The 167,227-nt window shown below is 64.4% G+C and carries 133 protein-coding genes and 3 tRNA genes; 63 read left to right on the forward strand and 73 right to left on the reverse strand.

The features are described from left to right. Positions 1 to 232, reverse strand: a 232-nt coding sequence (locus ABFD92_19450; protein MEN6506716.1) for a transposase, incomplete at its 3' end; no start/stop codon positions are given. A gap of 57 nt (positions 233 to 289) precedes the next feature. Beyond that, positions 290 to 1,342 (reverse strand): hypothetical protein, encoded by a 1,053-nt coding sequence (locus ABFD92_19455; protein MEN6506717.1) that lies wholly within the window; start codon positions 1,340 to 1,342, stop codon positions 290 to 292. Positions 1,343 to 2,633: 1,291 nt separating this feature from the next. Here ABFD92_19455 and ABFD92_19460 point away from each other — a divergent pair. Together ABFD92_19460 and ABFD92_19465 are read left to right on the forward strand one after the other, a co-directional pair. After that, positions 2,634 to 4,256, forward strand: a complete 1,623-nt coding sequence (locus tag ABFD92_19460) for a sulfatase-like hydrolase/transferase (GenBank protein MEN6506718.1) — start codon at positions 2,634 to 2,636, stop codon at positions 4,254 to 4,256. A gap of 85 nt (positions 4,257 to 4,341) precedes the next feature. After that, positions 4,342 to 5,175 carry a hypothetical protein gene (locus ABFD92_19465; GenBank protein ID MEN6506719.1) on the forward strand — a complete coding sequence of 278 codons (834 nt, stop codon included), beginning with the start codon at positions 4,342 to 4,344 and terminating at the stop codon, positions 5,173 to 5,175. On the opposite strand, the gene ABFD92_19470 is transcribed toward ABFD92_19465, so the two are convergent. After that, entirely contained in the window at positions 5,172 to 5,813 is a 642-nt protein-coding gene (locus ABFD92_19470; GenBank protein MEN6506720.1) for a hypothetical protein, read from the reverse strand. The two genes, ABFD92_19465 and ABFD92_19470, sit on opposite strands and share 4 nt — an antisense overlap. Before the next feature lie 252 nt (positions 5,814 to 6,065). On the opposite strand from ABFD92_19470, the gene ABFD92_19475 reads away from it, so the two are divergent. From ABFD92_19475 to ABFD92_19485, 3 genes are all read left to right on the forward strand, one after another. After that, positions 6,066 to 6,248: a hypothetical protein gene (locus ABFD92_19475; protein MEN6506721.1), complete on the forward strand. Its 183-nt coding sequence runs from the start codon at positions 6,066 to 6,068 to the stop codon at positions 6,246 to 6,248. A gap of 574 nt (positions 6,249 to 6,822) precedes the next feature. Beyond that, complete coding sequence (locus tag ABFD92_19480) at positions 6,823 to 6,999, forward strand: PEP-CTERM sorting domain-containing protein (GenBank protein ID MEN6506722.1); 177 nt, start codon at positions 6,823 to 6,825, stop codon at positions 6,997 to 6,999. 10 nt (positions 7,000 to 7,009) lie between these two features. Continuing rightward, complete coding sequence (locus ABFD92_19485) at positions 7,010 to 7,801, forward strand: PEP-CTERM sorting domain-containing protein (protein MEN6506723.1); 792 nt, start codon at positions 7,010 to 7,012, stop codon at positions 7,799 to 7,801. Positions 7,802 to 8,107: 306 nt separating this feature from the next. Here ABFD92_19485 and ABFD92_19490 read toward each other — a convergent pair whose 3' ends face one another. The 6 genes from ABFD92_19490 to ABFD92_19515 form a co-directional block, all read right to left on the reverse strand. Next, positions 8,108 to 9,244 carry a deoxyguanosinetriphosphate triphosphohydrolase gene (locus ABFD92_19490; protein ID MEN6506724.1) on the reverse strand — a complete coding sequence of 379 codons (1,137 nt, stop codon included), beginning with the start codon at positions 9,242 to 9,244 and terminating at the stop codon, positions 8,108 to 8,110. Between the two features lie 226 nt (positions 9,245 to 9,470). Beyond that, a complete protein-coding gene (locus ABFD92_19495; protein ID MEN6506725.1) occupies positions 9,471 to 10,022 on the reverse strand; it encodes an HIT domain-containing protein in 552 nt (183 codons plus the stop codon). A 204-nt stretch (positions 10,023 to 10,226) separates the two neighbouring features. Further along, positions 10,227 to 10,913: a methyltransferase domain-containing protein gene (locus tag ABFD92_19500; GenBank protein MEN6506726.1), complete on the reverse strand. Its 687-nt coding sequence runs from the start codon at positions 10,911 to 10,913 to the stop codon at positions 10,227 to 10,229. Continuing rightward, positions 10,910 to 11,596, reverse strand: coding sequence for an ABC transporter ATP-binding protein (locus tag ABFD92_19505; GenBank protein ID MEN6506727.1), 687 nt, complete (start codon positions 11,594 to 11,596; stop codon positions 10,910 to 10,912). Before ABFD92_19505 ends, ABFD92_19500 begins: the two co-directional genes overlap by 4 nt. Next, a complete protein-coding gene (locus ABFD92_19510) occupies positions 11,593 to 12,744 on the reverse strand; it encodes an FtsX-like permease family protein (protein MEN6506728.1) in 1,152 nt (383 codons plus the stop codon). Before ABFD92_19510 ends, ABFD92_19505 begins: the two co-directional genes overlap by 4 nt. Next, a complete protein-coding gene (locus ABFD92_19515; GenBank protein MEN6506729.1) occupies positions 12,741 to 13,724 on the reverse strand; it encodes a hypothetical protein in 984 nt (327 codons plus the stop codon). Before ABFD92_19515 ends, ABFD92_19510 begins: the two co-directional genes overlap by 4 nt. Positions 13,725 to 13,851: 127 nt before the next feature. On the opposite strand from ABFD92_19515, the gene ABFD92_19520 reads away from it, so the two are divergent. Further along, complete coding sequence (locus ABFD92_19520) at positions 13,852 to 14,451, forward strand: hypothetical protein (GenBank protein MEN6506730.1); 600 nt, start codon at positions 13,852 to 13,854, stop codon at positions 14,449 to 14,451. A gap of 17 nt (positions 14,452 to 14,468) precedes the next feature. Then, a complete protein-coding gene (locus tag ABFD92_19525) occupies positions 14,469 to 15,647 on the forward strand; it encodes a GGDEF domain-containing protein (protein MEN6506731.1) in 1,179 nt (392 codons plus the stop codon). 84 nt (positions 15,648 to 15,731) lie between these two features. Here ABFD92_19525 and ABFD92_19530 read toward each other — a convergent pair whose 3' ends face one another. From ABFD92_19530 to ABFD92_19540, 3 genes are all read right to left on the reverse strand, one after another. Next, positions 15,732 to 16,718: a glycyl-radical enzyme activating protein gene (locus ABFD92_19530; protein ID MEN6506732.1), complete on the reverse strand. Its 987-nt coding sequence runs from the start codon at positions 16,716 to 16,718 to the stop codon at positions 15,732 to 15,734. Between the two features lie 93 nt (positions 16,719 to 16,811). Next, positions 16,812 to 17,783, reverse strand: a complete 972-nt coding sequence (locus ABFD92_19535) for a glycoside hydrolase family 20 zincin-like fold domain-containing protein (protein ID MEN6506733.1) — start codon at positions 17,781 to 17,783, stop codon at positions 16,812 to 16,814. A 22-nt stretch (positions 17,784 to 17,805) separates the two neighbouring features. After that, the gene (locus ABFD92_19540) at positions 17,806 to 18,519 is read right to left on the reverse strand and encodes an HAD family phosphatase (GenBank protein MEN6506734.1); all 714 of its coding nucleotides are present in this window, start codon (positions 18,517 to 18,519) and stop codon (positions 17,806 to 17,808) included. 268 nt (positions 18,520 to 18,787) lie between these two features. On the opposite strand from ABFD92_19540, the gene raiA reads away from it, so the two are divergent. The 8 genes from raiA to ABFD92_19580 all read left to right on the forward strand — a co-directional run bounded on the left by raiA (position 18,788) and on the right by ABFD92_19580 (position 28,175). Next, positions 18,788 to 19,114, forward strand: a complete 327-nt coding sequence (gene raiA, locus ABFD92_19545) for a ribosome-associated translation inhibitor RaiA (protein ID MEN6506735.1) — start codon at positions 18,788 to 18,790, stop codon at positions 19,112 to 19,114. Positions 19,115 to 19,264: 150 nt separating this feature from the next. Further along, a complete protein-coding gene (locus tag ABFD92_19550; GenBank protein ID MEN6506736.1) occupies positions 19,265 to 19,732 on the forward strand; it encodes a PTS sugar transporter subunit IIA in 468 nt (155 codons plus the stop codon). A gap of 21 nt (positions 19,733 to 19,753) precedes the next feature. Then, positions 19,754 to 20,035: an HPr family phosphocarrier protein gene (locus tag ABFD92_19555; GenBank protein ID MEN6506737.1), complete on the forward strand. Its 282-nt coding sequence runs from the start codon at positions 19,754 to 19,756 to the stop codon at positions 20,033 to 20,035. A gap of 51 nt (positions 20,036 to 20,086) precedes the next feature. Continuing rightward, complete coding sequence (ptsP, locus tag ABFD92_19560) at positions 20,087 to 21,829, forward strand: phosphoenolpyruvate--protein phosphotransferase (protein ID MEN6506738.1); 1,743 nt, start codon at positions 20,087 to 20,089, stop codon at positions 21,827 to 21,829. Between the two features lie 232 nt (positions 21,830 to 22,061). Next, a complete protein-coding gene (locus tag ABFD92_19565) occupies positions 22,062 to 22,958 on the forward strand; it encodes a TIGR03936 family radical SAM-associated protein (GenBank protein MEN6506739.1) in 897 nt (298 codons plus the stop codon). A gap of 10 nt (positions 22,959 to 22,968) precedes the next feature. After that, entirely contained in the window at positions 22,969 to 25,215 is a 2,247-nt protein-coding gene (locus tag ABFD92_19570) for an Rne/Rng family ribonuclease (GenBank protein MEN6506740.1), read from the forward strand. Positions 25,216 to 25,356: 141 nt separating this feature from the next. Continuing rightward, entirely contained in the window at positions 25,357 to 27,045 is a 1,689-nt protein-coding gene (locus ABFD92_19575; GenBank protein ID MEN6506741.1) for a hypothetical protein, read from the forward strand. A 122-nt stretch (positions 27,046 to 27,167) separates the two neighbouring features. Continuing rightward, entirely contained in the window at positions 27,168 to 28,175 is a 1,008-nt protein-coding gene (locus ABFD92_19580) for an SRPBCC domain-containing protein (GenBank protein MEN6506742.1), read from the forward strand. Positions 28,176 to 28,182: 7 nt separating this feature from the next. Here the strand turns inward: ABFD92_19580 and ABFD92_19585 are convergent, their stop codons facing one another. Beyond that, positions 28,183 to 29,085 (reverse strand): YihY/virulence factor BrkB family protein, encoded by a 903-nt coding sequence (locus tag ABFD92_19585; protein MEN6506743.1) that lies wholly within the window; start codon positions 29,083 to 29,085, stop codon positions 28,183 to 28,185. Between the two features lie 196 nt (positions 29,086 to 29,281). Here ABFD92_19585 and ABFD92_19590 point away from each other — a divergent pair, with 196 nt between their 5' ends. Together ABFD92_19590 and ABFD92_19595 are read left to right on the forward strand one after the other, a co-directional pair. Then, positions 29,282 to 30,151, forward strand: coding sequence for an AAA family ATPase (locus tag ABFD92_19590; GenBank protein MEN6506744.1), 870 nt, complete (start codon positions 29,282 to 29,284; stop codon positions 30,149 to 30,151). Continuing rightward, a complete protein-coding gene (locus ABFD92_19595; protein ID MEN6506745.1) occupies positions 30,148 to 30,546 on the forward strand; it encodes a VanZ family protein in 399 nt (132 codons plus the stop codon). Before ABFD92_19590 ends, ABFD92_19595 begins: the two co-directional genes overlap by 4 nt. A 130-nt stretch (positions 30,547 to 30,676) precedes the next feature. Here ABFD92_19595 and trpE read toward each other — a convergent pair whose 3' ends face one another. The 3 genes from trpE to ABFD92_19610 form a co-directional block, all read right to left on the reverse strand. Next, entirely contained in the window at positions 30,677 to 32,182 is a 1,506-nt protein-coding gene (trpE, locus tag ABFD92_19600; protein ID MEN6506746.1) for an anthranilate synthase component I, read from the reverse strand. A 135-nt stretch (positions 32,183 to 32,317) separates the two neighbouring features. Then, entirely contained in the window at positions 32,318 to 33,319 is a 1,002-nt protein-coding gene (locus ABFD92_19605) for an ROK family protein (protein ID MEN6506747.1), read from the reverse strand. Beyond that, the gene (locus ABFD92_19610) at positions 33,316 to 33,807 is read right to left on the reverse strand and encodes a discoidin domain-containing protein (protein ID MEN6506748.1); all 492 of its coding nucleotides are present in this window, start codon (positions 33,805 to 33,807) and stop codon (positions 33,316 to 33,318) included. Before ABFD92_19610 ends, ABFD92_19605 begins: the two co-directional genes overlap by 4 nt. Positions 33,808 to 33,978: 171 nt before the next feature. On the opposite strand from ABFD92_19610, the gene ABFD92_19615 reads away from it, so the two are divergent. The 3 genes from ABFD92_19615 to ABFD92_19625 all read left to right on the forward strand — a co-directional run bounded on the left by ABFD92_19615 (position 33,979) and on the right by ABFD92_19625 (position 35,941). Beyond that, entirely contained in the window at positions 33,979 to 34,242 is a 264-nt protein-coding gene (locus ABFD92_19615) for a hypothetical protein (protein MEN6506749.1), read from the forward strand. A 95-nt stretch (positions 34,243 to 34,337) separates the two neighbouring features. Then, positions 34,338 to 34,715 (forward strand): hypothetical protein, encoded by a 378-nt coding sequence (locus ABFD92_19620; GenBank protein MEN6506750.1) that lies wholly within the window; start codon positions 34,338 to 34,340, stop codon positions 34,713 to 34,715. Beyond that, complete coding sequence (locus ABFD92_19625) at positions 34,712 to 35,941, forward strand: competence/damage-inducible protein A (GenBank protein ID MEN6506751.1); 1,230 nt, start codon at positions 34,712 to 34,714, stop codon at positions 35,939 to 35,941. Before ABFD92_19620 ends, ABFD92_19625 begins: the two co-directional genes overlap by 4 nt. 143 nt (positions 35,942 to 36,084) lie before the next feature. On the opposite strand, the gene ABFD92_19630 is transcribed toward ABFD92_19625, so the two are convergent. The 5 genes from ABFD92_19630 to lnt form a co-directional block, all read right to left on the reverse strand. Further along, on the reverse strand, positions 36,085 to 37,137 hold the full coding sequence (locus tag ABFD92_19630; protein ID MEN6506752.1) for a rod shape-determining protein: 1,053 nt from the start codon (positions 37,135 to 37,137) through the stop codon (positions 36,085 to 36,087). A 46-nt stretch (positions 37,138 to 37,183) separates the two neighbouring features. Continuing rightward, positions 37,184 to 37,378 carry a hypothetical protein gene (locus ABFD92_19635; GenBank protein ID MEN6506753.1) on the reverse strand — a complete coding sequence of 65 codons (195 nt, stop codon included), beginning with the start codon at positions 37,376 to 37,378 and terminating at the stop codon, positions 37,184 to 37,186. 10 nt (positions 37,379 to 37,388) lie between these two features. Beyond that, entirely contained in the window at positions 37,389 to 38,291 is a 903-nt protein-coding gene (locus ABFD92_19640; GenBank protein MEN6506754.1) for a hypothetical protein, read from the reverse strand. Positions 38,292 to 38,488: 197 nt separating this feature from the next. Beyond that, positions 38,489 to 39,595, reverse strand: a complete 1,107-nt coding sequence (locus tag ABFD92_19645) for a HEAT repeat domain-containing protein (protein ID MEN6506755.1) — start codon at positions 39,593 to 39,595, stop codon at positions 38,489 to 38,491. Then, positions 39,592 to 41,652 (reverse strand): apolipoprotein N-acyltransferase, encoded by a 2,061-nt coding sequence (gene lnt, locus ABFD92_19650; protein MEN6506756.1) that lies wholly within the window; start codon positions 41,650 to 41,652, stop codon positions 39,592 to 39,594. The genes ABFD92_19645 and lnt overlap by 4 nt, the downstream gene beginning before the upstream one ends. Before the next feature lie 97 nt (positions 41,653 to 41,749). Between lnt and ABFD92_19655 the strand changes: the two genes are divergently transcribed. Beyond that, entirely contained in the window at positions 41,750 to 42,586 is an 837-nt protein-coding gene (locus ABFD92_19655) for a hypothetical protein (protein ID MEN6506757.1), read from the forward strand. Positions 42,587 to 42,612: 26 nt separating this feature from the next. Here the strand turns inward: ABFD92_19655 and ABFD92_19660 are convergent, their stop codons facing one another. Beyond that, a complete protein-coding gene (locus ABFD92_19660) occupies positions 42,613 to 43,017 on the reverse strand; it encodes a PEGA domain-containing protein (GenBank protein MEN6506758.1) in 405 nt (134 codons plus the stop codon). A gap of 126 nt (positions 43,018 to 43,143) precedes the next feature. On the opposite strand from ABFD92_19660, the gene ABFD92_19665 reads away from it, so the two are divergent. From ABFD92_19665 to ABFD92_19685, 5 genes are all read left to right on the forward strand, one after another. Next, positions 43,144 to 44,637, forward strand: coding sequence for a glycosyl hydrolase family 28 protein (locus ABFD92_19665; GenBank protein ID MEN6506759.1), 1,494 nt, complete (start codon positions 43,144 to 43,146; stop codon positions 44,635 to 44,637). 69 nt (positions 44,638 to 44,706) lie between these two features. Further along, a complete protein-coding gene (locus ABFD92_19670; GenBank protein MEN6506760.1) occupies positions 44,707 to 45,585 on the forward strand; it encodes a phosphatidate cytidylyltransferase in 879 nt (292 codons plus the stop codon). A gap of 4 nt (positions 45,586 to 45,589) precedes the next feature. Beyond that, the gene (polA, locus tag ABFD92_19675; GenBank protein ID MEN6506761.1) at positions 45,590 to 48,307 is read left to right on the forward strand and encodes a DNA polymerase I; all 2,718 of its coding nucleotides are present in this window, start codon (positions 45,590 to 45,592) and stop codon (positions 48,305 to 48,307) included. 67 nt (positions 48,308 to 48,374) lie between these two features. Next, positions 48,375 to 48,596, forward strand: a complete 222-nt coding sequence (locus tag ABFD92_19680; protein MEN6506762.1) for a type II toxin-antitoxin system HicB family antitoxin — start codon at positions 48,375 to 48,377, stop codon at positions 48,594 to 48,596. A 12-nt stretch (positions 48,597 to 48,608) separates the two neighbouring features. After that, positions 48,609 to 48,803, forward strand: coding sequence for a type II toxin-antitoxin system HicA family toxin (locus ABFD92_19685; protein MEN6506763.1), 195 nt, complete (start codon positions 48,609 to 48,611; stop codon positions 48,801 to 48,803). A 6-nt stretch (positions 48,804 to 48,809) separates the two neighbouring features. Here ABFD92_19685 and ABFD92_19690 read toward each other — a convergent pair whose 3' ends face one another. The 3 genes from ABFD92_19690 to nrdR all read right to left on the reverse strand — a co-directional run bounded on the left by ABFD92_19690 (position 48,810) and on the right by nrdR (position 51,090). Next, the gene (locus ABFD92_19690; GenBank protein MEN6506764.1) at positions 48,810 to 49,913 is read right to left on the reverse strand and encodes a DNA topoisomerase IV subunit A; all 1,104 of its coding nucleotides are present in this window, start codon (positions 49,911 to 49,913) and stop codon (positions 48,810 to 48,812) included. A 75-nt stretch (positions 49,914 to 49,988) separates the two neighbouring features. After that, the gene (locus ABFD92_19695) at positions 49,989 to 50,543 is read right to left on the reverse strand and encodes an ATP cone domain-containing protein (GenBank protein MEN6506765.1); all 555 of its coding nucleotides are present in this window, start codon (positions 50,541 to 50,543) and stop codon (positions 49,989 to 49,991) included. Positions 50,544 to 50,586: 43 nt separating this feature from the next. After that, complete coding sequence (gene nrdR, locus ABFD92_19700; GenBank protein MEN6506766.1) at positions 50,587 to 51,090, reverse strand: transcriptional regulator NrdR; 504 nt, start codon at positions 51,088 to 51,090, stop codon at positions 50,587 to 50,589. Between the two features lie 378 nt (positions 51,091 to 51,468). Here nrdR and ABFD92_19705 point away from each other — a divergent pair, with 378 nt between their 5' ends. From ABFD92_19705 to rho, 4 genes are all read left to right on the forward strand, one after another. After that, positions 51,469 to 56,886, forward strand: a complete 5,418-nt coding sequence (locus ABFD92_19705; protein ID MEN6506767.1) for an MG2 domain-containing protein — start codon at positions 51,469 to 51,471, stop codon at positions 56,884 to 56,886. Beyond that, the gene (locus ABFD92_19710) at positions 56,883 to 59,060 is read left to right on the forward strand and encodes a transglycosylase domain-containing protein (GenBank protein ID MEN6506768.1); all 2,178 of its coding nucleotides are present in this window, start codon (positions 56,883 to 56,885) and stop codon (positions 59,058 to 59,060) included. The genes ABFD92_19705 and ABFD92_19710 overlap by 4 nt, the downstream gene beginning before the upstream one ends. Positions 59,061 to 59,086: 26 nt before the next feature. Next, a complete protein-coding gene (hisA, locus tag ABFD92_19715; protein ID MEN6506769.1) occupies positions 59,087 to 59,812 on the forward strand; it encodes a 1-(5-phosphoribosyl)-5-[(5-phosphoribosylamino)methylideneamino]imidazole-4-carboxamide isomerase in 726 nt (241 codons plus the stop codon). A 152-nt stretch (positions 59,813 to 59,964) separates the two neighbouring features. Then, positions 59,965 to 61,134, forward strand: coding sequence for a transcription termination factor Rho (rho, locus tag ABFD92_19720; protein MEN6506770.1), 1,170 nt, complete (start codon positions 59,965 to 59,967; stop codon positions 61,132 to 61,134). A 288-nt stretch (positions 61,135 to 61,422) separates the two neighbouring features. Here the strand turns inward: rho and ABFD92_19725 are convergent, their stop codons facing one another. The 5 genes from ABFD92_19725 to ABFD92_19745 form a co-directional block, all read right to left on the reverse strand. Further along, on the reverse strand, positions 61,423 to 64,593 hold the full coding sequence (locus ABFD92_19725) for a hypothetical protein (GenBank protein MEN6506771.1): 3,171 nt from the start codon (positions 64,591 to 64,593) through the stop codon (positions 61,423 to 61,425). A gap of 38 nt (positions 64,594 to 64,631) precedes the next feature. After that, positions 64,632 to 65,075 (reverse strand): biopolymer transporter ExbD, encoded by a 444-nt coding sequence (locus ABFD92_19730; protein MEN6506772.1) that lies wholly within the window; start codon positions 65,073 to 65,075, stop codon positions 64,632 to 64,634. A gap of 13 nt (positions 65,076 to 65,088) precedes the next feature. Beyond that, positions 65,089 to 66,087: a MotA/TolQ/ExbB proton channel family protein gene (locus tag ABFD92_19735; GenBank protein ID MEN6506773.1), complete on the reverse strand. Its 999-nt coding sequence runs from the start codon at positions 66,085 to 66,087 to the stop codon at positions 65,089 to 65,091. Between the two features lie 46 nt (positions 66,088 to 66,133). Beyond that, entirely contained in the window at positions 66,134 to 69,274 is a 3,141-nt protein-coding gene (locus ABFD92_19740; GenBank protein ID MEN6506774.1) for a tetratricopeptide repeat protein, read from the reverse strand. A 217-nt stretch (positions 69,275 to 69,491) separates the two neighbouring features. Beyond that, positions 69,492 to 71,024 (reverse strand): metallophosphoesterase, encoded by a 1,533-nt coding sequence (locus tag ABFD92_19745; protein MEN6506775.1) that lies wholly within the window; start codon positions 71,022 to 71,024, stop codon positions 69,492 to 69,494. 875 nt (positions 71,025 to 71,899) lie between these two features. Here ABFD92_19745 and ABFD92_19750 point away from each other — a divergent pair. The 6 genes from ABFD92_19750 (at position 71,900) to ABFD92_19775 (ending at position 80,852) form a co-directional block, all read left to right on the forward strand. Further along, entirely contained in the window at positions 71,900 to 72,598 is a 699-nt protein-coding gene (locus ABFD92_19750; protein MEN6506776.1) for a CerR family C-terminal domain-containing protein, read from the forward strand. Then, on the forward strand, positions 72,595 to 73,971 hold the full coding sequence (locus ABFD92_19755; protein MEN6506777.1) for an efflux RND transporter periplasmic adaptor subunit: 1,377 nt from the start codon (positions 72,595 to 72,597) through the stop codon (positions 73,969 to 73,971). The genes ABFD92_19750 and ABFD92_19755 overlap by 4 nt, the downstream gene beginning before the upstream one ends. A gap of 34 nt (positions 73,972 to 74,005) precedes the next feature. Beyond that, entirely contained in the window at positions 74,006 to 74,725 is a 720-nt protein-coding gene (locus tag ABFD92_19760; GenBank protein ID MEN6506778.1) for an ABC transporter ATP-binding protein, read from the forward strand. Then, positions 74,722 to 76,092, forward strand: a complete 1,371-nt coding sequence (locus tag ABFD92_19765; GenBank protein MEN6506779.1) for an ABC transporter permease — start codon at positions 74,722 to 74,724, stop codon at positions 76,090 to 76,092. Before ABFD92_19760 ends, ABFD92_19765 begins: the two co-directional genes overlap by 4 nt. 13 nt (positions 76,093 to 76,105) lie before the next feature. Further along, positions 76,106 to 77,518, forward strand: coding sequence for an efflux transporter outer membrane subunit (locus ABFD92_19770; protein MEN6506780.1), 1,413 nt, complete (start codon positions 76,106 to 76,108; stop codon positions 77,516 to 77,518). Positions 77,519 to 77,879: 361 nt separating this feature from the next. After that, a complete protein-coding gene (locus tag ABFD92_19775) occupies positions 77,880 to 80,852 on the forward strand; it encodes a hypothetical protein (protein MEN6506781.1) in 2,973 nt (990 codons plus the stop codon). A 248-nt stretch (positions 80,853 to 81,100) separates the two neighbouring features. Here the strand turns inward: ABFD92_19775 and ABFD92_19780 are convergent, their stop codons facing one another. Continuing rightward, a complete protein-coding gene (locus ABFD92_19780) occupies positions 81,101 to 82,522 on the reverse strand; it encodes a formylglycine-generating enzyme family protein (protein ID MEN6506782.1) in 1,422 nt (473 codons plus the stop codon). A gap of 205 nt (positions 82,523 to 82,727) precedes the next feature. Between ABFD92_19780 and ABFD92_19785 the strand changes: the two genes are divergently transcribed. From ABFD92_19785 to ABFD92_19805, 5 genes are all read left to right on the forward strand, one after another. Further along, the gene (locus ABFD92_19785) at positions 82,728 to 82,913 is read left to right on the forward strand and encodes a type II toxin-antitoxin system VapB family antitoxin (GenBank protein ID MEN6506783.1); all 186 of its coding nucleotides are present in this window, start codon (positions 82,728 to 82,730) and stop codon (positions 82,911 to 82,913) included. Positions 82,914 to 82,983: 70 nt separating this feature from the next. After that, positions 82,984 to 84,024: a hypothetical protein gene (locus tag ABFD92_19790; GenBank protein MEN6506784.1), complete on the forward strand. Its 1,041-nt coding sequence runs from the start codon at positions 82,984 to 82,986 to the stop codon at positions 84,022 to 84,024. 194 nt (positions 84,025 to 84,218) lie between these two features. After that, positions 84,219 to 84,839 carry a 5-formyltetrahydrofolate cyclo-ligase gene (locus ABFD92_19795; GenBank protein MEN6506785.1) on the forward strand — a complete coding sequence of 207 codons (621 nt, stop codon included), beginning with the start codon at positions 84,219 to 84,221 and terminating at the stop codon, positions 84,837 to 84,839. Then, on the forward strand, positions 84,823 to 85,863 hold the full coding sequence (locus ABFD92_19800; protein ID MEN6506786.1) for a L,D-transpeptidase family protein: 1,041 nt from the start codon (positions 84,823 to 84,825) through the stop codon (positions 85,861 to 85,863). Before ABFD92_19795 ends, ABFD92_19800 begins: the two co-directional genes overlap by 17 nt. A gap of 114 nt (positions 85,864 to 85,977) precedes the next feature. After that, positions 85,978 to 87,006 carry a hypothetical protein gene (locus ABFD92_19805; protein MEN6506787.1) on the forward strand — a complete coding sequence of 343 codons (1,029 nt, stop codon included), beginning with the start codon at positions 85,978 to 85,980 and terminating at the stop codon, positions 87,004 to 87,006. Between the two features lie 240 nt (positions 87,007 to 87,246). Here the strand turns inward: ABFD92_19805 and ABFD92_19810 are convergent, their stop codons facing one another. Next, positions 87,247 to 88,851 carry an ATP-binding protein gene (locus tag ABFD92_19810; protein MEN6506788.1) on the reverse strand — a complete coding sequence of 535 codons (1,605 nt, stop codon included), beginning with the start codon at positions 88,849 to 88,851 and terminating at the stop codon, positions 87,247 to 87,249. 258 nt (positions 88,852 to 89,109) lie between these two features. Beyond that, positions 89,110 to 90,657: a hypothetical protein gene (locus ABFD92_19815; GenBank protein MEN6506789.1), complete on the reverse strand. Its 1,548-nt coding sequence runs from the start codon at positions 90,655 to 90,657 to the stop codon at positions 89,110 to 89,112. Between the two features lie 590 nt (positions 90,658 to 91,247). On the opposite strand from ABFD92_19815, the gene ABFD92_19820 reads away from it, so the two are divergent. The 3 genes from ABFD92_19820 to ABFD92_19830 all read left to right on the forward strand — a co-directional run bounded on the left by ABFD92_19820 (position 91,248) and on the right by ABFD92_19830 (position 93,264). Then, positions 91,248 to 91,643 carry a hypothetical protein gene (locus ABFD92_19820; protein MEN6506790.1) on the forward strand — a complete coding sequence of 132 codons (396 nt, stop codon included), beginning with the start codon at positions 91,248 to 91,250 and terminating at the stop codon, positions 91,641 to 91,643. A 404-nt stretch (positions 91,644 to 92,047) separates the two neighbouring features. Further along, on the forward strand, positions 92,048 to 92,215 hold the full coding sequence (locus ABFD92_19825; GenBank protein MEN6506791.1) for a hypothetical protein: 168 nt from the start codon (positions 92,048 to 92,050) through the stop codon (positions 92,213 to 92,215). A gap of 386 nt (positions 92,216 to 92,601) precedes the next feature. Further along, positions 92,602 to 93,264 (forward strand): hypothetical protein, encoded by a 663-nt coding sequence (locus ABFD92_19830; GenBank protein MEN6506792.1) that lies wholly within the window; start codon positions 92,602 to 92,604, stop codon positions 93,262 to 93,264. A 181-nt stretch (positions 93,265 to 93,445) separates the two neighbouring features. On the opposite strand, the gene ABFD92_19835 is transcribed toward ABFD92_19830, so the two are convergent. Continuing rightward, positions 93,446 to 95,050, reverse strand: coding sequence for a tetratricopeptide repeat protein (locus ABFD92_19835; GenBank protein ID MEN6506793.1), 1,605 nt, complete (start codon positions 95,048 to 95,050; stop codon positions 93,446 to 93,448). A 402-nt stretch (positions 95,051 to 95,452) separates the two neighbouring features. On the opposite strand from ABFD92_19835, the gene ABFD92_19840 reads away from it, so the two are divergent. The 4 genes from ABFD92_19840 to ABFD92_19855 all read left to right on the forward strand — a co-directional run bounded on the left by ABFD92_19840 (position 95,453) and on the right by ABFD92_19855 (position 99,742). Beyond that, positions 95,453 to 96,313 (forward strand): hypothetical protein, encoded by an 861-nt coding sequence (locus ABFD92_19840; GenBank protein ID MEN6506794.1) that lies wholly within the window; start codon positions 95,453 to 95,455, stop codon positions 96,311 to 96,313. A 184-nt stretch (positions 96,314 to 96,497) separates the two neighbouring features. Further along, entirely contained in the window at positions 96,498 to 96,740 is a 243-nt protein-coding gene (locus ABFD92_19845) for a helix-turn-helix domain-containing protein (protein ID MEN6506795.1), read from the forward strand. A 257-nt stretch (positions 96,741 to 96,997) separates the two neighbouring features. Then, complete coding sequence (locus tag ABFD92_19850; GenBank protein ID MEN6506796.1) at positions 96,998 to 99,235, forward strand: DUF3987 domain-containing protein; 2,238 nt, start codon at positions 96,998 to 97,000, stop codon at positions 99,233 to 99,235. A gap of 300 nt (positions 99,236 to 99,535) precedes the next feature. Next, positions 99,536 to 99,742, forward strand: a complete 207-nt coding sequence (locus ABFD92_19855) for a helix-turn-helix transcriptional regulator (protein MEN6506797.1) — start codon at positions 99,536 to 99,538, stop codon at positions 99,740 to 99,742. Between the two features lie 343 nt (positions 99,743 to 100,085). Here the strand turns inward: ABFD92_19855 and ABFD92_19860 are convergent, their stop codons facing one another. The 6 genes from ABFD92_19860 to ABFD92_19885 form a co-directional block, all read right to left on the reverse strand. Then, the gene (locus ABFD92_19860; GenBank protein ID MEN6506798.1) at positions 100,086 to 100,946 is read right to left on the reverse strand and encodes a hypothetical protein; all 861 of its coding nucleotides are present in this window, start codon (positions 100,944 to 100,946) and stop codon (positions 100,086 to 100,088) included. A gap of 112 nt (positions 100,947 to 101,058) precedes the next feature. Further along, positions 101,059 to 101,132: transfer RNA gene (locus tag ABFD92_19865), tRNA-Val, on the reverse strand. 66 nt (positions 101,133 to 101,198) lie between these two features. Next, a complete protein-coding gene (locus tag ABFD92_19870; protein MEN6506799.1) occupies positions 101,199 to 102,365 on the reverse strand; it encodes an RluA family pseudouridine synthase in 1,167 nt (388 codons plus the stop codon). A gap of 310 nt (positions 102,366 to 102,675) precedes the next feature. After that, positions 102,676 to 103,299 carry a corrinoid protein gene (locus ABFD92_19875; protein ID MEN6506800.1) on the reverse strand — a complete coding sequence of 208 codons (624 nt, stop codon included), beginning with the start codon at positions 103,297 to 103,299 and terminating at the stop codon, positions 102,676 to 102,678. A gap of 153 nt (positions 103,300 to 103,452) precedes the next feature. After that, the gene (locus ABFD92_19880; GenBank protein ID MEN6506801.1) at positions 103,453 to 104,157 is read right to left on the reverse strand and encodes a hypothetical protein; all 705 of its coding nucleotides are present in this window, start codon (positions 104,155 to 104,157) and stop codon (positions 103,453 to 103,455) included. Positions 104,158 to 104,329: 172 nt separating this feature from the next. Then, the gene (locus tag ABFD92_19885; GenBank protein ID MEN6506802.1) at positions 104,330 to 104,896 is read right to left on the reverse strand and encodes a hypothetical protein; all 567 of its coding nucleotides are present in this window, start codon (positions 104,894 to 104,896) and stop codon (positions 104,330 to 104,332) included. Positions 104,897 to 105,236: 340 nt separating this feature from the next. On the opposite strand from ABFD92_19885, the gene ABFD92_19890 reads away from it, so the two are divergent. From ABFD92_19890 to ABFD92_19900, 3 genes are all read left to right on the forward strand, one after another. Next, positions 105,237 to 105,578, forward strand: a complete 342-nt coding sequence (locus ABFD92_19890) for a DUF1330 domain-containing protein (protein ID MEN6506803.1) — start codon at positions 105,237 to 105,239, stop codon at positions 105,576 to 105,578. A 136-nt stretch (positions 105,579 to 105,714) separates the two neighbouring features. Beyond that, complete coding sequence (gene ilvD, locus ABFD92_19895) at positions 105,715 to 107,586, forward strand: dihydroxy-acid dehydratase (protein ID MEN6506804.1); 1,872 nt, start codon at positions 105,715 to 105,717, stop codon at positions 107,584 to 107,586. Between the two features lie 114 nt (positions 107,587 to 107,700). After that, on the forward strand, positions 107,701 to 108,216 hold the full coding sequence (locus tag ABFD92_19900) for a hypothetical protein (GenBank protein ID MEN6506805.1): 516 nt from the start codon (positions 107,701 to 107,703) through the stop codon (positions 108,214 to 108,216). Here ABFD92_19900 and ABFD92_19905 read toward each other — a convergent pair. The 12 genes from ABFD92_19905 to ABFD92_19960 all read right to left on the reverse strand — a co-directional run bounded on the left by ABFD92_19905 (position 108,196) and on the right by ABFD92_19960 (position 120,973). After that, positions 108,196 to 109,665, reverse strand: a complete 1,470-nt coding sequence (locus ABFD92_19905) for a M20/M25/M40 family metallo-hydrolase (protein MEN6506806.1) — start codon at positions 109,663 to 109,665, stop codon at positions 108,196 to 108,198. The two genes, ABFD92_19900 and ABFD92_19905, sit on opposite strands and share 21 nt — an antisense overlap. Before the next feature lie 109 nt (positions 109,666 to 109,774). Then, positions 109,775 to 110,815, reverse strand: a complete 1,041-nt coding sequence (locus tag ABFD92_19910) for a prenyltransferase/squalene oxidase repeat-containing protein (protein MEN6506807.1) — start codon at positions 110,813 to 110,815, stop codon at positions 109,775 to 109,777. 69 nt (positions 110,816 to 110,884) lie between these two features. Continuing rightward, entirely contained in the window at positions 110,885 to 111,970 is a 1,086-nt protein-coding gene (tsaD, locus tag ABFD92_19915; protein ID MEN6506808.1) for a tRNA (adenosine(37)-N6)-threonylcarbamoyltransferase complex transferase subunit TsaD, read from the reverse strand. An 8-nt stretch (positions 111,971 to 111,978) separates the two neighbouring features. Beyond that, a complete protein-coding gene (locus ABFD92_19920) occupies positions 111,979 to 113,325 on the reverse strand; it encodes a S41 family peptidase (GenBank protein MEN6506809.1) in 1,347 nt (448 codons plus the stop codon). Between the two features lie 81 nt (positions 113,326 to 113,406). After that, a tRNA-Phe gene (locus ABFD92_19925) sits at positions 113,407 to 113,479 on the reverse strand. 24 nt (positions 113,480 to 113,503) lie between these two features. Beyond that, positions 113,504 to 115,819, reverse strand: coding sequence for a hypothetical protein (locus tag ABFD92_19930; protein ID MEN6506810.1), 2,316 nt, complete (start codon positions 115,817 to 115,819; stop codon positions 113,504 to 113,506). 125 nt (positions 115,820 to 115,944) lie between these two features. After that, positions 115,945 to 117,726: an RDD family protein gene (locus ABFD92_19935; GenBank protein MEN6506811.1), complete on the reverse strand. Its 1,782-nt coding sequence runs from the start codon at positions 117,724 to 117,726 to the stop codon at positions 115,945 to 115,947. Further along, entirely contained in the window at positions 117,723 to 118,649 is a 927-nt protein-coding gene (locus ABFD92_19940) for a hypothetical protein (GenBank protein ID MEN6506812.1), read from the reverse strand. The genes ABFD92_19935 and ABFD92_19940 overlap by 4 nt, the downstream gene beginning before the upstream one ends. Beyond that, a complete protein-coding gene (locus ABFD92_19945) occupies positions 118,646 to 119,155 on the reverse strand; it encodes a hypothetical protein (GenBank protein MEN6506813.1) in 510 nt (169 codons plus the stop codon). Before ABFD92_19945 ends, ABFD92_19940 begins: the two co-directional genes overlap by 4 nt. 15 nt (positions 119,156 to 119,170) lie before the next feature. Beyond that, complete coding sequence (locus ABFD92_19950; protein ID MEN6506814.1) at positions 119,171 to 119,806, reverse strand: cyclodeaminase/cyclohydrolase family protein; 636 nt, start codon at positions 119,804 to 119,806, stop codon at positions 119,171 to 119,173. A gap of 140 nt (positions 119,807 to 119,946) precedes the next feature. Beyond that, the gene (locus ABFD92_19955; protein MEN6506815.1) at positions 119,947 to 120,636 is read right to left on the reverse strand and encodes a hypothetical protein; all 690 of its coding nucleotides are present in this window, start codon (positions 120,634 to 120,636) and stop codon (positions 119,947 to 119,949) included. A gap of 130 nt (positions 120,637 to 120,766) precedes the next feature. Next, a complete protein-coding gene (locus tag ABFD92_19960) occupies positions 120,767 to 120,973 on the reverse strand; it encodes a hypothetical protein (protein MEN6506816.1) in 207 nt (68 codons plus the stop codon). 128 nt (positions 120,974 to 121,101) lie between these two features. On the opposite strand from ABFD92_19960, the gene ABFD92_19965 reads away from it, so the two are divergent. Both ABFD92_19965 and ABFD92_19970 read left to right on the forward strand, forming a co-directional pair. After that, positions 121,102 to 122,673, forward strand: a complete 1,572-nt coding sequence (locus ABFD92_19965) for a hypothetical protein (GenBank protein MEN6506817.1) — start codon at positions 121,102 to 121,104, stop codon at positions 122,671 to 122,673. Between the two features lie 23 nt (positions 122,674 to 122,696). After that, positions 122,697 to 123,470, forward strand: a complete 774-nt coding sequence (locus tag ABFD92_19970) for a prolyl oligopeptidase family serine peptidase (protein MEN6506818.1) — start codon at positions 122,697 to 122,699, stop codon at positions 123,468 to 123,470. A gap of 135 nt (positions 123,471 to 123,605) precedes the next feature. Here ABFD92_19970 and ABFD92_19975 read toward each other — a convergent pair whose 3' ends face one another. The 6 genes from ABFD92_19975 to ABFD92_20000 form a co-directional block, all read right to left on the reverse strand. Continuing rightward, positions 123,606 to 124,895 carry a CvpA family protein gene (locus ABFD92_19975; protein MEN6506819.1) on the reverse strand — a complete coding sequence of 430 codons (1,290 nt, stop codon included), beginning with the start codon at positions 124,893 to 124,895 and terminating at the stop codon, positions 123,606 to 123,608. Between the two features lie 60 nt (positions 124,896 to 124,955). Beyond that, positions 124,956 to 126,608 (reverse strand): ATPase, T2SS/T4P/T4SS family, encoded by a 1,653-nt coding sequence (locus tag ABFD92_19980; GenBank protein ID MEN6506820.1) that lies wholly within the window; start codon positions 126,606 to 126,608, stop codon positions 124,956 to 124,958. Positions 126,609 to 126,620: 12 nt separating this feature from the next. Continuing rightward, a complete protein-coding gene (locus ABFD92_19985) occupies positions 126,621 to 127,760 on the reverse strand; it encodes a PilT/PilU family type 4a pilus ATPase (GenBank protein MEN6506821.1) in 1,140 nt (379 codons plus the stop codon). Then, complete coding sequence (hisF, locus tag ABFD92_19990; GenBank protein MEN6506822.1) at positions 127,757 to 128,554, reverse strand: imidazole glycerol phosphate synthase subunit HisF; 798 nt, start codon at positions 128,552 to 128,554, stop codon at positions 127,757 to 127,759. Before hisF ends, ABFD92_19985 begins: the two co-directional genes overlap by 4 nt. A 183-nt stretch (positions 128,555 to 128,737) precedes the next feature. Beyond that, on the reverse strand, positions 128,738 to 131,017 hold the full coding sequence (locus tag ABFD92_19995; protein MEN6506823.1) for an NACHT domain-containing protein: 2,280 nt from the start codon (positions 131,015 to 131,017) through the stop codon (positions 128,738 to 128,740). A 321-nt stretch (positions 131,018 to 131,338) separates the two neighbouring features. Further along, positions 131,339 to 132,538, reverse strand: coding sequence for an HD domain-containing phosphohydrolase (locus ABFD92_20000; GenBank protein ID MEN6506824.1), 1,200 nt, complete (start codon positions 132,536 to 132,538; stop codon positions 131,339 to 131,341). A gap of 326 nt (positions 132,539 to 132,864) precedes the next feature. Between ABFD92_20000 and ABFD92_20005 the strand changes: the two genes are divergently transcribed. Beyond that, a complete protein-coding gene (locus tag ABFD92_20005) occupies positions 132,865 to 133,470 on the forward strand; it encodes a PEP-CTERM sorting domain-containing protein (GenBank protein ID MEN6506825.1) in 606 nt (201 codons plus the stop codon). A gap of 58 nt (positions 133,471 to 133,528) precedes the next feature. On the opposite strand, the gene ABFD92_20010 is transcribed toward ABFD92_20005, so the two are convergent. The 7 genes from ABFD92_20010 to gap form a co-directional block, all read right to left on the reverse strand. Beyond that, entirely contained in the window at positions 133,529 to 134,980 is a 1,452-nt protein-coding gene (locus ABFD92_20010) for a radical SAM protein (protein MEN6506826.1), read from the reverse strand. A gap of 71 nt (positions 134,981 to 135,051) precedes the next feature. Further along, positions 135,052 to 136,665 (reverse strand): carboxylesterase/lipase family protein, encoded by a 1,614-nt coding sequence (locus ABFD92_20015; protein MEN6506827.1) that lies wholly within the window; start codon positions 136,663 to 136,665, stop codon positions 135,052 to 135,054. 141 nt (positions 136,666 to 136,806) lie between these two features. Beyond that, positions 136,807 to 137,694: an acetyl-CoA carboxylase, carboxyltransferase subunit beta gene (accD, locus tag ABFD92_20020; GenBank protein MEN6506828.1), complete on the reverse strand. Its 888-nt coding sequence runs from the start codon at positions 137,692 to 137,694 to the stop codon at positions 136,807 to 136,809. Between the two features lie 104 nt (positions 137,695 to 137,798). Beyond that, positions 137,799 to 138,368 (reverse strand): histidine phosphatase family protein, encoded by a 570-nt coding sequence (locus ABFD92_20025; protein MEN6506829.1) that lies wholly within the window; start codon positions 138,366 to 138,368, stop codon positions 137,799 to 137,801. Between the two features lie 9 nt (positions 138,369 to 138,377). Continuing rightward, entirely contained in the window at positions 138,378 to 139,064 is a 687-nt protein-coding gene (gene rpe, locus ABFD92_20030; GenBank protein ID MEN6506830.1) for a ribulose-phosphate 3-epimerase, read from the reverse strand. 335 nt (positions 139,065 to 139,399) lie between these two features. After that, entirely contained in the window at positions 139,400 to 140,653 is a 1,254-nt protein-coding gene (locus ABFD92_20035; protein MEN6506831.1) for a phosphoglycerate kinase, read from the reverse strand. Positions 140,654 to 140,834: 181 nt separating this feature from the next. Continuing rightward, positions 140,835 to 141,854: a type I glyceraldehyde-3-phosphate dehydrogenase gene (gene gap / locus ABFD92_20040; GenBank protein MEN6506832.1), complete on the reverse strand. Its 1,020-nt coding sequence runs from the start codon at positions 141,852 to 141,854 to the stop codon at positions 140,835 to 140,837. A 283-nt stretch (positions 141,855 to 142,137) separates the two neighbouring features. Between gap and ABFD92_20045 the strand changes: the two genes are divergently transcribed. Both ABFD92_20045 and ABFD92_20050 read left to right on the forward strand, forming a co-directional pair. Further along, positions 142,138 to 142,740, forward strand: coding sequence for a hypothetical protein (locus tag ABFD92_20045; protein ID MEN6506833.1), 603 nt, complete (start codon positions 142,138 to 142,140; stop codon positions 142,738 to 142,740). A 36-nt stretch (positions 142,741 to 142,776) separates the two neighbouring features. Beyond that, positions 142,777 to 142,849 (forward strand) — tRNA-Lys (locus ABFD92_20050). Between the two features lie 276 nt (positions 142,850 to 143,125). Here ABFD92_20050 and carB read toward each other — a convergent pair. From carB to ABFD92_20065, 3 genes are all read right to left on the reverse strand, one after another. Then, positions 143,126 to 146,320, reverse strand: coding sequence for a carbamoyl-phosphate synthase large subunit (gene carB / locus ABFD92_20055; GenBank protein MEN6506834.1), 3,195 nt, complete (start codon positions 146,318 to 146,320; stop codon positions 143,126 to 143,128). A 521-nt stretch (positions 146,321 to 146,841) separates the two neighbouring features. Further along, positions 146,842 to 147,888 (reverse strand): 16S rRNA (cytosine(1402)-N(4))-methyltransferase RsmH, encoded by a 1,047-nt coding sequence (rsmH, locus tag ABFD92_20060; GenBank protein ID MEN6506835.1) that lies wholly within the window; start codon positions 147,886 to 147,888, stop codon positions 146,842 to 146,844. A 149-nt stretch (positions 147,889 to 148,037) separates the two neighbouring features. Next, positions 148,038 to 149,156, reverse strand: a complete 1,119-nt coding sequence (locus ABFD92_20065; GenBank protein MEN6506836.1) for a metallophosphoesterase — start codon at positions 149,154 to 149,156, stop codon at positions 148,038 to 148,040. Between the two features lie 479 nt (positions 149,157 to 149,635). Here ABFD92_20065 and kaiC point away from each other — a divergent pair, with 479 nt between their 5' ends. The 6 genes from kaiC (at position 149,636) to ABFD92_20095 (ending at position 157,892) form a co-directional block, all read left to right on the forward strand. Further along, positions 149,636 to 151,342 (forward strand): circadian clock protein KaiC, encoded by a 1,707-nt coding sequence (gene kaiC / locus ABFD92_20070; GenBank protein ID MEN6506837.1) that lies wholly within the window; start codon positions 149,636 to 149,638, stop codon positions 151,340 to 151,342. A 10-nt stretch (positions 151,343 to 151,352) separates the two neighbouring features. Further along, positions 151,353 to 151,697 (forward strand): circadian clock KaiB family protein, encoded by a 345-nt coding sequence (locus tag ABFD92_20075; GenBank protein ID MEN6506838.1) that lies wholly within the window; start codon positions 151,353 to 151,355, stop codon positions 151,695 to 151,697. Between the two features lie 14 nt (positions 151,698 to 151,711). After that, a complete protein-coding gene (locus ABFD92_20080) occupies positions 151,712 to 152,059 on the forward strand; it encodes a circadian clock KaiB family protein (GenBank protein MEN6506839.1) in 348 nt (115 codons plus the stop codon). Between the two features lie 97 nt (positions 152,060 to 152,156). Then, a complete protein-coding gene (locus tag ABFD92_20085) occupies positions 152,157 to 154,733 on the forward strand; it encodes a chemotaxis protein CheB (GenBank protein ID MEN6506840.1) in 2,577 nt (858 codons plus the stop codon). A gap of 33 nt (positions 154,734 to 154,766) precedes the next feature. Next, positions 154,767 to 157,481 carry a response regulator gene (locus tag ABFD92_20090; protein ID MEN6506841.1) on the forward strand — a complete coding sequence of 905 codons (2,715 nt, stop codon included), beginning with the start codon at positions 154,767 to 154,769 and terminating at the stop codon, positions 157,479 to 157,481. Between the two features lie 255 nt (positions 157,482 to 157,736). Beyond that, positions 157,737 to 157,892 carry a DUF3309 family protein gene (locus ABFD92_20095; GenBank protein MEN6506842.1) on the forward strand — a complete coding sequence of 52 codons (156 nt, stop codon included), beginning with the start codon at positions 157,737 to 157,739 and terminating at the stop codon, positions 157,890 to 157,892. A 245-nt stretch (positions 157,893 to 158,137) separates the two neighbouring features. Here the strand turns inward: ABFD92_20095 and ABFD92_20100 are convergent, their stop codons facing one another. Continuing rightward, the gene (locus ABFD92_20100; GenBank protein MEN6506843.1) at positions 158,138 to 159,631 is read right to left on the reverse strand and encodes a sialate O-acetylesterase; all 1,494 of its coding nucleotides are present in this window, start codon (positions 159,629 to 159,631) and stop codon (positions 158,138 to 158,140) included. 394 nt (positions 159,632 to 160,025) lie between these two features. On the opposite strand from ABFD92_20100, the gene ABFD92_20105 reads away from it, so the two are divergent. Continuing rightward, a complete protein-coding gene (locus ABFD92_20105; protein MEN6506844.1) occupies positions 160,026 to 163,895 on the forward strand; it encodes a PQQ-binding-like beta-propeller repeat protein in 3,870 nt (1,289 codons plus the stop codon). Between the two features lie 118 nt (positions 163,896 to 164,013). Here the strand turns inward: ABFD92_20105 and ABFD92_20110 are convergent, their stop codons facing one another. The 4 genes from ABFD92_20110 to ABFD92_20125 are packed head-to-tail and all read right to left on the reverse strand — an operon-like array spanning position 164,014 to position 166,731. After that, positions 164,014 to 164,790: a hypothetical protein gene (locus ABFD92_20110; protein MEN6506845.1), complete on the reverse strand. Its 777-nt coding sequence runs from the start codon at positions 164,788 to 164,790 to the stop codon at positions 164,014 to 164,016. A 24-nt stretch (positions 164,791 to 164,814) separates the two neighbouring features. Further along, positions 164,815 to 165,594: a PRC-barrel domain-containing protein gene (locus tag ABFD92_20115; GenBank protein ID MEN6506846.1), complete on the reverse strand. Its 780-nt coding sequence runs from the start codon at positions 165,592 to 165,594 to the stop codon at positions 164,815 to 164,817. A gap of 13 nt (positions 165,595 to 165,607) precedes the next feature. Further along, positions 165,608 to 166,270, reverse strand: a complete 663-nt coding sequence (locus tag ABFD92_20120; protein ID MEN6506847.1) for a BON domain-containing protein — start codon at positions 166,268 to 166,270, stop codon at positions 165,608 to 165,610. Continuing rightward, positions 166,267 to 166,731: an Hsp20/alpha crystallin family protein gene (locus ABFD92_20125; GenBank protein MEN6506848.1), complete on the reverse strand. Its 465-nt coding sequence runs from the start codon at positions 166,729 to 166,731 to the stop codon at positions 166,267 to 166,269. The genes ABFD92_20120 and ABFD92_20125 overlap by 4 nt, the downstream gene beginning before the upstream one ends. Positions 166,732 to 167,227: the final 496 nt, after the last annotated feature.

Genomic DNA, 167,227 nt, shown 5'->3' on the forward strand with positions numbered 1-167,227 from the left:
GAATGAAGGCCGAGAGATCGCCATCCTCGCGCGGCCAGAGCACCAGGTGCCAGTGATTGGGCATGATGCAGTAGCCGATCGTGCGCATGGTCACGCGCTCATGCGCGGCCGCCAGCACGTCCAGGAATAACTCGTAGTCGCCCTGGCTATGGAACAGAGTCTGCCGCCCGTTGGAGCGGTTGAGCACGTGATAGACGTACCCGCCTAAGTTGACGCGAGAACTGCGTGGCATGGCCAACATGATACCACCGACGGACCCAAGGTCTAGCAGAACAGGTACCTGACCCCTTTAGACCCCTCCTTTCTCGATAGCCTGTAGAGCAACACTGTTTAGCCTTGCGGAAGTTCCGCGGCCTGTAACATAATATAGCCTCTCGTCACTAATGCCTGCCGCGTACGCGCCGGGAGAGATGGTGCGCACCATCTTTGCTTTTATTGTTCGTATAGCCATCGGCGCAGCCCTGTCGCCACTCGTGGGCTCCATTGCCACAATCGTACCGTCGTCTGTCACGGCCACTGGAAGGGCCGCAGACTCGATCTCGACGCTTGTCCTCTTTGACACATTGACCAATAAGATTGAATTTCCCCCCTTTGAGCTCAAACGAGCCAAGGCTATCCATTTCCCCAGAGGGCTAATCGCTGGTATTCCTATGACCCCGTCGAATGGACCCAGATCCTTAATCGGATGTCCATGTTTGTTGAAGCACATGATAGGTGCACCACTCCGCCCAACATCAAAAGGATCATAAAGAGAGTTCGGATTGACTGACATTAACACTATGTGTCCCTCCCTGTCTGCAACGAGCGGAAGTCCGCACGCTTTCCACTTCTCTCGTACCCCACCTCTAGGATCAAGTGTCTCCAGCGATGATACTTTTAACCCGAGTGGCGCTTTGCCGCCACTGGCATAGAAGACTAACATGATCTTGTTCCCAACCCAAATAGCCGAGGTGCTTTCCCCAGCAATTGTTGTGGCTTGCATCTTCCCGATGTTAAGGACCAGGAGGCCCTTTTCGGCCTCTTCCATCACGCCAAAATCGCCATCTGGCGAAAGGGCACAATAGATCACACCAGGGAACTTGTTTGATAGGCTCCGCTGCCTCTGTGATCTTAAGTCCACAATCCTCCAGGTCGTTGAGGGGAATCCAGAGGCCTCGTCGATAGCCGCATACAGAATTGTTGTTCTTGATACCGTGAAAAAAGGTTGGACAACATAAGCACTTCCTGTTAGCCCTAAGTTAACAAGCTCTGAACCGCTATGATGCTGTTTGTCTCCACAACCAAAAGCCACCGTAGCAACTATGGCTAGTGAAGCTCCGATCAACAATGTATTGTCTTTCATGATCTGCTCCTAAGCGATGATGACCCCAGGTTCCTGGACGCGTGGGTTGTACTCCAGTAATTCATAGGGATCTCGAGAGTACTCGATAAGCGTCCCCCCGCTGAAGGCATCAGTTGTGGCCTCTAGGTAAGTTTGTGACGTAAAGGGGATTTAATTGGTGGAGTAATTCGCCTCCTCCCGACTTCGCCAAGGCTACGTCGGGCAGGCCGGACTTAGTCGCCACCTCCGACGTGGTCAGCCGGGAGCGCCCGGCGGACTGCCTCCCGCGCCACCGTGGCGCGGGCCGCGCAGGGCAGAAGTTCGCCTGACATTCCGTTTTCATCCAGGACCTGATGGTATTTTTCGCGCGCGGGAAAGTGGGGACAGTCACAGGCAGCGTGACAGTCCCCATTTTCCCGCTGGTCGGCTGTAATCGGCTGGCGGGATTGCCAGAGCTGCTGCGGCTGGCCCCAGGGACGCACGGCGCAGTTAAGCCGCTGGCGTGCGTTGCGGCGGGGATGAAAATGGGTACAGTCACACACAACGTGACAGTCCCCATTTTCAGACCATTGCCCGCTTCTGCCATGCGCAGCGGCCTCGTAATACGTGTGGATCTTCAGGCATCCGACCCCAGCCTCAGCGGCGCCATTATATCGGGGCAGGCACGGCGGCGACAAGAGGTGAATTACATTCCATGATTCCAACAACTGCCTGAAGCTCTCGGCGATGAAGGCGCTGCCATTGTCGGACTTGAAGACCAGCGGAGGACCGTAGAGGCGCAAGAGCTGTTCGACCACGGCTGCGGCTGTGGCTGCATCCGCTGTCACGCATGGCAGGGGCTCCAGGTTCATGCGACAGGCCAGGTCCCGGATGGGCAGGATCTGGGCCGAAGGTGCTGCTGACGTTCATTTCCAGGAATGGCTGAGGCGCCCAGCCGCCCGCGACCCAGCTTCAGGGCTGGCAGCCGCCAGTCCTAATGGTCATTACTGAATGCCACAGCTCCTAGCAAGACTAATTCGTTGCACTTCCGCGAAATCGCTGTGAAAAGTACAACAAAGAGCAAGGAAGAGCAATTGCGGTACGGGCTGCACCACTATCGAACGACGCGGGGCTTGCGTGATACTAATTAGTTGCACTTCCCCGAAACCGCTGTGAAAAGTACAACAAAGTGCAAGGAAGTGGAAGCAGGGGTTAGGTCGGAGGTCGTAGGGCATGGGGGCATCCGCCTTCGCCAAGGCTATGGCGTGACGAGAGCCCCGCCGCTAACAAGACTCGCTTGCTTTGCGGGCCAATCTGACCGATGCTAAGAGGTATGCATTCAACCCCTGAGCATGGCTCGCGGCCGCTGGCGATGCACTGGCTGATCCTGGCGGCATACCCGGCGATGTTTCTGTATTCGCGAAACGCCTCGGAGTTTCCTCCGGAGGTCATGATCGTCCCGGTGCTGGTCACGATGCTCTGCGCGATGGAGGTCTGGGGGGTGCTGTCGCTGCTGCTGCGGAACACGCTCAAGGCCGCACTGATCACGTCGCTGGCGCTGGTGCTGGTGTTCTTCTACGGTCATGCGGTGGCGCTGATCGGCAATCCGCACTTCTATATCAGCGGCGTGCATATCGGGCACCACAAGATCCTGCTGCCTCTGATGAGCGGGCTGCTGCTCGTCGGGGCCGCGTGGGTCATCTTCACCCGACGCAAGCTCTACACGCTGACGAAGGTGCTCAACGTGGCGGCCGGAATCCTGGCGCTGATCGCCACGGCAACGACGGTGGCCGCCAAGGTCTCCGACGGCAAAGGGATGGTCGTGGCGACGTACCAGGCGCCCGACGCCCCGCCGCAGCCGCCGGTTCGGCCGGCGCCGGATATCTACTACATCATCCTCGATGGTTACGGCAGGGCCGACACGCTCAGCGACCTCTACGGTTTCGACAACGAACCGTTTCTGGACGCGCTGCGGGCGAAGGGGTTCTACGTGGCCGATCGCGCGGCGGCGAACTATCCGCAGACCGCGCTGTCGCTGGCGTGTTCGCTGAACATGGAGTACCTCGACCGGCTCTCCGAGACCGTCGGCAAGGAGAAGCGCGACCACCTGCCGCTGCGGCACGCCATCGCCGACAGCTCGCTGCTGCGGTTTCTCAAGGCTCGCGGATACAAGAGCGTCGCCTACGACAGCGGGGCCGAGGTCACCCCCCGCCGCGGCATGGACGTGTGGCTTTCGCAGGGTCCGGACCTCGGCGAGTTCGGCCAGGCCCTGCTGGAGACCACGCCCGTGCCGGTCTTCATGCGCGACTTCAAACGCTACGACGTCCACCGCCGGACCGTCCTGCACACGCTGGACACCCTGCCGGACCTGGCCGCGACGAACAGCCCCAAGTTCGTGCTCGCCCACGTGCTGTGCCCCCACCCGCCGTTCGTGTTCGATGAAACCGGCAAAGCCATCACGCCCTCGCGGCCCTTCAGCGCCGACGACGGGTCGGCCTACATGGCCCTGCGCGGCGCCAGCCGCATCGAATATGTCGAGGGATATCGAAAGCAGGTCCGCTTCATCAACGCGAGGATTCTGCCAGCCGTCGATGCACTGATCAAGAACAGCCCCACGCCGCCGATCATCATCATCCAGGGCGACCACGGCCCGGGCTCGATGCTCAACTGGGAAAGCCTGGAGGGCAGCAACATCCCCGAGCGGATGGGCATCCTCAGCGCGTACTATCTTCCCGCCATCGGCCAAACGGCACCGCCGCGGCTGCCCGATGACATCTCGCCGGTCAACACGTTCCGTTGCGTGCTGCGGCATTATTTCCAGGCCGAGATGGACCCCCTGCCGGACCGCAGCTTCTTTTCCACCGCCGCGCGCCCGTACGACTTCATCGACGTCACCGGCCGCCTCAAGCGCCCGGCGCCGATCGAATCGGCCCCGCCGGAGCCGGCGACGGAATGAACCGCCGGCGATTTTTGGTTCGCGGCAGCGCCGGCGGCGATAGAATCTCAAGCAGGCCCGTACTAACCTCTACCTCAAGGGGCACATGATGGATGACCAGGCCTTGCGCGATCTGCACAACGTAATCGTCTTCGCCATGCTTGACGGCGACCTCAACGACAAGGAGTGCGCGTTCATCGAGCGGCTGGCCTCGCGAATGGGCATGGACCAGGCCACCCTGGATGACCTGTGCCGCCAGATCCGCGACGGGCACAAGTCCATCTCGATGCCCAAGAGCCCTGCCGACGCCGAAAAGGCCGTCCAGATGCTCGCCGAGGCCGCCGCGGTCGATGGAACCATCAGCACTCCCGAGCGACGCCTGCTCCAGCGCATTTGCCGCCACGTCGGCCTCGACGAGCAACACGTCGAAATGCTGATCGAGGCGGTCCTGCCAGCCTCGGACGAAACTCCCTCCGTCGACGCCGACGCCCGCCAGGCGGCCGACGATGAGCGGGACCGCCGGCTCGAAGCCATGTCGCAGGAAGTCTATGAACGGTTCGCATCGTGGGACGCCCCCGCCCGCGCCGAAAAGCTGCACGCGATGGCCGCACACGGCGCCGCGGCCGTCATCCCCCTGCTGCGAATGCTCGAAAGCTACCGCGCGCCGGACGGGATGGACGATCCGCAGGAACTCAAGTCGCTGATCACCGAGGAACTGGGCGGTCTGGCCGATGAGCGGGCTATCTACTACCTCGCCCAGCAGATCAACATCGGCGACCTGGACGACGAGAGTACCAGCGCCAATCTTCGTGGAACGGCCGCCGCGGCACTGGGCAAGATCGTCGGTCAGCCGATGTCGCCCGACGCCGAGGGCATCGCCGCGGCGCGAAAATGGTGGCGCGACGTCGGGCGGCTCAAGCACGACCGCCTGGCGTTCTAAGCCTGCGGCGGAGGGGGCGGGGGCATCTGATAGGGCGACGTCGGCTCCTGTCGCTTGTACGTGCTCATCCGCACGATAGCGATGATCCCGAAGACCAGAGCGCCCAGCAGCGCCAGGCCCGCCAGGAGGAGAACTCCGCATGCCGGCCCGACGCTTGACAGAACTTTCTCATCTGGGGCAGTTCCGATCGCCAGGACCGTCTGGCCTTCGTTTTCTTCGGCAGTGACCTCCAGCAGGTATTGCCCCGGTTCGCGGATAGAGAACGTGCCCACCGCCATGGCCTTTCGATCAGGCGTGTCTATTTTCTCGCTGCGGCCGCCCATCTCCTGCAGAACGACTTGGCGACCGGTCTCGCGGTGCCTGATCGAAATGTTCATCTCCATATCAGGCGAAGCGTCGTACGTCTTGCCATCCTTGCGGGCGAAGTATTCATGCCAGACCACGTAGACGCCAGGCTTCTGAAGGTCCACCACGTGTCGGCCCGGCACAACGTATTCATGAGCAAACATGTCATTGAGAACGCTCATGCCGCTATGGAACATGCTCGCCCCGCCCCAGATACCCGCGCCGATCCCGATCACGCCCAGAATGACAGCTATCAGGCAGCCCGTCTTGCCGTTCTTGGATTGGTCAGCCATGAGCGATTCCTTTCATGTGATACCGCCAAGTGTACCGCTGCAACGACGAGGATCAAGCGTTCGCCCATTTTTTGCCGGACCGCCACTGTCGCAAAACGCGGCGCACCCGGCCAGGGCGGCAAGACGATGTAGCGCGATTTCGAGCCAATTTCAGGCTTTTTTCAATCGACGGGCTCTGGCATGAAGATTGCAAAGTATCTGCCGACAACATCGCTCCATGGACGGAGCCGGACATATGAAAGGGAACGTCACATGGAAACCAAGGGAATCAAGCGACTCACCGGGGAAGAACTGCTGCTCATGCGGGTGCTCGGGATCGGCTCGCCCCAGAGCATCGAGCGGGAACTGCAACAGCGGGCTCTGGCAGGCCCGCCCGCCAGCGCCCCCAAACGCCGAACCGCACGGCCGCGACTGACCCTGATGGCCGCTGCATAACCAGAAACGGAAGCGTCGCGGGCATTGCGCCCGCGCGTGGCGAGGGCACCACGCCCTTGCCTTATCGATACTTAGCGACGTATTCCGCGGGCGGGCAGCCCGCACGCGCCAGAGCAACGACATGGCCGAGACGGCCATGCGACTCACGGGCCAGGCGCCCGTGCTAAGAACAGGAGGCCCGACGGCAAACTCTCTCCGCGACGGCACGAGCCCGGCGGAGGCAACATCCTGATGACAAGCTGAAAAGCCGCCGTGCCTCGCTGCATGGCCGGCGGCGAAAGAGATCTCTGCCTGAGGGGCAGGGTTCATGACAAGACCCTACAACCGCCGCAATCTGCGGCGCGGAAGATTCCGCGCGCCGCAATTTGCACCACTTATTTTGGCTCTCCGGAAATGCCACAAGGCGATATTTCCTAAAGCAAATCTTTTATCCGCAATTACTTCAATCACTTAACACGACCTTCCTCAGGCAACTCCCCCTGCTGGCGCGCCTGTTGCACAAGAGCATGAACCAAGGGCACTGCGCCCAATGAAACATCCAGGAAGAAGCGGCAGGTGCAAGATGAGAATCAGAATGCTCATCATGATGATCGGCGCGATCTTCTGTTGCGGCACCGCGGCGGCTTGGGCCGCATCGTCGCCAATGCTGGCCGATGCTCACGCTATTCCAGAACCGGCCACTGCGGCGCTTGTGGCCATGGGCGGGCTGATAGCCATCGCAGGGTTCAGACATCGACATTCGTCCAACTGAAAGAGGTTCCATGATGCACTGTTACAGGAAGCTGTCGGGGAGCGTTCTTCTGGTTGCGGCTTTGGCCGTGACATCCGCTCCGGTCGCCGCGGCGACAATATCCGACTCCTTTACCGGCACGGCCCCGTCGGCGTATTGGAGCGTGCTGCAGGATGCACCGGCGCAGTTGTGGCTGGAGCAGGACGATCGGATCAACGTACTTTCGTCGGCGGCGGGCAGTGCATCCAACGACGCCATCTATCTCAGCGACGGCGCATCGGGCTTCCGCCTGCGGACCGACAGCGACTTCGTGATCACGATCGACTATGACGTAACCACCTTCACCGGCAGCGGGTTGATTGCATTGAATCTCGGCGTGGGCAACGACCTGGACGGCCAGGATTCGGCGGCCATCGGTTTTGTCTGCTCATCGAACCCGCTGCTGAACCAACTGCTGGTCCCGGCGTATCGGATCAATGACGTCGAGACGAGCGTGCCGATGGTTCCCGTTGCCAGTTCGGGGACGCTGCTGGTCCAGTACGACTCAGCCGTCGACATCCTGACGCTGGGGCTTGATGACGGCATCTCGTTTCATCGCGTGAAGTTACCCGGCCTCGTGCGCACCACCTGGAACGCGACGAGCCTCTGGGTAGCTTTCGGCGCACGCGGCCAGGGCCTGGTGTTCTCCAGCGGCGACGCGACGCTCGACAATCTGACCATCAACGGGCACTTCACGGCCGTCCCCGAGCCGGCGACGCTTGCCATGATTCTCGCCGGCGGCGCGCTGGCGATGTTAAGAAGGCGCAGATCACGTCGGAGTTGACGAATGACATTTCACCCGCTTTTTGCTTGAAAAATCGTCAAAGCGTGATAATGTAAAGATGCTGAGTGAGGACTGCAGCCGCCTCAACGGTTGCAGAAGCAAGTGCAGCGCTTTGGGCAGAGGTGCGAGCATTATTTTCGTTCGCGGTGTCGTTTTACACGACGCCCGTGCAGGCGGGTGGAGGCCCTCCTGCACGGGCGCCCAAAGTGATCGGAGCCGGGCGAATCGCTCTTAGAGGAAGCGGCGCATAGGAGACTTCGGCCGACGATAACACGTCGGCCGCTGTCGTTTTGAGTCCCCTCAAAATCACCCCAGGGCGGCGTGGGCTTGTTTGCAGAAGCGGTCGGTCATTCCGGCCAGGTAGTCGCAGACGACTCGCTGGAGGCCTTCTTCCTGGCTGCGGCGGAGATATCGCGGGCCCATCCGGGCCGGGTCTCGTACGTAGGCGGCGAACAGCTCGCGGAGGATCTTGCCCGATGCCTCGGCGCGGGCGGCGCTTTCGCCGAAGGTGTAGACGCGATCATATAAGAACCGCTGCATGGCCGCCACTTCGCCGGCCAGGGCCTCGGAGAAGACCACGCACTTGCGACCGCTGCGGCGGATGTCGTCAGGGCTTTTCGGCTTGATCGTCTCCAGAACCGCCAGCGTGGAGGCGATCACGTCGTCGGCCATCGCCGCCAGCACGCCCTTGCAGGCACGGATACGCGTGTGGACCATGCCGGCGTCGGGGTCGGCCGCCTGGGCGGCTGACCATGCCCGCCGCCACAACGCCAGGCGGTTGACGTGTTCGAGGCTGATCAGCCCCGCCGCCAGCGAGTCTTCCAGGTCGGCCGAGGTGTAGGCGATCGCGTCGGCCATGTCGACGAGCTGGCCCTCGAGCGGACCGGCCAGCGTGGGGTCGAACTCCTCTGCGGAAGGTTTGTCGTAAGCCGTCTCGTGCTTGGCAAGGCATTCGCGAACGGCCTGGGTGAGATTGAGCCCGCGAAACGCCGGGTAAGGATGTTCAAGATAGTCAACCACGCGCAGCGACTGGCGGTTGTGTTCGAAGCCGCCGTGGGCGGCCATCAGATCGTTCAGCGCCGCCTCGCCGGCGTGTCCGAAGGGCGGATGGCCGAGGTCGTGGGCGAGGGCGACGGCTTCGGCGAGGTCCTCGTTGAGCCTCAGGGCCCGCGCGAGGTTGCGGGCGATCTGGGCGACTTCGAGCGTGTGCGTCATTCGCGTACGGAAGTGGTCGCACTCGTGCGGGACGAAGACCTGCGTCTTGAAGTCCAGCCGCCGGAACGCCGAGCAGTGGATGATCCGGTCGCGGTCTCGCTGAAAGCACGTACGGTACGGGTGCTCGCTCTCATCGTACCGCCGCCCGCCGCTGTCGCCTTCGCGCACGGCGCAAGGCGCCAGAAAGGCGGCCTGGTGCTGCTCGAATATCTCGCGTGGAGTATTCACCGCGGATCTCGCAGAGACCGCAGAGGAAGAGGGAAGAGTGGAATGATGGAAGAATGGAAGGATGATAACAACCGGCGCGGGTGGCATGGCAACACGCGTTGTTGTTTCTGGCGGGTCGCCATGAACGCACCTCGCAGCCGTTTCGACTTCATCCGCAGGTCCATGGCGACGCGTTGCGCGTGTCGCCATGCCACCGGTATCAGTATTCCATTATTCCAGTCTTCCATCATTCCGTTTTGGGTCCCAGCCCCATCTGTGCGGCCGTTGCGGTAATCTGCTTGTAGATATCTTCCAGCGAGACGGGGATGACTCGCACGTCGCCCAGGACGTCCATGAAATTCGTGTCGCCGCCCCAGCGCGGAACGATATGCACGTGCAGGTGCCCGGGCAGGCCAGCGCCGGCGGCGCGGCCGATGTTGATCCCGATGTTAAAATTCTGCGAATGCACTGCCCGCTGCAGCACCTTCTGGAAATCGACGACCATGTGCATCATCTCCAGAAGCGTCGCGTCGTCGAGCGCTTCCATGTCGCCCACGTGCTCGACCGGGGCCACCATCGCGTGCCCGCCGGTGTAGGGGTAGCGGTTGAGCACCGTCAGGCAGTGCTGCCCGCGCCATACGACGAGGTTCTCCTGCTGGCGGTCGCCCTGCTCAGCGGCACGGCACAGAAAGCACCCCCCCCCGCTCTCGCACGAATCCGAGAGCGTCTCGATATACTCCATGCGCCAAGGAGCCCAGATGTTGCGATTCTGTTTTCCGCCGCTGTCATGTTCACGCATGGCCCAGACTATAGCCCGCCCCACTGTTTGAGGCAACAATAGTGCGGCCATCTTGCCCGTGAGTCGTTCGTGTCGCGGGCGTCTCGCCCGCGCGTGACGAGAGCATCTTGCCCTCGTCTTGTTTCTACGCGGGCGAGACGCCCGCGGCACGCGCGAACTGGATGTCCGCGACACGGCAAAGCACGGCCGGGACGACCGCGGAACTCACGGGCGGGACGCCCGTGCTACTCGCATCGCGAAGGTCGTGACGTACCCGTAGTCATGCCCGAGGCGGCGGATGTCGGTGAAGCCGGCCTGGGCGAACAGATCGGGCAGGACGCCGCTGAGGTTCTCTTCGATCTCGCGCTGGCAGAGAATCCGCTCGCCGCCGTGGCCGAAGAGCTTGCCGATGAGCGTTGTCGGGCGGTCCATGTCGGCGACCACCACCAGGCCGCCCGGGGCCACTACGCGGCGAAGCTCGGCCATCGCCGCCCGCTTGAGTTCCATGTCAAGATGATGAAGCAGCAGCGAACTGGCGGCCTTGGTGAAGACGCCGTCGGCGTAAGGCAGCTTCTCGGCCAGGCCGATATCGAACCGGACGGGGCGCCCACCGATCTTCCTACGGGCTCGCGCGACCATCTGCGGCGAGGCGTCGATCCCGATGCACAGCCCTCCGGCCGCGGAGTCAAGGCGGCGGGCGATCTCGTACGACAAGTTGCCCGTCGCACAGCCCAGGTCCAGCACCACGTCCCCCGGGGCCAGGTCCAGGGCGCGGGCGGTGCGGCGGTTCACGCGGCGTTCCATCCCAAACACCATCAGCGGCACCAGCAGATCGTAGAGCAGTCCGGGGAAGTTGAGCGTGCGCCCGCGCGTGGGCGGCGCCGAGGGCGGATCGTTCACCGGGGCGATCATGGCGTCACCTCAGGGCTGATAATCTTCCCGTCGCGCATCTGCACGCGGATGGTCATCCGTCCGGCCACGGCGGCGTCGTGCGTGGCCACGACGATCGTGGTCTTCTCCCGGGCGTTGAGATTCACCACCAGGTCCATCAGCTCGCGGGCGTGGTCGCTGTCGAGGCAGCTTGTCGGCTCATCCATGAAGACGATCCGCGGGCGGTGCGCCAGCGCCCGCAGCACGGCCAGGCGCTGCTGCTGACCACCCGAGAGTTGGTCAGGCAGCGCGCGGGCCTTTTCCGCCAGTCCGGCCAGATCAAGCAAACCCGCCACCCTTCGACGGCGGTCCTCGCGCGCGGCGCCGGAAAGCACCAGGGCCAATTCGATATTCTCCCACGCCGTCAGCGCCGGCAGGAGGTTCATGAACTGAAAAACGAACCCGACGCTCGTGCGGCGAAGGCGCGCCATGGCGTCGGGGGACATGCCCCGCGTGTCGCGGCCGTCGATCAGCACGCTGCCGCCGGTGGGCGCGTCCAACCCCGCGCAGATGTTCAGCAACGTGCTCTTGCCGCTTCCGGAGGCGCCGGTGACGGCCAGCATCTCGGCCGGTTCGACGGACAGATCGATCCCCCTCAGGGCCGGGCATCGGGCCGGTCCACTGCCGAAGACGCGAGAAACGTTTTTGAGTTCCAGAATGCTCACAGCATTCGCAGCCCCTGCATAATGGTAGAGCGTCCCGCCCGCCGCGCGGGCGCTAAGGCCGCCAGAAACCCACACGCGCACGCCACGGCCATCGGCGCGATCACGCCGCCGCCGGTCAGTCGCGGGTATACCACTGCCGAGATGAGAAAGTGCGGGTTACCGCTCGTCCAGGGCGACAGGTCCAGCCCCCAGCGGGCCCAGAGCAGCGTGGCGGCAATGCCGACGGCGGCGCCGATGACCGCCGCGACGGCGGCCATCAGCATCGTCTCGCCCAACACGATGGCCATGACGCCCCGGCTGGTCAGGCCCATCGCCCGCAGGATGCTCAGTTCGCGACGCCGCTGGCTGACGCCCTGGAAGACGTTGTTGGAAATGCCAAACGCCAGGATCAGCAGCGCCAAGCCCAGCACAACATTCATCGAAAACCGGTTGAGCGAGATCAGGCCGGCCAGCTCGGGCAGATCGTTCTGCCACTGCGAGGCCGCCACCGCCAGTTCGCCCGCCCTCGCCGCAGCCGCCGGCGCGGCGTACGGATCGGCCAGGAAGACGTGTACCGATTGCTGCGCTGGGGCGACGTCGTCCATACCCGCCAGCACGAGTTGCGCATCCAGATGGGGCAGGCGAGTTCGGAACACGCCGCAGACCGTGAAGGTCCTGCCGACACCGCCGCTCACAGTGGCCTCAAGGCGATCGCCCACAGCCGCCCCGAGACGGTCAGCCAGATCGCTGCCGACAAGGATCGACCCGCCGCCGCGGGGGAATCCGCCGCCAATGATCTTGGCTGCGACGATGCTCCAGTTCCGCTCGGCCGGTACTACCCCCACGAGCGTCACGGCGGCCCCGGAGCGTCCGTGCGAAAGCATCGCCGCCTGCGTTCGTCGCGGCAGCGCTTCGCAGACGCCCGGCCAGCGGCGCACTTCGGAGGCCACCGCCTCGTCAGCGGCGCGGCGGGCAGTTCCGGTCAGCGTCACATGCCCTCCGGCGGCGGCTACGGAGTTTCGGATCATCGCATCGCCGACGCCCTCCATGACCGCATCGAGGGCAATCAGGCAGGCCACCGCCATGGCCGTGGCGGCCATCATGATCACCCCTCGCCGCGCCCGGCGCAGGAGCATCTTGAGAACCAGGACCGGCCAGAACGCCGTCATGCGACGTTCTCCGCCGCCGGCGCGCCGCCGGGCGGCACGCGCAGCAACCGATAGATCGTTGCGACGAGCGCCTCGCGCTGAGGCGGCGCCAGCGCCAGCCCCAACTGCGCCAGCGCCTCGAACGACGACGCGAAATAATCCTCGGCGATCTGCCGCGCCCGGCGCGTCACGGCAGGCAATTGTTCCCACGCCGTCCAGAGTTCGCGCGGCAGGTTACCCAAGCGCATGCGCGCGTCGCGCCCGCCCTCGGCCATCAGCGACACGAGCAGATTGTGCCGCCCCGCGGCCGCATCGGCGGGCAGGTCGACGATGTCGTCGAGGCACTGGCAGCCCATGCCGAAATCGTGTACGGCCCGCCCGGCCGCCCGGGCCCGCCGCTCGTCGGGGGGCTCAAGACGGCACGGCAAGGCCAGCGGCGACATGAACAGCAGTCCGGTCTTGCGATGGTGTACCTCGTCCAGCAGGCGGCGGCTGGGCAGTATCTCAACGGGTCGCGTTTCCTCTTCGCACTCCTGTGCGGCGCTGGGGGCCAAGGCCTCCAGCGACAGCCGCCCGGCCGCCTCGAGGACGCCATCGTCGCGGTACTGGCGGTCGATGTACTCCCACAGGATGCGGTCGGCCAGCAGGATCGTCAGCACCGACCGCATGCGCTGCCCGCGCCCGGCCAGGCGGAAGGGAAAGATCTCCTTGTACTCATCGTCGAGCAGATTGTCGCAGGCGGTCACCCACGCCCGCATGCACTGGTTGACCATCGCATACAGCGGTAGAAAGCGGCTGCGGCCTACCAGGCTCGCGGTGACCACCAGAAAGAGCGTGCTGAAGACATTCCTTTCCAAGGCGAAGAGCGTTCCGCCGGGACGATCCACGGCACACTGCTGGGGGGCGATCGTCGTCGCGAGGCGGTAGAACTCTTCGAGCGTCTCCTGCTGCAGCGATAGAGCCTGGCAAAACACCTCAAGCGAACTCAGCACGGAAAGCATATCGTCTCCTCTGGAAGCTTCCCATCATAGACAGCTGTGGTCCACATTGCAAAGCCCAGCCGTTGACGAATCGCGCATCTGGGGGTAAGATAGCTCCATCGTGTCAGGCGGAGGCACCGGCACATTCATGAATGGCGAGACACAACATCCACCGGCCGGGCGGGTGGTTCTTCTGACGCGCGACCGCGCACTGGTCGCCCGAGAGCCTTCCACCGCGGCGACGGTCTGCACCCCCACCGCCTATGAAGCGGCTGCCGAACTGCTTGCCGGCGGCGTTGCGGTGCTGGTGATCGACCTGCGCGCGTTCTCGGGGGCGCACCTTCGCCTGCTCGAGATCGCCCGTGAAAGCGGGGCGGTTCTAATCGCCACCGGCACGCCGCGGCTGCCCGTTGTCGCCCAGGCCCTTACCGCAACGCCCCTGACGCAGCGCGGCGATGTGCCTGCGGCCATCGAACGGGCGCTGGCCTCTCGCGGCGGCGCAACGCCGGCACCCCTGGGAGCCCCTTCGCCCATCGAAGTCGCCCTGGCCGGACCTGAAGGCAAGATGATCGACCTCTCTGCCGCGGCATGGGACACCCCGCCCCCAATCGAGATCGCGACGCCCGCGCCGGCCCGGCCGGCCCAACCGCCGCAGGGCCTCTACCAGAGCGACCGTTTGCCCCAGACCCGGAACGCCCCGCTACTGAGCCAGGCCGAACTCTCTGCCCTGCTGGAGGGACCGCAGTGAGAGCGGAGGCGTCCATCTTGCTCCTGGCTGACGAGTCGGCCGCAGGTTACCTGACGCCGCGCCTGGCGCCGTCAAGCGCGGTCTGCTACGGCGACCCTTACGAGATGCTCGCGGCGCTGCGCATCGAGCCCTGGGCGACGGTGGTGCTGACGGCTCCGCGCCCGGAGTTTCCCGGACTCTGCCGCGCCGTGCGGCGACTGGCCGCCCACGCGCGCCTTTACGTGCTGTGCCCCCCCGCCGCCGAGACCAACGTCCGCCGCCTCTGCCCCGGGGCCGTCGACGACTACTTCATCTGGCCGCCGACGCGAAGCGACCTGGCCCGCCTGGCTGCTCCGCAGGAACGGGCGCCCGCAACCGGCGGCAACGGACATGCCCTGACGGCACAGGAATCTGCAACCCTGCTCGCCGCCACCGCGGCGCCGGGCGAGATCGAGACCGCCGCGGCCACGCTCGTCGCCCAGCGTCTGGGCGTGGCAGGCCAGTGGTCTGACAGCGACGGCGCCGCCGACGGGGCGGTCTTGCTGACGGGCTGGTCGGGGCGCGGTCAGCGGGTGTTCCGCTCCGCAACGCCCGTGCCCGCATCGAGCGGGGCGTTTCTCCAAGCCCTTCAGGCGATGGTGGCGCCGCTGACGAAGATGGCGGCCCGCACCGAGGCCCTGGCACAACTTGCCATGACGGACCACCTGACTGGGGCATACAACCGCCGCTATTTCTACCAGGTGACCGATCAGGTCCTCGCCCGCGCCGCCCGCCAGAACCTGCGGGCCAGCCTGCTGCTGTTCGACATCGACGACTTCAAGCGATACAACGATACCTACGGACACGCCGTCGGCGACCATATCCTCCAGCAGGTCGCGGCGCTGATGAAGACGATCACTCGCGGACATGATATCGTCGCCCGCATCGGCGGCGACGAGTTCGCCATCCTGTTCTGCGACGAGGAACAACCGCGCGAGAGCACCAGCCACCCGCCCGAGAGCGCCTACGTGCTGGCCGACCGATTCCGCCGCGCCGTCGAGAGCCACGCCTTCCCCGACCTGGGCCCGCATGCCAAAGGCACGCTGACCATCAGCGGCGGTCTGGCCGCCTTCCCCGCCGGCGGCGCCACCTGCCGAGAACTGCTCGCCACCGCCGACGCCGCCCTGCGCCAAGGCAAGTCCGCCGGCAAGAACATCATCCGCCTCATCGGACAGTAGCACGGGCATCCTGCCCGTGAGCAGCATGGGCGTCTTGCCCATGCTCCCCGTCTTTTGAGCACGGGCGAACGCCCGTGTCACGAATCACATTTCGGACGTCGGTCCAACCAGACGAACGCCCTGCTCGCGCAGCGTGTGGATCCAACCCGCGACCGTCTCATCCGTCGGCGCCTGCGGCGGCGAGTCCGGGTGCCATGGCGGCCGTTTCTCAGCCGCCATGTCGGCAAAGGCGTGATCGAGCCCCAATCGCGCCAGCTTGCTGGTGCCCAGGCGGTGGTAGGGAATAACCTCGGCGCCCAGCAGATTGGGCATGGCGGCTGCGAGCTGCGCCACGGCCGAAAAGTGCTCGGGGCGGTCGTTGAGCCCCGGGACGATCGGAAGGCGCAGGAGTATCTTCGCGCCGGTTTCGTACAGGGCACGAAGATTCGCCAGGATCAACCCGTTGCCCATGCCGGTGAACTGCTCATGGCGGGCGGAATCGGTCTCCTTCACATCGTACAGCCACAAGTCCACCAGTCCCTGCACGCGGGCGAAATGCTCCCACCGCACCTGTCCGCACGTCTCGACGGTCGTGTGCAGGCCGGCGGCCTTGGCGGCAGACAGCAGCGCCGCGGCGAAGTCGACCTGCAGCAGCGGCTCGCCGCCGGAGAGCGTAATGCCGCCGCCTGAGGTTTCATAGAACGGGCGATCGCGCAGGACTTCGTCGAGCACCTCGGCGACGGTGGCGTCGTGGCCGATCAGTTCTAGCGCGCCGGCGTAGCACTCTTCGGTGCAGGACCCGCACGCGCGGCAGAGCTTGCGGTCGAGGGCGTGCGTGTCGCCATGCCTCCCGTGGGCGTTTTGCTTGCAGACGCGGAAACAATATCCGCAGCCGATGCACTTGGACGGATCGAACGACAGCACCGGCTGGAGCTCGATGCCCTCGGGATTGTGGCACCACACGCACCGCAGCGGGCAACCCTTGAAGAATACGGTGGTGCGAATCCCCGGGCCGTCATGGATGCTGAACCGCTGGACCTGGAAGATGCGGCCGGCGATTTCGGATTGCGGATTTCGGATTGCGGATTCCATCATTCATCCTGGGTGCCATGTTAGCGGTCGAGCTTGCTCGACGCTTTCGCGAAAACGCGCGGGGCAAGCCCCGCCGCTAACTTTGGCGATTCGCTACTTCTCCATCTCCAACTCATACTTAAACCCGCCGGCGCGGTTCAGGAGCGGTTCGAGCACCGAGGCGAAATGCTGCGCCCGGCGCGCGGAAGCCTCAGGCGTATAGGCCGAGGGATTCCAGCAGTAATCGGCAAGGCTGGCCCAGACCGCTCCGGCCGGCGCGGGCACAGTGCCCTCGACGCATATTGCATCGGGGGTGCCTTCGGCCGGCTTGTGCAGTCGGGCTGCGTCGAAAACCGTCCTCTTTTCGCCATCGACCGTCACGTCGGCGGTCGTTGCCGAAAGATCCTTCACCACCAGCTCAGGCTTGGGGCTGTTCCTTGCCGCCGGGGCCTGAGGCGACGGAGCGATCGGGCTCAGTCGAAGAAGCGGCAGGACTTGCACAGCGCCTTTGGGCTTTGACGCCGGATCGACCACGCGCGTGGCGATCGCCGGCCAATCGGCGATCGTTGCCCCGGGGGCGGCGAGGCCTTCCTCGCCGCGACTGATGAGCTGCACCAGCGTACACAGGCCGTAATACAGCCCCAGCGGCGTCTGGGCCTGCAGCGTGATCGTCGTCTTGTCCTCCTTCGACGCCAGGGCCAGAACGTATCCCTGATCGAGTTGCTCTTTCGTGAGTGAGGCCTTGGGGGCCGCTGCCGCGACCGCCTTGGCGAAGGCGGGCGCGTCGAGCCTGGTGATTGTCAGCATCGCCCCGGCAGGATCGGCCGCACGGGTGAGCTTCGATTCAACTTTGGACAGGCCTTTGGCCAGCAGATCGAGCCCCGCCGCCAAGGCCGGTTCCTCGGGTTTGACGCCGACCAGGGTGAGGGAGATTCCTTCGTCGGCCGGGCCTAACGTAATGTCTTCCTTGCCGCCGGCGACCACTTGCGGGGCCGGAAGCACCAGGGCGACGGCAGTAGGCGGGTCTTGTGCCACGGCGATGGCCGCCGAAGCAGCCATCGCGGCGGCTATCAACACGATTCGCATATCTGCCTCCGTTGAAGCATTTTCAATCCTGCGAGGGCAAGATGCCCTCGCCACGCGCGGGCGAGACGCCCGCGACACGTTCGATGAGCCTCTTGATGATCTCCGGCGTCAGCTCGCGCAGCGAATCGACGACCAAGCCGGCGCCGCGGGCCAGTTCCTCGCGCGGCGCGGTGCCGGTGATGGCAATGGCGGCCATGCCCGCCCTCCGGGCGGCCTCGATTCCGGCCGGGGCGTCCTCGACCACCGCACAGCGGCACGGCGGCAAGGCGAGTTTATCTGCGGCCTTGAGGAAGACCTCCGGGTCCGGCTTGCCGTGCGTGATGTCCTCGCGCGTGACGGTGACGTTGATGTGGCGGCTTCCGGGGAGGTTCTCTCGCACCACCTGGACGTTTCCCGGCGGCCCGGACGAACCGATGGCCATGACGAACCCCGCCGCGTGCAAGGCCTCGATCAGCTCGTGCGCGCCATCCATTTCAGGGAACTTTTCCGCCAGAATCTGCCGGTAAAGATGCTCCTTCTCGTGATCCCACTGGGTGACTTGCTCGGCGCTGGTGACGACGGAACCCCACAGGCGATGGATGATGTCGCGGCTGGTGCGGCCGAACGTGGCGGCGAACTGCGGCTCGGTCATGTCCTGCCCGTGCCGGCGGGCCATCTGCCGCCAGGACTCGAAATGCGCCTGGTAGCTGTCGACGAGCACGCCGTCCATGTCGAAAATCACCGCGTAGTCGCTCATGATCGCTCCGGTTGGGACCCGCACCATAGCCGCCCGCCGACAGGATTTCAATGAAGACCTTCGGCCGCGACTTGCCCCACTCAAGGTGAGAATTCTTCGCCAGTCGGCAATCCGGCTGGCCGGGGCGGCCGAGCGATGCCGATATTGAATCATGAACCTCTCTGGGGTACCCTATGGGGTAGCCGAATGTATCCTATGATGGAGTGAGGCCCGATGGATGCGGGTCGCGGGAAGGAATCGACGGATTTTTGACTTAAGGAGATGTCGCGTGAACATCATCGTCAACGCCAGGCACATGGACGCCACCGACCCGATCAAGGATTATGTCCAGGCCAAAGTGGCCAAGCTGGAACGTCTGTACGACAACATGCAGTCCATCGAGGTGATTCTGGACATCGAGGCCGAGCAGCCCAAGGTCGAGATCATCGCCACCGCCCGCCGCAAGAATACCTTTGTGGCGACGCATCGCGGGGAAGACATGTACGCCTGCGTGGATCAGTGTCTGGACAAGGTTTCGCAGCAGGTCCGCCGTCATAAAGACCGTGTCCGCGACCGCCAGGGACCTTCTCACGAACAGAGCCTGGCCCAGGAATAAGTTCCCGGCGATTGCGGATCTGGGATTGATCCACGAAAATCGCATTTCTGCTACTGGAACGTGGCACGGCGTTCGTGTAGATTAGAGTCGCTTTTTGAACATTACCGCCCGCCCCGGCGAGCGGTGCAGCGACTTTCGCAGGAGCATGGAATGAGACTGTCCGACATCATGGTCACCGATGCTATTGTTCCCGATCTTGCAGCTAAGACCCGTGACGAGGCTATCGCAGAGTTGGTGACCGCTCTGGCCGCCGCGGGGGCTGTCAGCAAAAAGGCCGCACCCGATATCACCCGCCTGGTGCTGGCCCGCGAGGCCCAGGCCACCACGGGAATCGGCAAGGGAGTCGCCTTGCCGCACGCCAAGCTGCCGGGAATCAAGAAGCCCCTGGCCACGATCGGCTGTTCGCATGAAGGCATCGAGTTCAACGCCCTGGACTCCAAGCCCGTTTACTCCGTCATCCTGCTGCTGTCGAGCCCCGACAACCCCGACGAGCACCTTCAGGCCATGGAGACCATCTTCCGCCACGTCCAGCGCGATATTTTCCGAAAATTCCTGCGTCAGAGCGAGACGCGCCAGGCCGTGATCGACCTGCTGACCGAGGCCGACGAACTGAGTTAGGCGGACGGGCATTTGGACACCGTGGAACGAGAAGTCGAAATCGTTAATAAGTACGGCCTGCATGCCCGACCGGCGATGCAACTGGTCGAGCTGGCGAACCGTTTCGCCAGCAAGATCGAAGTATCCAATGGATCCCTGAGCGTCGACGCCAAGAGCATCATGTCCGTGATGCGCCTGGCGGCCGTCAAGGGAACGCTGCTGAAAATCACCGCCGACGGCGACGATGCGCCCGATGCCGTCGAGGTGCTGTCGGACCTGGTGTCCAAGGGCTTCGGTGAGATGGAAGAGGAGCCGGCCAAGTAGCCCCGTGCCGATCGCCTGCTCTTGCGTCGCTGAGCCTGTTTGAACTGGTAGATGAAGACAAAAAAAGGCATTGGAGTTTCGCCCGGCGTGGCCATCGCCCCGGCGGTGGTGGTCGACACCGAGGAGTTCGATGTTCCGGAACGTCATGTTTCGGAGGATCTGACGCAGGCTGAGCTCGTCCGCCTGCGGCGGGCCTGTGACGTCTCACGCAAAGAAATCCGCACCCTTCAGGAACAGACCGCCAAACAGATCGGCAAGGAAACCGCCAGCATCTTCGACTTCCACCTGGGCCTGCTCAACGATAAGGTCCTGCAGAAGAAGTTCTCCGACGCCATCAGCATCAGCCGCGTGACGGCCGAATATGCCGTCGCCACCGTTCTGCGAGCGTACGCCAAAGACTTCCTGGCGATGCCCGAGTACCTCGCCGACCGCGTCAAGGACATCTACGACATCGAGAAACGCCTGCTGCGAAACCTCATTGGGCAGCGACGCCAGTCCCTGACGCAGCTCAAGAAAGACCGCAACGTCCTGGCCCACGATCTGACCCCCTCCCAGACCGCCTGCATGGACCGCGACCACGTGCAGGGGCTGGCCATCGACGCCGGCGGGGCCACCAGCCACACCGCCATCGTCGCCAAGGCGCTGGGGATACCGGCCGTGGTGGGGCTCAACGACGTCACCGCGGCCGTCAGCACCGGCGACACCGTGATCATCGACGGCACGCGCGGCATGGTGATCATCAACCCCGACGAAGCCACCATCGAGAGCTACCGCATCTACGCCCAGCAGCAGGTGCAGTTCATCCACAGCCTCGACGCCCTGCGCGACCTGCCGGCCATCACGCGCGACGGGCACGAAGTCACGCTGCTGGGCAATATCGAGTTTCCCGGCGAAGTGGCCGCCGTGCTCGAAAAAGGCGGACAGGGCATCGGCCTCTACCGAACCGAGTTTCTGTACCTGGGCACCGATAAGGAACCTACCGAGGCCGACCACTTCCACGCCTACCGCGAGGTGCTGACGCTGTGCGAGGGTCGCCCGGTGACCATCCGCACGGTGGACCTCGGGGCCGACAAGTACACCCAGCAGCGTGCCCGCGCCCCGGAACGCAACCCCTTCCTGGGCTGCCGCAGCATCCGCTACTGCCTGCAGAACCTGCCGATGTTCAAGACGCAGTTGCGTGCGATTTTGCGTGCCAGCATCGGCAGCCGCGTCTCGATGCTCTTTCCGCTGATCACCAACCTGCTGGAGCTGCGCCAGGCCAAGACCATCGTCCGCGACGTGATGGAAGACCTCGAAGAGGAAGGCATCGAGTACCGCTCCGACATCTCCATCGGCATGATGGTCGAGACGCCCTCGGCGGCGCTGATGTGCGATTCGTTCGCAAAAGAAGTCGACTTCTTCTCCCTGGGAACCAACGATCTGGTACAATACACCCTGGCAGTGGACCGCGGCAACGAGCGCGTGGCCTCGCTGTTCAGCGTCGCGCACCCGGCGGTGCTGCGGCTGATCAAGCAGGTCATCCGCGCCGGGCAGCGGCACGGGATCCCCGTGAGCCTCTGCGGCGAGATGGCCGGCGATCCCCAGTATACGCTGCTGCTGCTGGGACTGGGGCTGAGGTGCTTTTCCTCCAGCCCGCCGGCGATCCCGGAAGTGAAAAAAATTATCCGCTCGGTGACCCTGGAACAGGCCGCCGAGGTGGCCCGGCGAGTCATGAGCTTCGACTCCGACAAGGAAATCATTAATTACCTGCGAGTCGAAACCCGCCGCGTCCTACCGGAAATGTATTCGGACTGAACTATGGAGTGCGGCGGCCTCAGCCGCCGCTTTGGATGTTTTTCGATAGGCAAAAGCCCCTCCGCCGCCGAACAACATCCAAAGCGGCAGCTTTAGGCTGCCGCACTCCAAAAGAAACATAGCGGCGGCAGCGCCGCCGAACAATATTGACCGCGTTGCGGCGCCTGAAAACCCGCCGCGGGAAGCGAAACGGAAAGGTAATATTTCGTTGGCGTATCGATGGGCCATTCGGTTGGCCATTGAGGGCGATCTCCGCTTCATCTCGCATCACGACTGCATGCGTGCCGTCGAGCGGGTCGCCGCAAGGGCGCAACTGCCTGTTCGCAGTACACAAGGGTTTAACCCAAGGCCGATTTTTTCTCTGGCCCTGCCCCGCCCGGTGGCTGTCGCTACGCGCGCGGACCTGCTGGTGCTGACGCTGGACGAACCGGTCGAGCCGGATGACCTCACCGCCCGCCTCAACGCCGCCGCCCCGCTGGGCATGCACTTCGATCAGCCCCGCCCCCTGCAAGGCAAAGCCTGCCCCCAACCCCAGCGCATTGACTATGAACTGGATTTGCGCGAGCGTAGCATGGGCGTCCCGCCCATGCATGAAAAACAAATCCAAGAGCATGGGCGAGACGCCCATGCCACCCCAGACCACGGGCAAGATGCCCGTGGAACGCACGGGCGAGACGCCCGTGCTACGGCTGACGCCCAGGCGCGCCTCGCGGCTGTGTCGGCTAGAATTGCCGAGCTTCGCTCCGCCCATGCCTGGACCGTGCTGCGGAAAACTTCCGTCAAGCACGGCCGCGGATGGCGCGAAACCCCTATTGATTTGAAACCACTTGTCGGCCGGTTGGAACTGGTTGACGCAACCTTATTGATGACGCTGCAGCCGGCTGGGGCCTTGTGGCCGCGACCCGGCGAGGTGCTGGAACTGCTGGGATTGGACGGTCGAGTCGACCTGGCCAACCTGGTGCGAACGGACGTGGAGTTCATGTTCGACCGTGTCGCGGACGTCTCGTCCGCGCATAGCGAGGGCGTCTCGCCCTCGACGGACGAACAAGACGCGGACGAGACGCCTGCGACACGTTCGGAGCCCGGCAATGGAGCGTCGCGCGGCGACGAAGATCGCCGCAGAGAGTAATGGAGAACGTATGTCGAAGCAGATGTTGATCAACACCGTCGAAGGCCAGGAATGCCGCATCGCCATTGTCAGCGATGGGCGACTGGAGGAACTTTACGTCGAGCGGGCCTCAAACGTCTCGCACGTGGGCAATGTGTACAAGGGGCGCGTGATGAACGTCGAGCCGTCGATCCAGGCGGCGTTCGTCGATTTCGGACTGGCCAAGAACGGATTCCTGCACATCTCGGACCTGCACCCGCAGTATTTCCCCGAAGGGCAGTCGGCCGACACCGAGGCCGTCGGGCGCAAGCGGGCCCACCGCCACCGCCCGCCGATCCAGGAATGCCTGCGCCGCGGGCAGGAAGTGGTCGTGCAACTCACCAAGGAAGGCATCGGCACCAAGGGCCCGACGCTGACGACGTACCTGTCGATCCCCGGGCGGCTGCTGGTGATGATGCCCGGAATGAGCCGCATGGGCGTCTCGCGCAAGATCGAAGACGAGGAGATGCGCGCCAAGGCCCGCGCCGCCCTGGCCGACCTGGAAATGCCCGAGGACATCGGCATCATCGTCCGCACGGCAGGCATCGACCAGCCCAAGAAAGAACTCAAGCGCGACCTGGCGTTCCTGACGCGCCTGTGGAAGGCCATCGAAAAGCGTATCGCCACGGACAAGGCGCCCTGCTCGCTGTACGAGGAGTCGGACCTGGTCTCGCGGACGCTGCGAGACATCTACAATATCGACATCGACCGCATCATCTGCGACAGCGAGACCGTCGCCGCCCAGGTCAAGACGTTCCTGGACATGGTCATGCCTCGCACCAAGCACGTCATCGAGGTCTACCGCGGCAGCGGCGGGCTCTTTCATGACACCGGCCTGGACGACGAGATCGAAAAGATCCACGCCCGCCGCGTCGAGATGGCCATCGGCGGATCGCTCGTGATAGACCAGGCCGAGGCGCTGGTGGCTATCGACGTCAACTCCGGACGGTTCCGCAAGACCTCCGACCCCGAGTCGACGGCGTTCAAGATCAACATCGAGGCCGCCGCCGAAGCCGCCCGCCAGATCCGCCTGCGGGACCTCGGCGGCGTGATCGTGATCGACTTCATCGACATGCGGGCCGAGAAGAACAAGCGCGCCGTCGAGAAGGTCCTCAAGGACGGGCTCAAGACCGACCGCGCCAAGAGCAAAATCCTGCGCATCAGCGCCTTCGGGATCGTCGAGATGACCCGCCAGCGCGTCCGGCACTCGCTGACGCACAATATCTATCGAACCTGCCCGCTCTGCAATGGCGACGGGCTTATCAAGAGCAACGAATCGCTGGCCCTGGAGGTGCTGCGACACCTCCAGCGTGCCTGCGCCAACTCCGAAGTCTTCCAACTCACCGTCGCCGTCTCGCCGTCAGTCGCCGAGCACCTCGCCAACGCCTGCCGGCGCCAGCTCTATGCCCTCGAGACCCGCTTCGACAAGAAGATTACCATTGTGGCCAAGCCCGACATGGCCGGAAGCCAGGTCGCCATCACCGCCGCCAACGGACGCGGCAGCGAGGTCGCCTGGGATATCCGCCCCAGCGGCGGATGGAAGACCCTCCATACCGAAGCCCTGGCCGGAGCGGCCGCCGCCGGTGAACTCGAACCTTACGAGGAAGAACCCGAGGAAGAAGAAACGACGCCGGCAATGGAAATCTCCAGCGTCGAAGAGATCGGTCCCGGCGCCAGTGAGTTTCCGGAAGAACCCGCGCCGCCCGAGCCCGCAGAAGGCGAGCCCGCCGCCCAGCCCGCAGCCGCCAAGAAGTCCCGCCGCGGCCGACGTGGCCGGCGACACAAGGGCCCCCGCGCGGACCAGGCACAGGCGCCCGAACAGACGAAAGAGCAAGCTCCCGCCGAGCCCCCCGCCGCTGCTGAGGAACACGTCCCCGTCGCGGCAGAAACCGAGCAGACGCCGGATGGCGCCGCTACCGCGACGCACAAGAAGTCCCGCCATCGCCGACGACGTCGCTCAAAGAGCGCCCCTGCGGCAGGGGTCCCCGAAGCCCCGGACAGCGCCGCCCCGGAACAATCCGCCGCCACCGCGAAAGCGGAAAAGCCCCCCGCGCGCGAAGAAGCGCCCGAGGACCCCAAGCAGCAGGAATACAACGCCAAGCTGGCCGCCGCACTGCTCGCCGAGCGGAAACCACTCTCGCAGGAAGACCAGGACGCCAAAGCCCGCTTCAGTCCGGCCGAGCTGCTCGCCGGCGAGCACCACAAAGGCCAGACTCCCAAAGCAGACACAGAAGATTGACGATCCGTCACGCCCAGCGCGCGCCTAGGTGCCGTGGCGCGCAGGGCCCAAGGCCCGGAGAGCCACGATCTCCGATCTACCCGCGCGTGGCTGTCGGGCCCAAGCCCTCCCGCCACCGCACCCAATAAAAGGATGAGAACCATGCCAAGATGCATTCTGTTGCTCGCCGCGTTATTCACTCTGTCGTCCGCCATGACGGCTGTGCAGGCCCAACACGGGCCAACCGCAGACCAGCTTGAGGCCCGCTGCGCCGAGGGTAGCTTCGGTGGGGCCAAGACTGAAACGCTCCCCGCCAAGTGGGAGTTCAGCTCCGACGGCGGCAAGACGTTCGGCCCCATGCCCGCCGCGTTCGGCGTCAATCCCAAACAAATCCTGACAGCCCGCGCGACGTTCCCCGTCAATGACCCTGCTGCCGTCGCCGCGCTGTGGGTGATCTTCGACGAACCCAAAGGCGGAAAGACCCCGGGCGCCTTCGCCACTTGCGGTCACGAAAACGTCGGCGACGGCGAATGCGGCGCCAGCCCGCTCTGGACGCACGTGGTCGTCACGCTCAACGGCAAGACCCCGCAAGGGCCGCTGCCTGGCATGATGTACCACGCCCTGCCGGTGCAGACGACCGGCCTGCTGACCAAGGGCGACAACACGCTGACCATCAGCGGGCCGCTGTCGGCTTTGGGCGGGATCACGCAGGTCGCACTCAAGCCGCTGCAGCTCATCGCCGCAGTGCCGGGCAAGGCCGTCATTCGCAGCGGGCCGATCCTCGGCCACTTCGGCGACGACTTCTTCAGCGTCACCTGCCGCACCGGCCTGCCCGCCGCCGTCACTGTCACGGCCACCCCTGTCGAGCCGGCCGGGGCGGCATCCAGCGCGACTTCGCCGGTGGATTTGTACCACCGCCTGAAGGTGACCCTGCCCAAGGGCACGCGCAAGTTCACGTACACCGTCATCAGCAAGCTTGGCGACATGATCGACAGCAAGGGTCCCTTCACGGTCTCGCTGCCGGCGTCCGACGCCAAGACGCTGCGCGTGGTGACGTACGGCAATTCGCGCGGAAACTACTACTCCTGGACGAAGGCCTCGCTGTACGCCGACGGCATGCTCAAGTGCAAACCCGACATCTTCGTACATCTCGGCCAAGTGATGGAGTTCGCCTCGTGGGACTTCCAGTGGGACGTGTTCTACCTGGACAAGTTCGCGCAGCTCATGGCGACGGTGCCGACATACCTGGCCCCCGATGGCGGCGACCACACCGGCCTGACGCTCAAGCTGTTCTCGACGCCGGCGGCCGACGAGCAGAATCTCACCTGGACGCAGGCGTTTGGCCCGGTGCGGCTGATCGGCATCGACGGGATCTGGGACTGGTCCGCCGCCTCGGCCAACGCCAAATGGCTCGAGCGCGTACTGAAGGATTCGCGGGAGAAATACATCCTGGCGTTCAACCACTTTCCGGGCTACTCGACCGGCCAGCAGAGCCGCCCGCGCGGCGGGTCGATGTGGACGCCGCTGCAGCAGTGCCGCGACACCATCTGCCCGCTGCTGGGCAAGTACAAGGCCGCTGCGATCGTCTCGGCGTTCGACTACCACTATGAGCGCGTCGAGCCGACGCCGGACAAGGGCGTTACCAGCATCATCGCCGGCGCCGGCGGGGCAAAGACATACCGCCAGAGCAACCGCGCCTCCGCCAACAACCCCTTCGCCAAGACCAGCGTCTTTCGCGAGCACACGCCCTCGTTCGTCTGCTTCGAAATCAGCGACAAAGAGTGCGTGATGAAAGCCTACAACCTGGCCGGCAAGGTCATTGACGAGAAAACGTTCGCCCCGCGGCAATAGGTGCTTGACGTGAGCGATAGCCAGTCCGAGCAATCCGCAATGGGTCGCGGGCGAAGCAGCGCGCTGCAATCTCCGCTGTGAACTGTCCGAGCTAGAATGATTTGATACAGGAGGGAAGACCCATGAGTACCATAGAGACAGCTACCGAACAGGCCCTGGAGCAGGGTTTGATGATTACGCGAACGTACAACGCTCCGGCCGGGCTGGTGTTCGACGCCTGGACGCAGCCGCAGCGCGCGATGCGATGGTGGGGGCCTCGCGGATTCACCACGCCCATCTGCCAGATCGACCTGCGCCCCGGCGGGCGTTATCTCAACTGCATGCTCTCGCCGGAAGGCGTGGAGTATTGGTCGCAAGGCGCGTTTGAAGAGATCGTCCCCAACGAGCGGCTCGTCTACACTGACAGCTTCGCCGACGAAGAAGGCAACGCCGTTTCGCCTGAGGCTTACGACATGCCCGGCTGGCCTGAACAGACTCGTGTGGCGGTCACGTTTGCCCAGCAAGGCAATACGACCACACTGACGTTGCGGCACGGTCCAATCGAACCTGGACCGCTGCGCGACATGTGCCTGAAGGGCTGGAACGAGTCCCTGGACAAGCTCGGCGAATACCTGGCCGAGGCGCAGGGGGACACGTCCGGTCAAGGGGCTGCCTCCGCCGCCGTCAGCAACGCGGGCGTCAAGGCTGTTCCCGAGGGGCATCATACTGTGACGGCGTATCTGGCTGTTCGCGACGGCGTGCGCGCCCTGGAGTTCTACAAAGTCGCCTTTGGGGCGACGGAAATCTATCGCTTGATGATGCCCGACGGACGGCTGGGGCACGCGGAGATTTGCATCGGCGACTCGGTGATCATGCTCAGCGACGAGTTCCCCGAGTACGGCGGCAAATCGCCTCAGACATTGGGCGGTTCGCCGGTGAGCTTGCACCTTTACGTCGAGGACGTCGACGCGTTGTTCAGCCAAGCGCTAGCTGCCGGCGCCAAGGAACACAAGGCGGTCATGGACCAGTTCTATGGTGACCGCAGCGGCCAGTTGGAAGATCCCTTCGGACATCTGTGGTGGATTGCCACCCACAAAGAAGACGTGGGCCCGGAGGAGTTGGAGCGTCGCGTCAAGGCGATGTCCGCATAGGCAGCCGCTAATGAGCCGGCTGCTCAGACGGCGGAGGCTCCAATTTCACGGCGTGCTTCCTCGGGACAATGCCACGCCCGGCTTGGCGGGCGTAGATATGGGTCACTTGCGCGCCAAAATAGAAGATCATCATCGTGTAGTAGATCCACAGCAGCATAATCGCCAGCGATCCGGCGGCGCCATAGGCGGTTGTGGTCGAGGCGCGGCTGAGATACATCGCGATGCCGAAGTTACCCACCAGGATTAACACGCCGGTGATAAAAGCCCCCAGCGACGCGTCGCGCCAGGTCACCCTCGCATCGGGAAGCACCTTGAATGTCAGCGCTACCAGCAGCGTCAGCAGCGCCAACTGCACCGCGTAGCCCGCGACCTTCCAGAGAACCGCCGCCACCGGCGACGTCGAAGCCGGCAGCAGCGACCGCAGCGCCTGGAGCAACGATGTTGACGCCATCGAAGCCACCACCAGCCCCCCCAGGACCAGGATCATCAGGAAGCTTGCCAAACGCTGGAGGATGAAGCTCAGCAGCGCCTTGCGCGGCTTGGCCTGAACCTCCCAGATCACATCCATTGCCTCCTGCATGACGCGAAAGACGGCACTGGCGCCGACCAGCAGCAGCGCCGCGCCCAAGGCCACCGCTAACGGACCGCTGCTATCCTGCTGGGAGTTCTGCAGAACGTCCTGGACAAGCTTTGCCGCCTCGGGACCGATGTGCCGGCCCATCTGGCTGGTCAGTTCGCCCCGTGCCGCCGCCGGACCGAAGAAGATGGCGGCGGCGGCAACGGCCGCCACCAGCAGCGGCGCCAGCGAGAGCATGGCGTAGAAAGCGGTAGCGGCCGCCAGACGCGGCGCCGAAACGCTGATGAACCCGCTGACGCTTTCCTTAATGAGCGGCCAGATTTTCACTCGCATGGGAGGTCCTCGCGGCCCGGCACTGGAATTGTAGAGCCCCGGCGCCGGCGGTTTAACGCTGCTGCGCGCCGCCGGGGAGAGAATACAGCCGCCCCGTCGCCGCGGCAAGCCTCTCGCCCTGCGGGCCCGGCGCCGGCATCCTGTTTTCGCACATGCGTCTATTGTCTGAGACGGCAGCGGCTCTATAATGCATCGCGTGAAAGTTATCGCCATGATCAACCAGAAGGGCGGCGTGGGAAAGACCACCTCCGTAGTCAATCTCGGAGCTGCCTTGGCCACCGCGGCACGCGACGTCCTGCTGATCGACATGGACCCCCAGTCCCACATGACCCTGCACCTGTCCTCCGAACCGCCGGAAGGGTCTTCTGTCTATGACCTGCTGACGCAGCAGGCCTCAATCGACGCCGTAACCGTCAAGGCCGCCGATCATCTCTGGATGGCCCCGGCCGTCATCGATCTGGCCGCGGCTGAAATGGAACTGACCGGAGTTCCGGGGCGCGAGCAGATTCTGCGAAAGGCGCTGGCGGCCGCGGACGAGCGGCGGTGGGACTTCGTGCTGATCGACTGCCCGCCGAGCCTGGGGCTGCTGACGCTCAACGCCCTGGCGGCGGCCGACGAGGTCATCATCCCGCTGCAGCCTCACTTTCTGGCTTTGCAGGGGCTGGGCAAGCTGCTCGAGACCATTTCGCTGGTCCAGCACCGGATCAACCCCAGGTTGCGCGTCGGCGGCGTCATCCTCTGCATGTACGAGCACAACACGCGGCTGGCCGGCGAGGTCGTGGCCGACCTCGAGGCGTTCTTCGCAGCCGCCAAGGGCACCAACAGCCCCTGGTCGCGCGCCCGCATCTTCAAGAGCATCATCCGCCGCAATATCAAGCTGGCCGAAAGCCCCTCCTTCGGCCAGACGATCTTCCAGTACGAGCCCGCCTCGCACGGGGCGGCCGACTACGCCTCCCTGGCCTGCGAGTTCATCGAGTGGGACAAGCTCCGCCGCCAGGAAGATGATGCCCCGCCCCCCGACGCCACCGCCGCGGCGCCGGCAAACGTGGCCGCCGATTTGACATGACGCGCCGCCTCTGGCAAAAACTCCTGTTGGTCTTCTGCGCCGGTGGATGGGCCGCTGCGTTCATCGTCACACACCTGCCTGCCCAGGACATTCCAAGTCTGCAGGCCGGCGACAAGGTGCTGCATGTTACCGGGTACTTCCTTATCGCCTGCGCCTTTGGAGCGGTTCTCATCGCCCACGGCGTGCGCCCCCTGCGGCGAGCGATCATCATGATCGTCACCATGGGTGCATACGGCATTTTTGACGAACTGACGCAGCCTCTGTTTGGCCGTAGCGCCGACAGTATCGACTGGTTCGCCGACATGGGCGGGACGATCCTGGCGGTACTGGTGCTGCAGACGGTCACGATGTTCTTCAGAAAGAAAATCTCGCAACCGTCCCGGATTATTTGTTAGCGGTCAAGCCCGCCACGGCGGATCTTCGACTTGCCCGATGCGGTTGTTTCCCCGACCGTACGCGCGGGGCAAGCCCCGCCGCTAACAAAACCCATCATTCCAGTATTCCAATATTCCATTCCTTCCCGTGCTATTCCCCGAACCCCGCCTCGGCGATCTCGATGGCGCGCAACAGGGCTTTAGCCTTGTTGATCGTCTCCTGGTACTCGGTTTCGGGCACCGAGTCAGCGACGATTCCGCCGCCGGCCTGCAGGTAGACCTTGCCGTTGCACGCCACCATCGTGCGCAGGGCAATGCAGGTATCCATGTTGCCGCTGAAGTCGACATAGCCGACGGCCCCGGCGTACGGTCCGCGTCGCGTGGGCTCGAACTCGTCGATGATCTCCATCGCGCGGATCTTGGGCGCGCCCGAAACGGTGCCAACCGGCAGGGCCGCCCGCAGGGCGTCGAAGGCGGTCTTGCCCGGCGCGAGGCGGCCTTTCACGTCCGAGACGATGTGCATGACGTGGCTGTAGCGCTCGACGGACATCAGGTCGGCCAGCTCAATGCTGTTGGGCACGGCAACCCGGCCGACGTCGTTGCGGGCCAGGTCCACCAGCATGATGTGTTCGGCGCGTTCCTTGGGGTCGGCCAGCAGTTCGGCCTCGAGGGCCTTGTCTTCCTCTTCGGTGGACCCGCGCGGGCGCGTTCCGGCCAGCGGACGATTGGTCACCACGCCGTCCTCGACGCGGCAGAGAATCTCCGGGCTGCTGCCGACCAGCGTCAACTCGGGCATCTTCAGCAGGAACATGAACGGCGAGGGGTTCACCACGCGCAGGGCCCGGTAGATGCTGAACGGGTCAGCCGAGGTCTCGACGGTCAACCGCTGCGAGGGCACGACCTGGAAGATGTCGCCGGCGCGGATGTACTCCTTGCACGCGTTGACAACGCCCATGTACTCGCTCTTGGTGATGTTGCTCTTGAAAGGCTTCTGGGGCAGTCCTTCGAGCGAGAACTCCCCCACCGGCTGAGCCGGGCCCTCGCAGAGGCGCACGATCGTGCGCTCGATGGACTCGATCGCCAGGCTGTACGCTTCGCCGGGGTCGTCTTTGACGTAGGCGTTGGCGACGACCTTGATGGTCTTCGACACGTGGTCGAAAATCACCATCGTGCGGTACAGCCCGAACGCCAGGTCCGGCAGGTTGCGATCATCAGCGGGACCTTCACCGAGGTCTTCGTAATATCGCACCATGTCGTACCCGGCATAGCCGACAACGCCGCCGCTGAACCGCGGCAGGCCCGCCAGGTGTACCGGCTGGTACGGCTGGAGCATTCTCGCCAGTTCGGCCAGCGGGTCGTCGCTGTCGATTTCTTCGTTGCCGTCGTCACTGCAGATGCGCACGCTGCGGCGGTGGGCAGTGAACGTCGCCTCGGGGTCGGCGGCCACAAACGAATACCGCGCCACGCGCTCGCCGCCGACGACGCTCTCGAGCAGGAAGGCGTGCCCCGCCGGGGCGAACCCGCTCGGGCAGGCCAAACGGTGATAGGCCATCACCGGCGTCAGGGCATCGGCCAGGAGTTGGCGGTAGACGGGGATCGTGTTGCCCTTGTCACAGAGGATGCGGAACTGTTCGAAATTGGGATAATAGTGCTTCATCGCTGCACCTTCTTCGTGGCATGGGCGTCTCGCCCATGCGTGGCATGGCCGTCTCGGCCATGCATCTTCGCTGATCCGCCAAGAGCAGGGGCGAGACGCCCATGCCACTCACGGGCGGGACGCCCGTGCTACGGCTCATGCCCCCGCACGGTTTCCCAGCGTCTGCCACGCCAGCCCGGCCGCACCGATCGCCCCGGCGTCGTTGCCGAGCGTCGCGACGGTAAGCCGGGTCTTCACCTCGGTAATGGGCCAGTGGAACTTGTGCATGTAGGCCTCGACCGGCGCGCGGAAATCTTCGCCGGCCTTGGCCAAACCGCCCGAAAGCACGATCTCGCCGGGATCGAAGATGCGGCACAGGCTCACGCACGCCAGGCCCAGATAGTACGCCCCGCGGTCCCAGACCTCCGCCGCCACGGCGTCGCCGGCCAGCAACGCCTCGTGAACGTCCTTCGAATCCAGAGCGCCATTGGCGTCGAGGGTTTTCTTCATCGAGCTCTGGCGCCCGCCGCGGATCAGCTCGGCGGCATAGCGTGCGATGGCGGCCGCCGCACTGTATCGCTCCAGACAACCGTATTGTCCACAACCGCACTTTTCGCCGCCGGGCTGCACGATCATGTGCCCCAGTTCGGCGCCCATCTCGTGGCTGCCGTGGAGCACCTTGCCGTCGATGATGACCCCGCCTCCGACGCCGGTGCCCAGCGTCAGCAGCACCATGTCGCCGCTGCCGCGTCCGGCGCCGCAGATATATTCGCCGTAGCCGGCGGCGTTGGCGTCGTTTTCCAGGATTGCCGGCAGGCCCGTGGCGTCGGCGACCATGTCGCGAAGCGGCACGTTCTCCATGCCTGCCACGTTGGGCGTGGCGATGACGATGCCTTCGGAAATCTTCAGCGGTCCGGGCGAGCCGATGCCCACACCGACCACCTCGGCGCTGGTGAGGCCCTGCGCGTCCATGAGCTGACGCACGCCCTCGACGATGCGTCCGGCCACGGCCTCGCCGCCACCGGTGGGCGGAGTGGGAAGCTGCATGACTTTGCCCGCGGTCATGGCGCTATCGAGCAGGATGAACTTGATGAACGTTCCGCCCAGATCGACGCCGACGCAATAGGTGCTCATGTTCGTTGGGGTGTCCTGGATCATTGAAGATCGATCTCACTGATGGACCAGGCAGCGTTGCCCGGGATGACGGCCTTGATCTGCACGTACCGTGCCAGCACCGGGGTGATCATGGACACGATGGTGGTCTTTCGATTGCCCGGGCCCATCATGCGTTGGGTGTAGGTCTTGCCGTCGATGCTGGTCGCGACGGACAGGCGGCGGCAATAGCCCATTTCGTCGCCGTGTTCAAGGATGACCGTATTGAACATGCAGGTCTTGCCCAAGTCCAGCACGATCATGCTGTTGGCGTACAAAGCGCTCGAGACGGCTGCGGTGCCTCCGTTGCCGTCGATGGCGGCGGCGATGTCGCCCATGTCGCCCTTGATGGTCCAGGTGTTTCTGGGGCTGATGCGTGCGGCCGGAAATTTCGCCACCGCTTCGGTTTCGGGTTCACTGTCGCACCCGGCAACCCACAGCGCCGCGGCGCTCAGCCATGCAGTCAGCAGCAGTCTCAATGTCGGTGAATACATGGCCGCTATTATACGCGGCCGTGGCACAGGCTTTCCAGCCTGTGACTGCAGTGACCCAGCCTCAATGGCTGTGCCACGAATATGTTCAATTCGCGCGAACCTGGGGCACCTGCCGAGCGACTTACTGGTGCAGGAGGATGACTATACTTCCGCCTGAGGGAAGTGACACAGATGGCACGAAACATCGCGCGAAAATCCAAACGCACGGGCAAGTTGACGCAGCATCCCAACATCCCGGCCAAGCCGCTTGAAGAGCCCCAACCCAGCGTCGATCCCAGCGACGCCGGACCCAAAAAGGTCTTCGTGACGTGCTTCTATTGCGGCTACACGCCGAGCACGGTGCCCTCGGGCGGACGATGCCCCAAGTGCGGCAGTTCAAGCTGGGAACGCTACGCCCTATCCAAGCGGCTGCTTCCGGAAGACTTGGCAGTCTAGCACTCTTCTTACTGGCGGCAGCGGATTAAGCCGCAGGTGAACTTTGAGCGGCAGCCTATTTTCATCACCCGCCGGCGCGGGTACCATGGCCGCCTATGTCTGGATGGACGTACAATCAGAAGCTGATCGTCATCCTTGTAGTGTGGTTCGGGTTTAACCTGATCTCCGCCATCCGCGTGCTGACGCAGTTCCGCCGCGCAGGCCGATCTCGCGCCGCGGCCGTCTGGTTCGTCGTCACGCTGCTCTTCTCGGCGATCCCGTTTCTAGCCTTGGGCGTATATTACCGCGTGCGGTGGATCATCAAAGGCGACGAGGAAGAGGAAGAAGACCCGGACCACACCCCCGCCGCCTCGGGACCGCCCCGCTGCCCCCACTGCCAGGCGGTCCTCGCTCCCGACGACACCCAACCCCCGGGCAGACCCAGAACCTGCAGCCGCTGCGGCATGGCGCTGCGCGAGGACAATGTGGCATGAAGGCCGTCATTATCTCCGTCGGCGACGAACTCATTTCCGGCAAAACCGTCGACACCAATAGCGCCTATCTCGCCGATCAACTCACCCGCTGCGGCATTGCCACCATCGCCCACTGGACCGTCGGCGACTGCCAGAGCATCATCGCCAAGACGATTGCCGACGCGGCCGCCGTCGCCGAGATCGTGCTCGTCAGCGGCGGACTGGGCCCGACATCCGACGACGTCACCCGCCAGGCCCTGGCTGATGTCCTGGGCGCCGGTCTCCAGATCGACCCGCCCTCGCTGGAGGTTATCGAGGCGTTCTTTCGCTCGCGTGGGCTGACGATGGCCGCGACCAACCGCATGCAGGCGATGGTGCCCGTCGGCGCGCAGGCGCTGCCCAATTCGGCGGGCACGGCCCCGAGCATCGCCGCGGCGGTCGGCCAGGCGATGGTCTACGTCACGCCAGGCGTGCCGCACGAGATGAAGCGCATGTTCGAGCAGCAGATCGCCCCGCGCCTGCCCAGGTCCGGCGCGATCGTTCAGAAGGTGCTGCACACGTTCGGCCTGGGCGAATCGGCCGTCGGAGAAATGCTCGGCGAACTGATGACCCGCGACGGTCCGGTGCTGGTGGGCACGACCGTGGCCGCGGGGCTGGTTTCGATCCGCATCACCGCCAGCGCGCCCGACGCCGAAGAAGGCGCCGCGTGTGTCGAAGGGCTCTGTGTAAAGATCCGCCGGCGGCTGGGAGAGATTGTCTTCGCCGAAGACGAAGACAGCATGGCCGCCCTGATCGGCCAACTGCTCAAGAAAGCCGGCAAGACTCTCGCCACGGCAGAAAGCTGCACCGGCGGAATGATCGGCCAGATGATCACAGCAGTGCCTGGATCGAGCAGCTACTACCTCGGCGGAATGATCACCTACAGCAACGCCCTGAAGGTCTCGCTGCTGGGCGTCAGCGAGGAACTGCTCAAGTCCCACGGGGCCGTCAGCGAGCCCGTCGCCCGAGCAATGGCCGAAGGCTGCCGCGCCCGCACGGGCGCCGACTACGCGCTGTCCGTAACCGGCATCGCCGGCCCTGATGGCGGAACGGCAGAGAAACCCGTGGGCCTGGTGCACATCGCCATGGCTCATGCCGGTGGCACCGAACACATGCGATACGCCTTCCCAAGTTCACGCGAGATCGTCCGCCTGCGCGCGTCGCTTTCGGCGATGAATATGCTCAGGCTGCATCTTGAAAGGAAATGACTGGGTCTTCGGTTAGCGGCGAGGCTTGCCCCGGGAGCCTGGTTGCACGCGGACGCGCGGAGCAAGCTCCGCCGCTAACTGGTCTGATGGTGATTTGATTCTCCCCCCCGGTTCCTAGTTCCCTGCTCCCGGGTCCCTCTACCCTAGAACTCGTCCTCGTCGGACTCCATCGTCTCTTTCCAGAGCTCGAGGTTTTCGAGGTAGACGGCCGTACCGCGGGCGACGCACGTCAGCGGGTCGTCGGCGCGGATCACGCTCAGGCCGGTGGCGTTGGCCAGGACCGTGTCACAGCCTCGAAGCAGCGAACCGCCGCCGGCGAGGGTGATGCCGTTGTCGACGAGGTCCGCGGCCAGTTCCGGCTCGGCTTTTTCCAGCGTGCGGGTCACGCAGTCGATGATGGCGCCGACGGGTTCCTTCAGGGCCTCGCGAACTTCTTCGGAGGAGATGACGGCCTTGCGGGGCAGGCCCGAGATCATATCGCGGCCGCGGACTTCCATGGTGAGCTCCTGCTCCATGGGCGCGGCCGAGCCGATCTGGAACTTGACCTTCTCGGCGGTCTGTTCGCCGATCATCAGGTTGTAGGTGCGTTTCATGTGGGCGGCGATGGCTTCGTCCATATCGTCGCCGGCGACGCGGATCGACTCGCAGACGGAAATATCCGCCAGGGACATGATGGCCACTTCGGTCGTGCCGCCGCCGACGTCGACGATCATCGAGGCGGTGGCCTCGGTGATGGGCAGGCCGGCGCCGATACCGCAGGCCATCGGCTCTTCGACGAGGTACACCTTGCGGGCCCCAGCGCGTTCTGCCGAGTTAAGTACGGCGCGTTTCTCGACGGCGGTGATGCCCGAGGGCACGGCGATGACAACGCGGGGCTTGACCAGCGAGTGGCGCTTGTGGACCTTGCGGATGAAGTACCCCAGCATGGCCTCGGTGATATCGAAGTCGGCGATCACGCCGTCCTTCATCGGACGGATGGCGCTGATCGAGCCGGGGGTCTTGCCCAGCATTTCCTTGGCCACCAGGCCCACGGCGTTGCCGCCCTGGAGGACGCGGTTGGTGCCGCGCTTGACGGCGACCACGGAGGGCTCGTTGAGGACAATGCCCTGCCCGCGCACGCAGACGAGGGTATTGCAGGTACCCAAGTCGATGCCCATGTCCATCGAGAACAGGCCAAGTAGTGAGTCGAATATCATCGAGTTATGCCGTTCCGCACAGCCGGTGCGTCAACAGGGCGTCGAATCACACCCGGGCGCCGGGGGGCGTCCTGAAGATGTCCCAGAAGTTCATTGCGTATCCGTCAGGCGACATCAGGTTGTACATCACCAGGCCCACCGTCACAGCCAGCGTGACCGCCGCCAGGATGATCAGGAACGTGTAGATGTCCGACTGCGGCTTGACGGTTACAACCGGTTGGGAAGATCGTCCTTCAGTCATGGCAGCACCCTTACTGCTTCCGCAGCAGGTTAGTGGTCACTTTGTCACCCTGCTTGACGCCGGTGCGCTGCTCGAAGAGGGTGCCGGCCGACTGGTCAACGCCGACCTCCTGCACGCGCAGGTAGCCGACAAACTCCGAGCCGCGGAACACGATGAGCTTCATGCCCGGTCGCATGCCCTTGGCCGAACCGAGATTGATGCCCGCCAGGTCGCCGCGCACGGTGGTGACGGTTCCGTCAATCTGCGGGGCCACGTCCGGAAGGTTCGGCTCGGCGCGGGCGCCTTCGCCGCCGCCGGCAGCCCCTACGCCAATGACGGGCAGGGCGCCGCCAACCGGTCCGCCGGAGGCGATCTGCGTCTCGAGGTTCTTGATGCGTTCATTGAGCTCGGCGATCTGTTCGCGAAGGGTCGCGGAGACCTTTCCAGCCAGTTCAAGCTGCGCCTGATATTCCTTAGTCTGTTCTTCCAGGCGTCGCGACTTGGTTTCCAGCAGGCCCTTTTCCTTTTCGACGGTGTTGAGCTGGTCCTGCAGGAGCGTGCGCTGCTTTGACTCGAGGGCGAGGTTGCCCTGGAGATCGGCCAGAACCGCCATCTGCTTCTTGCGTTCATTGCCTTCGTCGGCAAGCTTGCCCTGAAGGTCCGTCAATTCGTCGCGCAGGCGGGTCTTGTCGGCGGCGCTGGTGGCGATGAGATTCTGCAACTCTCTCGAGAGGCGATCGTTCTCCTTGTTGCTGCCTTCGGCTACAAGGGCGGCGTGCTGCGCCTGCATCGTCATCACCTTGATCCGCTTCTCGAGCTCCGTGGCCTGGTTCTTCCAGTTGATCGGAACCGTAGCCTGCCGGATGAAAACCGGTGCGGACAGGAGTATCAGCAGGACCAGGACGACCACACTGATCTTGGTTAGAATGCTCAAGTCACATCTCCTTCAAATATATCTCGAAGTTACCGGGCGCGCCGGGAAGGTCCCGGTCGCCTCATTGTTCACCGGCGGGGCAACGTCCGCCCGGCTTTGATTCTAGACTACGCCCACGGCCGGTCAAGCGCTTTTATCGGCTGGGGCGGCTTTCTTTCGACAGAGCATTTCCCCCCGCGCCGCGCGGCGCGGCCTCGCTACCACCACATCCATGCCGCCGGCGCGGGGCGCACGCGCATCGTCTGCCCCTCGCCCAGCAGCCGCCGCACGCTCATGGCCGCCACTACCTGCAGCGGTCCGCGCGGGCTGTGCATCAGCGGATACAATTCATCCACTGCCGCGTCCTTGCCCATATATCCCAGCGAGGCGGCCGCTATCTCGCAAAGCACATCCGACACTTCTTCTGTAATTTTATAATCGTCCTTCGTCTCACGCCGCAGGACGGCCGCCGGATCCTTCACGCACTTCATGCACAAATCATATCCGGCCTGCTCGAAGTATCCCTGGCGTCCCAGCGCGCCCGCGGCGGCCGCACGCACCAGCACGGGCTGGTCGCTGCAGAGCAGCGACTCGAGGGTTTCCTTGAACAGGTGCGCGGGCTTGACGCGTCCCATCGCGTGGACGGCAAGAACCTGGAGAACCTCCGTGGGGGTCTTGGAGTAGGTTTCGAGATACCGCAGCGAGGCGCGGTCGCCCAGCAGCGACAGCGACTCGACTATCTGGATCTGCACCATGCGGTCCTGCTCGTCGCGCTGCTGCATCTTCAGGTGGCGCACGGCCGATTCATGGTCGATGCGTCCCATGATGATCGCGGCGCTGCCTCGCACTTCGCTTTCCTTGTCGCGCAGCAGCAGGGCCAGGTCCTGCACGCGCGAGGAGTCGCCCAGGCGATACAGCGCGTAGATCACCGCGCAGTACGTCCGCCGGTCGCTCTCCCAGAAGTTACTCTCCTTGGACTTGGCCATTGCCTGAAGAACGCTCTTGGCGGGGGCATACTGCACCTCGCCGATGGCCATCGCCGCGGCGCTGCGAACGCCCGGGCTGGCGTCGGTGAGGGCATTGAGGAAAATCGGACCGGCCGCCTGCCCCTGGGTGTGCGCCAGGGCCTCCAGGGCCATCCATCGCGTGCGGGCATTGCTGTCCTGCGCGCAGCGTCGAAGAACGGCGTCGGCCTCGGTCCAGGCCTTCTCGGGGTTCATCCGCATTCGCAGGGATTGCGAGCACCCGCCGACGATGGGCAAAAACATCATCGCCAGGGGGATCACCGAAAATGTCTGGAGCCGGCAAAACCTTTCCATGGTCATCCCGATATCTCCTCAGAGCGCCGCAACCGCTTCCATGCCAGCCAAACCACCAGAGCCGCCCCCGTCAGGCAAGTCGCCCAGGCGAAAACATCGCCGAAACGACTGTACACGCTCACGCGATTGTCTACAAGAATTTCCCCCCCACGCTGCGCGACTTTTTCGCCTGCATTGCCCGGGCCGAACACCATCGTCCCACAGACCATCGTCTTCCTGCCGTCCGCGGACACCTCCCCCAACAGCCGCCCGTTGGAATCGATGGCGGCGCTGATGCCCGTATTGACCGCCCGCACCACCGGAACGCGGTTTTCCACCGCACGGAAGAAATAGTGCGCCAGGTGCTGGGCCTGCTCGGTGCTGGCATGCATCCCAATCGTGCGCGAAAGTTCGTCGCCCGCGGCCGGCGGCTCGGCCGGCTCCGAAACCCGCGCCGTCAGCGACTGCCCCTGGCGGGAAACCACCGTGGCCAATGCCACGTACTTCTGCCCGCGATGGACCTGCAGCAGCGTCCCGATCTTGACGTCCTCTGTGCCTTCGAGAACCGCCGTCACCAGCGCCCCCTGCGCCTCAGTGATGTGTCCACTGAGCCGGCCGGAGAACCGCTGGTAAACGAACCAGCCGTCGTTGGAGAGATTGGCCATTACCAGATTGGGAATCTTGCGCCCCTGCGGCATGACCATCTTGCGGCACACGTCGGGGATCGTCCCCTCGAAGCAGATCGGACTGACGATGTTCCACCTCTTGTCCCCCCGTTGCAGGGTGAAGACTCGCAGCGTCTGGCCGGGGTCGATTTGCGACATCGAACCGGGTACGAACGCCTTCAACTGGCGGTGCAGCCACGGCCACGAATCGGCGAAGGGAACCGCCTCGCCGAAAGGCACGAGGTGCATTTTTTCGTACTGCTGGCTGGGCAGCGGGGAGCGATCGAACCATAAGGCGCTGTTATGCACGAGCGGCGCCTCGCCGGCGTCGGCGGGGTTTTCGAACACCGTTGTGCCGCCGGCCAGGATGGGACAGCCCAGGCGGGCGGAGGCTTCAGCGATGGCGCGGCCGTCGCGCCCGAGGCGATCGATCTCCGCGGCAAAGAACGCCGCCCGCTCGGGGCGGTTCAGGGAAGTCCACTCCGCCTGGCGATGCCGCGCCAGGTCGAGATAGCCGTCGTTCAATCCCATCGGCAACATCGTCTCGGGCCAGATCACCAGGTCGCACCGGGCCGACTCGAGTTCCCGCGAACGATTAAGGTGCTGCTCGAAGATGCGATCGGCGCCGGGGCCTCGCATTTCCAGGGCGATCGGGACAGCCTCCTGGACCACCCCGACGACAGGCCCGGCGGAGGTGGTCGCCTGGTTCAGCCGCCACGTTCCGTACCCCAGCAGCAGCGCCAGGGCCGCCAATGAGACGACCGCTCCTGTGAGGATCGAACGGCGGACGGCGCCCCCGCCGGCGTCCTTTCGCACAAACAGCGGCGAGTTGAGCAGATCCAGCAACGCCCCGTTCACCATGGCCACGAAGAACGTCAGCCCGTACTGGCCGGTGATGTCGGCAATCTGGATAAGCCTGACCTGGCGGTACTGCGTCTGGCCCATCAGGAACCAGGGAAACTCGATCACGTTGGCCCGCACATATTCCAGGGCCGTCCACACCACCGGAAGAACAATCCACATGGCCAATCCGCGCCGCATCGCCGCCCGCAGCAGCAGCGCCGCGGCCAGCCAGTACAGCGACAGATACGCCGTGCCGGCCAGGTAGCCCTCCAGCGTGATCCACGAAATCCAGTGCATGTTGACCAGCCAGAACAGCAGGCCCGCCAGCGTCGCACAGAGCAATTGCCATCGCCCCATCCGCCCCGGAACGATCGCCATCAACCACGGGACCATGGCCACATATGCGACGTACCAGGCGTCCAGCGGCGGCTGCGACAACACCATTAGCGCCGGGGTGAGAAATGCCAGCGCCGCGATGCTCAGGCGCCGCCGCAGTCTCAAACGCGGCTGGAAAATCTCCGGCGGCGCAGCGATGGCGCTGCCCGCCGCTTTGGTCCTGTTTCGATGAAGCACCATCAGTCTGTGAATGTCCTGTGACGTATCATTATTACGCAGCGGTTCCGGCACGGCCCGCCCTTTACATCGGAACCTCTCGCCGAGTACCATGAGCCCGATGATTGACGCTGACGTACATCCCCTCAAACCGCGCCCGCTGCTGCGGTCGTCGCTGGTGCTGCTGGCGGTGCTGGCGGCGGTGGTCGCCGCGGCGTGGGCCGTCGTCGCCGTTCGCGCCGGCGCCACGCGCCGCGGAATAGAAATCGTACGACGCCTGCAGGAGCAAGGACTACCTCAATTGCTCGGCTCGCAGCCGCAGGTGCGGGCTTACCGGGTCACCGAGCCCCAGTCCGCTCGCGGATGGCGGCTCATTCGAGTCGAACCGGCCCCAAAGGGGTATGCCGGACTGGCCGCCGAAAAGCTGCAGGACGGCAAGCGGGCCTATCAGGCTGAAGAACGTTGGCGGGCTACCGACAACCTCAGCCGCGTCGAGTACGAAGCGACCGACGACATGGCGACTCGTCGCGGCGTCTCCATCCTCCTGACCGCCCAAAGCGTCACGAACCGGACAGTGACGGTGATCATGGCCCAGGGCAGCGAAGGCATTTCCGGCAAGGGCCCGGCCCCGGACAACTATGTGCCCGAGGGCATGCTGCCGCTGGCGATTCGCCTGGCCGCCGAGGGGGGCGAGCCCGCCAACATCACGATGATCCTCAACAACGAAGCGCTTCGCCCCACGGCCAGGGGCGTCTACGAACCCAACTTCACCCCCGCCCAGATCCGTCCTCGCTCTGGGGGGCAGGTGGAGATCAAGATCGCCGGCAGCACTCAGACCTACACGCTTAACGACAGCGGGCAGATCATCCACATCCGTCATGATAGCGGCTTGGAGTATTCCGCCGTGCCCGTCGAGGAACTGCGCAAGAACTTCGACATTTCACAGTTCCTGAGGTGAGTCGCGTTCGGCCCGGATTCTGCGATTCAATGCTTTTCGGGTTCCAGCACGCGTTTTTCCATGATGACGGCCCGCTGGATGAGTTCTTCGTCGCTGGGGCTTTCGGCCTTGACGAGGATCTGGTGAAAGTACCGGAAGTCATGATACGTCCATGGCGCCAGTTCGCTCATCAGGTCGATGGGCGGAACTTCATACCAAGGCATGTTGATCTGGGCGTGCGTGCGGACCGTCTTGTAGTCCTTGAGCTTATAGAGAATCTCGTAATCGCCATACCACGTGAACGGGATGGTCACCGGCGTGCGGCCGACTTCTTTTTCGGAGACAATCACGATCGCCCCCGGCGGGTCGGAGGTGAAGGTGATCTGCCGTTCGACGCATCCGGCAGTCAAGGCCGCCGCGACGATCATCAGTACCATCGTGTGTCTGAGCATGGTCGTCATTGTCGCCGACCGCCCCCCGCCAGACAAGCGCAATCGTGCCCGGCGGCCGGACCGGGCGGGACAACGGCCACCCGTTGCTTACGGACGGGGCAGGCATTACAGTGAGGCATAATTAAGATGAAAACAGTAATAGCGTATAGTGCGCCTGAAGGGGCGAAGGTGGTCGACGACTGCGGACCGGTGAAGCGGAATATTCACAGGATTTCCGGCGCCGCCGTCGATCTCTCTGACGATTATTCCGTGTCCGTCAACGGCAGGGAATTGCCCGTCTATCGCTGTTTTACCCACGGGTACGCCAACGAAGAGTACTTCTCCCATATCCCCTCCTTCGGCGGGCCGTATTCGTTTGCCTACTTTGACTTCGAAGGCACGGCTCGCGTCACTGTGACATCGCACAAGCGGCCGCTGGATAATCTCAAGATACAGCCGCTTTCGAAGAATCTCGCGGCCGACATCGACGGGCAGTCCGTGAGCTTTGAGCTGACCGCCCCGCCGATCCACATCTCGATCGAGCCGGACGGGCGCAGCGGTCCGCTGCTGCTGTTTGCCAACCCGCTTGAAGAATCGCCGCCCGCCCCCCAGACGCCGGGGGTGAGATATTTCGGCCCGGGTGTGCATGAGGCGGGGATCATCGAGTTGTCGGATAACCAGACGCTCTACATCGCCGGAGGGGCGGTGGTCAAGGGGGGCATCGAGGCTCGCGGCACGAATATCCGCATCATGGGCAGAGGGATACTGGACGGCTTCGACAGGCCCCGCGACTACCACGGCTCTGAGAACGGTTTTGTGAGGCTGGAGGACTGCGATAACGTCCTGATAGAAGGCATCATACTCAAGGACGGTTGGGCCTGGAATCTGAACCTGTGCGGGTGCGACAATGTGAGGATCAGAAACCTGAAGATCGTGGCCGCGCGGTGCGAGAACGACGACGGCATCGACATCTGCAATTGCAGGGGCGTGAGGATCGAGGACTGTTTCATTCGCACCGAAGACGATTGCATCGCGCCGAAAGGTTTCGGATATCGCGGCAGCCAGGAAGTGTCGGATATCGAGGTTGTGCGATGCGTGCTCTGGTCTGACAAGGCGCACATCTGGCGCATCGGGTGCGAGTGCCGCGCCGCGGTCATGCGCGATATGCGTTTCCGGGACATTGACGTCGTCCACTACAGCAACAACTGGTGGATCGACGGCGGAATCCCCGAGCGGATCGAGCCCAAGCCGGTGTGGGATGAGATCCCCGAGTACATGCTCGACCTTCCGACGTGCATCTCCATTCAGCCCGGCGAAGACATGCTGATGGAGAACCTCCGCTTCGAAGACATCCGGATCAACCACGAGGGGCAGAAGTGGTTCATGGAGATATTCCCAAAACCGACGCTATGGTCTCAGCGGCGCTGCGGCGGAATGCTGCGAGGCTGCGTCTTCAAAGACGTCCGGATAGATGGCGAGCACTCGCGCGCTGAGGCAGGGATACGAATCTGCGGCCTGGACGAGTCGCACGATGTGCGTGACGTCGTCTTCGACAACGTAACGCGCGACGGCCGGCGCTTGTCTGAAGAGTCGCCGGGTTTGCAGATGAGAGGCCACATCAGCAACATCACGTTTGTGTAGCCGCGTCAACGCCCGTTGGCATGGCCAAGACTCTGGCTTTTTGCAGCGTCACAGCGCCTAATACGGTTCATGAAAACACGCATCCTTTTGGGCGCGGTTCTGATCGCGATCTTATGCGGCCTGTTCTACCTCGACTGGGCCCATCAACGGTACGTCACCACCTCCACCGAGCCTACGCGCCTGGACAAGATCCCGCAGGGCGCTGTGATGGCGGCCGTGCTCGTGCTCGTGATATTGCTGGGGCTTCGGGAAATGCGGGGGCTTTCAGCCGCGGTCGGCATTCGAACGCTGCGAAGCTCGGCGCTGGTTTCGACACTGGCGCTGGCGCTGCTGCCGCTGGCGATGAAGGAAGGCACGCTCTCAAGCACGCTGCGGGTCGAGAACCTGGTCCTGGGCGTGGCGCTGGGGTTGGTGTTTTTCGAGCAGATGATCTTTCGCGGCGTCGACGACGCCCTGCGCAGCGTGGCGGCGACGGTCCTGGCGATCCTGTATCTTGGCGTCGGGACGGCGATGATGCTGATGATCCGCCTGGATCACGGCCTCATGGCGTTTCTGCTGTTCCTGGCGGCGGTCAAGTGTACCGACATCGGGGCGTACTTCGCCGGCACGGCGGCCGGGCGGCACAAGATGGCGCCGCGGATATCTCCGGGCAAGAGCTGGGAAGGTTTGGCGGGCGGTCTGGCGGCGGCGGCGGGCGTGAGCATGCTGCTGGCGCACGTGCTGGCGATGCCCCTGACATTGCCCCAGGCGGCGGTCTTCGGCGTCATCGTGGGCCTGGCCGGACAGTTCGCCGACTTGTGCGAAAGCGCCCTCAAGCGAGCGGCGGGCGTGAAAGATTCCGGACACGTCCTGCCGCAGTTCGGAGGCGTATTAGATATGCTCGACTCACTGCTGCTGTCGGCGCCGGCGGCCTGGCTGGTGCTGCACCTGATGACCGCCCCAAAGTGAACGCATGACCGACACCCTGTACATCATCGACGGACATTCGCAAATCTACCGCGCGTACTATGCCCCCGGACCGACGCTCACCAGCCCCACCGGCGAGCCCACCGGCGCAGTGCATGTCTTCTGCCAGATGCTCTTCAAGATCATTGCCGACCGCAAGCCAACGTACCTGGCGATGGCGGTCGACGGCCCGGCGGAGAGACTCCTGCGACGCGGGGTGTACGCTGACTACAAGATCACCCGCAAGCCCGCGCCAGAGGATTTCCGCCCCCAGGCCCAGCGCATCATCGAAATCGTCAGGGCCATGGGCATTCCCGTTCTGGAGGCGGTCGGACACGAGGCCGACGACATCATGGCCACCGCCGCGACCCGCTACGCCGGCGACGATCTGCAGGTGGTCCTGGTCAGCCGCGATAAAGACCTCGACCAGCTTGTCGGCCCCAACGTCATCCTCTACGAGCCGATGAAGGGCGAGACGCTCGACGCGCCGGCGATCCTGGCGACCAAAGGGTACCCGCCCGACAAGGCCGTCGAGGTCCAGGCCCTGGCCGGCGACGTCTCGGACAACATCCCCGGAGTCCCTGGCATCGGCCTCAAAACCGCCGCCAAGCTCATCGCCCAGTACGGCAGCGCCGACGAGGTGCTCAACCACGCCGACGAGCAGACGCCCGCCCTGCGACAGCGCCTGATCGACGGGCGGGCGGCGGTGGCCTTGTCGCGACAGCTCGTCGAACTGCACCGCAACGTGCCGCTTGATCTGGACCTGGCCAAGATGAAGTTCACCGGCATCGATGCGGCGGTGCGGCCGATCTTTCTGGAACTGGGTCTCAATCGCCTGATCGACCGCCTTAACGAGTTCAAGGTCGAAGGCCCCCAGCGCCTCGACGTGCAGGAGGTGGCCGCGCGGCACGACCAGACCACGGCCGCCAACTTCACGTACGAGTGCATCGACACGCCCGAGAAGCTGTCGGCACTGGCGGCGGAGCTTGCGGCGGTGTCGCGCCTGGCGGTGGACACCGAGACCACGGGCCTGGTCCCGACCCGAAGCGACCTGGTGGGCATCTCGCTGGCGTGGAAGAGCGGCCACGGCGTTTACCTGCCGATCAAGGGCCCCTTGGGCGGACGCACGCTGGAGATTGATGCCGTGCGGGCGGCCATAGGGCCGGTGCTGGGAGACGCGAAGGTCGACAAGGTCGGGCAGAACATCAAGTTCGACATGCTCGTGCTGGACCGTTACGGGTTCCAGATCGCCGGCAGGATCTTCGACACGATGGTGGCCGCCTGGGTGCTCAACCCGACTGCCGACACGTTCAAGCTCGACGCCCTGGCGGCCGAGATGCTCAACCATCGCTGCATCCCGATCGAAGAAGTGATCGGGCGCGGGCGCCTGCAGACCACGATGGACGCCATGCCCATCGACATGGTGACGATCTACGCCGCCGAGGACGCCGACGTGACGCTGCGGCTGGCAGACGTGCTGGCCGAGCGCCTGAAGAAGTCCGGCATGGAGGAGTTGTTTTACGACATCGAGATGCCGCTGCTTCCGGTGCTGTTCGAGATGGAACGCACGGGCATCCGCGTCGAGCCGGGCGTCCTCAAGCAGATGGAGATGCGCCTGTCGAAGGAAGCCGACGCCCTCCGCGAGCAGATCATCGCCAAAGCGGGAATACCGTTCAACCCCGACTCGCCCAAGCAACTGGCCGACGTGCTCTTCGATCGCCTGAAAATGCCCATCCTCCGAAAGGTCAAGACCGGCCCCAGCACCGACTCGGCCGTGCTGGAGGAGTTGGCCGTGCTCCACGAAGTGCCCGCCCTGATCCTCGAATACCGCCGCCTGACCAAGCTGCTCTCGACGTACCTGACGGCGCTGGCCGAGTGCATCCACCCCGCCAGCGGGCGCGTGCATACGAGCTTCAGCCAGACCGGCACGGTCACGGGGCGACTCTCCAGCCGCGACCCGAACCTGCAGAACATTCCCATCCGCAGCGAACAGGGCCGGCAGATCCGCGGGGCGTTCATGGCCGACGAGGGCAACGTGCTGCTTTCGGCAGACTATTCGCAGGTCGAGCTGCGAGTGCTGGCGCATCTGTGCGAAGACCCGACGATGATCGCCGCGTTCAATGCCGGGGCCGACATCCACACGATCGTGGCCGCCGAGGTCTTCGCCGTGCCGCTCGAGCAGGTCACGCCCCAGCAGCGCTCGCGTGCCAAGACGGTCAACTTCGGCATCATCTACGGGCAGACCGCTTTTGGCCTGGCGGTGACGCTGCGCATCCCGCGCGACGAGGCGGGCGACTTCATCAAACGCTACCGCAGCCGCTTCCCGCGCATCGACCAGTTCCTCGCCGCCTGCGTGCAGGCCGCCAAGGACAACGGATACGTCGAGACGATCTTCGGCCGCCGAAGGGCAATCCTGGATATCGATTCCCGCAACCCGCAGCGCCGCGCGCTGGCTGAACGCCTGGCGATCAACTCGGTGGTCCAAGGCTCGGCGGCGGACTTGATCAAGCGGGCGATGGTGAACATCCACGCCCGCATCCGCAACGAGAACCGCCCCAGCAAGATGCTGCTGCAGATCCACGACGAACTGCTGTTCGAGATGCCCGCCGAGGCGGTGGAATCGGAAAAGCTGATGATCGTGCGCGAGATGGAAGGCGCCGTCGCGCTGCGCGTCCCGGTTCGAGTGGACGTCGGCGTCGGTCGCAACTGGATGGAGGCGAAGTGACAACGCAGTTGCTATCTGAAAACGCCTTGTCACTGCCTTCTATAGTGGCAATAATGAAGGTGGAGAAATGATGATGGCAAAGCATTATACAGTCAGTGACGGAAAGCTGGTACTGGATCTGGAAGAAGCGTCCGAAGGCGGTTACATCGTCACGTCCCCTATGGACGCGGAGCTTATTACCGAGGCGGAGACGGTCGCTGAAGCCTTTGTCAACGCGCGTGACGCCATCAAAGCTTTGAACAAGTCGCGGGCGAAGCTTCTCAAGCAAGTGGAATTAGCTGCCAAATAGGGCTGGCAACCCATGAAGCGACGCCAACTCGAAAAGCATCTCCGCGATCATGGATGCGTCCTGCATCATCATGGCGGAAATCATGACATCTGGATCAATCTGAAATCACTCTCTCGCTCGCCGGTTCCTCGCCATCCCACGCTCAAGAAAGGAACCGCTAAAGGAATCTGCCGCATGCTCGGCGTGCCGGTTCCTGCAGGTTGCTAATGCGACTTACGGAAGGAATTTGTCGATTTCCTTGAGCTTCTTTGGCAAGTACGTCTTGGCGACAAACTCCAGACCGTGTTTTGCCAACGCCTGCTGCTCGACGCGGACTCCCATTTTCAGCATGTGTTCCATCGCCCGCTGCCAGGGCTTGTGGTGGACGATGAACGGGTCGTTCTTCATCGCGTCTTTGGCACGCTTGATGTCGACGTCCTTGAGCGGATGGGTGGGCAGCTTGTACTCGGTGATGTCATCTGGGGTGACGCCCAGGAAGCGGGCCTGGGGCACGCAGAAAAACTCGTTGAGGTGCGCGGCGTTGCCCGAGCCGACTTTCAACGTGCGGTAGATGTTGAAGTATCCGTACGGGTCGCCGTCGGTGAATACGTAGACGGGAATCTTCTTGGTGTCAGCCAGCAGGCGGATGAACCGCCGGCACGCGCGGCTGGGCACGCCGCCCATGGACACCAGGATGCAGTGGTGCTTGTCGTAGAAGTCCTCCTCGACCAGGCGCTCGAACATGCCCTTGGTCTCGACGGCCAGGATGAACGCTGCCGCGGTCTTGAACTTCAGCTCCTCCACCACCGTCGGCACGGAGTAGGCGCCGCTGCCGAACTGCGTGCAGTCGATCTCGATGAGTTTCTTGGTGCGCCGGTCGCGGTCGATCACCACCAGCTCGCCGGCCACCTCGCCGCCGTGCTCGTCGGCGCGAAAGTGGAGTTGCTCACGATTGGTCGCGAGCATGGCTTCGACGTCGTCCATGACGGTGTCGGATTCTTCCTGTGCGGCGAAGGCGGCCTCGCCCCAGTTGTACGCCTGGTAGTACGCCTCTCGCTTGGTCGAGTGGCGCTGGGTCTGGATGAGGTCCTTGCTCATCGAGAGCATCTTGAGGGTCTGGGCGAAGGTGCGGACGGTGTTGACCGTCAGCGTACGGACCTTGTTGTGCCCCTTGAGTTTGAAGAAGCCCGTGCGCGGCTGATAGCTCACGTTGGACAGCGTGCGGATGGGCAGCTTCATCTGGGGCTTCTGGCGGTTCTGGATGCGTTGATAGACGTTGCGCGCCTCGCCCTCGATCTTCGCGGCGACAGCTTCACCACTCAGCGCTTTGGATGACATCACGAACCTCCAAAAGAAGTAATCGGTAACCAGTAATCGGTAATCAGTGCGTGCGGGCGGGTTCCCGATTACTGATTACGGGTTACCGATTACTGTTGTTACGGGCACCGCGTCGGCCAGCCCCATGGCCACAACGCGCCGGTTGAGCAGTTCCACGAGTTTGCCGCGGGTGATGCGGCTGATATTGCTGCGGCGCAGTTCCGTTTCGACTTCGCCGGCGATGATCCGTCCGGTAGCGGGCATGAGGTGCCAGCTCTTGGCCGCCAGTTCGGCGACCCAGGCCTTGTCCCAATAGGTCACGCGGTCGTCGCCGTGGCAGATGCAGGCTCCCCTCCGCCACAGGCCTCGTTTGGAGCTGTGCGTCCCCAACGTGCGGGACGCCCCTCCCAGGCCCACCTTGCGCAGCACCTTGACGGCCATCTCCAGGATCGAGCCGCTGGAGACCATCGGCAGCGGCCCGTGCATGAGGAACATCTCGATAGCCGCCGAGAGGTGCAGTGCGTCGAAGTATTCCCCCGGCGTGCCTTGCATGGCGCGCCACAAGGCGGCGGCCAGTTTGTGAACGTCAAACAGCTCGACGGTTCCATCCCGCTTGAGCACTCGAATCGTCCTTGATTCTTTCTCTTTCACGGCTGCTCCTTCTCCGCGGCGGATCTTACCGCCCGCGGCGCCGTCACGCCCCGTCGTCGCCGAACAATTCCTTTTGCTCGGGCCCCACGACGGGGGCATCCTTGACCTCGGTCGCCTCTTCGATCAGTTCGCCCACGTCGACGAAGTTTCGGTAAACGCTGGCGAACCTCATGTAGGCGACCTTATCGATGTTGCGCAGACAGTCGCTGACCAGGTCGCCGATGACCCGCGAGGGCACTTCCTTCTCGAATCGCCGATACAGGTGATCCTCGACGGTCTCGAGCATCGAACGGATCTGCTCGCTGGTGATCTGCCGCTTGTAACAGGCGCGTTCAAGACCGTCGATGACCTTCTGGCGATCGTACGGCACGCGCGACCCATCCTTTTTGATCACCGTCAGCTTGATGCCTTCTTCAGGCTTCTCGTACGTGGTGAATCGGCGCTCGCAGACGAGGCACTCCCGCCGCCTGCGAATGGCGCGCCCGCCTTCGCTGCTGCGAGAGTCAACTACTTTGTCATTATTTTTGCCACAAAATGGGCACTGCATCGCAGGAGCCCTCGGTAGTGCGCCGCTTCTATATATAGGATAATCCTAAGTATAACCGCCAATATCTTGGGCGTCAACGTGGATATCGGTCTTTCTTTACTTCTCCGGAGGAAAGTCGCGGCGGAGGCACCAAGTATTCATCAAAGACAGTTTCATCAGCTTTGATGAATACTTGCGCCTCAGGGCCGTACTGGCACCAAATGAAAAAGTAATTCAGACAGCGAATTACTTTTTCATTTAGTGCCTCCGCCGCGACTTTTCCCCTTTCGGCGGCAGATGGTGGTATAATGCCCGCCGCCGTTGGGGCACAGACAGGTCAGGACAGTCGCGATGGATTGTGACGATGTCCGCGATGTCCGCAGGGATGGAGTGACAGCCATGACATGGGCCAGGTCGAGATTCTGGGTGGTAGCGGGTATCTTTCTGGTTATCAACTTGGCCGCCCTGGCGTGGATCCACCACGCCGCCAGCCGCGCCAAGGGCTCCTTGCGCATTCTGAGAGTCACGCCACTGACGCAGCTCGATGCGGCCGACCGCCTGGCCATCGTCTTCGACGAGCCGGTCGTCAAGTCCGCCGCCCTGACGGCGCCGCTGGAGGCCTCGCCGTTCGAGATTCAACCGCCCATTGACGGACGCTGGCAGTGGGCCTCGTTCGACCGGCTGGAGTTTTTTCCCAACCAGCGAATCCCCGCCGGAAGGCGGTTCAAGCTGGTCCCCTCGCCGATGGCTGAGCGGGTGCTGGGCGGGCGCCTCAGCGGCGTCAGCACGTTCGACCTGACCTCCGGCGCCTTGGCGGTGATCAATTGCGAGGTGCTGCGCGCCGATCGCGAGGCGGTTGATATCGAGATCGAGTTCAATCAGAAAGTCGATCCCCGCCACCTGGTCGACCGCCTGACCCTCCGCGACCCACACGGAACCGTCCTTAAACCCCAGTGCCTCGTCCAGGAGCCCGCACTGAAGCTCCCCCTGCGAGTTCAGCGGCCGCAAGAGGGCTGGTTGACCGTGCAGATCGACGCGGGTCTGACCGGCGCTGGAGCGCAGGTCGCCATGGATGCGCCGTTCTCCACATCCGTCAAGGCCGCATGGCAGTTCGTCCTCCAGAGCGCCTCGGCCGGCAGGCCGGCGCTGGAGAAGGATATCGACATCACGCTCAAGTTCTCGCAAACGCTGGATAAGACCCAGCCCCTGCCCTCACTTAACGTGATACCGGAGGTGAAGGACTTGCGGGTGAGCTGGCACTCGACCGGTTACGACTCCACCATCAATGCCCTCTGCCTCAGCGCCGCGTTCCTGCCGGGGACCAAGTACCGCATCGACGTGCCGGCGGGCCTGCGAAGCACCGGGGCAGCCGTTGCCGCAAAGCAGACGGTCTACGTCGAGGTGCCGCACCGCTCGCCCTCGCTGAACATGCCCAATACCCGCGGCGTGCTCTCGCCGCAGGGCAACATGCTGCTGGAACTCGAGACCGTCAACGTACCGGCGGTCAAGATCAAGACCGCGCGCGTACACAACAACAACCTCGTGCCGCACCTGGTGTCGTATTACCGGCAGTGGTCGCGCCCGCAAGTGGAGAAGACCGTGCCGCTCGACACGCCGGCCGACCAGCCCACCACGGTGGGGCTTGACCTGGCGTCGCTGACGGGTCGCACGCCGGGGATCTATACGGTGGAGGTTCACCGCGTCGACTCGCGGTGGGACTACGAGCGCGGCGTCATCGCCGTCACCGACCTGGGCATCACCGCTAAACAGGTGGCGCAGGGATACGTCGTCTGGGTCACGTCGCTGCGCACGGGGCAACCCGTCGCCGACGCGAAGGTGACCGCCGTCTCGCGCACCAACCAGGTTCTCGGCGCCGGCGCCACCAGCGCCGAAGGGCTGACCACGATCAACATGGTGCATAACGGTCCGGACGGACCGGCGTTTGTCATCACGGCCGAACTGGGCGAGGATATGGGATACCTCCAGCCGCAGGACCGCCCCTGGGTCGTCGAGGGCGTCGACCAGACCGGCAGGCCCGCCCCGCAGGGTTATGACGTGATGCTCTACGCCGAACGCGGCGTATACCGCCCCGGCGAGACCATCCACCTGACGGGAATTATCCGCGACCTGCAGGGCCAGACGCCCCCGCCGTTTCCGCTGAGCCTCAAAGTCATCCGCCCCGACGGACATCGCGCGACCGAAATCTCGCTGCGATTCGACGCCAACTCTCAAGGCGTCTTCCACGCCGACTACACCCCGCCGGCCGACGGGCAGACAGGGCCTTACACCTGCAACGTCACCCTTCCGGGCGCCGACACCGTGCTCGGCAGCGCCGCACCGTTTGTCGAATCGTTCGTGCCCGTGCGCATGGAAGTCAAAGCCAAGGCCGATCGCGACGTCTATCACGGCGACCAGCCCATACAGATCAGCGCCTCGGCACGATACCTTTTCGGTCAGGCGGCCGCCGACCTGCCGGTAAAGGCCCTGGGCAAGCTGACCCTGGGACGGTTCACCTCCAAGCGACACCCGCGATACGTTTTCGGCGACGCCAAGGCCAGCCGCAGCGTCGATCTCGAGGAGGTCTCGCAGGCGCTGGACGCCAACGGCCAGGCTGCCCTGACGCTGCACTGTGCCGCCGGCGAGGCAGCGCCCAGGCCCAAGGGCTGGTGGAAAGGCTCCGCCAGCGTCACCGTGACCGAGCCGGGCGGCCGCTCCGTCTCGACGAATGTGCCCCTCGTGCAGGACACCGCCGGGCGCTACGTCGGGCTCGAGCCGCCGGCGAGCAACATGGTGCGTTCCGATTCGACAGTATCGCTGGAGTGGGTCCAGCTTAACGGCGACGACACGCCGGCGGCCGCCGGCGACTTGACGTACACCCTCTCGCGCATCGAGTACGACTGGACCGTCGAAGCCGTCGGCCGCACGCGAGCATGGAAGACGGTCGAGCGTCTGATCGAAGCCAAGCAAGGCCGCCTCACCGCCGGTCAGCCGCACGGGCAACTGACGCTGGCGTTTCCTCAGGCGGGCCACTACCGCCTCAGCGTCGTCGACGCTACATCGGGCAGCGAGACGGTGCTCTATCTCTACGCCGCCTGGGCCCACGAGGATACGGGCGGTTTCACGGTCAACCGCCCCGGCATGCTCGAAGTGGTGCTCGACAAGGCGAAGTACGTGCCTGGAAGCACCGCGCAGGTGCTGGTGCGCAGCCCATTCCCCGGCACGATGCTGCTGACGGTCGAGGCCCAGAACGTGCTGGAGCACCGCGTCGTGCAGCTTAAGGGAAAGTCAGTCCAGATCGATCTGCCCATCGCGGCAGACCTGCGGGGCGGTGCATTCATCGCCGCCACGGTGGTGCGCGCGGTCGACCCCGAAAGCGACAAATGGCTCCCCATGCGCGCCATGGGGATGGCGCGGCTGGAGCTGGATCACTCGCCGCGGAAGATGCCCCTGACCATCGCGGCGCCGCTGTCGGCCCTGCCCGGAGCCAAGGTTCGCGTCACGGTCACGGCGCCCCCGTCTACGGACGCGTCGCGCCCGGCGATGGTTCACCTCTGGGCGGTGGATGAGGGCATCCTGCTGACCTCGGCGTTCGTTACGCCCGATCCGATGGAGCGATTCTTCGTCCACTGCAAGCTGGACGTCATCAGCTCGGACATCTTCGCCGACCTTCTGCCCGACCACGCGCGGCCCAAGACCATGGCCCGCATCGGCGCCGACGCCTCTGAGCGCCACCGCCGCCGCACCGAGGCCGTACCCGTCCGGGTCCGCAAATCCGCCGTCGTGTGGCGACAAGCCGTGCCCGCCGGACCCGACGGCGTCGTGACCGCCGATCTGGACCTGCCCGACCTGTCCACGGAGATGCGCCTGATGGCCGTCGCCGTCGACGGCGATCTCTACGGAACAGCCCAAACGCCCCTGAAAGTCACTTCGCCTCTGATGGTCGAAACAAGCTGGCCGCGATTCGTCTCCCCCGGCGACACCTTCTCCGTTCCGGTCAAGGTCTTCAACACCACAGACGGCGCCCTCAACGTGCAGGCGGCCGTCGAGATATCCGGACCCGTCACGCTCACCGGCGCCACCGCTGCCCCTGCTGCAGCGGGCGCCCCGCGAAAGTGGGCGATCGGCCAACTGGCACTGCCGCCCCGATCGGCAAAGACAATCTGGCTCGAGGGCGTCGCTGCTCAGGCCGGTCAGGTCACCGCCCGAGCGATGGTGCAGGCCGAGTCGGGCCTGGCCGCCCACGACGAGGTGCTTTTCACCTGCCGCCCGCCGGCCACGCTTGAGACCGTCACGCGATTGACCGCCGTCCAGGCGGGCAAGCCCCAGCGCGTCGCCATCGACAACTCGGCAATGCTGCCGGGCACGGCCCGGACGGTCGTCAGTCTCAGCGGCCGCAGCAGCGTGCAGTTGCGCCAGGCTGTGGACGAGCTGATCGATTATCCGTACGGCTGCGTCGAGCAGACGACCAGCCGCCTCTACGCGATGCTGTATGCCCCGGCGCTACTGGCCGGCGACGACTCGCGGGCGGTCAATGCGCGGGCGATGATCGACTCGGGCGTGGCGAGGCTCTGGTCGATGCAGACGCGCGACGGCGGCCTGGCGTACTGGCCCGGCGGCGGGGACTCGAGCCCGTGGGGCACGGCATACGCGGCGGCGTTTCTCGCGCGGGCGCGGCAGGCGGGCGTCGCCATCGACAAGCGATTCTCCGACGAACTGGTGCGATACCTGCAGACGCGCCTGCGCCGGGCGTACACCGAGGACGTCTCGGCCAACGACCAGGCGCTGTTCTGCTACGTGCTGGCGGCGTTTGCCTCGCCCGACCTGAGCTCGATGAACCGCCTCCAGGAGCGACTGGACTTGCTCGACCTCGGCGGCCGCGCCGATCTCGCGGCGGCATGGCTGGCCGTGGGGCGAAAGGATCGCGCCCGCGCCGCCCTCCCGGACGAGACGATCACGCAGACGATCACCGCGACCACCGGCGGGCGCATTACGTCGCAGACGTCGGCCCAGGCCAACCTGCTGGGCGTGATGCTGGATCTCGACGCCGCCCACCCCTGGGCCCCGCTGCTGGCCGACCGCCTCAGCAAGGCTCGCACGCAAGGCTGCTGGAGCTCAACCGTCGAGAACGCCGCCTGCGTGGCGGCACTGGCACGATACCAGGCCACCGTCACGGACGAGACCGCTTTCTCCGGCACCGCAGAGTGGACCGGAGGCAAGACCGCCTTCGCCCACTCCCACACGACGTCGGCCGACGTCGGCGCCGCCGAGACGATCCAACTGACCAGTACCGGCAGCGGCACCATCTTCGTGACCATGACGACGCAGGGTCTTGCCAAGAAGCCGCCCGCTCCCTACGACCGCCAGCTTGAGGTGCGCCGCACGTGGGCCGACAGCAAGGGCAAGGCGATCGACCCGGCCAAGGTTCGCGTGGGCGATACTGTGCGGGTCAGCGTCACCTGCCGCACGCTCGGCGATGCCGACTTTTCGTTGGAAAACGTGGCCGTCGTCGATGCCCTTCCCGGCGGCTTCGAGGTCGAGAATCCTGTGCTGAAGACTTCGGCCGCGGCGGTACAGGAGGGCGACATCGCCCCGCCGGCCCGGGCCGAATCGCCTACCCCGCCGGCAGACCACGTCGAGTTCCGCGACGACCGCGTGTTGATCTTCACCGGCGTGGCCGGCAAGCCCCGCACTTTCTCCTACACCCTGCGGGCGATCACGGCCGGCACGTTCACCCTGCCGCCGGTGCAGGCCTCGTGCATGTACGACGGCGGCTGCGCCAGCCTTCACGGCGGAGGCGCGGTGGAGATCGCCAAATGACGCTTCGGGGCATCCGTCGCTGGTTGAGGCGGGTTCTGGTCGCGACGACCGCCGCGGCGGCGGTCTCCCTCGCGGTGCTGGCGGTGCTCTGGCATGCGTATCCGTTCCCGATGGAGCGCCTCGATGCTCTGCCGGCCAGCCCCGTCGTCACCGACCGCGGGGGCACATGCCTGCTGCAACTGACAGCCGCCGACGAGCAGTGGCGATTCCCCGTGCCGCTGGAACGCGTGTCGCCGTGGCTGCTCAAGGCCACCATCGCGGCCGAGGACAAGCGGTTCTACGAGCACCCTGGCGTGGACTCTGCGGCGGCGGCTCGGGCCTTGCTGCAGAACCTCAGCGCCGGCCGCACCGTTTCCGGGGCCAGCACGCTGACGATGCAGATCTGCCGCATGATGGACGCCCGCCCGCGGACACTCTGGTCCAAGAGCGTCGAGGCGTTCCGCGCGGTGCAGTTGGAGTCGCGCCTGTCGAAGGCCGACGTGCTCTGCGCGTATCTCAACCGCGCGCCGTACGGGCGAAACTTCTGCGGCGTCGAGGCCGCCTCTCAGGCGTACTTCGGTTGCAGCGCCTCGCAGCTCAGCCTGGCCCAGTCGGCGCTGCTGGCAGGGCTGCCGCAGTCGCCGGCGCGGTTCCGCCCCGACCGCCGCCCCGCCGCGGCGATGGCGCGGCGTCAGTACGTGCTGGATCGCATGCTGGCGCTGGGCTACATCACGCCCGGAGAGTATCGCTGCGCCGCCGACGAACCGCTGGCGATTCGCTCGAGCGAACCGGACAGGTCGGCTTTGCATGCGGCACAGTTGGCGCTGTCGCAGCGGCCCGGCGGCGGTCGCACAACCATCGACCTGGCCCTGCAGCAGGAAGTCGTCCGCCTCGTGCGGGCCCACGTGCCTTCGCTGCCGCCGCAGTCGGACGTTTCGGTGGTGGTGATCGATCTGGCCGGGGGCGAGATCCGTTGCCTGGTCGGTTCGGCGGACCCAGACGATCCCAACGGCGGCCAGGTCTGCGGGGCCACCGCCTGGCGCAGCCCCGGGTCGGCGCTCAAGCCCTTCGTCTATGCGGCGGCGTTCGAGGCCGCCCGCGCCGACGCCAATACCCTCGTCTACGACGTGCCCATCGAGCGCAGCGGCTGGGCGCCGCATAATTTCGACGGCACGTTTCGCGGCCCGGTCACCGTCGCCGCGGCCCTGCGCGACTCGCTCAACGTTCCGGCGATACTCGTCGCCGAGCAGATGGGGATGGAGCGATGCGCGGGATTGATGACCGCGGCGGGCGTTGCGTTCCGCGACCGCCCCGCGCAAAACCTCGGCCTGGCGATGGTCGTCGGCGGGGCCGAGGTGCGGCTGCTGGATCTGACAAACGCCTACGCCACGATCGGGCGAGGCGGCGTATATCGACCGGCGGTGCTGTTTGCGGATTCAGGGGTCGGGGAGCATGGGCGAGACGCCCATGCCACAAAACCGGCCGGTGGCATGGCGACACCGGTTGTATCGGGGTCGCCATGGGCATGCCACAAGACCGGGGAGCATGGGCGAGACGCCCATGCCACACAGACAGAGCATGGGCGAGACGCCCATGCCACACAAACGCGGGCCATGGATGCAAACGTCTGCGCGGCGCTGGACGCCATTCTCTCCACGCGCAACCGCTGCCCGGCTGGCATGGAAGACCGCCTCGGCGACGCGATTCCCTGGTTCATGTGGAAGACCGGTACCAGCAGCGGCCGGCGGGATGCCTGGGCGCTGGGGCACAACGGACGCTTCGCCGTCGGCGTCTGGGTCGGGCGATTCAGCGGCGGCGGCAGCGGCGGGTTCGTCGGGGCCCTGGCGGCCGAGGCGCTGCTGGCAACCATCTTCGACAGTCCGCTGGTGCGAAGCACCCGCCCCACCGCCGCGGCGCGGCCCTGGGTGGTCATGCATCCGCTGGACAGGCCTGCCGAGGCGGCCGCTCCCGTACACATCGTCTATCCCGCCCAGGGGGCCACGTTCGTGACCATCGCCGGCCAAGCGGTCATCAACGCGCGGGTCAACCAGGACCGAGAGCTTCACTGGTTCCTCGACTCGCACCTGCTGCCCCAGCGCCAGGCCCCGCGACTGACCTTGCCCGCCGGGCGGTACGAGTTGCGATGCGTCACCGCCGAGGGGCAGGCCTCCGCCGTCACCTTTCACGTGCAATGAATAACCCTGCACGGTATTGTTTGCCCATGGACATTCTTCCGGCAATTGACCTGCGCGGCGGCAAGGTGGTGCGCCTGGCCATGGGCGACTATGACCGCCAGACCGTCTACAGCGACGACCCGGCGGCCGTGGCGAGAGAGTTCGCCGCCGCCGGGGCCAAGTGGATCCACATCGTCGACCTCGACGCCGCCCGCAGCGGCGAATTGACCAACCTGCCCGCGCTGGCGGCGATCCGCGCCGCCGTGCCGCTGCATCTGGAAGTCGGCGGCGGCGCCCGCAACGACGCGGCCGTCGCCCGCCTGATCGACTGCGGGGCCGACCGCGTGGTCATCGGCTCGGCGGCGCTGAAAGACTGGGCGTGGTTCGAGCGCCTGGTGCAGCGCGACCAGATGAGCGGGCGCTTGGCCCTGGGCCTGGACGCCCGGGAGGGCAAGCTGGCCGTTGCGGGCTGGCGGGAGCAGTCGCAGGTCGCGGCCGTGGACCTGGCGGCGCGGGTGAAGGGTTGGCCGCTGGGGGCGATCATCTATACGGACATCGCCCGCGATGGGATGTTGTCGGGGCCGAATTTTGACGCCACGGCCGAACTAATCGCCTCTACCGACGTATCGGTAATAGCGTCCGGCGGGGTCAGCAATCTCCAGGACATTCTCCAGTGCCAGGCCATCGGCTGCAGCGGCGCTATTGTCGGCAAGGCGTACTACACTGGGGCGGTGGACTTGGCCGAGGCCTGCCGCCGCATCGGTGAGCCCTGAAAAAATTTCCCGGAAAAGGCTTTGCTTTTTTCCGCCGGTCGCTATCATAGCGCCGACAGAGGGGTGAAGAGGTTCTTAGAAGGCCTGGCGGTTTCCCGAACTTTTGTGCCAGGTGCCTATCACACACAGTGGATATTTGGAGTTTCCGAATAATGGACGAAGTACCCGCAACAGGCAACGGCGATTCTAAGCTCAAGAACAGCGACTACATCATCGGCGCCGGCGTGCTGGAGATCACCGAAAAGGGTTACGGTTTCCTGCGCCAGGCCAAGAACGGCTACAAGCCCACCCCCGGCGACGTGTTCGTCGGCAAGGACTTCGTGCGACACGGCGGGCTTCGCAGCGGTCTGTACGTCGAAGGGCGCGTGGCCCCGCCGACCAAGCGCAAGGGCGGACCCAAGCTCGAAGAGGTCGTCTCGATCAACGGCAAGGCCATCGACGAGTACAACGACGTGGTGCCCTTCCGCGAGCAGGTCGTCGTGGACCCGCACCCGCAACTCAAGCTCGAGTATCCCGAGGGTCCGCTGGAGATGCGCGTGCTGGATCTGGTCTGCCCCATCGGCAAGGGCCAGCGCGGGTTGATCGTCGCCCCGCCCCGCTCGGGAAAGACCATCCTGCTCCAGCAGATCGCCAACGCCGTGACCGTCAACAACCCCGAGTGCTACGTCATGATCCTGCTCGTCGACGAGCGCCCGGAAGAAGTCACCGACTTCAAACGCAACTGCCTCAAGGCCGAAGTCGTCGCCTCCAATAACGACCAGGACGTGGCCTCGCACATCCGCGTGGCCGAGTTCTCCATCGAACGCGCCAAGCGCATGGCCGAGTTCGGACAGGACGTCGTCGTCCTGCTCGACAGCCTCACCCGCCTCGGCCGGGCGTACAACCGCGGCATCGAAGGCTCCGGTCGCACCATGAGCGGCGGCGTGGACATCCGCGCCCTGGAGATCCCCAAGCGTCAGTTCGGCGCCGCCCGGCGCATCGAGAACGGCGGAAGCCTGACCATCATGGCCACCGCCCTGATCGAGACCGGCAGCCGCATGGACGACCTGATCTTCGAAGAGTTCAAGGGCACCGGCAACATGGAACTCTCGCTGGACCGCAAGCTGGCCGAGAAACGCGTCTGGCCGGCGATCAACATCCCGCAGTCCGGCACGCGTAAGGAAGAGCTGCTGGTCGAACCGTGGAAGCTGCCCAAGCTGCACATGCTCCGCCGGTTCCTCTCGAACCTCAACGCCGAAGAGGAAATGCCGCAGTTGATCACGGCGCTGAAGAAGTTCAACACCAACGATGACTTCCTGCGCCAGCTTGACGTCCGCGGCTAACGCCTGACATCCGAAATGGTCACCCCCCCACGCCCAGGGATTCCAATCCCTGGGCGTTTCTACTTGGTCCAGGGATTAAATCAGCCGCTGAGGTCGCTGAGGTCGCAGAGGGAAGAGGCTGCTCTGAAAATAACCGCGGAATCAGAGATGGGTGGCATGGCGACACACGTTCCTGTTTCTCGTGGGTCGCCATGATTCAGCGCACACACCCATGGCGACCCGCTGAACAACGCGTGTCGCCATGCCACCCTGCCGCAATCCGAGATCCGAAATCCGCGTTGGTTGCGCCTACTTGTTCGCCTTGGGCGCCGGAGGCGCCACATAGCCTTTGGGGCGGGCGAAGACCGGCAGGTATCGATAGTACACTTCCAGCGTCAGCGTGCCCAGCACGGTGGTGTACACGCGCCCGCCCAGGCGGCTGTGCTTGTCCTTGGGGTCCCAACTGCCCTTGAGGTCGCCTTCCTTGTTCTGCAGCGACAGCAGGCGCGACTGCATCTTCTGGTTCCAGGAGGCCCACGAGTCGTTCTGCAACTGGGCCAGGCACAGGGCGGTATAGTACCACGTGTAGAAGTCGTCGCGGCCGAGCAGGTCGTTTCGTCCCTTGCCCGGTTCGAAATGCAGCAGATACTCTCCCAGTTCCTTCTGCTGGGCGTCGGAGAGTTTCTGGCCCAGGAGCATGCGGCAGAATGCCGCCTCGGCCGACATCGCCGGCTGGGGGATCCGGTCGGTATATCCCGACAGCGCCCGCTGGGGGGTTCGGCTGGCGACGCTGTCGAGCCATCGCAGGGCGCCCCACATCGTCGCGTCGGGCACCTTCACGTCGAGATGCTTGATGCTGTACAGCGACATGACCTGCCAACCGAAGATGCTCGTGTCACCGTCGTCGCCGGGATGATACCGCCACCCGCCCGTTCGCGGGTTCTGCGCGGCGATGGTGAACCGCACCGCCTTGAGCGCCGACTGGCGGTAACTGTCCTCGTTGGTCATGACGGCGGCCTCGACCATCGCCAGCGTCGCCATGCCGTGGTCGTACATGTCGCCTTCGCCCCGCATGCCGCCGTCGGGTTTCTGCTGGGCAGCCAGGTACGCCAGCGCCTTGCGAACGGTCTCCTGGTACGGGCCCGCCTTGGCTGGCGTGGCGTCGGTAGCCAGAAAGCACAGCGTCGCCAGGCCCGTCAGGGCCATGTCATGGTCGCTGGGCTTGTTCTGTCCGGGCTTGGGGCCGCCGGTGAAGTACGTCCAGCGCCCGTCGGGTTCCTGGCAGCGGGCCAGGAAGTTCAGCGCGTTGGCGACGGCTTCCTCGGTCGTGGCCGACCCGCCCATGATCTCGACATTCTTCTTGCGGATAGGCTCCTGGCGATGGGCCAGCGCCTGCGGCTGCGGAAGAGCCTCGGGGGCGGGCTTGAACTCGGGCACCGTCACATTGGTATTGACCGCCAGGGCGCCGCCGGCGACTTCCCCCGCCGCCGACCGCCCGGCACTGCCGACCGCCTGGGCGATCGAACCGGCCTCGCCAACGTTCGACGCCACCGCGGCGCCGCTGACATCCTGAACGGTCTGCCCGCTGCCGGCAGGTCCGCCATTGGTGGCGACCGGTCCGGCCAGGGCGCCCGGACGGGCGATGCCGGGCATGGGTCTGCCCTCGGCGCCGGTCACGCCTCCGGCGGGGCCTTTGATCGTCGAGACTACCGGCGCCCCGCCGGCGGGGGCGGCGCTGCTACCGACGCCCACGGTTTCGCCGACGCTCTGTTCGAGCGCCGCGCGGCCGCCTGTATCCGTGGCCACGAGGGTGGAGCCTGCCTGGGCCGTCCCGACCTGTGCGGCTGGGGCGCCGCCGGCAACGGCGCCGGTGGGCAGAGTGCTCTGGGGTCCGCCGGTCTGCTGGCGGGCCGCGACGCTGCCCGTTCCGGCCTGTCCCGGCGTGGCGACGGTCGCCTCGCTGGTGCGGACCGGTCCCTGCCCGCCGATGGTGCCGGGCGTTCCGACGTTGGTCGGAGCGTCGCGAACCACCGGGCCGACAAAGGTCCCCGCCTGCACGTCGCGACCGAGGTCTTGCCCGACGCGCCCGCCGCCGCTGTCTTCGATAACGGCCGTCGACGAACCGCCGACGCCTCTGGCGGGCACGCCCAACGCGCCGGTGCCGACTTCGCCGGGACCTTTGGCGGTTCCGGCCGAGCCTGCGGTAGCCAACTGCTGATTACTGATCTTTTCGCCGGCGCCTTGTCCGGCAGAGGGCCTGGCCTCGGGGTCGCCCTTGACGCGTTGACCGCCGGCCAGAGTGCTGGGCAGGCCCGGCTGCATCTGCGGCGTTCCCGGCAGACCGGTGACGCGCGTTGCGAGGCTCTGCTCGGCGCTGGAGGCCTCCCCCGCGCGGCTGGCGCCGGACTGTGCCGCGGCCATCGATGACCCACCCGCCTGGGCGGGAACCTCCGAGACCTCGACCGTGCGAGCGGGCGAGGCCTTGGCCGACGCTTCGCCGGCGAGCTTGGCGTTGGGGGCGGCCTGGCTGACGCCGGTGGCCTTGACCTGGTTCTCCGTCGCGGCGACGCGTTGGGCTTCTAGCTGCCCGGCCTTGGCGTCGACCTGTTTATTGACCGGTTCGGCGGTTGGCTTGACGGCGCTTTCTGCGGCGGTGGGTTTGGCCTGCCACTGCTGGGCGTCGGGGGAAATCTGTTTGAGCTCGGCCTTGGCGGCCTGGACCTTTCGCTCGGCCATTTCGAGCTGGGCCTTGGCTTCGGGCGTCTGGGCCATCTGGGCCTTGGGGTTCTGATCGGTCTGCTGCTTGTTTTCCTGCTGTTTGAACTGCTGCTGCTGGTTCTGCTTGGCCAGTTGGGGCGTCTGGACGTCGGGCTTGACCTGGGTCTTGACGAGTTCCTCGGCGCTCTTCTTGACTTCTTCCTTGGGCTTTTCCAGTTCGCGCGGCTTGGGTTGTTCCTCGGTCTTGGGCGCTTCCTGGGTGGGGGTTTTGGGTTTGGGAGCCTTGGGCTGGGGCGTCTCGACCTTTTCCGGATTGGTCAGCGGATTGGGGATCGGCAGCGGCGTGTTCTGCTTTCGGGCGTCCTGCATGACCTGCAGCTCGGGGGCGCTGCGCAGGTTGACCGTAGGCGGCTCGCGTGTGGCCGTCTCAAATGAGATCACCGTCGAGACCTGGGTGATTCGCGTCAGGAGGATCAGGATGATATGCGCCAGCAGCGCCAGAACGACGCCCTTCTGGATCGGGCTCATCCACCGCGCGTGTTTCTTGGGGATCAGGTACAGCCCCAAACCCAGCATCGCCAGGAATATCGCCAGCATGATCCAGACGTTCATGATGCGTTCTTTGAACGACTGATCGCCGATCTCGGAGGCGTGTGAGACCCAGAACCAGGCGCCGCATATGACGACCGCGACGGCCAGCGTGCCCATCATCGCCGCGGCAAAGACCGACCAACTGAACGGGGTTTTGTTCTTTGGGCTCACCTGATTATGTTATCTTTCCGGCCATCGCCACCGCAGCATTACTTGTTCTTGACCATATCGGCGGGAAGCAGGTACGCGATCTTCGCCTTGTTGATTTTGGCCTCATGGGCCTTCTCCACGACCTTGGCGAAATATTCATGGAGCGATTCGCGATCGGCGCGGATGAGGAACTCGCGATCGGGGTCGTTCCTGGCCATCTCCGCCAGCACCGGCACGATGGCATCATAGTGAGGATAGTCGCCGTACTTCTTGGCGCCGATCTTGACGGCGCCGTCGCGACCGATGTTGATCACGGTGTCTTTAGGTTGCGCCGACATGGGCGCCTGGGAGTCGCTTCCGGGCAGTTGCACGCTCTGGTCGCGTTCGGTCTGGGCCAGCGTGGTGGCCACCAGGAAGAAGATCAGCAGCAGGAAGACCATGTCGATCATGGGCGTCATGTTGATCGACGATTCGTCTTCGTGCTGGTTGTCGACGATTTTCATGGGGAGCTTTCCTTTACGCCAGCGCCGGCACGATCACGACGCCCTTGCACTTGGGGCACAGGCCCTTCTTGCCCGCGCGATCGGCGGGAACGCGCAGGCCCTTGCCGCACGAGTTGCACTTGAACTCGATGGGGGCCAGTTCGTGGGCCTCCTCGTCGCCGGCGAGGTAATGCTCGGCAAACTCGATCGAGGCGCTGTTGAGCCCGGCGACGATCGACTCGATCTTGCCGCGGAAATAGTAGTAGAACACCAGCGTGGGAATGGCCACCAGCAGCCCCGCATAGGTCGTGACCAGGGCCTCGTAAATACCGTACGCCAGTCTTGCCGCGTCGCCCGTGCCCACGCGCGCGGTGACTTCGAACGCCCGGATCATGCCCGTGACGGTGCCGACCAGCCCCAGCATCGGGGCCACCGCCGCCACCGCGAAGAGCATCTGCATGTTGCGGCGCAGCTTGTGGATCTCGCCGGCGGCGGCGTCTTCGATGGCGCGCTCGACCGATTCTTCGCCTTTCTTGAGCCTGGCGATGCCCGCCGCCAGCACGCGGCTGATCGGGCAGTCCCACTGCTGGCAGAACTCCAGGCCCTTGGACCGGTCGTCCGTGGCGGGGTTGAACGCCTGCTTGAGCTTGTCCAGGAAGCCCTTGGGGATGATCGCCCGGCGACGCAACGCCACCAGGCGCTCGATGATGATCGCCAGGCCGAAGATGCTGCTCAGGGCGATGGGGATCATGAAGAACCCGCCCTTGACGAACAGCTCAAAGTGCGTCATCTGAGAGCCTGCCGGTTGCGACGCCGGCTGCGTTGTCGCCCCCGCGGCGGCGGGCTGGGCTTCCGTGGCGGGTTGGGCTTCTTTGGCGGGCTCGCCCGCCTTGGCGGCGCCAGCCCTGGCGGCGCGGCGGGCCTGGGCCTGGGCGTCCGAGGGCTTGAACAAGGCCGTTGCGGCGATGGCGAGAATGGTTACCGCCAACAACCACATGGGCGGTCTCTTGGGCAGATTAACGCTGGTGATCATGAATGCTCCTGCAGTTCAGACTACTCTTTGACGCACGTTAGGGGTTTCAGTTCGCGCCGGGCAGATTTTCGAGGCGCTTTTTCGCCAGGGCGGCAACATCCTGGTCTTTGTACTTCTCGATGCACATCGTATATTGCGCCCGCGCATCGTCGTACTGCTTGAGGTATTCGAACGCCCGTCCGGTTTCATACAGAGCCTTGCCCGACCACTGCGGGTAGGCATAGACGATATCCACCTTCAGCAGCTCTCGGGCCGCTTCGTTGTACTTCGCCTGGGCAAAATAGCACTCGCCGATCTGGAACTGCGCGCGGGCGGCCGTCTCGCCGTTGTGCGCTTCGATCACCGCCGTATACCACGTGCGCGCGTCGTCGTACTTCTTCTGGTTCTCCATCGCCCAGCCAACGCCGAACCGCGCCAGGTATCCGTACTCATTGCCCTTGTGCTTGTCGAGGAACTCCTGATACGTCGCCGCCGAGGCGCTGTAGTTGCCGTTGGTCGCCTGCACCTCGCCCAGCTTGAGCCGAGCGACGGCGACCAGCTTGTCGCTTTCAAACTTCTTGATCAGCGCGGCGTAATGTTCTTCGGCCTTATCCAACTCGCCCGCGGCGGTGCAGGCGATACCGGCCTGGTACATCGCGGCCGGAACCAGTTCGTTGTCGGGGTAGTTCTTCAGGAACTCGCCGAAGGCCTTGGCGCACTTGGACGGTTCGGACATTTCGCTGTAGCACAGCCCGAGGCGGTACTGGGCGACGGCCTTGGTCTTGGCGTCGGCCTGGCGGTCGGCGAGCACCTTTTCGGCCAAGCCTGCCGCTTCCGAATACTTCTTATCGAGGCAGAGCAGTTCGGCCAGTTCGGTGCTGGCCGGGGAGACCAGCTTGCTGTTGCGGAACTTCGCCAGCAGTTGCTGGTAAGCGGCGATGGCCTTGGCATTGTCCTTGACCGCCCGGTACGACCAGGCCAGGTTGTACAGCACAACGTCGCTGACGCTCTGCTTCTTGTCGGCCAGGGCGGCGAAGATCTCGACCGCCTCGGCGTGCTTGTTGCTCTTTGCCAGGCATTCAGCCAGGAGGAACTTCGCCTCGTTAAGGCGCGGGGAAGACCCGTACGCGCTGACGAAGGTCTTCAGGAGCGTGGCGGCCTGGTCGATCTTGCCCGCTTCCTTGGCACAGATGCCCTGCTGCATCGCCGCGTCGGCGGCCAGGGCGTCCTTGGGATACTCGGCCACGAGCTTGCCGAACCGCTCTGCCGCCGCGTCATACTTCTTGGCGTCAAAGTCGATCCATCCCAGCAGGAACATCGCCGCCGGGAGCACGTCGACCGGAGCCTTGGCCTTGGGGTCGAGCACCTTGGCCAAGGCGCCTGCCGCCTTGTCCGACTGTTTGAGCTTCTGGTAGGCCAGTTGTCCGTAAGCCAGCAGGGCGCGGGCGACCCAGGGCGAGCCCAGCGGCTGGTCAATCAGGGTCGAGAGGGTCTTCTCGGCCTTGTCCGTATTGCCGGCGCGGCTGTACGAGAGGCCCAGCTTGAAGGTCGCCTCCTGCTTGAGCGAGCCGCCGGAGGCGATGTAACTATCGAGCGACTTGGCCGCCGCGGGATACTGCTGGAGCTGAATCTGGGCGTCGCCGAGATAGAACGCCGCTTCGCGCAGATTCTCGTCCTTGGCCGCGGCAGCGTCGGCGGCGATAGGAGCAAGAATCTGGGCGGCCTTTTTGTAGTCGCCGGCCAGGAACGCACACTGCCCAAGGCGCAGCGCCAGGCGCTGCTGGCGGGCGCCCGTGGCGCCGGGCAGGAGCTTCTCGAAGAGCTTGGCCGAGTCGGCGTGCTTGCTCATCAGGAAGAGGTTCTCGGCCGACAGTTCCGTCGTGGCGGCCGTGACGGGGGAATCGGGGCCTTTGAGGATTTTTTCGCACAGCGTGTTGCTGGCGGCGAACTGCGTGAGCTTGTGCAGGCAGAACGCCTGGCGGTACATCGCGTCGCCGGCCTGGGCGTGGGCGGAATGCTTGTCGGCGAAGGCGCCGAACTCCTTGGCCGCCAGCTCGTACTGCCCCAGTTCCATCGCGCACAGCGCCTGGTCGAAGAGGATGGCTTCGAGATTCTCCGGCGGCGGGGTCATGGCCGCCAGCTTGATCAGCGCCTCCCGGGCGGCGGCGTGTTTCTTCTCGGTCATGTCGCACTGGGCGATCCAGTACGATGCCTTGCGGGCGCGCTGCGGGTCGTTGGCCACGACCTGATCGAGCGTCTTGCGCGCCTCGCCCGTCTGACCGGCTCCGAGCTGCGCCAACCCCAACTGCAGGCGCGCCGCGGGGGCGAACGAATCGCTGCCGTACTTGCTGACGGCGGTGCTCAGCTCCGTGACCGCCTCGGCGAACTTGCCCGCCTTGTACAGCGCCAAGCCCAGGCTGTAGTACCCTTCGCCCTTGCGCGGGTCGGGGGCGATCTTCAAAAAGTTCCGATACTGCTCGGCCGCGCCGTCAAGCTTGTTCTGGTATTCCATCGCCTGGCCCAGCAGCAGCGTGGCGTCTTGAGCGTACGAGGAACTCTTGTTGTCGGAGACAAACTTGGCCAGCGTCTTTTCGCTGCCGGCGTAGTCTTTCAGGGCCGACTGCGAACAGGCCATGAAATATTCCGCCGCTCCGCGATGGCTGCTCGAGCCGTAGTTCTTGATGAACGCTTCGCAGGCGGCCAGCGAATCTTTGGGGCGTTCCAGAAGGAACAGCACCTGAGCGCGGTTCAGGGCCGCCAGTTCGGCGTGCTTGCTCTTGGGGTGGTTCTCCAACAGGTCGTCGAACGTCGCCAGGGCCTGATCGTTCTGCTTGGTCGCCAGCAGGCAGTGCCCCAGCACCGCCAGCGCCTCGTCGCGCTGTGAGAACTTCTTGTCCTTGACGAGCTCATTGAGGGCCTTGGCCGCCTCTGCGTAGGCGGGCGGTTTGAGGCGATAGTGGCAGACGGCCAGACCATACCGGGCCGCCGAGGCCTTCTCATGCGTGGGATACTTCGCCAGGAAGGTCTCGTAGTCCGTAATGGCCATCTTGTACTGACCGCGGTCAAAGAGCCCGCTGGCGGCCATCAACTGCTTCATTGCCGCGTCGGACTTGGCCCCTTCGACGGGAGCGGGCTTGGCGTCCGTTTCCTGTGCCGTCGCCGCCGCGGCCGACGCTATCAGCACTGCCGCCGCCAAGGCGGAAAACATACCGGTCCATCTGCTCGCAAAGGAATGCTTGGTCATCGCGTCTGACTCCCTGTCATGTTTTTGCGTCCTGCCGCCGGCGCAACAGGCCACTGCACAATCGCGCACTGTCACAGGTATGCCGCCGATCCACGGCGGGAACCCTGATTGTATACTTCAACACGCCATCTGCAAGCGCGGGTTGCGGTTGTTGCGCAAAGCCTCAAAGAGGACAGGCCGCTTACTTCAGCGCCGTCACGTCGACCTTCTTGAACTCCGCTTTGCCGCCCTCGGCGAACAGCGTCACCGCCGCCGGGTTGGTCACGCTGACGGCTTTGGGTTTGGCCATGCGAATGCGGTTGTTGGCCCGCAAGGTCATCAGCCCCCCGCCGATGGTCACCTGCAACCTGACCGTTCCGGCGTCTGACGGCAGCAGCACGAACGGGATCGGCGCACCGCCGGCCACGAGCGACTGACCGGTGAAGACGACCTCAACCGGCGAAGACGCGCCGAACCGCAACCCCACGCGCTTGGCCGTGCCCGGAGCGAACTCGGCGACCACATTCACGCCCTGCGACGACCCGGCGTCCAGCGTCCTGGTGCCGCCATCGAGTGAGACCGCCGCGGCCGAGAGCGTCTTGTCCGGCGTGCCTTTGGGCACGATCAGGTCCTTCCAGTTCCAGCTCGCGCTGAGGCCGCAGAGCTTGCCGTGGTAATTCGGCCCGCCCTTGCCGCCGTTGCAGTAGAAGACCACGTCGATAGCGTCCTGGGTGACCACGCAGAGATTGCCGCTGCCGCTGGTCTCGGGGTTGACGGTCGTGACGGCCGCAACGCCGGCGTAGTCGTAAAACGCGTGGCGATGGTTGTGCCCGCCGAAGGCCTGCGCCACCTTGTGCCTGGCGATCACGTCGAAGTATTCCTTGCACCCCGAAGGAAAATGAACCAGCAGGATCGTGCGCGTGCCCGGTTTGACGGCCGACAGATCCTTGTCCAGCCACGCCGCCGCGATCGGCGGGGCCGAGCCCTCGACGTGTTCCTTGATGTCAGGGTCCCACCAGTCGATCGACGCGAAGTGTACCCCGGCGTAGTCGAACGACCAGCGAATCGGACCAAGGTACTTCGTGAACCCGCCCGCCCCGGCCAGCGGACCGCTGCCGCGCTCAACCTGCTTGACCATGTCGTGATTGCCCGGCGTGAAGAACATCGGCACGGGGAACTCCTGCCCGATCTTCTTGAGGCCGGTGAACATTGACTCGGCATTGTCCGGGCCGGCGTAGCCCATGTCGCCGGTGTTGAAACAGAACTTCAGCAGGCCCCCCAGCTCTTTCACGCGCGGGGCAATGTTCTTGTACGCCCAGCCGCCGCCGTGGTCGTCGGACATGTGCAGGAAGGCAAACGGCAGCGACTGCTTGTCCTCGCGCAGGGCGAAGTCCACGCGCGTCGCGTCGGCGAGTTGGTCCAGCCGCGCCCACCACTGCCCGCTCGGCCACATGCCGCTGGGCCAGCTTACCGACACCACTCTCGCGCCGGCGTAGGTCAAGACGCGGTCGGGCGCGATCGTGATGCTGTAGGCTCCGTCGTCGCCGGTGACGGCAAAGCCGACCCCGTCCGTGACCCGCACGCCGGACAGCCCCTTCTCGCCGTCGTCGCGTTTGCCGTTGGCGTTGGCGTCCAGGAAGACGACGCCCTTGACCACTGCCGGCGCCTCGCCCCGCGCAACGGACCAAACCATCAGGCACGACAGCACAACGATACACGCATTCTTGATCATCATAATGCACTCGCCTGGGCCGCCCGCGCCGGTCGCGCAGCGTACAGTCATTCAACCCGGCGAGCCTGCAGACTATCCGCCAAATACCAGGAATCTGCCCCCCCCGCCGGCGCTTCCACTTCCTTGCACTTTGTTGTACTTTTCACAGCGGTTTCGAGGGAACCTGCGGCCAGGGAATATGCGACACAGAGACGCAGAGAAAACAGAGAAAAGCAACTGTAACAAAGAAGAAGAGTTAAGAAGCTTCCCGCCCCTGTTTTCTCTGCGCCTCTGTGTCGCAAGGTCTTTGCCAGCCCGAAAGCGGTACGGCCTATACCACAATTCCTCTTCCTTGCACTTTGTTGTACTTTTCACAGCGGTTTGCAGGAAAGTCCATCTTCCGCCCCCCGTCACGCCACAGAATCATCGCCCCATTGAACGTAATATATTATTAGCACATGACTTATATCGCCGCCCGACACCATCATAGTCGTAACACATTTTCCTGCAAGAAGTTATATGCCGTCTGCCAAGACCCAAGGTGCCCCCCCCAACGCAGTTAATCTGTTGTCGTGCGTCCAGACCCGTTAGCGGCGGGGCTCGCCCCGCGCGTTCGCCCCACGACTCCGCACCCCGCGCCGAGTCGCACGGTCCCTGGCCAAACCCGCCACCGAGTTGTCCGCGATCTCAACCATTCACCATCTCACGCTCATCACTTCACACAACAACTCCACCCGACCCCTTTTTGAAGATTGTCCAGTTGCCTTCCCGCATGGCGATCCTGCGGGCGGGGGAACGCCTGAAAAATTCCCAAAAAACCTCTTGCATCAATCGGGCTCATAGATTCAAATGACTATTTGAAATAAACGTTTGACACGGGCGTTGAACATGGAGACACCATGACCGATCCCAAACGACAATCCGGCGACACGCGTGAAAAGATCCTCGATGTGGCTTGCGGGCTCTTTGCGGACCGGGGCTATCGCGGCACGACGGTGGCCGCCATCTGCAAGTTGGCGCAGGCGAACATTGCGGCCGTCAACTACCACTTCGGGAGCAAGGAAGAGCTTTACCGCCAGGCCTGGCGTCATGCGCACGAGCAACTGATCGCCCTGACTCCGCCCGACGGCGGCGTTCCCGCCAGCGCAACGGCCGCTGAGCGTCTGCGGGGGCGGATCCGCGCGGGGCTGCAGCGTGGGATGGTGGGCGAAAGCGTCGAGATGCGCATCATGCGCAGCGAGATGGCCAATCCCACCGGTCTGCTGCGGCAGGTGATCGAGGACGCCATCGGCCCCCTGCGCCGCGCGACGCAGGACATCCTCCGCGAGCTGCTGGGCCCGCGCGCCACCGACCTGGACGTCGAGTTCTGCGAAGTGTGCGTGATAGCCCCCTGGATGCACGTCATGCATCACCGTCGTGCGGAAAAACACCAGGGCCTGGCGCCGATCTTCCGCGAGGACATGCTCGAGACCATAACCGACCGGTTCACAACCTACGCCCTGGCCGGGATTCGCGAAATCCGCCGCGACATCGAGGCGTCAGGCGGTAAACGGGGCAAGGAAGAACGCCGGCCCCGCGCAGGAGCGAAGAAATCATGAAGACCATCCTGAAGCGAATTGCAGTGGTGCTGGTGCTGGCCAGCGGTATCACCGTCGCGGCTGCGTGGTATCTGCGCCCCGCCAACGGACAGTCCGCCTCCTTCGAGACGGTCAAGGTCACGCGGGGCGACCTGCTGGTGACGATCGCCGCCTCGGGCACGCTCGAGCCGGAAGAAGTGGTCGATATCGGCGCCCAGATCAGCGGACGCATCGTCTCCTTCGGCAAAGACGCCGCCGGAAAGAGCGTCGATTACGGCTCGAACGTCACCCGCGACATGGTTGTGGCCAAGATCGACGACGCCCTGTATCAGGCCGATCTGGAGGAAGCCATCGCCCAGATCAGTTCCGCCGAGGCCGGCATCAAACGCGCCGAGGCGGACCTGAAGCAGTACCAGGCCAAGAGTTTCTGTGCCCTGCGCGACTGGGAGCGTGCCCAGAAGCTCAAACAGACGGCCGCCGACGCGATCTCGCAGAGCGAATTCGACTCGTACCAGGCCGCATACGAAACGGCCGCCGCTAATGTGGACGTGGGCAAGGCCGCCGTCTCCCAAGCCCAGGCAAGCCTGTCGCAGGCGCAGAACGCCCGCTCGCGCGCCCAGCGGAACCTGGATTACTGCACGATCAGCTCGCCCATCGACGGGATGGTCATCGACCGCCGCGTGAGCATCGGGCAGACCGTGGCGGCCGGGCTCAACACCCCCAGCCTGTTCCTGATTGCCCGCGACTTGCGCAAGATGCAGGTCTGGGTCTCGGTGAACGAGGCCGACATCGCCCGCGTCCATCCCGGTCAGAGCGTGACCTTCACCGTCGACGCCTTGCCCGACGAGACGTTCAGCGGGCAGGTCTACCGGATCCGCCCCAACGCCGCGATGACGCAGAACGTGGTGACCTTTACCGTGGAGATTTCGGCAGACAACGCGGCCGGTCGCCTGCGCCCGTACCTGACGGCCAACGTGCGGTTTGAAGTGTCCCGGCGCGACAACGTGCTGATGGTTCCGACGGCGGCATTGAGCTGGACGCCGACGGTGGAGCAGGTCTCGCCGCAACACCGGCAGGGCCCGCCGCAGGGGCAGGCGCCGCCGGATGGGGCGGGGTCTTCGACGCGACCGGCCAGTGGCAAGTCTTCGACCGGCGGTTTTCTCTACGTCGCCGCGGGCGGCTATGTGAGACCGGTGCCGGTCATGACCGGCGTGACGGACGGGGCGAACACCGAGGTGATCAGCCCGGAGCTCAGCGAAGACATGGAGGTGGTGACGGGCGTTCGAACCGGACCGGCAACGGCGCCCCAGAGCGACCTGAGCAACCCCTTTACGCCCAAGGCGCCCAAGAACATGCGTCCGCCGTCAGGGGGCGGCGGTCCGCCGCCGCTCTAAGGGGGACCGGGCGCGCCACCGAGGGAGACCAGCCATGGAATTTATCGAGCTGCACGACATCTACAAGACTTACAGCATGGGCGACATCGACGTGCCGGTGCTCAAAGGCGTCTCGCTGTCGATATCCAGCGGCCAGTGCGTCGCCCTGACCGGCGCGTCGGGCTCGGGCAAGACGACGCTGATGAACATCCTGGGCTGCCTGGACCGCCCCACCAGCGGCGAGTACTGGCTGGACGGGCAGGAGGTGTCGCGATTCTCGCCGGACCGGCGCGCCTGGGTTCGCAGCCGCATGCTGGGATTTGTCTTCCAGAGCTTCAATCTGCTGGCCCGCACCAGCGCGGTGGAGAACGTGGCCATGCCGCTGTCCTACTCGCCGGAGCACCTGGGCGACCGCCAGGTCCGCGAACGAGCCGAGGAGATGCTGGGCAAAGTAGGCCTGACTGAACGCATGCACCACGAGCCCTCGCAGCTTTCGGGCGGTCAGCAGCAGCGCGTGGCCATCGCCCGGGCGCTGATCAACCGCCCGCCGATTCTTTTCGCCGACGAGCCCACCGGCAACCTCGACTCGCACACCAGCAAAGAAGTGCTGGAACTGTTCCGCCAGCTCAATCGCCAGGACGGGATCACCGTGATCCTCGTAACGCATGACGCAGGCGTGGCGGCCTGGGCCGACCGTATCGTGCGCATCCAGGACGGCTTGATTATCGGCGACGAATCCACGGGCACGCCAGCAATGGCCGGAGGCGCCGCATGAAGGTCTATCGCACAGTCCGCTCGGCGTTCAAGGCCCTTCGGCGCAATCCGATGCGGGCGATGCTGACGACGCTGGGAATCGTCATCGGCATCAGCTCTGTGATCGCCATGATGGAGATCGGGCAGGGGTCGTCCGCGTCGCTGGCCAAGCGCATCGCCAGCATGGGCGCCAATGTCCTGATGATCATGCCCGGGTCTACCTCGAGCACCGGCGCCAGCCAGGGAAGCGGGAGCATGGCAACGCTGACGCCCACCGATTGCGAGGTGATGGCCAAGGAATGCAAGTCGCTCAAGGCCATCGCCCCCCTGGTCCGCGCCCGCACGCAGATCGTCTATGGAAACCGCAACTGGCAGCCCAACCAGTTGATCGGGACGACGCCCGCTTTCCTGGAGATTCGCGACTGGAAGAAGCTCGCGTCCGGCCAGGCCTTCACCGATCGGGACGTCCTGAGTTCCAACTGCGTCTGCCTGATCGGCCAGACCGTGGTGAAGGAACTCTTCGAGGGCGCCTCCCCCATCGGCAGGGAGATCCGCGTCAACAACGTCCCGCTGCGGGTGGTGGGCGTGCTGGCGCGCAAAGGCGCCAACATGATGGGCATGGACCAGGACGACATCCTCATCGTCCCCTGGACGGTGGTCAAGTTCCGCATCGCCGGTTCGACGCTGGGCAATGCCAACCAGAGCGCCAGCGGCGGGTCCGGCAGCTCGGGAAACGTCCTGAGCAAGCCCTTCCCCAGCGACGCCCCCACCCTCTACCCCGCCAGGTCCAGCACCCAGACCGAGAACAGCCCCATGCTCGTGCGGTTTGCCAGCGTCGACTCGGCGATGGCGGCCGCCAAAAGTGCCCAACAAGTCGCCTCGGCCATCGCCGAAATGAAGACCGTCCTGCGCCGCCAGCATAACCTCAAGGGGGATAAGGCGGACGATTTCGACATTCGCGACGCGGCCGAGATGAGCAACATGCTCTCGTCGACGACCGAGATGATGACCGGGCTGCTGCTGTGCGTGGCGATGATCTCGCTGGTCGTCGGCGGCGTGGGCATCATGAACATCATGCTCGTCTCGGTGACCGAACGCACGCGCGAGATCGGGCTGCGGATGGCCGTCGGGGCGCGGGGGCGGGACATCCTGCGGCAGTTCCTGGTCGAGGCCATCACGTTGTGCCTCATCGGCGGGGCGCTGGGCATCGCCCTGGGCCATGGCGGCTCTAAGCTCGTCGAGATGTTCATGCGCTGGCCGGTCGAGACCTCCCCGACCGCGATCGCCGCGGCCGTCATCGTCTCGGCCGGCGTGGGTATGGCTTTTGGGTTCTATCCGGCCTGGAAGGCCTCGCGGTTGGATCCGATCGAGGCCCTGCGGTATGAGTGAAAAAGGAGCTCTCATGAAGCTGCTGAAAAGGGAGGTTGCATCGGCACGGATGCTGCCCGTCACGATGGCGTTGCTGATGATCGCCGGCGGCTGTACGGTCGGTCCGGACTTCGTGCGGCCCAGGACCTCCGTTCCCAAAACCTACGTGCCCGCCACCACTCGCCCGGCCACCCAGGCTGCCGGCGCGGATCTGCGCCAGTGGTGGAGCGTCTTCAATGACCCGACGCTGACGGCGCTGATCGAGGCGGCGTTTGCCTCGAACCTCGACATGCGACTGGCCGAAAGCCGCATCCGCCAGGCGCGGGCCTCCCGCGGGGTGGCCGTCTCGGGCCTGGGTCCGACACTGGACACCAACTATTCGATCCAGCGCGGTCGCGCCGCCGGCGACACCACCAAGCAATACCAGGCCGGCTTCGACGCCGGATGGGAGATCGACGTTTTCGGCGGCGTGCGGCGAGGCATCGAGGCCGCCGACGCGCAGCTTCAGGCCAGCGTCGAGGACCGCCGCGACATGCTGGTGACCCTGGCCGCCGAGGTGGCCCGCAATTACGTGGACCTGCGCGCGTACCAGCAGCGCCTGGCGATCACGATCAAGAATCTCCAGTCGCAGCAGAAGACGGCCGACCTCACGCGCAGGCGTTTCGAGGGCGGATTCGTCAGCGGTCTGGACGTCGCCAACGCCACGGCGCAGGTGGCGACGACGGCCGGGCAGGTTCCGCTGCTGGAATCCTCCGCCCGCCAGACGATCAATGCCCTGTCCGTGCTGTTGGACCGCGATAGCGAGTCGATGATTCGCCTGCTGTCGAAGCCGGCGGCGATACCCGCCTCGCCGCCGGCGGTGCCCCATGGCGTCCCCTCCGACCTGCTGCGCCGGCGACCGGACATCCGCCGCGCCGAGGCCGACATTCACGCCGCCACCGCCAACATCGGCGTGGCCGCGGCCGACCTGTTCCCCAAGTTCAGCATCGGCGGTTCGTTGGGTTGGCGCTCCGGCGATGCTCACTCGCTGTTTAGCCCCCTGAGCAAGTTCTGGTCGCTGGGCCCTTCGGTGAGTTGGAACCTGTTCCAGTCCGGACGCACGCTGTCCAATATCGAAGTGCAGAAGATGCTCCAGGAGCAGGCGGTGCTGACATACCGCAAGACCGTGCTGACGGCGGTCCAGGAAGTGGAAAACGCCCTGGTAGCCGGCGCCAAAGAGCAGGAGCACTACCACAGCCTCGAAACCGCCGTGGCGGCAAACCGTCGTGCGACCGAACTGTCGATGCAGCTTTACACCCAGGGACGCACCGACTTCCTCAACGTCCTGACGTCTCAGCGGTCGCTCTACGTGACCGAAGAAGCGATGGCCCAGAGCACCCAGACCCTGGCGACGGATCTGATCGCTCTATACAAGGCCCTGGGCGGCGGATGGCAGCGACCCGACTGAGCGACGCCAGGCAAGACGTCAGGCCGCAATGGCCGGGATACACTTCTGGGAGCTGCGCCGGGGCGGATCGGGATTTAAGGGCATGGTGGAGCTATAATTAGGGCTGCGTGGCGCGGGGGCTCGGGCGGGGCTTCAAGAATCTTGTTGCATTGAGCCGTGCCGGAGCGGAGAATCTTACCTCGCACGGCCGGACTACGGCAGGGGCTTTGGGCTCGCCCGGAGGGGCCACGGCTGGACCTGGCCGACAACCGAAACTGCGGCCGCCTGGGATATGGACTTGCCCCCCCCCCGGAGCGGCGTGACATAAAAGACCGCGGCAGAACCCCCCGGATGGGTTCCGCCGGCGGTATAGCCGGAACCAATGACAACACACCACCGCTGGGTTCTGTTGCGGCGTGGGTTAGCCATCGCGGCGATCATTCTGGTCGTGGCCGGCGACCGTATCGCATTGTCTCAACAGTCCGAGCCGATCCAGAACGACGCGGCGCTGGAAGGCAAGGAGATCATCCCCTTCGTCGACGAGGGCGAGAACGGCTCGATCGTCATGGGCGGGTTCCGCCTGTCGATCGGCGACCACATTCTCAGCGGGCGCGACGCCGTCGTCTGGGTGCGCACCACCACGCAGGGCAATGTCGAGAAGCACGCCTTCATCGTCTACGTCGAGGGCGACGTCCAGATCAACGAGCCCGGCGGAATCACGCGAGACAAGGCCGCCCTGGTCGTCCTGCAGAACGTCGGGCGATTCACCACCAAGGGAACCCCCACCACCCGCGACGACGTCAAGAAGACCCCGATCTATCTGCGGGCGGCCGAGGCACGCGAGAAAAGCTCCGCCCGCGAAGCGGCCCTGGGGCGCAACGCCGACGTCGACCGCACCCCGCCGCCGCTGCTGCGCGACGAGCAGGCCCCCCCACGCGCCCGCCTTCGCGACCAGGGCAAACCCCAGGCGCCCTCGCCCGCAACGGGCGACCAGGCCGCGACTCAGCGCCCCGCCCCGCCCCGCCGCCCGGCAGCGCCCGGCGGCGCCGCGACGACGAAGCCCGCCACGGGATTGTCCGAAATGCCCAAGCAGCCGGTGCATTTCTATGCCGAAAAGATCACCTCGGCCCTGATGAAGGACAACCGCCGCATGACGGTCGCCCGCGGCAGCGTGTATATCGCCCAGGGCAACCCCGACGCCGACGCGTTCCTGGAGATGCAGTCGAACGCGGCCGTCATTATCTCGCGCATCTACGGTCCGGAAGGTCCACCGCAGAAAGCGGCTGTCCACCCGGGCAGCCCGAAGGTTTCGCCGACGGCCCGCGAGGGCATCGAGGGGGTGTACCTCGAAGGGGACGTGACGATCTCTCGCGGGAACCGGTACATGCGGAGCGAGACGGCGTATTACGATTTCACGTCGGACCGGGCGTTGATCCCCAACGTGGTCTTCCGGACGATCCAGGAGCAGCGGAACATTCCGGTGTTCGTCCGCGCCGACGAGATGAAGATGCTCTCATCGCGGGAGATGCTGTTCAAAGATGCCCGCGTCTCGACCAGCGACTTCTTCACCCCGACCTACCACATGGGCGCCCGCCGCGTGTACATGCTCGACACGACGCCCTACGACGAGAAGGGCCAGGCCCTGAGCGAGCAGCGGTTCCTGACCAAGATGGAGGACTACACGTTCTCCGTCCGCGGCGTTCCGCTGCTGTACTGGCCGCGCCTGCAGACGGAGATGGAACGCGGCAACACCGCCCTGCGGCGGGTGAACATCGGCAACGACTCCCAGTTCGGATTAGGTCTCGAAACCCAGTGGCACCTGTTCCGCATGCTCGGGCTGATCGAGCCCGAGGGGGTCGAGGCGATGTTCAATTTTAACATCTACCAGAAGGAACTGACCGTCGGCGTCGACTGGGAATACGACCGCCCCACCTTCAGCGGATACGGTATGGCGTACGGCAGCTTTACCAGCAACCTCGAACAGGATTTCGGAACCGAGAACAAGAACATCGAGGCCGAGTCGGCGCGCGGGCGTTTGCTCAACCGCCACAAGCAGTCGCTGCCGGACGGTTGGATGGCCCAGGTGGAACTGGACTGGATCTCCGACCGCAACTACCGCCTGGCGGAGTTCCCCGACGACTTCTACGCCGGAAAAGACAGCGAGACGCTTCTGTACGCCATCAAGCAGCGCGACAACTGGGCCCTGACCGCCCTGCTCCAGGCGCGCATCAACAAATTCCAGACCCAGACCGAGTCGTTCCCGGACGTGAGCTTCTATATGCTGGGCCAGCCGCTGGCCGAGAACCGCCTGACGTACTTCAGCGAATCGCACGCCGGCGTGAAGCGCTGGCAGCCCGATGACGACCTCGTCGGCGTCGAGGGCAGCGACGTGATGGCCCGCGGCGACACCCGCCACGAGATCAACCTGCCCCTGCGCCTGGGGCAGCTCAACGCCGTCCCCTTCCTGATGACCCGCATGACCGGCTGGAGCGACGCGCCCGAGGGCGGCGAAAACTTCCGCCCCATGCTCGAAGGCGGCGCCAAGCTCAGCACCCAGATCTGGTCCATCGACCGCGACGTGCGCAGCCGCTTCTGGGACGTCAACGGCCTCAAGCACATCATCACGCCCGAGCTGGTGGCCTGGGGCAACACCACCGGCGGCGTGGAACCCAACGATCTGTTCCCGATGGAGCCGGGCGTCGAGACCGGTATCAGCGATGTCAGCGGCGTTTCCTTCGGCGTACACCAGTTGTGGCAGACGAAGCGCGGCGGCAATCGGACCACGCCGCCGGCCACCGTCGACTGGATGCGCCTGAGCGTCATGGCCACGGCGTTCTTCACCGACACGCCCCAGCAGCCCGGCGACGGGCGATTCTTCATGTACCGCCCCGAGAACTCGATCGGTCGCGACAATATCTCCGCCGACTATACGTGGTATATCTCGGACTCGACGACGTTCATGGCCGACGTGAACTACGACACCGAGAGCGGCGAACTGTCCCGCAGCGGGATTTCGCTGGCGGTGCAGCGCGACCCGCGGCTGAAGTATTTCGTGGGGCTGCGCACCATCGAGGCCCTCGACAGCGCCGCGGCCACCGTCGGGGCCACGTACAAGCTCAGCGACAAGTACACCGCGTCGATCTTCGAGCAGTACGACTTCGGTCAGAGCGAGAACAGCATCACCGGGTTCACGATCACGCGCAAGATGGAACGCTGGTACGTGGCGTTCAACATCCTGTACACCGCGCGGGAGAAAGACCTCACCGTGATGATGACGCTGTATCCCGAAGGCATCCCCGAGTTCAAACTCTCCACCGGCCGACTCAGCCCGCTCAACTCCAGCAACAAGAACTGAGTTGGTTGACTGGTTGATTGGTTAACTGGTTGACTCGTTGATTGGCTGATTGGTGGTGGGTGGCATGTCGACATGCATGCTTTTTGCAGGTCGCCATGATGCTCGGCGCACACCCATGGCGACCCGCTGAACAACGCGTGTCGCCATGCCACCCGGCAAGACGGGTTGACCTCGCCCAAAAACCGCGCGGGGCAAGCCCCGCCGCTAACGTGACATCAGCGGCTTGATCTCTCGCGGCGGGAGCAGGGTCATTTCTTCAGGTCGTCCGGTGTCACTTCGACGATCACGCGGAACCCGATGGCGGGTGAGCTGTAGTCGGCGGCTGCGGCGTCCCGGTTGGCGCTGCGGCAGAAGGTCGGGCGCGTCTTCCAGGACCCGCCCCGCAGGACGCGGCGCTCGCCCTGGTCGGGGCCGACGGGATCCTTCACAGCCGCGGCGGGGTAAGGGCCCAGCCAGTCGCGGCACCATTCGGCGGCGTTGCCATGCATGTCGTAGAGGCCCCAGGCGTTGGGTTTTCGCGACTTCACCGGCGCCGGTTTGGGGTCGCCTTTCGACTCGTCGACCAGCAGCGTTCCGACGCCGTAGGCGTAGCGGGCGTCGTAGTTGGCGTGGTCGGGCTTGATGCTTTTGCCGGCGCTGAAGGGTCCGGCCGATCCGGCGCGGCAGGCGTATTCCCACTGCGCTTCGGTGGGCAGCAGCACACGCCGGCGGGTGATCTTGGAGAGTTTCTCGCAGAACTCGTTGGCGGCGGTCCACGTGACGTTGAGGACCGGCAAGGCCGGTCCGCGGACCTGGCTGGGATTGGCGTTCATGACGGCCTGGAACATCTCCTGCGTGACTTCGGAGTCGCTCATGTAAAACGGCCAGGTCAGGGTGATGGGGTGGGTGTTTTCGTCGGCGTCGCGCTCGACTTCATCGGCGGGCGAGCCCATGGTGAACTTGCCTTGGGCGATCAGCACCAGTCCCAGAGAGGCCGGTCCGGCTTTGAGCGTCAGGGCGGGCCTGTAGTCGCCCGCCGGGGCGGGCACGTCGGGTTTGGGTTCAGGCTTGGGCTCGGGCTTGGGCTCGGGCTTGGGTTCGGGCTTGGGTTCAGGTTTCGGTTCGGGCTTAACGTCCGGCCACATGTCCGGCTGAGGGCGCGGTTCAGGTTCAGGCTTGGGTTCGGGTTGGGGTTTGGGTTCGGGTTTGGGTTCGGGCAGTGCTGCCGGTGTCGGCGGCAGGGAAGGCTCGTCGGGCAAGACCGCGACGATCGGAACCGGCTCGGTCTTGCTGTGGGGTCTCCATCCCAGCGCGAGCATGGCGCCCACGCCCAGCAGGAAGATGCAGACCGTGCCGCCGAAGAACCCCATGGCGGCAGCCATCGCCGTGTTCCGCCGCGGTCTGGCCTGCTGACCCCTGCCGCGCTGGCCCGGGGTGAGAACCACATTGTCGTCGCCCGCCAGATCGAGTTGCGCTTGGGGGATGTCGTCCTGCCCGGAAGGTTCGGCGGCATCGCGCGCCGCCTGCGATGCGGCGGCGCTGCGCCGGTCGAGCCACTTTCGCAGCGGCGAGGTTCGCGGGTGTGGAACGATATACGCCTGTCCGCACAGGGGGCACTCGTCGCGTCGCCCGGCCAGTTCCTCCGGGCTCTCCAGACGCGACGAACAGGATGGACACTCGTGGAGAATCATCCCCCGCATTATATTTCACCGCGGCAGGGATGGAAGAACCGAATCGCAGCGCCACGCACACCCACCGTTAGCGGCGGGGCTTGCCCCGCGCGTTGCCGGTGGATTGAGGAATGGATGGATGGATGGATGGATGGATGGGTGCCATGGCGGCAGTTGTTGAGCCGCCATGTCCTCAGTCGTCCGCACATGACAGCGCGATGTCTTTGTGCTGGCGAACACCGCCAAGGGCGATAGAATCTATAGCGTCCGAACCAAGAAGGAAACCGTCACGGTCGCCTTGGAAGAACTGATCCGCCATCACGAGCAGAAGAATATCCTCAAGGCCGCGGGAACTATACGATTCCGCGACGATTGGAACTACAAGAAGGATCGCCGTGACCGCTTTCGTTGACTTGCGCGGCCCACGCTTCTGGCCTTAATTCGAATTTGATAATTGCCGTCCGGAAATCGACAATGGGGCCATGCTCGTCTCCGTACTATCGCTGATCTTTGCGGCACAGCCGACTTCGGCCCCGGCTGCCACTGCCCCGGCGGTGCCGGCGCGGGCGCTGCGAGAGGCCGAGCGGCAAATGCTCCAAACGCTCGGCCTGCCCACCAAGATCGGCGCCAGCACCGATTCGACGTTGGCCGCGGCAGACAACGTCACACCCGACGGGGCAGCCGGCCTCGATCTGTTCGCCGCGTTGATCTCCCGCAAGGGCCTGGCCGAGGGCCTGCACTGGGCCTGCTGGCAGGTCCGCAAGAAGCACGGCGTCTCGGCTATCACCCTGGTACCCACGCGAACGGACCTGCCCGAAGCAGCCCTGGTCAAAGCTTTGGGAGCGGCCGACCTGGTCCGTCAGAGCGGTTTCCTCGAAGAAGGACGCATCGTCCCCCACGCCACCGAAAAGTCCAAGCCGCTGACGTGGCACTGGTATAGCTGGCTGGGGTTCGGCATCGCGGACGGGCGGGTGGCCGTCATCCGCACCGACCATCGCATCGTTCCCGCGCCGGCGGGCGAACCGCCGACCCTGCCCGGACACGATCGCCCAGCCGCGGCTACCCAACCGGCGACGCCGAAGCGCCCGCTGCGGGCGGTGGAGCGGTCGCTGTTGACGGCATTGGGGCACGCGGTGACGGTTCAGGCGTACGCCCGGGCCGGCCAGAACGACCCGGCGATGCTGCGGGCGGCGCTGGCGGACATTCTGCAGACGCTCAAGATGCGCACCTTGTCGATGGGGCTGGAAGACGCCGCCCAGAACGCCTCGCGCCGGGGCGTGCAGTCGTTCCTGATCTGGCCACACAAGGACCAGGTGGAACTGGCCGCCCGAGCCAAGGTCCTGGGCGAACCCGACGCGGTTTACCAGGAAGGCTACTGGGCCGACGAGGCCCTGTCGAACGATCCCAAGGCCGGCCCTGCCGTCACCTGGCACTGCTACAGTTGGCTGCAGTTGGGCGTGGTCGAGGGCAAGATCAAAATCATCCGCGCCAACTGCGACGCCCTGCCGGCTGTCACCCCGTAAAAACAAATGCAACCACAGAGACTCAGAGGGGGACGAGGTAGAAACAAGAAAACCGGATATTTTGTTTTCCTGTTGTTACCTCAGTGCCCTCTGTGTCTCTGTGGTAAGTTTCTTACGGCGGCGGTGTGGCGCCCGACGGTGACAATCCTGCTTCCGTCGAGGGGGGTTTGCGGGTTTAATAGTCATATCGGCCTATGAAGAACCACCTGCGTCAAGAGATGAAGCGGCGGTTGGCGGCGATTGCCCCGGCGGATATCGCCGCGCGCAGCCACGCGGCCTGTCAGTCGCTGATCGCCAGCGAGGAGTTCCGCCGCAGCCGCTGCGTCATGCTGTACATGCCGATGCCCCACGAGGCCAGCCCGCTTGCGGCCGCAATGGCGGCGTGGCAGCAGGACAAGATCGTCCTGGTCCCCAAGGTCGACATGCAGCAGCGGCACATGATCGCGGTGCGGATCTCGGGCATGGGCGACGAGATGGTCATCAGCGGGCGCTACGCCATTCGCGAACCGGCCTCGAGCGAGCCCTGGCCGCTGGAGGAGATCGACCTGGTGGTCGTTCCGGCGCTGGCGTACGACCGCGACGGCAACCGCCTCGGACGCGGGGCGGGGTTTTACGACCGGTTCCTGGGACACAGCCGGATGCGCGCCATCGCCTGCGGGCTGGCGCTGTCGGAGCAGGTCGTCGAGCAGGTGCCAACGGCTGGCAATGACTGGCCGGTAAACATGCTTGTTACCGATAAAGAAATCATGCGCTTCATCGCCCAAGCGCCTCGCCGCCCCGCGGGGCAAGGAGAGACGTATGACACCGCTTGCTAAACAGATTGCAATCGTGGTCGGATCGGTGGTTGTCCTGATCGCCCTGATCGTCGGCTGGAACAAGTTCCGATCCGATTCTCCCGCCGCGGCGGACCCTGCCACGGCGGCGGTTCCGGCAGCGGCCGCAGCGGCGGAGGGGGCTTCTGCGCCAACGGGCGCCGCCGGCGGGTCGACGGACGCCGCGGAGCGGGCGCCGGCGCCGACGCCCACCCCGGAATCGGCGGGCAACGCCACCAACGCGATGGCCCAGTTCGACGAGGGGATCAAGCTCATGGAGGCGGGCAAATTCTTCCCCGCCCGCGTCGCGCTGTCGTCGGCGGTGTTCTCCGGGGCTCTGCCGGCAGACAAGGCCGACCACGCCCGCAAAATGCTCACGAGCATGGCCGAGCGAACATTGTTCGCCCCGGGCTTCTTCGACGACGACCCGTACGTGGCTCGCTACGAGGTCAAGAACGGCGACGTGCTGCAGCGCATCGAGCGCAACCTCAAACTGCATGTTCCGACCGAGCTGCTGCTGAAGATCAATAACCTCTCCTCCGACAAGCTGATCCGCGCCGGCCAGTCGATCAAGGTCATCAAGGGCCCCTTCCACGCGGTGATCAGCCTCAGCGGATACACGATGGACCTGTATCTCAAGCGGGACAATCTCCCGTACATTTACATCCGCCGGTTCACTGTCGGCACGGGCAAAGAGGGCGCCACGCCGTTCGGGGCGTACCACGTGGCGCTGGGCGGCAAGAAGATCAAGCCCGTCTGGAACCCCCCGCCCTCCAGCGGGCGGACCGGAAGCATCCGCTACGGCGAACCCAACTATGCCTTCGGACCCAAGGGGCTCTGGATCGCCCTGGAAGGCACCGACCCGGTCACCAAGACCATGAGCGGATACGGCATCCACAGCACCAACGACCCGGCCAGCATCGGCAAGAGCCAGTCGCTGGGCTGCATCCGCATGGCCGACGCGGATATCGACTACGTCTTCTTGACCCTCTACGAACACTGGTCGAGCGTGCTGATCAAGAAGTAAACCCGCGGCGGCAATTTTCCTGACGGTCCCTGCAATAATTCCCGCGGCCGTTCGCTATATTGATAGAGGACGGTGCGCCCGCCCTTCGTAATTCGCCAAAAAAGGAAGACCGCTATGCCCCGACGAATGATCTATGGACTGATCGCCCTGGTGCTGGTAGCCGTTGCGACAGCCTTGCCGCTGCGCACTCTTCCCAATGGAAGCAGAACGGACCTTGACGCGATCTCGGCCGCTACCAAGAAAAAGAAGACGACCGCACCGGTCAGCAAGCAGAAGGTCACCGTCAACGCGCCGAAGGTACCCGCCAACGATGTCGACGATGCCATTCATCAGCGCGTCGCGGGGCAGATCGACGCGGCGCGCCGCGCTATCTCCGCCAAGAACTGGCAGCAGGCGCGCGAAACCCTCGAACCGCTGCTGGGCGTCGTGCGCAGTTCCAATCAGCGCGAGCGTATCGACGAACTGCTGGCCAAGGTCGACGCCGAGGGCGAGATCCGCCTCCAGAAAGCCAACACCCTCTACACCGAGAAAAAATACGAACAGGCCCTCAAGGGCTATCGAGCGGTCGCAACCATCTTCGGGCAGCGCAAAGCCGCCCATGAAGCCCAGGCTGCCCTGGACAAGGCCGAAAACGACCCCGTCGTCGCCTCGGCTTTCAAGGCCTCCAAGGCCCAGGCCATGGCCGACCAGATCCAGGCCATCATCACCACCGACCTGGCGGCGCAGAAACTGCCCGCACCGGCGACGCAGCCGGCGTCGGAGTCTGACGGCGACGGCCCGACGATCGATGCGGCGTTGCGATTCGACTACCTCAAGAAGCTCCAGAGCGAACCGCGGCAGAACGCCCTGAAGTTGCTCGAGATGCTCGCCACGCTGTATCCCGACACGCCGGCGGGAAAACAGGCCGCCTCGGACATGGCGCTGGTCAAGGCCGACAAGGACCTCCAGCAGCAGATGGCTGCCGACCAGAACGAGAGCCGCGCCAAGCAGATCCTGACCGTGGCGGGCAACTACGAAAAGGCCGGCATGGACAAGATCGCCCTGGGCAAGTACCAGGAGTTCCTCAAGCTCTACCCCGCCCGCCCCGAAGCCGCGGACGTGGCCAAGCGCGTCGAGGCTCTCAAGACCAAACTCGGTCAGTGAGAAGACGGGGACGGGGAGTGCGGGATTACGCGGATTTATGGGATCAAGAGGATTAGAAACGGGGACGGGGACGGGGAGTGCGGGATTACGCGGATTTATGGGATTAAGAGGATTAGAAACGGGGGCGGGGACGGGTGGCATGGCGACACGCGAAGCGGGTCGCCATGATGCTCAGCACCCAACCATGGCGACCCGCTGAACAACGCGTGTCGCCATGCCACCCGGGGCAGTTTTTCTTTTCTACAGTGCAGAGATCGCGGAGGTCGGAAGAGTGTCTGGCTCCCCGTCAGCTCTGATCTCTGCGTTCTCGGCGATCTCCGCGGTGAAACCCTGTCCGCATGGCGCCCGGAGCGTGACGCGACTGCCGCGACCCGGGGACGATTCGATCTTCATCGTGCCCCCCAGCATTTCCAGCCTCTCGCGCACGCTGAACAGTCCAAACCCCGCCCCGCCGGCGCCGTGCAGTTCGTCGGGGTCGAACCCGGCGCCCTGGTCGCAGACCGTCAGTTCCAGGTGCGACTCGCTGCGGCGCAGGCACACCTGCGCGGCCTTGACGTTGGCGTGCTTGACGATGTTGAACAGCAGCTCCCGAACCGACTGGAACAGCAGGATCGACAGGTCCTGGGTCGCCGGAACGGCTGCAAGGTCCACCTGCAACTCCACGCACAGTGAATGCTTCTCCTGCATCCAGGCCGCCAGCCACCGCAGCCCGCCGCCCAATCCCTCCTCATGAAGCACCGGCGGAAATAGTTCCATCGTCAACTCGCGCGAGGAGGTGATCGACTCGACCAGCAAATCCTGCACTCGCCGAAGATCGGCCGGCAGCGACTGCCCCTGCTGCCGCATGCATAGCTCCAGGCCGAGCTTGGCCGAAACGAGCAACTGCTGCAGATGGTCGTGCAGCACGTGCGCCAGCCGCTTCCGCTCGCGCTGCTCGGCCAGCGTCAGTTCCGATGCCAGACGCGCCAACTGGTTGGACCTGCGATGAAGCTCGACGTTCTTGAGCGTCAATTCGGCTGTCCGCTCATTCACCCGCCGCTCCAGTTCGTCTCGCGAGCGAATCAGCGACTGCTGCGTGCGGCGCAGACTCCGCATCGCCCGCCCGCGCCGCAGGTCGATCCCCGCCAGCACCGACACGCACCAACCCGTCAGGGCGGCCAGAAAGAGCACGCCCAGCAGGCCGAACAGCGTCGCGGCCATCGCACTGTCCAAAAACCTGCTCTCCACCGACCATAGCGCAAACCCGGCCAGCAGAGTCGGCGTCAGGATCACGGGAAGCACCAGCCGCCGCGCGATCACGCCCGTCGTCCCGCCGCTCCAGAAGATCGCCGCCGGCTTGAGCCGGGGCCTGGCCAGGACGATCCCGGCCGCAAGAGTCACGATCGCCACCGCTGCCGGTATTGACGCCGCCGGAGCGGTGCCGAAGGCGTGACCGAGCAGTTCCAGAAGTCCCAGAACAGCCGCCGCGGCGGCAAGCCATTGCGAGAGGCTCTGCTTGCGCGCCACAGTCTTGTTCAGCAGCAGGATCGCCGCGGCACAGAGACTCACTGCCGCAAGGACGGGCGCCTCCATCGCCGGGTAGGCGCTGGCGCCCCTCACCGCGGTGCCCAGACTGTTGAAAGGCCAATGCCAATTCGACAGGGCGCGGGCCGCGCCTACGGCAGGTACGAGCAGTGCCGCCCATGCCAGAATCTGCGGCACGCGCCCCCACCGGCTCTCGTTGAGACACACCAGCGCCAGGCTCGCTCCCAGCAACAGCACCGTGCAGCCGGCGTCAATAGACATCGGACAGAAGACGCCGGCGATGAACCCGGTCAGCCCCGACGCGCCCGCAAGAGCGCCCATCAGCCCTGTCAAAGCTATTGCCGCCGAAGCGCCGCCCGCCGCGACGGCTGCATAAGAGGTCCACGCCGCCGAAAGCCGCGGCGGCAAGAGAGGGGTCGCTGTTTGAGAAAGGTTGTACATGGCAGTCCTTTTCTTAAGACTCGCCTCAACAAATTCACCCGACCCGGTGGAAAACGTGTTAGCTGACAGTGCAAACTATAGTCATTTCTTGCGTTAGCGATATAGGAAAAAATGCCTAATTTTGCGTCGGTAGAATTCCTACTGAATTGACTCGACCAGCCAGACCGGGCTTGACCAGGCCTGCGCCCCGCCGCGACAGGTCACCCGGACATAGTAGTAGATGCAGCGCCCCATGTGTTTCGAGGGCAACCACAGGCCGCCGGCGTCTTCAACGTCGTCGAAATGCACCGCCGCCTGCCACGAATCGCACCGGCGGCGGTGGATGACGCTGCCGTTTCGCACGATCTCGATCGTCTCGATATCGCTCTGCCCCGCTGCGGTTACCTCAATCGACCGCGGCGAGCGAGGGTTCTTCCAGACCTGACGTGACCCGCCGCCGGCGCCGGCGATGCTGGCGTCCAGGTAGATCCGCTCGCCGCTTGCGGCGTAGCAGTTTCGCTCCCGCAGCGCCATAAAAATGCTCTGCCGATCCAGCGCCGCCGCGCGCACGGCCGTCAGTCCTGAAAGGCGCGTCAGGTTGCCCGGTTCTCTTCCCCCGCCGCCGGGCATGCCGGCGTGGCTGTCGCTGCCGCCCATGAAGCCCAGGCGCAGCCCGCGCCCCAGCAGGTCCTGCACATAGCTCGGGCCAGGATGCACCGCGACGAGGGCATTGGGATTGCCCCGGTATTCGCTGGTGCCCCACTTGGAGTGAATCTCGACGCACGGCATGGCCGCCGGACCGGGGTAGACGCCGTCGGGAATCTCGCCGTGCTTGCCGACCCGCGTCGTGTGGTGCGGCACGACGAAGAACCCCTCGCGCCCAAGCACGGCGGTGAGTTTCTCGCACAGCGTTTTCACATTGCCGTTTTCGTACTCGTCCACGTACATCGCCGGCCAGCGGGACATGTAGATATTGTTGTCGCCGCCGGCGCCGCCCTGCAGCGAGGCCTCGTATGCCGGAACCGTCACAAACGCCGGCGGGTCGTTATGCAGCTCGCTGGCACGGGTTTCCTGGTAGAACAACGCCTCGCTGCCGCGACCGGTCGAAACGTGGTCCGTCATTGCCAGCCAGTCCAGCCCGCTGACGTACCGCGCCGACGCATAGGCAAACTCGATCGAGCGGCAGTACTTGGGCATGCACTGGCCCAGCAGCGAGTGCGCGTGCGGGTCGCCCCAGAAGATGTCCTCGACGCGTGCGGCCGTACACCGCGTGGGATTGCTCGGAAACTCCCGGCCCTGGAGACGCGCTGTGAGCCGATGAAAACCCTCCTCCTCCAAGTGAAGGTTCCGCACCGCCGCCACGGCCGCGACGCCCGGGCGGAATTCCACCGCCGCCACGACCGCCCCGTCGCTGCCGATGAGTCTCACGCGACCGCTGCACTTGACGGAGGGGTAGCCCCATTTGTCCAGCACAGCCACGCGCGCCTCGAAGGGCATGCCCGGGCGCGTGATCGTCGGGATGACCACCGCGACCCGGTCCGGCGCCTCGCCGGGGGCCTCGAGCGTCAGAACCTTCCGCGCCTGCGCGGGCGCAAAGACCACCTCAACCCCTCGCGACGCCGGCGCCTCCGCCGCACAGCCGCACACCAGCATCATGCAAAACCACGCCGATGCAATTACACCCGGAATGGTCCTGGCCCCAGTCATGCCGATCTCCCTGTCCTGCGGAACGTTCCTCATGCCTTTTGTAGCACAAGAGACGCAGAGAATAACGAGAAAAGCGGCCTACGTAAAAAGGAAGATTGAAGAAGCCTTTCCCGTCAACGTTTTCTATGTGCGACACAGAGCCGCAGAGAGAAACGAGAAAAGCAACTCTGTAAAAAAGATTTAAGAAGCTCTCTTCCCCCCCCGTTTTCTCTGCGTCTCTGTGTCGCAGAGTCTTTGCCAGTACCACAATTCCACTTCCTTGCACTTTGTTGTACTTTTCACAGCAGTTTGCATATACCCGACACCTCTGCGATCTCCGCGATCTCCGCGCGGTGAAATGTCCTGCCTGGTACGGGCTATACCACAATTCCACTTCCTTGCACTTTGTTGTACTTTTCACAGCGGTTTCGCGTGACCTCCATCCAGTTGTAGCATTCCTGGACCCCCTTAGTAGACGTTCAGCCCCGTATGCTCTCCTATCCCGCTATTCGCCAGTACCGGCACCTTTGCGACGTTGCCGCCAGGCAAGGGGCAAGCGTATTATCAGATATGGCCGCACCACGGTGCGAGTGCGGAAAGGAGCGACGGATATGGCGATACGAAAAAGCATGATGGCGGTGTGTATCCTGGCGGCCGGCGTTGCCGGCGTTGTCGGCGTGAACAGACTCGTTTCGGCGGACGAGCAGCGGGCGTGTTCCAAGTGTGGCGGAACGGGCAAGGTCGAGTGCGGGCGATGCCGCGGAACTGGCAACGAAAAGTGCGGGGTCTGCTGGGGCACAGGCAAAGTCAACGTCAACTGCTCGACCTGCCAGGGCACGGGCAAGGTCCAGGGCAATGCCTGCCAGGCCTGCAATGGGACGGGCAAGGTCACGCAGCAGTGCAGCAACTGCGGCGGCCGCGGAGTGATCCTGTGCGGACGCTGCAACGGCCAAACAACCGAGACGTGCAGCATGTGCAACGGCACCGGCAAGAGCCCCCTGAAGTAACCCCGACGCCCAAAGAGAAGGCCCGGCAGCTTGTTAATCCAGATTGCTCGACGGACATGTCGCGCTGGCAGCCCTGAAGCGATAAATGCAGCTTGGGGCCGTCTCGACTTGCCAAGGGCGGAACTTCGGTCACGATCCATCCCCGTATCAAGTCACAGACTGGCTTGCCAAGGCGTAGTTCGCCGCTGCTGAGATGCCAAACAGATGCCCGGTTCCGCAAAGAACGCTACGCCGTGGCCCAGTCTTCGTTCGCCATGAGCGGCGAACGAAGACTGGGCGATACTGGACTCGAAATAATCGCGAATTCGCCGGGAAACTCGCAGGTTCGCGCTTCATCGAGGCCAGAATCGCGGCCACAGTCTGCGCCGATCGGGTCAAACGGGGCGGTTCTCGCCCCTGCCACCTTGCCGCATGAAGGCGACGCCCGGCTGCACGCCCTGGCGGACCTGCTGGCCAGTCTGGACGCAGAGCAAAGGCAGGCGATGATCAGCAGCCTGCCGGCGGCAAGCCGCGCCGCCATCGCCCGCCTGCTCGTCGAGCGTCTGGCCGGCGAAGAAGGACGGGCGGTATGATGCCGGCCGGCAACGCCACAGGACGCCCAGGAGCGGCGAACGGTTCCGGGGCGGGGTGGACCGCCCGCCCGCACGTGCCCCAAGCGGCAGAAGCCAACGCAGAGCGTACAAGGCCGGGCACAGCGCCCGGCAAGACAACGCCCCGGACAGGGGCAATACCATCGCCCGGCCGAGACGGGCAGAAAGAGACAGAAGCATGAGCAAGAAGCAAGCAACGTCAGCGAGTACATTCGTGAGCAGAGTAATGGGGCTCCCGCGCGACAGCCGGGACCGGGTTATTGCGGCGGTCCGCCGCGACGCGGAATCGCGCGGCCTGACTCTCGATCGCGCGAGGCGTCTTCTGAAGCGCGGCCAGCAGCAGCCGGCGGCGGTTGCATGATAGCACGGTGACAGTGCCCCACAGGAGCGCCGGCCAAAGTCTGGCCGGCGAAGTCTGCGAGGCGTCCCGGCCGTGTTGCAGCGCGGCCGGGCGCGAGTTTGAAAGCGAGCGTGAGACGATGGCGGGAAGGATCGACAAGTTTCTGAAAGAGCGGCTGCAAGCGGCCGGCCAGTGGCAGGCGTTCCAGCAGCGGCGCGACGAACTGAAGGCGCAAGGCTACAACGCCGGCGACGCCCGGACGGCCGCCCTGGCGGAAGTCATGCCCAAGGCCGGCAGCGGCGCCGACGCCGGCGACACCGGGGGCGATGGCGCCGACGTTGCGGCCGATGGACCCCGCGGCGGCAGCCTGCCCCTTGCCCCTGCCGCACTGGCCGGCAAGATCGGCAACGAGACCGATATCGCCCGTTGGGTGGCCCGCAACATCGACAACCCGGCCGCCAGTGCGGAAGAATGCCCCGATGCCTTCGCCTGGACCTTGCTCCGCATGTGTCGCGAGAATGCCGCCTTCGCCCTGATGTTCGTCAAAGACATCTGGACAAAGCTGCTGGTCGCCCAGGCCAAGCAAGGCGACGCCGGCGAGACTGACGGGGAAATCGACGGAACGCCGACGCTCAAGCTGATCGAGCGGATACGGGCGATTCGCGACCATGCCGACCCCGCCCAGGCGTGATAGCACCGCCCGCACTGGCCGGCACGTCGAGCACTGGGGCAGCGCGGGGGAACGTGATAGCACGGCAAGGGACTCAAAAAAGGAAACGGGACTCCCAGGCCGCCAGAAATCTTTACCACACCCCCACCCCGTTTTGCGACCGGGGACCCAAGGTATCTCGCCCCCCGCGTGTGTGCACAAATCATTGGCCTGCAAGGCGGACTCTTGCCAAATACTTCTCCACCATGGGGGCAATCGCGCCTGCAGGCTCTAGGCGGAGGTACTGCTCGTAGGCTTCAATGGCCTCGGCATTGCGATTCAGTTTCTCACAGGAAGCCCCGAGCCGGAAGTAGGCTCCAGGATAATTCGGGGCGATGGCAAGGGCTTGTCTGCAAGCTTCAATGGCCTCGGCATGCCGGTCCATTTCGCTGTAGGCGCGCGCCATGATCACATAGGCTCGATTGTCGCCTGGGTCAATGGCGATGCCCTTTTTGAAGAACTCAATGGCTTGGGAGTATTGCTTCAGATCAGTGTAGACAACTCCTATGACCCTGTAGGACAGCGCATAATTCGGATCGATGGCGATAGCCTTCTTGCAGGCTTCAATGGCATCTCTATGGCATTTCATCTTCGACCATGCGTCGCCCATCCAGCTATATGCCTGAGCCATGTCGGGCTTGATAGCGATGGCCTGCTTGTAGGCTTCGATGGCATCGGCGTGGCGGTTGAGGGTGCTGCAGGCCAAGCCCATGTTGAAGTGAGCCGCAGCGTAGTTTGGTTTTAGATCAATGGCGACCTGGTAATGTTGGAGCGCGATGTCGTGATTGCCAATCGCCGCATGCAGTTGCCCCAAAGCGTACCACACAACCGGATTGTCTCTCTGCTTCTCACGGAGCGATGTGAGTATGCTCGTGGCTGTGCCCCAGTCCTTCTTCGCTATGGCCGCCCAAGCTTTGTCCAGTTCTTCGGTCTCGGCGCTGTCGAGGCGGCGGCCTCCTGCACTGGTAAGGGTCTGAACCTTACCTTGCTTGCGCATCAGCGCCGAGACACCGGAGACGGGGACGGCGAAGTTGAGATTCTGGCCGCCACCCAAGTAGGCCGTTGTGACGCCGACAATTTCGCCGCCGGCGTTGAGCAGTGGCCCGCCGCTGGAGCCGGGGCTTATCGGGGCAGTTACCTGGATGGCCGGCATGCCAGCCTTGATTTCCCGGTGGCCGCTCACCATACCGCTGCTGAAGGTATTCTCCAGCCCTTGCGGGTTGCCGATGGCGAAGACGGCCGCACCAACCTTAGGCAAGCCCCCTTTGGAAAGCGCGAGGCAGGGATACCCGCTGCCGGAAACTTTGAGCAGAGCCAAGTCGCCGTCGGGATCGGTGGCAACCACGCCGTCGACAAACAGCGTGGCCCCGCTGCTGAGGCGCACGGCGGCGAATTCCGCGCCCTTTATGACGTGGAAGTTCGTGACGATCAGGCCGCCGGCATCGACGAAGAAGCCGGACCCAAGGCCGAGAGGCTTGAGATCCTTGTCCCGCACGACGATGTAGACCACGGCGGGCGAGGCCTTCTCGAACAGTTGCTCAGGCGTGAGATCGGGCGCCTTACCCCGTGCGGCATCCGCTACCGCGGCTTGCCCTTGCGATTGTTTCGCCTCAGCGGCCGTCTTCGGTGCCGCCGACACTTGGGGCGCGGGCTTGCCTGTGCCAAGAAGGGCGACGGTCACCACAAGGCCCAGGGCAAGACAGACAAACCCGGATATGCCAAAGAGCCGAAGCATGCGTCGCGGTCTGCGCCGCTGGATCGGGACCATCGTGACGCGCTTGCAAAGGGGACAAGTGTCTCTCTCGCCTGCGAGGGATTCAGGGCTTTCGAGAATTGCGCCGCACCTGTCGCACTCGTAACGGATCATCGTCGCACCCTTTCAAACAAATGAATCTACCCGCGCATCAGACCAGCCGAACCCCGCCGGCTGCCAATATGGTAATCGACCAGTGCGGATACGCAAGCTTAAAGCCGATGACGCCCAGCCTGGCCGGCGACCTTGGGACGAAGGGACTCCGAAGGAAACGGGACTCCCGCGCCGTGCAGAATCTTTACCACGCCCCCGCCCGGCGCGGGAGAAGGGACGTTAAGTTACCTAGTCTACGGCGAATGGGTAATTTTCACAACATGACTCTTGCGGCCAGCGGTTGTCTGTCGTAGGCTGTGGGGCATGGATGGCACTGGGACATTGGCGAAGGGAATCGACGCTCTCTGGAATGTCGTCAATGAGTTTGGGGCTAGAGCTCGCGCCAATAGGGAACTGGTTGAAGAGGCGGTGCGCTGCTTCTTGGCGGCCGAAACTGTCAGGCATCGCGCGGCGAGTTCTGCAACAGGCTACCCTTGCGGGGATGATGAGGATGCAGTCTTCGAAGTGCTGACTCCCGGCGAGGTCCGAAGCATGGCTATGCACGATGGCGCGATCTATCGCCGCCTGATGAAAGCCAGCGAATCCGATGAGCCGTCATGCGATGAGATGATAACGTATCTTGTTCGCCTGACTGATCTGGTTGTCGACACGGATAAGGATCGCCGCGGACGCCAATCAAGGCAATCGCTTGCACCCAAGCTAGACGGGCGAGACGAAGTGATTTTGCATCTACTCATTTTTCCCGATGACTTGGCTGGCATACGTCAGGACATGGGCACGAAGGGTAGTCACAGAGCGATAGAGTACCTTCATGCGGTCCGAAAGTTTCTTCCGCTTCCCGCCGACGTTGCCGAGGCGGAAGCCACTGCCATGCGGCCCGCCCGTCAGACTGGCCAGCACTGCAAGAAGGTCTCGGTGCCTTCCACTTCGCAGGCTACACCGCCACCGCCCCCGCCTCCACCTGCAGAAGGCCAGCCAAACCAGAAGTGGTCTCGTATCTACAGCATGGAAGAGGCGGCCGAAGCTTTGCGGAGTTCAACCGATAAGATATGGGACCACCTCAAAAAGTACCCATCTTCAGGTTGGCACATAAACCGCGAGACACATCGTTTTGACCTGAACGACGGGTTATTCCTTGACCTTGAACCGGCCGGCCATACCTAAGCCGCTTTCTCCACGCCATTTTCTCGCCGTAACTGGCGGCAACTCACAGGAACTCACCGCAACTCGCGACCTGCCCTCTGGCAGACAGCAGAAGCCACTCCCACAATGCCACGCATGACCTATCCGCGATGGACGCGGCGGGCAAAGGTTTTCTTAAAGCGGCTTGGCCGCAAAGGTGGCAACGATGATTCGTTCAGAAAAATGCAGTTGCGACAGCAAGGATGAGGCGAAGGAAGGGGCTCTTCTGATCGGAGCGGAAGTCGTCGCTTCGATGTTGGACTGCTCGCCGAGACACATCCGGCGGCTGGTGGATGCGGGCGCCTTCCCCCGCCCGGTGAAGCTGGGCACAAAACTGGTGCGCTGGCCGCGCCGTCAAATCGAGGACTTCATTGCCGGCGGCTGCCGTGCGACGGGGAAGGCGGTGTAGCAATGGTTGCCACAATAAAAGTGGCCGCTCGCCAAAGCGGCCACAATTCGAGCCTTCCTGTGGGTCGGGCTCCTGTGTCAGGGCTCAACGTACTTCAGCGAATATGCCAGAGTCAACGGGAATTGGAGAATCCTCCCCCGCCTCCGCTGGAATCGGAGACCTCTCCCCCGCCTCCAGTTGAACCACCTAGCCGGCCGGGTGAGCTATCACCAGCAGAACGCGGCCGGGCGGCCGGGATTCTCCTGCTGTGCGACGCGATGCTTCGAGCCGATGTTTGCGGTCACGACGATCTTCTGAACCTGGCCAAGAACATGGCCCGTGACTACGTGCCCCCGACAGCCTGTCAGTGGTTCATGCCCCCGGCGATTCACGATGCCGGCGAGGTCGATATGGCTGGCTGGGTCGCGACTGAAAACGCGCCGTCTGATTCATGCCGGAAGTCGCTCCTGGACAGCGGGTACGTCGCCTGCCAACATCGAGGGCGAGCAGTCTACATGCCGGCGGTCCAGTATGGTGAATGCGTGACTGCCGGCTGGCGAGGCGAATGGCTGCTTTTCGGCAAAGAGGCGTTGACCTTCACCAGTCCCGATGAGGCTAAGCAATTCTGGGCGGCCGTGATTCACGTTGCCGAGAATGCCGCGGCCGCGCTGGCGCCACACGTCTTCGACTATTGGCGCGTTGGGTTCACGCTGCAGAATGAGCGGCAACTGCTGAACCGCATAGCCGGCATTGAAAGCAAGTTGGCCGGCAGCACTGACGCAAAAGCGGTTCGTGATGCTATCAGCGACTTCGACGCCCTTCTGAGGGAAGCGGATCAGCAGGCAGACAACGAAGAAATCGTTGCCTGGTATGCCGGCCGCGACTCCGACGAAGATACTCCGTACTGGCGCGACTGCGACCGCTTCGGCCAAGAGTTGCAGGCAATCAAAGATGAGCGAAAGCAGGCGGTCCGCAAGCTGCTCGATCAGGAAAAAGCACAGGAAGAAGCCCATATGAAGGAACTATTGGGCGGGACGAATGCGGTTCTTCGTGGCGCTGTTCAATCAGACAGCGGGGAGTCGGCGCCGTCACCACTGGCCGGCCAGTCTGCGGAGTCCATTAAAGGCCAGATCGAAAAGGCGATGGCCCCTATCCTGGCCGGCGTCAGCGATGCCCAGGTGCTTGACGTTATGTGCGGACTCGCAGACTGTCTGCGCGGGGCCGCTGACCGCGAACGCGCCAGCGGTCGACAGTGGCGGCCTTTCCCCCTCGACGCCCTGCCCCGCCGGATTGGTGGCTTCGTCCAGGCGGTGGCCGAAGCGCACAGCGTTGATCCGGTCTTTGTGGTCCTGCCTGTGCTGGCCACAGTCGCGGCGGCAATGGGCAATGCCTGGCGGCTGCGGATCAAGGATGACTTCGACGTTCCCCCGGTGCTGTGGTGTTTTCTTGTCGCGCGAACGGGCACCAATAAGTCGGGCCCGTTTGCGGTGGCCGTAGGACCAATGTGGCAAGTGCCGCCAATGCCCAGTGCCGGCGACGCAATGCTTTCTGTTCGGCAAGAGCAGTACATCATTGACGACGCGACGAGCGAAGCGGTTCTCGCGCGGCTGGGCAAGTGTCCGCGCGGCCTTCTGCTGGCCGGCGACGAACTCGCTGGCTGGCTTCAATCCTTCGACGCATACCGCAAAGGCGCCGGCGGGGATCAGCAGAAGTGGATCAGAATGTGGAACGCGAAACCTATCCGCGTGGACCGCAAAACTACCGATGAGCGGAACATGATCCCGGCGCCAGCGGTCAGCATTGCAGGATCTATTCAGCCGGAACTGCTGAGCAAAGCAGCGGACGCAGAGAAGCTGGCCAGTGGGTTCTTTCCTCGAGCACTGGCAGCCATGCCCCCGGAGCAAAAGCGGCGATGGTCAAACGTCGGGATCAGCGAACAGCAAGCCGCATTCTGGAGGAAGTTGATAGACCGCCTGCGGACGACGCCCTTCGATTCCTTGGAAACCGACACAGGCCAGTATCTGCCGAAGATCGTTACTCTCTCGCCCGAAGCAGACGCGGCCTGGGTCCAGTGGTATGAGGAAGTCGCCGAACGCCTGCACCACTTGACCGGGACGGAGCGTGCTATCACGGCCAAAGCTGACGTGCAGGCTGCGAGGCTGGCGTTCGTACTCTATGGCATGGCCTGCGCCCTGGACGAGTACCCCGCTGGTTGTCACATGCCCGGGCCGATCATGGCCGCGGGCGTCCGCCTGGCGGAGTGGTTCCTTGACGAGACACTTCGGGTCTTTGAGACGACATGCGGCCGCGCCCAAGGGGAGCGGGTCCCGTCTCTCTTGAGTCTCGTCCAAAGGCGAGGCGGTAAGGCGACGCCACGCGACATCCAGCGAGCCGATTCACGGAGCTACCCCAGCGCCGAAGCCGCACGGGTCGCCTTGCAAGACCTCGCCGACGCCGGCCATGGTTCATTCGACGGCCGGGTGTTTGTCGTCAAGCAAGGGAAGGGGAAGCCTTGATGCTGTCGGATTTGTCGGGCATGTCGGACTGTCGGGCGCGTCTTGTACTGCTGCTCAAGAGACAAGAGCGCCCGACAACTGCCCGACAAGTAACGGAAGAAAGAGTAAATGTGTCCGACAAATGCCCGACAAACTTGGTTTATATGTCACGTATGACAGTCCGACAGTCCGACAACCCGACACTTTGCCCCCAAGTGGCCGGTGGGTACTTCCCCCGGCTGGCCGGTCCCCTCGCGCGTGCGCGAAAAAAATCTTGAGTCACTACTTGACAATTAGCAAGTATCGGTTATGATACCTACGATGGCGATTGACGATGACATTCGGAAAGCACTGGCGGCAAGCGGCCGAAGCCGCTACGCCATTGCCAAAGAGAGCGGGATCCTCGAGAGTCAGTTGTCTCGGTTCCTGCACGGCGAGCGCGGCCTGAACGTCGCGAACCTCCAACGCCTGGCCCGTGTGCTCGGCCTGGAGATCATCGTCCGCCAGAAGAACAGAAGGGAGTCTTAACGTGGCCAGCGTATCCACAACCCCCAGCGGCGCGAAGCAAATCAGGCTCGGTCCCAACGAGTGCCCGACAGTGCCGGCGCCCAAGCGCCCGCGTATCGGCGTGGGCAAGGTGAACTCGCGGGCGGCCGAAAGCATGTGCTCGCACGTCGAGGCACTTTGCAGGGCGAAGCGATCCGGCCAGCCGGTGCCCGACGCAACGGCGGCATGGACGGCGGACCTGTCCGGCAAGTTGCGGCGCCAGCTTGAAGGGCTCGATCTGCTCGAACCTCGCGAGCGGCGCACCTGTCCCGCCCTGGGCGAGTGGCTGCAAAGCTACATCGACGGCCGCGGCGACGTGAAGGAATCAACCGGCACGGTCTACGGCCACACCAAGCGCTGCCTGATTAACTTCTTCGGGGAAGGCCGGCGGCTGGACACGATCACGCCCGGCGACGCCGACGCTTTCCGGGTTCACCTTGCCACCAGCGACGATGAAACCGACCGGGAAGCCCTGGCCGATAACACGGTCCGCCGACGCATGGGCATTGCCAAGCAGTTCTTCCGGGCGGCACAGCGCAAGCGGCTGATCGGTGACAATCCATTCGACGGGCAGGCAACGGTCGTGCGCGAGAATGCCAAGCGGTTCTATTACGTGACCGAGACAGAGGCGCAGGCGGTGCTGGCGGCCTGCCCGGATGCCCAGTGGAAGCTGATCTTCGCCCTGGCCCGCTATGGCGGCCTGCGCTGCCCCTCTGAAGTGCTGAAGCTCAAGTGGGTGGACATTGACTGGGAACATGATCGGTTCACAGTCCACAGCGACAAGACGGAGCACCATGCGGACGGCGGTATCCGCCAAGTGCCGATCTTCCCGGAAATCCTGCCGCACCTGCGCGACGTGTTTGAACAGGCGGCCGAAGGCACGGAGTACGTTATCACCCGCTATCGCGACCCCAAGCAAAACCTGCGCACGCAGTTGACGAAGATCATCAAGCGGGCGGGCGTGACGCCCTGGGGCAAGCTGTTCCAGAACCTTCGCAGCACCCGCGAGACAGAGCTTGCCGAGACGTACCCGGTGCAGACCGTCTGCCGGTGGATCGGCAACACCCCCAAGATTGCCATGCGGCATTACCTTCAGACCACCGAAGAACACTGGACCCGGGCGGCCGGCAAGGCGAAGCAAGGCGAGGGAGAAAATCGCGGCCAAAATCGCGGCCAGCCAGTGCATTCCACAGACGGGCAGGAAGGGACACAGCGGCAGACGGAAGAAGAAAACCTCGATATTTCGGCTGTAAAACTAGGTGAGACCCCAACTGACCTCTACGGTCCAAATCAACCAGTGGGCGATACTGGACTCGAACCAGTGACCTTGCGGGTGTGATCCGCACGCTCTAACCAACTGAGCTAATCGCCCGTGGCACAGGCTTTCCAGCCTGTGAACCATTGACACAGCCTGGAAAGGCTGTGCCACGGCTCGGAATTATACCCGCTCGCTTCGTCGTTGCAACTCATTCAGCGTGTCGGTGAAATCTTTTGGCCAGGGGGCGGTGAACTCCATCGGCTCGCGCGTGCGCGGGTGCGTGAAGGCGATCGTGTGCGCGTGCAACGCCTGACGCGTGATCAGCGGGCCGTCGGCTACTTCCGCGTGGCCATCGAGCTGGCTCATGTACAGCGGTCCGCCGCCGTACATCCGGTCGCCGACGATCGGGTGGCCGATGTAACTCATATGCACGCGGAGCTGATGCGTGCGCCCGGTCTGAGGGTACAACTCCACCAGCGTGAACGGCATTGTGCCGCCGGGGCCGGCGGCGAGGCGCTCGAGCACTTTGTAGCGCGTGACAGCAGGTTTGATCGTCACCGGCAGCGGGCGGCCCGTCAGGCGGTGGACGGCGTACTTCTCGCGGATGCGGGCGTGCTTGCCGATGGGAGCGTCGATGAGGTCTTCGTTCATCGACATGCGGCCGTGGACGATCGCGGTGTACGTCTTGTGTACCTTGCGGTGCTCGAACTGCCACCCCAGCCGCCACAGGGCCTGCTCGCTCTTGGCCACGAGCATGATGCCCGTGGTGTCGCGGTCGAGGCGGTGGACGATGCCCGGGCGGAACGCCTCGCCGCTGGTGGGCAGCTCAGAAATGTCGCGCCAGTTCTTCTGGAAGTAATACGCCAGGGCGTTGACCAGCGTGCCCGTCCAGTTGCCCCGCGCGGGGTGAACGATGAGACCGGACTGCTTGTTGACGGCCATCAGGTCGTCGTCTTCATAGATGACGTCAAGCGGGATGGGCTCGGGGGGAATCTCGCGGCGTTTGACGATCGGCAGCATCATATCGATCACGTCGCCGCTGCGGAGGGTGTAGCGCGGCTTGACGATCTTGTCGTTGACGGTGACGTTGCCCTCGCGGATGTAGCCCTGCAGGCTGGTGCGGGAGTGGTCGCGCCCGAGTCGGCCGGCGAGATACTTGTCCAGCCGCCGGTCGCTCTTGGGGCGGCGGATGAGGATCTGGAGATGCTCGAGGCCGTCTTCGTCGGCGGCCAGCGTAGTCTGGACGCCCTCGACGTCGTCGTCGGCAAACTCGGCGGTCTGCTCGTCGGCCTGTTCGTCGGGAGGCAGGTCCTGCTCTTCTGTAATGATGTCTTCCGGGTCAGGCATGTGGTTCATCATACCATAGTCTGTAACGATTACTAATGAGCCGCTGAGGTCGCTGAGGACGCAGAGGAAGGAGCTGTTTTGCCCTCTTTCGGCCTCAGCGTCCTCAGCGACCTCAGCGGCTATCCTTGGCCGCAGGCGGGGAGCATGGGCGAGACGCCCATGCCACACAGACGGAGCATGGGCGAGACGCCCATGCTACTCACGGGCGAGACGCCCGTGCTACGCGCGCAAAAAGGGCCGCGGCGTCTGGGGCGGGCGTTGGAAACGCTTCGCACCAGCCGTCGCGGCCCTGTGAGGTCGCGTGAAGCGGTTACAGCAGGGTCTTGGCCACGTCGGCCGCGCTGGCGGCGTCGGGGGCGTATCCGTCTGCACCGATCTCGTCAGCAAAGCTCTGGGTGACCGGAGCGCCGCCGATGAGGGTTTTGGTCTTGACGCCGGAGGCCTTCATGGCCTTGACCACTTCGCCCATCTGGGGCATGGTGGTGGTCAGCAGGGCGCTCATGGCGCAGACCTGGGCGTTTTCCTTCTTGCAGGCCTCGACGAACTTCTCGGCCGGGGCGTCGGTGCCGATATCGACGACCTTGAGTCCGGCGCCGGTGAGCATCATTCCGACGAGGTTCTTGCCGATGTCGTGCAGGTCGCCCTTGACGGTTCCCAGAACGACGGTGCCGATGGGCTTGACGCCGGCGGCAACGAGCTTGGGCGACAGCACGTCCATCGCGCCGTGCATCGCGCGGGCGGCGATGAGGACTTCGGGCACGTAGATTTCGTTGGCCTTGAACCGCTTGCCCACGACGTTCATGCCGGCGATGAGGCCGTCATTGAGGACCTTGGCCGGGCCCACGCCCTCTTCCAAAGCCTTCTTGGTCAGCTCGACGACCTTGTTGCGATCGCCCTTGATCAACGCGTCTGCCAATGCTTGCAAATCTGCCATGTATGACTCTCCCAACAGTACCGTAAGATCTTCTTCTAAATGCGACGGCTCCATTTTGCCATGCGCCGCCGCACAATGCGAAGCACCCTACACCAGAATCATGCCCATATCAACGTGGAAAGCGAAAAATCTTTCCGACAAAAATCCCGCCCCTCACGGCAACGTAGCCCGGGCCGGAGCGGTCGCCGGGGCGGTCGCCGCCGCGGAGGTGGCGGCCGGGGCCGTCGTGGGCAACTGCACCTGCATGGCCACGGGCTTGGCCAGGGCGTCGAGTTGCTTGAGATCGTCTTTGGCCACGGCCACTGCGGGCGTGCCGGTCAATCGCGGGTCGTCGACGATCGCCTGAAGTTCTTTGCGTGCGGTGGGGAAATCGCCCGTGGTCTGGGCCAGACGCGCCAACCCAAGCCGGGCGCGCCCCACGATCAGGACGTTATCGGAAAAACTGTCCAGCGCCTGGCGATAGTAGCTTTCGGCCTGGGTGTGAATCTTTCTGCGCTCGTCGGGGGGCGTCGTCGGCGGCAGCGTGATCAGCCGCCCGGCGAAGTCATCGCCGAGGGTCACGGTCGCCTGGGCGGCCACGAATGGGTTGGTCTCCTGCTGGGCGAGGCCCTGGAGTTTCTCCACGCGCTGCTCGAAAGTGAGCTCGGGGTTCTGAGTGGCGGCCTGGTATTGCGCCAGCACATCGCGCTGAGCGGTGCGTTTGCGGCCCATGGAGTAGTTGATGATCAAGGCGATCAGCGCCACGATCAACACCGCCCAGGCCACATACGTGCCGTATTTCTTGAGGAAGGCCCCAAGCTTGCTCAGTTCAGTTCCCAGCACGTTGTGCTGCAATTCGTGGCGTCGTTTTGCTTTCATCGATTGGTACTCGTCGTGCGGATCGGCCTGCGCGGCCGCACGCGCGGCCACGGACAACAGGGCGAAGCGGGCATTCTACCGCGGAATCGCGGCAATGCAAACGCCCAAGGGGGAAGTTTATTGAGCGTTGGGGACATGGCGGCTGAGAAACGGGCCGCCGCGTCGGGGCGGGTCAGTCGCGGGTAGATCGCGGTGCGGCGCGGGAGAATCCGGTTCGCGTAACGGCGCGGGCGGCGTCGGCAGGGCGAATCTCGACCGGGCCGGTGCTCCAGAGGCGCACGGTGATGAGGGTGGGATGGATGAAGTTATACCAGGCGGCGCCGGCGATGATGATGCGGCAGCGCTCGTTGTCTTTCTCGAACTCCAGCGTGAACTCGCCGTCGGTGACGAGGTAGTTGATGAACTGCCAGCGGTTGGCCTGCATCTGCTGGCGGAAGAAACGGTTGAGCTCCCACTTGTCGGCGCGGCCTTTATACGTGTGCTCGAGATACCGCGCCGAGCCGGCGCCGAACTCCAGGGTCTGCTTTTCCTTGATCTTGAACCCCATCGGGACGGGCACGTCGGCGATGGGCGAGGTCGCCAGGGGAATCAGATCCGGAACGAGCACCGCGTCGTCGAGCCTGCCGTCGTCGTCGGTAGGCGACATCGTCGCTTCGGTGGTAGTGGTGCTGCTGCAACCGGCCAGCCAGATAATGGCGGCAAAGGCCGCCACGCTTGCGAGCATCCATGTGCGGTTCATGACCAGTCTCCATACGTCCGCCCCCCAAGGGGCGCTTTATCGTTATCGGCCGAAGCTTCGCGACAGGATTACAGATTCCGGCGCTTGTGCGGCTCAAGAAGAAACTTACCACAGAGGCACAGAGAAAGCAGAGGTGGGAACGAAGACAAAACGAAGACAGGAAACTTTCCGGGTCGAATCTTGTTTTATCCCCTCGGCTTTTCTCGTTGTCTCTGTGGTAGGTTTTGCTTTTCTCCCGCCGGGGTGTAGGACAGGATTCCAGATTCCGGCGCTTGTAAATCGGGCGGCGGAGTTATATTCTGTTGCCTTTTCCGGACAATACAGGGCACGGAGACAAAGCGTGGTCGTTGTCGTCAACCTGTTTGACATTATTGAGGGCAAGGAAAAGCAGTACGCCGAGTACCTGCGGCGCGTGCAGCCGATCTTGGACCGCTACGGGGCTTCGGTCGTGCTGTACGGCCTGACGCGCATGGTCTACATGGGCGGCTGTACGCAGCGGTACTGCGGGCTGATCCAGTACAAGAGCCTGGCCGATCTGCGGAAGCTCTCGCATGATCCGGAGTTTCTGGAGATCCGCCCCCTGCGGGACAATTCCACCAAGAACTACGTCCTGACGGCGGTTGAAAATTTCGAAACCATGAACCACGCCGTTGAGTACCTAAGTAACGGCGGTGGACAGTAGTTCCCCGTGTCGCGGACGTCCCCGTCCGCGAGTGTCCACGGGCGTCTCGCCCGCGGAAGGGCATGGGGAAGTTGTAGACGAGGGCAAGATGCCCTCGGCACGCGCGGGCGAGATGCCCGCGACACGGAGTTTCCTTATGCGCAGCGACAACGTCAAAGCCGGGCTCGAACGAGGCCCCCACCGCAGCTTGCTCAAGGCCACCGGACTTCGCGAGAGCGACATCCGCCGCCCGTTCATCGCCATCGTCAACAGCTATACGGACATCGTGCCCGGGCACGTCCACCTCGACGCCGTCGGCGAGTTCGTCAAGCAGCAGGTGCAGGCCGCCGGCGGCACCGCCTTCGTCTTCAACACCATCGCCATCTGCGACGGTATCGCCATGGGGCACTACGGCATGAAGTACTCGCTGGCGTCGCGCGAGCTGATCGCCGACTGCGTCGAGTCGATGGCCGAGGCGCACCAGTTCGACGGCATGATCTGCATCCCCAACTGCGACAAGATCATCCCCGGAATGCTCATGGCCTCCATCCGCCTGAACATCCCCACCATCTTCGCCTCGGGCGGGCCGATGGAAGCCGGAAACGTCTGCGGCAAAGACGTCGACCTGATCGACCAGTTCTACGCCGTCGCGCAGTTCAAGACCGGCAAGATGACCGCCGCCCAGGTCAAGCAATACGAAGACAACACCTGCCCCACCTGCGGATCGTGCAGCGGCATGTTCACCGCCAACAGCATGAACTGCCTGTGCGAGGCCGTCGGCATGGCGCTGCCGGGCAACGGAACCTGCCTGGCGACTTCGCCGGCGCGGATGGATCTGTTCAAGAACGCCGCCCGGCGCATTGTGGCGATGGTCAAGGAATGGTCCAGCGGCGGCTGCCGAAAGGCCTACCCCCTGCTGCCGCGGAACATCATGACCAAGAAAGCCTTCGAGAACGCCTTCGCGCTGGACATGGCCATGGGCGGCTCGACCAACACGGTGCTGCACCTGCTCGCCCTGGCGAGCGAGGCCGGCGTGCCGTTCGGGCTTAAGGACATCGAGCGCGTCACCGCCCGCACGCCCAACATCTCTCGCGTGGCGCCTTCGTGTACGCCCGAGGGCAAGATTTACCACGTGCAGGACGTCCACCGCGCGGGCGGCATCCACACGATCATGGGCCAGCTCTGGTGGGACAAGCCCGCCCTGGTCCACGCCGAGGTGCCGACGGTCACCGGTCAGCCGCTGATGAAGAATCTCGAACAGTGGTCGCTGCGCAGCAAGAAGTGCCTGCCGGCGGCAAAGAAGATGTATCGCGAAGGTTCCAAAGCCACCGGCCGCAGCGTCGCGCAGGTCAAGGCGATGTACCGCGGCGAAAAGCCCGCCGCCCTGGTCGCCCGCAATACCGCCAAGCTCGACGTGCAGGACGTGATCCGCACGCTGGAGCGGCCGTTCACCGCCAAGGGCGGGCTGGTCGTGCTGTACGGCAACATCGCCACGCGCGGGGCGATGGTCAAACTCGCCGGCGTCGACCCGGCGATGTACAAGCACTCGGGACCTGCCGTCATCTTTGAAGGGCAGGAAGACGCCTGCGCCGGAATCCTGGGCGGCAAGGTCAAGGCCGGCGACGTGGTCATCATCCGCAACGAAGGACCCAAGGGCGGCCCGGGCATGCAGGAAATGCTTGCCCCGACGAGCTACATCAAGGGCATGGGCCTGGGCGCCGCCTGCGCGCTGATCACCGACGGGCGGTTCTCCGGCGGCACGGCCGGGGCGTGCATCGGGCATGTTTCGCCCGAGGCGGCCGCCGGCGGCGAGATCGGTCTGCTGAAAAACGGCGACGTGATCGACATCGACATCCCCGCCGGCAAGATGAACGCCCGCGTGACGGCGGCCGAGTTCGCCCGCCGCCGCAAGACCTGGAAGCCGGTCCCGGCCCCGATCCGCCACGGCGCCCTGGGCCGCTACGCCGCCCACGCCACCAGCGCCGACACCGGCGCCATCCTGGACTGGCCCGGAAAACCAAAAGTTTAGCAGCGGTAGTCTCGCCGCTTGCGGCTTCGCGAGCCCTCGGCGCCCCTGCAGCACGCGGGGGCTTTAAATACTGTTATCTTCACGCACTTGACAAAGCTCCTCGACAAGCTGTGCTTGCTTGCCACGCGTCACGTGCGGCTGATGCGCGTGGTGCTGCTGGGGCTGATGATCCTGATCACCGCCGCCGCGGCGTGGCGGTTGATTCAGTGGCGCATCTGGGAGAACCGCGAAGCTCTCATGAACGGCCTTTACAGCCTGCCGATGGCGCCGCTGCTGTTCTGGTGGATGATCGCCATGCTGCAGCGCCCGCAGCACATCAAGCCCTACCCGGTCCTGATAGACGCCCTGGCCGTGACGCTTGCCGCTTCACGCATCGCCGGGCCGTTCTTCCCCGCGTCCGGCCACGTGCTGTTCCTGGTGTACTCGTTCCTGGCCACCCGCAACGTCCCCTATCGCTATGCGGCCGCTACGATGCTTGTTTTGACGCTGGTCTGCAAGTTCGTGCTTTTCCACGACCCTATCACGCCCACCACCGGCGCAATCGCCGCGGTAATACTGTGGCGGCTGCGATGCTCCGCCATGAGAGACAGCCGCTCCAGGTGGGCTCCTTCAGGGGCCCGGGGCGAATGAATCGTCGAGCAGGCGCAGCACGTCGACGGCCACGTCAGTCACCTGCGCCACGCCGGCCATGTTCACCGTTTCGGCGCGATCCGTGCGGCAGTGGTAGTGATCGGTGAAGCGGCCGAAGAAGAACAGCGTCGGCACGTTGCGGTCGTTGAAGGGCGCCTGGTCGGACCACATAGTGCGATTGACAATGCCCAGTGGATGCACCTTTGTCGGGCGGTTGGCCAGTTCCGCCACTGCCAGGGCCTGTCGGAACGGCTGGCGGATGCAGTTGCCGATGACAGTCACGTGCGCATCCTTCACCGCTCCGATCTGATCGAAGTTGATCATGGCGGCCGTCCGGTGCAGCGGCGCCACCGGATAGTTCACGTAATGCTTTGAGCCCAGCAGGCCGAACTCCTCGGCGTCGAAGGCGATAAAGACGTACGTGCATTTCCTTTCCTTCAGGACAGCTACGGCCCGCGCCGTCTCGATCAGGGCGGCAATTCCCGAGGCGTTGTCGTCAGCGCCGGGCCGAACGCCCAGTCCGGCATCGCGGGCGCGCTGGCCGCTGGAAGGCAGATGGTCGTAATGCGCCCCGACGACCAACGCCGGCGCGTCGGGCCCACCGGGCGCCGGCAACACGCCGATGACGTTCTGCCCCATGGCCGGCGCCAGGTCGCAGTTGCCGCTGACGCGTGCGCCCAGGCCTGCGGTGAGCGGCTTCTTCCCTGCTGCAAGATCCTCCAGCGTCTGCCGCCGGGGGCTCTGCTTGAGAATATCCCGCGCTAAAGCGCGGCTGATGCGCATCGCCGGCAGCGGACCGTCGCCTCGTCCGAGCAGGCTGTCGAGCGCGTCTTCGCCGTCGGTGACGGGCGCCTGCGGCGGCGTCACCAGCAGCACCGCCCGCGCGCCGGCCTTGGCGGCATGCTTGAGCTTGTCGCGCGTCAGCATATCGCGCAGGGCCGCGTTCTTGCTCCACCAGAGGCTGTTTTTTGAAACGCCCGCGGCGGTTCCCTGCAGCAGGAGCACCACTTTGCCTTTGGCGTCAACAGCAGTGAAATCGGAGGCATGCTGGCCGTACCCGACAAACACGATCTCGCCTTCGAACGAACCGCTGCACCCCGCGGCGACGGGGGCGAAATCCTTGAAGACCTGCAGCGCCGGCAGCGACGGAACCTTCAGCATGCACGCCTCTCCCGGCGCTCGCATGAACTCGATCTCGAAGGGCTGAACCCACTGCCCGCCGCGAGCTCCTGCCACGAGGCCGACCGATTGAAACTGCTGCACGATGTACTGGCGGGCCTGCACGTTGCCCGGCGTGCCGACCATCCGCCCGCCACGGGCAGGATCGGCCAGTGTATCGATGTGCCTGCCCACGGCCGCCGGCGTCGCCGACGGCGACTGGGCCGACAGCAGCACGGTCGCATCGACAGGCCGATATGCGGGTTGGCAGCCGCAGGCGATGATAAGCATCGCCCACGCCGCCCACGGCCAATGTGTGAAGAGACCCCGCGATGTCAGCTTGTTTGCGATGCCTGATTATTGTCTGGAGCACCGCAGCTGACAAGTGCGCATGTCGAGGTCATCGGGGATAGGCCCTGGCGGCTTCGAGCATCAGGACGGCCATGGCGGTGCTGAACAGGCGTCCGCCGTAGGAGGTGTAGTAGGCGTCGGGGTTCCAGCTTCCGGCGTCGGGGCCTGAGGCGACCTGCCCGGCGATCAGCCGCTCGCGCATGAGCGGGCTCCACCGCGACCACAGACGCCCCTGGTGGCGGTACGCCGCCAGGGTGAGATAGTACTCATAGTAGAAGTTCGCCTGGTCGTCCTTCTTGGGCATGTGGTCCAACAGATACTCTGCGGCCTCGGACATCCGCGGATCGTCGGCGGACAGCCCCAGGATCTGATGGCAGAACATGCCGGCTGCAACCATCGACGGGATGGGGGTCGGGTGGACATACCCGCACAGTCCGCCGTGGCGGCCGCCGCAGACTCCGGCCAACCATCGCCGCGTCAGTTGGAACGGCTCGTCGCCGATAACGATTCCGCTCTGACGCGCCAGCAGCAGCCCGCCAAGCTGCCAGCTCGTGACGGAGGTGTCGGAATCGGTCCCTTTTGACGTGTATCGCCAACCGCCGTACTGGCGGTTCTGGGCGCGCAGCGTCACGGCAAGGGCTTTCTTGAGCGGCTCGAGCAGGGCGGGGTCTTTCGTGGTGGCGTAGAGCCGGGCCAAGGCGCTGACGACGACGCCGTGGGTGTACATGCCGTTGCCCGGACCGGTGCCGCGCGTCCAGTCGCCATCGGCGGGCTGATTGGCCAGCATCCACTTGACGGCCTGGGCCAGCGGCTGTTGGTACGGGCCTTCCTGGTCGTGTCGGGCGCCCACGGCCTGGTAGCAGAGCATGGCGTAGGCGGTGACGGTGTCGTCGCTGCAGGTGGCGCCGCGCTGGGGAGCGGCCCAGTGTCCGTCGTCCTGCTGATGGGCGGTGATCCAGGCCAAGGCTCGGGCCGTCGCGTCGGCGCCGGTCGGCGAGGCTGTGGGCGCACCGAATTGCACGGTTGCGCAGCCGCCCATCAGTGTGCAGACGCAGGTGGCGATCAAAGCGGCCCAGAGGCGATTGAACATGGTGCCCCCCTTCATTGAGATCCGCGGCAGTTGAATGCTAGACGTCGGCAGGCGTGTTTTTCAATGAAGCTATCGCCGGACGGTCGCGCGGGCTTCGAGGTCCAGTTCGGCGGTCAGACCGGCTTGGAGGTAGTGGTACGCCAGGCCGCCGATCATCGCGGCGTTGTCGACGCAGTACGCCATCGGCGGCAGGCGCAGCGTGCAGCCCAGCGAGGCGGCCAACTCACCCGCGGCGGCGCGCAGACCGGAGTTGGCGGCCACCCCGCCGCCGAGCACCAGGGTGCGGGCGCCGGTGGCGACGGCGGCGCGGCGAAGCTTGGTGCGCAGCACGTCGACGACGGCCCCCTGGAAGCTCGCGCAGAGATCGTCGATCTCCTGGGGGGTGAAGTTCTCGATGCCGGTCTTGCCCGCCGGGCGCTGGGGCGTAGCCGCGGTACGACGCCGGCGCGGACGCGTCGACTCCTCCCGCCGCCCTCCGGGGGTGCCCATGACGTGGTAAAGCACCGCGGTCTTGAGCCCGCTGAAGGAGAAATCGAGCGATTGCCCGTGGAGCAAGGTGCGGGGCAGCTTGACCGCCGACGGGTCGCCGCGTCTGGCGGCTTTGTCGATGGCGGGCCCGCCGGGGTAGGGCAGCTTCAGGATGGAGGCGACTTTGTCGTAGGCTTCGCCGGCGGCGTCGTCAATGGTCGAGCCCAGCAGCGTCATATCGATGGGGCTGCGGCAGTGATAGAGGGCGGTGTGTCCGCCCGAGCAGATCAGGGCGGCGGCGGGGTATTCGATGGGCTCGGCGTCCAGCGCGGCGGCGTAGGCGTGGGCATAGATGTGGTTGACGCCCACCAGCGGGCGGTCGTAGATCCAGGCGAGGGTCTTGGCGGCAGTGACGCCGATCAGCAGCGAGCCGATGAGCCCCGGTTCGTTGGTGACCGCCACGGCGGCCAGGTCCGACGGCGCCAGTCCCGACTGATCGAGTGCGCGGACGATGACGGTGTTAATGGCCTCAATGTGCGCCCGCGAGGCGATCTCGGGCACGACGCCGCCGTAGCGGGCGTGCAGGTCGATCTGGCTGGCCACGACGTTGGACAGCACGCGCTGCCCGCTAACGACGACGGAGGCGGAGGTCTCGTCGCAACTGGATTCCACGGCCAGGATGTTCATGGCGTCACTCACGGTCCGGTCGGGCGCGTCGCGGCGGGGAGTTTTTCGAGGGCGGCCTTGATGGCGGCGGGGTCTGCCGCCAGGTCCATCGCCCGGGCAAGCTGGCGGTCGGCCTTGAGCAGTTGCTCGCAGAGTGAGATCGCCGTGCCCGAGGCCGGTCGCGTGGCGGCATCGAGCGGGCGAGGCGCCACGCTGGCCTTTCGTCGCAGGCGCTGCAGGGTGGCGTCCGACCACGGCTGCGAAACGGCGATGTCGGGGTCGACCCCCCACCGCGTGCTTGCCGGGCGTCGCATGATCGCCAGCACGCCGCCGGCGAGAAACTCCGCCGTCGTCAGGTTGATCTGCCCCAGGCCCCCGCCCAGGTCGTACATCGTCTGCACGCAGCCTTTGCCCCGCGTGCGGGCGCCGACCAGAACGGCGCGGCGGTGTACGCTGAGCGTGCCGGCGACGATCTCGGCGGCCGAGGCCGTCCGCTGGTCTATCAGCACCACCAGCGGAACGTTGGAGACGCCCTCGGGGTGGGCCCAGTATCGCTGGTTCGGCCCCTCGCGCTGAAGGACCGTCAAGATCTCGCCGCTGCCCTGGAAGTAGCTGGCGACGCTCACTGCCGAGGGCAGCAGCCCGCCGGGATTGCCCCGCAGGTCCAGCACCACCGCCCCGGCGCCTTCGACCCGGCGCAGGACGCGCTGAAAGTCGGCGGCCGTATCCTGGATGAACTCCTGCACCCGGATGTACGCGACGCCTCGCCCCATGTCGAAACGGTGCTGCCACTGCCCGTCGCCCTGGCGGTAGAGGCCCACGACCGTCTCGATGTCGCTGTCGGCGGGGGCGAGGATAACGTCCCGCGTGGCCGCGGCGCCGGGAGAGAGGATCGTCAGCTTGACCGGCGAGAGCTGCGCCGCCAGGACCGACTCGACATCAGGGCCGATCTCCCGCACGTCGCGCCCATTGACGGCGAGAATTTCGTCGCCGCCGTAGAGGCCCGCCATGTGCGCGGGCGAGCCGGGCAGCGCCCCGACGACCATGGCTTTGCCGTCGCTGGCGTCGACCAGCAGGCCCAGGCCCCGCGTGCGCCCGCCAAGGCGCTGCTGAAAATCGGACTGCTGCGTCGGCGAGACGTAGCTGGAAAACTCGTCCAGGCCAGAGACCAGACCGGAGATCGCCCCCTGCGAGAGGCGGTCGTCATCGAGCGTGCCGCAATAGTTGGTCTCGATCAGGTCCAACGCCTTGCCCGCCGCCGCGAGCGGGGCGGGGATCGGCCGCGCCGGCGGCGGGCTGGACTGCTGGCGGGCGAACCACAGCGCCGCCGCCAGGACCAGAATCATCGCGACCCAGATCAGATTTCGCTTGGGCATGGTTACCCCGAACTTACAGCATATGGCACAGGCTTTCCAGCCCGTATCGGTCACAGCCTGGAAAGGCTGTGACAAAAGAACTGGCTAGGACTGGAGTCGAACCAGCGACGCCGGCCTTTTCAGGGCCGCGCTCTACCACCTGAGCTACCTAGCCATGCAACGGGTCACCCACTTTATCTTATGACGCGGAATTGTCAACGGGCAAACGTTCTTGCTCGGGCTTAAATTGCGTGCGGGCGACGATGTTGGGGTAAGCGAACCATTCCCGCAGCGCCAGACCCTGCTGCTCCTGGGCCAGGTCTCTGCGCAGCTCGGGCGACATCGCGTTGAACTGAGCCCGTTGCGGGGGCGTGTATCCCACCCGCTGAACGACATAGACCGCATGCTTGGGGGCAACCTCCATGACACCCACCGCCGGACTCTGCGGGTACGGCGGATTGACGTTCTCGGGCGCCAGGGCGAATATCTGGCTGTGGAGTTTCTCTACGCATTCCTCCGCCGTCTCCTGCGACGCCATCGCCGGCAGTTCGATGCCCGGAACGCGCGAGGGGAAGATCATCGTCTGTCCGCCGTACGAAAACCGCAGGCGGCGGCTGAAGGGTTCGCTGTGGGTCGTCTCGATCTTCATCGAGGCGGCGGCTTTCTCCAGACCGTCTCGCCTGGCCTGGTCGGCCAGGGCTTTGGCGCGTTCGATCGCCACGGCGTAGGCCCGCTGCGTCTTCCAGTCCTCGACAACCTGCTTGCGGATCTCGGGCGTGAGGTCCTTGGGTTCATGGGCGGGATCGACGCCCGTCAGCGTCCAGAGCAGTCGTCCGCTGACGGACCCGCCCGAGCCGTTGACGTACATCTCGGGACCCGAGCGGCCGACCTCGACCAGCGGCACGACCTTGCCCTCGTGCTTGAACGCCGACGCCGTGGAAACCAACTGCGCCAGCGACGAGCCCGTACCGCCGATACCGGTCATGGCGCTGCCCAGCACGGGATCGCCCGAGAGCGTCTTGAAGTCGATCAGTCCGGTCTGCCCGGCCTCGACGGGGAACGTGTCGGCGGCGCCGGGACCTTTGGCAAAGAGCACCCCCGACAGGGCACGGCACATGGTCCACTCGATCTTGGGCGCCTTGAGCTGCCGGGCAATCTGATCCAGCGCCTCGGCCAGCGTGATATCTTTCCCACTGACAGCCACGGGCGCCTGCCCGCGCACCACCTGCTCGTCAGAGCTCTTGAGGCCCAGCGGATAGCTGATGGCCCGCAGTCCGGCGGCCTTGGCCAAAGCGGCCAGCGCCTGCGACAGCGGACGCTGGGTGATGTCCACGGCGGGGAGTTTGACCGCCAGGGCCGCAGCGGCCTCATCGTCGAGCATCATGGCCTGGCGGACCTGTGGATAGGTCCGGGCGCCCTGGGCGTCAGCTTTCAGCAGAAGCTGGATTTCCTGGACGACCTTGCCGACCTGGCGGTCCGCTTCGAGGTCGCTGAGGCGCGCTTCGATTTCGGGCAGGGCCTCGATGAGGCTCTTGGGCACCTCGCGCGACTGCGGCGCGGTGGCCGTCGCCGGGGCGGTCGCGGTGGCCGGGGCGGTCGCCGCCGGGGCGGTGGCCTGCGTCGCGGGCGTCTCGACGGGCACGAGTTTGACGAACTGCGCCTCGTTGCGGCGATAGTAGGCGCGGGCCTCGGCCGGATCGATCCGCACGAACTTCGTCACGGCGTCCTTGGAGACCAGCAGGTAGCTCAGCGCCGCGCGGTCGGGCTGGTAGTACCCAAAGCCCATCGAATCGCAGGAGGCGAACTGCTGCGGCACGCTGGAGCGATACTTCTCGAAGAACTCGCGCACCTGCGCGTCCGTCGGATCGCCCATCGAGGCCTTGAATTTCGAAGCTGATATCTCCGCCATCCGCACGTCGATCCGCTCGCTCACCTGGGCAAAAAGCCGTTCCACCGCCGGAAGGCTCGGCGGAGTCTGCGGCAAGCCGGCGATGGCGCCCTTGCGCACCAGAAGCCAATTCGCGATGGAACTTCGCAGCATTTCGTCGCCCGATCGCCCGAGGCTCTCGATGGTCGCGGCGTAGCCCGGCGATTTCGGATCGAGGCCGATGTCGGCCAGGAAGCCATCCACTTCGTCGGCGGTAACCTGCACGCCCATGTGGTTGGCTTCGGCCAGCAGCAAGGCGTAGGCGCGCCCCATCTCGTATTCGTCAAGAGGCTGTGAAACCATCAGCCCGAAGATCGGGTCTATGGCCCTGGGCCTGCCCCCGACGCCGCGCACCAGCACGCCTTCGCGGAGGACCTTGAGTTGGTTCGAGGCATCCACGATGTCGCGATGGTTGATCGTGACCTTGCCCCCAAACGCCGTGCCGACGTTGCCCCGGGGCGAGACCAGTTCCGTCAGACCGTGCATGACCCTGTCAAAACCCTGGAAGCCGACCAGGAACGCCACCATCAGGACCACCATGATGATGATGACCATTTTCTGCCGGCGCCGGAAGAATGCGAATGCCATGAGTGCTCCTGTAGTTCGTGGCCCGACCCGTCCGGGCCGTGCTCGTCGTAGAACGCCATCGCGATCACGCGTAAGCGGCGTCAAGCAAGCCGCTTATTCTAATTCGTCACAATGCTAATGCAAGTTCAACCCGGATGATGTGCGGGAGGCTCCTGGTCGGACCGATCGGGGCTCTCCGGCGCGGCGGGGGGCGCGGGCCAACCGCGAACCACGGCCGTCCGCCCCACCATGTCGCCCAAATGCTGGCGGTGACGGGTCATGAAGACGATCAGGAACAGCAACTGCAGCGGCGGAGAGATCAGGATCATCACCTTGATCAGGTTGCGCATGAGCACGCCGCGGAAGTCGGGGCGCCGCCCGCCGTCGCCGACGAGGCGGATGTGCATCATCATCTTGCCCACCGTGGCGCCCAAGGCCAGTTCCATCACGACGGTGTACAGCACGTACGCCGTCATCGTGGCCACGATGGCGTAGCCCATCTCGGGGCTGTTCTGGAGTTCCTGGAGCACCGAGCGGATCACCTCCTGCGACAGGGGCAGGGGCTCGCCCTCGGTGAATCGCCGCGTCATCGGCGAAAGCACCAGCATGAACGGGACGGTGTCGATCAGGAACGCGACCAGCCGCTTGCCCAGGCTCGCCGGCACGACCGTCATGGGCAGCTCGAACTGTCCCGGCGGCGTCGAGGGGCGCAGCATCAGCGTCGCCAGCACCATCGCCACCAACAACGCGTAAAGGAAGTACTGGACAATCTCCGTCCCCCCGCCGGGCACCATCGCTCCGCTCAGCGGAGTGGGCTCGAACTTGCCGACCCGCCCTGAAGCGTCCGCCGTCGCGAACACCAGTGCCCCGTCGCGCCAGGCGACCAAAGCCACCTGCTCGGCAACCCGCGACACCAGCGGCGTCGCCCCGGCCGGCCAGGTCAGCACCCCTTGGTCGCTGTGGATGCTCTGCCGCCCCGCAGCCGCGCCCGCCTCATCCAGAACGATCACCTCCAGCGCCGACTGCCCCCCGGCAACCGGTCGAGAGACCACGGCTGTCATCCCGCGCTGAAACGCCATCAAAGCCAATGGACGCGAGCCCTCCCCCGCCGTCCAGGGCGTCACGCGCCACTTGTTGTCATGGAAAACGCCCAGGCGGCTGCCGCCTTCATTCGACGCCAGCACCACCACGCGATCTCCCGCGGCCGCCAGATGCCAACTCTCGGCCCCCTTAGACAGGCTTGCGGGCAGTTCCCCCAGCACCGACCAGAGCCCCTGGTAGAAGCGCCACAGACGCGGCAGCGCAGCGCCTGCGGCGGTGGCAGTCGCAGCGGTGGTGGTGGCCGCCGGGGCGGTCGCCGGCGCCGCCGGGGGACGCGCCACGACCAGCAGCGACGAGCCCGCCGCGCCGGCGAAATCTTTAGCGCCGAAGGCGGCCAGCGCCTTCGTGCCGGCGGGCCACTGGTCCTGGGGGGGAAGGGGCAGCGGTCCGGGGCGCTCTTCGATCTCCATCGGCAGCGCCATCGCCGCCAGCGGATCGTCGGACAGGAGATAGAGCTGATTGTTCAGCGGCGTGATAACCGTCGGCTGGGAGAGAGCGTTCTGCGTCACCCAGAGCCATTTCTTTCGGGAGACGGGCTTGGCGGCGGCATCGAAGGTGGCAACGGCGGCGCCGTCGTCGTCCTTGGCTGGGCGTTTGTCGTTAAGGCGGACCAGCCAGAGGCCTTCCTGGTTTCCCGCCAGCATGAACTGCCGCCGTAGCGGGAGTCTGCCTTCGGGCAGGGGCGGCTGGGCAACGTAGGCGGGTGGGGCGACCGGCGCGCTGGCGGTGGCGGGCGCGGTGGCCGGGCGGGTCTGAGCGGCTGCGGCGTGCCCCAGCGTCAACAGAAGAATAAGGCCGACCCGGGCCGGCACGGCGAAACGCGTCATTGGGAGTCCTTTGGCGGGCTGATGTTTTTGTCCAACTGGATGACGTCGACGATGCCCGGCGGGAGGTTCTCGACAAACAGCAGCGACGAACGGTCCCACTTGTCCTCGACGGTCATCTCCGAGAGCGAAAAGCGAATGCTTCGGATCGGGCTGTTAGGATGCCCCGGCCAGCTAACGGTGCTCAGCGAGATGTCGGTGGGCATGACGGCGGTGGAGGCGCCCTCGATGGGCCGGTAGCTCTTGAGGCCCGACTTGAGCGTGCGTCGCCCGTCGGGGGAGAAGAAGTCGATGCGGTAGGGGCGCAGGGGTTCCTGGTCTTTCGTCCAATCGATATACGCTTCGCGACGAAAGAGGGCATTGCCCGTAATGGGCTGGCGGTCGATGTAGCTGACCACGTAAGCGCAGGGGCTGGTACACATACTCATTACTACGGCAGGAAGGCGGGAACCGTCTTTGGGAAGTTCGGTAATTCCCAGCAAGGCCAGAAGCTGATAGGGGTCCAGGGGGATGGCTTCCAGCCCGGGCGCTCCGGCCATGGCGGTGCGACCCCAGACGGCCTGACCGCTGCCGCCGAACTGGTACCAGAAATAGTACACGCCCTCTTGAGGGCTCGATCCGATGCGGAAGATGTCGTGCCCGAGCTCGCGCCCGATCAGCACGAACCCCGGGGGGACATTGGGATTGGAGTTCTTGGCCAGCAGCAACAGACCGTCGGTGGCCAAGGGAACCAGCAGTCCGCTGCGGGCTACCGTCAGCTCGATCCTCGCCCGCGCCCAGAGCATTGGAACCTGCGCCGCGTTGGCGTTGTGTTCCTGCACCAGCGTCTGAAGCGAGACATGCTGTTCCGGGCACGCACAGCCGCCCGCCGCCACAACCGCCGCCAGCACCGCCGCCACCAGAGTTTTCTGCACGCGAGTAGTCATAGCTCCCCCTCGATTATGTCGCTCAGGCTTTGACTGACCTGCGCGATGCGGTCTTCGTCGAGCTTGGGATCGATCACCTCGTACGGCTCTCCCGTCTTGCGGAGATGCACCGACCATATCTCGCCTCCGCCCTCGACGCGGCGGCTGCGATCGTACGCCAACAGTTTCTTGCGCATCAGCACCAGCGCCAGGACGTAGCGAAAATCGATCTTCACGGGATCGTCGCTTCCCTCGAGACGCTGAAAAAAACTCAGCAGCACCGAGTCGTCTACCAGCAGGCGCTTCTTCTTTTCAGTGGACGCGGGAACCTTCGTCCGCCACACCGCATAGACGTCCGGAAGATCACCCGAAGGCACGGAACTGACGCACTTGAGGCAATAATCCTCACGGAGGAACTCCCCGTCCTGCTCGCGGACGGCCGCCACCAACTCTTCGCCGGCGCTGATGGTCGTCTGGCAGTTCCGGCACAGGGCCTCGGTCTTGGCTATTTTATATTCTCTGGCCATCGCGGCGGCGGTCCGTCAGGGGAGATATTCCTTGGAAGCGGCTTCGATTTCATCCAGCAGGCGCTGGGCTCGCGACAGGTCGGCGGCGGACGTCATTGCCAACTCGGCGGCCGCCGGTCGGTCGGCGAGATTGGGCACGTTGACGCGAACGTTGTAGTCGCTGAGCCTGGCCGCGGCCACCGCCAGCACCGCCCCGGCCAGCAGGTCGGTGATCAGGTATGAATTGACGCGGTTGACGAGACCCTTGAGATCTTCCAGCAGCGCCAGGGCGACCTTGGTAGCCTCTCGCGGAACGTCAATCGCCGCGGCAGTGGCCAGCGCCATCGCCTCGGTCTTCTCGGGGGAGTCGTCCATTTTCGTGGCGGACTGGTAGAGCGTGTAGGCCGCGATATCGTCCGCCACGAGATCTTCGAACATGCCCCGGGCCAATTCGAGCCGCCGCTGGAGTTGGGCGTAGTACTCCTCGTGCTGGGCGAACTTCTTCTTGCCGCGCGTGAATGCCAGCGACATCTCACCCAGCGCCGCCCCCAGCGCCCCCACTACTCCCGCCACGCTGCCCCCGCCGGGCGTGGGCGTTTTGGCGGCCGTCGCCGCCACAAAGTCCCGCACCGGCAACGACAACATATCCTGCTGCGATCCCTGTTCGGTCACGTTTGGCTCCTTTTCCGATGCAACAGTATAGACGGACGCCCCAACAGCGACAATGCTTCACATTGGAACTGGTAGCCCGTAGCCTGTAGCCAGTCGCCGGGAGTTGCACATGGTCTTTGTAAGCTCTTGCCGGAGAAGATTCACTTCGCTACGCGGAAGGCAGCGGAATTGATCAGAGTGAGTTCTTGCTCGCGATTCTTGTAAGACATTTCACCCCGAAAGCTCACAGGGAGGTTGTTGGTTACATCGAATAGAATAGTCCCTTTTCTCTTCATGACAGAACAGCAGTCGCTGGTGGCCCCGTCGAACTCGATCAATGCAACCTGAAGACCCTGCTGTGGCGAGACGCGGACGAGCTTGCACTCGACGCTCTCCTGGATCAATCCCCAACTAATGCATACAGGGAAGACAAGATAAGACCGGCTAATCTTCCATGTCTGTCCAACCGTCACAGGCCCCTCGGGCAAATAGGCCGCGACCTTGCCCACAATTTCTCCATATGCCGCTGCCATTTCTCCTTCGGCTTTCTGGCCAGTCTTGGGCAAATGGCGACATGAAATGACCTCGCCTCGAATCCCACAGCTCATCGTATATTTGTCTCCCATTTCCTTAGCCATGTGTTTGCTGAAATCGTCTTTGAGCGTTTCCGGTTTGGCTGTGTCGGCCACCACCCCTTTGGCGTCCTCGACGGTGCATCGAGTGAGGGTAGCGATTATAGACTTGCGGCCATTTTCTTCGCGATCCGCCAATGACGCTTGAAGCTCAAAGCCTACCGTGCTGCTTATCTTCTCTGCTGGCTGCCCTTCCCGGAAGGAACGGGTTTCAATCATTGAAAGCGTGTCTGCCGCAACGAGTATCTCGCCAGGCTTCCAATCGCACTTGAGTGTGTAGGTTTGCGGTTGACACCCGTAAATCCCCATAGCCGCAAGACAGATTGCCCAAGACAGTCTGATCATATTCTTAAGTCACAATTCCAGTGCACCGGCCTGAACGGAGATCTTCCAGCGCAGCGTCAGCCGATTCGTCCAGACGCCCGGCAGCCGCGTCGAGTTCTATCTGGTGGTCCCATGAAGCGGCGTCAAATTGATCAAACCACTCTCTGAACCGCCGCAACTCTTCGGCGTTAAGACCAGCTACAGCTTTTTCAATGTCATCGATGGTGGTCATATAAACAGTATAGAATCATTCCCCCGCACCAGCAAGTGCCCGAGCAGGAGGCCTGCTTCCAGCGTTCCGGCATCAGCGTGTCCAATCTTCGATTCCGCCCTCGGCGTCGCCGTGCCGATAGAGGAGGTATGTCTCTGCTGCATGGAACGACATCGCGACATCTATCCGCCGTCACCCGCTGGGCTTTGATCAGCCTGGTGCTGGCGGCATTGATCGGCTGGTGGTGGCCGAGCATCCGGGCCTGGGGCGCCTTGACGGGCGGGCTGATGGTCGTCTTCACGTTCTGGCTGGCCTGGCGGATCACCCTGGGCGACCGCCGCCTCGACGCCCACCCGATGTACCTGGCGCTGCTGGGCCCGGCCGTGATCCTCGGTTGGCACGCCGCCCACAGCGGAATGTCCCGCATGCCCCCCGGCGGCGCGAGTCTCTACGGCGCGCTGGACATCTCGATGCTCTTCCAGATCAGCCTGGCGGTGCTGGGATTGCTGCTGGCGCAGAGCCTGCTCGACCGCTTTGTGCATAATCCCATCATCCCGCTGATCGTCGCACTGGCGATGGCCATAGGCCCCTCCGCCGCGGCCGTCGGCGCCCTGCGCCGTGGGTGCCTCGCCGGCGAGGCGCTGGCGCTGCTGGCCTGGACGGCCCCGGTGGTGCTGCTGCAGACCCGATGGAGCATTCTCTACGGCCAAACCCTCCGCGACGCCGAGCCCCACCACCGCCGAGCCACGGCCTGGGCGGCGTCAGCCCTGGCGGCGGCGATGGTCGCTGCGATGATATTCCTCTTTCCCCGCCAGGCGATCATCACCGCGCTGCTGGCCGGGGGCACCCTTTGGGTGGCGGCGATAATCCTGCCCCAGCGGCGCAAGGCGACTTTCGCCGTCGCGCTGCTGCTGTTGGCCGGCGGCGCCGCCGCGGCGGCGACCGCGACGCCGTCATGGCCAGCCGTCCTTGCCGGAGAACCAACCGCCCTCGGACGCGGCGAACAGGCCGCGCGAGAGGTCTATTCGCTCTCAGGCGCCTCGGCCATCCTGGCTGCCGCCACCGGGTGGCTCGGACTGGCCTGGATGGCTGCCGGCGCCGCGGCCAGCCTGGTGCTCCTGCTCTGGCGAGCCAGAAAAGCGCCGCCCCAGGAGCAAACTCGCTGCAGCGCCTGGGCGGTGGCGGTGGTGTTGGCATCGGCAGCGGCGGCCGCACCCGGCGGGCTGTCGATCCCGGCGGTGACTCTGGCGGCGGCGGTGCTGTGGGGTCTGCTGCCGGTGATGACGGGGCGCGCGGGCCGGTCTCTTCCCGGCGCACTGGTCATGCTGGGCCTGTGCGCGGTGCTGCTGGCGATGGGCCTGGTGCGCGACCCGGGGTTGCTCGGTCAGATCTGGCAGTCGTTCGGGTTGCACCCCAACCTGCTGCACGCCCCGACGGGGTTCTTCGTGGCCCTGTGCGTCGCCTGGCAGGTCGGGTCTCGCCGCATCTGGATGGGCCTGCTGGGCGTGGCCGCCGTGGCGGCGGTCGGATGGGGCGGGGAGATGCTGCAGGCGGAGTTCTCAACGCGGCGTTACGCCGAGGTCCAGGACTGGTATCTTCATGTTGCAGGCTGCGTACTGGCGCTGATACCCTATCTGCTGGCGATGGGTTCGCGCCTGTGCGAACTGGAGCCCCTGCCCGAGAGCGTGATCCGCCGGCTGCAGCGCAAGGGCCGAATGTGACCGCTGCCCAACCTGGAGGCATGATGGCGATGAGACGATGCCTGGTTCTGCTGCCGTTGCTGTGCGTGTTGTCGGGCTGCCCCGTAACGCAGCCTCAGCCCACCAGCGGCAAGCTGCTCAAACTTAAGGTCTCCGCCAACCGGCAAGACTACCAGCTCTTTCTGCCCAGCGAATACACCCCCGACAAAAAGTGGCCGCTGGTGATCACGCTGCACGGCACGCACGGATGGGACGACTACCAGCCGCAGATGCGCGAATGGAAATATCTGGGTGAAAAGAAGGGGCTCATCATCGCCGCGCCGTACCTCAAGAGCCCCCAGGGCATCCTTCCGGTGCTGCACAACATCCGCGACAAGCAGCTTCAGGAAGATGAGAAGACCATCCTGGGCCTCATCGACGACGCCGTGGCCAACTACAACGTCGATCCCAATGCCGTGCTGCTGACGGGCTTCTCGGCTGGCGGATACGCGATGTACTACGTCGGCCTGCGGCACCCCGAGCGGTTCAACATGCTCATCGCCCGTGCGTGCAACAGCGATCAGGAGGTGTTCGAGTCGATCCAGTTGACCGAGGCGGCCCGCAACAAGCCCATCGCGATCTTCTGGGGCGGCGACGACCTCAAGCCCATCCAGGAACAATCCTGGGCCGCCTTCGAGTACCTCAGAACCCACAAGTGCTACCAGACGGTCAAGAAGGAGATCCAGGGCGGACACCTTCGCCGACCCGAGGTCGCCTACGACCTGTGGCGCGAGCACATGCCCAAGAAATACGTCCGCGAACCCGCCACCAGGAAGTAGCGCCCCGGGTGGCATGGCGACACGCGCAGCGGGTCGCCATGGGTAGCAGATGGATGGATGGATGCGAGGGCCGGGTGGCATGGGGACACGCGCATCCATCCATCCTCTCCCCCGGCGTGGGGACCGCGATTCGGGCTATTTGGGTCTGACGCGCTGCAGGGCGGTGGAGGAGAACTCGCTGGAGGCGATCATTGCGGCGGCTTCTTTGGCCGAGAGCACCTTGGGGACCGGCGCCACAGCGGCGCGGCGGAACGCCATGAACGCCGGGCGGTTCTCCTTGTCCGGCGGAAGCGAGAACACCCAGTCAATCACCAGCCAGTCCTGCTTGTCGCCAACCTGGCGATCGACGCTCAACTCCGCTCGCTGATAGCGATCGGGCAAGTCCTTGCTCACCGGCGCCGGGCCGACAAACAGCCACTCCTGCGGTTTAGGCCACTGCCGGGCGGTGGCTTCCCTGACGGCCGCCTCGAGGTTGTCCAGCGACGCGTAGGCCAGGTAACCCAGCGGATAGAAGTCCTCGCCCTTGTCCGTCACCAGGCGGAAGTGCGGCAGGGGCAGGACCCACCAACCGGCGACGGGGCCGCTTTCCGTTTCCGCGGCCGCTCGCGAGACCTTCACGCGCACGACATAGAGCTTCTGTCCGCGCCGCGCCGGCGCCGCCAGCAGCGGATGGCGCAGGTCGCCGGGGTACCAGTTCTTGACGAACTCGTCGGGGCACTCCATCACGGAGACCACCTGCAACTCGCCGCGCCGTGCGTCGAGGCGACCGTAGCGGTTGGTGACCTCTTCGGTCACGCTGCCGTTCTTCACCGGACCAGTCCGCTCGACCCGATAGCGAGCGCAGTACAGCTCGCGCAGCAGGTCGCTGTGGGCGCGGCCGAAGTTCCACTCGCCCTGCGTCTGGAGCGTGCCGCCCGAGAGCATCTTGGTCAGCCCCAGCACGAATTCGTCGGGATACAGCGGGGCCAGGCTGTCCTGTCTGCCGTCGTGACCGTCGGTGTTGCCCTGGATGTCGATGCTGGAGTCGTAGGGTTGGTAGTCGATGACGCTGGGGCCCCAGGGCAACATTTGCAGGGCGACGAACAACACCCCGAACGCCAGCATCCCCGTCAGGACGCCCATCAGCGCCCCGCCGATGCTGTCGACCCAGTGGTTGAACACGATGCCTCGCGAGATCAGGCGGTCGATGATGATCCGCAGCACCAGCAGCGGCAGCACGAACAACCCCATCAGGCACAACGCGTCGGCGTAGACCATGTGCGAGTCATACAGCACCGCGCGCGCCAGCGGTTCATACCACCCCAACGCCACCGCGGCGCACAACAGCGACAGCAACGCCATGATGCCGGAGTTGAACAGCCCCTGGCGCCAATGAAAGACGGCGCTTCCCAGGATGAGCAAGATAGCCACTATGATCAGAAGCATCGGTCTCTCTACTTTCTACTTTCTCCAGCTCCCCTGCTCTAGCGGCGTGCTTGCACGCCGCTAGCCTTTGCCGGTCTTTTGGGTCGCGCGGATGACTTCCTTGACGTCGATGACGCCCTCGACCACTTTGTGCAGCGCCTGCTCCTGCAGGTAGAGCATCTTGTGCTTGCGGGCGCAGGCCTTGATCTGCGCCACCGGCGCGCCGCCGGCCACCAGGCGGCGAACCTCGTCCGTCACGTCGAGCATCTCGAAGGCGGCCGTGCGACCCATGTACCCCGCCCCGCCGCAGGTGGGGCAGACGATCATCTGCGCCGGATCGGTCGCGTCGGGCTTGGGAACGTGGGCGCGATAGAACTGGTCGATGTCCATGCCCGTCAGGTTGGCCTTGACCAGCATCTGCTTGTCGGGGGTGTAGCCTTCCTTGCAGTCGGGGCAGAGCTTGCGCAGCAGCACCTGGCAGACGATGGTGCGGAGGTCTTTGACAGCCGTGACGGCCGAGCCGCACACCTTGACCCACTTGGCCATGGCCACGAAGGTGTCGCCGGCGTGCAGGCCCAGCAGGGTGGGCCGTTCCGCCGCCGATCGCAAGACCAGTTCGCTGCCCTCGGTGTCGCCGCAGCGGTCCACCAGCAGCACGTCGGGATGTCGGCGCATGACCGACGCCAGCGTGGCGTTGAACTGCTTGGGGTCTTTGTAGGCGTTCTGGGTGATGTTCTCCAGGTCGATGCGCGGGTGCATCTCGACGGTGACCAGTTGCTTGACGAACGGGTCGTACTGGCGCAGGATCGAATACATCGTGCTGGTGATGCCGCTGCGGGGCATGCCCGAGACGATGATCAGACCGCTGGGCTCGCCGACGAGGTCCTTGATCCGCATGAGCACCTCGTTGCTCATGCCCAGCTCGTCGATGTTCGTCCGCAGCGCCTCCTGCACCACCAGGAACGTCATGCGCTGCCCGCCGGTGGTGCCCGCGCACGAGACGCGAACGTCCATGCGCCCGCTCAGACCGTCGACGGAAATCTCGCCGTCCTGCGGGCGGCGGCGGTCTTCGATATTCATGCCCGCGGCGCCCTTGAGAAACTGGATCACCGCTTCGCTGGCGGCCACGTCCATCGACAGCGTGGTCGAGAGGTCCACCACTTCGCCGTCGACGACCAGGCGGACGATGGCGGCGCGTCCGCCGGAGGTGATGTCGGCTTCGCTGGCGCGGCGACGGACGAGCTCGGCCAGGAACTGCTGCACGAGGTTGTAGGTCTGGGCGTAGGCGGGCGGCTGGTCGTCGCGCGGGACGACGAGGTGGTCGGCGGCGTCATAGAGGTTGACGTATTGCAGCAGCGGGACGGCGTGAACGACCGTATGGCTGCTCTTGCCGCCGCTGCGCAGGCGGGCCAGGAGCGTGCTCCAGGTGACCTGGAATTCTTCGCTGACGCGACCGTTGTGCCAGAACACGTACGCCAGCACCACGCTGGCGGCGATGACGGGAAAGATGAACATGCCCACCCAGAACCCCGCCGTCAGCCAGATGACCAGCCCCGCGGCGCCCGAGGCCAGGCCCGCGGGCGTCCAGTACCACCCCTCGCCGTAGAAGCGGCGGGTGTCGTGATAGATCCACGGCAGCGTCCACAGCCAGGGCGTCACCACGGCCAGCATGATGCCGATCTTGAGCAGCGAGATATACGCGTCGTTGGGAATCGCCGTCATTACCTGACCCATTCGCTGTCTCCGCTATCGCGACGCCATGCCGCCGTTGCTGCGGTTAGAAATTCCGCGAACCATCATCCGCAATTCTTCAGGATTCGGGGCCACCGCGTACGCCTCGTCCGGGGCCACCATGTCACTGTCGATCAACTCCAGCAGGCTGGTGCTGAAGCTTCGCATGCCTTCGCGCTCCAGCGTCCGCACCACCTCGGTCAGTTCGTTCTCGCGCCCCTCCTGAATGTACTTGCGCACCACGGCGTGGTCGAGCATGATCTCCAGCGCGGGCACCACCCGGTAGTCGCGCGACAGGCTCGCCAGCAGCTTCTGGCAGATCACCGCGTGCAGATTCTGCGCCAGCGCCGAGCGGATCAGCGCTCGATTCTCGCCGGAAAACAGGCTCAACACGCGTCCGACCGTCTGCGCCGCCGTCGCGGCGTGAACCGTCCCGAACACCAGGTGCCCCGTCTCGGCCGCGTGCAGCGCCGCCTGGAACGAATCCAGGTCCCGCAACTCGCCGATGAGAATCACGTCGGGGTTCTGACGCATCAGGTCCCGCTGGGCCGCGTGATAGTCCGGAACGTCAATGCCCACCTCGCGCTGGCTGATGACCGCTTTCTTGTCCTCGAAGACGTACTCGATCGGGTCCTCGATGGTCAGGATGTGGCACGCTCGGCGCTGGTTGATGTGGTCCAGCATCGAGGCGATCGTCGTGCTCTTGCCGCAGCCGGTCGGTCCGCTCACCAGCACCAGCCCCGTCTCGGCCTCGCAGATCTTCGCCAGTTCCGGCGGCAGGTTGAGGCTCTTGAAGTTGGGAATCTCCCGCGTCACGCGACGCACCGCGATCGACATCAGCCCCCGCTGGCGGTACATGTTGATGCGGAACCGGTCCGCCCCCGGGCTCTCGTACGCCAGGTCCACGCTGCCGTGCCCGGCCAGCGACAACCGCTGGTCGGCATTGAGCATCTCCTGCGCCAGGCTCTCGACGTCCTCTGCCGTCAGCGCCTTGCCCTTGGCCGCAACCAGCGCCCGCGCCGTGCGGAAATGCGGACGCAAGTTCGCCTTGATGTGAAGGTCCGACGCCTTGAGCTGCGTCATCGCGTCGAGAAACTGAACCAGCCTGGCCTTGGGCCGCCCCTGCGGAAGCGGCGCCGTTTCGCCCATCGTCATGGTGTTTTCCCTCCGGCCGCGCCTGCGATCGTGCGAACCGTCACGCCGCGCTGCGCCAGGTACGTCTTGGTTGCCTCGATGGTGTGCGTGCCGAAGTGAAAGATGCTCGCCGCCAGCGCCGCGTCGGCCTTGCCTGCCGTCAGCACCTGGAAAATGTGCTCCGGGCTGCCCGCCCCGCCCGAGGCGATCACGGGAATGTCCACCGCCTCGGCCACCGCGCGGGTGATCTCGATGTCGTAGCCAGTCTGCATGCCGTCGGCGTCCATGACCGTCAGCAGGATCTCGCCGGCCCCGCGACGCTCCACCTCCTGCGCCCACGCCACCGCCTCCAGGCCCGTGCCGATCCGCCCGCCGTTGACGTGTACCTCCCACCGCTCGCTGCCGTTGACCTCCACGCGCTTGGGGTCGATCGCCACCACCACGCACTGCGCGCCGAACCGCCGCGACGCCGCCGTGATGAACTCCGGGTCGCGGACGGCCGCCGAGTTGATCGACACCTTGTCCGCCCCCGCGTTGAGCATGTCGCGGAAGTCCTGGATCGTCCGGATGCCGCCCCCCACCGTCAGGGGCATGAAGACCTGCTCAGCCGTCGAGTGAACCACGTCGGCAATGATATTGCGGGCCTCGTGGCTGGCGGTGATATCCAGAAACACCAGCTCGTCGGCGCCCTCGGACTCGTAACGCCGCGCCACCTCCACCGGGTCCCCCGCGTCGCGCAGGTTAAGGAAGTTCACGCCCTTGACCACGCGGCCGCAGTTGACATCCAGGCAGGGAATAATCCGTTTGGCCAGCATCCAACTCTCCCGTAAGTGGCCCCATTCTAAGCCCCCGCCCCAGAATCCGCAACTGTTAGCGAGAAGGACCCGCCGCATGACGAACGGAAACGTGCAGCGCCCCAGCCTTGGCGAAGGCGCAGGGATGGCGAGGAGGACGAAAAGCATGCACGGAAGGATACGTGTTAATCGGAAAGGCGAGGTTCAAGTACCTCGCACTTCGATCATTACTGGTTCGGTTGTTGTTGACGGCGAGGCGATGATGCGAAGCACTCGGTCCCGCATCTGTCGCACGGGAAGCCAGATTGGTTGGCTTCCGCGAGTGCTTTTCATAACAAAACAATGCCGAGAAAGGGTGGCCAGAACGTCGGGAACCATTCCTCGCAATTCAGGTGCAAGTCCTCGGAAAAGAGCGTTCTCCTTGCGCCCGCTCACGCTCTGGACAAACAACTTCTTCATGATAGTCAAAGCGACTCTTGCTCCCAGAGCAATCGGAAGGTCTAACGCTGCGCTTGTTGTCAGAACGCTCCCAGAGAATGATCCAAATGTACAGTTGTTAAATATATCACGAGGTAGATCGCGTTCCCCAGTTCGACCTTCGACTTCTGGAATCAGGCAATCATCAAACCTCGGACACTTGGAACTATCGATGTCCGACGGGATCTCAAGGACCTCAACAATACACTCGCTAAACTGGTAGGGTGACAAATCCAAACCGTCATCTTCCAGACCAATTCTATCAAAGCATAGGCCTTGGATGCGAATTGTTGTGTTCGTGGATAAGTGCATCTCTTTGGCGATCAGAAACAAATCAGCAGCAATAGCCCCACAATCAGCCATTCGTTCCATCGCTTTGGCTGCGGCTACTAATTTGCCCGCGTTGAACCCTGTAGTTGACAGCACGTGAGAGACAAGTGCCGTACCGACTTCACCCAACGTAACTTGTGTGGCAGCTAAGCGTTGCCCGTAGATTCCATATGGATCAACACAAAACTTGGCTACTTCTCCAGCACGACAAGCATCAGCAAAATCTCGGTCAACAAAATTGCGAGCATCCTCGGCTATTCCTGCATCTCTACCCAGACCAGGAAGACGTTGAAGCACGATCAAGGCTTCATCTGTAGGTGAGAACCCGCACTCAGACTCGAATGCACCTACAATATCTGCAGTTGAGATTGGGCCAACGCCTCCCTCCTTCCTGCGAGCAACGGTCGCCAGAGACTCCAGTATCGCACGGATATTCGCTCCGGTTACGCCAGATTCAATTCTCGCTTCGCGTTCAGTGACCTCGGTCAACAGGAAGTCCCACCCTTTAGCTGGATCTGTAAGCGAGGCCCAATTCAACTGCGCTCCGGCCCTTAGTGTACCTGCAAATAGCGTACTCAGAAGTAATGGCCTTGTCGGAAACCATGCAGGCACTTCTGCCTTAATATCAAACTGCTTCATCAGAGCCAATATCTGAGTCTCAGCAAATTCATCAAGTCGTACGTTATACCATTCTCCTGTCTGGCCAATCGCCCGTCTTCGTTCGTCCACCGTGTCAAAGAAATGCTCCCTCCCTGCAATGGCGATTCCGCACTTGGGTGGACCGTCTCCGATGAGCTGCCGAATCCCAGCCATACTGGCGCTCCGAGCATCGCGCAGTCTTCGCCAAGCACCCTGCAGCCCTGCCGATGAGACCTCGTCAAAGCCGTCGAGCAGCAGAATGGCATATCCCGCCTTCCAAGCACGAACCAGCTGGCTAGGGGGATCAAAGCCTATGTTTCGTGCATGTCGCTCGATAATCTCGGCGGGTTCACGTTGCCCCTGATGCTCACGAAGATTGATGTACAGCGGGAACTTAGGTGTCTTATTCAATTCATATCGCTTAGCAAGTCGGCGGTAGAGTTCCCTGAGCGTCATGCTCTTCCCGATTCCATATTCTCCTAAAATCGTGAAACGCTTTCCCTCAAGCAGTGCCTCCGATAGATCATCAATTGTCGCTGCCTCTGCCACATTTTCGACATGTAAACCAACCTCGATATAACCAATATCTGAAACGGCGTTTTGTGCCCGAGGGTCATACACGCTACCGAACTTGTGGCTAGAGCGCTGCTGCAAATAAGAACGAGCATCAACAAGCGCAGATTGGAACTGCGAGAAGGAAACCACGTTAAACAAGTTATCTGGAGAACCTTTGATTTCCTTTCGACAGGCACGTTGCTCCGCAGTCGGCTCCTCCAACGTGACAAACCAGCACTTGATTGCACGATCTTGATGTGATGATCGATACTTCTTGTACAGGTCAAACAGTTTCTTCAAGTCGTGCTGCGCCTTGGCTTTGGAACGTGAAGTGGTGCACTCAAGCAAATGGACGCATTCTTCCGTAAGAAAAATCCCATCACGCTCTCTTGCCCCTACCATTTCAGCGCCACCCATAGCGGCTTGCGGCCAACGCAATCGTGCAAGACGCCTCACTTCCTGCTCGAAGTCATATGGATCCATGGCCATACTCCTTTATCTGCGGACATCACCCTTTAGTGGCTTCTGCTGTTAAAACCCATCGCCGTCAAAGGCGATAGGGGTAAACTGCCTGCTCAAACACGATAGGCTTATCGAGATCGCCAAACGTTTTGGGCTATCCCCAGCGACACATGACACAGTTGATGCGCTGGTCGGTTCCCTAGCAAGCACTCGATTATACCGGGGCAGACACAGTGGCGGCAAGATTTGAGTCAGTCATTTTGAGCCATTTCCCGCACCTACTGATAAAGTCGGTTTGCGATTTGCGTGGTGACCGGCACCGGGCTGTTATGACCTTTGCCGCTAGTTCGCTGACTTGGCAAGCAACGGGTAACTCGCCAGGGTTTCGTCGAGCGAGGCGAGAAAGGCCGCCGTTACGTCGGGGGCGAAGTGTCTGCCGGTGTCGCCTCGGACGATCTCCAGGGCCGTGTCCAGGCTGCAGGCGGCCTTGTAGCAGCGGCGGTTGACGATGGCGTCGAAGACGTCCGCCAGGGCGACGATCCTGGCCGCCAGCGGGATGGCCTCCGCGGCCAGGCCGCCGGGATAGCCCTTGCCGTCCCAGCGCTCGTGATGGCACAGGGCGATATCGCGGGCCATGCTGAGCACCTCGTCCTGCGGTTCGGACAGGATCTGCGCCCCGATCACGGTATGACGCTGCATGATCTGGCGCTGGTCGGTCGTGAGGTAGTCGGGCTTGAGCAGAATGGCGTCAGGGATCGCCACCTTGCCCACGTCGTGCATGGGGCTGGCGTACTTGATGAGCGCGACTCCGGCGGCATCGAGGCCCATCGCGCGGGCGATGATCTCGCTGACCGCGCTGACGCGGCGGATGTGGCTGCCTGTATCGTCGTCGCGGAACTCCGCCACCGTCGAGAGACGAAGGATCGTGTTGAGGTGCGCCTGGCGAAGACGCTCCTGCAGCACCTCGTTGCTGACGGTGACGGCCGCCACCGACGCCAGGGCCAACACGCCGGCGTTGAGCGAGGCCGGGAAGGGAGCCACGTCGCCGCGATCGTCACGATGGTTGATCAATTCCAGCACGCCGGCGCACGAGCCGTCGGGGCACTGCAGCGGAATGGCCAGCATGCTCTGCGTGCGATAGCCGGTCCGGGCGTCGAAGTCGCGATTGATGTGGAACGGGCTTCCGGCGTCGAGGCGGCTGGTGTCAGGGATATTGAGGATGCGCCCGGTGGTGGCGACAAATCCGCCCACCGACTGGCACGAGATGGGCATTTCCTGCTGGAGCAGGCAGCGGGCGATCTCGCGGGTGTCGATCACGTCGTTTTGGACAGCCACGAACCGCAGTGTGCCCGCCCCGGCCAACAGCAAGCTGCCGCCCTCCGCCCGCGTCATGGCCCGAGCCTGGCGCAGGATCGTCTCCATCATTTCGTGACGGTCACACGAGACATAGAGCTTCGCCCCAGCCGCCAGCAGCCCCCGCAACGCCTGCAGGTCCTGGTCCAACGACTCCATCACCGACTGTTGAGCAGAAACGTCCTTCATCATCTCTCTCCGCGCGTAACAAAACCCCATATACTTGCTCGGCGGATTCGCGAGGCGCATTTAGCAACTATTGGTCCAGACGTGCCGGAAGCACGGGCCGTCCAGGGGCCACAGAGACACTCGTTTTTCTCTCTATCTCTGCGCTGAAGATGCGCTCGCCGTGGCGGAAGGTCTTTGGCTCTCCACCGCCGCGGCGCCTGAAGGCTGCCGCCTCTGCCAAGCGGGTTGTACGGTGCCCCAAATAGCGCGAGCCCCTGAAGCATTCTCTTGACGAGAAAGCGATTCCTCTTAGAATATGATTCCTGATCTTCAAGGAGAGAAAGAGAATGAATAGGTTATTTGTTGGAGTCGGGGCAGCGTTCCTGGTCTTCTGTACAGTTCTGCCGCGTACCGCAGGAGCATCGATCCTTGCGACATTCACGCGCGTCAGCGACACCGTTGGTCACGTTACCTTGGAAGGGAGCTTTGACTACAGTCCTTTTTGGGCAACATGGGGACCTATACAGCGCACCTCGCGAGTCTCTTTTCCTATGGCCTGTTCAGCTTGGCCTACCTCGGTCGACCTCTCTAACTCAACAGTCGTCACCAGCCAAGGCTATACGCTAGTCAGCGGCACATGGATGGCTCTAGACTATTATGCCTATGAGCCATCGAATGTTTCCAATGGATGGCATAATACGTTTCTGTTGTACTTCAGCGGGAACAATTCGGCCTATGATACAGTTAGCGGTTCCGTGGATATCACCCTTGTAGCCGGCGAGTGGGCGCCTACGAACACCTCGTGGAACATGTACTATGGCTATGACAGCACCGCTACTCCCTGTGTTGTCACGGGCACCTATTCAATCGTTGATGTGCCGGAACCTATGACGCTGGCGGTCCTGGGAGCGGCTGGCTTAATCCTGCTGAAGCGAAGAGGCCTCTCTTCCTGATCAGTTTCCTCTTCAGGGTCAAAACATGTCGCGCGAATCGGCAGGGGTTGATGTAACTCTAGCGGTATAATCGTCGCAGGAGGCCCAAAAGGCCCACGTCGAACGACGGGCGGTCCAGGCCTCGGGAGAACGTCCACAGGCGCAGCCGCGCCCAGGCTCGCACGAGCGAGGCGGCAGCGCCTCGGCGGTGCGTGAAGGCCAACTTCGCCAGCATCCCAGCGCGGTCGAGATAGCGTTTGTGGGCGGCGCTGAACCAGCACAGCTTCGAGCCGCTGTCCCAGTCGTAGGCGATCCACTCTTCCAGGCGCTGCGGCGGGCGCAGGCCCATCCGCACGCACTGCTCGAACATCTCCGTACCGGGGTAGGGAATGTACAGCGAGGGCTCGAACATCCGCACGTGCGCCTGGCGACCCAGACGCAGCATCAGCCCCAGCGTCCGCCGCACGTCCCCGCGCGTCTCCAGCGGAAAACCAAGCATGAAGTGATAGCTGGCGACGAAACCCAGCCGCCGCGCCTTGGCATCGGCGGCCAGGACCTGCTCGACAGTGATGTCCTTGCGGATCTGCCCCAGCACCGCGTCGCTGCCGCTCTCGACGCCGAAGGTCAGCTCCTCGCAGCCGGCGGACCTCATCAGCGCCAGCAGCTCGTCGTCGAACCGCAGGAAGGTGTCGATGCGCATGTCGACGTGCCAGGGCAGATTCAGCCGGCGCTCGATGAGCCCGCGGCAGATGTCGCCCACGCGCCGCGCGTCGACGCAGAAATTGTCGGCCACGAAGTTGATCGACTTGAGATCGTACCGCCCCACCAGTTCATCGACGCCGGCGAGGACCTTGGCCGCCCCGGCGGCGCGCCACCGGCGGTGATTGAAGGCCGTGTTGTAGCAGAACGCGCAGCGGTTGGGGCAACCGCGGTCGGTGTTGAGATCGAGGCACCGCGCGAACCGCGGCGAGACCTTACCCCGCAGATGCACGTAATGCTCAACATCCACCAGGTCGTACGCCGGTTGGGCCAGGGCGTCCATGTCGACGCACGCCCGCGGCGGCGTTCGCACCACTTTTCCCCCGCGCCGCAGGGCCAGCCCGGCGACATCGTCCAGGGCGGCGCCGCTCTTGAGGCCCCGGGCCAGATCGACGACGACGCCTTCGCCCTCGCCGACGGCCACCACGTCAACCAGGTCGTTGTCCAGGGTCTGCTCGGGCAGGAGGCTGGCATGGAGGCCGCCCCAGACCACCGGCACGCGGGAGATTTCCTTGACCTTGCGCGAGAACTCCAGGCTGCCCTTGATCTGATACCCGGTCATCGGCCCGGTGCCGGCAAAGAGCGTCTCAGGCCCGATGGCGGCGGAGAGCTCCTCCTGCCAGGCGTCGGTGGTGCCGGTGTCGATGAGAGCCACGGAGAAACCCGCCGCACGCAACGCTGCGGCCAGATGCAGCAGCCCCAGCGGCGCTCGAAAGAACGACAGCGCCCGAGAGTAATTTTCCATGGCGCGGAAGAGGATGACTTCAGCCATGGGCGTGCTCCGCGTGGCACAGACTTTCCAGTCTGTGGCCTCCACAGCCTGGAAAGGCTGTGCCACCGGGCCTAGCGTTCTTCAGGCAATGGGATATTGTCCAGCAGGTTGGATTGCCTGGGATAAAGCCCCTTCTTGAGTTGGGGCCGGTCGGCGAAGTCCATGTATTGGTCGTTGACGGCATCGTAAGCGGGCCAGTGCGGCAGGTACGGCGCGTTGGGGTTGCCGGTGTTGGCGAAATTAATCCAGTACGCCATTATACTTTCGGACATCTCGCGATCGGTACTATCGAATTTGTCCCCATTGGCGTGACCGAACACGTACGCGATGTCCAGCCCGTGAAAGGCCCCCATCTTCGTCTCGACCAGACCCGGCGGCACGCGCGAGAACTGATACAACCAGGCCGCCGCGCCGGCATGGGTCATCGATCGCGCGGCGAAACGCGACGGGACGACAAACGCCGCCACCGTCACCAGCTCGTTTCGCGCCTGGTCGGTCGAGTCGTCCTCGTGCAGCGGAAACACCTTCAAGATCGCCTCGGCGGCGTCGCCGAAATACAGCCTCACGCCGGTGCGGAAACCCACCAGGTCGCGCAGCGGAATGTCCTTGAGAAACAGCGTCCCCTCGTCGGAATTGTTCCCCACCATCAGCGGCACGCGGTGCTGGCGCCCCTGGGCGAACATCCTCACCGGATCATCGGGGATCAGCCATCCGTCGATCACCGGGCCGTACCGCGTGCCGCTCTGAAAAATGCCCACCGCCCCGGGGGATGCGTTGACCACGGCCGAGGCGCTGCGGCGGCGGGCGGCCGCCAGAGGGTCGCCGGACCAGTGGCACCACAACTTCTTGAATATGTCCTGGCCAAGATCCTCCGCCGATTGGAGACCCTGGAACTTTTCGCGCAGCTTGCGGTTGCGCCCGTGAACGGCGCCGCTCTGGCTGATCGCGCGATGAAAGAGCCCTTTGGCGGCCGGGCAGATCATCAGGCGGCAGACGTTCATGCCCCCGGCCGATTCGCCGAAGATGGTGACCCGCGTGGGGTCGCCGCCGAAGACGACGATGTTTCGCTGCACCCACTGCAGGGCGGCGATCTGGTCGAGCAAGCCGTAATTGCCCGAGACGCCCTGGGGCGACTCCTTCGACAGCAGCGGATGGGCGAGGTATCCCAGCGGGCCCAGGCGGTAGTTGAACGTGACTACGACGGCCCCCCGCCGCGCCAGTTCCCGCCCGTCGTAGGCCCCCGCCGAGGCGGTTCCGGTCGAGTTGCCGCCGCCGTGGATCCAGACCATCACCGGCAGGGCCCGCTGCACGCGTGACGCGGGCGTGAAGACGTTGAGGTACAGGCAGTCTTCGCTGACCGGTCCCAGACCCGCGCTCCACCGCGAGGACGGCTGGGGGCACGACGGGCCCAGCGACATGCAGTTGCGCACCTCCTGCCAGGGTTTCACCGGCGCCGGAGGCCGCCATCGCAGGTCCCCCACCGGCGGGGCGGCGTAGGGAATGCCCAGAAAGACGCGGCAGTGCTCGTCTTCGATGCCCGACAGCGGGCCTGAGTCGATCTGCAGCACCACCGGCCAGCGGTATTGACGCTCCGACCGACCGGCGGGCACATCATCGCCGCCGCGCATGCCGCCGGCACAAAGCAAGACCACCACACCAGCCAGCAGTGGGCGAAGAATCCCCATCACAACTCCCCCAAATAGTCCGTCACGGCCCCTTGCGCCTATGGCCGGGGGTCTCCTCACTTTTCCTGGCGATGCCGACCTCCGTATTCTATCCGTCAGAATTCGAAGGCGAAACCCACGTTTTCGATCGGCCGGGGGCGATCAGGCGCCGGGCTTGAAGTAGTCGATGATGCGGGCCAGTTCGCTGCGGAGGTCTTTGCGGGGCACGATCATGTCGACGAACCCGTGTTCGAGCAGGAACTCGGCCCGCTGGAACCCCGGGGGCAGTTCAGCCTTGATGGTGTTGGCGATGACGCGTTCGCCGGCGAAGCCGATCATGGCTTTGGGTTCGGAGATAATCACGTCGGCCAGCATGGCGAAGCTGGCGGTGGTGCCGCCGGTAGTCGGGTCGGACAGGACGGCGATGTAGAGCCCGCCGGCCGAGTCAAACTGCGCCAAGGCGGCGGAGGTTTTGGCCATTTGCATCAGGCTCAAGGCGCCCTCGTGCATGCGGGCCCCGCCGCTGCAGCAGACCACCACCAGCGGCAGCGACTCCTCGATGGCTTTTTCGATCAGCAGCGTGAGCTTCTCGCCGACGACCGACCCCATCGACCCCATCAGCCACTGCCCGTCCATCACCGCCAGCGCCAGGCGGCGGGCCTTGACGTACGCCAGCCCGGTGATGATGGCCTCGGTGTTGCCGGTGCGCTTCTGCTCGGCCGCGGTGCGCTCCGAGAGCTTCTTGCCCGACCAGGTGAACTGCAGCGGGTCGGCCGGACCGATATCGGCGAAGAGTTCCTCGAAGCTGTTTTCGTCGGCAAGCTGGGCGACGCGGGTGTTGGCGCCGATGCGGAAGTGGTGTCCGCATTCGGGGCAGACGTGGAGATTCTCCTCGACGGTCTTGCGATAGAGCGTGCCTTCGCATCCGGGACAGGGGATCCACAGCCCGTCGGGCACCTCGCGCTTCTTGCGGAGCGTGGGCCCTTCGAAGACCGAAGGATCGAACGGCGCCTTGGGAGCGCCGGCGCTGGATTCAGGTTGTATGGCCATAGCTCGTGTCTCTTGGTGGCACAGCCTTTCCAGGCCGTGACTAGCTGGGATTACCACAGGCTGGCAAGCCTGCGCCACCACAAGCCGCAAAGCATACCAGAGAGCTAGAGTTCCCGCGAGTCCATTTCGTAGCTGTTCCAGGCGAAGGGGCCCATGACCTTGGCCCGCACCTCGTCGAGGCTCAGCCCCTCCAGCAGACACTGCGCAACCACCAGCGCCATCGGGCGCAGCACCACCGCAAACGACTCGCCCTCGTGCTTGTGGGCCAGGTCCTTCAACGCCGCCGCCAGGCGCTGCTGCACCTGCTGAAGCGTCTCGCCTTCGGGCGGGCGCACGGCCGCGGGATTCTCGACCCACAGCTTGTAGACCTTCGCCTGACGACGTTTGAAGTCGGCTGCCGAAAGCCCCTGCCAGAGGCCGAAATCCATCTCTCGCAGTTCTTCCTCAATGCGGGCCTTGACGTCCAGTGCGGCGGCGATGATTTCGATGCTCGCCAGCTCCTGCTCGCCCGGGCCGCTGTAGATGTCTTCGATGCCGCGGCCTTTGAGCTGCTCGGCGATGGCGGCCACGTCCTGCTCGGCTCCCGGCGCCAGAGGAGAACCAGCGGGCGACTCCAACCGCTGCTGCTCAAGCCACAATGATTTGCCTGCCGCAATGAGGTATAGCGTAGTCATAGTCCGGGCTTACCGGAGTGTCTCCCGCAAGGTTCGCACAGCCGCGGCGGGGTCGGGGCTGCGGAACACGTAGCTGCCCGCCACGAACACGCTGGCGCCTTGCCGCCTGCAGAGCCCCGCGGTGTGCTCGTCGATGCCGCCGTCCACCTCCAGGGGCCTGGAATCCTTCAGCATACCGCGCACAGCCGATATTTTGTCGAGCATATCGTGCATGAATTCCTGCCCGCCCCACCCGGGCTCGACCGTCATCACCAGCACCAGGTCCGCCAGGTCGACCACCGGCGCCAGCGCCTCGGCCGGCGTGCCCGGCCGCAGCACGATACCCGCCCCCAGGCCCATCTCGTGCAGGCGGGCGATCAGGTCGCGCGGGCGGTCGGTGGCCTCGATGTGGAAGGTGATGCTGTCGGCCCCGGCCTCGGCGAACCGCTCGATGTAGAACGCCGGATCGTCCACCATGATGTGGACATCAAGGGCAGCGCGGGTGTATTTCCGCAGCGACTGCACGACGGCGGGGCCCATCGACAGGTTGGGCACGAAATGCCCGTCCATCACGTCCACGTGGAGCACGTCGGCCCCGGCGGCAAGGACGGTGTCGACCTGCTCGCCCATGCGGGCGAAGTCGCACGCCAGCAGCGACGGCGCGATCAGCGGCCCGCCGCCTGCACGTTTCCACGGATTGGAACCTTGAACGGGCAAAAACAGATCCTCTTATATGGAGTGCGGCGGCAGCAGCCGCCGCTTTGGATGTTTTTTGCAATGCGCCATGGCCCGTACCTTGCCCGGGCCGAAAAACATCCAAAGCGGCAGCTCTGGCTGCCGCACTCCACAGGCCCCGGGTGCCATGGCGGCCGTTTCTCAGCCGCCATGTCCCTGACCGCATTCGCCGGGTATTCTCACCCGAAAAACATCCAAAGCGGCAGCTCCGGCTGCCGCACTCCATATTTCGCGCCCCCATGGCGACCCCGGAAAAACTGGTGTCGTCATGCCACCCGGCGCTTCTCTACTTCGAACTTCCAACTTCGATCTTCGAACTATTTTTCGTCCAGCACTTCGATGGCCGGCATGGCTTTGCCTTCCAGGTACGTCAGCGACGCCCCGCCGCCGGTGCTGACGTGCGTCATGCGGTCGGCCAGGCCCATCTCTTCCACCGCGGCTGCCGAGTCGCCGCCGCCGATGACGCTGACGGCCCCGGCGTCGGTGGCCTTGGCGACCGCCTCGGCGACCGCCCGGGTTCCGGCGGCGTAGTCGGCCCGCTCGAACACGCCCATCGGTCCATTCCAGACGATGGTCTTGGCCGCGGCGATCACCCTGCTAAAGGCCGCCACGCTCTTGGGGCCGATGTCCATGCCCATCAGACCGTCGGGGATATCCTCGCCGGCGACGGCCTGGGGCTTGCCCGACTCAAAATTATCGGTCGCCACGTGGTCGACGGGCAGCAGGATCTTGCCCTGGGCCTTGCCCAGCAGGTCCTTCATGGTCTCGACCTGATCGGCCTCGAGGCGGCTCTTGCCGATCTTGACGCCCTTTGCCGCCAGAAGCGTATACGCCATGGCCCCGCCGATGAGGATGTTGTCGACCTTGGTCAGCAGCGCCGAGATCAGCTTGATCTTGTCGGAGACCTTCGCCCCGCCCAGGATCGCCACGAACGGACGCGCCGGCTCGGCCACCGCCTCGTGCAGGTAGCGGATTTCCTTCTCGACGAGGATTCCCGCCACGGCCGGTCCGCCCTTGGCCTGGACCGCCTTGGCCACACCGTACATGCTGGCGTGCTTGCGATGGCACGTGCCGAAGGCGTCATTGACGTGCGCGTCGGCCTTGGCGGCGAGCTTGGCGACGAAAGCCTTGAGCACGGCGTCCTGCTCGGCTGTGAGCTTGCCGTCGGGGTTCTTCTTGGCGTTGTCGGGCATGGTCTCGCCGGCGCTGAAGCGGAGATTTTCCAGCAGCAGCACGCCGCCGGCGGGCAGCTTGGCGATCATCGCATCGGCCGCGGGACCGGCCACGTCCTGCGGACCGAGCTGCACGTCCTTGCCGAGCAGTTCGCTGAGGCGCTTGGCGACCGGGGCCATGGAGCCATCGGCCTCGAAGCCCTTGCCCTCGGGTCGCCCGAGGTGGCTGGCCAGGACGCACTTGGCGCCGCTGGCGATGAGTTTCTGGATGGTCGGCAGGGCCTGGACGATGCGGTTGTCGTTGGTGACCTTGCCACCCTTGATGGGCACGTTGAAGTCCACGCGAACGAACACGGTCTTGCCGGAAACGTTGATGTCAGCCACAGTCTTCTTTGCCATGATGCTCTTCCTTTTCTTATAGGCATTTCCAATTTCCAATTTTCAATTTCCAATTGGCTGCTGCCAGCGTGCTGCTGGTTGTTCAATTGGAAATTGCCAATTGGAAATCGGCAATCTGCAAAGCGGGCCCGCCGGTGTCGACGGGCCCGCTATCATCTTCAAAAACCCGGCCGCTTGCAAGTTACTGGTTGGCCATCTTTTCGATCAGGTCGGCGGTGCGGCAGGAGTAGCCCCACTCGTTGTCGTACCACATGGTGACCTTGACCAGATCGCCGCCCATGACCAGGGTGTTGTTGGCGTCGAAGATCGAGCTGTGCGGGTTATGCACAATGTCGCCGCTGACCAGGGTATCGGTGTTGTACTCGAGGATCCCCTTCATCGGCCCTTCGGCGGCCGCTTTGATGGTCTCGTTGATCTCTTCGATGCTGGTGCTCTTTTCGAGCTGGACGGTCAGGTCGGTGATGGAGCCGACCGGGACCGGGACGCGCAGGGCGAACCCGTCGAGCTTGCCCTTGAGCATCGGCAGCACCTGCCCGATCGCCGAGGCGGCGCCGGTGCTGGTGGGGATGATGTTGATCGCGCCGGCACGGGCGCGCTGCTTGCTCTTCTTGTGAACCTGGTCGAGGATGACCTGGTCGTTGGTGTAGGCGTGGCAGGTGGTCATCAGACCCTTGACGATCCCGAACTTCTCCTGAAGGATCTTGCACACCGGGGCCAGCGAGTTGGTCGTGCATGAGGCGTTCGAGACGCACTTGACGTCGGCTGTGAGCTTCTCGTCGTTGACGCCCAGAACGACCGTCAACGCCGAGCCCTTGGTCGGGGCCGAGATGATCACGCGCTTGGCGCCGGCGTCGAGGTGGCTGTCGTAGCCGCCCTTGCCCTCTTTCTTGTTGTCGGTGAACAGCCCGGTCGATTCCAGCGCGACCTGCACGCCCATCTGACCCCAGGGCAGCTTGGCCGGATCCTTCTCCGAGATCACCTTCACTTCTTTACCGTTGACGACCAGGGCGCCCTGCTTGGCGACGACCTTGCCCGGAAAGCGACCCTGCGTCGAGTCGTACTTGAGCAGGTACGCCAGCATGTCCGCGTCGCCCAGGTCGTTGATCGCCAGAATGTCGAAACGATCGGGCTCTTCGCACATCGCCCTGAAAGCCAGCCGGCCGATGCGACCGAATCCGTTAATGCCTACCTTAGCTGCCATGTCACACGCTCCTTACGTCGTTGGTGTTCGTTCCGGTTGAACGGACGGGTTCGCGTCGTGCCCGATCCAACCGTTTGGTGAATGCGTCAAATTAGCGACGCCGGCGGCGCCTGTCAATACTACGTCAACGATTATGCCTGGTTGTTGTTAGCGGCGGGGCTTGCCCCGCGCGTTACGCGGCGCCATTCCTGAAAACGCGCGGGGCAAGCCCCGCCGCTAAAAAAACGCTTGGCAAAACCGCCGCCCGCGGGTAACGTGGCGATATACACATTGGAGTCGACCCATGAGCGAAAACACCTCCGTCGCGTCATCGTCGTCGATCACCGCCGCCGCCAGCAAAGACCTCTGCGTGCGGCTGCTGATCGTCGCCGGCCTCCTGGCCGGCATGGGCGCCTGGTTCGCCTGGGACGGATACCTCGCCACCGGCGGCAAGGACCTCACCCTGGGCGCCGACGGCAAGGCGGTCAACAAGATCATCGCCGGAAAGTATGACTACGCCCCCCGGTCGCAGGACCTCAACGTCTGGCTCAACTGGTCATTCAACCACTACGGCCCGTTCCTGCTGATCCCGGCGGGCCTGGTGTTCGCCGCACTGGCCCTGCGCTCGGCCAAGCGCCACGTACATGCCGACGCCGAGGGAATCGGCTTCGCCGGCGGCGAGAAGTTCCGATGGAGCGACGTGGCGGCCCTGGACGCCTCGCAGCTCAAGAGCAAGAAGATCCTGCGCCTGCGCCGCGGCGACGGGCAGTGCCTCGTGCTCGATGCGTACAAGCTGACGGGCTTCAAAGATCTGGTGAGCTTCATCGAAACCCACACCCCCGCGGCCGCCAGACCCACCCTCGCGCCCGCGACAGAAAAATCGCCATCCGCCGCCGAACACGCTTGACGTGCAGCCGTGCTTGACTAGAATGTTCTTGTTCTCGCGTCGCTAGCTCAGTTGGTAGAGCAGCTGACTCTTAATCAGCGGGTCTCTGGTTCAAGTCCAGAGCGACGCATGAAAAAGCCCCTGTGAAACCAACAGGGGCTTTTCGTTTGGATGGAGGGAAGGGATGGGATGGATGGATGGATGGATGGATGGAGGGGTGGGTGGCATGGCGACACGCGAAGCGGGCCTGCCAGGCAGGTCGCCATGAAGGGCGCGGGACTGACACGGAGTGGCACTTCGTCCTCGTCGTCGTCCTCGTCCTCGTCGTCGGTTTTTTTTGTTTCTATAAGCGGATGGATGGGCGACCCGCTTCGCGTGTCGCCATGCCACCCCTGGTCACCGTTCTTCACGCGCCGTGGTAGTCCTGGAGGCTCTTGATCTGCCCGCCGTCGCTGCGGCAGGCGAGGATGCCTTCGGCGGCGGCTTCGGCGGCCCGCAGCGTCGTGATGTACGGCGTCTTGTACTTGATAGCGGTCTTGCGAATGTACGAGTCGTCTTCCTGGCTGGTCTTTCCGACGGGGGTGTTGATCACCAGGTGAATCTCGCGGTTGGTGATGGCGTCGATGATGTTTGGGCGTCCTTCGCAAAGCTTCTTGATGAGGGTAGCCGCCACGCCCTGCTGGGTGAGGAACTCGTGCGTGCCCTGGGTGGCCAGGATGACAAAGCCCATATCGGCGAAGGTGCGGGCGGTTTTGAGCACGGCCGGGCGGTCGCGCCGCGAGACGGAGATCAGCACCGTGCCTTCTTTGGGCAGCAACTGCTTGGCGCCGGCCTGGGCTTTGTAGAAGGCCATTCCGAACGAGTCGGCCATGCCCAGCACCTCGCCGGTGGAGCGCATCTCCGGTCCCAGAACGGGGTCGACCTCGGGGAACATCGAGAACGGGAAGACCGATTCCTTGACGCCGAAATGCGTGACGGTCTTTCGCTGGAGGTTGAGGTCCTTGAGGGCGGCCCCGAGCATGAGCTCGGTGGCGATCCGGGCCATGGGGATCCCGCAGACCTTCGAGACCAGCGGGACGGTGCGCGAGGCGCGGGGGTTGGCCTCGAGCACGTAGACGGTGTCCTTGGCGATGGCGTACTGGATGTTCATCACGCCGACGACGCGCAGCTCGCGGGCAATCTTGCAGGTGTACTGCTCGATGGTCTCCAGGTGCCGCCGCGCGATGCCGATGGGCGGAATCACGCACGCCGAGTCGCCGCTGTGGATGCCCGCCAATTCGATGTGCTCCATCACGGCCGGCACGAACGTGTCCGTCCCGTCGCACAGCGCGTCGGCCTCGGCCTCGATGGCATCTTCGAGGAACTTGTCGATCAGGATCGCCCGGTCGGGCGTGACGTCGACGGCCTTGGCGACGTACCGCCGCAGCATGGTCTCGTCGTAGATCACTTCCATGCCTCGTCCGCCCAGGACGAACGAGGGGCGGACCATCAGCGGGTATCCGATGCGGGCGGCGATCTCCAGGGCCTCTTCGACGGAGCTGGCCATGCCCGACTCGGGCATGGGAATGCCCAGCGACTCCATCATCTTGCGGAAGCGGTCGCGGTCTTCGGCCAGGTCGATCGTGTCGGGGCTGGTGCCCAGGATGTTGACGCCGGCGGCCGCGAGCTCCTGGCAGATGTTCAGCGGCGTCTGCCCGCCGAACTGCACGATGACCCCCTCGGGCTTTTCCTTGTCGTGGATGCTCAGCACGTCCTCGACCGTCAGCGGCTCGAAGTAGAGCTTGTCGGAGGTGTCGTAGTCGGTCGAGACGGTCTCGGGGTTGCAGTTGACCATGATGGTCTCGACGCCGGCGTCGCGCAGGGCGAAGGCCGCGTGTACGCAGCAGTAGTCAAACTCGATGCCCTGCCCGATGCGGTTGGGCCCGCCGCCCAGGACCATGATCTTGCGGCGGTTGCTGGCGGGCACCACGTCCGGGGCGTTGTACGTCGAGTAGTAATACGCGGCGTTCTCGACGCCGCTGACGGGCACCGGGTGCCAGCCTTCCGTCACCCCCAGCGCCAGGCGCTGCTTGCGGATGTCGCCTTCTTTGGCGCCGATCAGCCGGGCAATGTACCGGTCGGCGAAGCCGTCCTTCTTCGCCTGCGTCAGCAGCGCGTCGGGCAGCTTGCGCCCTTTGTACTTGAGCATCTTTTCTTCCAGTTCCACCAGCTCGCGCATCTGGTCGATGAACCAGGCCTTGATGTGCGTCAGCTCGTGGAGCTTCTCGGTCGTGGCGCCTTTGCGGATGGCCTCATACATGATCCACTGCCGCTCGCTGGTGGCCTGGCCGAGCATCGCCAGCAGTTCCTCCAGGGGCAGGGCGTTGAAGTTCCGGGCGAAGCCCAGACCGTAGCGCCCGTTCTCGAGCGAGCGGATGGCCTTCTGGAAGGCTTCCTTGTAGTTCTTGCCGATGCTCATGACCTCGCCGACGGCCCGCATCTGCGTGCCGAGCTTGTCGATGGCGTCGGGGAACTTCTCGAACGCCCACCGCGCGAACTTGACCACCACGTAGTCGCCCGAGGGCGTGTACTTTTCGAGCGTTCCGTCGCGCCAGTACGGGATCTCGTCCATCGTCAGCCCGCCGGCGAGCTTCGCCGAGACCAGGGCGATCGGGAACCCGGTGGCCTTGGACGCCAGCGCCGAGCTGCGGCTGGTGCGGGGATTGATCTCGATGACGACCACGCGGCCGGTTTTGGGGTCGTGGGCGAACTGGACGTTGGTCCCGCCGATGACCTCGATGGCCTCGACGATGTCGTACGAGTGCTTCTGGAGGCGGGCCTGCAGTTCGGGGCTGATGGTGAGCATCGGGGCGGTGCAGTACGAATCGCCCGTGTGGACGCCCATCGCGTCGACGTTCTCGATGAAGCAGACGGTGATCATCTGGTTCCTGGCGTCGCGGACCACCTCGAGTTCCAGCTCTTCCCAGCCAAGGACCGATTCCTCGATGAGGATCTGCCCGATCATGCTGGCGGCGATCCCGCGGCTGGCGACGGCGCGGAGTTCTTCGACGTTGTAGACCAGCCCCCCGCCCGTGCCGCCCATGGTGTACGCCGGGCGGATCACGACGGGGTAGCCCAGGCTGTCGGCGACGCGCTGGGCGTCGTCGATGCTGTAGACCGCCTCGCTCCTGGGCATGTCGATGCCGAGCTTGTTCATGGTGTTCTTGAAGGCGATGCGGTCCTCGCCGCGCTCGATGGCGTCGAGATTCACGCCGATGACCCGCACGCCGTACTGCTCGAGGACGCCGGCTTTGGCCAGTTCCGACGAGAGGTTCAGCCCGGTCTGTCCGCCGAGGTTGGGCAGCAGCGCGTCGGGGCGTTCCTTGGCGATGATGCGCCCGACGGCCTCGACCGTCAGCGGCTCGATGTACGTCACGTCGGCCATCCCCGGGTCGGTCATGATCGTGGCGGGGTTGGAGTTGACCAGAACGATCTTGTATCCCAGCCCGCGCAGGGCCTTGCACGCCTGCGTGCCGGAGTAGTCGAACTCGCAGGCCTGTCCGATGACGATGGGCCCCGAACCGATGATCAGCACCTTGTTGATGTCGGGATGCTTGGGCATGGGCGAATTACCTCTCTGTACGTGTTCCTTGCCGCGGCTGGACGGGCGCCTGCCGTCCCAAAACCGCGGCGGCGTATTCTGACCGCCCCGCCGCCGCCAGGCAAGGCCCGAGATAGGATTTTTACCCACGATTGTTCATGCTATAAGCTCGGCTAATCTGCCAATAACGCCCCCTGATATCGCGCGGAATACGGCGAAGGATGGGTGGATGGATGGATGGATGGATGGGTGGATGCACGATGGGTGGCATGGCGACACGCGAAGCGGGTCGCCATGGATGAGCGAATGGGCGGACGAATGGATGGATGGATGGATGGATGGATGGATGGATGGATGGGCGTGATTTCGGTAGTTAGCGGCGGGGCTTGTCCCGCGCGGTCTTTTCCCTGGCGCCGGGTCAGGGAAGAAACCGCGTCGAGCAAGCTCGACCGCTAACGTGGCGCAGCATGACGTTGCGATTGGTCTCCTCGTCCTCGTCGTCGTCCTCGTCCTCGTCGTCGGTTTCTTCTGTCTCTCTTCTTCTACCGTTTCGCCCAGCGGAACTTTGCCGGGCGGCTGCGGGGGTTGGAGTGGACCTCGTCCGGCGTCGGACGCAGCACGTCGTCGCTGATCTGGGAGTAGAGGCCCGCCGCCAGGGCGTCCTTGAAGGCGTGTTTGACCAGGCGGTCTTCGCCGCTGTGGAAGGTCAGGATGCCTACCCGCCCGCCGGACCGAAGGCAGTACGGTGCGGCCCGGAGCAGCTCTCGCAGGCAGCCCAGTTCGTCGTTGACCAGCATCCGCAGGGCCTGGAACGTGCGGGCGGCTGGATGCGGCAGGCGCTTGGCGCCGGCGGGTACGCGGCGGCCGTCGAGGCCTTTGGCTTCGAGCACCAGTTCGGCCAATTCGCCCGTGCCCGTCAGCGGGCGCTCGCCGCGGCGCTGGACGATCAACGCCGCGATGCGCGGGTGGTCGGGTTCGTCCCCCAGGTCGCGCAGGGCGTCGGAAAGCTCCTGCTCGCTCAGCCGCGCCAGCCAGTCGGCGGCCGTGGCCTTGAGCCGCTCGCTCATCCGCATGTCGAGCGGGCCGACGTGCTTGTAGCTGAAGCCCCGCGCGGGGTCGTCAAGCTGCATGCTCGAAACGCCCAGGTCGGCGAAGATGATGTCAGCGGCGTCGATGCCCTCCAACGCCAACACCTTGCCGACGCCGGCGAAGTTCAGGCAGTGCAGCGACAGCGGCGTCTCCAGCCCCGCCAGGCGCTCCCGCGTGCGCTGCAGTTGGCCCGCGTCGACGTCCAGGCCGATCAACCGCCCGCCAGGGGCGATCCGGCGGGCGAACTGGCCGGCGTGGCCGCCGTAGCCCAGCGTGCAGTCGATGACAATCTCCCCCGCTGCCGGCTTGAGGCTCTGCATGACCTGCTCGACCATGATCGGCACGTGCGTTCCGGCTGGCGTTCGACCGCCCGCTCGGACGTGCTCATGGGTGGCCGGATCGCCGGCCAGTTCCTTGTATCGCTGCTCGAAGCGTCGCGGGTGCGTGCCGCGGTAGCGAACGCGCCGCGCCGGTTTCTCGTTGGGGTTGTTGGCGTTCACGGGAAAAGCTTACCACGAATGACACGAATAAGACGAATGTCACGAATAAGAAATGGATGGATGGATGGATGGATGGATGGATGGATGGATGGTCGTCGTCGGTCTTTTCTGTTTCTGTGAGCGGGTGGATGGCCGCCATGGCACCCGGTTTACATGCTGGCGGCTGGGCGAACACCGCGGCAGGTGCAGGGGCGGCGGACCAGCGGGGGCGGCAAGGGCGTCGGCGCCTTCCGCGCCGCGGCCTTGGCGGCGCCCTTGCCCGCGGCGGTGAAGCTCAGCGTGTAGTCGGTGCGGGTCTTGCCCTGCTTGTCGATGAGCTTGGCGGTAAGGGTAACCTTGAGGCCGTCGACTTCGACGATCACATACCCCGGCTCGCGGGTCTGGCTGTGGTGAACGGTGCTGGGCGTCATGCCCGGGATCTTCTTTCCGTCGTACTTGCGGTTCTTCCAGCTATAAGACTTCGTGCAGCTCGGCGGCACGATGATCTGATAAAAGTCGTCGGCCTCGCTCTTGGCGGCCGGGTCGACGGCGTCGTTGTTCAGCCGCGTGCAGTTGGACACGTGCATGTGCCCGCAGAAGAACGCCCGCCCGCCGGCGGCGACGAGGCTCTTGACGAATGCGTCTCGCATCGGTCCGGTGTTGTCCAGCGACTCGCTGTGCTCGACCTTCTTGATCTGCGTGTGTTGAAAGGCGAACACGTGCGGGGCCGTGTTGGCCGCGAGCTGCGCGTCGACCCATTTCTGGTCGATCGTCAGCTTCATGGTGTCGGGGGTCTTGTACCCGTCAATGGCGATGAACGTGGCGTTCTTGTGCGTGAAGGAATACGTCAGCCCCTTCTCGTCGGCAGGACCGTTGGCGGGCATGGCGTAGGGGCCGGCGAAGACCTTGTTCCACACGCCCGCCGCCCAGGGACGCGTCACGTTGGGACCGGTGTCGTGGCTGCCGCGCATGGCGTAGAGCGGAATCTTCGCCTCGTACACCGGCGCCATCGTCGAGCGGAACGTCATCAACTGCTTTTCGAGCTCTTCAGCCGTCGCGGCGCCTTGCACCAGGTCGCCGGTGAACATGATCAGATCGGGCTTGACGTTCTTGACCACGTCGTCGACCACGATCTTAAGCGTGCGGGTGGCCACGCCCTCGGTCGAGTCGCCGCTGGAGCCCTGGCTGTCGGACATGACCACGAACTTCCATCCTTCCGCCGCGGCTGGGGCGGCGATCAAGACGATCAACCCCACCGCCAGCGACACTGCTAATAGTTTTTGCTTCATGATGCATTCTCCTGGAAAGCGTCAGGCAGTGTAACCCACGCGGGGCGATTTCGGATTTCAGATTTCGGATTGCGGCGGCGGGTGGCATGGCGACACGCGCAGCGGGTCGCCATGGGGCCGGTGCGCTGCGCATCATGGCGACCTGCCTGCCGGCAGGCAGGCCCACGAAAAACAAAAACGTGTGTCGCCATGCCACCCGGTTAATTTCAGGACAGAGGTCGCAGAGGACGCTGAGGATGTTAAAGATAAAACAACTTCTTTCCTCAGCGTCCTCAGCTACCTCAGCGGCTTAATCCAGTCTTGTGCGGGCTAAATTACGATGCGTACATGACGCGGGAGTTTCCCGGGGAAGTAAGAAATTCCCCTAGTGATAAATTGGCGGAGCAAGCCTTTTTTTTAGCATTTTTCTAACCACGGCTTATACTGTGGGACGTTTCTTATGGGTTCATCGTCAGCGTCTCCGTGACGAAAGGAAGAATATGCCCATCCGTGCGAGCAAGCTGAAACCTACATTGGATGCCCTGAAAAAGTGCCCCACCGGCATATCAGGACTCGATGAAATCACCGAAGGCGGCCTGCCGCGCGGGCGGCCGACGCTGGTCTGCGGCGCGGCAGGCAGCGGCAAGACGCTTCTGGCGATGGAGTTCATTGTCCGGGGCGTCACGCAGTTCAACGAGCCGGGCGTCTTCATGGCCTTTGAGGAGACGGCCAAGGAACTGGCCACCAACGTCGCGTCGCTTGGGTTTGAAGTCGACAGCCTCATCCGCCGCAAGAAGATGGCCATCGACTACGTCCACATCGAGCGCAGCGAGATCGAAGAGACGGGGGAGTACGACCTGGAAGGCCTGTTCATCCGCCTCAAGGCGATGATCGACGAAGTCAAGGCCAAGCGAGTTGTGCTCGACAGCGTCGAGGCCTTGTTCGCAGGTCTGCCCAATGAGGCGATCCTGCGGGCGGAATTGCGGCGTTTGTTTCGCTGGCTGAAGGAGATCGGCGTCACCGTTGTCATCACCGGCGAGCAAGGCAAGAACGCCCTGACGCGCTACGGTATTGAGGAATATATCAGCGACTGCGTGATCTTCCTCGACCACCGCGTCACCAACCAGATCGCAACGCGCCGGCTGCGGATCGTCAAGTACCGCGGCTCCAAGCACGGCACCAACGAATACCCGACGCTGATCGACGAGCACGGCCTGTCGGTGCTGCCGATCAGTTCGCTGGGGCTGGAATACCCCGTCAGCAACGAGCGGGTCTCTACCGGCATCGCCCGCTTGGACGCCATGATGGGCGGCAAGGGATACTATCGCGGCAGCAGCATCCTGATCTCGGGCATGGCCGGCACGGGCAAGACGAGCCTGGCCGCGGCGTTCGTGGATAGCCTCTGCCGCAAGGGCAAGCGGTGCATGTATTACTCGTTTGAGGAGTCGCCCCAGCAGATTATCCGCAACATGCGGTCCATCGGCATCAATCTGGATCCGTGGCGCAGGAAGGGACTGCTTCAGTTCCACTCATTGCGCCCGCAGCTTTACGGCCTGGAGATGCACCTGGCAAGCATCCATAAACTGGTCACGGAATTCCGTCCCGAGGGCGTGGTGATGGACCCGATCACCAACCTCACCACCGTGGGCGACACCGACGAGATCAAGGCCATGCTGACGCGTGTGATCGATTTCCTCAAGGGCGAGGGCATCACGAGCGTCTATACCAGCCTCACCAGCGGCAGCAGCAGCCCGGAGCAGAGCGAAGTGGGCATCTCCTCGCTGATGGACACATGGCTGCTGCTGCGCATGGTGGAGACGTACAACGAGCGCAACCGCCTCCTGTACATTCTTAAGAGCCGCGGGATGGGCCACTCCAACCAGATGCGCGAGTTCCAACTGAGCGACAACGGCATCAAGTTGATCGATGTGTACGTTGGGGGCGGAACGGTATTCACGGGATCGGCGCGATTGGTGCAGGAAGCCCAGGACGAGGCCCAGGCATCTGCCAGTCGCTTCCAGTCTCAGCAGCGGCGTCGCGAGCTTGAGCAGGAGCATGTCAGCTTGCAAGCACAGGCTGCTGCTCTAGCGCAGCGCGTGGATGGCGTCCGGGCCGAACTGGAGAATGCCCGAAAGCACGAACAGGAACGGGACCGAATTGCCGCCCAGGAGCGCCGACAATTAGGCCAAGCCAGAAAGGCGGACTAGGATGGTGGTGATGACCAAAAAACGCAGAAAAGTTGCCAAGAAGCCTGGAAAACCTCCCAAGACCGTCGAGACGACTCCTGAGTTCTGGGAGTTGCGACTGTACGTCGCAGGCCAGACCGCTCGCGCGGTGGCGGCCTTTGCCAACCTCAAAAAACTGTGCGATCAGTACGTCAAGTGCAAGTACAGCATCGAGGTCATCGACCTGCTCAAGAACCCCCAATTGGCCAAGGGCGACCAGATTCTGGCCGTGCCGACGCTGGTTCGCAAGCTGCCGGTGCCTGTGCGCAAAATTATTGGCGACCTATCCAATACAGAGCGGGTATTGGTCGGTCTGGACCTGCGACCACGAGATTAACGGAGAAGCAATCCATGGCGAGGAAACGATCAGACGATCAAACCGTAGCCGCCTTTGAGAAGGTCGCCAAGGCCGCCGAATTGGGACAGTGTTACGTGTTGCGGCTCTATGTGGCGGGGATTACCCCAAGGTCCTCCGTGGCAATTCGCAAAGTAACAGAGGTATGCGAAAAGTATCTCAAGGATCATTACAAGCTTGAGATCATTGACCTCTACCAGCAGCCCACGCTGGCCAAGGGAGAGCAGATCATCGCTGCTCCGACGCTGATCAAACAACTGCCGCTTCCTCTGCGGCGGTTGATCGGGAACATGGCCAACGAGGAGCGTCTGCTGGTGGGATTGGACCTGCGGCCCAACAAATAGAAGCTGTGATTATGTTATCTAACGGAGCCCAACTGCGCGCGAGGCGTTGCCTGGGTAGGACGAAAAGTTCCAAGCCCGCCTCTGGGAGGAGGCGGAGATGAACTCGCCCAAGCAGCTATCCGACGAACTGTCTCATCGCCCCGGCATCCCCGTAATTGCTATCGGCGGGTCGGCGGGCGCTTTGACGTCGTTCGAGACGTTCTTTGAGGCGATGCCGGCTGACAGTGGGGCCGCCTTCGTCGTCATCCAGCACCTTTCCCCCACGCACGAGAGCCTGCTGCCTGAGCTGCTGGCGAAGTATACGCGGATGCGGGTCGTTGAGGCCCACGACAACATGTCGGTGGAGCCCAACTGCCTTTACGTGATCCCGCCGACGCATCACGTGGGCATTCGCAACGGTGTCTTGTTCCTGACGCAGCCCATTCTCGATCACGGCGTGCACACGCCCATCGATTTCTTCTTCCGCTGCCTGGCGGAGGACCGGGAGGAACGGGCGATCTGCATTCTCTTCTCGGGGGCGGGGATGGATGGGACCCTGGGGGCGCGGGCCATCCGCGCGGGCGGAGGACTAGTCGTGGCGCAGGACCCGGCCACCAGCCAATTCGAGGGCATGCCTCGCAGTGCAATCGCCGCGGGCCTGGCGGACCACGTTCTTGCGCCTGAGCAGATGCCTCAAGCCATTCTGCAATATCTCCAGCACCCCTATGTCAAGTGGCCGGCGCGCGACAAGGTCCTGGAGGAGCAGGCGAATCCAAAGACCATCCAAGACATTCTCTCTTTGGTACTGGACCAGACCGGCAGCGAATTTCGATGTTATAAGCCCGGGACAATCCTGCGGCGGATCCGGCGGCGGATGGGGTTGTTTCACATTGCGGACATGGCTCAGTACGCGGCGCATCTTCGTCAGTCGCCGGGCGAGGTGCAGCAGTTGGTCAAGGACATGCTGATCAACGTCACGTCGTTCTTCCGCGACGGGGAGGCCTTCAATGAAGTGCGCGAAAAGGTATTCGCGCCGCTGGTCGAGTCGCGGGCCGACGACGAACCGTTGCGGGTGTGGGTGCCGGCCTGTGCCACCGGCGAAGAGGCGTACTCGCTGACGATCCTGCTGATGGAGGAACTGGCCAGGACGGGCAAGAAGTGCCCGTTGCAGGTTTTTGCGACGGATCTCGACGAGGAGGCGCTGGAGGTCGGGCGAGCGGGGCTCTACCCTCAGAGCATCCACGCCGACGTTGGCGAGGAACTCCTGCTGAAGTATTTTGTCAGGAAGGAGGAGGGCTACCAGGTCAAGGAATCGCTGCGCGCAGCGCTGACCTTTGCAACGCAGAACGTGATCAGCGCCCCCCCGTTCTCCAAAATGGACCTCATCAGTTGCCGCAATCTACTGATCTACCTGGACGCAGACGCCCAGACAAAGTTGATGGCGGTGTTCAACTTTGCCCTCAAGCCAGGCGGGTATCTGTTCCTGGGCCGCTCGGAAAGCGTTGCCGGCCAGAACGACCTGTTCGAGACGGTGTCCAACAAGGGCAGGCTCTGCCGCCGTTTGGCGCCGACGCGGCCGCTGCTGCTGGATTCTCCGATCCTGTCGGGAAGGAGGAGGCCGGCCCATCTGGCGCATGCGATGGACGCGTCGGTCACGTCCACTTTTGCGGACGTGATTCGGCTGGAGATTCTGAGGCATTTCGGGGCCAGCGCCGTTCTTGTGGACCGCAAGGGAAAGATTCTCCAGTTCCACGGCCAGGCCGACAGGTTCCTGAAACTGCCGGCGCCGGGGCCGGACTTCAACGTGTTCGTATTGGCCCGCGAACGATTGTCTTCCCTGTTGCGCCTGGCGATGCGACAGGCGATCCAGGACGGTACGACGGTGGTGCTGGAGAGCGTCGAGTATTTGCAGGAATCGGGCTCCGCTTTCGCCCGCATCACGGCGGTCCCGGTATCTCAGAAGAACCAAGCCAAGCCGTTGCTGGTCGTGTTCTTTGAGGATGCCTCCCCGCCTCCGTCTGCCCAGGCCGAAGTGATCCGATCTCCCGCAAGCGAAGCCATTATCAAGCGCCTTGAGGAGGAACTCCAGGCGACCCAGCAAGACCTCCAGGCGACCATCGAAGAGCTTCAGTCCTTCAACGAGGAACTCCGGGCCGCCAACGAAGAAGTTACAGCGACCAACGAAGAGCTCGAATCCGCCAATGAAGAGCTGGTCAGTTCCACCGAGGAATTGCAGTCGACCAACGAAGAGTTGACGGCGGTCATCAGCCAACTCCAGGAGAAGGTCAGCCTGCTGGACACGTCTCAGGATTCGCTTCAAAGGAGCGAACAACGGCTCCTGTCCCTGGTCGAGTGCTTGCCCAATGCCGTGGTGCTGACGAGCGAGGATGGAACGATCACGCTTGTGAACCGTCAGGCTCAGAGCCTGTTCGGGTATGAGCAGACCGAGTTGGTCGGCCTGGCGGTGGAGGTGCTCATGTCACGTGAGAATCATCCCTCGCTTCGGGCGGCGTTTAATGCCGGTCTTGGGCAGTGCGCCCTGGGCGCCGGAGGCGACCTGTTGGCAGTCCGCAAGGATGGCAGAGAGTTCCCGGCCGAAATCTTCCTGACGCCACTGGATATGCCCCAAGGGCTGGTGATAATGGTGATCATCACGGACATTACGCAACATAAGCGGCACGAATCGGGTAGGTAGTGCAGACGTTCCGGATCGAGAAGGTTGACAAAAATGAGCGCAAAGAAGTCTCGCAAGGCCCCGGCCAATCCGCTCGCCCATGAGAATAAAGAACTCCGGGCGCAGCTTGCCGAAGCCCAGGAAACGTTACGGGCCATCCACGAAGGCGAGGTGGACGCGGTCATCGTCTCCGGCAGCCAGGGCGAACAGGTATTCTCGTTGGTGGGCGCCGAATCGGTCTATCGCCTGATTGTCGAGACGATGAAAGAGGCGGCCTTCACGGTCGCCTTCGACGGCAGAATACTCTTCTGCAATGCCCAGTTCGGGCAGTTCGTCGAGCGGCCGATGGAGCAGATCGTCGGACATTCGCTCAATGAGTTCGTCAAGACCGACCGTGCCACAGTATCCTCCCTGCTGGCCGCCGCAAAGCAGCAGCCCGTCAAACAGCGGCTGGTGTTCCAGACCGCCGATGGCGCAGCCGTGCCCGCGCACGTGGCCGCCAACGTACTGAGCCAGCCCGACGGGCTGAGCATTTGTGTCGTTGCCAGCGACCTGAGGGAACTGGAGAATTCGACCGAGTTGATCCAGCAGCTCCGCCGTCAGCACGAAGCGTTGCAGGCGGCCAACGAGGAACTGGCAGCGGCCGATGAGGAGATGCGGGTCCAGAACGAAGAGTTGACCGCATCGAAGTCCGAGCTGGACCGGACGCGGGCAAAGTATCAGGACCTCTTCGAATCGGCTCCGGATGGATATGTCGTCACGGACGCGGAGGGAACGATCCAGGAAATGAACCATGCGGCGGCGATGCTTCTGGGCAAGCCCGGCGCCACGCTGAAGGGCAATCCGTTCCCGTCCCTGCTGCTGTCCGAGGCGGCGCGGCAGGAGTATCTCGAACTTCTCGCAACCTTGCACTCTGGCGCGGCGCCTGCGCCCAAATTGGAGGTCGAGGTCCGTTCGCTGGAAGGCCGGCAATTCTGGGCCTCCGTTACTGCCGCCGCCTCCCGTGACGAGGAAGGCAGCATCGTCGGCCTGCGATGGTTGATCCACGACATCAGCCACCGTAAGGCCACAGAGGAGTCGCTGCATCAATATATCGGTACATTGCAGGCGGTTGCCGCCGTGCGTGAAGCGGCCCTGACCTGCGCGACTGAGAAGGACCTCGGTGTCGCCTGCCTGGATATCGCCCAGAAGGTTACGGGCAGCAAGTTTGGATTCATCGGCCAGGTTAATGAGCAAGGCCTTGAGGACATCGCCATCAGCAACCCCGGGTGGGATGCCTGCAATATCCTCGACATCGGCGGCCATCGCCAGTCGGTCAGCAGTCTCAAGATCCACGGCATCTATGGGCGCGTGCTTCTAGACGGTAAAACGGTCTTGACCAATGATCCCGCCAAACACCCCGACCGCATCGGACTTCCCCCAGGCCACCCGCCGCTCGATGCGTTCCTGGGTGTTCCATTGATCTCGGAGGGTAAGACGATAGGCATGATTGGCATGGCCAATCGTCCAGGAGGCTATGCCCAAGGGCAACAAGAGGCCCTGGAGACCCTGGCCCCGGCATTTGTTGAAGCATTCATGCGAAAACAGGCAGAAGAGGCCTTGCGCCAGGCCAAGGAAGAGCTGGAACAGCGGGTGCAGGAACGGACGGCCGAACTGAGGCACCGTTCCCAGCAGCTATCCCGTGTGGTATCCGAGTTGGCCCTGACAGAACAGCGTGAACGCGGCCGCCTGGCGCAGGTGCTGCACGACGGCCTGCAGCAACTGCTGGTGGGCGCCAAGTTCCATCTGGCGGTACTGGAGCGTTCAGGCAATGCCGCCATGGGCAAGGCGATTGCAGGCATCATGGATCTGCTGGATGATTCCATCGAGACTTCGCGCTCACTGACAGCCGAACTGAGCCCGCCGATCCTTCACCAGGGCGGATTGGTTCCGGCGATGGAGTGGCTGGCCCGATGGATGCAGGAGAAACACGGGCTGACGATTGCCCTGAGCGCAGAGAGAGTGCCGGATGCGATAGGAGAGGATGCCCTTATCCTGCTCTTTCAGGCGACGCGCGAACTTCTGTTCAATGTCGTCAAGCATGCCGGCGTTAAGTCAGCGGCTGTGCGCGTGGGGCGATTCAATGGGGCAATCCAGATCACCGTGGCTGACGATGGGGCTGGATTTGACCCTGGTGCTCTTACGGCCGAGGACGCGGCAGGCGGTTATGGACTCTTCAGCATCAAAGAGCGACTTGACCTTTTAGGAGGCAGCATGGAGGTTGACAGCGCGCCGGGCCGGGGCAGCCGGTTCACGCTGATTGCACCGGTGGCGGCGTCAGGCACGCCGGAATCGCTGCCGCCCCAGCGGCCAGCCTCCTTGGTATCGGTATCCATCGCCCCCAGAGAGCAAGGCACAGAGGGCAAGATTCGCGTTATTCTGGTAGACGATCATGTTGTCATGCGCCAGGGGCTGGCAACGCTACTGAAGGAAGAGCCCGACATGGTCGTCATCGGCGAGGCCTCCGACGGCGAGTCGGCCGTGAGCTTGGTGCGCGAACTCGGTCCCGATGTGGTGCTGATGGATGTTTCCATGCCAGGCATGAACGGCATTGAGGCCGCTCGCATTCTTCATGCCGAGTTGCCCGCCGTGCGCATTATCGGCCTGTCGATGTTTGAACAGGATGAACAGGCCCAGGCCATGCTCGATGCCGGCGCGTCAGACTACCTGACCAAGAGCGGACCGTCCGAACATCTCATCGCCGCCATCCGCGGTGAAACGAGCGAGTAGCCCGGACCCATTTCACCGCGGAGATCGCAGAGACCGCAGAGGTGTTTTGAATAAAAAGACTTTGAGCCACTTGCTTCTCTGCAATGCTGCTCTGCGGTTCATTTTCGGGCAAGCGCTTCGGCCTCTGTGACGCGCTTCCACTGCACGACTATCCGGGGCGGCTGGCGGATTTTCCTGATGCCCAATTAAGTTTTTGTCCGCGCGCCGGCCTTGTGCGGCGGGGATAGCATTTCTTAGAACACAAGGAGACATGCCATGCTGGGTTGGATACTGATCATCATTCTGGTGCTGTTGCTGCTGGGGGCTCTGCCGACGTGGCCGTACAGTTCCGGCTGGGGCTATTACCCCAGCGGCATCCTGGGGCTGCTGCTGGTCGTGCTGATCGTCCTGCTGCTGATGCGAATTATTTGACCGTGGGAGATTTCACCGCAGAGGTCGCAGAGGTCGCAGAGTTGAGGTAAGAAGCAGGGATGGCATGAAATAACAACGCCATCCCGAGCCGACTCCGTCGGAGGTCCACCCTCGGTGGGGAAGAAACAAGATAGCCCCAATGGCCGCGGGGTCAGGCCGACGGCGTCATGGTTTGGTCACACCCTCCCCCACTCACTTTTTCTTCTCTGCGTTCTCTGCGATCTCTGCGGTGAATCTGCCGTGAACTAGCCTTTCGCTGTGCGGAACGGACCGGCGGGCAGGTTGGCGGAGTTGTATAGCGAACACCTGGGCACGCCCGCCCAGGCGTAGCGGACCGATTCAATCTTCGCAAGGGTCTGGCTGGAGAGCGTCACCGTGCTGCCGGCGGCGACGGCCTGGGCGGGGACGAACTTGCCATCGGCGCCGGCCACCTCGAAGCCTTCGAGCCTGTTGCCTTTGACCACCAGGCCCGCTCCCGCATGGTCGAACTCAAGAACCGCCTTGGCCCCCTCGACTCGCATCGATCGCGGCGCCGGGCCTTGGTACTGCACGTCGCGGCGGTAGACCTTGCCCAGCGCCGCCAACGCCGCCCGCGCGGCGACGGGCTCTTTGTCAAGCGGGTGACCGTCGTTTGGCAGTCCGGTGTCGATGGTCACGGCCATCGCGACGTGGGGTTGCTCGGCGCAAACCCGCTGCCCCTCGCGCACGAGCGGCCACATGGGGTCGTCGTACCGGGGCAGTTGCACCAGCACGAAGGCCAGGTCGTCGCGGCTGAAGGCGCTGCGCCAGGCGGTAATCATTCCGGCCAGCATGGCGGCGTAATCGCTCGCGTCGGGCCGGCGGCCCAGGGCGGCGTCGGTGGCCGGCGCGTGGGCATTGCTTTCGCCCTGGTACCACAGCACGCCGCGCAGCGCCATCGGCGTCAGCGGGGCGATCATGGCGTTGTACAGGCGGCTGGGCAGGTGCTGGTCGCCGTCGATGCCGAAGAACGTCCGCTGGGGCGGTGGAATGTCCGCGCGGTCGCGATCGTTGATCAGGAAGGTCTTGCCCGGTTCGGCGGCCGCCAGCGCCTCGCGCGGGGTCCAGCCCTCGATGCGGCTGCCGCCCATAGCGGCGATGACGATGCCGACCGGAACGTCCAGCTCCGCCGCCAGGCGGGCGGCGTAGAACATGCCGACGCCTGAATAGTCCCCGATGCGATCGCGCGTGCAGACGTCCCAGTAGTCCGGATTGGCCAGATCGTCGCGGGGCCCCGCGGCAAAATCGACGTTCACGTAGCAGGCGCGGATGGCCATGGCGTCGGCGGCCGCTAGCACCGCCTCGGAACCGCCCAGGCCCTTGAGCGGCATGACGACGTTGGACTGGCCGGCGGCGATCCAGACCTCGCCGACCAGCACGTCGCGCACAACCCGCCGCCCTGCCGCCGAGGTGACGGCCAGGTCCCGACCCTGCCTGCAGGCGGGCATGGCGTCGAGCGTGACCGACCATCTGCCGTCGGACGACGCGGCGGCTGACCTGCTCTGGCCGGCAAAGGCCACGCTGACCGTCTCGCCGGGCGCCGCGCGGCCCCAGACCCGCACCGGCAGATCGCGCTGCAGCACCATGTGGTCGCCGAAGATCCGTGCCAGCGTCACCGCGGGCGTTGATGCGATATCGTTTTTCGACACGCTCATGCTCCTGTGACAGCCGCCCGCCAGCAGAACGGCAGCGGCGGCTACCGTGATAGTGTAGTGGAACATAGATGACTTACCATAGCGTACCCGCCGGCAGGGTGCCACGCACAACTCCGTTGTGCGTGTCCCTGGGCGTGCAGGTTCGGGGATGCATGGGCATGGGTGCCACGCACAACTCCGTTGTGCGTGTCCCTGGACGTTCAGGTTCGGGGATGCATGGGCGGGACGCCCATGCCACACAACAAGAGCATGGGCGGGACGCCCATGCCACACGGCAAGAGCATGGGCGGGACGCCCATGCCACACGGCAAGAGCATGGGCGAGACGCCCATGCCACACGGCAAGAGCCGCCCATGGCCGCGGCAAACGTCTTGGCAGGGCGGCGGAGGGGAAGTATGCTTCAGAGGCCGGATCTGTGTCCGGTTGGAGCATCCTGCCGCGGCGGGGCTGGAGCACGATCATGAATACGACGCTGTCATGGGCCTCATGCGCGATGGCGCTGCTGTCGGCGGCTGGGGCTGCACCTGGCCAGGCCGACGTGCGTCCGCAGCGGCCGAGTCTGGACGCCCTGCCGGCGGCGCGGTACCAGTTCGCCATCGCCTGGAAGGGCACGTGGGACGAGACGCTGGCGGCTAACAAAGACGCCCTGACGCCCGCGGCGATCACGGACCCGGCGCTGGCGCCGCAGGCGCAGAGCATCGTCGAGTATCGCAGGATCTGGCTGCTCGAGGCGATGCTCCAGCGGTTCGCCGCCGACCGGGCCAATTGCATCAAGGGACACATCGAGATCGCCCAGAGCTGGCAGCGGACCGGCCTGCAGTACGCCAGAAGCTGGTGGGGACTCAAACTGCTCAGCGACTACGGCGACGACCCCGAGGCCGTCAAGAGCGGCTACCAGCTCGTCCTGGGGTGGGGCTGGGGCCAGTACATCCACTGGGGCACGTGGGTCTACGCCGTACAGCCCGAGTGCCGCGACTACGCCTATCTGATCGACGACATCATCGCCAAGAACCGCAGCGGCAGATTGCCCGACGACCACCCCGCCGTGGCGACCGCCTACGCCTACCAGAGCTGGCTGACGAGCGACCTGCTGCGCTACGACGAGTTCGGCCCGCTGCTGGCAACGCTGCGGGCCAAGGGGGCCCGCGTACCGGGCTATCAGCAGGAGGCCCTGGACCTGCTGCAGCGATTCGGGCATGCCCCGCCCGAGAAAGACGCCGCCACGCCCGCAAGCGACAGCGACCTGGGCACCGCCTCGATCATCGACGCCGACGGCAGCGTCCGCGACCTGCGGCCGGACTTCGAGGTCCAGACCCGATGGGACCTGCTGGCCAAAAACGGCCCGCTCGCCCCGGGCAGCACCGAGGCGTTGTCGGTGGAGGACGTGCAGAAGGTGCTGGACCTGATCGTCAACTCGCCGGCGCATCTCAAGAACGGCAACCGCTACGCGCCGTTCTGGACGGTGGTAGACCGGCGACTGCGGGAATTGCCCCCCCAGCGCCTGGCGCCGCTGCGCGACTCGCACGAACGCATGGGCAGGAGCATGGCCCAGGCGGCCTTGATGTCCGCCGATAAGCACCTGCTCCTGCGGGCCTTCAGCCAGTACCCCTTCTCACGCTCGATCCACCGCGCGATGGTGGACGTGGCCGAGGCGGAACTGCCCACCGGACGCACGCAGTGGGCCATGGCGGCGTACGAAGACGTTCTCGCACACGCGTCCGATCCGGAACTTGCCGCCCAGGCCCGCGCGGGGCTGTGGCTGGCGCTGTCCCAGAGCAGGCTCTACCGCAAACGCCTGGAGAAGGCGATGGCGGCCGTCGGCGACGACGTGCAGATCCCCTGGCGCGGGCAGAGCGTCGCGGCGGCACAGATCAAGCGCGAGCTGCTGACCGAGCCGGCGGCGCCCGCCGCGCCGGTCGTCGCGGGCAAGCCCGCCCCGGCCACCCTGGCCCAACTGCCCCGGCGGAAGATCGCCCTGAGCGGCGACTGGCCGGGGCTGTACTACGACATGGGCGGCCCGCACATGGCCTGGGGCGTGCGAAACCCCTGGCCGGCGCCGGCGGTCGAGTTCGCCCCCGACGCCACGTTCGTGGCCTGCACGCGGGCCGTGGCGCGCTTCGACGCCGCCAATGAGCCAGCCGCCCCCGCCTGGACCTGCGCCCCGCCCGACGAGGCACGCGGCAGTTGGCCCTGGCGACCAAACATCTCGCGCGCCCACGCCCAGGGCGGATCGACCTTTCACCCGTTTTTCGACCAGCGATCGCCCGTGCGCGTCACGGCGGCCGCCACGGCCTCGCGCGGCGCGCGGTACTACCTGATGGACACCGCCGCCCCGCCGGTGGTCACGGCTGTCGACGTCCGCAGCGGCAAGGTGCTCTGGACCACGCAGGGCAAGACGGGCTGGAAAGGCTTGACGCCCCTGACGCACCCGGCGGCGGCCGAGGGACGAGTCTACCTGCTGGCCGGACCGGAGAACGTCGAGCGGCTGGCGGCGCTGGGTTTCAACGACGAGATCCGCGTCGTGCAGCAGTTGGTGTGCCTCGATTCGGCCGACGGGGAGATGATCTGGCGTCGGGCGGTGGGATGGGTTGGCAACAGTTCGATCGACCTGGCTCGCGGCGGCGGGGCGCCGGCGATTCATGAAGGCAGCGTCTACAGCGCGACGAACATGGGGGTGCTGTCGCGCCATGATGCGCAGGACGGACTGACCGAGTGGGTGGCGTGCTACGCGCCGGCGCGGCAGTACTCCAACGCGCTGTCGATGAACTGCGCCCGCGAGGGCTCGACGCCGCTGGTCGTCGGCGAGCGGGTGCTGCTGGCGCCTCGCGACCACACGGGGATTCTGGCCTTCCGTCGCGACAAGGGCGAATTGATCTGGGAGAGCATCCTGGTGCCCTCGGACAAGCTGGTGGGCGTGGCCGGGGCGGTCGTGATCGGCGCCAACACGAACTGGCTGACGGGCCTGGATATCGAGACGGGCAAGCAGCTCTGGGTTCGCGAGTTTGCCGCCGGGATCGGCTCGCAGGCGGCGATCCTGGGCAACGACAGCGTGGTGGTGGTCTCGGACGGGAGGGCGCTGCGCCTGGCGGCCGCCACGGGCAAGACGCTCGAAGAGCTCGACCTTCAGACCCCGCCGGGCGCGGAGGTGGTCATCGCCCCCGATGGCACGCTGGCCGAAGTGACGCCGGCCCCGCTGGACGGCGCCAAGGGCCCCGCCACCGCCGGCGGCGGGCTGCACCTGCCGCTCAAGGAGGTCTGGTCGCTGGCGTGCGACAGCCCGGTGCTGGCGTTGCGCGACGGGGCCGACGCGTCGACCGACGCCATCGGCCTGCTCACGCAGCGGCGGATCGGGTGGATCACGACCCGCCCCAACTGGCAGCTCGCCTGGCAGCGCCTGCTGACGCAGCGCCCGACGACGATCGCCCTGACGGGCAGCCGCCTGCTGGCGTCGCGGCGCTGGACGCTCGACGCGTACGCCGGCGAGGCCGGCACGCGGGAGTGGTCGACGCAGCTTGCGATGATCCCCTCGGCTATCGGCGGCGACGAGACGCTCATCTACGCCCTGCCCGTCGGCGGCAACGGCGGAAGCTCGTATTACTCCGCCGTCGACGCGGCGACGCAAAAGACCCTCTGGAAGGGCTGCCTGTACTGGAACGTGGGGCTGGGCAATGCAGTGTACGCCAATCGATTCAGCCGCCGCGGCGACGGCACGGGCCTGCTGGCCAGCGTCACGCACTGCGACAATCGCGTCGGCGAGGTCATTCAGGACGCCTCGACGGGCAAGATCGTTTCGCGCCGGCCCATCGGCCCGGCGAACACCTGGGCCTGGGGCGAGTACACGTATGACGAGGGCGGCATCGGCTGGATCGGCTCGGACAAGCGGATCCGGGCGGTGGGGCTAAGCGGCGAGGAGTTGCTTACAGAGGGCTGGCCGCGCCAGGTGGAGTTCAAGTATTTCCGGGCGCTGGTGAACGTGCGCCGCGAGGGCATTTACCTGCGCCTGGCCCAGCACCTGTTGCGGTACGACCCCGCCACGCGGGCCGAGATCACGTACGACCTGGCGGCCGGCGAAGACGCGCCCAATCGCGTGGTGCTGGAGTTTCGCAAGCTCGGCGAGCGGCTGCTGGTGATCTCCGGCGACACCGCCCGCGGCGCCGGCGGAAGCGTCTTCGCCGACGTCTTCGACTACGCCTCGGCCAAACGCCTGGAACACCAGACCCTGCCCGGCGTGCAGTGCTGCATCAGCATGCACGACACGCGGGCAATCATCCTCGACGGCTCAGTCGTCGTCACCGACACCGATGGCGTACACGTCTTCGCCGGCGAGTAATCGCCGACAGAGATGGGTGGCATGGCGACACACGTTTCTGTTTCTCGTGGGTCGCCATGATGCTCAGCCGCGCCCATGGCGACCCGCTACGCGTGTCGCCATGCCACCCATGCTCGTTTCACTCGCCGCTTGTCCAGTACCCCGGGCGCGAGTAGTGCTCGTGCAGGGCGATCTCGTAGGGGCGGTCGATCACCTCGGGCATCGGCGGGCTGCTGTGGATGCGGTCTTTGGTCATCTTCGCGCGAACCTGACGCTGGGCCCACGAAATGCCCGCCAGCCACTGCGTCGACAGCACCACGAGGTGTTTATGGAACAGCGTGCCGATGTCGGCCGTCACGTAGCGAATCTCCCACGTCTCGGGGTCGACAAGAAAATCCTGCACCGCCCCCATTTCGCCGTCGATGGCGGTGAGGTTGTACTCGAGGATCTCCTTGAAGGCCGAGAGGGTGCTCTCGGGCTTGCGGTTGCGTTCGAGATCGATGCGATCCTGCGGCAAGGCCTCGGCGGCCACGGAGCGGCTGATCGACTCGGGCAGCGGCCGGGACTCCCAGTACGGCAGCCACCCGAAATACTTGGCGAGCATCGTTTCGTGCTCGCGCGAGATGGTGACCTTGGAATCGACGTGCGGGCTGTGCTCGATCTGGTCGCTGGTCAAGGCCATGTGGACGATGCCTTCGCTCCAGTCTGCGCCCTCGACGGACGGCGGGGCGATCAGGACCATGCGCCCCGGCAGCCAGATGCGCGTGTCGATCACGAAATACCGCACGGTCCAGGTTCGCTGCTGGAAGTAGAAATCGAAAACCTTGCCGATCGGTTTGTCCGAGGCGTGGATCCTGGCGGAAATCAGGGCGTCGAGGCTGCCCACGGTTGCTTGCGTGGCTGCTTCGGTTGTCATGGTCGGCTCCATTGCTGGCGTGGGTCACTTCTCTTCCACGTCCTTGATCGTCGTCGTCAGTTCCGGCAGTTCGCCTTCCCAGTAGACCGGTCGGCCGTAGAAGTCGTACAACCGCACCTCGTATTCGCGATTGACCGGCGTCTCGTAGTCGAACGGCGGACCCTCGCGAATGGCGCTTTGCTCGAGGTCTACGTAGACCGCCCGCTCGGTCCAGTCGACGTCGCGGATCCACGCCGGCGAAACGAGCACTTTTTTGCCGCTGAGCAGGTGCCCGATATCGGCCACCATATAGCGGATGACCCAGTCGTCGCTCTGGACGATGAAGTCATGCACGCGTCCGGCGTCGCCGTCGGTGGCGTGCAGGGTCAGATGGATCGTATCGCGCATGCTTCGCAGGTTAGGATCGGAGCGGGCCTGGTCTTCGGTGCTCGGCAGCGACTCGATAACCTCCGGCGGTTGCACCAGCGGCGTTCCCTCCATGCCCCAGTACGGCGCCCAGCCGTAATGGGCGGCCATCATCGATTCGTACTGGCGCGAGATGGGCTGGTCGGACTCGATGGGCGGGCTGTGCTCGATCGCCTCGCGGGTCAGGTTCACCGGAACGATCTTGTTCGACCAGTCGGGCTTGCCGAAACTCTGGGGCGACAGCAGCACCTGTCGTCCGCTGAGCCATCCGCCCGTGTCGGCCGCAAGATAACGGATGGTCCACACCTTGTCGTCGAAGAAGAAATCGCGGACTTTTCCGAGTTCGCCGTCTGTGGCGCGGATGGTGTATCCCAGTAGTTCTTTCAGGCTTCTGAGCATGGCTCATCACCTCCTACTTGACCACGTCCAACTCATTGTAGACCCCCTTGACCCCGATGGTGTACCGGGCGATCTCGTAAGCGGCCCTGTAGGCCCCCCGCGAAGGCACCGTTCCCATCAGCGTCACGATGGCCGCCTCGACCTGCACGGTCACGTCGCGGGCATTGACCAGGACGTTGGCCCACAGGGCGTCGAGAATATTGCGGGCGATCCGCCGGTCGTGCAGGTCACCCGTGGGCGTCACCGCCAATTCGTTCGCCACCGACACGATCCCGCTGACGGAAGAAGCCGCTTCCACCGCCTGCTCCCTCTTATAGCGCTGGTCTACAAACCCCCGAAGCCGCGCCAAGCCGGCCTGGACCGTTACCTCGATGTCACATTCGTCCAAGTCCCCCCTGCAGGACAGGGCGTCGCGCACCCGATCGGCCAGCTCGACGTCCGGCGGCGGGGCCGACGCCGCGGGGTAGCGGATCGTCAACTGGTTATGCACCGCCGAGGCTCCGACGGATCGAGCGACCGCGGCGGCCGCCTGGCGGGCGGGGTAATCCGGCACGGTGCCCGTCAACGTCACTTCGCCGCCGCGCACGCGAACGGAGATATCCGAGGCGTCCACCAAGTCGTCCCAGAACAACTGGTTGATGACGTCATCGCGTAGATGTTCATCTGTCACAATCATTCCGCTTCCTCTTGGGGCCGCCTGCCCGATCCGCCTGCGTGCCTGCCCGTTCCGGACCGGGAGCGTCCGCCGCGGCCGTTCTCTTCAAGGTCCTTGGGCCGGACGCGCCTTGGGCGGGAGGAGATCTCGATCCGCCGCCGCGGCGTCTTGGTGGTTTCCGGGGCCTTGGGCAATTCAAGGTGCAGCACGCCGTTTTCGAGCGTCTTGCCCATGTTGGCCTGATCGACCTCTGCCGGCAGAACGAAGGAGCGTTCCATCGGCGCCATCTGGCGCTCGCTGAGGAACTTCTGCCCCCGCTCGGGACTGGATTCGTCCTTATGATGGGCGCGGATCGTCAGGATGCCCCTGCTGTAATCGACTTGGACCTCCTCGTCGGTGTACCCGGGAAGTTCCGCGTCGACCACGATCTTGTTGGGCTCTTCGGCGATGTCGGCGGGGTATTCCCAAAGATCGGGCGCCACCTCTTCCAAGCCGGCCCACCAAGGCCTGAGTAGTTGGTCAAATCCTCTTTCCGCGGGTCGCTTTCTGGTGCTTGCCACCATTTGCCTACCCTCGTTGTCGGCTCCGGGTTGTGATCGTCAGGTTGGGTCAGCCGACGTTCCCCCAGCCCCAACTGCCGTTCGTCATACAGCTTTCCCTGCAATCAAATCATCGTAGGGGCATGCGTCAGAGACCACCAATGGGACAAACTGCCATATTGACTGTGATACATCCCTCTATGCCCGCCGGGGACGCGGAGTGCAGGATCGAAGGGATTAAGACAGGGAGAGGAGTGCGGGATTAAGGGGATTGAGAGGATTAAAACAGGGACGGGGATGGGGGAGAGGGTTTGGGCTTCCCCACGAACGGTGGGCGCGCCGAGAGGGTAATATAAGAGCCCTCAGGCAACAGAAGGAGCCCACGATGGCACGCGGCAGATACACGCTGGAGTTCAAGCAGTCGGCAGTCCAGTTGGTC

The organism is Planctomycetaceae bacterium, assembly GCA_039680605.1.
Classification (GTDB): domain Bacteria; phylum Planctomycetota; class Phycisphaerae; order SM23-33; family SM23-33; genus JAJFUU01.

Excerpts from the sequence above, each read along its gene's own strand:
- ABFD92_19655 (MEN6506757.1), top strand. The coding sequence starts at position 41,750 with ATGATTGACGCTGACGTACATCCCCTCAAACCGCGCCCGCTGCTGCGG.
- ABFD92_20105 (MEN6506844.1), top strand. The coding sequence starts at position 160,026 with ATGAATACGACGCTGTCATGGGCCTCATGCGCGATGGCGCTGCTGTCG.
- ABFD92_20010 (MEN6506826.1), bottom strand. The coding sequence starts at position 134,980 with ATGGCTGAAGTCATCCTCTTCCGCGCCATGGAAAATTACTCTCGGGCG.
- ABFD92_19670 (MEN6506760.1), top strand. The coding sequence starts at position 44,707 with ATGAAAACACGCATCCTTTTGGGCGCGGTTCTGATCGCGATCTTATGC.
- ABFD92_19690 (MEN6506764.1), bottom strand. The coding sequence starts at position 49,913 with ATGTCATCCAAAGCGCTGAGTGGTGAAGCTGTCGCCGCGAAGATCGAG.
- ABFD92_19985 (MEN6506821.1), bottom strand. The coding sequence starts at position 127,760 with ATGACGATGGGCGAAACGGCGCCGCTTCCGCAGGGGCGGCCCAAGGCC.
- ABFD92_19995 (MEN6506823.1), bottom strand. The coding sequence starts at position 131,017 with ATGGATCCATATGACTTCGAGCAGGAAGTGAGGCGTCTTGCACGATTG.
- ABFD92_20095 (MEN6506842.1), top strand. The coding sequence starts at position 157,737 with ATGCTGGGTTGGATACTGATCATCATTCTGGTGCTGTTGCTGCTGGGG.
- carB (MEN6506834.1), bottom strand. The coding sequence starts at position 146,320 with ATGCCCAAGCATCCCGACATCAACAAGGTGCTGATCATCGGTTCGGGG.
- ABFD92_19550 (MEN6506736.1), top strand. The coding sequence starts at position 19,265 with ATGAGACTGTCCGACATCATGGTCACCGATGCTATTGTTCCCGATCTT.
- ABFD92_19820 (MEN6506790.1), top strand. The coding sequence starts at position 91,248 with ATGGCGATACGAAAAAGCATGATGGCGGTGTGTATCCTGGCGGCCGGC.
- ABFD92_19540 (MEN6506734.1), bottom strand. The coding sequence starts at position 18,519 with ATGAGCGACTACGCGGTGATTTTCGACATGGACGGCGTGCTCGTCGAC.
- ABFD92_19975 (MEN6506819.1), bottom strand. The coding sequence starts at position 124,895 with ATGCTTCTGATCATAGTGGCTATCTTGCTCATCCTGGGAAGCGCCGTC.
- ABFD92_19940 (MEN6506812.1), bottom strand. The coding sequence starts at position 118,649 with ATGACTACTCGCGTGCAGAAAACTCTGGTGGCGGCGGTGCTGGCGGCG.
- ABFD92_19935 (MEN6506811.1), bottom strand. The coding sequence starts at position 117,726 with ATGACGCGTTTCGCCGTGCCGGCCCGGGTCGGCCTTATTCTTCTGTTG.
- ABFD92_19510 (MEN6506728.1), bottom strand. The coding sequence starts at position 12,744 with ATGACGGCGTTCTGGCCGGTCCTGGTTCTCAAGATGCTCCTGCGCCGG.
- ABFD92_20085 (MEN6506840.1), top strand. The coding sequence starts at position 152,157 with ATGAACTCGCCCAAGCAGCTATCCGACGAACTGTCTCATCGCCCCGGC.
- ABFD92_19580 (MEN6506742.1), top strand. The coding sequence starts at position 27,168 with ATGAGTACCATAGAGACAGCTACCGAACAGGCCCTGGAGCAGGGTTTG.
- ABFD92_19575 (MEN6506741.1), top strand. The coding sequence starts at position 25,357 with ATGCCAAGATGCATTCTGTTGCTCGCCGCGTTATTCACTCTGTCGTCC.
- ABFD92_20005 (MEN6506825.1), top strand. The coding sequence starts at position 132,865 with ATGAATAGGTTATTTGTTGGAGTCGGGGCAGCGTTCCTGGTCTTCTGT.
- ABFD92_19770 (MEN6506780.1), top strand. The coding sequence starts at position 76,106 with ATGAAGCTGCTGAAAAGGGAGGTTGCATCGGCACGGATGCTGCCCGTC.
- ABFD92_19805 (MEN6506787.1), top strand. The coding sequence starts at position 85,978 with ATGCCCCGACGAATGATCTATGGACTGATCGCCCTGGTGCTGGTAGCC.
- ABFD92_19755 (MEN6506777.1), top strand. The coding sequence starts at position 72,595 with ATGAAGACCATCCTGAAGCGAATTGCAGTGGTGCTGGTGCTGGCCAGC.
- ABFD92_19905 (MEN6506806.1), bottom strand. The coding sequence starts at position 109,665 with ATGCTTATCATCGCCTGCGGCTGCCAACCCGCATATCGGCCTGTCGAT.
- ABFD92_19470 (MEN6506720.1), bottom strand. The coding sequence starts at position 5,813 with ATGGCTGACCAATCCAAGAACGGCAAGACGGGCTGCCTGATAGCTGTC.
- ABFD92_19595 (MEN6506745.1), top strand. The coding sequence starts at position 30,148 with ATGACGCGCCGCCTCTGGCAAAAACTCCTGTTGGTCTTCTGCGCCGGT.
- ABFD92_19855 (MEN6506797.1), top strand. The coding sequence starts at position 99,536 with ATGGCGATTGACGATGACATTCGGAAAGCACTGGCGGCAAGCGGCCGA.
- ABFD92_19875 (MEN6506800.1), bottom strand. The coding sequence starts at position 103,299 with ATGGCAGATTTGCAAGCATTGGCAGACGCGTTGATCAAGGGCGATCGC.
- ABFD92_19455 (MEN6506717.1), bottom strand. The coding sequence starts at position 1,342 with ATGAAAGACAATACATTGTTGATCGGAGCTTCACTAGCCATAGTTGCT.
- ABFD92_19795 (MEN6506785.1), top strand. The coding sequence starts at position 84,219 with ATGAAGAACCACCTGCGTCAAGAGATGAAGCGGCGGTTGGCGGCGATT.
- ABFD92_19480 (MEN6506722.1), top strand. The coding sequence starts at position 6,823 with ATGCTCATCATGATGATCGGCGCGATCTTCTGTTGCGGCACCGCGGCG.
- ABFD92_19625 (MEN6506751.1), top strand. The coding sequence starts at position 34,712 with ATGAAGGCCGTCATTATCTCCGTCGGCGACGAACTCATTTCCGGCAAA.
- ABFD92_19945 (MEN6506813.1), bottom strand. The coding sequence starts at position 119,155 with ATGGCCAGAGAATATAAAATAGCCAAGACCGAGGCCCTGTGCCGGAAC.
- ABFD92_20025 (MEN6506829.1), bottom strand. The coding sequence starts at position 138,368 with ATGACTACGCTATACCTCATTGCGGCAGGCAAATCATTGTGGCTTGAG.
- ABFD92_19660 (MEN6506758.1), bottom strand. The coding sequence starts at position 43,017 with ATGCTCAGACACACGATGGTACTGATGATCGTCGCGGCGGCCTTGACT.
- gap (MEN6506832.1), bottom strand. The coding sequence starts at position 141,854 with ATGGCAGCTAAGGTAGGCATTAACGGATTCGGTCGCATCGGCCGGCTG.
- ABFD92_19465 (MEN6506719.1), top strand. The coding sequence starts at position 4,342 with ATGATGGATGACCAGGCCTTGCGCGATCTGCACAACGTAATCGTCTTC.
- ABFD92_19840 (MEN6506794.1), top strand. The coding sequence starts at position 95,453 with ATGGATGGCACTGGGACATTGGCGAAGGGAATCGACGCTCTCTGGAAT.
- ABFD92_19835 (MEN6506793.1), bottom strand. The coding sequence starts at position 95,050 with ATGGTCCCGATCCAGCGGCGCAGACCGCGACGCATGCTTCGGCTCTTT.
- ABFD92_19930 (MEN6506810.1), bottom strand. The coding sequence starts at position 115,819 with ATGGCATTCGCATTCTTCCGGCGCCGGCAGAAAATGGTCATCATCATC.
- ABFD92_19530 (MEN6506732.1), bottom strand. The coding sequence starts at position 16,718 with ATGGAATCCGCAATCCGAAATCCGCAATCCGAAATCGCCGGCCGCATC.
- ABFD92_19500 (MEN6506726.1), bottom strand. The coding sequence starts at position 10,913 with ATGATCGCCCCGGTGAACGATCCGCCCTCGGCGCCGCCCACGCGCGGG.
- ABFD92_19605 (MEN6506747.1), bottom strand. The coding sequence starts at position 33,319 with ATGATCCAGGACACCCCAACGAACATGAGCACCTATTGCGTCGGCGTC.
- ABFD92_19765 (MEN6506779.1), top strand. The coding sequence starts at position 74,722 with ATGAAGGTCTATCGCACAGTCCGCTCGGCGTTCAAGGCCCTTCGGCGC.
- ABFD92_19665 (MEN6506759.1), top strand. The coding sequence starts at position 43,144 with ATGAAAACAGTAATAGCGTATAGTGCGCCTGAAGGGGCGAAGGTGGTC.
- ilvD (MEN6506804.1), top strand. The coding sequence starts at position 105,715 with ATGCGCAGCGACAACGTCAAAGCCGGGCTCGAACGAGGCCCCCACCGC.
- ABFD92_19800 (MEN6506786.1), top strand. The coding sequence starts at position 84,823 with ATGACACCGCTTGCTAAACAGATTGCAATCGTGGTCGGATCGGTGGTT.
- ABFD92_19585 (MEN6506743.1), bottom strand. The coding sequence starts at position 29,085 with ATGCGAGTGAAAATCTGGCCGCTCATTAAGGAAAGCGTCAGCGGGTTC.
- ABFD92_20120 (MEN6506847.1), bottom strand. The coding sequence starts at position 166,270 with ATGATTGTGACAGATGAACATCTACGCGATGACGTCATCAACCAGTTG.
- nrdR (MEN6506766.1), bottom strand. The coding sequence starts at position 51,090 with ATGCAGTGCCCATTTTGTGGCAAAAATAATGACAAAGTAGTTGACTCT.
- ABFD92_20000 (MEN6506824.1), bottom strand. The coding sequence starts at position 132,538 with ATGAAGGACGTTTCTGCTCAACAGTCGGTGATGGAGTCGTTGGACCAG.
- tsaD (MEN6506808.1), bottom strand. The coding sequence starts at position 111,970 with ATGAACATCCTGGCCGTGGAATCCAGTTGCGACGAGACCTCCGCCTCC.
- ABFD92_20065 (MEN6506836.1), bottom strand. The coding sequence starts at position 149,156 with ATGAAGCAAAAACTATTAGCAGTGTCGCTGGCGGTGGGGTTGATCGTC.
- hisF (MEN6506822.1), bottom strand. The coding sequence starts at position 128,554 with ATGCTGGCCAAACGGATTATTCCCTGCCTGGATGTCAACTGCGGCCGC.
- ABFD92_19740 (MEN6506774.1), bottom strand. The coding sequence starts at position 69,274 with ATGTTTTCCGCCTTGGCGGCGGCAGTGCTGATAGCGTCGGCCGCGGCG.
- ABFD92_19750 (MEN6506776.1), top strand. The coding sequence starts at position 71,900 with ATGACCGATCCCAAACGACAATCCGGCGACACGCGTGAAAAGATCCTC.
- ABFD92_19495 (MEN6506725.1), bottom strand. The coding sequence starts at position 10,022 with ATGCGTGAACATGACAGCGGCGGAAAACAGAATCGCAACATCTGGGCT.
- ABFD92_19615 (MEN6506749.1), top strand. The coding sequence starts at position 33,979 with ATGGCACGAAACATCGCGCGAAAATCCAAACGCACGGGCAAGTTGACG.
- ABFD92_19790 (MEN6506784.1), top strand. The coding sequence starts at position 82,984 with ATGCTCGTCTCCGTACTATCGCTGATCTTTGCGGCACAGCCGACTTCG.
- ABFD92_20100 (MEN6506843.1), bottom strand. The coding sequence starts at position 159,631 with ATGTTCCACTACACTATCACGGTAGCCGCCGCTGCCGTTCTGCTGGCG.
- ABFD92_19885 (MEN6506802.1), bottom strand. The coding sequence starts at position 104,896 with ATGAACCGCACATGGATGCTCGCAAGCGTGGCGGCCTTTGCCGCCATT.
- ptsP (MEN6506738.1), top strand. The coding sequence starts at position 20,087 with ATGAAGACAAAAAAAGGCATTGGAGTTTCGCCCGGCGTGGCCATCGCC.
- ABFD92_19760 (MEN6506778.1), top strand. The coding sequence starts at position 74,006 with ATGGAATTTATCGAGCTGCACGACATCTACAAGACTTACAGCATGGGC.
- ABFD92_19860 (MEN6506798.1), bottom strand. The coding sequence starts at position 100,946 with ATGCACTGGCTGGCCGCGATTTTGGCCGCGATTTTCTCCCTCGCCTTG.
- ABFD92_19810 (MEN6506788.1), bottom strand. The coding sequence starts at position 88,851 with ATGGGCGCTCTTGCGGGCGCGTCGGGGCTGACCGGGTTCATCGCCGGC.
- ABFD92_19960 (MEN6506816.1), bottom strand. The coding sequence starts at position 120,973 with ATGACCACCATCGATGACATTGAAAAAGCTGTAGCTGGTCTTAACGCC.
- ABFD92_19735 (MEN6506773.1), bottom strand. The coding sequence starts at position 66,087 with ATGATCACCAGCGTTAATCTGCCCAAGAGACCGCCCATGTGGTTGTTG.
- ABFD92_19920 (MEN6506809.1), bottom strand. The coding sequence starts at position 113,325 with ATGCCCAAGCGAAATCTGATCTGGGTCGCGATGATTCTGGTCCTGGCG.
- ABFD92_19870 (MEN6506799.1), bottom strand. The coding sequence starts at position 102,365 with ATGCCTGACCCGGAAGACATCATTACAGAAGAGCAGGACCTGCCTCCC.
- ABFD92_19780 (MEN6506782.1), bottom strand. The coding sequence starts at position 82,522 with ATGATTCTCCACGAGTGTCCATCCTGTTCGTCGCGTCTGGAGAGCCCG.
- ABFD92_20035 (MEN6506831.1), bottom strand. The coding sequence starts at position 140,653 with ATGGCAAAGAAGACTGTGGCTGACATCAACGTTTCCGGCAAGACCGTG.
- ABFD92_19475 (MEN6506721.1), top strand. The coding sequence starts at position 6,066 with ATGGAAACCAAGGGAATCAAGCGACTCACCGGGGAAGAACTGCTGCTC.
- ABFD92_20115 (MEN6506846.1), bottom strand. The coding sequence starts at position 165,594 with ATGCTCAGAAGCCTGAAAGAACTACTGGGATACACCATCCGCGCCACA.
- rho (MEN6506770.1), top strand. The coding sequence starts at position 59,965 with ATGGACGAAGTACCCGCAACAGGCAACGGCGATTCTAAGCTCAAGAAC.
- ABFD92_20080 (MEN6506839.1), top strand. The coding sequence starts at position 151,712 with ATGGCGAGGAAACGATCAGACGATCAAACCGTAGCCGCCTTTGAGAAG.
- ABFD92_19745 (MEN6506775.1), bottom strand. The coding sequence starts at position 71,024 with ATGATGATCAAGAATGCGTGTATCGTTGTGCTGTCGTGCCTGATGGTT.
- ABFD92_19970 (MEN6506818.1), top strand. The coding sequence starts at position 122,697 with ATGGCGATGAGACGATGCCTGGTTCTGCTGCCGTTGCTGTGCGTGTTG.
- ABFD92_19980 (MEN6506820.1), bottom strand. The coding sequence starts at position 126,608 with ATGGGTCAGGTAATGACGGCGATTCCCAACGACGCGTATATCTCGCTG.
- ABFD92_19520 (MEN6506730.1), top strand. The coding sequence starts at position 13,852 with ATGAATGGCGAGACACAACATCCACCGGCCGGGCGGGTGGTTCTTCTG.
- ABFD92_20110 (MEN6506845.1), bottom strand. The coding sequence starts at position 164,790 with ATGACAACCGAAGCAGCCACGCAAGCAACCGTGGGCAGCCTCGACGCC.
- ABFD92_19635 (MEN6506753.1), bottom strand. The coding sequence starts at position 37,378 with ATGACTGAAGGACGATCTTCCCAACCGGTTGTAACCGTCAAGCCGCAG.
- ABFD92_19685 (MEN6506763.1), top strand. The coding sequence starts at position 48,609 with ATGAAGCGACGCCAACTCGAAAAGCATCTCCGCGATCATGGATGCGTC.
- ABFD92_20075 (MEN6506838.1), top strand. The coding sequence starts at position 151,353 with ATGACCAAAAAACGCAGAAAAGTTGCCAAGAAGCCTGGAAAACCTCCC.
- ABFD92_19705 (MEN6506767.1), top strand. The coding sequence starts at position 51,469 with ATGACATGGGCCAGGTCGAGATTCTGGGTGGTAGCGGGTATCTTTCTG.
- ABFD92_19570 (MEN6506740.1), top strand. The coding sequence starts at position 22,969 with ATGTCGAAGCAGATGTTGATCAACACCGTCGAAGGCCAGGAATGCCGC.
- accD (MEN6506828.1), bottom strand. The coding sequence starts at position 137,694 with ATGGCCATACAACCTGAATCCAGCGCCGGCGCTCCCAAGGCGCCGTTC.
- ABFD92_20045 (MEN6506833.1), top strand. The coding sequence starts at position 142,138 with ATGAGCGAAAACACCTCCGTCGCGTCATCGTCGTCGATCACCGCCGCC.
- ABFD92_19620 (MEN6506750.1), top strand. The coding sequence starts at position 34,338 with ATGTCTGGATGGACGTACAATCAGAAGCTGATCGTCATCCTTGTAGTG.
- ABFD92_20090 (MEN6506841.1), top strand. The coding sequence starts at position 154,767 with ATGAGCGCAAAGAAGTCTCGCAAGGCCCCGGCCAATCCGCTCGCCCAT.
- ABFD92_19610 (MEN6506748.1), bottom strand. The coding sequence starts at position 33,807 with ATGTATTCACCGACATTGAGACTGCTGCTGACTGCATGGCTGAGCGCC.
- trpE (MEN6506746.1), bottom strand. The coding sequence starts at position 32,182 with ATGAAGCACTATTATCCCAATTTCGAACAGTTCCGCATCCTCTGTGAC.
- ABFD92_19845 (MEN6506795.1), top strand. The coding sequence starts at position 96,498 with ATGATTCGTTCAGAAAAATGCAGTTGCGACAGCAAGGATGAGGCGAAG.
- kaiC (MEN6506837.1), top strand. The coding sequence starts at position 149,636 with ATGCCCATCCGTGCGAGCAAGCTGAAACCTACATTGGATGCCCTGAAA.
- lnt (MEN6506756.1), bottom strand. The coding sequence starts at position 41,652 with ATGGTGCTTCATCGAAACAGGACCAAAGCGGCGGGCAGCGCCATCGCT.
- ABFD92_19680 (MEN6506762.1), top strand. The coding sequence starts at position 48,375 with ATGATGATGGCAAAGCATTATACAGTCAGTGACGGAAAGCTGGTACTG.
- ABFD92_19645 (MEN6506755.1), bottom strand. The coding sequence starts at position 39,595 with ATGACCATGGAAAGGTTTTGCCGGCTCCAGACATTTTCGGTGATCCCC.
- ABFD92_19710 (MEN6506768.1), top strand. The coding sequence starts at position 56,883 with ATGACGCTTCGGGGCATCCGTCGCTGGTTGAGGCGGGTTCTGGTCGCG.
- polA (MEN6506761.1), top strand. The coding sequence starts at position 45,590 with ATGACCGACACCCTGTACATCATCGACGGACATTCGCAAATCTACCGC.
- ABFD92_19965 (MEN6506817.1), top strand. The coding sequence starts at position 121,102 with ATGTCTCTGCTGCATGGAACGACATCGCGACATCTATCCGCCGTCACC.
- ABFD92_19535 (MEN6506733.1), bottom strand. The coding sequence starts at position 17,783 with ATGCGAATCGTGTTGATAGCCGCCGCGATGGCTGCTTCGGCGGCCATC.
- ABFD92_20015 (MEN6506827.1), bottom strand. The coding sequence starts at position 136,665 with ATGGGGATTCTTCGCCCACTGCTGGCTGGTGTGGTGGTCTTGCTTTGT.
- ABFD92_19485 (MEN6506723.1), top strand. The coding sequence starts at position 7,010 with ATGATGCACTGTTACAGGAAGCTGTCGGGGAGCGTTCTTCTGGTTGCG.
- ABFD92_19955 (MEN6506815.1), bottom strand. The coding sequence starts at position 120,636 with ATGATTGAAACCCGTTCCTTCCGGGAAGGGCAGCCAGCAGAGAAGATA.
- ABFD92_19730 (MEN6506772.1), bottom strand. The coding sequence starts at position 65,075 with ATGAAAATCGTCGACAACCAGCACGAAGACGAATCGTCGATCAACATG.
- ABFD92_19775 (MEN6506781.1), top strand. The coding sequence starts at position 77,880 with ATGACAACACACCACCGCTGGGTTCTGTTGCGGCGTGGGTTAGCCATC.
- ABFD92_19815 (MEN6506789.1), bottom strand. The coding sequence starts at position 90,657 with ATGACTGGGGCCAGGACCATTCCGGGTGTAATTGCATCGGCGTGGTTT.
- ABFD92_19460 (MEN6506718.1), top strand. The coding sequence starts at position 2,634 with ATGCATTCAACCCCTGAGCATGGCTCGCGGCCGCTGGCGATGCACTGG.
- ABFD92_19850 (MEN6506796.1), top strand. The coding sequence starts at position 96,998 with ATGCTTCGAGCCGATGTTTGCGGTCACGACGATCTTCTGAACCTGGCC.
- hisA (MEN6506769.1), top strand. The coding sequence starts at position 59,087 with ATGGACATTCTTCCGGCAATTGACCTGCGCGGCGGCAAGGTGGTGCGC.
- ABFD92_19880 (MEN6506801.1), bottom strand. The coding sequence starts at position 104,157 with ATGAAAGCAAAACGACGCCACGAATTGCAGCACAACGTGCTGGGAACT.
- ABFD92_19630 (MEN6506752.1), bottom strand. The coding sequence starts at position 37,137 with ATGATATTCGACTCACTACTTGGCCTGTTCTCGATGGACATGGGCATC.
- ABFD92_19910 (MEN6506807.1), bottom strand. The coding sequence starts at position 110,815 with ATGTTCAATCGCCTCTGGGCCGCTTTGATCGCCACCTGCGTCTGCACA.
- ABFD92_19515 (MEN6506729.1), bottom strand. The coding sequence starts at position 13,724 with ATGCTTTCCGTGCTGAGTTCGCTTGAGGTGTTTTGCCAGGCTCTATCG.